This is a genomic window from Caballeronia sp. dw_276 (assembly GCF_018449635.1).
In the GTDB taxonomy this organism is placed as follows: domain Bacteria; phylum Pseudomonadota; class Gammaproteobacteria; order Burkholderiales; family Burkholderiaceae; genus Caballeronia.
On record NZ_JAAVUV010000008.1, the window covers coordinates 1 to 230,686 of the forward strand.

196 protein-coding genes, 2 pseudogenes and 4 riboswitches (1 of these 202 cut by a window edge) are annotated in these 230,686 nt (G+C 58.9%); of the genes and pseudogenes, 107 read left to right on the forward strand and 91 right to left on the reverse strand.

Annotated elements, in window-relative coordinates:
• Positions 1-635: hypothetical protein (locus tag HB633_RS17885; RefSeq protein WP_213779527.1), on the reverse strand; the 635-nt coding region annotated here is incomplete at its 3' end.
• Positions 636-1,229: 594 nt separating this feature from the next.
• On the opposite strand from HB633_RS17885, the gene HB633_RS17890 reads away from it, so the two are divergent.
• The 4 genes from HB633_RS17890 to HB633_RS17905 all read left to right on the forward strand — a co-directional run bounded on the left by HB633_RS17890 (position 1,230) and on the right by HB633_RS17905 (position 4,878).
• Positions 1,230-1,436, forward strand: a complete 207-nt coding sequence (locus tag HB633_RS17890; RefSeq protein ID WP_213779528.1) for a hypothetical protein — start codon at positions 1,230-1,232, stop codon at positions 1,434-1,436.
• A 68-nt stretch (positions 1,437-1,504) separates the two neighbouring features.
• On the forward strand, positions 1,505-2,329 hold the full coding sequence (locus tag HB633_RS17895; RefSeq protein WP_213779529.1) for a Sir2 family NAD-dependent protein deacetylase: 825 nt from the start codon (positions 1,505-1,507) through the stop codon (positions 2,327-2,329).
• 103 nt (positions 2,330-2,432) lie between these two features.
• Entirely contained in the window at positions 2,433-3,404 is a 972-nt protein-coding gene (locus HB633_RS17900) for a hypothetical protein (protein ID WP_213779530.1), read from the forward strand.
• A gap of 178 nt (positions 3,405-3,582) precedes the next feature.
• The gene (locus HB633_RS17905) at positions 3,583-4,878 is read left to right on the forward strand and encodes a hypothetical protein (RefSeq protein ID WP_213779531.1); all 1,296 of its coding nucleotides are present in this window, start codon (positions 3,583-3,585) and stop codon (positions 4,876-4,878) included.
• A gap of 519 nt (positions 4,879-5,397) precedes the next feature.
• On the opposite strand, the gene HB633_RS17910 is transcribed toward HB633_RS17905, so the two are convergent.
• On the reverse strand, positions 5,398-6,459 hold the full coding sequence (locus tag HB633_RS17910) for a WYL domain-containing protein (protein WP_213779532.1): 1,062 nt from the start codon (positions 6,457-6,459) through the stop codon (positions 5,398-5,400).
• A gap of 262 nt (positions 6,460-6,721) precedes the next feature.
• On the opposite strand from HB633_RS17910, the gene HB633_RS17915 reads away from it, so the two are divergent.
• Positions 6,722-7,003, forward strand: coding sequence for a hypothetical protein (locus tag HB633_RS17915; protein WP_255580991.1), 282 nt, complete (start codon positions 6,722-6,724; stop codon positions 7,001-7,003).
• A 295-nt stretch (positions 7,004-7,298) separates the two neighbouring features.
• Here the strand turns inward: HB633_RS17915 and HB633_RS17920 are convergent, their stop codons facing one another.
• On the reverse strand, positions 7,299-7,805 hold the full coding sequence (locus HB633_RS17920) for a hypothetical protein (protein WP_213779533.1): 507 nt from the start codon (positions 7,803-7,805) through the stop codon (positions 7,299-7,301).
• A gap of 772 nt (positions 7,806-8,577) precedes the next feature.
• On the opposite strand from HB633_RS17920, the gene HB633_RS17925 reads away from it, so the two are divergent.
• The 4 genes from HB633_RS17925 (at position 8,578) to HB633_RS17940 (ending at position 14,622) form a co-directional block, all read left to right on the forward strand.
• On the forward strand, positions 8,578-9,384 hold the full coding sequence (locus tag HB633_RS17925) for a hypothetical protein (RefSeq protein ID WP_213779534.1): 807 nt from the start codon (positions 8,578-8,580) through the stop codon (positions 9,382-9,384).
• 222 nt (positions 9,385-9,606) lie between these two features.
• On the forward strand, positions 9,607-11,343 hold the full coding sequence (locus tag HB633_RS17930) for a DUF262 domain-containing protein (RefSeq protein ID WP_213779535.1): 1,737 nt from the start codon (positions 9,607-9,609) through the stop codon (positions 11,341-11,343).
• 320 nt (positions 11,344-11,663) lie between these two features.
• A complete protein-coding gene (locus HB633_RS17935; RefSeq protein WP_213779536.1) occupies positions 11,664-12,374 on the forward strand; it encodes a hypothetical protein in 711 nt (236 codons plus the stop codon).
• Between the two features lie 1,216 nt (positions 12,375-13,590).
• Positions 13,591-14,622 (forward strand): phosphotransferase, encoded by a 1,032-nt coding sequence (locus tag HB633_RS17940; protein ID WP_213779537.1) that lies wholly within the window; start codon positions 13,591-13,593, stop codon positions 14,620-14,622.
• 567 nt (positions 14,623-15,189) lie between these two features.
• Here the strand turns inward: HB633_RS17940 and HB633_RS17945 are convergent.
• The 3 genes from HB633_RS17945 to HB633_RS17955 form a co-directional block, all read right to left on the reverse strand.
• Positions 15,190-15,462 carry a hypothetical protein gene (locus tag HB633_RS17945; protein WP_213779538.1) on the reverse strand — a complete coding sequence of 91 codons (273 nt, stop codon included), beginning with the start codon at positions 15,460-15,462 and terminating at the stop codon, positions 15,190-15,192.
• 379 nt (positions 15,463-15,841) lie between these two features.
• On the reverse strand, positions 15,842-17,017 hold the full coding sequence (locus HB633_RS17950; protein ID WP_213779539.1) for an NADH:flavin oxidoreductase: 1,176 nt from the start codon (positions 17,015-17,017) through the stop codon (positions 15,842-15,844).
• Between the two features lie 128 nt (positions 17,018-17,145).
• Positions 17,146-17,907: a glutathione binding-like protein gene (locus tag HB633_RS17955; RefSeq protein ID WP_346730331.1), complete on the reverse strand. Its 762-nt coding sequence runs from the start codon at positions 17,905-17,907 to the stop codon at positions 17,146-17,148.
• Between the two features lie 591 nt (positions 17,908-18,498).
• Between HB633_RS17955 and HB633_RS17960 the strand changes: the two genes are divergently transcribed.
• Positions 18,499-20,076 carry an MFS transporter gene (locus HB633_RS17960; RefSeq protein WP_213779540.1) on the forward strand — a complete coding sequence of 526 codons (1,578 nt, stop codon included), beginning with the start codon at positions 18,499-18,501 and terminating at the stop codon, positions 20,074-20,076.
• 88 nt (positions 20,077-20,164) lie between these two features.
• On the forward strand, positions 20,165-21,070 hold the full coding sequence (locus HB633_RS17965; RefSeq protein WP_213779541.1) for a LysR family transcriptional regulator: 906 nt from the start codon (positions 20,165-20,167) through the stop codon (positions 21,068-21,070).
• Between the two features lie 280 nt (positions 21,071-21,350).
• Here HB633_RS17965 and HB633_RS17970 read toward each other — a convergent pair whose 3' ends face one another.
• From HB633_RS17970 to HB633_RS31140, 8 genes are all read right to left on the reverse strand, one after another.
• Positions 21,351-21,572: a hypothetical protein gene (locus tag HB633_RS17970; protein ID WP_213779542.1), complete on the reverse strand. Its 222-nt coding sequence runs from the start codon at positions 21,570-21,572 to the stop codon at positions 21,351-21,353.
• Between the two features lie 77 nt (positions 21,573-21,649).
• Positions 21,650-23,200, reverse strand: a complete 1,551-nt coding sequence (locus tag HB633_RS17975; RefSeq protein ID WP_213779782.1) for an efflux transporter outer membrane subunit — start codon at positions 23,198-23,200, stop codon at positions 21,650-21,652.
• 10 nt (positions 23,201-23,210) lie between these two features.
• Entirely contained in the window at positions 23,211-26,477 is a 3,267-nt protein-coding gene (locus tag HB633_RS17980; RefSeq protein ID WP_213779543.1) for a multidrug efflux RND transporter permease subunit, read from the reverse strand.
• Between the two features lie 18 nt (positions 26,478-26,495).
• Complete coding sequence (locus tag HB633_RS17985; protein WP_213779544.1) at positions 26,496-27,671, reverse strand: efflux RND transporter periplasmic adaptor subunit; 1,176 nt, start codon at positions 27,669-27,671, stop codon at positions 26,496-26,498.
• 188 nt (positions 27,672-27,859) lie between these two features.
• Positions 27,860-28,645, reverse strand: coding sequence for an alpha/beta hydrolase (locus tag HB633_RS17990; protein WP_213779545.1), 786 nt, complete (start codon positions 28,643-28,645; stop codon positions 27,860-27,862).
• 172 nt (positions 28,646-28,817) lie between these two features.
• Positions 28,818-29,846 (reverse strand): LysR family transcriptional regulator, encoded by a 1,029-nt coding sequence (locus tag HB633_RS17995; RefSeq protein WP_213779546.1) that lies wholly within the window; start codon positions 29,844-29,846, stop codon positions 28,818-28,820.
• Positions 29,847-29,913: 67 nt separating this feature from the next.
• Entirely contained in the window at positions 29,914-30,588 is a 675-nt protein-coding gene (locus tag HB633_RS18000; RefSeq protein WP_346730332.1) for a gamma-glutamylcyclotransferase, read from the reverse strand.
• Between the two features lie 209 nt (positions 30,589-30,797).
• Positions 30,798-31,445 carry a DUF3331 domain-containing protein gene (locus tag HB633_RS31140; RefSeq protein ID WP_346730333.1) on the reverse strand — a complete coding sequence of 216 codons (648 nt, stop codon included), beginning with the start codon at positions 31,443-31,445 and terminating at the stop codon, positions 30,798-30,800.
• A 596-nt stretch (positions 31,446-32,041) separates the two neighbouring features.
• Here HB633_RS31140 and HB633_RS18010 point away from each other — a divergent pair.
• Positions 32,042-33,874 carry an ATP-binding protein gene (locus HB633_RS18010; RefSeq protein ID WP_213779785.1) on the forward strand — a complete coding sequence of 611 codons (1,833 nt, stop codon included), beginning with the start codon at positions 32,042-32,044 and terminating at the stop codon, positions 33,872-33,874.
• Positions 33,871-34,398 (forward strand): response regulator, encoded by a 528-nt coding sequence (locus HB633_RS18015; protein ID WP_346730334.1) that lies wholly within the window; start codon positions 33,871-33,873, stop codon positions 34,396-34,398. The genes HB633_RS18010 and HB633_RS18015 overlap by 4 nt, the downstream gene beginning before the upstream one ends.
• A gap of 17 nt (positions 34,399-34,415) precedes the next feature.
• Here HB633_RS18015 and HB633_RS18020 read toward each other — a convergent pair whose 3' ends face one another.
• Positions 34,416-35,135 (reverse strand): response regulator, encoded by a 720-nt coding sequence (locus HB633_RS18020; protein WP_213779548.1) that lies wholly within the window; start codon positions 35,133-35,135, stop codon positions 34,416-34,418.
• Between the two features lie 251 nt (positions 35,136-35,386).
• On the opposite strand from HB633_RS18020, the gene HB633_RS18025 reads away from it, so the two are divergent.
• Positions 35,387-36,418 (forward strand): helix-turn-helix transcriptional regulator, encoded by a 1,032-nt coding sequence (locus HB633_RS18025; protein WP_213779549.1) that lies wholly within the window; start codon positions 35,387-35,389, stop codon positions 36,416-36,418.
• Positions 36,419-36,741: 323 nt separating this feature from the next.
• Here HB633_RS18025 and HB633_RS18030 read toward each other — a convergent pair whose 3' ends face one another.
• The 5 genes from HB633_RS18030 to HB633_RS18050 form a co-directional block, all read right to left on the reverse strand.
• Positions 36,742-37,272: a DUF5675 family protein gene (locus HB633_RS18030; protein ID WP_213779550.1), complete on the reverse strand. Its 531-nt coding sequence runs from the start codon at positions 37,270-37,272 to the stop codon at positions 36,742-36,744.
• Between the two features lie 661 nt (positions 37,273-37,933).
• Complete coding sequence (locus tag HB633_RS18035) at positions 37,934-38,656, reverse strand: haloacid dehalogenase type II (RefSeq protein WP_213779551.1); 723 nt, start codon at positions 38,654-38,656, stop codon at positions 37,934-37,936.
• A gap of 41 nt (positions 38,657-38,697) precedes the next feature.
• Positions 38,698-39,381 (reverse strand): SOS response-associated peptidase family protein, encoded by a 684-nt coding sequence (locus HB633_RS18040; protein WP_213779552.1) that lies wholly within the window; start codon positions 39,379-39,381, stop codon positions 38,698-38,700.
• Between the two features lie 391 nt (positions 39,382-39,772).
• Positions 39,773-43,564 (reverse strand): anti-phage defense-associated sirtuin Dsr1, encoded by a 3,792-nt coding sequence (gene dsr1 / locus HB633_RS18045; RefSeq protein WP_213779553.1) that lies wholly within the window; start codon positions 43,562-43,564, stop codon positions 39,773-39,775.
• 153 nt (positions 43,565-43,717) lie between these two features.
• The gene (locus tag HB633_RS18050; RefSeq protein WP_213779554.1) at positions 43,718-44,119 is read right to left on the reverse strand and encodes a hypothetical protein; all 402 of its coding nucleotides are present in this window, start codon (positions 44,117-44,119) and stop codon (positions 43,718-43,720) included.
• An 803-nt stretch (positions 44,120-44,922) separates the two neighbouring features.
• Here HB633_RS18050 and HB633_RS18055 point away from each other — a divergent pair.
• From HB633_RS18055 to HB633_RS18070, 4 genes are all read left to right on the forward strand, one after another.
• Positions 44,923-51,540 (forward strand): DUF3320 domain-containing protein, encoded by a 6,618-nt coding sequence (locus HB633_RS18055; RefSeq protein ID WP_213779555.1) that lies wholly within the window; start codon positions 44,923-44,925, stop codon positions 51,538-51,540.
• Positions 51,541-52,051: 511 nt separating this feature from the next.
• Entirely contained in the window at positions 52,052-55,696 is a 3,645-nt protein-coding gene (locus tag HB633_RS18060; protein WP_213779556.1) for an SIR2 family protein, read from the forward strand.
• A gap of 439 nt (positions 55,697-56,135) precedes the next feature.
• A complete protein-coding gene (locus tag HB633_RS18065) occupies positions 56,136-58,022 on the forward strand; it encodes an AAA domain-containing protein (protein ID WP_213779557.1) in 1,887 nt (628 codons plus the stop codon).
• A gap of 348 nt (positions 58,023-58,370) precedes the next feature.
• Entirely contained in the window at positions 58,371-58,838 is a 468-nt protein-coding gene (locus tag HB633_RS18070) for a hypothetical protein (protein ID WP_213779558.1), read from the forward strand.
• A gap of 1,477 nt (positions 58,839-60,315) precedes the next feature.
• On the opposite strand, the gene HB633_RS18075 is transcribed toward HB633_RS18070, so the two are convergent.
• The 9 genes from HB633_RS18075 to HB633_RS18115 form a co-directional block, all read right to left on the reverse strand.
• Entirely contained in the window at positions 60,316-62,109 is a 1,794-nt protein-coding gene (locus HB633_RS18075) for a type IV pili methyl-accepting chemotaxis transducer N-terminal domain-containing protein (protein WP_213779559.1), read from the reverse strand.
• A 67-nt stretch (positions 62,110-62,176) separates the two neighbouring features.
• On the reverse strand, positions 62,177-62,701 hold the full coding sequence (gene mobB / locus HB633_RS18080) for a molybdopterin-guanine dinucleotide biosynthesis protein B (protein ID WP_213779560.1): 525 nt from the start codon (positions 62,699-62,701) through the stop codon (positions 62,177-62,179).
• Positions 62,698-63,447 (reverse strand): peptidylprolyl isomerase, encoded by a 750-nt coding sequence (locus tag HB633_RS18085; protein ID WP_213779561.1) that lies wholly within the window; start codon positions 63,445-63,447, stop codon positions 62,698-62,700. Before HB633_RS18085 ends, mobB begins: the two co-directional genes overlap by 4 nt.
• A gap of 20 nt (positions 63,448-63,467) precedes the next feature.
• Positions 63,468-64,145 carry a respiratory nitrate reductase subunit gamma gene (narI, locus tag HB633_RS18090; protein ID WP_213779562.1) on the reverse strand — a complete coding sequence of 226 codons (678 nt, stop codon included), beginning with the start codon at positions 64,143-64,145 and terminating at the stop codon, positions 63,468-63,470.
• Between the two features lie 18 nt (positions 64,146-64,163).
• Positions 64,164-64,832 (reverse strand): nitrate reductase molybdenum cofactor assembly chaperone, encoded by a 669-nt coding sequence (gene narJ, locus HB633_RS18095; protein ID WP_213779563.1) that lies wholly within the window; start codon positions 64,830-64,832, stop codon positions 64,164-64,166.
• Entirely contained in the window at positions 64,829-66,382 is a 1,554-nt protein-coding gene (narH, locus tag HB633_RS18100) for a nitrate reductase subunit beta (RefSeq protein WP_213779564.1), read from the reverse strand. The genes narJ and narH overlap by 4 nt, the downstream gene beginning before the upstream one ends.
• Positions 66,379-70,125, reverse strand: a complete 3,747-nt coding sequence (locus HB633_RS18105; protein ID WP_213779565.1) for a nitrate reductase subunit alpha — start codon at positions 70,123-70,125, stop codon at positions 66,379-66,381. The genes narH and HB633_RS18105 overlap by 4 nt, the downstream gene beginning before the upstream one ends.
• Positions 70,126-70,153: 28 nt before the next feature.
• Positions 70,154-71,539 carry a NarK family nitrate/nitrite MFS transporter gene (locus HB633_RS18110; protein WP_213779566.1) on the reverse strand — a complete coding sequence of 462 codons (1,386 nt, stop codon included), beginning with the start codon at positions 71,537-71,539 and terminating at the stop codon, positions 70,154-70,156.
• Positions 71,540-71,555: 16 nt separating this feature from the next.
• Complete coding sequence (locus HB633_RS18115) at positions 71,556-72,872, reverse strand: nitrate/nitrite transporter (RefSeq protein WP_213779567.1); 1,317 nt, start codon at positions 72,870-72,872, stop codon at positions 71,556-71,558.
• Between the two features lie 222 nt (positions 72,873-73,094).
• Between HB633_RS18115 and HB633_RS18120 the strand changes: the two genes are divergently transcribed.
• A complete protein-coding gene (locus HB633_RS18120) occupies positions 73,095-75,650 on the forward strand; it encodes an adenosylcobalamin-dependent ribonucleoside-diphosphate reductase (protein ID WP_213779568.1) in 2,556 nt (851 codons plus the stop codon).
• A 61-nt stretch (positions 75,651-75,711) separates the two neighbouring features.
• Here HB633_RS18120 and HB633_RS30930 read toward each other — a convergent pair whose 3' ends face one another.
• The 3 genes and pseudogenes from HB633_RS30930 to HB633_RS18130 all read right to left on the reverse strand — a co-directional run.
• Positions 75,712-75,840, reverse strand: a complete 129-nt coding sequence (locus tag HB633_RS30930; protein WP_255580993.1) for a hypothetical protein — start codon at positions 75,838-75,840, stop codon at positions 75,712-75,714.
• Positions 75,841-75,876: 36 nt separating this feature from the next.
• Positions 75,877-76,233, reverse strand: coding sequence for a DUF4148 domain-containing protein (locus tag HB633_RS18125; RefSeq protein WP_346730340.1), 357 nt, complete (start codon positions 76,231-76,233; stop codon positions 75,877-75,879).
• A gap of 448 nt (positions 76,234-76,681) precedes the next feature.
• Positions 76,682-77,590, reverse strand: a pseudogene (locus tag HB633_RS18130) (LysR family transcriptional regulator); the annotation flags it as partial.
• Positions 77,591-77,796: 206 nt separating this feature from the next.
• On the opposite strand from HB633_RS18130, the gene HB633_RS18135 reads away from it, so the two are divergent.
• The 5 genes from HB633_RS18135 (at position 77,797) to HB633_RS18155 (ending at position 85,075) form a co-directional block, all read left to right on the forward strand.
• A complete protein-coding gene (locus HB633_RS18135) occupies positions 77,797-78,651 on the forward strand; it encodes an alpha/beta hydrolase (RefSeq protein WP_213779571.1) in 855 nt (284 codons plus the stop codon).
• Between the two features lie 39 nt (positions 78,652-78,690).
• Entirely contained in the window at positions 78,691-79,875 is a 1,185-nt protein-coding gene (locus HB633_RS18140) for an efflux RND transporter periplasmic adaptor subunit (RefSeq protein ID WP_213779572.1), read from the forward strand.
• A 118-nt stretch (positions 79,876-79,993) separates the two neighbouring features.
• Positions 79,994-83,188 (forward strand): efflux RND transporter permease subunit, encoded by a 3,195-nt coding sequence (locus HB633_RS18145; RefSeq protein WP_213779573.1) that lies wholly within the window; start codon positions 79,994-79,996, stop codon positions 83,186-83,188.
• Between the two features lie 11 nt (positions 83,189-83,199).
• A complete protein-coding gene (locus HB633_RS18150) occupies positions 83,200-84,738 on the forward strand; it encodes an efflux transporter outer membrane subunit (protein WP_213779574.1) in 1,539 nt (512 codons plus the stop codon).
• A gap of 103 nt (positions 84,739-84,841) precedes the next feature.
• Positions 84,842-85,075, forward strand: a complete 234-nt coding sequence (locus tag HB633_RS18155) for a hypothetical protein (protein WP_213779797.1) — start codon at positions 84,842-84,844, stop codon at positions 85,073-85,075.
• Positions 85,076-85,094: 19 nt separating this feature from the next.
• Here HB633_RS18155 and ppk2 read toward each other — a convergent pair whose 3' ends face one another.
• A complete protein-coding gene (ppk2, locus tag HB633_RS18160) occupies positions 85,095-85,991 on the reverse strand; it encodes a polyphosphate kinase 2 (RefSeq protein ID WP_213779575.1) in 897 nt (298 codons plus the stop codon).
• A gap of 233 nt (positions 85,992-86,224) precedes the next feature.
• Between ppk2 and HB633_RS18165 the strand changes: the two genes are divergently transcribed.
• Together HB633_RS18165 and HB633_RS30935 are read left to right on the forward strand one after the other, a co-directional pair.
• Entirely contained in the window at positions 86,225-86,782 is a 558-nt protein-coding gene (locus tag HB633_RS18165) for a DUF2878 domain-containing protein (protein WP_213779576.1), read from the forward strand.
• Between the two features lie 70 nt (positions 86,783-86,852).
• Positions 86,853-87,185 carry a hypothetical protein gene (locus HB633_RS30935; protein ID WP_255580996.1) on the forward strand — a complete coding sequence of 111 codons (333 nt, stop codon included), beginning with the start codon at positions 86,853-86,855 and terminating at the stop codon, positions 87,183-87,185.
• Here the strand turns inward: HB633_RS30935 and HB633_RS18175 are convergent, their stop codons facing one another.
• Complete coding sequence (locus tag HB633_RS18175; protein ID WP_213779577.1) at positions 87,186-87,746, reverse strand: histidine phosphatase family protein; 561 nt, start codon at positions 87,744-87,746, stop codon at positions 87,186-87,188.
• A gap of 23 nt (positions 87,747-87,769) precedes the next feature.
• A riboswitch (cobalamin riboswitch) is annotated at positions 87,770-87,956 on the forward strand.
• A 65-nt stretch (positions 87,957-88,021) separates the two neighbouring features.
• Between HB633_RS18175 and HB633_RS18180 the strand changes: the two genes are divergently transcribed.
• Together HB633_RS18180 and HB633_RS18185 are read left to right on the forward strand one after the other, a co-directional pair.
• The gene (locus HB633_RS18180) at positions 88,022-88,219 is read left to right on the forward strand and encodes a CbtB-domain containing protein (RefSeq protein WP_086386651.1); all 198 of its coding nucleotides are present in this window, start codon (positions 88,022-88,024) and stop codon (positions 88,217-88,219) included.
• 8 nt (positions 88,220-88,227) lie between these two features.
• Entirely contained in the window at positions 88,228-88,995 is a 768-nt protein-coding gene (locus HB633_RS18185; protein WP_213779578.1) for a CbtA family protein, read from the forward strand.
• A 49-nt stretch (positions 88,996-89,044) separates the two neighbouring features.
• Here HB633_RS18185 and HB633_RS18190 read toward each other — a convergent pair whose 3' ends face one another.
• From HB633_RS18190 to cobA, 5 genes are read right to left on the reverse strand one after another with little or no spacing between them, the layout of a single operon-like run.
• Complete coding sequence (locus HB633_RS18190) at positions 89,045-89,287, reverse strand: DUF1289 domain-containing protein (protein ID WP_213779579.1); 243 nt, start codon at positions 89,285-89,287, stop codon at positions 89,045-89,047.
• Positions 89,284-90,576, reverse strand: coding sequence for a cobyrinate a,c-diamide synthase (locus tag HB633_RS18195; protein ID WP_213779786.1), 1,293 nt, complete (start codon positions 90,574-90,576; stop codon positions 89,284-89,286). Before HB633_RS18195 ends, HB633_RS18190 begins: the two co-directional genes overlap by 4 nt.
• 1 nt (position 90,577) lies before the next feature.
• Positions 90,578-91,180, reverse strand: a complete 603-nt coding sequence (cobO, locus tag HB633_RS18200) for a cob(I)yrinic acid a,c-diamide adenosyltransferase (RefSeq protein ID WP_213779580.1) — start codon at positions 91,178-91,180, stop codon at positions 90,578-90,580.
• The gene (locus HB633_RS18205; RefSeq protein ID WP_213779581.1) at positions 91,180-91,575 is read right to left on the reverse strand and encodes a cobalamin biosynthesis protein; all 396 of its coding nucleotides are present in this window, start codon (positions 91,573-91,575) and stop codon (positions 91,180-91,182) included. Before HB633_RS18205 ends, cobO begins: the two co-directional genes overlap by 1 nt.
• Positions 91,572-92,351, reverse strand: a complete 780-nt coding sequence (gene cobA / locus HB633_RS18210; protein ID WP_213779582.1) for a uroporphyrinogen-III C-methyltransferase — start codon at positions 92,349-92,351, stop codon at positions 91,572-91,574. Before cobA ends, HB633_RS18205 begins: the two co-directional genes overlap by 4 nt.
• Positions 92,352-92,486: 135 nt before the next feature.
• Positions 92,487-92,759, reverse strand: a riboswitch (cobalamin riboswitch).
• Between the two features lie 82 nt (positions 92,760-92,841).
• A riboswitch (cobalamin riboswitch) is annotated at positions 92,842-93,090 on the forward strand.
• A 150-nt stretch (positions 93,091-93,240) separates the two neighbouring features.
• Here cobA and cobW point away from each other — a divergent pair.
• The 4 genes from cobW to HB633_RS18230 all read left to right on the forward strand — a co-directional run bounded on the left by cobW (position 93,241) and on the right by HB633_RS18230 (position 99,763).
• The gene (gene cobW / locus HB633_RS18215; protein ID WP_213779583.1) at positions 93,241-94,329 is read left to right on the forward strand and encodes a cobalamin biosynthesis protein CobW; all 1,089 of its coding nucleotides are present in this window, start codon (positions 93,241-93,243) and stop codon (positions 94,327-94,329) included.
• Between the two features lie 3 nt (positions 94,330-94,332).
• Complete coding sequence (cobN, locus tag HB633_RS18220; protein ID WP_213779584.1) at positions 94,333-98,106, forward strand: cobaltochelatase subunit CobN; 3,774 nt, start codon at positions 94,333-94,335, stop codon at positions 98,104-98,106.
• Positions 98,103-99,098 carry an AAA family ATPase gene (locus HB633_RS18225; protein ID WP_213779585.1) on the forward strand — a complete coding sequence of 332 codons (996 nt, stop codon included), beginning with the start codon at positions 98,103-98,105 and terminating at the stop codon, positions 99,096-99,098. Before cobN ends, HB633_RS18225 begins: the two co-directional genes overlap by 4 nt.
• 113 nt (positions 99,099-99,211) lie before the next feature.
• Entirely contained in the window at positions 99,212-99,763 is a 552-nt protein-coding gene (locus tag HB633_RS18230) for a VWA domain-containing protein (RefSeq protein ID WP_218626788.1), read from the forward strand.
• Positions 99,764-99,767: 4 nt separating this feature from the next.
• On the opposite strand, the gene cobJ is transcribed toward HB633_RS18230, so the two are convergent.
• The 4 genes from cobJ to cobG are packed head-to-tail and all read right to left on the reverse strand — an operon-like array spanning position 99,768 to position 104,081.
• Positions 99,768-101,444, reverse strand: a complete 1,677-nt coding sequence (cobJ, locus tag HB633_RS18235) for a precorrin-3B C(17)-methyltransferase (protein WP_213779586.1) — start codon at positions 101,442-101,444, stop codon at positions 99,768-99,770.
• Positions 101,432-102,157 (reverse strand): precorrin-2 C(20)-methyltransferase, encoded by a 726-nt coding sequence (locus HB633_RS18240; protein WP_213779587.1) that lies wholly within the window; start codon positions 102,155-102,157, stop codon positions 101,432-101,434. Before HB633_RS18240 ends, cobJ begins: the two co-directional genes overlap by 13 nt.
• Positions 102,158-102,784 (reverse strand): precorrin-8X methylmutase, encoded by a 627-nt coding sequence (locus HB633_RS18245; protein WP_213779588.1) that lies wholly within the window; start codon positions 102,782-102,784, stop codon positions 102,158-102,160.
• A complete protein-coding gene (gene cobG / locus HB633_RS18250; protein ID WP_255580997.1) occupies positions 102,777-104,081 on the reverse strand; it encodes a precorrin-3B synthase in 1,305 nt (434 codons plus the stop codon). Before cobG ends, HB633_RS18245 begins: the two co-directional genes overlap by 8 nt.
• Before the next feature lie 104 nt (positions 104,082-104,185).
• A riboswitch (cobalamin riboswitch) is annotated at positions 104,186-104,363 on the reverse strand.
• A 106-nt stretch (positions 104,364-104,469) separates the two neighbouring features.
• Here cobG and cbiE point away from each other — a divergent pair.
• The 4 genes from cbiE to cobM are packed head-to-tail and all read left to right on the forward strand — an operon-like array spanning position 104,470 to position 108,255.
• Entirely contained in the window at positions 104,470-105,675 is a 1,206-nt protein-coding gene (gene cbiE, locus HB633_RS18255; RefSeq protein WP_213779590.1) for a precorrin-6y C5,15-methyltransferase (decarboxylating) subunit CbiE, read from the forward strand.
• 24 nt (positions 105,676-105,699) lie between these two features.
• Positions 105,700-106,797, forward strand: a complete 1,098-nt coding sequence (locus HB633_RS18260; RefSeq protein ID WP_213779591.1) for a cobalt-precorrin-5B (C(1))-methyltransferase — start codon at positions 105,700-105,702, stop codon at positions 106,795-106,797.
• Positions 106,794-107,516, forward strand: coding sequence for a cobalt-precorrin-6A reductase (locus HB633_RS18265; protein ID WP_213779592.1), 723 nt, complete (start codon positions 106,794-106,796; stop codon positions 107,514-107,516). Before HB633_RS18260 ends, HB633_RS18265 begins: the two co-directional genes overlap by 4 nt.
• A gap of 10 nt (positions 107,517-107,526) precedes the next feature.
• A complete protein-coding gene (cobM, locus tag HB633_RS18270; RefSeq protein WP_213779593.1) occupies positions 107,527-108,255 on the forward strand; it encodes a precorrin-4 C(11)-methyltransferase in 729 nt (242 codons plus the stop codon).
• A 58-nt stretch (positions 108,256-108,313) separates the two neighbouring features.
• Here the strand turns inward: cobM and HB633_RS18275 are convergent, their stop codons facing one another.
• A complete protein-coding gene (locus tag HB633_RS18275) occupies positions 108,314-109,051 on the reverse strand; it encodes a TerC family protein (RefSeq protein ID WP_213779594.1) in 738 nt (245 codons plus the stop codon).
• A 261-nt stretch (positions 109,052-109,312) separates the two neighbouring features.
• Here HB633_RS18275 and HB633_RS18280 point away from each other — a divergent pair, with 261 nt between their 5' ends.
• Entirely contained in the window at positions 109,313-110,422 is a 1,110-nt protein-coding gene (locus tag HB633_RS18280) for an OpgC domain-containing protein (protein WP_213779595.1), read from the forward strand.
• Positions 110,423-110,585: 163 nt separating this feature from the next.
• Positions 110,586-110,759, forward strand: coding sequence for a DUF1328 family protein (locus HB633_RS18285; protein ID WP_069638391.1), 174 nt, complete (start codon positions 110,586-110,588; stop codon positions 110,757-110,759).
• Positions 110,760-110,838: 79 nt separating this feature from the next.
• Here HB633_RS18285 and eutC read toward each other — a convergent pair whose 3' ends face one another.
• Both eutC and HB633_RS18295 read right to left on the reverse strand, forming a co-directional pair.
• Positions 110,839-111,645, reverse strand: coding sequence for an ethanolamine ammonia-lyase subunit EutC (gene eutC, locus HB633_RS18290; protein ID WP_213779596.1), 807 nt, complete (start codon positions 111,643-111,645; stop codon positions 110,839-110,841).
• Complete coding sequence (locus HB633_RS18295) at positions 111,645-113,024, reverse strand: ethanolamine ammonia-lyase subunit EutB (protein ID WP_213779597.1); 1,380 nt, start codon at positions 113,022-113,024, stop codon at positions 111,645-111,647. The genes eutC and HB633_RS18295 overlap by 1 nt, the downstream gene beginning before the upstream one ends.
• A 151-nt stretch (positions 113,025-113,175) precedes the next feature.
• Here HB633_RS18295 and mnmH point away from each other — a divergent pair, with 151 nt between their 5' ends.
• From mnmH to HB633_RS18315, 4 genes are all read left to right on the forward strand, one after another.
• Complete coding sequence (gene mnmH / locus HB633_RS18300) at positions 113,176-114,240, forward strand: tRNA 2-selenouridine(34) synthase MnmH (protein ID WP_213779598.1); 1,065 nt, start codon at positions 113,176-113,178, stop codon at positions 114,238-114,240.
• Positions 114,241-114,271: 31 nt separating this feature from the next.
• Positions 114,272-115,327, forward strand: coding sequence for a permease (locus HB633_RS18305; protein ID WP_213779599.1), 1,056 nt, complete (start codon positions 114,272-114,274; stop codon positions 115,325-115,327).
• 246 nt (positions 115,328-115,573) lie between these two features.
• Entirely contained in the window at positions 115,574-116,341 is a 768-nt protein-coding gene (locus tag HB633_RS18310; protein WP_213779600.1) for a hypothetical protein, read from the forward strand.
• Positions 116,338-116,736, forward strand: a complete 399-nt coding sequence (locus HB633_RS18315; RefSeq protein WP_213779601.1) for a hypothetical protein — start codon at positions 116,338-116,340, stop codon at positions 116,734-116,736. Before HB633_RS18310 ends, HB633_RS18315 begins: the two co-directional genes overlap by 4 nt.
• A 49-nt stretch (positions 116,737-116,785) precedes the next feature.
• On the opposite strand, the gene HB633_RS18320 is transcribed toward HB633_RS18315, so the two are convergent.
• From HB633_RS18320 to HB633_RS18330, 3 genes are read right to left on the reverse strand one after another with little or no spacing between them, the layout of a single operon-like run.
• Positions 116,786-116,941: a hypothetical protein gene (locus tag HB633_RS18320; RefSeq protein WP_213779602.1), complete on the reverse strand. Its 156-nt coding sequence runs from the start codon at positions 116,939-116,941 to the stop codon at positions 116,786-116,788.
• Entirely contained in the window at positions 116,919-117,920 is a 1,002-nt protein-coding gene (gene cydB / locus HB633_RS18325) for a cytochrome d ubiquinol oxidase subunit II (protein ID WP_213779603.1), read from the reverse strand. The genes HB633_RS18320 and cydB overlap by 23 nt, the downstream gene beginning before the upstream one ends.
• Position 117,921: 1 nt before the next feature.
• Positions 117,922-119,334: a cytochrome ubiquinol oxidase subunit I gene (locus HB633_RS18330; protein WP_213779604.1), complete on the reverse strand. Its 1,413-nt coding sequence runs from the start codon at positions 119,332-119,334 to the stop codon at positions 117,922-117,924.
• Between the two features lie 475 nt (positions 119,335-119,809).
• Between HB633_RS18330 and HB633_RS18335 the strand changes: the two genes are divergently transcribed.
• From HB633_RS18335 to HB633_RS18345, 3 genes are all read left to right on the forward strand, one after another.
• Positions 119,810-120,721, forward strand: coding sequence for a neutral zinc metallopeptidase (locus HB633_RS18335; RefSeq protein WP_213779605.1), 912 nt, complete (start codon positions 119,810-119,812; stop codon positions 120,719-120,721).
• A 286-nt stretch (positions 120,722-121,007) separates the two neighbouring features.
• A complete protein-coding gene (gene waaC, locus HB633_RS18340; RefSeq protein WP_213779606.1) occupies positions 121,008-122,021 on the forward strand; it encodes a lipopolysaccharide heptosyltransferase I in 1,014 nt (337 codons plus the stop codon).
• Between the two features lie 79 nt (positions 122,022-122,100).
• Entirely contained in the window at positions 122,101-123,027 is a 927-nt protein-coding gene (locus HB633_RS18345) for a flagellar brake protein (protein WP_213779607.1), read from the forward strand.
• A 29-nt stretch (positions 123,028-123,056) separates the two neighbouring features.
• On the opposite strand, the gene HB633_RS18350 is transcribed toward HB633_RS18345, so the two are convergent.
• Entirely contained in the window at positions 123,057-123,728 is a 672-nt protein-coding gene (locus HB633_RS18350) for a DsbA family oxidoreductase (protein WP_213779608.1), read from the reverse strand.
• Between the two features lie 296 nt (positions 123,729-124,024).
• Here HB633_RS18350 and HB633_RS18355 point away from each other — a divergent pair, with 296 nt between their 5' ends.
• From HB633_RS18355 to HB633_RS18365, 3 genes are all read left to right on the forward strand, one after another.
• Complete coding sequence (locus tag HB633_RS18355) at positions 124,025-124,456, forward strand: OsmC family protein (protein ID WP_056365042.1); 432 nt, start codon at positions 124,025-124,027, stop codon at positions 124,454-124,456.
• A 460-nt stretch (positions 124,457-124,916) separates the two neighbouring features.
• A complete protein-coding gene (locus HB633_RS18360; protein WP_213779609.1) occupies positions 124,917-126,002 on the forward strand; it encodes an ionic transporter y4hA in 1,086 nt (361 codons plus the stop codon).
• Between the two features lie 143 nt (positions 126,003-126,145).
• The gene (locus HB633_RS18365) at positions 126,146-126,295 is read left to right on the forward strand and encodes a hypothetical protein (protein ID WP_213779610.1); all 150 of its coding nucleotides are present in this window, start codon (positions 126,146-126,148) and stop codon (positions 126,293-126,295) included.
• Positions 126,296-126,387: 92 nt separating this feature from the next.
• On the opposite strand, the gene HB633_RS18370 is transcribed toward HB633_RS18365, so the two are convergent.
• The 3 genes from HB633_RS18370 to HB633_RS18380 all read right to left on the reverse strand — a co-directional run bounded on the left by HB633_RS18370 (position 126,388) and on the right by HB633_RS18380 (position 130,884).
• Positions 126,388-127,761 carry an NCS2 family permease gene (locus tag HB633_RS18370; RefSeq protein ID WP_346730341.1) on the reverse strand — a complete coding sequence of 458 codons (1,374 nt, stop codon included), beginning with the start codon at positions 127,759-127,761 and terminating at the stop codon, positions 126,388-126,390.
• 335 nt (positions 127,762-128,096) lie between these two features.
• Positions 128,097-129,824 carry a gamma-glutamyltransferase gene (ggt, locus tag HB633_RS18375; RefSeq protein ID WP_213779788.1) on the reverse strand — a complete coding sequence of 576 codons (1,728 nt, stop codon included), beginning with the start codon at positions 129,822-129,824 and terminating at the stop codon, positions 128,097-128,099.
• Positions 129,825-129,960: 136 nt separating this feature from the next.
• Positions 129,961-130,884, reverse strand: coding sequence for a LysR substrate-binding domain-containing protein (locus tag HB633_RS18380; RefSeq protein WP_213779612.1), 924 nt, complete (start codon positions 130,882-130,884; stop codon positions 129,961-129,963).
• A gap of 544 nt (positions 130,885-131,428) precedes the next feature.
• Here HB633_RS18380 and HB633_RS18385 point away from each other — a divergent pair.
• The 6 genes from HB633_RS18385 to HB633_RS18410 all read left to right on the forward strand — a co-directional run bounded on the left by HB633_RS18385 (position 131,429) and on the right by HB633_RS18410 (position 138,572).
• On the forward strand, positions 131,429-133,015 hold the full coding sequence (locus HB633_RS18385) for an ABC transporter substrate-binding protein (RefSeq protein ID WP_213779613.1): 1,587 nt from the start codon (positions 131,429-131,431) through the stop codon (positions 133,013-133,015).
• A gap of 94 nt (positions 133,016-133,109) precedes the next feature.
• Entirely contained in the window at positions 133,110-134,030 is a 921-nt protein-coding gene (locus tag HB633_RS18390) for an ABC transporter permease subunit (protein WP_086381082.1), read from the forward strand.
• Positions 134,031-134,069: 39 nt separating this feature from the next.
• Positions 134,070-134,972 (forward strand): ABC transporter permease subunit, encoded by a 903-nt coding sequence (locus HB633_RS18395; protein ID WP_213779614.1) that lies wholly within the window; start codon positions 134,070-134,072, stop codon positions 134,970-134,972.
• 5 nt (positions 134,973-134,977) lie between these two features.
• On the forward strand, positions 134,978-135,976 hold the full coding sequence (locus HB633_RS18400) for an oligopeptide/dipeptide ABC transporter ATP-binding protein (RefSeq protein ID WP_213779615.1): 999 nt from the start codon (positions 134,978-134,980) through the stop codon (positions 135,974-135,976).
• On the forward strand, positions 135,969-136,952 hold the full coding sequence (oppF, locus tag HB633_RS18405) for a murein tripeptide/oligopeptide ABC transporter ATP binding protein OppF (RefSeq protein WP_213779616.1): 984 nt from the start codon (positions 135,969-135,971) through the stop codon (positions 136,950-136,952). Before HB633_RS18400 ends, oppF begins: the two co-directional genes overlap by 8 nt.
• Positions 136,953-137,231: 279 nt before the next feature.
• Positions 137,232-138,572, forward strand: a complete 1,341-nt coding sequence (locus HB633_RS18410) for an OprD family outer membrane porin (protein ID WP_255580998.1) — start codon at positions 137,232-137,234, stop codon at positions 138,570-138,572.
• A gap of 70 nt (positions 138,573-138,642) precedes the next feature.
• On the opposite strand, the gene HB633_RS18415 is transcribed toward HB633_RS18410, so the two are convergent.
• The 5 genes from HB633_RS18415 to HB633_RS18435 all read right to left on the reverse strand — a co-directional run bounded on the left by HB633_RS18415 (position 138,643) and on the right by HB633_RS18435 (position 143,342).
• Positions 138,643-139,533, reverse strand: a complete 891-nt coding sequence (locus HB633_RS18415; protein WP_213779618.1) for an ABC transporter permease — start codon at positions 139,531-139,533, stop codon at positions 138,643-138,645.
• Positions 139,530-140,360: an ABC transporter ATP-binding protein gene (locus HB633_RS18420; RefSeq protein WP_213779789.1), complete on the reverse strand. Its 831-nt coding sequence runs from the start codon at positions 140,358-140,360 to the stop codon at positions 139,530-139,532. The genes HB633_RS18415 and HB633_RS18420 overlap by 4 nt, the downstream gene beginning before the upstream one ends.
• A gap of 177 nt (positions 140,361-140,537) precedes the next feature.
• On the reverse strand, positions 140,538-141,572 hold the full coding sequence (locus tag HB633_RS18425; protein ID WP_213779619.1) for an ABC transporter substrate-binding protein: 1,035 nt from the start codon (positions 141,570-141,572) through the stop codon (positions 140,538-140,540).
• A 52-nt stretch (positions 141,573-141,624) separates the two neighbouring features.
• Complete coding sequence (locus HB633_RS18430) at positions 141,625-142,497, reverse strand: TauD/TfdA family dioxygenase (protein WP_346730335.1); 873 nt, start codon at positions 142,495-142,497, stop codon at positions 141,625-141,627.
• Positions 142,498-142,655: 158 nt separating this feature from the next.
• Entirely contained in the window at positions 142,656-143,342 is a 687-nt protein-coding gene (locus tag HB633_RS18435; protein WP_213779620.1) for an HD domain-containing protein, read from the reverse strand.
• A 207-nt stretch (positions 143,343-143,549) separates the two neighbouring features.
• Here HB633_RS18435 and HB633_RS18440 point away from each other — a divergent pair, with 207 nt between their 5' ends.
• Complete coding sequence (locus tag HB633_RS18440; protein WP_213779621.1) at positions 143,550-144,515, forward strand: GlxA family transcriptional regulator; 966 nt, start codon at positions 143,550-143,552, stop codon at positions 144,513-144,515.
• Between the two features lie 82 nt (positions 144,516-144,597).
• A complete protein-coding gene (locus HB633_RS18445; protein ID WP_213779622.1) occupies positions 144,598-145,029 on the forward strand; it encodes a hypothetical protein in 432 nt (143 codons plus the stop codon).
• An 18-nt stretch (positions 145,030-145,047) separates the two neighbouring features.
• On the opposite strand, the gene HB633_RS18450 is transcribed toward HB633_RS18445, so the two are convergent.
• A complete protein-coding gene (locus HB633_RS18450) occupies positions 145,048-145,344 on the reverse strand; it encodes a hypothetical protein (protein ID WP_213779623.1) in 297 nt (98 codons plus the stop codon).
• Between the two features lie 130 nt (positions 145,345-145,474).
• Here HB633_RS18450 and HB633_RS18455 point away from each other — a divergent pair, with 130 nt between their 5' ends.
• From HB633_RS18455 to HB633_RS18505, 11 genes are all read left to right on the forward strand, one after another.
• Positions 145,475-145,711: a DUF3072 domain-containing protein gene (locus HB633_RS18455; protein ID WP_213779624.1), complete on the forward strand. Its 237-nt coding sequence runs from the start codon at positions 145,475-145,477 to the stop codon at positions 145,709-145,711.
• A 55-nt stretch (positions 145,712-145,766) separates the two neighbouring features.
• Positions 145,767-145,943: a hypothetical protein gene (locus HB633_RS18460; RefSeq protein ID WP_213779625.1), complete on the forward strand. Its 177-nt coding sequence runs from the start codon at positions 145,767-145,769 to the stop codon at positions 145,941-145,943.
• Positions 145,944-145,968: 25 nt separating this feature from the next.
• Positions 145,969-146,355 (forward strand): hypothetical protein, encoded by a 387-nt coding sequence (locus HB633_RS18465; protein ID WP_213779626.1) that lies wholly within the window; start codon positions 145,969-145,971, stop codon positions 146,353-146,355.
• A gap of 127 nt (positions 146,356-146,482) precedes the next feature.
• Entirely contained in the window at positions 146,483-147,379 is an 897-nt protein-coding gene (locus tag HB633_RS18470) for a LysR family transcriptional regulator (protein WP_213779627.1), read from the forward strand.
• 120 nt (positions 147,380-147,499) lie between these two features.
• Complete coding sequence (locus tag HB633_RS18475) at positions 147,500-147,922, forward strand: MarR family transcriptional regulator (RefSeq protein ID WP_213779628.1); 423 nt, start codon at positions 147,500-147,502, stop codon at positions 147,920-147,922.
• Between the two features lie 40 nt (positions 147,923-147,962).
• Positions 147,963-149,063: an HlyD family secretion protein gene (locus HB633_RS18480; RefSeq protein ID WP_213779629.1), complete on the forward strand. Its 1,101-nt coding sequence runs from the start codon at positions 147,963-147,965 to the stop codon at positions 149,061-149,063.
• Positions 149,060-150,631, forward strand: coding sequence for a DHA2 family efflux MFS transporter permease subunit (locus HB633_RS18485; RefSeq protein WP_213779630.1), 1,572 nt, complete (start codon positions 149,060-149,062; stop codon positions 150,629-150,631). Before HB633_RS18480 ends, HB633_RS18485 begins: the two co-directional genes overlap by 4 nt.
• An 8-nt stretch (positions 150,632-150,639) precedes the next feature.
• A complete protein-coding gene (locus HB633_RS18490) occupies positions 150,640-152,052 on the forward strand; it encodes an efflux transporter outer membrane subunit (RefSeq protein ID WP_213779631.1) in 1,413 nt (470 codons plus the stop codon).
• 51 nt (positions 152,053-152,103) lie between these two features.
• Positions 152,104-153,033, forward strand: a complete 930-nt coding sequence (locus HB633_RS18495; RefSeq protein WP_213779632.1) for a LysR family transcriptional regulator — start codon at positions 152,104-152,106, stop codon at positions 153,031-153,033.
• A 103-nt stretch (positions 153,034-153,136) separates the two neighbouring features.
• The gene (locus tag HB633_RS18500; protein WP_213779633.1) at positions 153,137-154,330 is read left to right on the forward strand and encodes a CaiB/BaiF CoA-transferase family protein; all 1,194 of its coding nucleotides are present in this window, start codon (positions 153,137-153,139) and stop codon (positions 154,328-154,330) included.
• Positions 154,331-154,396: 66 nt separating this feature from the next.
• Positions 154,397-155,743, forward strand: coding sequence for an MFS transporter (locus HB633_RS18505; RefSeq protein ID WP_213779634.1), 1,347 nt, complete (start codon positions 154,397-154,399; stop codon positions 155,741-155,743).
• 102 nt (positions 155,744-155,845) lie between these two features.
• On the opposite strand, the gene HB633_RS18510 is transcribed toward HB633_RS18505, so the two are convergent.
• Positions 155,846-155,986 (reverse strand): hypothetical protein, encoded by a 141-nt coding sequence (locus HB633_RS18510; protein WP_213779635.1) that lies wholly within the window; start codon positions 155,984-155,986, stop codon positions 155,846-155,848.
• Between the two features lie 96 nt (positions 155,987-156,082).
• On the opposite strand from HB633_RS18510, the gene HB633_RS18515 reads away from it, so the two are divergent.
• From HB633_RS18515 to HB633_RS18540, 7 genes are all read left to right on the forward strand, one after another.
• The gene (locus HB633_RS18515; RefSeq protein ID WP_346730336.1) at positions 156,083-156,463 is read left to right on the forward strand and encodes a hypothetical protein; all 381 of its coding nucleotides are present in this window, start codon (positions 156,083-156,085) and stop codon (positions 156,461-156,463) included.
• A 77-nt stretch (positions 156,464-156,540) separates the two neighbouring features.
• A complete protein-coding gene (locus HB633_RS18520; RefSeq protein WP_213779636.1) occupies positions 156,541-156,825 on the forward strand; it encodes a hypothetical protein in 285 nt (94 codons plus the stop codon).
• On the forward strand, positions 156,822-157,097 hold the full coding sequence (locus HB633_RS18525; RefSeq protein ID WP_213779798.1) for a DUF6723 family protein: 276 nt from the start codon (positions 156,822-156,824) through the stop codon (positions 157,095-157,097). Before HB633_RS18520 ends, HB633_RS18525 begins: the two co-directional genes overlap by 4 nt.
• A 246-nt stretch (positions 157,098-157,343) precedes the next feature.
• Complete coding sequence (locus tag HB633_RS18530) at positions 157,344-157,547, forward strand: cold-shock protein (protein ID WP_056365119.1); 204 nt, start codon at positions 157,344-157,346, stop codon at positions 157,545-157,547.
• Between the two features lie 427 nt (positions 157,548-157,974).
• Entirely contained in the window at positions 157,975-158,199 is a 225-nt protein-coding gene (locus HB633_RS30940) for a hypothetical protein (protein ID WP_255580999.1), read from the forward strand.
• 423 nt (positions 158,200-158,622) lie between these two features.
• On the forward strand, positions 158,623-160,302 hold the full coding sequence (locus tag HB633_RS18535; protein ID WP_213779637.1) for a methyl-accepting chemotaxis protein: 1,680 nt from the start codon (positions 158,623-158,625) through the stop codon (positions 160,300-160,302).
• A 161-nt stretch (positions 160,303-160,463) separates the two neighbouring features.
• The gene (locus HB633_RS18540) at positions 160,464-160,928 is read left to right on the forward strand and encodes a DUF4126 family protein (RefSeq protein WP_213779638.1); all 465 of its coding nucleotides are present in this window, start codon (positions 160,464-160,466) and stop codon (positions 160,926-160,928) included.
• A 17-nt stretch (positions 160,929-160,945) separates the two neighbouring features.
• On the opposite strand, the gene HB633_RS18545 is transcribed toward HB633_RS18540, so the two are convergent.
• The gene (locus HB633_RS18545; protein ID WP_213779639.1) at positions 160,946-161,407 is read right to left on the reverse strand and encodes a response regulator; all 462 of its coding nucleotides are present in this window, start codon (positions 161,405-161,407) and stop codon (positions 160,946-160,948) included.
• 266 nt (positions 161,408-161,673) lie between these two features.
• Between HB633_RS18545 and HB633_RS18550 the strand changes: the two genes are divergently transcribed.
• Positions 161,674-162,372: a response regulator transcription factor gene (locus tag HB633_RS18550; RefSeq protein WP_056366051.1), complete on the forward strand. Its 699-nt coding sequence runs from the start codon at positions 161,674-161,676 to the stop codon at positions 162,370-162,372.
• 112 nt (positions 162,373-162,484) lie between these two features.
• Here HB633_RS18550 and HB633_RS18555 read toward each other — a convergent pair whose 3' ends face one another.
• Positions 162,485-164,512, reverse strand: coding sequence for a hybrid sensor histidine kinase/response regulator (locus tag HB633_RS18555; RefSeq protein WP_213779640.1), 2,028 nt, complete (start codon positions 164,510-164,512; stop codon positions 162,485-162,487).
• A 250-nt stretch (positions 164,513-164,762) separates the two neighbouring features.
• Here HB633_RS18555 and HB633_RS18560 point away from each other — a divergent pair, with 250 nt between their 5' ends.
• On the forward strand, positions 164,763-165,536 hold the full coding sequence (locus HB633_RS18560; RefSeq protein ID WP_213779641.1) for an SDR family NAD(P)-dependent oxidoreductase: 774 nt from the start codon (positions 164,763-164,765) through the stop codon (positions 165,534-165,536).
• 15 nt (positions 165,537-165,551) lie between these two features.
• Here the strand turns inward: HB633_RS18560 and HB633_RS18565 are convergent, their stop codons facing one another.
• Both HB633_RS18565 and HB633_RS18570 read right to left on the reverse strand, forming a co-directional pair.
• A complete protein-coding gene (locus tag HB633_RS18565) occupies positions 165,552-165,935 on the reverse strand; it encodes a VOC family protein (protein WP_213779642.1) in 384 nt (127 codons plus the stop codon).
• Position 165,936: 1 nt separating this feature from the next.
• A complete protein-coding gene (locus tag HB633_RS18570; RefSeq protein ID WP_213779643.1) occupies positions 165,937-166,881 on the reverse strand; it encodes a hydroxymethylglutaryl-CoA lyase in 945 nt (314 codons plus the stop codon).
• Between the two features lie 185 nt (positions 166,882-167,066).
• Between HB633_RS18570 and HB633_RS18575 the strand changes: the two genes are divergently transcribed.
• Together HB633_RS18575 and HB633_RS18580 are read left to right on the forward strand one after the other, a co-directional pair.
• Complete coding sequence (locus tag HB633_RS18575) at positions 167,067-167,468, forward strand: PaaI family thioesterase (protein WP_213779644.1); 402 nt, start codon at positions 167,067-167,069, stop codon at positions 167,466-167,468.
• A gap of 194 nt (positions 167,469-167,662) precedes the next feature.
• Positions 167,663-169,018, forward strand: a complete 1,356-nt coding sequence (locus HB633_RS18580; RefSeq protein WP_213779645.1) for an MFS transporter — start codon at positions 167,663-167,665, stop codon at positions 169,016-169,018.
• Between the two features lie 5 nt (positions 169,019-169,023).
• Here the strand turns inward: HB633_RS18580 and HB633_RS18585 are convergent, their stop codons facing one another.
• The 11 genes from HB633_RS18585 to HB633_RS18635 form a co-directional block, all read right to left on the reverse strand.
• Complete coding sequence (locus HB633_RS18585; RefSeq protein WP_213779646.1) at positions 169,024-170,091, reverse strand: putative zinc-binding metallopeptidase; 1,068 nt, start codon at positions 170,089-170,091, stop codon at positions 169,024-169,026.
• A 141-nt stretch (positions 170,092-170,232) separates the two neighbouring features.
• The gene (locus HB633_RS18590) at positions 170,233-170,817 is read right to left on the reverse strand and encodes a TetR/AcrR family transcriptional regulator (RefSeq protein WP_213779647.1); all 585 of its coding nucleotides are present in this window, start codon (positions 170,815-170,817) and stop codon (positions 170,233-170,235) included.
• A 90-nt stretch (positions 170,818-170,907) separates the two neighbouring features.
• Positions 170,908-171,825, reverse strand: a complete 918-nt coding sequence (locus tag HB633_RS18595; RefSeq protein WP_213779648.1) for a nucleotidyl transferase AbiEii/AbiGii toxin family protein — start codon at positions 171,823-171,825, stop codon at positions 170,908-170,910.
• On the reverse strand, positions 171,825-172,673 hold the full coding sequence (locus tag HB633_RS18600; protein WP_213779649.1) for a type IV toxin-antitoxin system AbiEi family antitoxin domain-containing protein: 849 nt from the start codon (positions 172,671-172,673) through the stop codon (positions 171,825-171,827). Before HB633_RS18600 ends, HB633_RS18595 begins: the two co-directional genes overlap by 1 nt.
• Before the next feature lie 156 nt (positions 172,674-172,829).
• Entirely contained in the window at positions 172,830-174,347 is a 1,518-nt protein-coding gene (locus HB633_RS18605) for an efflux transporter outer membrane subunit (RefSeq protein WP_255581011.1), read from the reverse strand.
• Between the two features lie 2 nt (positions 174,348-174,349).
• Positions 174,350-175,339 (reverse strand): efflux RND transporter periplasmic adaptor subunit, encoded by a 990-nt coding sequence (locus HB633_RS18610; RefSeq protein ID WP_213779651.1) that lies wholly within the window; start codon positions 175,337-175,339, stop codon positions 174,350-174,352.
• Positions 175,336-175,545, reverse strand: a complete 210-nt coding sequence (locus HB633_RS18615; protein WP_213779791.1) for a DUF1656 domain-containing protein — start codon at positions 175,543-175,545, stop codon at positions 175,336-175,338. Before HB633_RS18615 ends, HB633_RS18610 begins: the two co-directional genes overlap by 4 nt.
• 37 nt (positions 175,546-175,582) lie before the next feature.
• Positions 175,583-177,694: an FUSC family protein gene (locus tag HB633_RS18620; RefSeq protein WP_213779652.1), complete on the reverse strand. Its 2,112-nt coding sequence runs from the start codon at positions 177,692-177,694 to the stop codon at positions 175,583-175,585.
• 6 nt (positions 177,695-177,700) lie between these two features.
• On the reverse strand, positions 177,701-178,207 hold the full coding sequence (locus HB633_RS18625) for a MarR family winged helix-turn-helix transcriptional regulator (protein WP_213779653.1): 507 nt from the start codon (positions 178,205-178,207) through the stop codon (positions 177,701-177,703).
• Positions 178,208-178,278: 71 nt separating this feature from the next.
• Complete coding sequence (locus HB633_RS18630) at positions 178,279-179,979, reverse strand: cobalamin biosynthesis protein CobT (protein ID WP_213779654.1); 1,701 nt, start codon at positions 179,977-179,979, stop codon at positions 178,279-178,281.
• Positions 179,976-181,184 (reverse strand): AAA family ATPase, encoded by a 1,209-nt coding sequence (locus HB633_RS18635; protein WP_213779655.1) that lies wholly within the window; start codon positions 181,182-181,184, stop codon positions 179,976-179,978. The genes HB633_RS18630 and HB633_RS18635 overlap by 4 nt, the downstream gene beginning before the upstream one ends.
• Positions 181,185-181,674: 490 nt before the next feature.
• Between HB633_RS18635 and ltaE the strand changes: the two genes are divergently transcribed.
• Positions 181,675-182,706 carry a low-specificity L-threonine aldolase gene (gene ltaE / locus HB633_RS18640; RefSeq protein ID WP_213779656.1) on the forward strand — a complete coding sequence of 344 codons (1,032 nt, stop codon included), beginning with the start codon at positions 181,675-181,677 and terminating at the stop codon, positions 182,704-182,706.
• Between the two features lie 14 nt (positions 182,707-182,720).
• On the opposite strand, the gene HB633_RS18645 is transcribed toward ltaE, so the two are convergent.
• Positions 182,721-183,611, reverse strand: coding sequence for a LysR family transcriptional regulator (locus HB633_RS18645; RefSeq protein WP_213779657.1), 891 nt, complete (start codon positions 183,609-183,611; stop codon positions 182,721-182,723).
• Positions 183,612-183,716: 105 nt separating this feature from the next.
• Between HB633_RS18645 and HB633_RS18650 the strand changes: the two genes are divergently transcribed.
• The 5 genes from HB633_RS18650 (at position 183,717) to HB633_RS18670 (ending at position 189,020) form a co-directional block, all read left to right on the forward strand.
• A complete protein-coding gene (locus HB633_RS18650) occupies positions 183,717-184,721 on the forward strand; it encodes an aldo/keto reductase (protein WP_213779658.1) in 1,005 nt (334 codons plus the stop codon).
• Positions 184,722-184,845: 124 nt separating this feature from the next.
• A complete protein-coding gene (locus tag HB633_RS18655) occupies positions 184,846-185,730 on the forward strand; it encodes an oxidoreductase (RefSeq protein WP_213779659.1) in 885 nt (294 codons plus the stop codon).
• A gap of 10 nt (positions 185,731-185,740) precedes the next feature.
• Positions 185,741-186,751, forward strand: a complete 1,011-nt coding sequence (locus HB633_RS18660; protein ID WP_213779660.1) for an AraC family transcriptional regulator — start codon at positions 185,741-185,743, stop codon at positions 186,749-186,751.
• A 487-nt stretch (positions 186,752-187,238) separates the two neighbouring features.
• On the forward strand, positions 187,239-188,489 hold the full coding sequence (gene frc / locus HB633_RS18665; protein WP_213779661.1) for a formyl-CoA transferase: 1,251 nt from the start codon (positions 187,239-187,241) through the stop codon (positions 188,487-188,489).
• A 72-nt stretch (positions 188,490-188,561) separates the two neighbouring features.
• A complete protein-coding gene (locus HB633_RS18670; RefSeq protein WP_213779662.1) occupies positions 188,562-189,020 on the forward strand; it encodes a PAS domain S-box protein in 459 nt (152 codons plus the stop codon).
• A 50-nt stretch (positions 189,021-189,070) separates the two neighbouring features.
• On the opposite strand, the gene HB633_RS18675 is transcribed toward HB633_RS18670, so the two are convergent.
• Both HB633_RS18675 and HB633_RS18680 read right to left on the reverse strand, forming a co-directional pair.
• On the reverse strand, positions 189,071-189,421 hold the full coding sequence (locus HB633_RS18675) for a hypothetical protein (protein WP_213779663.1): 351 nt from the start codon (positions 189,419-189,421) through the stop codon (positions 189,071-189,073).
• Between the two features lie 108 nt (positions 189,422-189,529).
• On the reverse strand, positions 189,530-190,450 hold the full coding sequence (locus tag HB633_RS18680; RefSeq protein WP_056366060.1) for a LysR family transcriptional regulator: 921 nt from the start codon (positions 190,448-190,450) through the stop codon (positions 189,530-189,532).
• 450 nt (positions 190,451-190,900) lie between these two features.
• Between HB633_RS18680 and oxlT the strand changes: the two genes are divergently transcribed.
• The 8 genes from oxlT to HB633_RS18720 all read left to right on the forward strand — a co-directional run bounded on the left by oxlT (position 190,901) and on the right by HB633_RS18720 (position 199,104).
• Positions 190,901-192,259, forward strand: a complete 1,359-nt coding sequence (gene oxlT, locus HB633_RS18685; protein WP_213779664.1) for an oxalate/formate MFS antiporter — start codon at positions 190,901-190,903, stop codon at positions 192,257-192,259.
• Positions 192,256-193,212 carry a LysR substrate-binding domain-containing protein gene (locus HB633_RS18690; protein WP_213779665.1) on the forward strand — a complete coding sequence of 319 codons (957 nt, stop codon included), beginning with the start codon at positions 192,256-192,258 and terminating at the stop codon, positions 193,210-193,212. Before oxlT ends, HB633_RS18690 begins: the two co-directional genes overlap by 4 nt.
• Before the next feature lie 148 nt (positions 193,213-193,360).
• Positions 193,361-194,389: a 2-dehydropantoate 2-reductase gene (locus HB633_RS18695; RefSeq protein WP_213779666.1), complete on the forward strand. Its 1,029-nt coding sequence runs from the start codon at positions 193,361-193,363 to the stop codon at positions 194,387-194,389.
• A gap of 114 nt (positions 194,390-194,503) precedes the next feature.
• Positions 194,504-194,725, forward strand: a complete 222-nt coding sequence (locus tag HB633_RS18700; RefSeq protein WP_056365209.1) for a hypothetical protein — start codon at positions 194,504-194,506, stop codon at positions 194,723-194,725.
• Positions 194,715-195,470, forward strand: a complete 756-nt coding sequence (locus tag HB633_RS18705) for a GntR family transcriptional regulator (RefSeq protein WP_056365212.1) — start codon at positions 194,715-194,717, stop codon at positions 195,468-195,470. The genes HB633_RS18700 and HB633_RS18705 overlap by 11 nt, the downstream gene beginning before the upstream one ends.
• A gap of 204 nt (positions 195,471-195,674) precedes the next feature.
• The gene (gene frc / locus HB633_RS18710) at positions 195,675-196,922 is read left to right on the forward strand and encodes a formyl-CoA transferase (protein WP_213779667.1); all 1,248 of its coding nucleotides are present in this window, start codon (positions 195,675-195,677) and stop codon (positions 196,920-196,922) included.
• Positions 196,923-197,035: 113 nt separating this feature from the next.
• The gene (locus tag HB633_RS18715) at positions 197,036-197,779 is read left to right on the forward strand and encodes a hypothetical protein (RefSeq protein ID WP_213779668.1); all 744 of its coding nucleotides are present in this window, start codon (positions 197,036-197,038) and stop codon (positions 197,777-197,779) included.
• Between the two features lie 77 nt (positions 197,780-197,856).
• Positions 197,857-199,104, forward strand: a complete 1,248-nt coding sequence (locus HB633_RS18720; protein WP_213779669.1) for a YbfB/YjiJ family MFS transporter — start codon at positions 197,857-197,859, stop codon at positions 199,102-199,104.
• Between the two features lie 70 nt (positions 199,105-199,174).
• On the opposite strand, the gene HB633_RS18725 is transcribed toward HB633_RS18720, so the two are convergent.
• Together HB633_RS18725 and HB633_RS18730 are read right to left on the reverse strand one after the other, a co-directional pair.
• A complete protein-coding gene (locus HB633_RS18725) occupies positions 199,175-199,501 on the reverse strand; it encodes a DUF4148 domain-containing protein (protein ID WP_213779670.1) in 327 nt (108 codons plus the stop codon).
• Positions 199,502-199,721: 220 nt separating this feature from the next.
• Positions 199,722-200,621 carry a LysR substrate-binding domain-containing protein gene (locus HB633_RS18730; protein WP_213779671.1) on the reverse strand — a complete coding sequence of 300 codons (900 nt, stop codon included), beginning with the start codon at positions 200,619-200,621 and terminating at the stop codon, positions 199,722-199,724.
• A gap of 124 nt (positions 200,622-200,745) precedes the next feature.
• Here HB633_RS18730 and HB633_RS18735 point away from each other — a divergent pair, with 124 nt between their 5' ends.
• The 4 genes from HB633_RS18735 to HB633_RS18750 all read left to right on the forward strand — a co-directional run bounded on the left by HB633_RS18735 (position 200,746) and on the right by HB633_RS18750 (position 204,729).
• Positions 200,746-201,912, forward strand: a complete 1,167-nt coding sequence (locus HB633_RS18735) for a mandelate racemase/muconate lactonizing enzyme family protein (RefSeq protein ID WP_213779672.1) — start codon at positions 200,746-200,748, stop codon at positions 201,910-201,912.
• A 15-nt stretch (positions 201,913-201,927) separates the two neighbouring features.
• Complete coding sequence (locus HB633_RS18740; protein ID WP_255581004.1) at positions 201,928-203,589, forward strand: NAD-dependent malic enzyme; 1,662 nt, start codon at positions 201,928-201,930, stop codon at positions 203,587-203,589.
• A 198-nt stretch (positions 203,590-203,787) separates the two neighbouring features.
• Complete coding sequence (gene pyrE, locus HB633_RS18745; protein WP_213779674.1) at positions 203,788-204,300, forward strand: orotate phosphoribosyltransferase; 513 nt, start codon at positions 203,788-203,790, stop codon at positions 204,298-204,300.
• A 21-nt stretch (positions 204,301-204,321) separates the two neighbouring features.
• Positions 204,322-204,729 (forward strand): VOC family protein, encoded by a 408-nt coding sequence (locus tag HB633_RS18750; RefSeq protein ID WP_213779675.1) that lies wholly within the window; start codon positions 204,322-204,324, stop codon positions 204,727-204,729.
• An 8-nt stretch (positions 204,730-204,737) separates the two neighbouring features.
• Here the strand turns inward: HB633_RS18750 and HB633_RS30945 are convergent, their stop codons facing one another.
• On the reverse strand, positions 204,738-205,175 hold the full coding sequence (locus tag HB633_RS30945; protein WP_255581012.1) for a glycoside hydrolase family 71 protein: 438 nt from the start codon (positions 205,173-205,175) through the stop codon (positions 204,738-204,740).
• Positions 205,176-205,263: 88 nt separating this feature from the next.
• A pseudogene (locus tag HB633_RS30950) lies at positions 205,264-206,100 on the reverse strand (endo-1,3-alpha-glucanase family glycosylhydrolase); the annotation flags it as partial.
• Positions 206,101-207,062: 962 nt separating this feature from the next.
• On the opposite strand from HB633_RS30950, the gene HB633_RS18760 reads away from it, so the two are divergent.
• Entirely contained in the window at positions 207,063-208,592 is a 1,530-nt protein-coding gene (locus HB633_RS18760; protein ID WP_213779676.1) for a GGDEF domain-containing protein, read from the forward strand.
• A 16-nt stretch (positions 208,593-208,608) separates the two neighbouring features.
• Here HB633_RS18760 and HB633_RS18765 read toward each other — a convergent pair whose 3' ends face one another.
• The 3 genes from HB633_RS18765 to HB633_RS18775 all read right to left on the reverse strand — a co-directional run bounded on the left by HB633_RS18765 (position 208,609) and on the right by HB633_RS18775 (position 212,009).
• On the reverse strand, positions 208,609-210,360 hold the full coding sequence (locus HB633_RS18765) for a PQQ-binding-like beta-propeller repeat protein (RefSeq protein ID WP_255581013.1): 1,752 nt from the start codon (positions 210,358-210,360) through the stop codon (positions 208,609-208,611).
• A 373-nt stretch (positions 210,361-210,733) separates the two neighbouring features.
• On the reverse strand, positions 210,734-211,411 hold the full coding sequence (locus HB633_RS18770) for an anti-sigma factor (RefSeq protein ID WP_213779677.1): 678 nt from the start codon (positions 211,409-211,411) through the stop codon (positions 210,734-210,736).
• Positions 211,401-212,009, reverse strand: a complete 609-nt coding sequence (locus tag HB633_RS18775) for an RNA polymerase sigma factor (RefSeq protein ID WP_213779678.1) — start codon at positions 212,007-212,009, stop codon at positions 211,401-211,403. Before HB633_RS18775 ends, HB633_RS18770 begins: the two co-directional genes overlap by 11 nt.
• A 190-nt stretch (positions 212,010-212,199) precedes the next feature.
• On the opposite strand from HB633_RS18775, the gene HB633_RS18780 reads away from it, so the two are divergent.
• Entirely contained in the window at positions 212,200-213,165 is a 966-nt protein-coding gene (locus HB633_RS18780; protein ID WP_213779679.1) for a metallophosphoesterase, read from the forward strand.
• Positions 213,162-213,509 carry a cupredoxin family copper-binding protein gene (locus HB633_RS18785; protein ID WP_213779680.1) on the forward strand — a complete coding sequence of 116 codons (348 nt, stop codon included), beginning with the start codon at positions 213,162-213,164 and terminating at the stop codon, positions 213,507-213,509. Before HB633_RS18780 ends, HB633_RS18785 begins: the two co-directional genes overlap by 4 nt.
• Positions 213,510-213,520: 11 nt before the next feature.
• Here the strand turns inward: HB633_RS18785 and HB633_RS18790 are convergent, their stop codons facing one another.
• Positions 213,521-214,597 (reverse strand): aldose epimerase family protein, encoded by a 1,077-nt coding sequence (locus tag HB633_RS18790; RefSeq protein WP_213779681.1) that lies wholly within the window; start codon positions 214,595-214,597, stop codon positions 213,521-213,523.
• A 25-nt stretch (positions 214,598-214,622) separates the two neighbouring features.
• Positions 214,623-215,831, reverse strand: a complete 1,209-nt coding sequence (locus tag HB633_RS18795; protein WP_213779682.1) for a DNA-binding transcriptional regulator — start codon at positions 215,829-215,831, stop codon at positions 214,623-214,625.
• A 262-nt stretch (positions 215,832-216,093) separates the two neighbouring features.
• Between HB633_RS18795 and xylA the strand changes: the two genes are divergently transcribed.
• The 4 genes from xylA to HB633_RS18815 all read left to right on the forward strand — a co-directional run bounded on the left by xylA (position 216,094) and on the right by HB633_RS18815 (position 221,533).
• The gene (xylA, locus tag HB633_RS18800; protein ID WP_213779683.1) at positions 216,094-217,410 is read left to right on the forward strand and encodes a xylose isomerase; all 1,317 of its coding nucleotides are present in this window, start codon (positions 216,094-216,096) and stop codon (positions 217,408-217,410) included.
• Positions 217,411-217,663: 253 nt separating this feature from the next.
• Positions 217,664-218,707 carry a D-xylose ABC transporter substrate-binding protein gene (gene xylF, locus HB633_RS18805; protein WP_213779684.1) on the forward strand — a complete coding sequence of 348 codons (1,044 nt, stop codon included), beginning with the start codon at positions 217,664-217,666 and terminating at the stop codon, positions 218,705-218,707.
• Between the two features lie 76 nt (positions 218,708-218,783).
• Positions 218,784-220,340 carry a D-xylose ABC transporter ATP-binding protein gene (xylG, locus tag HB633_RS18810; protein ID WP_213779685.1) on the forward strand — a complete coding sequence of 519 codons (1,557 nt, stop codon included), beginning with the start codon at positions 218,784-218,786 and terminating at the stop codon, positions 220,338-220,340.
• Entirely contained in the window at positions 220,337-221,533 is a 1,197-nt protein-coding gene (locus HB633_RS18815) for a sugar ABC transporter permease (RefSeq protein WP_213779686.1), read from the forward strand. Before xylG ends, HB633_RS18815 begins: the two co-directional genes overlap by 4 nt.
• 39 nt (positions 221,534-221,572) lie before the next feature.
• On the opposite strand, the gene tdh is transcribed toward HB633_RS18815, so the two are convergent.
• Positions 221,573-222,601 (reverse strand): L-threonine 3-dehydrogenase, encoded by a 1,029-nt coding sequence (tdh, locus tag HB633_RS18820; RefSeq protein WP_213779687.1) that lies wholly within the window; start codon positions 222,599-222,601, stop codon positions 221,573-221,575.
• Positions 222,602-222,616: 15 nt separating this feature from the next.
• Complete coding sequence (locus HB633_RS18825; protein ID WP_213779688.1) at positions 222,617-223,816, reverse strand: glycine C-acetyltransferase; 1,200 nt, start codon at positions 223,814-223,816, stop codon at positions 222,617-222,619.
• A gap of 217 nt (positions 223,817-224,033) precedes the next feature.
• Between HB633_RS18825 and HB633_RS18830 the strand changes: the two genes are divergently transcribed.
• On the forward strand, positions 224,034-224,708 hold the full coding sequence (locus HB633_RS18830) for an HAD family hydrolase (protein ID WP_213779689.1): 675 nt from the start codon (positions 224,034-224,036) through the stop codon (positions 224,706-224,708).
• A gap of 9 nt (positions 224,709-224,717) precedes the next feature.
• Here the strand turns inward: HB633_RS18830 and HB633_RS18835 are convergent, their stop codons facing one another.
• Positions 224,718-225,941 carry a GGDEF domain-containing protein gene (locus tag HB633_RS18835; RefSeq protein WP_213779690.1) on the reverse strand — a complete coding sequence of 408 codons (1,224 nt, stop codon included), beginning with the start codon at positions 225,939-225,941 and terminating at the stop codon, positions 224,718-224,720.
• A 201-nt stretch (positions 225,942-226,142) separates the two neighbouring features.
• On the opposite strand from HB633_RS18835, the gene HB633_RS18840 reads away from it, so the two are divergent.
• Complete coding sequence (locus HB633_RS18840; RefSeq protein ID WP_213779691.1) at positions 226,143-228,326, forward strand: GAF domain-containing protein; 2,184 nt, start codon at positions 226,143-226,145, stop codon at positions 228,324-228,326.
• 104 nt (positions 228,327-228,430) lie between these two features.
• Here the strand turns inward: HB633_RS18840 and HB633_RS18845 are convergent, their stop codons facing one another.
• On the reverse strand, positions 228,431-228,913 hold the full coding sequence (locus HB633_RS18845; RefSeq protein WP_213779692.1) for a cupin domain-containing protein: 483 nt from the start codon (positions 228,911-228,913) through the stop codon (positions 228,431-228,433).
• A gap of 516 nt (positions 228,914-229,429) precedes the next feature.
• Between HB633_RS18845 and nadC the strand changes: the two genes are divergently transcribed.
• Both nadC and phnN read left to right on the forward strand, forming a co-directional pair.
• Complete coding sequence (gene nadC, locus HB633_RS18850; RefSeq protein ID WP_213779693.1) at positions 229,430-230,266, forward strand: carboxylating nicotinate-nucleotide diphosphorylase; 837 nt, start codon at positions 229,430-229,432, stop codon at positions 230,264-230,266.
• A 7-nt stretch (positions 230,267-230,273) separates the two neighbouring features.
• Positions 230,274-230,686 carry the 5' end (the start) of a phosphonate metabolism protein/1,5-bisphosphokinase (PRPP-forming) PhnN gene (gene phnN, locus HB633_RS18855; protein ID WP_213779694.1) on the forward strand. It continues 1,393 nt past the right edge of the window, so the window shows 413 of its 1,806 coding nt (coding positions 1-413); the start codon lies at positions 230,274-230,276; its stop codon lies off the right edge, out of view.

A 230,686-nucleotide genomic window follows, 5' to 3' on the forward strand; every position in this document is an offset into this window, starting at 1 on the left:
TTGGTCGACCTGCCTTCCCACTTAGCCCGTGCGAAGCTGATGGCAAAGCCGATGGCGAACGCGTAACTGCTCGTGATTGCGTTGTTCTTCGCGTCGTAGATGAGACTGTCAATGTTGCCCGCACGCGCGATGTTCTTCGCCTGCTGGTAGGTGACGCTGCCTTTCTTGATGAGCGTGGTGGCGTCGTCCGGGTTGGATACCCCCGGCACCTTCCCGGCGGCAATCTTCTCCCGCATCAGGCTGACAGCCTTTTCATACTGGTCGCTCGGCACCTCGAGCTGCATGCCGGGATAGCGAAAATCGCCGGTCTTCGCGTCGAATGCGTCGTTCACCGTCCGGGAGGCGGTGTTGAAATATTTGGTCTGGATGTGAGCGCCGTTGGTCACGCGGTCGGCGCCGTTCTTCGCATTGTTCGACCCCACCTGCTCGACCTTGGCGCCCCTGAGCTTTTCGTTGAGCGCATTAGTGTCTTCTGCGGCGAATCCGGTTCCGCCCTTGGTGCCGAATTTGTTGAGCTGGGTCGACTCCAGATACTGCGCCGCACGTGCGCCGGCGGAATAGGAGGAGAGGTTTTCCGCGACGCCGTTGTCCACAGCGAAGCCCTTGAGCTCGCGCTCAGCGATGTTCTTTGTCATTTTTCCCCGACCTGCAGTTGTTGTTTTATTCTTTCCGACGATTATGGGCGAGCGCGTAATCGGCGTCCAGCCGAATCGGTTCAGGCCTAAACAGGGCATGGAATCTGGAGGAAAGTCCGGCGTTCCGGTCGCGCCGACGGCCTTGCCGAGCTGACTCCGAAACCTATACGAAGAAGGAAGCCATGAGGGTATGACGCATGACACAAGCCGACCTGTTCAGCGTACAGACCTAACCGCAGGCGCAGCCGACTCAATTCCTGCCCAAGAAGAAAACTGGATTTTCAGCCGGTCGTTCTGACCACGGCCCCTGATGAAGTACTGGCCATGCCCAAGAGCATCTATCGTGTTGTAGTACCGAAGAGCGAAACGAATTAGCGACGTCAAATTCTGGATTCTGTCGCTAGACCACGCAATGAAAAATGCGCACCACGATGAACGCGGCTTCTGGGAACGGTGGACGGAGAATTTTTGAAGCGGAAAACAATGAGACATAATTTGTCCCTATTGCCCCTCACACTGCTTCTCATGCACGGAACGGCGCAAGCATGCGACGGGCAGAACAAAAAAACTGAAACCAACCAGGGGAGTGCGCACATGAGCAAGGAATACATCCGCGACAACAACTATCGAGTCATCGGAAGCATTGATACTGATTCAAGTGGAAAGCAAGTTGCTTACGACGCGAACTTCCGGCGAGTGGGCGAGTACGACCCCAAGGCTGACAAGACTCGCGATAGCAACTTCCGCATCGTCGGCACCGGCAATCAGTTGTCTGCGTTGGTCTGGCAAGCGCACAAGTAACACACGGTTGGCAGTCTCCGAATGGACTACTGCGCTCGTCCAGCAGTGAGCGCATATCGGGAATTTCAATGGACGCTGAAGAGAAAATCGACAAAGCAGTCAGCTGGCTGCGGGAGGCCGACGGGCTGCTCATTACGGCAGGCGCCGGCATGGGCGTGGACTCGGGCTTACCCGATTTCCGCGGAGCCGAGGGTTTTTGGCGGGCCTACCCAGCGCTCAAGCATCATCGCATGTCCTTCGAGGATATGGCCAACCCGGCCAGTTTCTCGAAGATGCCGACGCTTGCCTGGGGTTTCTATGGACACCGTCTCGCGCTTTATCGTAAAACAGAGCCCCATTTAGGCTTTGGCATCTTACGGAAATGGGCGGCCAGGATGCAGCATGGCGGTTTCGTGTTCACGAGCAATGTCGATGGCCAGTTTCAGAAGGCCGAGTTTGATGCGTTGCAGGTGGCCGAGTGCCACGGCACCATCCACTCACTTCAATGTACCGAGCCGTGTTCAAGTGACGCCTGGCCGGCGCATGGATTCGACCCGGAAATCAGCGAAGCGACAGGGCGGCTTACGAACGAAATGCCGGTGTGTCCCCGCTGCGGAAAGCTAGCACGGCCCAACATTCTTATGTTCGGAGATTGGGGCTGGGTCGAGAAATACTCGGAGCGCCAGACAAGCCGACTGGACGCTTGGTTGCAAGCGCCCCAGCGCCTCGTCGTCGTTGAACTGGGTGCAGGCAAGGCGTTGCCGACTGTCCGCCGCTTCAGTGAGAGGCATGGCCCGCGCGTCATTCGCATCAACCCTCGCGAGGAGGCGATTGCGCCTCATATTGGCGTCGGAATCGCAGGAGGAGCGATGGAAGGTTTGCAATTTCTGGATGAGCGCCTGCACTCTCTGTAGAGCGATGGCGCTTGCCGTGCTTACGAAACTAACGCGTAAATTCATGAGTTGCTACAGCGGTAGCTGGGCGAGATTCGTTGAACTTTGAAAACAGGGACCGCGCGTGACGGACGCTTTCTTCATCGACCCGACGAAGCTCGAGCCTCGTGCGAACACCCTTTATTTGGAGGTGAGCCACGACGTCTTGAGCTGGGAACGGCACCCAGTGATGATGGCGCTGCCCGCAGAGTCTCTTGGCATCTTGGAGCAGATGCATTGTGAGACGCTCAAGACAGAGGGTCCATACGGCGTCGGTGGGCGTTGGTCAGAACATTATTTTGATGGGCAACTTCTTCTCGCTTTACCGTTCGGCGGGGTGCGCGATATCAGCACCGGCGAGCATTATCCTAGTGTGGTCTCGAGTGAAGAGAGGCGACTCTGGGCAAAATCATGGAAGCGTGTGCACGGCACTCCTTGGGGGCACTATGAAACCCGGCCACTCCTTCCTCTATCCCAAGTGAAAGGAACCTGTGCGAAGGAAATGTTCGTGGACCGCGATGGCCTTGTCACGCTGCGGTGGGCCAGCAACGCGCTTGGTGACTACCGGTTCATCAAGCCCGCACTCTTTCGAATAGGCGACTGGCCTGCAATAGCCCTTGAGCATCTCGCCACGCCACCTATCGTTCACAGGACGCGCCAATCGAGCTTGCTCCCATGGACTGCGCCGCTGCGAGCAGGTCTCTTACAGTTAAGAGATGGCTGGGTGGGCGCGGCTGTCTCACATACGTTGCCGGAGTGGGTCAACTCGCCGATTGTCGTGGCCATCCCTGAAGGGTCGCTGGACTTACTAGCCGCAGAAGACGGGCGTGAGCTTCCGGGGGCAACGCTTCTCACGGTAGGCAATGGGCCCAAGGGCGCGGTCGAATGGGGCCGCTATGGGCTGATTCCGCTGACTCCTTTTAATGAACCACTTTTTCCGCTGCGGCAGAACCTCATGCGTTGGCGCGATGGAAGCTTTACGCTGGAGTGGGAGAATTGCAACGACCTGGAGCCCGGGCCATGCATTGTTACCAAGGCGCTCTACGTTAAAGGCTGATTCGAGAGCCCAACCAAGCGACGTAAAAGCGGCTGGGCGTTGCATCGCTTTCACACTCCACTTCCGAAATCATAATTCTCCCGGAGGAGTGTTTTATCGTTAGACGGGTGCGGGACGCAGCACATTGAGCGTGACCGCTAATTGCTAAACTGCATCGCCACTATTCCCGGAATACCCCGTGAGCGCAATCGAAAATTACTTGTACGCCGTCCAGAGGCGCGTTAGCGAGCCATTGAAGAACTTCGATTCTGACCATGAAGCCAAGAATGGCCCGAATGAGCCGGATACCCGTTCTGACGGTGACATATGGGACGTACTGAACCCGGCCGAAAGGGAGGACACTTCAGGTTCGACGTTCTGTCGTCCAGCGCACTTTTACTTCTACAAGTCAATCCGATTCCGCGCCGAGGAACCGGGCGAATGGGGAGTCTACGTCATGAGGGGCGGGCGCGACCTTATCGCTAAACGGTTTGGGCCATATTGCTCTTCTGATGAAGAAGCGACACAAACAGCGAACGATTTTCTGATGGCCTGCGGAACAGCTCATTACCGCTTTGATGTGTTCGCCATGTCGCTCGAGGCAATCCAACAACGCTGGCTATATGTGCCTTACCGTAAGGCAAGCATCGGCGTAAATGCGCCGCCGCTGGAGGCGGCTTTTGTGCATCAAGCCGCCCTAGAATGGGCGGCGAAGCGTGGGTTAACTGCGCCCGTCACCGGAATTTTTGAGCTCTGGACGGCTAACACGGTTCTGCATCTTATTCCCAGGCGCTCGCTCGGGGCATACTTAGCTACAGCACTCGCCGAAGGGTTTGGCGCGTTGCCTGGCCCGGCGCGTTACGACCAGGCGGAATGGGCAAATACAATTCCGGAGACACTAAGAGACGAGTGTCCTGGTCCTCACGTTCTTAATCAACCGCCTATGGTCGAGCTCACGGCCGACATGCCGTCGACGAATCCGACTTCCGAGGATTGGCTCGCGCGCTGGGGCATCGAGCATTACACCAGGCTTGCGACTGGAGATTATCGCTTGGGTGAGAGCCTGGTTATTTTCGGGGACGATTTCCCTAACGGGAAATTTCCGGTTCGAATCACAGAGATTGATGGCGATTTCGTTTGTCAGGAGACCAATCTGTCGACGGTAGCCGAGCTACCGACGTCTGTTTGCGGGAACGCAGACATCTCGCGAAACCGTCACTTGCGGAATTTCCATGGAGTTAATAAACACCTAAAGTCAGTTCTCGGTGGGGTCCTTCGGGTGAGCGAAGAGTTCGTCGATTCAGCGGTGCTTGGACTTCTGAAAATCAAAGGTTTGTGCCATATCGATGCCACTCGCGATGCAGGCAAGCCACCCATGCAAAGCTGGGCCCAGATTGCAAGCAACCTTCTACCTGTCAGTAATAGTAACTGTGCGGTCCCCGAATGTCAGGAGGCGCTTGTCCGCGCTGGATTGAAACATCTCGCCAAAATATAGCAGGGCCGGGGCTCCTAAAGCATCCTCCATTAGGCTGAAGGGCCCAGACCGGAGAGCCATCGTGGGTACCAAGGGTCGCGGTTAGTCTCGGATGTAGATTCGTTAGGAGCCTATCGCGCATAAACAAAGCTTTAGGATTTACTTGAGCACGACGTTGAACATGCCCGCGTGAAAATCGACGCCGGCTTGGCGTAAGCCGTTCGAAGTTTGCTTGCTGGTGCAGCGCTTGCAATACCGAACGCCAGCCTCGCTGCCCGCCGCTTAGCGCGAGCACGGCATATGTCCCTTCGGACGAGAGACCAGGAAGCGCTGTATGCAAGCGAGCCCGTTTGCGTAGGAGCCTATCGTGAATCAGTTCCGTCGACACCGAAACGTCTTTGGTTGCGTCCGGTGGAAATCGCAGTGACTGCGCAACAAATGCAATCTCGGATGAATGCTTGGCGACGTTTTGACCTCCCAAAATTACAAAACGCAGTCATTGCCGAAAGAACGAGACAGTTCAGGTCTTAATTGGTTTCTTTATTTGTAGAGTGCTGCAAGCGACTTGTAGTCAGCTGCGAACTCTGCTCGCAACGCTTTCGGAGCAAGCACTTCAACATCGGCGCCAATTGAGCGTATCCACCAGCGCAGCCTGAGGCTCGGCACGACTGTACCTGCGACCTTCAACCGGCCGTCGCGCATGACCGCGACCGTTTGGTCTTTTGCCATGGGCGACTCCTTCAGATGTTCGCCGGCGTTGCCCGAGAACGCCAGTTCGAGCGTGACCGGAGGTTCAGTAACGAAATCGAACATCTTCTGGGTGCTGATGAATTCACTCAGCTTAAAGTCTTTCGGATACTCGAAGGACTGCAGCGTGTCCTCAACTTTGCTGATTCGGTCGAGCCGGAACAGTGTGCGCAACCAATCTGGTTTATTCGCCTCCGGACGCGGCGGACGGGTAGGGTCCTGCGCAACCATGTACATGACGCCGGCAGATTCGACGAGCGCGAGGGGGCAAAGGCGGCGAGCCGGTGCATCTTCTTTCAGCCCCTTATATGCAGGGCGATACGTCACCGTTAACTCGCGCTCGAAAAACATCGCGGTGGAGATTGTTTGCAGGACGTTAGGATTCGGCTTCGGCCGGGTAAGCTCGAACGCGCCGTCGACCCAAGCGATTTTGTCGACCCATCTACGGTGATTGCGATTTTCTGGCTTTTGCTGAGACAGTCGAAGCTCGGCTGCCTTGAAGAATGGTTCAATGTCGGTTGAGATTACTTCGGGGAGTTTGTTACGCGTAAAGCGTCCGAGCAAGGTGAAGGCCACAGCTTCCGAACCTGTCATAAGGGAGCCGACACCATGCGCGCCCCACAACCAACTGCTACGCTGCCATTCCAGCGCTCGCCCATTTTCACGAGATGTGACATACCTATCTACAGCTTCAAGCTTGGCGAGGTGCCTTTGTACCTTCTTCGGATAAATGTCCTCATGTCCCAATTCCTGCAGTCGCAATGCGATTGCAGGTGTAGTAATCCAAGGCTCTGGATTGTTTTCATCTGGGAGAATGCCCAAAATCGCCTCATCTAACGCGCCGTTTGTCGCCATATCGTTAGTCTCTTTGTTTGTCGTCCCAGGCCATCCCGTCATGAGCGAATTCTACACATTTGAGACAGAATGTGTCTTATATGAGCGTTAGGGTGTAGGCTAATGCAAACTGACCGGACGCTGCCATGCCAATGCTAATTGAACATATCGACGCGATTGCCCGCAAGAAGAAACGGGATGTACTGCTTTTGGAGTTCACAAAAGCCCGACATAAGACTCGCACGGAAGTTTCACCCCCCTACGAACCATCGAAAGCAGAAAGATGATTATCGAGTGGTTCGATGCAAACGCTGTACCGTGGACAATGTGCGGGGGAATCGTCCGCGAGAACGGTTGGTCGTCGTATGAAGGTCAAATCTATATAGACGTACCGTACGACCTTAGTAACCCGACATATCAGGACATGCAAGAATTCCTTGAGCGGCCTGATGGAACGTGTCGATTCGATGACCTGAAGTTCTGGATTCTTTCGCTCGAGGAGGCGATGGAGAACGCGCATCACGACGAGCCAGGATTCTGGGAACGGCACGCTGAAGGATTTTGAGCGCCTGCTCTTGCATCAGTCGCACTTTTTCTCTATCGAAATTTAATCTAAGGATTGAAGCGAGGACGAGCAAGAAAGCGCCGAAGATTTACGGGGGTGAAGAGCTGGGAGAAGACGTGCTCACAGAGGCACGAGTGTAAGCCGGACTCCGAGAGGCGGAGCAAATTCATTTCTGGCTGCCCCACCAAGCATTAGATAGGTGTCACCCCTAAGTCGTTATCTTGCGTCAACTCTCAAGCCGCTATATATGCCATCGGCCCATCTCGCGGCCTAGCCTTCCAGCGTTCCTTCCGATTTAATCTTCCCAATACTCGTCTCGCTGCTGGGCAAGGGTTACCTCAACCAACAGCCCTCCAACGTCGAGCATCTTGTCCCAATCACCTTCTAAGTGGTGGTCGAACAAATCGTGAAATAACCAGCAAAAGTGCATATCTGAGAGGGGATGTGGTCCGGGTTCCCAGACTTCATTCCAGTTCTCTTGCCCAAGCACATCCTTGTTGTCAAGCAGGAGCTTTGCGTTGAGCTTCGCAATGACATTGTCCTCATCGCTCTCAAATTCGGGATTTGTTTCGCGAAGGATGCAAGTCACGGCTGCGTTTAGTTCAACATCCTCATAGGTATGCCCGTCAAGTCTAGCGCGTATCAATCCGCCGGCGCTTTGGTAGTCGAGAAGACAGCGCGCTGCACGCTGATGAATCCAGTTTTCTGTTTTAAGCAGTTTGTCGTTGAGCAGCCGAAGCCGTGCGAGTTCGTGTACGGTTAAGTCGACCAGTCGCCTACGGAAAATTGTTTTTTGGTTCATTGGTTTTCCTCCCCGTCTGCAACATTTTCTCTTTGTTTATTGGGCGCCGCATGCTGAATATTGTGAATGCTGTTATGTTCGCACTGAGAAGAGACAGTCTCTGTCTCGATTAAAACTTTCTAGGCCGGATGGATGCAAAAAAATGGTCGGTGGAGCATCAAGCTAGTAATGCTCGTCCGCGGGAAGCATGGGCCGCAGAAGCTAGTCAGCGCGCGGGAAAGTCCTTCTTCGGTAATCAGTGCGGTTCGCCCTTCAAGTCGTGGTTCCTCCGCACGAAGGCTACGGCGAAATTATCGCCTTGGGTCCGTTTTTATGTGTATTACAAGTAACCAAGTTTAGGGGGAAAAGGTCTTGAACCTATCGGAGATGTGGAAGAGAAAGCTTTCGCCTAAGTGTAATTAGACTTCGGCGCGAAAAACGGCCCGCAGTTGTTGCTTTTTACGCCGGCGCTGAGATGAGCGTTTGATTCCGATTGAACAATTTTCGTAGTCGCAGAAGGCTCTTGCGGTGAGCCGAGATACCTTTGAACGGCGTTCGAGATGGACTTCAGGCGTGCATGGCGTCGTGACTAAAGAATCTGAGCTGGAGACCGTAAACGCGGTGAAGTAGCGGAAAAATGACACAAGCACTGCATGCCTGGTCAGCGGCGTTGTCGAAACGTCTATTGAGCAATGCGAAGATACATCTGCGCTCGGTAGGCTCTTGCAAACGTGTGGTCGGTCTAACACGCGCTACCGCCGCGGATTGCTCTTTCTAAGAGGTGATTTTTAAGATGGCCGAATACTGCTTGCGGGCCGATGAGTTCGCGATGTTGTCGGACAAGTACGACGCTTATTCCATTGACTTCGCGTATGGATTGCGCATGTTGGAGTTGTGCATCGAGAACGCGAGCGATGTGCTCGGCGAGCGGCTAGGATTCGAAGAGTTCGCCGAATGGTTGGATGACTTGTCGCAGCACGTTACAGAAGGTTTCGAGTACCTTGAGCGATATGTCGACTCCTTGGAATCGAGCGATTCCACTGCCCAGCAGGAAGAACGAGATGATGCTCTCGAGAGTGACAAGGTAGAGTTGTCGGAGTTGGCAGACCTAATTCGAGTCGCCGCTGACGGCCTAGAAAGCGCGCTCGACAATTCTCCCGTGGCATCCGTCGTGCCCGACTTAAGCGAGGAAGAAGAAGAGCGACTCGACGAAGAGGTTGAGTCCGTCGCGGAAAAGGTGAGAGAAGTCGGGTTTGAAACGTATCATTTCCTAATCGGTGCACAGTATCATTGGGAGAAGGTCGCCAGTTCCGACATTGAAAAGTTGAAGCTGCAGGATGTAAGTCGCATGTTTGGCGAGAAGCGTGTTGAACGCGAGACCATTCAAGAAAGTGGCGAACCGGAACCACCTCAAGTTCGAAAGCAAATCCCGGGTCGATTTCGAGCTGCACGCGCCGACGCCAGTGTGGGAAGCATCAGGAGGCGAATCGAGCGTGTCTTCGGCCTGCCGGATGGGTCTGTCGCGTTGTGTGGACCAGATGGCAAGGCGCTTCGGGCAGACGCAAGGATTGCAACACTGCGACGGCGTTGGGATGCCTGACTCGCTAGTACACGGGAGTGAGGAGTAGAGCAAGTCACTTCGATGGCGCTGCCCCTGTCGTTGGCATCGCTTAGCCTAGAAACAAATCGCGCGTTGGACGCCAAGATTGCGACGCTACGACGTCACTGACAGCATTAGCCGGGCATTATGCGTTGCGGCTGTCCCGGCAAGGATAACTATCACCCATCGACGTCCTATAACAAGCATTTTCCGGGAAAGCCCATGCAGCAGCAAAACGTTTCAATTGGCACCCTAGTAGACATGTACAAGCGCGGCGAACTGCGTTTGCCAGAAATCCAGCGCCACTATGTATGGCGGGCGACCCGTGTGCGGGACCTACTTGATTCGCTCTATCGCGGCTACCCCAGCGGTTCCATCCTGATGTGGGAGACCGACGAGCCGGTACCGACGCGGGATTTCGCTATCGCGCAGGATTCCAACGCCTTTGCGGGACGCAAACTGTTGCTGGATGGTCAGCAACGGCTAACCTCACTGGCTGCAGTGTTGCATGGTGAACCAGTTTCGGTTCGTGGTCGTAAGCGGGCCATCGACATTCTGTTTAACCTGGAGCACCCAGACGGACCTCCAACTGACATCGTCGAGGTGGATAGCGACGAAGAGTCCCCGGTTACTCCAGATGACGAGGTGGCGGAAGAGGCTGAAGACAGCGACGAAATCGACGAAAGCGAACAGGGGCTCCAGGCGAAGCTGAACCGCCGTACCTTCGTGGTGGCGAGCAAGAGCCTGCTGTCTCAGCCGAACTGGGTGTCGGTTACCCAAGTCTTTCGAACGGCAAACGACGCCGAAATTCTCGAGAAGGCTGGAATTGAATCGTTCAAAGACGCGCGCTTTCAAAAGTATTCCGACCGCCTTAAGAAACTGCGTGCTATCAAGGACTACCACTATGTAGTGCACGTGCTGGAGCGTGGCATGAGCTACGAAGAGGTCACGGAAATCTTCGTGCGAGTGAACTCGCTCGGAGCAAAGCTGCGTTCTTCTGACCTCGCGTTGGCACAAATGACCTCGCGTTGGCCTAACCTGCTTAAGGAACTCGAGGCGTTTCAGGAGGAGTGCGAGCAGAACTGGTTCACCATCGAGCTTGGTCAACTCGTGCGTGCTATCGTGGTCTTTGCCACGAAACAGTGCCTTTTTCGCAGTGTCGCCAGCACGCCGGTAGATGCGTTGAAGGAAGGCTGGAAACAGGCGCAAGAAGGGCTTCATTTCGCCATCAACTTCCTGCGCACCAATGCGGGCATCGAAGACGAGTCGCTGCTGTCGTCACCCATGTTCATTCATGTGCTAGCGGCGGTGAGCCGGGTCAAAGACAACAAACTTACTGCTGTCGAACAAAACCAGCTTTTGCACTGGTTACTGGTTGCCAATGCTCGCGGTCGCTATTCGCGTGGTTCGACCGAAACCCTGCTGAATGAGGACTTGGCTATCTTGTTTCGCACGGGCAATGTTGCCGCATTGATGGAGCCCGTCAAACGACAATTTGGACGGCTGCATATCGAGGTCGGTGACCTCGCGGGACGCGGGGTCAACAGCCCCCTATTCGCTCTCGCTTATCTTGCTTTAAAGGCCTCCGGAGCCAAGGACTGGTACAGCGGTTTAGGTTTATCGCTTGGGCATCAGGGCAAACTTCATTTCATCCAATGGCACCATATCATCCCAAAGTCGTTGCTTAAGTTAAAGTACGAAACATCCGAAATAAACGAGATTGCCAACATGGCCTTCATTACCGGCCAAACCAACCGACGTATCAGTAACAAGGAAGCTACCGGGTACTTGGCTGACATTGTTGCTAAGCAGGGCACAGTTGCACTGACAAGCCAATGCGTGCCAACCGACCCAAACTTATGGGCGACAGAGCGCTATCAGGAGTTCTTGCAACAACGCCGCGACGCACTTGTCGCACGCATGAACGAGTTTATTCGGGACAAAGCGAAGCTAACCTAGCTTACCTAAGGGTCATTGGTGGGGTACGATGTCAAATCTGCGGGGTTTCGTCATCATTCAGGCAGCGTAAAAGGACGCGCGCGTTCGAACATTCGACAGCAGCTATCCTCTGGCGGCGCTCATGTTGCGCGCGGTAGAGCAGTACAACCGATTCAGTTCGCCTGCTGGGTGAACTCAGTCCGGTCCCGCGGAATAATTCGGCTCTGACCCGCATCTTTCTCGTTACGTACCATGCTTCTGACGACCACGGCCGATTTGGTCGAGATTGAGGCTGTCCTAACCCCTACCCTCGCGACATTCGCGCTTACCACCGCAGCGACATGAGACAACCGACACCCCTCGATAGGGCTTTGCGCGAGCCCTTAGAGCTTGAGCTCTCGCCGGCCTTTCCGCAATTCCGCGAAGGTCCGTCATGCAGTCTTAAGCGTGCGTTGTTTGCTATTTATGTCGAGCCGCCAGCAGCGCTCGGGTTGAATGAGATATTGCCTGTCCTACGGAAGAAGGTTCGAGCGGACGTCAAACCAAGCCGCGCCTCCCTTCGCTATTCGGGGCTTGCGGGACACGGCCTGGCGCGCAGGGGAGGAACTGCCGCTTGGGTTGATGCCGAGAGTATTGACGAATCTGGTGCTCAGAACGTGACGCCCTACCTTAGGTACCGGTTAATCGTCACCGACAGGCTAGAGCCCATCGGCTATTGCACCTTTTCATTGTGCGTCCGCTGCGACGCCAGCGTCGAGATAGAGGTCTTTGAGATTTGGCTTGAGGCGCGGTACAGGGGCATCTCACTCGGGAGGGACCTTGCGAGCAAGATTGCTTCGATGGTGATGTCAACTCTGGAGCGGTTGGATGGTCGAATAAGCGAGGCAGGATTGAAGAGTCTTTCCTTGAAACTGGTGGTCTGCGGGGATATTTATTCGGAGTCCGGCGCGCGGTTCGTGAAAAACGTTGCATCATCGCTTACGTTCGAAACATGCTACGCAGTGTGGTTTCGCCTCGAGATTGAGGACATAGCCTGCGAACTGAGATGGTGAAGGGACGACCTGACTCTCGCGCTTCGGGAGAAAGTCAAAATGCCGCTGCCCTTCGAAATATGCGGAAAGCGAGGAATCCCGTGGATATGTGTTAAGTCTCTCACGAGTAGCGTACCGCGCTGACGGTCGCGCTATGAAAACTAAGAATGAGGAAGCATATGGCCAATTGCGACCTATCACGCGTCGACCGCACGCCGGGCTGCCTCTACGGCTTGTAGCGGTGATGACGTGCTCGGAGTGCCGTACAAGTTTCACGACGCTTACATCTTTGACTGCTTTTAAGAATTCTCTATCGTCCGAATCGCCCACCATCGCGCAGCGCATCCTTAGGGTTGGTTGCAACTTTGACGATGGCTGATTCGAGTTTGATTTTGTCGACGGAGATGCTGGGGTTATCTCAATGCTTATGGGCCTATGAAACTCGCCCAGATGAGAAGAGCTCGACAACAACGATACTCAATACCGAAAAGTTTCGGATTCAAGGGAAGTGGTTCATAAGCGTCGACAGCATAGAAATGATAAATCCATTAGAAAAGGGGCCCATTTCGGAGTCCCCCATCTCTCGTTAACGCGCTCGCCATCGAGCGTGACTCGCCTCGTTCGCATGTCCGTCACTGTGCGTGTGGTTAACGAAGGCGACGAGGAAAGTCTGGAATGCGGGCGACGTGGGTGCATTTGATACAGCTGTCAGCCAAACACCAAAGTGATGCTTGGCGGTGAATGGACAGAAAAGAATTGAAAACTTTCTATCCGTCACGCTTTGTGGCTTATTCCGTAGAGCTGCCGTGCTTACTGCTCGGAATTATCCCAACTGTGAACGGCGGTCGAAATCCGACACTAAACGGCGGCGGGTGTTTTCCGGGAACGAATTTTGATTAGCGCGCGAGCAAAAAGTCTCGTAGCGGGGTCAAGGGCAAGCGCAGCTTCTCGAAGCGAATCCTTGACCCCGCGAAGGGACAAAAAACTGGTCCTGGGGTTCGACCTCGGTCGCGCCCATAAAAGCGCATTCTCGCCGCCGTCTAACGGCGGTTTTGCATCGCCGCTAACACCAACCGTAGAGAAAGCTGCGGGCGCTAGCGAACCGTGATTGAAAGAGCTATGCAAGATTCATGAAGTCGCTATTCAATCCCACGCCGGAACCTTTTGTAGTGTTATTTTCGGCCGTATAGGATGCGGATAATCTCGTGGTGGTGGCTTCCCTCAAAGGATTGCGACGATGCTGAACACTGAAGCGGATGATTCAAGCCCAATGCGGGCAGTATATTCAACCGTTGGGGGCGACGAAATTCGCAAAGTACTTGAGCGGGATTTTGGAATCGGACCAATCGTTGATTGCACGTTGTTGCAGGCGGGCTTCAACGACATTTACGAAGTTGCTCTGTTGGACGGCCGGCGCTGTGTCGCGCGCTTGAGCTCTCGCCTGGAACGCGGAGTTCCGAACGTCGACTACGAGACAGCTCTGCTCCGACATCTGAAGCGCGCCGGAGCGGCGGTTGCCGCTCCTTGGGTAGCTAAAGACGGGGCGCTCAGCGTAGAGGTCGCTGCGCCTGAAGGACGGCGGTCTCTGGTTGTTTTTGATTTTCTTTCGGGTAATCCGCCGCGAAACGAGCCGACCGACATCGCAGAAATGGGCGCGGAGCTGGCGCGTATTCACATCCTATCCCGAGATTACAGAGGGCCTGCGAGCAACTACCAACTTGATTTTGACCATCTCCTGCGCCGTCCGCTAGCGCGACTGCTGGCGCTGAGAGACCTGGACGTAGACGTGCGCGAAATGCTGAGTTCGACTGCGGCAAGTCTTGAGGCGCGCATAGCGACATTCACCGAGCTCACGCTCGTTGAGTGCCATGGGGATTGCCACGGAGGAAACACATTGCTGAGCGACGGGCCCCAAGGCTCAAGGGTAGCTTCGTTCTTTGACTTCGACGACGGTGGGCCAGGCTATCTTGCCTATGACCTTTCGGTGTACCTATGGAGCAACTTGCTGGGACGACAGCTTGCGAATCCGGACGAAAAGGTAAGAGCTAACTGGGGACATTTTGTTAACGGCTACCGAAGCGTCGAACCAGTCTCATTATCGGATTTCGAGGCCATCACAACATTCGTCGCAATCCGGCATTTTTGGTTGATGGGCGAGTACGCGAGCCGTCTGAATCGAATGGGAATGAGGGTATTCCGCGGGCCATGGTTTCGAAAGAACTTTGAGCTCGTCAAGGTGTGGCAATCTCTTAGTACTCCAATTCCCTAAAGCCTTCCGCTCTCAAACACATTGTCGGCCATTTTGCCGTGAAGACAAACGTCTAGAAAACCTTAGTTAGGCTACAGGCAACGAATGATTTAGACGCGCGTTCCCGTTTTCATTCCGAGCTCCGCTACAACAATGCTTTAGCGTTTCCTCGTAAGGCCGTGAAAGATTGTGGCCAACTACTTTACGGAGGTCACCGTGCCTGCACTCGAACAAATCCAAGCGAAAGATGTTGAAGCTTCAGGCTCAAGCGGATGCATTGATTGCAAAAAGCGCACATGCAGCGCTCGACCAGATTCGGCGACTGATGCGTGAACATAGACGACAACTGAAGATATCGAGGCAGGAGCGAAAGCGAAGCGAGTTACCGACCAACGGGACTTCTTCCAAGGGCAAGGGTAGACTTACTCCATGCCTTTCTATTGAGCAGCGGTCTTTGTGGACCTGCTGCTGTAAGCGAGATTGCTTAATGCTCGCACTTCCGTAGGAAACGAGTTAGCTCGCTGCGTGCCATTCATCGAGTGCTGCTGCGGCGCATCCCAAAGTCGGGTTCACGCGGGCAGGAATTCTTCAAATGAGAATTCGATACCGGTTGCTACGGCCGTGCAGCTCTACTGCGATAAGTTTGTGTTTTTTAAGTACATCAATAGCGACCCTCGTTGTGTCAACGCTTTTATCTATAAGCTCAGAAATCTCTTCAAGGGTTCGTGTCGAAGTTGGAGACTCCCTGGTCGCCGCCGCTGCGATAACGGCCAGGACGGCATATGCCGTGACGCCAATCTTTGCTACCAAGCCATCGAGCACGTCTTGAGGGAAGAATTCTCCGCAATAGTCTTTTTCCATGGAAACCTCGAGTTTTGCGGTGGACACCCGACTGTCCCTTCGACGCATCGCCGGAGTTATACGCCGGTTTGAACATGGGCACTTGAGGGGAACGTGCACGGCAAGCGGATGTTAGGCAATGGCATGGTTGTAAGCCAAATTGGTAAATTCGGATAGGTACTCGCGGGCTCAAAACACGAGACGCTCGCCATGACCGAGATGTTCAGCGCTTCGCTAGTGCGTCGCGATGTTAAGCACATGAATGCGCTCCGTAGCAGAGCAGCCGCATGCTATAGCAATGCAACCGCCTGCTAACCAGAAACCAGCCTGTTTATTGGGATAAAAGGCGGCACGGAAGTCGCACCGTTCCGAAATTGGCACAGACTAACCCGGGAGCGATTTAAATGAGTTCCTTCAGCACCTCCGGATTCCAGTTGTTCAACTGGTCAATGCGTCCTTCGCGGACTTTATTCGCCCAATCCGGATTTACCAGCATTCCGCGACCCACCGCAATAAGGTCGAAGTCGCCACGGTCGACTAGCTGCAGCAGATTATCGAGCGACGCAACGTTGCTACCTTCACCCATCAGTGTGTCGATATGCTCGCCCGTCATGCCGATGGAGCCTACAGTAATAGTCGGCTTTCCAGAGAGCTTCTTCGTCCACGCGGCGAGGTTCTGGTCAGAGCCAAATTCCGTGTCCCAGAATCGACGTGTCGAGCAGTGGAAGACGTCAACGCCTGCGTCCACCATGATGCGCGAGAATTCCTCAAGTTCCTCAGGCGTGTTGAAGTTCTTCGCCTTGAAGTCCTGCACCTTCCACTGCGAGATGCGCAGCGATATGGCGAAGTCCGGTCCAGTCATGCGACGAATCTCTGCGATGGCGTCTGCAGCGAGGCGAGCTCTATTTTGCAGCGAACCGCCCCACTTGTCGGTACGCGTGTTGGTACCCGGCCAGAAAAACTGGTCAAGGAGGTAGCCATGCGCCGCATGGAGTTCAACGCCATTGAAGCCAACCAATTTCGCGTTGATAGCAGCCTTGCCATAGGCTTCAACGATGGAATCCAGGTCTGCGGGGAGAGCCGGGTCTCCGTCGAGCGTGGTCGGCTTTCCAATACCCCCGAAAAGACCAGAGGGGCCGACACGACGCGGCGGCTTGTAGTCCTCGCGTTTTGCTTCGTATAGACCGTCAACAGTGTGCTGCTTCATCTGGCCAACATGCCAGAGCTGCGCAAGGATAGGCGTGTCTTCGGCGTGTACAGCGTCCACGACCCTCTTCCAGCCGCCGAGTGCTTCCACACCATACATTCGAGGAACATCCACCTCGTTGGCTGCGGCGTCGTGCGGAACCCACGTTCCTTCTGTGATGATGAGGCCAACGCCGCCCTCAGCGCGTTTGCGGTAGTACTCGGCATTGGCATCGCCTGGAACACCCGCCGGCGTCATGGTCCGAGTCATCGGTGACATGACGACTCGGTTTTTCAGAGGCAGTCCACCGATTTGGACCGGCTCGAAAAGCTTCGTGGTACGTTCAGCGGCGATGGCTTCTACCGGTTTTTGCGAAACGTGTGCATTCACGTGAACCTCCTGTATCAAAATCAAAATTTTGTGAACAGGCACCGGACTAGGCCGGGGCATACCGGCGTTTTCCGGGGCCGTCTGACAGGCGATGACTGCAACCGAGCGGCATACGCCGCCAGCGTTGGCTACGCGGCCAGCCGCGCCTTGTGAACCGCGACGACTTCAGCTTCGTCCTTCAAAGCCTTCTGGGCCGACGGCCGAGCGTTGACGCGGGCGATGTACGCGGCAAGATTTTTCAAATGGTCGAGATTTACGCCCGAACGCTCGTGCCACAGCGTTGCCCACACATACGCGTCAGCAACCGTAAATTGGTCGCCCGTCAAATACGTGCGGCCGTCGGACAACTGCTTGTCGAGCACTCCATATGCTGTTTGAAGCTTCATCGTGTGGAATTCGATGCCTTCCGGAGTCATCAGCTTGCGCATTAGAGGGATATGCTTCTGCGCGATTTCAGTCGCGATGAAAGTGAGCAACTGGTCCATACGGGCACGCTCAATCGTGCCGTGTTTCGGAATCAGTTTCGATTCCGGATGCTGGTCCGCAAGGTAGGACGAGATGATGACGGTCTCGGTCAAGGCCTCTTTCTCGCCGTCGATTACCAGTGCCGGCACATAGAGAAGCGAGTTGACGTCCGAGAAGTTGCTGCCGTCGGAAGTCGATTTACCAAACACATCGAAGTGGACTAACTCCGGCGAAAGGCCTAGTTCGTTGGCTATAGTCTGAGCGGCGAGGGAGCAGGTGGCTTCAGCAATATAAAGTTTCATTTGAGTCTTCCTACGAGACGAATGACCGATGTGGCCAAGTTGCGGGTGGTGCGTATGACCCGCACCGTTGGAAAGAAGTATGGGGAAAATGGAGGTCGCGATAAACAGCACTTGGAGCGCCACTCTGTCGAATCGAGAGCGACAATCTTCGTGTCTGCATCCCGCCTTGGGAATTGTGTAAAACCGCGGCCAGGGAAAGCGTCAGCGAAACGCCGCACGGAAGAGAAGCCCGTGGTGCCGAATACCGACGTAAATGCCGCTGCCTTGGCCGCCTATGCGTGCGCCGACGCAGACGTGCATGCGGGCGAGACGTCACCCTTGTTCGGAGTCACCGCAAGAAGCGGCTAACGAGCATGTCGCTGGAGTGTGCCGCACCCAACCCGCAACGGCTGCCGAGGTCACTGCGTCAGGACGATGGACGACAGTGGAGAGCAGCACGGGACCGATGCGAAGATGCCCTGTGAAGCAAAACCTTCCTACGGAAGCAAGCGGATTGCGAAGTGCGATGGAAAACGCAACGCTGAGAAGGAAGACAAATAGCGAATCTGCCGTTCGGTGGAATGGAATTGTCGCTTTCGCGGAGACGCTCTATCCGCTGTGGCGTTATTTATCTTCGGCGATTCGTTGTTCAGAATGACTCGCTTTGAGCGCCTCATCTCACTGAGCGCGTCGACCCGCTCGCTTCGCAATCCAATTACTTCCACAGGTTCGTAGATGAATTCTGCAACGTCATCCGGAACAGACACCAACAAGCTGCTGATTCTTGCAGCCGTTTGTCTGTCCGCGCTAGTTTTGCCACTTGCATTTTCAGGAGGCGCCGTCGCTACGCCAGCAATTGGGAGAGACCTCGGCGGCAGTCCTGCCATGCTGACCTGGGTGACTAACGCGTTCATGCTGAGCTTCGGTAGCCTACTGATGGCCGCCGGTGCGTTGGCTGACCAATTCGGCCGCAAGCGACTCTTTGTACTCGGACTCGGTGGCTTCATTGTCACCTCGTTCGCGATGAGCTTCGCGCCGTCTGTACTATGGCTTGATATTTTGCGTGGCATACAAGGTATCGCCGCTGCGGCGTCACTCTCGAGCGGAGGCGCCTCACTTGCGCAGGAATTCGACGGCCACGCCCGTACCCGGGCTTTTAGCATGCTCGGCACGAGCTTCGGTATCGGTCTCGCGTTTGGTCCACTGATGGCTGGCACGCTCATCGAGCATTTCGGCTGGCGCTCCATTTTCCTCGTCATCGCTGCGATTGGCGCTATCGCCTTCGTCTTTGGTGTGCCGCGCATGCGCGAGACGCGCGACCCGAACGCATCGAGTCTCGACTACCCAGGCACCGTCACCTTCACCGCAACGCTTGCACTCTTCACGTTCGGCGTGATTCAAGCGCCGGAAAGCGGATGGGGTAGCCCGCTTGTTGTGACGCTTCTCGTCGCATCGGCAGTCTTTCTCGCCGCTTTCATCATGGTCGAGGCCCATGTCAAACGGCCGATGCTCGAGTTGAGCCTGTTCAAATATCCGCGCTTCATCGGCGTGCAGATTCTGCCGGTGGGCACGTGCTATTGCTACATCGTGCTTATCGTCATGTTGCCGTTGCGGTTCATCGGCGCGGAAGGGTTGAGCGAAATCGACGCTGGCATGCTGATGATTGCGCTCTCGGCCCCGATGCTCGTCGTGCCGATGTTGGTTGCTTCGTTCACCCGTTGGATGTCTGCTGGGGTGCTGTCGGGCATCGGCTTTTTGATTGCCGCCGCAGGCCTGTACTGGTTGAGTCTGGTCGACTTTAGCGGACCGAAATCGGAACTCATCGTGCCGATGCTAGTGATTGGTATTGGTACGGGCATGCCGTGGGGACTGATGGACGGTCTGTCGGTAAGCGTTGTGCCGAAGGAGCGCGCAGGCATGGCATCAGGCATTTTCAGCACGACCCGAGTAGCCGGCGAAGGTATCGCTCTCGCAATCGCGACCGCAGTACTCGGGGCGCTGACCCATAGGAGTCTTTCCCGTGTCATTCCTGACAATAGTGGTGACATTGCCGCGCGTGTTGCGGATGCCGCACAACGTATGACGGCGGGTGATATGGTGCACGCCGCATCGACCCTGCCGGAAGTCGCCCGGCACGCGTTGTCGTCGAGCTATGCGGACGCATTCACAAGCCTCCTGCAGGTGCTGATTGTTATCACGTTGCTGTCGGCGTTCGCTACCATCGCTTTCCTGAGCAAGACGCCAGCGCAGGATGACGAGCCGGACGCGAAGTCTGAGCGGAAGGATGTCGCCGAAGAGGCTGTTCGTGCATAACGTTCGAGCGGCGGAACATAAGTGGCTGTCCCCGAGCTGTAGGTGCCTGATACAGTTCGGTTTCCACCTTGCGCAACGGGGTTAAGAGATGAGCGAGCGGGTAGATGCACCCATCAACGAGATAGCGGTATTTGTCGCGGTCGCCCAAACCGGTAGTTTCACGCGCGCAGCCGAGGAAATGGGTACCAGCAAGTCCAATGTTGGTAAGGCGGTCCAGCGCCTCGAAGCACGACTCGGCTCGCAACTGTTCCAGCGCACGACCCGCGCGGTTCGGCTGACCGAAGACGGTGAGACATATCTCCTGGCCGCGCAGGGGGCGCTCGACGGTCTCCGTGAAGCGGAACAGCAGCTCGCGTCGAGGCGTGCTGAACCTGCCGGGCGAGTGAAGATTGACCTTCCGGCGGGATTCGGACGTCTGTTGCTGCCGAGCTTCATTCAGCTCCGGGCAAAGTACCCAAAGCTCACATTAGAAATGGCGCTGACTGACCGGATGTCCGACCCGATTGGAGAAGGTTGGGATGTTGTTGTTCGCATCGGCGCATTGCCGGAGGACAGCGAATTTACCGTACGCAAGCTTTGCGAGCTGAAACTTGGACTCTACGCATCGTCGGAGTATCTCGCGCGCCGGGGCGAAGTAAAGACGCTCGCGGAGTTAGCCGACCATGACGCTATAGTTTTCCGTGGCCCAGCGGGACGACTACGTCCTTGGACCGTACGAGAAAACAATAGCCTGCGGGAAATCGCGCCGCAACCTATCCTCGTGCTTGCTGACGGGCAGGCGCTTGTCGAAGCTGCAGTGGCGGGTTTCGGTATTGCGCAGATTCACGACCGCGTTGCACTTCCGCACGTGCGTGCAGGTCGTCTCGTACACCTGCTTCCCGAGACGGATGTCGACGGTCCTCCCGTGAATGCCATCATATCGCTCGGTCAGAAAATGGCGGCCAAGACCCGGGCAGTGGTGAATCATCTTGCAGAAACGTTGCAGAATGGATGACAAGCAAGCGTAGTGTTGGATGTCGCATCGAAACCCGTAGAGCGTCGATGAATTGCCCGTGTGCTGCTCCAGCGGAGCCAACGCGCGCAATTGCGAGCGATAAGATGGGGCCGGTCTAAGTACTTCCCTCCAGTTGGGAGTCGGGCGCGGAGGGTCGCTCACACGGCCCCTCTCAATCCGTCGTCCTCTTGAGCTATTCGCTCGTCCAGTCGCCGAAATCGCACTAACTTCCTGTCGCTCCCTTGATTTGTGGCGAGCGGCATGGTCGCGCTCCCGTCCCCTAGAAAAACCATATGCATCGAACTGCGTCAGCGGCCGCCAGAGCGATTACCATGCCTATCGCCAGCACAACTGCGGCGAAATAGAGAAGCGATGCGATGAAGGCGATTCGCAGTATCTTTGCTGCAGAGGTTGCCTTAACCGAAAGTATCAGTCTGCAGATGGCACGATGCAGCCAGTTAAATGGTGTTCCGAGAATCGTGTACGTCACGGTGGATTTCATGTCGTCGCTCCATAAAGCGACAGGCCCATCTGATACTTTAGATGGGCCTGTGCGATGCTTAACTCAAAACGGCTTCATTATTTCTGTGCGACCGCTGTTTGCACTGGAATTGCGGGCGCTTCCTGCCCCAGGGCCGGCTGGGAAGGTTGGCGAACCACGTCCCCCCAACCGCCGCCAAGCGCGCGAATCAGGTTGACTGTGGAAGCCGCCTGCACGCCCTGCAGTTGCACAGCTGCTCGGCGAGCCTGCAAGACCGTACGCTCGGAATCAATGACGTCCAGATAGTTGACTGCGCCTTCGGTGTACTGCGAACGCGAGAGGTCTGCAGCACGTTGTGACGCCTGGACCGCTTCGTTCTGCGTTTTCGTCTGGTCTTCCAGAATGCGCATGTCCGACAAGTTGTCTTCGACCTCACGGAACGCTACGAGAACCTGCTGCCGGTAGTTCGCAACGTCTTCCTCGTAGACAGCGCGGGCGTTTGCGAGGTTGCCCTTGCGGCGGCCACCATCAAAAATCGGGATGTTCAACGCCGTACCAGCAAGCGGACCAAGCAGGAACGCCCGGCTGCTCCACTTGAAGAGGTCGCCGATGGTCGCCGATTCGAAACCTCCCGTACCAGTGATAGTGAGTGAGGGGAAGAACGCCGCCTTCGCGACACCGATGCGCGAGTTCGCCGCGGCCATCGAACGTTCTGCAGCAGCGATGTCCGGGCGACGCTCGAGCAGCGAAGATGGTAGGCCCGGCGGCACGCGCAGGTTGACCGGCTTAATTGGGTCAGCCGTCATCGAGAACTCCGCCGGCGCCTTGCCGAGCAACACCGCGAGGCTATGCTCAGAGGCGGCTCGAAGACGCTGCACGGTCATTGCGTCCGACTGCGCAGTGGCAAGTTCTGCTTTGGCGCGCGAGAGGTCAAGTTCAGTAATTTCGCCTTCCGTGTAGCGACGCTGCACCAGCTTTAGCGCCTGCTGACGCAGCTCGACGGCGTTCCTAAACACATCAGACTCCGCGTCAAGTTCACGCAGCGCAAAATAGTTCTGCGCGACATCAGCCTGCAGAGCAAGCATCACCGAGCGAAAGAGTGCCTCGCTGCGCTGCGTGTCGGCGCGCGCAGCGTCAACTGTCGATGCAACACGACCGAACAGGTCGACTTCATACGAGGCGCTTGCCTGAGCACGCCAGAACGTCTGCTGCGGCACATTCGTGCCATCCGACTCGAACAGAGAGGCGGCTGAAACCCGTTGCCTGGTCGGACCAAAACCTGCGTCGAGCGAGGGGAAGAGACCCGCGCGCGCTGCCTGATTCATAGCCCGTGCCTCCTTCACGCGGGCTGCTGCCGCTTTGAGGTTCTGGTTCGCATCCAGCGCCTGCTGTTCGAGGTCGTTTAGCTTCGCATCCTCGAACACTTTCCACCACTCACCGCGTGCGACGTCTTCCGACGGTTGCGCCATCTTCCAAGTGCCGGCTTCTTCTGGCGACAGCGGCTCCTGAGGTGCCTCTTTAAAGGTCGAAATCGTCGGTGTCGAGGGCACTTCGTACTTCGGTGCCAGCGAGCAGCCGGCCAGGACCAGGAGGGTGCTCAGAAGCAAGGAGCCGGTAAAACCATTCTTCATCGAGAAAATTGTTTTCATGTCGGTCTCCTTAGTCCTGCAGGGCCGGTTCCGGCGCCTTCGAACCGGGCGCAGGCGAAGCTTTTGGGATACCACGACTGTCGCCATGCCCGCCATCGTTGTCGTCAGGACCGTGGATGTGCGGGTGGTTGCCATGCTTGTCGGTGAGCTGTTTGCCGCCCGAGAGCTTGCGAAGAAGCACGTAGAACACGGGCGTGAGCGCCAAACCGAAGAAGGTCACACCTAACATGCCGAAGAACACTGCGATGCCCATCGCGCGCCGCATCTCCGAGCCAGCGCCTGTGGACACAACCAGTGGAATCACCCCCATGATGAATGCAATGGACGTCATCAGAATCGGGCGCAAACGCAGACGGCAGGCTTCAATGGCCGCTTGAACAATCGTACGGCCCTGAATTTCCAGTTCCCGCGCGAACTCCACAATGAGAATCGCATTCTTCGCTGACAGCCCCACCAGCACCATCAAACCAATCTGCGTAAAGATGTTGTTGTCACCACGCGTGAGCCAGACACCGAAGAGCGCCGACAGAATGCTCATCGGGACAATCAGCAGAATCGCGAGTGGCAGCGTCACGCTTTCGTACATGGCAGCCAGTACGAGGAACACGAGGAGCACGCTGATAGGAAACACCCAGTACGCGGCGTTGCCGGTCAGAATCTGCTGGTAAGTCAAGTCAGTCCACTCGAACTTAATACCGCGTGGCAAGGTTTGAGCTGCAATGCGTTCAACGGCCGCCATTGCCTGGCCAGACGAGTATCCCGGAGCAGGTCCGCCGTTGATGTCGGCCGCAAGGAAGCCGTTGTATCGAATCACGGTCTCAGGGCCAAACGTCGGCGTAACCTTGACCAGAGACGAAAGAGGAACCATCTCGCCCGCTGTATTGCGAGTTTTGAGCTGGAGAATGCTTTCAGCCGAAGAGCGGAACGGCGCATCCGCTTGTGCACGCACCTGGTATACACGGCCAAACTTGTTGAAGTCGTTCACATACAGCGAGCCCAGATAAATCTGCATCGTGTCGAAGACATCCGTCACGCTGACCCCGAGCTGCTTGGCCTTCTCTCGGTCCAATTCAACGTTCAGCTGAGGAACGTTAATCTGGTAGCTCGAGAACGACGGGCCGAGTTCAGGGGCCTTTGCTGCGGCAGCCAGGAACGCCTGAACGGATTTGTTCAGTGCTTCGTAGCCGAGTGCGCCACGGTCCTCAATCTGCAACTTGAAGCCACCGATAGTGCCCAGACCCGAGACCGGGGGCGGTGGGAAGGTCGCAATCACTGCGTCCTTGATACCGCCGTATTCCCTGTTCAGGTTGGCGACAATCGCATTTGCCGACTCGTCCTTGGTACGATGCTTCGAGGGACTCATGACCGGGAACACTAGGCCACTGCTAGACGAATTCATCAGACCGGTAACGTTGAGGCCAGGGAATTCCGGCGAGTGCACGACACCCGGCTGCTTGCGGGCAATGACCCCCATCTCGTGAACGACCTTTTCAGTCCGGTCAAGCGATGCACCCGGTGGCAACTGCAGGATGCTGACGAGGTAGTCCTTGTCCTGACCGGGCACGAAGCCGCCCGGCACAATCTTGCCGAGCAGGAACGTTCCGCCCAGCAGGACACCATAGACGACCATCATCGCCGCCTTGCGATTGATGATGCCGCCAACACCTTTGCCGTATGCTTCCGAGCCGCGGTTGAACACCTTGTTGAATACGTTGAAGAACGGTCCAAGGATGCGGTCCATGATTCGCGTGAGCCAGTCCTTAGGCGCGTGATGGTCCTTGAGCAGCAATGCCGAAAGCGCGGGCGAAAGCGTGAGCGAGTTGAAGGCGGAGATGACGGTCGAAATTGCAATGGTCATTGCAAATTGCTTGTAGAACTGACCCGTCAAACCAGACATGAACGCCAGAGGCACGAACACGGCTACGAGAGTCAATGCAATTGCGATAATCGGCCCACTCACTTCCCGCATTGCTTCGTATGACGCCTCGAGCGGCGTGAGCCCTGCGGCGATGTTCCGCTCCACGTTCTCAACCACGACAATCGCGTCATCGACCACAATCCCGATGGCGAGAACCATGCCGAACAACGACAATGCATTGATTGTGAAGCCGAATGCCAGCATCAGCGAGAAGGTGCCTACAATCGAGACGGGTACCGCCAACAACGGAATCAACGACGCGCGCCAGGTTTGCAAGAAGACAATGACCACAATCACAACTAGGACGATGGCTTCGAAGAGGGTGTGGACAACCGCATCGATGCTTTCCCGGACGAACTGTGTCGGGTCATAGACAATCTTGGCCTCAACTCCTTCGGGCATGTCTTTTTGCAGCTCTGCCGTGATTCGACGAACATCGGTCGAAATCTGCAACGAGTTTGCGTTGGGCTGCTGGAAGATAATGAGCTGCACCCCCGGCTTACCGTCGAGACTTGCACGCAGAGCATATTCCGCTGCGCCCATTTCCACGCGTGCTACATCGCTCAGATGCGTCACCGCACCGTCGGGGGACGTCTTCAGGATAATGTTGCGGAACTCTTCTTCGGTCTTCAGTCGACCCTGGGCATTCACGCTCAGTTGCATTGGCACGTTCGTCGTCATCGGAGCACCGCCGACGATGCCCGCGGCGACTTGGACGTTCTGCTCGCGGATTGCTTTTACAACATCGGTTGCAGTGAGGTTCTGGCGGGCCACTTTCGTCGGGTCAAGCCAGACGCGCATCGAGTAGTCGCCAGCGCCCCACATCGCGACCTCACCTACACCCGGGACCTGTGCAAGCCGGTCCTTGACATTGATGAGGGCGTAGTTGCGCAGGTAGGTGAGGTCATAGCGTCCGTTCGGCGACACCAGGTTCACACCCATCGTCAGGGTAGGCGACGACTTGACGGTGGTGACACCCAGGCGCTGTACGTCTTCGGGAAGACGCGGCATGGCCTGTGAAACCCGGTTCTGCACCAATTGCTGTGCCTTGTCGGGGTCCGTGCCGAGCTTAAACGTCACGGTTGTTGTCATCGCGCCGTCGCTATTAGCCTGCGACTGCATGTACAGCATATTTTCGACACCGTTAATTTGCTCTTCGATGGGAGAGGCAACGGTTTCAGCAATGACCTTCGGATTTGCGCCGGGATACTGGGCACGAACCACGACCGACGGGGGCACGACTTCCGGATATTCAGCCGTTGGCAACTTTGTCAGCGCGATGAAGCCTGCCAGCACAATCACCACCGACAGAACGGCCGCAAATATTGGCCTGTCGATGAAAAATTTAGAGATGTTCATGGTGACCTTCTCGCGTTGTTACGCATCGGATTTGGCGGCGTCGGCCATGTTGACCATGTGCGGACTGACGGTGTCGCTTGGCTTGGCGTGCATCATGCCGTTGACGACGATGCGCTCTCCGGGCTTGAGACCCGAAGTCACGACGCGCAGATTGTCATGCAGGGAACCAAGCTGAACTTCGCGGTAGACGACCTTGTTTGAACCATCTACAACAAGTACGAACTTTTTTGCCTGGTCGGTGCCCACCGCTGCGTCGTCAATCAGAACGGCCGGATGTGGTTCACCACCGCCGACCTTGACGCGCGCATAGAGGCCTGGAACGAGAGCACCGTCGTCGTTGTTGATAGTGGCGCGTACGCGGATAGTGCCGGACGACGTGTCGAGACGATTGTCGACGGATGTAATGGCCCCCTTTCGCGAGTAGCCGTCTTCATTTGCAAGACCCAGTGACACAGGTACTTTCGTATTGCGGTCGCGGCCAAGGTATTGCAAATACGTCTGTTCATCGACATCGAACGAGGCGTATATAGGCGACACCGAAACCAGCGTTGTGAGAAGAGGTGCATTTGCGCCGGTCGATACGACGTTGCCAACCGTCAGCTCAGCACGTGATACGCGGCCAGTTACAGGGGCAATAACGTTGGTGTAACCCAAATTAACCTGTGCGGCTTCGAGCGCTGCTTCGGCACCCTTTACGCCGGCGGCAGCTTCGCGTGAAGCGTTTTGCTTTTCGTCGTAGTCCCGCTTTGCAATGGCGTCGTCAGTCAGCAATCGGTCGGCACGCGCGGCGTCGGTCGACGTGTATATCGCCCGCGCTTTTGCTGCTGCGACCTGTGCAGCCGCACGGTCGACCTCGGCCTGGTAGGGTCGCGGGTCAATCGTGAAGAGCGGGTCGCCTTTCTTGACCAGCGCACCGTCCTTGAAGTGAACGGCGACAATGGTGCCGGGCACGAGCGGCCGGACCTCGACGTGGTCGATAGCTTCAAGCCGCCCCGAGTAACTTTGCCAGTCCGTGATGGTCTGCGTGAGGACGGCGGCGACATCAACTGCGGTCGCCGGGGGTGGCGCCTCAGAGGCGTGAGCTGCACTCACGGGAGCTGCCGTGGTCCCGTGGATGAAGCCGATGCCTGCGACTGCGCTGACAATAGCCAGCGAACCGAGCGCGACGGTGAGCTTTTTGCGATTAGTGAGCATGAGTAGTACTCCTGATAGATGCAATGTGGTCTGTCAAAACATCAAAGCTTTGGACTTCAGTTCATAGCCGCCTCGGCTCCAGGTCCCGCCTCGGATATAGCGTTGAGGAAAGTATGGACGTGGTGTCTCTAGTTATAAAGTAGCGAAAAGGGGTTTCTTTGTATCCGTCAGAGCGACAATTTAGTTCGTTACACGGATGACAGCCGCTTGCGCAGGAAGTCGACGACATCGTTAAGCGCCGGCGCGTGCGAGATGAGTTCGCCATGGCAGACGCCCTGGTAGCGTGTTATCTCGACGGGCACACCCGCAGTAATAAGCTCCCGCGCATAGGTTTCGCCGTCTCCGCGCACGAGGTCGTGTTCCGCCGTTGCTATGAGCGTCGGAGGCAGGGTGCCAAGGCGTCGTGATTCGAGCGGCGCTGCATAAGGGTGGATGCGTTGACTCGCGCTGGGCAGGTACGCGCGATAAGAGCGCGCACAATCTTCCGGAGCAAGGTCGCCTCTCTCAGACTGACCCTCCATCAGTCGGGTCATGCTTGGGTCAAGCATTGGCGCGAGTAGCGCCTGCGCTGACAGGCGGCGCAGGCCGCGGTCTCGCGCGATGGCGGCAAGTCCCGCGGCAATGTTGCCTCCGGCGTCATGTCCGACGGCGGCAATCCGGTTCCAGTCCGCGCGATACCGGCGAGCGGACGCGGTGGCCCACGCCAGAGCCAGATGGGCGTCTTCGGTCGCAGCTGGAAACGGGAAATCCGGCGCGAGCGAATAACCCACGGCAATGACCCATGCCGGAATTCGCTCTGCAATGAACGACGCAGTTGCGCTCGCTTCGTCCAGTGAACCCTTGACAAAGCCACCCCCGTGGAAATACATCACGATGGGCATACCGCTGCGAGCGCACGGAAGGAAGCTACGCAACTTGATGTCTTGCGCGTGTCCTGCAATCGTGACGTCCGAGATATCCAACCTGGCTTTCATCAAAGTATCTGCGCTATGCGCCAAAGGTAAATAAAGTTTAGGCAGCCGGGAGTTTGCATACATCTGACGGCCAGATAAACATCTCACTTTCGACAAGATAATTCGCTCGCAGCGAATTCTGATTCCACGGGGTTCGCACCACTCGCAGTGCTTCGTCGCTTTGCCAGCCGGCTTACAGTGGCGCCATTTCCCTGCTCCGTGCAGCAGCCGTCCGGGCTAAGCCACTCGCGCGACCAGTCGAGTTTTCGGACCGGCGATGCGTGATGTATTGGGCAATCCCAGAGGGCGGTATGTTGTCAGCGCGAAGCAACTGGCAGTTCTCAAAAAGTTCGGCAACCCATTCAACGAACACTCGAACCTGCGGGGATAAGTGACGATTCTGGGGATATACCGCCGAGATTGGAAATGGGCTGGGGCGCCATTTTCCGAGCACTTCAAGCAGGGCACCCGATTGCAGATGTGGCATTGCCAAGAAATGAGGCACTTGAATGAGTCCGAGGCCTTGCAACCCGCACTGCAGGTAGGCGTCTCCGTCGTTGGCGGCAAGCTTCGAGTGCATGCGGACTTCGACAGGCTTGCCGTCAACAACGAAATCCATCTCCACAATTCGGCCGTTGCGACTGGAAAAGTAATTTACAGCGGTGTGAGTTTCCAGGTCTTCGAGTGACAAGGGTTCGCCGTTGCGAGCGATGTATTCGGGGCTTGCGACAGTGACGAACTCTGACACGCCGACCCTTCGCGCAACGAGCGTGGAGTCTTGCATTGGGCCCATGCGGATAGCACAGTCAACGCTGTCCTGAACCAGGTCGACGGCCCTGTCGCCGACCCCGAGCATGAGGTCGATATCCGGGTAGCGAGAGTGAAAATCGTCTAGCGCCGGAACGACTACCAGGCGACCGATTGAACCGGGCATATCGACTTTAAGCTTCCCGCGCGGGGATGACGCTTGGGAAAACGAGCTTTCCGAATCCTCGACCTCGGCGAGTATGCGCGAGCAGCGCTCATAGTAGGCAGCGCCGTCCGGAGTGAGGCTGATGCGCCGTGTTGTACGATTAAGCAGGCGCACCTTGAGGTAGGCCTCAAGAGTCTGGATAATGGTCGTCACCGACGAACGCGTCATGTGGAGAGAGTCGGCGGCACCTGAAAAGCTGTTTGTTTCAACCACCCGTGTGAAGACCCGCATCGCTTGAAGTTTGTCCATGATTCTCGCTTATGGCAGTACGCTATGCGACGGTTTTTCCGTCGCTGCAATCAATCAGATGGCTCTGTTACATCGCACCAGGCTCGCCCGACTGGCGCTCAACCTCGCTCGCGAGTTCTTCGATATAAGAGTCTTGCAAACCACACTCCGACAAAGCCTTGCTCAGCTTCAGCAGATACTCGGTATTGCTTCCAAACTGCCCGGTCGCGGTGCTAATGAGCGGGGCAACGGTTGCCACCCTTGAATCTTGCTCGAACTGCTCGCAACGCTCGTCCGCAACAAAAGTGAGAGCATGCGTTTCGGTACCATCCTGCAGTGTTATCAATGCCCATGTTGGACGGTACGACCCGAGCACCATCTCCCGTATCCAAACGAGCTGAAGCTCTTTGTCCAGCGTCGCGTCCGGCAATTTCAATGCGACGCCGTCGGTCTGGTCGCCTTGCCGCAGCGCAAGCATGCGCCCTGGGCCCTCGGGGCTGCCTCGACCTGTAACCATGCGCAGGCAAAAGCTTCGATGCCAGCCGTGCAACGTTGCAGTCTGCCGTTTCTCGAACTCAACCAATGGATTCCACATAAGAGAGCCGTAGGCGAAAATCCACGTGTCTACTAAACCGGCTGGTCTTGCCAGCATGGTCTCCGTGAGCGAACTCTGAATTCGCTCGCGAGTCCACAGATTCGGCTGCGACTCGAAATGCTCGAGGTACGCGCCTGAGTTAATCGCCTCTCTTGTCAACATCGCCATCTTCCCGTCAAGTTTGAAAGTGGTGAGACGTTGAATGACGACGTTTCATACGCCGCAGAAAACATGTCCCACGATGCGCGACAGTATGATGGCGACGTACTACCAGATAAACACCCCTGCAGGCGACGCTTTGGCCACTCAAAAGCGACAATCGTTGGCGCCTTTGGGGACTAACGGCAGCTCCCGTGCGAACAGGAAGCCGATGATGTTCACGCCTCACCGGTCCGCTTCAGAGCTGACGCGAGAATCATGGCGTCGCTATTTGCGGGAGTTCTTCCTCCGCGAATCTGCGGGCGATACACCGCGTCGCCCCTTCCGATGTGCGCCCCTGAGAGGGCACATCGCCCCGTGCGGCGGGCATGCGCTGGCGCCCAGACCTGTTCTTCGTAGTTGCACAAGGTAGGGTCGTGCCAAGAAAGGCACACCCTTGAGTTGGCCATGTGCTCCAAAATCGTCACGGAAAATGTTTTTACCTGCGCGTCATGCGAGGCGGTCTGCCAGGACCCGCGACGGTCTTCCGGCGGCCCCACCTCGAGCGGCACCTTTGATGGGTCCGAAAACTGCCGGAGGGCAGCGAGCGTGCGTGACCAAGGGTCACTTTTGCCACGCATGGCAGTGTCGGAAGAGGAGCGAGACCGGCCGACGTGGCCGCGTTTATGAGGCAAGCCGACGAGCGGCGCTTCCGCGGCGGCGCATGTATTTGATGGCACGGGCTTTGAAGACTCAAAGCTGTCGGTTCCGGTCGTGGACTGCGAAAGCCCAATTGCTACTTGAGTGTTCAACATCATTTCCTCTCCTGCAGAGTTAATGCGGCTATCGAACAGCGAGTGGGATGTGGACCCATCTACTGGAGACATACCTGCCTCAAGTCCACGGTCCGTCTATAGACGTTTCTATCAAGCCAACTGACGAAGGTGTACTCGATGTATGCATTAGCGCCGACGAATATCCAGTTATGCAGAGCTGGTGACATGGCTAGTTTCTCGAGGCAGTTGTTGCGACGGGTAGGATGAGACGTACAAGCACGGCTGCAAGCGAAGTTAAATGCCGACTTGCCTTATCGCGGTGACCAAGGGAACTGATGGATGTGGAACTACGGACAACCGTACTGCCATCAGACATGCGCTATCGCGATGACTTAAGAGTACGTACGACAAAGAAGGGAATCTATTCTACGGTCGGGTACAGCAATGCCGCGAAGGCGTACTCGGGATATACAGCCGTATAGCGCAACGGTTCAAAATGATTCATACGTGGACGACCAACGAAAGGGAAAACGAGTAATCGAAACTTCACCGCGTTTATACGTTTGTATATGATGGGGAGTGTGGATGTTGGATTGGAAAAGCGGGTTTCTTTCATGTGCGTAATGGACATCGAAGGTCTTGTACGTTGCTGACGCGGGCCATCAAGCGTAAGCCAGAGACCCGCCACAGGAGGAAGCGTGGGCGGCATGATAGGTTCGTCGGATAAGAGCAGTCAGTGGGGTTACCTGGTGCGGCTATGGATTAGCGGGAGCGTCCTCCTTTGCGCCATTGCGTGGCTTTGCTTGAACCTTCAGCTGAGAATTGCCACGACCGGTTTCTGCATGCTGATTGTCATCGTGCTGCTGTCTCTTCTGGACAGCTTCATTTCATCGGCGATATTTTCAATCGTCGGCGGCCTGCTGCTGAACATCTTTTTCACTCCACCCATTTACAGTTTTGAAATCGAGAAGCCGCAGGATGTGCTGCCCATTACCGCTTTTTTTATCACGTCGATTGCTATTACTTCGCTCGTGCGACGAATCAGAACAGCTGAACGCCTGCAGAGGGAGCAGGCAAGGCTGTTGGACCTGACTCACGATACGGTATTCGTTCGTGACCGGCAGGATGTCATCACCTATTGGAATCACGCTGCGGAAGTGCTCTACGGGTGGAACAGGTCCGAAGCTATTGGGAAAGTTGCCGACAACCTGCTAAAAACCGTTTTTCCGATGCCGCGCGAGGAGGCAGAACTGGCGCTGCTACGCAATGGATACTGGGAAGGTGACCTCGTGCACTTAAAGCGGGACGGCTCATCTGTCTTAGTAGCGAGCCGCTGGACGGTACAGCGCGACAGCCAGGGCCAGCCCTGCGCGACGCTGGAGACGAACAACGATATAACGCAGCGCCGACAGGCCGAAGAGCTTGTCAGGAAGAGCCAGGCCCAGTACCTTGCAGAAGCCCAGCAACTCAGTCGCACTGGCAGCTTCGGCTGGAACGTGGCAACCGACGAACTCTTTTGCTCGGAGGAGGCGTTCCGGATTTTTGAATGCGACCCTGCGCGCGCGCCCACGCTTGATACGGTGCGCGAGCGCCTTCACCCTGAAGATGTTCATCTCTTTGAACACGTGGTCTCCCAAGTAAGAGGCACGGGGGAGGATTTCGACATTGAGCACCGACTACTTTTTCCAGATGGCAGGGTAAAACACTTGCACGTCGTGGCACACAGTACCCATGCTGTCGACGATAACCGTCAGTTTATTGGTGCTGTCATGGACGTGACGGGCGCGCGGGAGACGGAGACGCAACTTCGGCAGACGCAAAACGAGCTTGCTCGCGCCAGCCGCATCACGGCTTTGGGCGAGCTGAGCGCCTCCATTGCACACGAAGTCGGACAGCCCCTCGCAGCCATCATCACGAGCGGCGAAGCCTGCCTGCGCTGGTTGCATCGAGACCCGCCTAACTTCGAGGAAATCGAAGGTTGTGTGAATGAGATGACCAACGAGGGCAATCGGGCAGCCGAAATAGTCCAGCGGGTGAGGAAGTTGATGAAGGGCGCGCCACCCGAACATGCCCCGGTGAATGTTAACGAACTGGTCGGGGAGGTGGTCGCGCTCACAAGGACCGAGATGGAAAGCCATGGTTGCTGCCTTGTCCTGAACCTTGAGCCAAAAACTCTCGCCGTGCTGGGGGACCGGGTGCAGCTTCAGCAGGTGCTCATCAATATCATCATCAACGGGTTGCAATCGATGGCGTCGGCGCCTGACAAGCATCGGCTGGCGCTGAGTTCGCTGACCGACGTTAACGGTAGTGTGGTGCTCGCCGTGCGCGATAACGGCCCAGGCATAAGTGATGCCAACCTTCCGCGCCTTTTCGATGCCTTCTTTACTACCCGCAGTACCGGTATGGGCATGGGGCTCGCCATCTGTAGCTCGATTATTGAGGCGCATGGCGGCCAAATTTCGGCCTCTAACAACCCTGAGGGCGGGGCAACGTTTTGTGTCACGTTGCCTTTAAGTCAGGCGTCTGCCGTAGCCACGTGACCGGACAGATTCGACCGGCTGCCGTCCGGAACAACCCGCTTATACAATCGTATCATCGCGTCGGCGTTGCCTATGAGGTAGCCTGTAAGGTAAGAGCCGACGGGCATGGTGAACTGTTTGGTCATTCCTTGGAGAGAGGTAGGGGCCACGATTTGCGGACAACACCTGTAGTATCTATTATCGACGACGACCTAGCCGTACGTCGCGCGCTTGGCAGTCTGGTGCGCTCTTTGGGCTGGGAGGCACGGCTTTTTGATTCAGCCGAAGCGTTTCTTGCCTCTGGGGAAGCTTCCGCTACCTCGTGCCTGATTTCAGATATCCGGATGTCCGGCATCTCAGGTGTCGACATGCACGAGCGCCTAGTTGCACAGGGTGTCGCGCCTGCCACGATTTTCATCAGTGCATATCCGACGCCGGCGCTACACGCGCGAGCTACCGGTAACGGCGCCCTTGTTCTTCTACAAAAGCCCTACCAAGCTTCTGCGATGACCCACTGGCTTTCGGTTGCACTCCGCAATCCGTAGGCGCATTGGTCTGGTCGTTATCGCCGGGCATCGCCTGTTCCTCCGCGCAGTACTTGGGAATCTCGCGACTCATGTGGCTCGATGCCGAGCGCTTCTGCCTTGCGAACAAGGTCGGGGAGGGAGCGTGCGTTAAGCTTACGCATCACCTGACCGCGGTGAACCTTGACGGTAATTTCGCTAAGGTTCATTTCTGACGCAATCTGTTTGTTGAGCAGGCCAGCCAAAACGAACGGCAGCACCTCTTTCTCGCGAGGCGACAGCGTCCCATAGGAAGCTCTCAGTCCCGCAGCAACGTTTTCGGATGCAAGTCGCGTGGCGTCCCGGGCGAGCGCCTGGCCGATGGCGTCGAGCATGTCCTGGTCGCGAAATGGCTTGGCAAAGAAGTCCATCGCGCCCGATTTCATCGCCTTCACGCTCATCTCAATGTCGCCATGCCCGGTCATGAACAAAACGGGGATACCCAGTCCGCTTTGCACAATCTCCTGCTGGAAAGCCAGACCGTTCTTGTTTCGTAACCGCACATCCAAGAGGAGGCAACTTGGCACCGCGGGACGTGCGAAATGCAAAAACTCCTCTGTGGATGAGAACGTCTCAACATGCATGTCGACCGACCGCATGAGCGTCGCCAGAGCACGACGTACCGGTGCTTCATCGTCGACGACATAGACGATAGCGTCGCGCCTGTCGGGAGGGGGGGAAGGCTTCACGGGCGGTAGAATGACAAATCCATTAGACATCTGGCCACTCCGGCTGGAGCTTGATTTGCGTCAGCAGGCTTCCTGTTGCGTCGACGTATTCTTTGCCTTCCCGCGAATGATGTATAGAACGACAATACGGCCGCTTGTCTCACGCGTCGCTTGTAAATTACGAAAAGATTACATGTTTTTTTAGCCGTGCGCGTTTCAAAAAATTTGTGTTAAATCTGCCCCAATGATGGTGGGTGTTGCGTCGTTGGCGCGGACTCCCCACTTATTTTCGGGAGGCTGCAATGGCGACGCAGCGAGGAAGAACCGTTTCTCCGGAAACCGGTGCAAAGCAGGCGGATTCGGGGGTGGAGGCCGGTAATCCGCCGGCGTCCGTCAGCGTTGAGAGCGCTGTGCGCCTCGAGACTTCGAGGGTTAAAACGGACACCTATGCCCGAGAGTTTGCTCATCTGTTCAACGCCGACACAGCACACACGCTCACCACGACGAGTCTGAAGACGGCGCAGCTCACCGCCACTCATATGTGTTCGTCTGTGCACGGACTAGGTAAGAGCACTCCATTGCCGACGGAGGACGCATACATCCTCTCGTTGCAATTGCAACACTCGGGCGGAGCGGAACTTTGGAAGCGGGGACGGCGGGTCCCGACGGAGCCGTACGCCCCGGGCTCGATAATGCTGGGACATCTTTCTGACGAGCCGATAGCGAACTTGCCAGACCCGTTTGAGTGCATTCTCTTCCATATCCCGCGGCCCGCTTTTGATGAACTCCGCGGACTGTCCGCATTGCCGCCAGTTGGGGACCTCGATGACGTCAACCGGACCATCGACCCCGTATTACATCATCTCGGCTTGGCACTCGTTCCGGCGATGGCAGACCCGCAGCTTGCCGGTAGTCTCTTCTTCGACCACGTCGCGCATGCCATGTACGAACGGCTTGCTACTACGTACGGACGCTTTCGAGGCCCGTTGCCTCCGCGCGGCCGGGTGCTCTCCAAGACCCAAGAGCGCATTGCCAAGGAATTGCTCGTAGCGGACTTGCTGGTCGAGCCGCCTCTGAGTGACATTGCAATCGCGTGCGGACTGTCGGTACGGCAGTTCATTGACGCATTTCGCAGCACAACGGGGATGCCGCCATTCCGGTGGTTGCGCGCCTATCGGATAGAGCGCGCCAAGGAGCTTCTTCGTCGCACTTCATTCTCACTGGCGGAAATCGGAGCCGCTTGCGGTTTTGCCGACCAAAGCCATTTCACAAGAACATTTTCGGCTGCGACTGGGACCACTCCTGGTGATTGGCGTCGGGCGTCTGGAGCCTAACGCCTAACGCCATTTATCCGGCACTACCTGCACGGACTATTTTCATTAACCTACATCGGTGCAAAGCGGTGGTAAGCAGTTAGCCGCAGCCTTCATTGCAGATGCCGATACGTCATCATTCTATTGACTACGCATCCTGACAAAGCCCAGGCCGTAGTTCAGACGAGTAACGCAATGCGAATCGTTGCTCCAGGTATTGACACAATGTTTAAGGCCCGTCCATGCAACTGGGCACGTTTTTTCGTCGGCGTGCGTACATGGTTAGATGGTGAACTAGCGTAGTTACCCGCAAGGTAGACATCTTCCCAAAGCCGGTTTTCGGCCTACGGAGTGCCAGCGATATCTTCTCCTTGATTCTTAGCAGTCCGCATAGTAACGAGCCGAGCAAGAGGCGTCGGTTTGGAGAGACTAATTGCCGACGAAGGCCCCCATGCATTCTCCACCGATATTTGCACACCTTCATTCCTCTGTTTTGCCTTGTCAAAGAGCGCCATGAGGTCGGAAAATGCGACTTTGCTATTTATGACCTTGTCCGGGCCGAGTTTTGTGCCCACGAGAATGCAACCATCGGTATCAGCAGGAAAGTTACCAATGTGAATGCGTATGCCGCTGAAGCCCGGGACATCCTCAAGGATGGGTGAATAATACTTGTCCTTCCGGAAGTACGTGACTGAGACGGGATAGGTGCCAATCGGTATCGCCGTCTTTCCCATTACTTTCCAGTCTTTGACCGGTGCGCCGGGCACTTCTCGGTATGTGGGCTCCAATGTAAAGCACTGGAAGACTCCATCCACTTCAAGCCGTCCTTCGGTCGACAGCTTCGATTGCTCGATTCGCTTGAGGACAAGTTGCATGAAGCTCTCCGAAACAATCGAGGTATTCGTCGGAAGAAGCACTGATTCACAGCGAACTCTTAGCCGACTCCCTGCAAGCAGTTTCCAGCATCTGCCAGTTTAGGGCTCGTGAAAGTGGGCTAACTAACACATTCCCAAACGTTTTCGCAAGTGACTTCACTTTGAGATAATCAGACAAAACCGGACTTAAAAATAATCACGCTACCTCTTGAATTCGGTACGATTTGGTTTGTCTATGTGTTAAGTAGACGGTACAAGATAAAGTGGATAACTGCAGGATGTGATGGAAGCGTGCAGTTAGGTCGTGGAGGTGGCGCAACAGTGCTACGCGTCGCCACAAAGAAACTGTGCTCGCCCTATTAGTGAGCCCAGAACGCGTTCCACATAGGCGCATATTTACTTATTCATCGTCTGAAACTTCGCCACCTCGTTTCGGTTTTTTACCACCGTCAGGAGTGCATCAGGCGTCAGGCCTGCGTCTGCTTCCAGACCAAAAACGTTTTAGAGATGAACGCCATTTCTGGGATGGCCCATGCCAGCGCCAGCTCAATAAATCCGGTTGTGCAGGGCATCTACGATGCGCATGTATAAGGTCGAACGATAAGTGATTCGCGGTTCTGGGGCAACGTCGTTCGCAGGCAGCGAAAAGCCTCGAATAAGCTCAAACCGAGCAACCAAGCTGGGTCGCTAGGTCGCCCAAATCGTTTGCGACAAAGTCCCACAGTCCCTCTGCTTGCAGGTCAGTCTTCTGTGCGGCGCCGTGCTCCGTAGGTCTCACAACGAACGCCGTTCGCAAGCCGCACAACTGGGCTGCGGCCAAGTCGCCGTTGTGTGCAGCAACCATGCAGACCTCTTCTGGCAGAAAACCGAGAATGTCGACCGTCTTGCCATAGACCTCGGGAGATGGCTTGTAGGCATGCACAACTTCGGCCCCGAGGATTGCATCCCAAGGAAGTGCAGCCCGTTTTGCCATGTCGACCATCAGCCGAATGTTGCCGTTGGATAGAGGTGCGATGATAAATTCGCGCTTTAGTCGCAGCAGCCCATCGATGGAATCCGGCCATGGGTCAAGTCGATGCCAGCAGGAATTGAGTTCATCGAGTTCCGCGGGTGAAATCTTGTCGATGTCAGCGCCTAAACTCATGACTACGCGGTCGAGATTCTCGCGGTGAAGAATATCAAGGCGGACAAACTGACGGCGTCCGCTTCGCACTTCCTCCATTGCGGGGGCATACAGAGCGCGCCACTCATCCGCGAAATCGAAAGCATCGACATCCATGGCGTTATGTCTGAGAAAGGGCTCTACCTCTCGTGCGACTCCGTTCCGCCAGTCCACGACGGTGCCGAAGACGTCGAAGAGTAGCGCCTTAATTTCAGCGGCCATTTATCTCTCCTAGTTGCGACAGGGAATTCGTTTGGTCACGTTCATATCAATGCCTGTTGCGCATCGTCCGAGGGTTTGACGCGTGGTGTTCGTGGCGGCAACGGGAACGGCTCCGCGTACATCTCGTCAGCCGGATACAATTGCAAGAAGGACCACGCTTCGTCGGTGCTTTTACAGGACAGCCAATCCGCGTACTCGTTTGGTCGGATGATGACAACGGAGCGCTTCTCCGCATCTGGTTTGTGGAACCTTGACATAAGCGGGTGAGTGTCGGCGTTGACGGTCAACATTGTGAACGAAAAAGTTGGCACGCCGTTAGGCTCTTCCCATGCGCGCCACAGCCCGGCGATTGCTGTTGGCTGCTGGTCGGCAAGGGCAATCCTCCAGCGAACGGCCTTTCCCGTTTCGTAGTTCGGTTCGAAGAACGCCTCGCACGGGACGAGGCACAACTGAAGATTTTTCCACGCGGTTGAGAAGCTGCGTTTTTCACCGATGCTTTCAGCCCGGGCATTCATCGTGTCGTAGACTTTTACATGAGGTGGAATCCGTTCCCTTGGCACCATACCGAACGTGGCCAAGTCAGTGCTCCAGCTCTCTTCGCGACGACGGATGATGGCAGCAGGATAGTCCTTGTAGATTTCGCGCTTGAACGCGAATTCTGGCTTCGAGAAAATTGTGAACGCTTCAAATTTCCGGTACTCATTAGTCTCGTAACTTGTGCACACGGCTCGCCTCCTGGATGACGACCTAATAGTACCGCCGGCGCGCGAACCTTTGCGAATCCACGATATGAAACGACGCTCAAACAGTCCCCACTCGACCGCGCCTACCTATACCTTAACGCCTTCCAAATTCAAACCATCGTAGCTAACCAAGCCAATTGCGTTCAGCAACGCTTGGTCAGGGAAAACTCGGCGATTGCGAGAATCTTCTTTGCCGTAGCGCCGTGTCATGGCGGCCTGCGCGTGACCCATGAGTGCCCGACGCACAAGCGTGAGGTGAAAAGCCGCGGCTCGGCAAGCGGCAGTCGAGTAGACAGGCCGCACTGGTGTCCCGACCCGAGCGTCCTTGCTTATTGGTGACCCCACTGAGGGAGGTCGCATCCGGCAGTAACGTCTATTGAAACTGTCGAACGTAGTCCTTGAGGGCTTGAAGTTCTCGAGTATTGAGCAATGCGGGCTCGGAGGTGCCAATTGTTTCAAGGAGCATCCCGAGCGGCGGCGGCGGATAGTACTGTCGGTCAATCACCGCGTGAAGGAGGGCTAGTCCCTGTCGAGGGAATGACACACCTATTCCCGCTTTCTCAAACTCCATGGTGAGTTGATGTGCGGTGCGAATCGGCGTTAGCCACCGCTTTACAAGCTCGAAGGCCTCGGGGAAGTCAGGACCCGCAGCAATGGAAACCCTCGCCAGCAAATCCGCAAGCTTCGCAGTACCCTGTGCAGGGCTTTTCGGCCATACCCCTTCGAGGTAAGGCTTGGCTCGGCTGCTCCAGTACTCGCTGCGCTGCTCCCCAGGGTTTGCGATTGCACGGAGCAATGCTCTGGCGCATTGCTCCAGCCCTTCGCCGGGCAGTGCCCGGGTCGCGGCGCGAAGCTCTTGGCGAGTAAAGACAGTAGACGGCTCGAGCGCTGAGAGAGTTAATAGTGAGGTGTAGTTGCTGCCGCTTTCACCAAGGTCGGTGAACCGCGAGGCGGAATCTAGAAACGACTTTTTTAGCGCCGAGAGAAGGGGGGCATACAAGCGGGGCGTCCAGAGGAAGCCGACCCATGCCCTCCGAGCGTCGAGTTCTGATGCGGCCCAATCAAACTGAGGCAGCAAGTTTTTGGCAGTCCACATCTCGTCGACACGCAACAAGGCCACAACGTTGGACGCGAGAATGAGACGTCCGTGGCGATATGCGGAACTTGTCGTGTCACACAGCATCTTAAGGAGCTTCGCGAATGCAGGCGGCAGCCCTTGTTTGTCCTCTGGCTTGGTGCTGTACCACCAATTGAAAAGTCCGAGCGCGACATGCCCGACTGGGTGATTGATGGCCCTGAAGACAGGGTCATCGTCGTTCACAAGCTCATCGTCGCTTGCTAGTACGATACATCTTTCACATATTTGGAAGAAGAGTTCGGTGCGAACCCGTAGGTCTTTCCCCACTTCCTGCTGCCACCACGTTACCGAGTTCGCTAGCTCCAAGAGCTTCTCACGTGGCATCTCGGCCACACAGGGTGCGAGACGCTTCCAGGAACGCTGGACGAGTTCGCCGTTGCTCCACACCTGAAGCGCTTCGCCCCAACGTTCGACTGGCCAAATGCCACGTCTTGCCAAATCAAGCAGGGCCACGATTGCTACCGTGAAGTCACTTGCGCAGACCTCCTTCCAGTCATCTACTTTCAGGAAGGGGTCCTGAGGCCTCTTTTGGAGCCAATTGGTAAGTAGCTTGCGTTCACGTGGAGCAAGTTCGATTTGGCGTTCGGCTTCGTAATCGGGGTCCCCCGAGCCGCTCATCCAATGGAAAAACTCCTCCCTCTCGTCACGGCCGAAGCGCCACTTGGGATACTGAGCCTGCAGCGCTTCTAGCCGTGCAGCCGCTTCATTGATAAGGTTAGCTCCACCAGCGTGCAGTTTCGCGAGACGTAGCCATTGTGAGCTGTCGACATTTCTCGTCCAACGGTCAACGTCTATGTCATCTTTGTACATACGTCGCGGCGGGCCGGCGAGGATGGCGGTCTGAAGCACGTTCGATGCGCGCTCGGAAAGCGCTGACGACCTCAGCATCAATAAGCGAGACACTTCACGTTGAGTCTCGCGAGACCATAACCACCACCCCTCGTCATCACAAAGCCATGCGACCCAGTCGTCGGGTGCGGCCTGGCTTGCACTGACAGCAGCATGCAGCGCAAGTCGCTTGAAAGTCGGATACCGCTCGGCCAGCAACGAATAGAGCGTCCAACGCGCGCGCTCCGGCTCTGTTTCATATAGCGCAGCCCAGGAGTCTCGTACCAACTCAATTAGGATGGTCCACTCGTTGAAGTTCCTGTTTTGCCAGTGGTCCGATATGGACGGCATGTGCCAGACTCCGAGGTCCTGTCTTCCGTCGGCTTGACCCATCTCGCGCATGAGGTCAAGCACATCGACGAGGGCAGTTCGGACGGCATCGAAAAGCTGCGGAAGGGCGATTTTCCACTCTGGAAAATTGCGAATGTCATCAAAGTGAGAGCGGACGTCGTCGGAACTCAACACGACCTCTGGATTCACCAGATACTTGATGCTCTGAGGTCCGTCGTATTGGGTCTGCTCACTGCCAAGAGCCCGAAAGGGCTTGCGAAGTAATACTCGAGCGGATAATAGGCTCGTAAGCTGATGTCGAAGCATCATCGTCATACCGTCTCGACGAAACTGTTGGACCCAATCGAACATTCTCAGTCCTTCACGTGCCGATTTGACTCTGCCAGAAAGTACGATGCTCCAGAGTGTCCGCATTTCTGCCCGCGGAATTCCCTTTGGTGAGCGGTTCGTGTATTGACTGATGTCTTCGACGCTCTCGCTCTCTTCCAATTTCGCTGTCTCTGCGAGCCTGCTCTTCAAGCGGCGAACGAACTCGTCATTCAATTTTCCGCCTCTGGCGGCGAGCCAGACGACTAAATCGGGGTCGTCGAGGTGCCGTAAAAGCCATTCAGTCAAGTGAGACATGACCGCGTCCATGCCTCCTCCCGCCGCCCCATCGCTGACGAGTGACATATTTGGAGACAGTGAATAAGGCGTCGGCCTCGATGCGAGGCTGAACTTCAGCGTCGAATCGCATTTGGCGTTCGGCGTGACCCCAAAGCGAGGCAAATCGTTGTGATTGAATCGTTCATCGAAGAAATGCTCCAGCCAAGTCAGCGGAGGTGTCGGTGCATAGTCCGCAAATGCTTTCGCAGGTAGGCCCTCTGGGTCAGACATCGCCCAGAGCATCCGACCGATGTGGTCGTCTTGTTTTGTGCTGGCTACGGGTCCGGTCAGTAGGCATTCGGTCACGATGCGCTCCTTGCCGCGAGTTCCCGCACCATACGTATCGGCCCAGGTGCGAATCGTCTCATGCAGCAGGGAATGAGTTTTTGTTTCTTTGTAAAGGATAGGTGTAACGTTTTTTGCCCGCCATTCACCTCTGACACGAGTTTCTTCTTTTTTCTTGTACGACGCAAAGGCAAACATCTCGCGCTGTGCTTCGCCCCGAAGGCGGTCAGCTGCAAGCGCATCAGTCATATAGCGTACGACTGGGTCGTTCAAACTGTAGCCAACGAAGCAAACAACGTAGTTTCGAAAGAGTTCACCAACGAAACGAGCTGCCCATCTTTCAGTCAGATAAGCGAGTCCAAAGTCTCCACTGGAAATGACTAATCGGTCTAGGTCCTCTCGCGATGGAGTTTCGGTCAGAAGTCCGTGAAGGAAAACCACACCATCCCATCGGTTTTTCGGCACCGGCAAGAAGGGCGCGCAGAATGCAGTGATGTCGAATTTCCTTGAGTCGGCTGCATGGTGAAAGAGTCTGTCAAAATTTGTGGTGATAAGACGGGTAGCTCCGCCTCGTGTCTTCGCGAGGGTCAGTAAAGCTTCATGAGTGTCGAGTGCGTGCGGCCGAGTCAAGTCGGGCTTCAGCAATCCGCTTAGTTCTCTACGAACAATCTCACGGCTTCCTACTGCGTCTTCGAGCAAGCCCACAGCCGTGTCATATTGCCTTGCGTCGAACGCCGCCTGCTGTACTGCGCTACGTGGCTCGCCTATGGCCGTGTACATGCCAGCCACCAAGTCGGCGAATCCAGGCAGTCCTGCCGGATACGAAACTCCGGCTCCGCAGAAGAACACTACTCGTCCTTCCTCATGCGCTTGGAGCAGCGTTTCCGGCACGGCCGGTCCATTTTTCACAAATTGCACTTAGCTTCCTTTTCTTGTAATGGCGTCGCCTTGGCGATTTGAATCCGAATCCCGAGACGTCTCGATACCGATTCTGAGATACCGAGAGGTCCATGACTGCTACTCGAAGTCCAGTAGCAGGCTGCAGCTACGCAACCTTGGTTCACGCATCAATCAACACAGGGCTCGCAGATTCACGATAGCTGTCCAGAGCGCAGCGCTATCGCGGAGACGAGCCTCGTCATACACCCGCTCGAAAAGCGTGCAGATAGCCTGTCGTGATGTAGGCCAAACTACTGCGACGTTCCACAGTATGTCGGCAAGCCCGGCGTACGCTTCGGCCATGTCGTCGCGGCGACAGAAGAGTACCGCCGCTTCGACCAATTCCGCCAATTGTTTGGAACGGTCGTCAAGCCCATCGAATCCTATTGGGGTTTCATCTAGCCTATGTCGTTCGGCCAGGACATTCGTGAGCTCAATAAATTGGCCGCCGAAAGCCATCCGAGTTTGCTTGTCCGCTACACCATGCATGCAGCCGGCGACGCTGCGCCACGCGGTAAGCTGATGACCTGTCAAATTCGCTAATCCGTACCGCTCGGCGGAATGTCGACAATGCGGATTTGCCGTCGTCTGACGTGGGTTTTTCGTACTTAGTGACATTACGCCTGGTCGTATGGCCCGCGGATAGATGGTCTCGGTAGGCGTCAAAAAGCGTCGCTAGTCCGTGGCACTTGCAAAAGGTTGTCGCTGAGCTCTCACGAGCGAAGCAAAGCAGTTCTTCCGTTTTTGCAAGTAATGCGGCGGACCAGAAGTCTGCGACTAATGCGTCTTCGTCCGAAACCGAGCATATGAATTCGCGGCGCCCGAATGCGGAACTTAGTTGCGAGGGAATCAACCGCCGAAAATACGGGATACGCGAATCCGAGCGCACGAGCATATGCAATTTTTGAGACATGGCGTGCTCCGTCGGACGTATCGCAACTATCGTATGCCTTATTGGCGCACCCTTGTGGGGCACGCCCGGAGGGCAGCTGGTTTGCGAGCCGTCTGTACTCACGGGCCAAGCCTAATGTTCTCGGCTTTTGCGCCGATAACCAAGGACATACACAGTCGAGCCAAAATATGCGTAGCGGCTCTGTTAATCCACAGAGAATCGTGAAATTGTTTGTCGTCGCAATCTTGGACGAGTCGAAAATGGCATACGTTTATTTGCGTGTTCCGACGGCCCGAACGGGGACTGGGAACTAACAATCGGTCCTTGCAGGCATCGATGCCATGAAAAGCCCGTGTTCTGCGTGCCTTCTCGGCATATGGGTCACGGCTAGCTGACGACATAATCAAACTGATAGAAGGCATACAAGCACAGCGATGGGGGCCAGATGGACGAGAGTATTGTTGAGCCGGCAGAAACGCCGGAGGAGCCGCGTTGCGTGCAGATTAAAGCCACGCTCGCTGGCAAAATAAATCTGGCCGACTTCCAGAACGCCGTCCCTGTTGTCCACGAACTCTCGCTTGCCAACGAGACCGACGACGATATCGAGCAGTTGAGGCTAACCGCATCGTCGGAACCCTCCTTTTTCAAACCGAAGACCTGGCACTTAGACCATATCGCGGCTGGGACGGATGTGCGCATTCGCGACCTCGACCTGTCGTTGGACGGGGCGCTTCTAGGTCGGTTGACCGAATCGGAACGGGCGGTCATAACCTTCAGGCTCACGACGGGGTTGGTAGAGCGTGTTGAGCTCGCCTCGCTTGAATCTACCGTTGAACTGTTGCCGCGCAATCAATGGGGCGGCCTCTCGGCTTTACCTGATATGGTCGCGGCATTCGTTCAACCGAATGAACCAGCGATAGAGCGGGTTTTGAAGAAAGCCGCAGACGTACTCCACAAAGCCGGCAAGTCGGGCGCGATTAACGGGTATCAGGAAGGGCCGCGCCGGGCCTGGGAATTGGCTTCCGCTATATGGAGCGCAATTGGGTCGATGGGGCTCGATTATGCGGTGCCCCCGGCTAGCTTCGAACAGTTCGGACAGAAGGTACGAAGCCCCAGTCAGATTGTCGACTCGGGCCTTGGCACTTGTCTCGACCTCGCACTATTTGTGTGCGCTGCGCTTGAGCAGGCAGGACTCAACGCTGTCCTTGTCTTTACTGACGGTCACGCGTTCCCGGGCGTCTGGCTGAAAGCGGAAGAGTTCTCGACCTCTGTTGTCGATGATGTGACTGCACTACGCAAACGTGTGAAGCTGAAGGAAATGGTCGTATTCGAGTCGACGATGCTCACGCACCGACCTTACCCGGCTTTCAGCTTCGCCATCGGGAATGGTGACCAGCAAATCTCCGAGGAAGCCGAACGCAGTTTTCACCTGGCTGTTGACATTCGCCGCGCTCGACTGCAACGCATCAAGCCGCTTGCCAGCGAGCAGGTGGTCGAGCGAGGGACGGCCGGCACGGAAGGAACAAATCTGGAACGCCGACTTGAGGATTCTCCGGAGTTGCCAGAAGACCTAGAGAATTCTGCGGACGACAAGGCTGTCGAACGCCTAGAGGACCGACTGACCCGCTGGCAGCGGAAGCTTCTTGACCTGTCGCTTCGAAACAACCTGCTGAGCTTCAAGGCTGGCAAGAAATCATTGAAGCTGGATGCACCTGACCCGGGTCACCTTGAGGATATTCTAGCCGAAGGTCACGTCATCAAGTTGCTTACGCGCCCGGACTTAATGGATGGGAACGACCCTCGTAGCCAGGCAATTCACGAAGCGCGTGAGCGCGAAAACATCCGGCGTTCCCACGCGTTAGATGCTTTGAAGCGCAAAGAGGTTTTTGTCGGACTCTCGCCGGACGAAATGGACACTCGACTGGTTGAGCTTTTCCGTACCTCGCGTACCAATTTGCAGGAAGGCGGCTCCAACACGCTGTACTTAGCGCTGGGCTTCCTATCCTGGACTCGTGACGCGAAAGACGATAAGAAGTACCGGGCGCCGCTTATCCTGGTCCCAGTGTCGCTTGAGCGACGCAGCGCCCGCTCCGGGTTCATCCTCAAGTTGCATGACGACGAGCCGCGCTTCAACCCGACCCTTATCGAAATGCTGCGTCAGGATTTCGAACTGGAACTGGGCATCCAGGACACGGAGTTGCTGAAGGATGATTCCGGTTTGGACGTCGCGGGCATATGGAAGACGGTCTCCAGCGCTATCAAGGACATCAAGGGATGGGAAGTCGTTGAGGACGTTGTCTTGGCTACCTTTTCGTTCGCAAAGTACTTGATGTGGAAGGACTTAACCGAACGAACTGAGCAACTCAAGCAAAATGCGGTCGTCCGTCATCTCATCGAGACGCCGCGCGATTCTTACGAAAGCACGGTCGAGTTTCCAGAGGCACGGAGACTCGATGCAGAGCTTCCAGTGAAGAACACCTTCTGCCCATTACCGGCCGATTCGTCGCAGCTTTCAGCAGTCGTGGCAGGAAGCAAAGGGAAAGACTTTGTTCTTATCGGACCTCCGGGAACGGGGAAGAGCCAGACTATCTCGAATCTGATTGCTCAATGTCTGGCAGAAAAAAAGCGTGTGCTCTTTGTCTCGGAGAAGATGGCGGCGCTGGATGTAGTGTATCGCCGACTCGCCGAAGTGGGTCTTGGCAACTTCTGCCTCGAACTACATTCCAACAAAGCACGTAAGACGGAAGTTCTCGAACAGCTGCGTACATCGTGGGATTCTGCTGCCGCTCTGGAGCCTGGTGAATGGCATGCGGAAGCTGCACGGCTTGAGGGATTGCGAAATCAGCTAAATGGTTATGTCGAGCGTTTGCATCTTCGGTACCCGAACGGGCTAAGCGTCTACGAGGCGATTGGACGCGTCGTTGCAGGGCATGACATGCCAGTCCTACAGCTCTCATGGCCATCTGCTAGGGTTCACGATTCAGTTGCAATGCGAACGCTGCGTGAGACGGCCGAGCTGCTGGATGTTCACGCGAAATTGATGGGAGAGGGGCAGTTGACGTCGAGCCCACTCGCTCACGTGGTTCAGACTGAGTGGTCGCCGCTGTGGCAAGCCGCGCTGCTAGATTCGGCTCGTGCCATTGGCCCGGGTGTCGCCCGTTTTGAAGCGGCAACTGAGCAACTGAGGGTCGCCATCGGTTTACCGCCACCTGTTCTCGACACCCGTGTTAGGGAAGGCCTGCGCCTGTTGGCTTCGACTCTGCCGTCCGCGTCTGGGCACGATTGGCAGTTCGTTCTGCGTCCGGATGCAAAAACAATTGCAGACTATCTGCGCGTCGCGAAACCATTGGTCGAACGACACCGCGAACTGCACGCTTCACTTTCAGCGCCGCGGGGCAACCAGGTCTTGGAGGAAGTGCGACAAGGTATCGTTCAGCTCACTCGTTATCACGAACTTCATTCGCAGCTTTCCCAGCCGTGGAACGAATCGCTAAGGTCACGGCTTTCCGCTGGTATCGAGCTGCTGCGAAAGCGCCAGGACGTGGTTGACCAACTGTCACTCAAATACAAAGACGGTATTTCGACGGCAACGGTTCAGCAACTCCAGCTCGAGTGGCGGGAGCTGCAGGATTCGTCCTGGCCGATGAGCATGATGCGCCGCCGCTCGCTTTTGAAGAAACTCGTGGACCTCTCGACCGGCGGAGGCGAGCCCGACATTGGCGGCGACATCGAACGTCTCAAGCAGATTGATTCACTTCAAGAAGAAATCAAAGCGCTCGACGACCTGTCGTTGCCGACATCGGGCGCATGGCTGGGACTGAAGACGGAACTTGATGTCGCACGGGCTTCCCTTGGCTTCCAAACTGCCCTCGAACAGGCTCGCATACGCGCGGCTTGGGAAGATGTTGGGCTTGACCCGGTTAGCCGGGGTCAGTGTGGCGAGACGGCGCGTGAAGACCTCGCTCGCATCAAAGAACTTCGTCAGATTGACCAGTTAATCAATCGCCTTTCCGGACTCGAGGAACAGACAGACGGCGTTTGGGTTGGATATAAAACGGATTTGGCTGTCGCGAAGACATACGTCGTCTTTCAGGGTGCGCTGGCAGCAGCAGTGGCTAGCAGCTATTGGCAGGACGAGGACTTCAGCGTTATCGAACGCGGCAGTGCTGGTGCCGTCGCGTCGGCGGACCTCAAGAAGATGCGCGACGTAGTTGCGCTCGGTGCTCGTCTCAAGGAGTTTGACGACCTCCCCGCGAAGACCGGCGGACTATGGAACGGCCTGCAGACAAAACTGGAGGCAATCGAACCAGCGCTTATTTTCTTTGAGGCGCTGTCGGGCGCGCTTGCATTGATGGCAAATTCGCCTGACGCGCTGGCGGCGGTAAAGAGCCCGATTGCATTGCTGCTGGGCGATAGTAATGTTCTGCTTGAGCCGACGGGCGCGATTGCTGCTGCCGGGCGTATGTATGCCGAGGCACTAAAGGCGTTTAATCAGGCAGTGACGCAATTCACGGTCGCGAGCGGCTTGCCGAGTTCTGATGTCGCGACTCTGGGTGCACTTATCCCTACCGCACTGGCGGCACGTGCAAGCGACGTCTTGGCTAGCTCGAATCGGTTGAATGCCTGGTGTGCGTGGCGCAAGACCCGCGCGGCGGCTCTTGCGTTGGGGCTTGCTCCGCTCGTGGCTGGTGTTGAACAAGGGGCAGTCCGGTTGGGGCGCGTGAAGGAGGCGTTTGAGACCGATTACTGCCGATGGTGGTTGAACGCGGTCGTCGACGTCGACGACGTGTTGCGTACATTTGTTTCCGCAGAGCACGAGAAACGCATTCGGGATTTCCGTGAGCTTGATGAACGGTTCATCGGCCTAACTCAGGCATGGGTACGTGCGCAGCTATCCGCGGGACATCCTTCACCGGACCGTGTCTCGAGAGGCTCTGAATGGGGCCTATTGCGCTACGAGATGCAAAAGAAGACTCGGCACCTGCCTCTGCGGGAATTGATGTCTCAGGCCTCGAGTGCAGTAATGCGCTTGACGCCATGCCTTTTAATGAGCCCGTTGTCGATTGCACAGTATTTGCCAGCTGAAACAGCAAACTTTGACGTTGTCATCTTCGACGAGGCATCACAGATTCCAGTGTGGGACGCTATTGGCGCGATGGCCCGTGCGAAGCAGGTCATCATGGTTGGCGACCCCAAACAACTGCCGCCAACCAGTTTTTTTGACCGTGCGGAATCGGACATTGACGACACAGATGTCGAGACTGAACTGGAGAGTATTCTCGAAGAGTGTATCGGTGCCAATCTGCCGACCATGAAGTTGTCATGGCACTACCGTAGCCGTCATGAAAGCCTGATTGCATTCTCGAATCATCGTTACTACGACGGAGAGTTGGTGACATTCCCGAGTCCGGTCACAAACGACCGTGCTGTCAGCTTCACTCATGTTGCAAATGGTCAGTACGAGCGCGGCGGGGCGCGGACAAACAAGCCAGAAGCGAAGGCCCTTGTAGCTGACCTAATCGGCAAGATGAAAGCACCTGGTTTCCACGACAGCGGCTTGACCATCGGTGTCGTGACGTTTAATTCTGAACAGCAATCGCTCATCGAGGATTTGCTCGATGAAGAACGCCGCAAGGACCCGTCACTTGAGCACTTCTTTCTCGAAACGCAGCTCGAACCAGTGTTTGTGAAAAACTTGGAGAGCGTGCAGGGTGACGAGCGGGACATCATGTACTTCTCAACGACCTACGGCCCGGGGGTTGACGGCAACATGCCAATGAACTTCGGCCCCATGAATCAGCAGGGCGGCGAGCGCCGGTTAAATGTTGCCATTACCCGTGCAAGACAGGAGCTTCGTGTTTTCGGTAGCTTCCGTCCGGAGCAGATGGACTTGTCGAGAACCCAGGCCCTCGGGGTTCGTGACTTGAAGCACTTCTTGGAGTTCGCGGACCGTGGTGCGCGTGCGTTAGGCGAGGCGGTCGCAGGCAGCCTCGGGGACTTCGAGAGTCCGTTTGAGAAAGCAGTATCGAACGCGCTCACCGAAAGGGGGTGGACTTTGCATCCGCAAGTCGGCGTCTCTGCATTCAGGATTGACCTTGGCGTAGTCGACCCGGACGCACCTGGACGATACCTCGCCGGTGTCGAGTGCGATGGCGCGACCTATCATCGTTCGGCAACCGCACGCGACCGCGACAAATTGCGTGAGCAAGTCTTGCGCGGGCTAGGCTGGGACATTTTGCGTATCTGGTCGACCGACTGGTGGATTGATATGCAGGGAACCCTCGAAAAGATTCATCATCAGCTTGAGGAATTGCTCGCTGAACAGCGGGCGAGGCGAGCGCAGACTGAGCAGGAGGCGACAGTCCTTGCGGAGCAGGTCATCGCAGACGTTATGGCAATGCCGGATGAACAGGTGGGTCACTCCGCCGAGGCGGCCCATATTTCGTCGGACGTCGATGCCGCAGTTGACGCTACCGTGCTTCCTGGCACTTACGCTCGAAATGCCTCGGTTTCAAATCTAGCCGACTCGGTTGAGGGACGTTTCGTTGAGGTCGATTTGACGCTCGAGGGTTACGCCGTTGATGCTAACGCCTTCTTCGACATCGTCTATAACCCGACGCTTTTGCGCTTGATTGAGCACGTCGTACGAGTGGAAGGACCAGTTCGCGACGAAGTCCTCGCGCGTCGCATTGCACGGGCTCATGGCTGGGTTCGGACGGGCGCGAAAATCCAGGACCGGGTCGTACGCCTGGCTTCGCAGCACTGCAGCAGCGACCCAGAGGATGTAGGCACGTTTTTCCGTGCAAAAGATGATTTCGCCGAAACGCAGATTCGATTCAGACGACCCGTCGATGGCACAGCACGGTCAGTCGATGAGGTTTCGCTTGCTGAACTTCGCGCACTAGCGTTCGACATGATGCGAGCGGGGCACGACAAAGAATCTGGCGTGCCGGCGATGGCCCGGGTAGTTGGGCTTCGCAAACTTAACGCGGGCAGCAGAGCGCGCCTAGAAATGGCTTGGCTAGATGCGACGAAAGCAATCTCTCCGAACGCTGATGCTTGAGACTGAATCGGCCCGCCGCATCAGCGATGACGATGCAACCGTTGCGATTGAGTCGATTGAGGCAGAAGCGGGCAACGTTGCTGACATTCTCGCGGAGGTTGGCGATAGGGTGACCTATTGCTTAATCGATGACTCATCGGAACTTCATAGTGTCCTAATCGTAAATAGCGAAGGGAGTGCCCGGATGGCAATCATCAATGAGAGGTCAGGGTTAGCTCAACCTTTGCTTGGTCTCGCTAAAGGTGAGGTTGGTACCTTGCATGCCCCTGGATAGAAACCGCGTGAGGTTCGCGTGCTTGCAATTCAGCGTCAGGCGGAACTTCTCGGCTAGACCGGGTTATCTTGACATTCATATCAGAGCATCATCATGCTAGTCGATACGGCTCGGGATGGGCCGTATCGCTCTCGAACTCCATCCCTCACTTGTAGATGCGAAGCAAGCAAGACGATAAGCTATTCAATTAGTTCCGCTCCGCCTCGTCAGTCTGCACCTTTGCGAAAAAGCCCAACAATGATAGATGCTTTAAAGGACCTGCAGGACTTTCCGGCGTTACAGCAACTCGGCCGTGCGTTGTGGCGTGATGGCTCGGCGAGAGGTGCCGCTCTGATGGTCGGGTCTGGATTCAGTCGAAATGCGATTCTTCCCGGACTTGACACAAAAGCGCCACCTCTCTGGAAGAGTCTTATCGACGAGATGCTTGAACGACTATATGGCAATTCCGGAGACAGGCCCACGAATGCTCTGCGTATTGCCGAGGAATATAGGATTTACTTTGGTCAGGCGGCTTTGGATGAATTCATCCGTACAAGATGCCCCGACAAGGCATGGCAACCGGGAGCGCTGCACGTCGACTTTTTGAAATTGCCGTGGGCCGACGTGCTGACCACTAACTGGGACACTTTGCTCGAAAGGGCCGCTGAGCGTGTCGAACAGGCGTACGAAGTTGTAGCGCTTGAGGCGGACCTTCCACACGCCCGAGCCCCACGCATCGTGAAGCTACATGGTTCACTCGGCGACGCAGGACCATTGATTTTCGCGGAGGAGGACTACCGTACATATCCAGAGAAGCATGCGGCTTTTTTGAACCTTGCACGGCAAGTGTTCGTCGAGAACGAGCTATGTCTTGTGGGCTTCTCTGGCGACGACCCAAATTTCCTACAGTGGGCGGGCTGGGTCCGAGACCACCTAGGCGGCAAAGCTCGACGTATATATCTCGTGGGTTGTCTTAAGCTATCAGCATCCAAGCGCAAGTATCTCGAAGCGCACAACGTTTCTCCAATCGACCTGTCGCCTCTTGTTGAGGCGGATGCGCCGGACAAGCATGAGCGTGTTACTCGGATTTTCTTACAGGCCCTTGTCGCCGCGCGTCCCAATGCCGCTCACGAGTGGAAACTTCATCAGCCAGAGGACTACCCCCTTAGTAAAGGTGGCGCTGACGCATACTCCCGGACGGTTAAAGACAGCGACTTCTGTGCCGACGCTCTAAAAGAGACCACTGAACTCTGGCGGCAAGACCGGCGCCGATACCCGGGATGGCTTGTTTGCCCGCAAGAGCTGAGAGCACTTCTGCAGACGGATATGGACGAAGCATGGATATTTCGGCCAGAGGCTTTGCTAAAGCTTTCCCATCAGGAGCGCACTGACGCGTTGTACGAATTGGCTTGGCGGCGAACGACATCGGGAAAACCGATGACACAATTGGCGATTGGCGCTGTAACGGAGCTGTTGCAGGCACACTGGAGTGATGTCGCACCGGACACCCGTGGTTTTCTGACGGTTGTCTTACTGCGTGATGCACGACTTTCATTCGATAAAGCGAGTTTTGACGATTGGGCGAAGAAATTTGACAACGCAGCGGAGCTTCACGAGAAATGGGGGCTCGATTGCTGGTACCAGAAGGCGCTCTTTGCGCGGGATAGAGGTCGACTAAGCGAGGTGCTCGAACTCGCGGACCAGATAAAAACGGACGACGCAGTATGGAAGCTTCGTCGAGCAGCCCTCTACGCAGAAGCAGGTCGCTATATTCAAGCTACTCAGCACATTAAAGAGGCCGCCGGCGAACTTGATAGGGCACATCGTCTTGACCGTTCATCTGTATGGGTCCAAGCGAGACTCGGTTGGGCAGAGTTGATTAACCGAGGCACAATCGCCGCGAACTGGGCGTTGAGAAAGGACCTCCCGCCGGCGCGTGACTTTACGGCGGCTCAAGTGGACCCTCACAAGGAGCTTGAAGGAATATCTGCATCCGCGCAACGCATCCAGAACGAGCAGCGAGAAAAGGCAGTGACGATGGTTCCGTTGTTCGACGCGGGACGGTATCGACCTGTGTCACGCCCTAAATCGCGTGAAATCGAAGAAGGTTGGCTTATGCCGGGGCTCGAACTTGATTACATGATGGAAAGCACAGGGCTTCCATTAAGAATCAACAGCGCTGGCTATTGTACGCATGTTCTACTGCAGACCCTTGAAATCTGCTACCAACCAACGTTCCAGTGGTACGCAGCTGCTTTGAGAGGGCTTCACAGCCACTTTGACAAAGAATTTGAACGGTGGTTTAGCCGTCTGTTGATTGCCCAACTCGAAGATGGTGTAGCCAGAGAGCTGATTACTCTAGTTCGTACCATGGTTGAGTACTGGCGCGACAGGCTTGTCGACACAAAAGGAGCCGATTTTCGGGATGAGCGAGGAATTGCCATTGATGAGCTGCGGTTATATCTAGTGGCACTTGCGCGCCTCAGTGTCAGAATGACGGAGGTTGAGGCTTCAGATTTGTTTAAACAAGCTATCGGATGGGCAACGAACTCTGAACTGCAACACCATTGGATTCTTGATGCGCTCAAGGAAGTGGGTAAGTATTCGGCTCAATCTATTTCAAGGGCCGGCCAAGAAAGGGTCGCGTGGTCCGCAGCATCCTTTTTGCTATCTCACGAGGCAAGTCAAGAGAAGCACTTCTGGCCAGAGTTTGTGGAAATGGTTTGGCAAGCTACCCCTGATATGAGCGCCCGTAATGCTGCATGGAAGTTGCGCGTCCAGGAACTTACGGCTGCGGCGGGCAAGGGCCGCCCTGACCGTTCTGAAGCAATCATGCGCCTAACATTTTTGATGCTTCGTGGCGCCTTAGATGACGGCGAACAGGCACGGTTCGGAGACGCATTGTGGTCGGACGTTGATAAAGAAAAAAGCGGACTACCTTCGGGTACCAACCTTTTGAGTAGTACGATTGCATTGCTTCCTGCTCCTGACACTGTTGATGCACATGCGCTCGTTCGCGAAGTGCTGTTTGCCGCACCGATTGAGAACATTTTGCGTGTCCCAAATTCAATTGGGTCGAAGGAAGTGGAAGAGCGCCAATCATTCATCATGGCTCTGCAGCATGCAGCGCAGTTGGACTTAAAGCCGAAATCGTATGAAGCTGCGCGAATGTTTGACGAGTTTCTGGCGTGGGGCCCCGAAGCAGCACCAACGTCTAGCCGTGCCAATGCCTTTGGCTCGGACCTTGGTCCATGGATATGGGAGCGTAGCGGGTACATCATTTCGGAACTTCTGCTGCCGGCCATGTCAGAAAAAGAAAAAACAAGCGAACGCGGGGCTGCTTTATTGGAGGCGGTCGAGAGAAATTACGGTTGGGCCGGTATTGCTGGCCTTTGTTTTTTCCTAAAATCAATAGCGGGCCTTGATAAAACACTCGCACGGCTCATTATGAAGGGATTTATTGCGCCAAATCATAAAGGTGTGAGTAGTGCAACATCTGCCGTGCAGATGTGGGCGAAGCACGAGGAACACGTCGGCGTCTCAATTCCCGACAACGTGTACAACAGGCTGGTGTCGGCAATCGAAGTCGCGCCAGAGCATGGACTCAACGCGCTTTTAAGGTGCGCACGAGTGCTTGTAAAGACGGGCAGGCTAAGTCTCAGCTATGCAGAAAGGCTTGAACATTCGCTCTCAGACCTCCTTACTCAGACTGACTATCAGGAGGTGGACCCGCTTAGCATACGAGCTATCTCTGTTTCGTTAGTGCGGGCCGAATGTGTGCGGCTCGCAAGCGTTTTGTTGAGAGAGGTCGACGGAGACGATACGCTTGGCATTTGGCTGAGCCAGACCAAATTGGACTCGTTACCGGAGGTACGCTTCGCGCTGCAGGACTTTGAAAATTGATTCGGTGAAAGCAGACAATCTTTGCTAGCCCTGAAAGGCCGCTCGCGTCGCCAGTTTAGATGGGGGGTGGCATCGCAACCTTATGGTGTCCGCGTGTCCTGCGTTGCTGGTGCAACTACATTTCGAGCGCGAAGAGGTCACTTTGTTGGAGCTCCGCATATTACAAGGCTCAAATCGAAGCTCGACGCCGAGTTTGCTCAGTCCAATGTGCATGCGTTATCTCCGGAGAATTTAACGATGTGCGCGTATTAAGTTATCTCTACGGTCTGCCATTTTCCACGAGTGCCACTCGTGCGGTACTTAGATGCTCGACCTTGTAGGCCTTTGCTTATAGTCGGCGGCGCATTGCGGGACAAAAGGGTCTAGGGTTCGAGTCACGCGCCCTCAGGTACTAGAATGTGACTTACATTCCAATAAAACGAGAGCGAGCCGAGAGGTCATGGCGGTACAGAGACCATATTTACAAAAAAGTATTGCTGAGCTAGAGGAGCTGTTTGCCTTAGCTTCCGATGACCACGCGCTCAAAAGTTTTCTTCGAGACGAGCTGAATCATCGCAATACCGGGCGTGCTGCGGCCCTTCTGCAACGAGTCGAGGCTTCGTTGCAGAAACGTGCGGCCCCGAAGCGTCAAAACGGGAAGACGGTCGTCGCCGACAACGAGGATACGGACGCAAACCGCGCAAAGCGTGTTGACCCACCGCCGGCTCGGAAGGTCGAACAACCATCGAACTCGGACACCCCGGTGTCGCCGATGGTCGTTCCTTTGACGCCGAACGACCCCGCGTCAATCTTGGTAAGCTGGATAGCGATAGAAGCGTTGACGCCTCAAACTTATCGGCGCCCAGCCGACCTTGTCAATGGTGACCAGCGCCGCATTGTAATGCTTGACCGCGGTGAGCTACCGTGGACAAAGGGCGAGCGGTCCAAACCGAACTACCAGTTGTTTTATCAGCTTGTTCTTGGTTGCGTCGCAATGGATAAGGCGACGCAGAAACTGGTCGAAGTTTTCGGCGAAGCTGAAGAGCGCGGCGGTAGGGAGCGGGAGAAAGCCGCTATTGCTGCTGTTCTGCTGGATAGGAATGGTTGCCTCTTGGAAGAGAAGGCTGTCGCAGTGTCGAGTTTCGCCTGGGCCTTACCCGTTGCGCTCGAAAGCAATTTTCAACGTATGGGAGAGTGGACCGACGCCGAGCCACGGTTGGTCGACGGGCTAACTAAGCACCTCCAAAGACACGACCGTGATGGAAAGCCGTTGCCCGTCACGCGGGAGGTCGCGGCCGAAGCGTGTCAATGGCTGGTCCAGACGCTGAAATTGCCTGCAGACCTGGTCGAAGCTCCGACCTTTGCTATACGCGTCTATCACTATTACAAGTCCCGCGCTGCTCCGGAAGTTGAACTTCTGAATTCGTTTTTCTTGGCGGACCTGGGCCGCGCGGCGAATCGAATCGCGGCAGGGCAACCCAATGAAGCGCTCGCACGTTTTCTCGGTCAACAGCCGGTCGACCAAGGCCCAGACTTGCTCACTGACCACGCAGCTCTCGAAGCATTGCTGGCGCCAGGCCGCACACCCGCTGCGCGCTGGCCGTCGCCCGGAGGGCATCCCCTCGTCACCCTGCAACAGGCCGCTGTGAACGGTATTCGGCACACACTCGCTGGAACGGGGCGAGGCATTGTCGCTGTCAATGGGCCGCCCGGAACGGGAAAGACGACGCTCCTGCGAGACATCGTTGCGGGTTGCGTGATGGACCGCGCCATCGCCATGGCGGCGTTCGACGACCCTGTGGCTGCCCTCAGTGCATCAGGGCAAAAGGTCGCCGCTGGTGACAGGGCGTTCTATCACCTTTATCGTGTGGCGGAGTCTCTTCGAGGCCATGAAGTACTTGTCGCGTCCAGTAACAACAAGGCCGTTGAAAACGTCAGTAAAGAGCTGCCGTCGAAGAAGACCGTCGGTCGCGACATCTCCTACCTTAGAACCGTGTCGGACCGACTTCAGGCGCGCCGCTCGGAAACAGGCGAAGTGACGGATGGTGAGCCAACATGGGGTCTTATTGCTGCAGTGCTCGGCAATGTCACAAACCGAAACGCATTCCATCAGGCAGTTTGGTGGGACGACGACAAGAGCCTACGGTTGTACCTGAAAGCTGCAAAGGGTGACGCAGTAGTCAGGGAGACGCGCAATGAAGACGGAAACGTCGTGTCGATAGAGACGCCATCGGTCGTCGCGGCAGAGAAACCTCCCACGCCCAAACTTGCCATCAAGGAGTGGCAAAAGGCGCGTCGTTCGTTCACAGCGTTGCACTCGTTGCCGTGTCCTCGACTTGTCACGTGACATTTCCAGAAAGTAGCGAATGCGGAGGTTTCGATGTAAGCGCAGTGCGGTGTCCGGGACGAATTGTGCAAAACAGGTCGATTGGAAGTACGCTTCTTGTAAGAGGGCTGGAGTTCGACCATGTGGTAATCACCCCGGACGCTTACCGCACGAAGTACGGTTGGTATATTGCACTGATGCATGCGACTCGTTCGATGGGCATCCTTTCGTCAAGCGGAAAGTTTGCCGTTTAGCGAGGGGCAAGGGTGGCACGGAGAGACTTTGACTTCCCGCGTAAGCAACTTGGTTATGCGGGACCATGAAGCAGCGGAGTGCCGTGGGCAGCCTCCGCCTCAATCTGAGCCAAATATGAGCTACGAACAAGAATTTATGGTTGTTGACGTGGTTCTACTGTCAGACGCGCCGACACGCGGAGTTGATGCCTTTACCCTTGCCGTTGTGAAGATGGAAAGACAGATTCGGAAGCTCTTCACCCACCTCGTATTCCAGAGTGACACCTTTAACGAAGTAAGCGTTGAAGCGCTGCGCGCATCACTCGGCGCGGAGAAGCATTTTTATTTCGAAGGAATCGAGCGGGGTGTCAACGCTTTGTTTCGCCTTACCGTTGCCGACCTTATCGGCAACGAATTCGGCTCGCTGCTCGAATCTGTGGACTATGCTATTCAGTATCGCAACAAGATATTGCACCGGCAGCTTACCGACCGATGCCTGCGGCGGGAGGACCTGATAAAAGTTGTCGATGGCGTCAGACGATGGTGTAAGGCGCTTGCGATGGGAGCTGAGCGTGAAAATCGGCTACGACGGCTTCGCACGTAACTCGTTTCAGAAAGGACGACCCGGTCTGGCAAACAACTACAGGGTTCGGCTAAGCAGTGTCGAGCAATATCGCCAGTTTCTGTACGACAACGTGCGGCGGCGACGTTGAAACCGCCGCTCACCGCATGCATATAACCATCCATGCGTTCGCGCAACAAGGTGTAGCCCTTTCAGCCTCGCAGGAAAACAGAGGTCAAAAAACGACCATTCTCTTCGATAAGCAACTCTCCTCGCGCGTTCCCGGTCTCCCGCAGTAGCCAATGTCTTTTGCCGTCACGCGCTTGACCGCATTCATAAACCAGCGGCTCTAGCAATTGTGATGAGTTCGGGGGGCAATAGCTGGGCGGCATATTCGAGGCCAGCTCCAGCAATCGCTCAAAATCTGGGACGAGACCCAAATCTTTAAATTCTATCGTCTGCCATCTTTATGTATCTTGCTTCGAGCTCGTTCCTAGGCGACGCCTTGCCGGGTATGACCAAGCATACCGCCCGCGACAAACTGACCATGCTCCGGGCTGGTGAAGATTTTATAAAATATGGCGACATTAGATTAAGCAATTCACTGAAGTCAAATTGAATTCGTCTATTGGCGCACGTACGATGAGTTATTTGCTCAAGTACTAAACGCTGTATGGTGTTCAGGCGATTCATTCCGTCGATTTCCCTGACCGCCTTTTATCCCTTGTGATGTCGCAACTGCTCTTTGTTTACAACATGAATAACATCTGTAAGGTTGAGACTAAATTCTGGGTATCGCTGCGGCTGGAACTGCGCTCTCTTCGTCTCTCACAACATTAAATTGCTATTTGGATTTGTCTTTCAGGACGCTGGGCCGTACGTATAGCTAAGGTTAGCGGGTGTCTCCGTGAGTAGAACTCTATGTTGTATTTGGGCCTAGCACTGCGAAGAGGGTTCACAGAATGTCCAGAACATAGTCATCCACGTCGAGATTTGGCGGGCCGCATAGTATCAAATTGTCTTTGATAGGTTTGGAACTTTGTAGGTGATGTCGACTCGTGCGTGTCAGTGCCGCAAAAAATAGATACGCATTATAAAAGACTGCAAATCGACCTTTGTGTATTTCAGTAGGCAACGACGTGCTTGGAGCGCGCGCTCCATTAGAGTCGAATATTGGGCTGTTATGAATTTCGCTGCAATGGGTGCGCAAACCGAGAGCGATTGTGTCGGACCATCTCAACTACGCGGATTGTGGTTTGGTTGACCTATTGGTCTATGTGTGGCGCCGAGAGAGTGGTCGGTCGCCGCTTAGCGATGGCTTGCCTGTGGATGATTGTCGTTTCGGACTCCCCTTGCATCCCCTGAAAACCCGTGAAAGATATGAACTCTAAATACTCATACAAATCACAAAAGCAGAAACTCGCACCGCGAGCTTCTGTTAGAAAAAGCAACGAAAAACCGTACTTACATCTAATATTTGAGTATTAGACGAGCGTAGAAAACCCGTGCTGTAGGTAGTTTATAGGTTGAATCTAAGATGACGCCGGCTATAAGCGACAGTCAGATGGAAGTCCTGAGCGTTCCTGATGGCAACGCGCACATTCGCCGCCGAGGCATGTTTCCGGATATTCGACAACGCCTCCTGCAAGATGAACAGAACCTGTAATTGCTGATCGGATGGCAAAGGCAAGCCGCTCGCCTCTTCGTAGTCGAGCTGCAACGGCGTACCCGATTGCCGCTCGAATCGCGCGACAGTTTCATCGATGGCGTCGCGAAGACTTCCGGCGCCGAGTTTCGTACGAAAGTTCACGAGTAACTCGCGCACGTCTTCGTAGCTTTCCTCCAGGCCGCCACGCAGCAGCGGGACGATCTCGCGGACCTCGATCATGTCGTTGCGGTTCGCGGCGGCATCAAGCAGATGCAGCTGCATCTTCAGGAAGTTGAGGCTTTGCGCGATGCTGTCGTGCAAGCCCTGCGCGACCAGATGGCGCTCCTGCGCCACCGCAAGCTGGCGCGCCGCTGCAGCCAGCCGATGATTCTGCAGCGCGGTCCCGAGATGCCGTCCGAGCGTATCGAGCAAGCGCGTCTCCGAGGGCAGCATTTCGCGTTCATGGCGAAAGTGCAGCGAGAACGAGCCGAGGGCAATTTCGTGCGAGACGATACCGAACGCCGCAACGGACGAAAAACCGGCGTTGCCGCAATCGGGGCCGCTGGTCTGCGCGCTAAACGAAGGTTGACCCGCACGCAGATCCCTGATCACCGCGATACCGCTGGTCGCCACCGCGCCGCATACACAGTCGCGCGCGGGCATGCAGCGTTCGATATCGGTCATGCGCTCGGGCAATCCCTCCGAGACGACCATATGGAGCTTGTCGTCGTCCTGGGCGAGGATGCGTACGGACCCTGCAGCGGCGTCGAACTGACGGATCACACGCGCCAGAAAACCGCGGCAGAGCACTTCCACGTCGTACGCGCCGTGCAGGAACGCGGTCATTTCATAAAGCGCGACGAGTTCGCTATTGCGTGCCGAGAGCTGTGCGGTCTTGTGGGTGACACGCAGAGCAAGATCGCGGTACAGGCTTTGAAGTTCGCCCGCCATGCGATTGAACCCCTGTGCGAGACGGCCGAATTCATCGCGTGATTCGACTGTCAAACGCGCGGTGAACTCGCGCTGCTCGATCCGCGACAGCCCACGCTCAAGGCGGCGGACGGGCAGCACGAACCAGGCATAAAGCAAATACACGATCGCGATGGTGCCAAGGCAGGCGAGCGCCGCGAGCGCGAGTTGCGAACGCCTCAACCACGCTGTCTTGCGTGCATTTTCTTGCTCGATCAGACGCACCAGTGCGTCGGCTTGAGCGACGAAGGCGGGCAGGCGGTCGAGATACAGGTATGGGGCGGCAACGTTCTGCGCGATGGCAGGTTTCAGCACGTTGTGCCATATCGCCGATACGGTGTTGAATTGCTCGTGTATGGCGGTGGTTTCGGGAAGAAAGAGCGGGCGGACCGGGTCGCCTTGTTCGAGCCGAGAGAGCGTCTGGTCAAGCAGGGCGATTTGCGAAACCACATTCGCGGGTCGGAATGCGCGTGCTTCGTCGAGCTGGATCGCGATGCTGCCCGCACGCATGCGCAGGCTCCCGGCGTCGTTGATCGCGGCGCCGGCACCTTCGAGTTGCCACGAAAGCCACAGCGTCCCTACGATCATCGATAAAAACAAAGCCAGCGCCACGCCCGACAACATGACGATGCGGGTGGAAAGACGGTAGCGCAGCGGAGTGACGGACGAAGCCGCGTGAAGCAGATGGTCGGACATTGAACTGCGGGGGCGCGCCGGAAAGAAGCAAAGGATTCTGATTATCCGGCGTGCGTGTGATTCGGGGCTAGAGTCCGACTGTTTTACATATGAACTCCCCAATCCCCGCAACGTCCGCCAGAGGCAGAAGCGGGACATTGGGTGCGTCATGAAGACGCGGGGCGTCGTCGGTGGCGATGGCGAGGATTGCTGTATCGGATAGATAAAGCGGGTCGCGGCCCTCGCCCGGACGCACGACCTCCAGACGCGGCAGGAGTTCGCGGGTGAACCCTTCCACGAGCGTCAGGTCGGCGGGGCTCAGGCGCGCGATCAGATCGGCGAGCGGCGGCTCGGGACCATCATGCAATTCGCGCACGATTGCGTATCGATAGGGCGACGCAATCAGCACTTCTCCCGCGCCGGCGGCGCGAAAGCGCGCGCTGTCCTTGCCTGGCGGCTCCAGATCGATCGAATGATGACTATGTTTCACCACGTTCACAATCAGGCCACGCGCCTGGAACCAGGGCAAGAGCGCTTCAATCAGCGTGGTCTTGCCTTGTCCCGAGCGCCCGCAAATTCCGAAGATGCGCAATTTCGCCGCCGCTTGCGTCATATCGCTTTTCCGTCCTTCCATCCCGTAATGTCCGCGCGCGCCACGGCTTCGGTGACATAGCGCTGTTCGGCAAGATCGCGCAGCGCGAGCGACATGGCGTCGCGGATACGCAACTCGACCTGCTCGAACGGCAACACCTTGCCCGGCGATTTTTCGTGAACACGGACGATGTGAAACCCGAATTCCGTTTCCACGAGCGCAGGGCAGAGCGTGCCGGCGGGCGCGGCGAATACCGCGCGCTCGAATTCTGCCACGGTATCGCCGCGGCCGATTTCTCCAAGCGCGCCGCCATCCACACCCGACGGACAATTCGACAAGGTCCGAGCTGCATCGACAAAACGCAGTTCGATGTCAGCGCCCGCGCCCAACAACTCGTCGAGTGTTTGCTGGGCGCGCTGTTTCAGTGCTGCCAGGTCCACGCGTTCAGTCACCTGGAACAGGATGTGGCTGACGCGCGCACGCTCGTTGACGCGCCAGCGTTCCTGATCCGCAAGATAGTGGCGCTTGCACTCATCGTGCGTGGGAGCGGCGGACCCGGCGAGTTGATGATCGAGCAACGCCTCGATCAATTGCTCGTCGCTTCCTGCCGGCGCGAGTTTCAGATGCGCGGCTTCATCGAGCAGCACGCGGCGCAGCACAGCCGCCGTGAGTGCTGCCTGATGTGCATCGGGCGTGTCCGCATTGGCGGGCAACTCGCGTTCGATATCCTGGTCCGTCAGTTCCGTGCCGTTGACTGTCACTGCCATGATGTTCCTCTTTTAGCGAATCAGCGCGGACGCACGAGTTGCCATGCGCGGCCCAGATAAGTCACAGAGGCAAAGCCGCTCCAGACGTGCACGAGCCGCGTGAACGGGAAGATCACGAATAGCGTCATGCCCATGAACAGATGCGCGCGGAACAGCCACGGGGTTTGTGCAACGAAGCTGGCTGCGTCGCCGCGGAACGTGACCACGTGTTGAGCCCACGTCATCAACTGGACCATCATGTGGCCGTCCATGTGACCCGACGACATGCCGATGGTGGTCAGGCCGAGCATCAACGTAACCAGGATCCAGAGCAGCAGTACCTTGTCGCCGGTACGGGTGACGGCCGAAACGCGCGCGCTGGTCAGACGACGGTGAATCAGGATAAGCAGGCCAGAAAGACACAGCCATCCCATGATGCCGCCTGCGATCATGGCGACCGCCTGTTTCGTGCCGTGATCCACACCGAGAAAGTCCCACCCGGCGACGGGCGTCAGCAGGCCGACGAGATGCCCAAAGAACAACCCGAGAATGCCGATGTGAAACAGGATATTCCCAAGCCTTAAATTGCCGCGATGAAGCAGTTGGGAACTGTCGGTCTTCCACGTGTACTGCTCGCGTTCGAAACGCGCGAGGCTGCCGAACAGAAAAATAGCGGCTGCGATGTACGGATAAATGCCGAACAAGAATTGATTGAACATGGGCGTAGTCCCTTGAACTCAGTTGGCCGTGGCCGCTGGCCGCGGATGAAAATGCATCGGCTGGGCCATCGGTGTGGACGTGGATGGGGCAAGCAAAGGTTCGACTCCGTCCGCGCCGGGGCCGAAACGTTCGAGCGCCTCGTCCATGTCGCGAATGGGCGGAACCTCGGCGGCTTGCGGCACAACATCGGTCATTGAACGCAAGACGGTGAATACGCCGGCGTACGGACTTTCATCGCGCGCAAGCCGGTCGCCCAACGCAGCGAGAACGTGGATGGCTTCGTCAAGTAACGCGCGTGCTTCTTCAGGCTTGATATTGCCGAGCACTTCCAGGAATAGCGGCACATGGTCCGGCAACTCGTTGGTCGCCATCTCGAGGCCATGCCGGCGATATTCGTCGAGCAGATCGACCATTGCTTGTCCGCGATCACGGCTTTCGCCGTGAACGTGCTCGAACAGATGCAGCGAATGCGCTGGATTCCGGTCGAACGTCGCGACGTAGTTCTCCTGCAATTCGATCAACGGCGATGCATTGAGCAACGCCAGCAGCGGCTGAAGCGCGGCACGGGTCGTGTCCGGGAACGCCTTCAGCTCCTGATCGATTTCGTCGAGTGCGTCGAGCAATTCCTGCTCGGGATAATCGAGCAGGCTCGAGAGCAACGTATAGATGGAAAGCGTATCGTTCACGATGCCACCTCTGCCTTCTTGCGCGACTTCGGCATGTCGGCGAACACCACGCTGCCTTGTGGCTTCTTGCCGAACAACGATCCCTCCGACACGCCGCCCGAGCAGCCGTTGCCGAACGTAAAGCCGCAACTGGCTTTGTCGTTGAAGCTGTCTTCCACGATTTCCTTGTGCGACGACGGCACGACGAAACGGTCCTCGTAGTTCGCGATGGCCATCGTCTGATACATGTCCTCGACTTGCGCGGGCGTGATGTTCAGGCCCTTGAGCAATTCGGGTTCGGCGCGGCCGTGCACGACTTCCGCGCGCTTGAATGCGCGCATGGCCAGCATGCGTTCGAGGGCGGACGTGACCGGAGCTTCGTCGCCGGCGGTCAGCAGGTTCGCCAGATACTTCACCGGAATACGCAGGCTCTTCACGTCCGGAATGATCCCGTCCATGCCGATATGACCCGCGTCGGCCGCCGATTGAATCGGTGAAAGAGGCGGGATGTACCACACCATTGGCAGCGTCCGGTATTCGGGATGCAGCGGGAACGCGACCTTCCATTCCACGGCCATCTTGTAGACCGGCGACTTGCGCGCGGAATCCAGCCAGCTTTGCGGAATGCCTTGCGCAAGCGCTTCGGCCTGCACCTTGGGATCGTGCGGATCGAGGAACACGTCGAGTTGCGACTGGTACAGGTCCTTCTCTTTTTCAACCGCTGCCGCGTCGCCAATCTTGTCGGCGTCATAGAGCAGCACGCCAAGATAACGAATCCGTCCGACGCACGTTTCCGAGCACACGGTTGGCTGACCCGCTTCGAGTCGCGGATAGCAGAAGATGCACTTTTCGGCCTTGCCGCTTTTCCAGTTGAAGTAAATCTTCTTGTACGGGCAACCGGAGATGCACATGCGCCAGCCGCGGCACTTGTCCTGATCGACGAGCACGATGCCATCGTCTTCGCGTTTGTACACGGAACCGGACGGGCACGACGCCACGCACGCCGGGTTCAGGCAGTGTTCGCACAGGCGCGGCAAATACATCATGAAGGTGTTCTCGAACGTGGAGTACATCTCCTTCTGCACGTTCTCGAACAACGCGTCACGGCCGCGCGATGAAAACTCGCCGCCCAGGTCGTCTTCCCAGTTCGGACCCCATTCGATCTTCTCCATCTTCTTGCCGGTGATGACCGAAACAGGGCGTGCGGTCGGCGGCGTTTCGCTCAACCGCGCTTTCTGCAAATGCTCGTAGTCGTACGTGAACGGCTCATAGTAGTCGTCGATAGCCGGCAGGTTCGGGTTCGCGAACAGGTTCGCGAGCACCTTCAACTTGCCGCCCTGACGCGGACGCAGTCGGCCTGCCGCGTCGCGAATCCAGCCGCCTTGCCACTTCTTCTGGTTTTCCCATTCCTTCGGATAACCGATGCCCGGTTTCGTCTCCACGTTGTTGAACCACGCGTACTCCACGCCATCGCGCGATGTCCACACGTTCTTGCACGTCACGGAGCACGTATGGCAGCCGATGCATTTATCCAGGTTCAACACCATTGCGACTTGCGCACGAATTTTCACGATGCTGCTCCTTCACTTTCCTTGAGCGGACCTTCGAGCCACGCCACTTTTTTCATCTTGCGCACGATCACGTACTCGTCGCGATTCGATCCCACGGTGCCGTAGTAGTTGAAACCGTAGGCTTGCTGCGCGTACCCGCCGATCATGTGCGTTGGCTTGAGCACCGTGCGCGTGACCGAGTTGTGGATGCCGCCGCGCATGCCGCTGGTTTCAGCGCCTGGCACGTTCACGATCTTTTCCTGCGCGTGATACATCAGGCACATGCCGCGCGGCACGCGCTGGCTCACCACGACGCGCGCCGTCAGCGTGCCGTTCACGTTGAACACTTCGACCCAGTCGTTATCGACGAGACCCGATTCCTTCGCTTCCACTTCCGACACCCACACGTGAGGACCGCCGCGCGACAGCGTCAACATGCGCAGGTTGTCCGTGTAAGTGGAGTGGATGCCCCATTTCTGGTGCGGCGTGATCCAGTTGAGCACGAGTTCATGCTCGCCATTGGGCTTCGCACCGAGCATGGCGGTGATCGTTTTCGTGTTGATCGCCGGGCGATACACGCACGAACCCTCGCCGAAGTCCAGCATCCATCGGTGATCCTGATAGAACTGCTGGCGGCCCGTCAGCGTGCGCCATGGGATCAGTTCATGCACGTTGGTATAACCGGCGTTGTAGCTCACTTCCTCGGATTCGAGACCCGACCACGTAGGGGCGGAAATGATCTTGCGCGGTTGCGCCTGGACATCGCGGAAACGGATCTTGTCGTGTTCGCGGCCAAGCGCGAGATGCGCGTGTTCGCGTCCCGTGATCTTCGACAGCGCTTCCCATGCCTTCACCGCCACGTGCCCGTTCGTTTCCGGCGCGAAGGTGAGGATCATCTCGGCTGCATCGATAGCCGTGTTCAACTGCGGCCGTCCCTGGCTCACGCCCGGTTCGGTGACGGTTTTCGTGATGTGCGCGAGTTCGTCGACTTCGTGCGCGCTGTTCCAGTTGATACCCTTGCCGCCGTTGCCTTGCGTGTCGAGCAACGGTCCAACCGACGTGAACTTGCGATACACATCCTTGTAGTTGCGCTCGACGACCGTCATGGACGGCGCGGTCTTGCCCGGAATCAGATCGCACTCGCCCGCGCGCCAATCCTTCGGATCGAGCGGCTGGCCGAGTTCACCCGGGGTGTCGTGCATGAGCGGCGTGCAGACCAGATCGGTCCGCGTGCCCAGATGCGCGCCGCCGATTTCAGCGAACTTTTCCGCGATGCCCTTGTAGATTTCCCAGTCGCTCTTGCTTTCCCACAAGGGCTGCACGGCTTCCGACAACGGATGAATGAACGGATGCATATCCGACGTATTCAGGTCGTCCTTCTCGTACCACGTTGCGGTCGGCAGCACGATATCGCCGTAAAGGCAGGTCGTGCTCATGCGGAAATCGAGCACGGTCAGCAGATCGAGCTTGCCTTCCGCCGCGGGGCGCACGTTCACTTCGCCCGGCATGATGGCGTCGTTTTCATCGGAGAAGAGGGCGTTCTGCGTGCCGAGCAAATACTTCAGGAAGTATTCGTGGCCCTTGCCCGAACTGCCCAGAATGTTCGAACGCCAGACGAACATGTTGCGCGGGAAGTTGACCGGGTTATCCGGATCGTCGCAAGAGAATTGCAGCTTGCCCGACTTCAGGCGGTCGACCACGTAGTCCACGGGTTTCATGCCGGCGCGTGCGGCTTCGTCAGTGAGGTCGAGCGGATTGGCGCCGAGTTGCGGCGCGCTCGGCAACCAGCCCATGCGCTCGGACTTCGCGTTCAGGTCGAGCATGGAAAGATTCGAATACTTGCCCATGTTCGCGGTCGGCGCGAGAACTTCGCTCAGGCCCACTTTTTCGTGACGCCACTGGCTCGTGTGGTTGTAGAAGAACGACGTGCCGTTCATCTGGCGCGGCGGCTTCGACCAGTCGAGCGCAAACGCGAGCGGCGCCCAGCCGAATTGCGGACGCAGCTTTTCCTGGCCCACATAGTGCGCCCATCCGCCGCCGCTCTTGCCCACGCAACCGCACATCATCAACAGGTTGATGATGCCGCGATAAATCATGTCGTTGTGATACCAGTGATTGAGGGCCGCGCCCACGATCACCATGCTCTTGCCTTCGGTCTGATGTGCATTCGTCGCAAATTCGCGCGCGACCTGGATCACGAGGTTGCGCGGGACCGTGGTGTGCTTTTCCTGCCATGCGGGCGTGTAGGGGACGTCGTCGTCGTAGCTCGTTGCGACGTTCGGGCCGCCGAGGCCCTGGTCCACGCCATAGTTGGCCATCTGCAGATCGAACACGGTCGCAACCAGCGCGCTGGTTCCATCGGCGAGCGTGACGCGCTTGGCCGGGACGTGGCGCTCGAGCAGCGCGTTGTGCTCGCTGCCGAAGTACGGGAAGCCGACCTTGACGATCTCATCGTGCGCGCCAGCGTGAACCATGGTGAGGCGTGGATCGATGGCGCGACCGCTGCCGCCGTCCTTGAGTTCGAGGTTCCAGCGGCCGACCTTCTCGCCGTTGTTGTGCGAAGCCTCGTTCCAGCGGAAACCGACGGTGCCGTTGGGCGCGACGATCTGACCGCTGTCGGCGTCGAGCACGAGCGTCTTCCACTGCGCGTTGTTGGCTTCGTCGAGATTGTCGGCGAGATGCGATGCACGCAGGAAGTGGTCGGGAACAAGCATTCCGCCGTTGTCGCGCAGCAGCACCAACATGGGCATGTCGGTGTATTGCTTCACGTAGTCGCGGAAATACGCGGATTTGTTCGATGCATTCGCCGCGTGGAATTCCTTCAGCACGACGTGGCCCATCGCCATTGCCAATGCCGCGTCGGTGCCTTGAGTAGGTGCGAGCCAGATATCGCCGAATTTGACCATCTCGCCGAAATCCGACGATACCGCCACGGTCTTCGTGCCCTTGTAGCGGACTTCGGAATAGAAGTGCGCGTCGGGGGTACGGGTTTGAGGAATGTTCGATCCCCACACCATCAAATAGGTCGAGTTGTACCAGTCGGCGGATTCCGGCACGTCGGTCTGTTCGCCCCACACTTGCGGGGAAGCAGGCGGCAGATCGCAATACCAGTCGTAGAACGAGAGGCACACGCCGCCGATCAGGCTGAGATAACGCGAACCGGCCGCGTATGAAACCATGGACATGGCGGGGATCGGCGAAAAGCCGACCACACGATCCGGCCCGAACTTGCCGACGGTAAACGCGTTCGCTGCCGCGATCATTTCATTAGCGGTGTTCCAGTCGGCGCGCACGAAGCCGCCGAGTCCACGCACGCTCTTGTAGCGTTTGGACTTCACAGGGTCCTGACTGATCGATGCCCAGGCCGCGACAGGGTCCATGCTTCTACGTGCTTCGCGCCACATTTCCATCAGGCGGCCGCGGATCATCGGGTACTTCACGCGCTGCGCAGAATACACATACCAGCTATACGATGCACCCCGCGGGCAGCCACGCGGTTCGTGGTTCGGCAAGTCGGCGCGCGTGCGCGGATAGTCGGTCTGCTGCGTCTCCCAGACGATCAGGCCGTTCTTCACATACACCTTCCACGAGCACGAACCCGTACAGTTCACGCCGTGCGTGGAGCGCACGATCTTGTCGTGCTGCCACCGGTTTCTATATCCGTCTTCCCACTTGCGGTCTTCGTTGACAACCGCGCCATGGCCGTTTGCGAACGTCGATTGCGTGCGCTTGACGAACTTCAGGCGATCCAGAAAATGACTCATTGTTTTGTCCTGTTTCGAATAGGGCGCGTCAGCAAGGCATGCCGGCGTTGCGGCGTGCATAGAAGAACCACGTGATGGCGACGCACGTCACGTAGAACGCGATGAATACATACAGCGCAGGAACGGCCGAGCCGGTCATGTCAAGCGCCGAGCCGAATGTCTTTGGAATGAAGAAGCCGCCGTACGCGCCGATTGCTGCGGAGAAGCCCAGCACGGCCGCGGATTCCTTCGCGGCGTTGTGCTGTGCCAGACGCTGGCCGGCTGCATCCATTCCCTTGGCGAGCCGTTGATGTTGGGTCATGAAGATCACGGGGATCATGCGGAAGGTCGAACCGTTGCCGATACCGGCCAGCATGAACAACACGATGAACGCGCAGAGGAAGCCGCCGAAGTTGCCGCTTGAACCCGCGCCTGGCATGAACGAGATGACGACGAACACGGTGGCGATCATGCCGATGAAGGTCCACAGCGTCACGCGCGCGCCACCCAGGCGGTCGGAGATCCAGCCGCCGATGGGGCGCGTCAGCGCGCCTGCGAGCGGCCCGAGGAACGCATAGGCGGTCGGATTGATCGACGGGAATTGCGCCTTGGTCAAAAGCGCGAAACCTGCCGAGAAACCGATGAACGAACCGAACGTGCCGATATACAACCAGCACATCAACCAGTTGTGCATGCGCTTGAAGATCACGGCTTGGTCAGCGAACGAAGCCTTGGCGTCGGCAATATCGTTCATGCCGAACCATGCCGCAATTGACGACGCAACAATGAACGGCACCCAGATAAAGCCCGCGTTCTGCAGCCAGATCCCGTGCTCGACGCCGTCCTTGACGAACGTTTGTCCGTCGCCGGCGAACGAGGCGAACGCGGCCGTTGCGATCACGAGCGGCGTAACGAATTGAACTACCGACACCCCCAGATTGCCGATACCCGCATTCAATCCCGTTGCCAATCCTTTCCTGGCCTTCGGAAAGAAGAAGCTGATGTTGGCCATGGAAGAACTGAAGTTCGCGCCGCCGAAGCCGCACAGCAACGCGAGCACGAGCATGGTGGAATAGCTCGTGGACGGGTCGCGCAACGCGAAACCCATGCCGACAGCGGGGATCAGCAGCGTGGCCGTGGAAAACGCGGTGAAGCGCCGGCCGCCGAAGATAGGGACGAGAAACGAATAGAAGATTCGCAGCGTGGCGCCCGAAAGCGAGGGCAATGCGGTCAGCCAGAACAATTCGTTCTTCGTGAAATGGAAGCCGCCTTTATCAAGGTTGACGACAACGACGCTCCACAACGACCACACCGAAAACGCGAGCATCAGCGCCGGGATCGAGATCCACAGGTTTCGATTGGCAATCGCCGAGCCGCGTGTTTTCCAGAAAGCCGGATCTTCCGGCTCCCAATTTTTCAGCACATAGTTGGACATGATTTTGCCGGTAGGATTAGACGGATGCGCGTGGCTGGACAGCCATGCCGCGCGCGCGGAAAGAAAAGTGCATCCAGATCAGGCTGACGGCCGTTGCGCCGAAAAGCAGCATGAAACAGGAGCTGCTGACGCCGGTCAGGTCGGCGAGCGCGCCGAAAAGAATCGGCAGAGCGAAGCCTGCAAGACCGCCGGCGAGACCAACCACGCCAGATACGGCGCCGATGTTGCTGGTGTATTCATCGGAGACGAACTTGAAGACCGAGGCCTTGCCAATCGCCATTGCAATGCCGATGGTGAACATCAGCACGGTGAACACCGTGGGCGAAAGAATGATGTTGAACGCGAGCGGGCCGTGTGCCGATTGTACGATCAGGGCGGTGTCGGGGTAGCTCAGGAAGAAGAGGCATACGAGCACGGTCCACATCACGATCCACGTGGTTTTTTGCGCACCGAAGCGGTCGGATAACCATCCGCCGACTGCACGCAGCACGCCGCCGGGCAGCGAGAAACACGCAGCCAGCAACGCGGCCTGCTCGATGTGAAAACCGTAATGATTGACGTAGTAATGCGGCAGCCATAGCGAGAGACCAACATAACCGCCGAACACGACCGAGTAGTACTGCGAATAACGCCACGTGCGACGATCTTTCATCACGCTCAACTGACTCGAAAAACTCGGCGGATTTTCGACGCGATGCGCGGGATTGGTCGCGGACGTCACCCAGAACAGGACGGCCGTGACAAGCATGGCGATCGCGTAGACCTTGGGTACGATCATCCACGTGCCGGCGGTCACGATCAGCACCGGCGCGACGAACTTGTTCAACGCGGAGCCGCTGTTGCCGGCGCCGAATATGCCCATTGCGAGGCCCTGGCGGTCTTTCGGAAACCAGCGCGCCACGTACGGCGTGCCGATCGAGAAAGACGCGCCCGCGAGGCCGATCAAAAGTCCCAGCGCAAGGAATTGCCAGAATTGCGTGGCATAGGTGAGCATCCAGATGGGGATGACTGTTACGAGCATGGTCAGGAAAAAGACGATGCGTCCGCCAAAACGATCCGTGCAGATGCCAAGCGGCACGCGCGCGAGGGAGCCCGACAAGACGGGCATGGCGGTGATCAGGCCGAATTCGGTATCGGAGAGGCCGAGCTGCGTTTTCAGCGGAATGCCGAGAATCGCGAACATCATCCAGATCGCGAAACAGATGGTGAAAGCGAAGGTGCTCGACCACAGCACGCGCCAGGCGCGCGGATCGGCGGTCGATGCGGCGGCAACCGCCGTTACGGGGTTCGGAGTGGTACGGGACTTGCCAGGGGGCTTGCGTGAGGCCGTCATGGTGCCTGCCTGTCGATTAAGTTTGCGTTGTAGTGGGGATCGACTGCAAGATTAGGAATTGCGCGGCGTGCCGCCCATTCATCGATGGGATGACGCGACTTCATGTCGCTCCTCCGGCAGGACTACTCCCAAAGGAGTAAAACCGTGCCGGATGCTCACGGGGCGGGACCACGTGGCGCAACTCCGAACACAACGCACTACCGCTGGACATGAGGACAGAACATGGCTGAAGACGATTTGAAGCTGACGGTTTCACCGCAGCAGTTTTCCATCGACGTAATGCTGGAAAAGTACGCAAAGGGCGATGAAACGCGGATCGAAGACATTTACCGAAGGGTTGCGCGAGGTGTGGCGCTTGCGGAGCCCGAGGCGCGTCGCAAACAGGCCGAAACAGAGTTTTTCGAGAATTTCCAGCGCGGCGCGCTGGGCGCGGGCCGCATCATGAGCGCGGCCGGCACGGGCATTCAGGCAACACTTATCAACTGCTTCGTGCAGCCCGTGGGCGACGCGATTCAGGGCAGCGATGAGAACGGCTTGCCGGGCATTTATGTCGCCTTGCTGCAGGCGGCCGAAACCATGCGGCGCGGCGGCGGCGTGGGCTACAACTTTTCGGCCATCAGGCCGAAGGGCGCACGCGTGCATTCGACGGGTTCGGCGGCGTCGGGACCGTGCAGTTATATGGACGTATTCGATGCATCGTGCAGGACCGTGGAAAGCGCAGGCTCGCGACGCGGCGCGCAGATGGGCATTCTCGATTGCACGCATCCCGACCTGCTCGAGTTCATTGCAGCGAAACATGTAAAGGGGCGGTGGAACAACTTCAACGTTTCGGTCGCGGTGACCGACGAGTTCATGCAGGCCGTATCCGACGACGCGTCGTGGCAGCTTGTGCATCGTGCTGAACCATCGCCGGCATTCAAGGCTTCCGCCGATGCGCATCAGCGTGACGATGGTTTGTGGGTGTATCGCGAGGTGCAGGCGCGTGAAGTGTGGGACACGATCATGCGATCGACCTACGACGTGGCCGAGCCGGGCGTGGTCTTCATGTCGCGCATGAACGACGACAACAACCTGCGCGCCGTGGAAACGATCCGGGCGACGAATCCATGTGGCGAGCAGCCGTTGCCTGCATATGGCTGCTGCAATCTCGGGCCTCTGAACCTGACGCGTTTCGTGCGCGATCCGTTCGCGCAACGGCACGGCGGCACGCCGGTTTTCGATTGGGACGCGCTTGCAAAAAGCACGCGCACGCAAGTTCGGTTTCTCGACGACGTGCTCGACGTCACGCTCTGGCCGCTGCCTGAACAAGACAAGGAAGCGCAGGACAAGCGGCGCATTGGCGTAGGCTTTACGGGACTCGGCGATACGCTCGTAATGCTCGGCGTGCGCTACAACTCGCAAGCGGGCCGCGAGTTCGCGACACGCGTGGCGCGCACGATGCGTGACGAGGCATATCGCGCATCGGTGGAACTGGCGCGTGAACGCGGTGCGTTTCCTCTGTTCGATGCAGAAAACTACCTTGAAACAGGTACGTTTGCGTCACGCTTGCCCGATGACCTGAAGGCCGAGATCCGCCGCGACGGTATTCGCAACAGCCACCTGCTTTCCATTGCGCCGACCGGAACTGTGAGCCTCGCGTTCGCAGATAATGCGTCCAACGGAATCGAACCTGCGTTCTCGTGGACCTATACCCGCACGAAGCGCATGGCCGACGGTAGCAGGCAATCGTTCGCTGTTGAAGATCACGCATACCGGTTGTATCGCGAGCTCGGGGGTGACGTGAAGTCGTTGCCCGACTACTTTGTCAGCGCGCTCGACATGTCCGCGCACGATCATCTGGAGATGATGGCGGCGGTCCAGCCGTTCGTGGACACATCGATTTCGAAAACGGTGAACGTGCCGGCCGACTATCCCTTCGACGCCTTCAAGGATCTTTACTTCGATGCATGGCATCGTGGCCTCAAGGGGCTCGCCACGTACCGGCCGAACGAGACGCTGGGGGCCGTGTTGTCGGTTACGCCTGAAGCGCCGGCTGTGATTGCTTTGGACCCGTCGGATGCAGCCGACTCGGAAGTGCAGCTCGATCCGCTGCGTATTGCCATCGATCATCGGCCGCGCGGTGAATTGCCGGCGATCATAGAGAAGGTGGAATACCTCACGCAAGCGGGCAAGAAGTCGCTTTACGTGGCGGTGTCGTTCATGGAGATCACGGGGCGTCTTGGCGGCGAGGATGTCACCATCGAGCGGCCTATCGAGTTCTTCATTCCAACGGGTCAGCGTGATGAATCACAGCAGTGGATCACGGCGACCATGCGATCGTTGTCTCTTGCAGCGCGCGGCGGGTTTGTGGCGCGTAATCTGCAGGACATGCGCAAGGTATCGTGGGATCGCGGCCAGGTGCGGCTAGGTGACGTAGAGCGTCTCGATGGACACAGGTCGCCGCGTTGGCACGATTCCGAAGTCGCCGCGCTCGCGTATGCGATCCAGCAGATCTTGCATCGACGTGGTTTCCTCGATGTCGAAGGCGGTCAAGTGCCATCGCGTTTGCTTGCTCAGCGTCGCAAGGAAAACGCGGCCGCGACGCCGGATGCCCCGGATTCTGTCGATGACAGCAGCGACATCACTGCCGTAGTCGAAGAAAACGCAGATGCCGCCAATCCGCATGCGTTGCTGCCAATCCCCGGCCGCAAATGCCCGACGTGCGGCGCGAACGCGATGATCCGCAAGGACGGCTGCGACTTTTGCACTGCGTGCGGCGAAGTGGGCGCCTGCGGGTAACACAGCTTGAATCTTCGTTGACCGCGGACCTCGTGAGTTCGCGGTCAATCTTCTCCAACGTTCAATTCTCAAGCTCGACAGCGGCTTCTTCGCGTATGGCTTCCGGCCTGAAGGGCGTCCATAACGGCTGCGCTTCGGGCAACCAGTCATCGAGTGCGGAAAAGTCTTCCAGCGGTGCGAGATCATCCATGATCGGCTCCTGGTTATTCAACGTGAATCAAGGCGATTATTGGATTTGCGGCTTGCCGCTTTGCATGACCGAGCCGTTTGCGAACTCGACTATCGAACGATTGCGTTCTTCCGCAAGCGCTGCATCGCGGGCGCGTTGTTCGTGTTGAGCCGCGATCGCGACACCTGCCATGCTGCGATCCGGATACGTGTTGCGGTTCAATGCGGGCAATGTTCCGTTCGCATACGAAGCAGCGAGTTCGGCGCGAACCTGCTCGCGGGTCATCGTGCTTTGCGCGGTCGTTGCGGTTTGATATGTTCCGGCGCGTCCAATGCCGCCATCGGCGAAAGCGGTCGTTGAGACCAGCGCGGATACAGCGGAAAGCGAGAGAGCTGCGATTGCGGTTTTCACGATGTTGTCCTGTCGGTTCAAGCGATGGCACGATTCAATCGATGCCATTCGATTAGATGCACAGAGCAGCGAACGGCAAAAGGTGAGTGCCGCGCTGCGACAGGACGAAATGTAGTCAACCGCGACTGCGGGATAAATGATGCTTAGGCGAATTGATTAATCACGAGATCCGAACAATCGCAAAGCGCCTTATTCCAGCAGGTTTTGGCAGAATGCTATCGGTGTAATAGGGGCTTTAAGCCCTTACATTGGAAGTGGTTGAAGTAAGGGATTGGAACGCGAATGACATTAAGCGGTGAAGGGTTTAATCGCTGTAAAAGCCGGCGATTAAACCCCTTGAACATGCATTTTAAACAACCACTTCAGCGGTTCCTGCAACATCCGGCGTTCCGTGCTTGACGACCACCGACCGGGGCGTCGCCGTCGGCAAGCAGCGTTCTTCCGCATCTTCCTGACCGGACAACAACGGGCAACGTTCGAACAATTCGGCGGCCCAGTCAACGAACACGCGCACTTTGGGCGACAAGTGCCGGTTGTGCGGATACACGACTGAAATAGGCATGGGCAAGGGCTTCCATTGCGGCAGCACTTCGATCAGCTCACCCGAACGCAGGTACGGAAGCGCCATGAACCGTGCGATCTGCACGAGCCCCACGCCCTTTACGCCGCAAGCCAGGTAAGCCTCCGCATCGTTCACGGCGATGGCGCCGCGCATCTTCACATCGACGGATTTTCCATCGATGACGAAGTCCATATCCATCACGCGGCCAGTACGGCTCGAAAAATAATTCACCGCCGTATGCTGCTGCAATTCCTCGATGGTATGCGGCACGCCATGCAGTTCCAGGTAATCCGGACTTGCCGCGGTCAGGCCTTGAAAAACGCCAATCCGACGTGCAACAAGACTAGAATCCTGCAAAGTCCCCACGCGAATCACGCAGTCCACGCCTTCCTGAATCAGGTCGACCGGCTTGTCGCCAAAACCGATCATCAATTCGATGTCCGGATAACGCGTATGGAATTCACACAATTGGGGCATGACGATCATTCGTCCGATCGACCCTGGCATATCGATCCGCAATTTGCCGCGCGGACCCTTGCCTGTATTTGCGAATGAACTCTCGGTTTCCTCGATGTCCGCGAGAATCCGCACGCAGCGCTCGTAGTACGCAGCACCGTCAGGCGTGAGGTTCAAGCGTCGTGTCGTACGTTGCAGAAGACGCACGTTAAGAAACGCTTCAAGGTTCTGAATAATCGTTGTCACCGAGGCGCGAGGCATATCCAGCGTATCTGCAGCGCGCGAAAAACTATTGGTATCGACGACTCTTGTAAATACCTGCATAGCTTGTAGCCGGTCCATTTTTCTCTCACCGTCAAATCTTTGCAGCGGATGGAATAAAGGCGCTGCGAGGATGTTGTAGGAATGGGCAGTGTCAATTGATCGTGATTGTTCAGCGCGACCGAATTGTGTTGCCGGATTATAGGCATTTATTTCGAAAGACGTAGACCTCAGAATTCGTCCCATCGCAATCAAGGTGGGATGGCGCGGACGCGCTGAAAATAACCATGGCATCGACGTTGGATCTGGGCCTCTGCATAGAGGATGTTCGAATCGCGGGACATGCGCAACCCATAACCTTGCGCAGTTATCGCCCCGCATCGGACGGCACCGTCCTGCCGGTCGTGCTTTATTTTCATGGCGGCGGTTTTGTTCGCGGCACGCTGGACGACGCGAATATTGCCGCTACGACCATTGCCCGCGATACACCCGCGTGGGTCGTCTCGGTGGGTTATTCGCTCGCGCCGGCTTTTCCTTTTCCGGCGGCGCCTGAAGACGCGTACCGGGCGGCGCAGTGGGTGGTGGCGAACGCTCGTGCGCAAGGAGCCGATGCAAACCGCATTGGCGTGGCGGGACACGACGCAGGCGGCAATCTCGCGACATGTCTTGCGGCAGTTGCCCGGGATCGCGGTGACATCGCGATTCACGCGCAGGCTTTGCTCGCGCCTTTGCTCGATCCGAGCATGACGCGCATGGCCGACGAGAATAAGGTGCTCTCACCGGACATTTGCGCGTCCGAGTGCGCCCAGTGTTACCGGGCGTATTTGCCCAATGCTTCGCAACGGCTTCATCCGTATGCAGCGCCGCTGGAATCGCGGCGGCTTGCAGGGCTGCCGCCGGCGCTCATCGCGAGCGCCCAGCACGACTTGCTGCATATAGAAGCCGAGAAATACGCGGGCGAATTGATCGCAGCGGGCGTGCCGACTGAAGTGACGCGGCACGTCGATGCATCGCATTACGGGCTGGCGGCGGATCCGTCCGCGCTCGCCGATGTGGTCGCGTTTTTCAAAAAGCGGCTCAGAGACAGGGCCGATCGCACAACGCGTACGAGCGCCAAGCCCAAGGCGCACGCAGCACACTAAAAATTTAAAACAATCTCAACGACTTAATTGGAGCATCGCATGTCCATCACTCGCAAACGAATAACCGTCGCGCTAGGGGCGACGCTGGTCGTGGCAGGCATCGGCACATACACTGCCATGCACGGCTTCGGCCTTCCGGTAAACAACGCCGAGGCCGCTGTCCAGGCCGCGCCGCCAGCAACCGAAGTGGATGTCGCCACGGTGGTCTCGAAGACCATCACCGACTACCAGAATTATTCGGGACGCCTCGAAGCCGTCGATAAAGTCGATATCCGGCCGCTCGTGCCGGGCACGATCGTAGCCGTGCATTTCACCGATGGCGCGCTGGTCAAGAAGGGCGATCCGCTCTTCACGATCGACCCGCGGCCTTACGTGGCGGCGGTCGATCAGGCTGCGGCGCAGCTCGCGGCGGCTCAGGCGCGCAACGGCTATACATCGACGGATGCCGCGCGCGCCGAGCGTTTGCTGACGGACAATGCGATCGCCAAACGCGATTACGACGAGAAGCAGAACGCCGCACATGAGGCGGCCGCCAATCTCAAGGCGGCGCAAGCGGCGCTCGAAACCGCCAAGATCAACCTGACGTACACGCATATCGTGGCGCCGGTGTCGGGTCGCGTGTCGCGTGCGGAAATGACAGTGGGCAATATTGTTTCCACGGGTTCGAGCGCGCCGTTGCTGACCACGCTGGTTTCGGTGTCGCCGATCTACGCATCGTTCGATGTCGATGAACAAACCTATCTGCGTTATTTGAGCCGCGACTCGCGCTCGAGCGTGCCGGTTTCGCTTGGCCTTGCGAATGAGGATGGTTTCTCGCGCGAAGGCAAGGTGGCATCGGTCGATAACCAGCTGGATACTGGCTCGGGCACCATCCGCGTGCGCGCCCGTTTCGATAACAACGACGGATCGCTGGTGCCGGGCCTGTATGCCCGCATCAAGGTCGGCGGCGGTACGCCGCATCCGGCGGTGCTGATCGAAGATGCGGCGATCGGTACGGACCAGGACAAGAAGTTCGTCATGGTCGTCGATAAAGACAGCCGTGTTCAATACCGTGAAGTCACGCTCGGCACCCAGAGCGATGGTTTGCGCGTGATCGTGAAGGGCTTGCAGCCGGGCGAACGGATCGTGGTGAACGGTCTGCAGCGCGTGCGTCCGAACGATGTCGTCAAACCCAATTCGGTAGCAATGGCGAGTGCGTCGCCAGCAACAAAAGAAGCTTCATAAGACGCGCTTTATAGCCGCTTAACAGTGGCTCCTGGCGTGTGTCGATAGCAGCGGGTCTTTCACGAGACCCGCTGCGGGAAACGCGCGCGCGGCCTCTCATGCTTATAAAGAAACCGTCATGAACATTTCCAAGTTTTTCATCGACCGCCCGATCTTTGCGGGCGTGCTATCGGTGCTCATTTTATTGGCGGGTGTCATCGCCATGTTCAAGCTGCCGATCTCCGAATATCCGGAAGTCGTGCCGCCGTCCGTGGTCGTCCATGCGCAATATCCGGGCGCGAACCCGAAGGTGATCGCTGAAACGGTGGCGTCGCCTTTGGAAGAGCAGATCAACGGCGTGGAAGACATGCTGTACATGCAGTCGCAGGCGAACAGCGACGGCAACCTGAACATCACGGTGACGTTCAAGCTCGGCACGGACCCGGACAAGGCACAGCAATTGGTGCAGAACCGCGTGTCGCAAGCGTTGCCGCGTTTGCCGGAAGACGTGACGCGTCTTGGTGTGACGACGATCAAGTCGTCGCCGACGCTCACCATGGTGGTTCACTTGAACTCGCCGAATAACCGCTACGACATGACGTATCTGCGTAATTACGCGCTGATCAACGTGAAGGACCGGCTTGAGCGTATTCAGGGCGTGGGGCAGGTCCAGCTCTGGGGTTCGGGCGATTATTCGATGCGCATCTGGCTCGACCCGCAAAAAGTCGCGCAACGCGGCATGACCGCGACCGATGTAGTGAACGCCATTCGCGAGCAGAACGTGCAGGTGGCGGCCGGTGTGATCGGTTCATCGCCGACCTTGCCGAACGTGCCGCTGCAACTGAACGTCAACGCGCAAGGCCGCTTGCAGACCGAACAGGAATTCCGCGACATCGTGCTGAAGACTTCGCCCGATGGCGCCGTCACGCACTTGCATGACGTGGCGCGGGTGGAACTGGCGGCATCGGAATATGGCTTGCGTTCGTTGCTCGACAACAAGACTGCCGTAGCAATGGCGATCAACCAGCAGCCAGGCGCGAACTCGCTGCAGATCTCCGACACGGTCCGCAAGACCATGAAGGAACTGCAGGCGGACATGCCCGCGGGCGTTGAATACCAGATCGTGTATGACCCGACGCAGTTCGTGCGTTCGAGTATCGATGCCGTGATTCACACATTGGCCGAAGCGATTGCGCTGGTCGTGCTGGTGGTGATCGTGTTCCTGCAGACGTGGCGAGCCTCGATCATTCCGTTGCTGGCCGTGCCGGTCTCGATCATTGGTACCTTCTCGTTGCTGCTTGCGTTCGGATTCTCGATCAACGCGTTGTCTCTCTTCGGGATGGTGCTTGCCATCGGGATCGTGGTGGACGATGCGATCGTGGTGGTCGAAAACGTCGAACGAAACATCGAGGCAGGGTTATCGGCGCGGGAGGCGACCTATCAGGCGATGCGAGAGGTGAGCGGGCCAATCATCGCGATTGCGCTGACGCTGACGGCCGTGTTCGTGCCGCTCGCGTTCATGTCGGGCCTGACGGGTCAGTTCTACAAGCAGTTCGCGATGACCATCGCCATCTCGACGGTGATCTCCGCGTTCAACTCGCTGACCTTGTCTCCGGCGCTCGCAGCATTGCTGCTGAAGGGCCACGATGAACCGAAGGATTGGCTTACGCGCGGCATGGATCGCGTGTTCGGCGGGTTCTTCCGCCAGTTCAACAAGGTCTTCAAGCGTGGTTCGGAGAAGTACGGCAAGGGCGTGACGGGCGTCATCAACCGCAAGGCGGCGATGATGGGCGTGTATGTGGTGCTGCTTGCCGGCGCCGTGCTGATGGGCAAGGTCGTGCCGGGCGGTTTCGTTCCCGCGCAGGACAAGGAGTATTTGATCAGCTTCGCGCAACTGCCAAACGGCGCATCGCTGGATCGTACGGAAGCGGTGATCCGCCAGATGACGGAGATCGCGCGCAAGACGCCGGGCGTACAAAGCGCGGTGGAGTTTCCGGGTTTGTCGGTGAATGGTTTCACCAACTCGTCGAGCGCCGGCGTGGTGTTTGTGACGCTCAAGCCGTTCGATGAACGTAAGGGCAAGGCGCTGTCGGCCGGTGCGATCGCGGGTTCCTTGAACCAGCAATACTCGGTGATCAAAGGGTCGTTCATTGCAGTGTTTCCGCCGCCGCCGGTTCTGGGTCTCGGTACGCTGGGCGGTTTCAAGCTGCAACTGGAAGATCGTGGCGCGCTGGGTTATGCCGCCTTGAACGACGCAACGCAGGCGTTCATCAAGCGTGCATCGCAGTCGCCCGAACTCGGACCGACGTTCTCCAGCTATCAGATCAATGTGCCGCAACTTAACGTGGATCTGGACCGCGTGAAGGCGAAGCAACTGGGCGTGTCCGTTACCGACGTTTTCAGCACGATGCAGGTGTATCTGGGCTCGTTGTACGTGAATGACTTCAACCGCTTTGGCCGTGTGTATCAGGTGCGGGTGCAGGCGGATGCGCCATTCCGGGCGAACACGGAAGACATCGGTTTGTTGAAGACGCGTAACGCGAATGGCGAAATGGTGCCGCTGTCGTCGCTCGTCAAGGTGACGCCTACGTATGGTCCGGAAATGGTCGTGCGCTACAACGGCTACACCTCGGCCGATATCAACGGTGGTCCGGCTCCGGGTTATTCGTCGGGTCAGGCGCAAGCTGCGGTTGAACGCATTGCAGCCGAAACGCTGCCGCGCGGCATCAAGTTCGAATGGACTGACTTGACGTACCAGCAGATCCTCGCAGGCAACGCGGCGTTGTGGGTGTTCCCGATCAGCGTGCTGCTCGTGTTCCTGGTGCTGGCCGCGTTGTATGAAAGCCTGACGCTGCCGCTTGCCGTGATCCTGATCGTGCCCATGAGCATTCTTTCCGCGCTCATTGGCGTATGGCTTACCGATGGCGACAACAACATCTTCACGCAGATCGGCTTGATGGTGCTGGTGGGCTTGTCGGCGAAGAACGCCATTTTGATCGTGGAGTTTGCGCGCGAGCTGGAAATGCAGGGACGTTCCATTGTGGAAGCAGCCATTGAAGCAAGCCGCCTGCGTTTGCGTCCGATTCTGATGACGTCGATTGCTTTCATCATGGGCGTGGTGCCGCTGGTGATTTCATCGGGCGCCGGTTCGGAAATGCGTCACGCGATGGGCGTGGCCGTGTTCTTCGGCATGCTCGGGGTCACCTTGTTCGGCCTGATGCTTACGCCGGTGTTTTATGTGCTGTTGAGAAAGCTGGCGGGCGGCGAACATCTCGTCGACAAGCATGGCCACAATCCGCACATGCGCGGTGTCAATGCTTCGCTCGAAGCATGAGAGAGATTGAAATGAAAACGCTGAATATCAAACGATGGCTGGGATTGTCGGCGCTGCTCGGGTCGTTGCTGGTCGTCGCGGGCTGCTCGCTCGCACCGACCTACGCCAAGCCCGACGTGAAGGAGCCGGCCGCGTTCAAGGAAACGTCGCAGACAGTACTTGCCGCCTCGGAGCAGGGTACCTGGAAGACGGCGCAACCGTCGGAACAGGTCATGCGTGGCGAATGGTGGACCGTCTTCAACGACGACACGCTGAACGATCTCGAACGCCAGGCCGCCGATGCCAACCAGAACCTGAGGGCTGCGGCAGCACGCGTGAAGGAATCGCGTGCAATCAACCAGACAGCGCGCGCAGGTTTGTTCCCGACGCTCGATGCGGGTTTCGGCCCGACACGCGAAAAGTTGTCGCCCGCGTCGCAGCTTCAGCCGCAGAACGTCAACATCCCGTCGCAGACCCTGTGGCGTGCGCAGGCGAGCGCCTCGTATGAAGTGGATCTGTTTGGGCGCGTGTCGGATTCGGTGAAGGCTGCAAACGCCGACACCGCACAAAGCGAAGCGCTGTTCCGCTCGGTGCAACTGGCTTTGCAAGCTGACGTGGCGCAGAACTACTTCAACCTGCGCGAACTCGATGCCGAGAACGACGTGTTCGCACGCACGGTTGCGTTGCGCGAGCAAAGCCTGAAGCTCGTGCAGCGCCGCTTCGCCGAAGGCGATATCAGCGAACTCGACGTCGCGCGCTCCCGCTCCGAACTGGCGAGCGCGAAGTCGGATGCCATGACCGTGCAGCGCATGCGTGCGGCGTCGGAGCATAGCCTTGCCGTATTGCTTGGCAAGGCGGCATCGCAATTCACCATGGCCGCAAACCCGCTGACGCCGGTCGATATCAAGATTCCGCCGGGCCTGCCTTCGTCATTGCTTGAACGCCGTCCGGATATCGCGGCGGCTGAACGTGCAATGGCTGCGGCGAATTCTCGGATCGGCGTGGCGAAGTCGGCGTTCTTCCCGTCTTTGAACATTACGGGATCGGGCGGTTTTGAATCGGCGACGCTGGGTGATCTCTTCAACTGGTCGAGCCGTACGTTCCTGCTTGGACCGTTTGCGGGCACGGCGCTCAATCTGCCGATCTTCGATGGCGGACGTCGCAAGGGTAACCTCGCGAACGCGCGCGCTATCTATGAAGAGGACGTGGCGAATTACCGGCAACAGGTGCTGGTTGCGTTCCAGGAAGTGGAGGACAACCTTTCCGATCTGCGCATTCTGGAAACGCAAACGCAGACCCAGGCTGAAGCCGTGAGCGCATCGAATCGTGCAGCGCAGCTTTCGCGCACGCGATACACCGAGGGCGCAATCAATTACCTCGATGTGATCGATGCCGAGCGCACCGTGCTGCAATCGCAACGCACGGCCGTGCAACTCGCGGGCGTGCAGGCGACGTCCACGGTGAACCTGATCCGTGCGTTGGGTGGCGGCTGGGGCGATATGCCGGTGGCATCGGCTGAACCGGCTCCGGCTGCTTCAGATGCGTCGAACGCGAGCGTGGCTTCGCGATAAAAGACGCGATTGTTCAATCCGCGCGACAAGTGTCTTCGATTGCAGCGGGTTTATCCGGAGGCTCCCGATCCGTAGAATTCTAACTATGGATACGGGAGCCGTCATGAAAGCATTAATTGAACGACAACTCTACCGGCCTGCCGTCGTACTTCCTCTGTTGGTCCTGATGCGCCTGATGGTGACGCTCGATTTCAACCTGATGCAAGTGACGTTCGTCGTGGTCATGAAGAGTTCGCAATACATATTTCAAGTGGTATTCAGGCATCGCCACGATCGTGACGATGCTCAAAAGCCGCAGCAGGTCCATGCCATGCATGAAAAGACCTGCCACTGCTGAAACACGTTTTTAGCCAGCCTCAATACACTTCCGGAACGACCATGGTTTCCGGGACCGGCTGGCGCAAGTAGTCATCGTTGTACACGCGGTCGGGCAATTCGATTGTGGGGTGTTCGATCTCGTGATACGGCACCTGGCTCAGCAAATGGCTGATGCAGTTAAGGCGAGCACGTTTTTTATCGACCGCCTGCACCACCCACCACGGCGCCTCCGGAATATGCGAGCGGGCCAGCATCACTTCCTTCGCCTGTGTGTAAGCCTCCCAGCGGCGGCGGCTTTCAAGATCCATAGGGCTGAGTTTCCACTGCTTGAGCGGGTCCTGAATGCGCGCCTGGAAGCGCACTTCCTGTTCGTCATCGGTGATCGAGAACCAGTACTTCAGGATCTGCACGCCGCTTCTCGCCAGCATCTTTTCGAATTCCGGCACTGAGCGAAAGAACTCTTCATATTCGTCGTCGGTGCAGAAATTCATCACCCGTTCCACACCTGCGCGGTTGTACCAGCTGCGGTCGAACAGCACGATCTCGCCGCCCGCCGGCAAGTGCGATACATATCGCTGGAAATACCATTGCGTGCGTTCGCGATTGTTCGGCGCGGGCAGGGCGGCCACGCGGCAAACGCGCGGATTCAGGCGTTGCGTGATGCGCTTGATCGCGCCGCCCTTGCCGGCGGCATCGCGGCCTTCGAAAATCACCACCAGCCGATGCCCGCTTGCAACCACCCAGTCCTGCAGCTTCACGAGTTCGCCCTGCAGACGAAACAGCTCGCGGAAGTAGACCTTGCGCTGTTCACGTGCTTCAGCGGAAAACGCGCCGTCGCCGTCCAGAATCCGGTCGTCGACTTCCATCTCCAGTTCTTCGTCGTAGCTGTCGATCAGGTCTTCTTCGAAGCGGCGCTGTTTATCCTGCGAATTCATGAGTAGCTCCGTTGGTTTGGCGTGTTGGCTGGCGTCCGAAGGATCAGGACGCAATACTGCACAGTGGCGATTATCCGGCTGGTTGATTTCAGGAATGTTACGGCAGGAGGGAAGAAAACGGGCGGCCTATTCGTTGGATGATTCGGCGTTGCTTTGAGAAACGCGATGCCGAAACGTTAGTGCGTTCGATGCGGTAGGATCGCCGCCAAGCCAATCCCACAAACGCGAGACGCATGTCCCATTCATCCAGCAAATCCTCCTTCGAGCGTTGGGCGCCGACCGTTTATTTCATCGTCGGACAGTTGGGGTGGTTTGCATGCGTGTTGAGCGCAGCGCACGACGTGCCGTGGATCGGCGTTGCCGTCACGCTGGTGCTGGTCGCGGTGCATCTCGCACGCGTCACCCGGCCGATGCAGGAAATCAAGTTGCTGGTGAGCGTCGTCGTCATCGGCGCCGTTTGGGAAAGCGTGCCTGTAGCGGCCGGATTGCTTGATTATCCGAACGGGACGGTCATTCCCGGTGCCGCGCCTTACTGGATTCTCGCGTTGTGGGCGCTGTTTGCCGCGCAGTTCAACACCACCTTCGGCTGGCTCAAGCCGCGCATGCTGCTGGCGGCGGTGCTGGGCGCCATTGCCGGGCCGCTCTCGTTTCGGGGTGGCGCCGCGCTGGGTGCCGTGCGCTTCGCTCAGCCTTTGGCGGCGACTCTCACGCTGGCACTCGGCTGGGCTGTATTGTTGCCAGTCCTGATCCTGTTGTCGCGACGCTGGGATGGGGTGCACGGCGACGCATGACGCCGTCAAGGTGGAATAGTCCTTGCTAAGTAAAGGTCATACGACTTACGGATAGTCCAGGGCATTACCGATGACACGTCACACCGAAATCCAACTCAGCGAAATCGGCTGGAGCCCCCAGCGCGATGTCGCGACAATCGCGAGGCAAGCATGCTCGGACGCGATTCCTGCCTCGGGTGCCGGCGCGCGCGGTGCAACGCCGCCCGCGACTTACTTCATCTCGGTGCTGGAACTTGCAACTGGTGAAAAGCTCGGCAACAACGAGCGGCTGCGTGCCATTGCTATGCTTGAAGCGCATTTCGCGGCTGGCCGTCCACGTACGCTCAAAGAGGCGGTCCGGATCTGCGCGGGCGCAATCGATTCATCGACGCTTCAGCGCATGGCGCGCGGCGCCGGGGCCTGATCAGACGAGCGGCTTGTATCGAAGGCGCCATGTGTCGTCAGAGCGAGTCAGCGTGATCGCCGAGAGCGGCTCCAGATCCATCTTGTAGACCCCCGCCAGCGGCGCCTCCAGCACTACAGCAAGCGCGACCTTGACTACAATCGCGTGCGTGCTTATCAGCGTGACGCCGCTGTGGCGTTGAGTATCGAGCGCGCTTCGAACCCTTGCCTGCAGGGCTTCCAGACTTTCGCCACCATGCACGGCGCTGTCCGGTTCCGATAACCACGCGCTCAACGCGTCGGCCTCTTCATCGTAGATCTCTTTCAACGAACGACCGTGCCAGCGTCCATGATCCAGGTCGCTCCACTGGGCATCAGTAGACATTCCCACGCCGAACGCCTGGCCCGTTTCCACGGCGGCCAGCGATGGACTCGTGATCACGCGATCTGGCACATAAGCCGATGCCAGCGCGGAAAGGCGCGGACGCTCGAGCTGTTCTATCGGGTCATCGAGCGTGGGAAAGAAACCGGCTTTCATGGCGTGCGTTGCCGCATGGCAGAGCAAAATCAGTTCGTTTTTCATGGCTTTTGGATTCGTTTCAGTTGATGCATCGCTTTACTTTCGGTGCACACATCTTAGAATGGCAAGCTTGCAGCGCGAGGAAGCCGGTGAGAACCCGGCGCGGTCGCGCCACTGTGAGCGTGCCGGACGCGCTTTCATACCCTGAATCAAGGTACGAAAGTCCATTCGATGCACGCAAGTCAGACCCCCGCTGCAGCCTTCTTTTTTCTTACGGGACGCGCTTATCCCCTGGAGTTGTCATGAATCAAGCCAACGCAACGGCGAATCTGTCCGGCATGAATCCCGCATTTGATGCACCCGTACCTATTCCGGTGCGTGAAGTGCTGCCGTGGGCGGTGTTTATCGGCCTGCTTTTGTTGATCGCGATTTATTTCGTGGGCGCGGAGCAAGGCGCAACGTCGATCTTTCAGGGCATGTATATCCACGAGTTCGTGCACGATGGTCGTCACCTGCTCGGTTTCCCCTGCCACTGAGACCGTACATGATCAGAAACCTCCTTATACGCGGCATGATCGCGGGACTGGTCGCGGGCCTGCTCGGCTTCGGGTTCGCAAAGACATTTGGCGAACCATCGGTGGATCGCGCCATTGCATTCGAATCGCAGCAGGAACATGCGCATGAGCAGGCAGAAGCGGCTTCCGGGCATGCGCACGAACATGGCGACGCCGTCGAACTGGTCAGCCGCGGCACGCAGGCGGGGCTTGGTTTGCTGACGGGCGTTGCGGTGTTCGGTACGGCGCTGGGCGGTTTGTTCTCGCTCGTGTTCGCGTTTTCGTATGCACGGCTCGGTGCATTGCGCGCGCGCGGGACGTCGGCGTTGCTTGGTTTGTTCGGCTTCGTGACTGTTGTCGTCGTGCCGTTTCTGAAGTATCCGCCGAACCCGCCGTCCGTGGGGAATCCCGAGACCATCGGTGCGAGGACCGCGCTGTTTTTCGGCATGGTCGCCATCTCGCTCGTGGTGGCCGTATTTGCTGTCCGGCTGCAGCGCCGCATGCAGGCGGCGCACGGCAACTGGAACGCGTCGCTGATTGCGGTGGCGGTTTATGTCGTATTGATGGGTGTGGCGTATGTCGCCCTGCCGCCAGTCGATGAAGTCCCGGCGCAGTTCTCGGCGACCTTGCTGTGGAATTTCCGCGTGGCCGCGATCGGCATTCAGGCGGTGCTCTGGACCACGCTCAGTCTGCTTTTCGGCGTGCTCGCCCAGCGCGAAGTGGAGCGCGTGCCGGCGCGGCGTGTTGCGGCAGCGTAGGCGTTACGGATGATTCTTTGGGCAAGGGCGGCTTACGAGCCGCCCTTTTTCATGCTGCTGCTTTTCTGGCGAGCAAAGTGGGGAACAGCCCGAGTTTGTCGGCATCGGGCAGGGTCTTCCATGCCTTGATCTCTTCGCGGCTTCTGAAGCAGCCTTCGCAATAGCCGGTGGTTTTATCGAGGCGGCATACGTCCGTGCAGGGTGATCCCACGGGCTGAAGCTGGCTCGCACGTTCGATAGTGAATGCAAGTTCGAGCGGCGTTTTTACAGGTGTTTCCAAAGGCATCGTCATAGCGGTTCACCGCGAAAGAGGGCGGCGGCTGCCGCCGGATTCGTCGGCCAGTAAGTGTGCATGTAGGTCGCGGTGATCGGGCCATGCTGGTAGACGGCTTCGCCTTCCTTGCCCGTTGTTGCGTGCGTTGCCGTGAGAACAGGCGGCATGACAGTCGTCACCGACGAATAGTGGAAGGTGTGTCCCGTACTGATGCCGTGACGGCTTTCGATGCGTTGCATCGCGAGGCGCGAAAGGCGCTTTTGCATCTTCGCGTCGCCGGGCAAAAGGCCGAGCATCGCGTGCTGTGCGCCGTCGATATCAGTCAGCGATTCAAGCAGATACAGCATGCCGCCACATTCGGCGACCACTGGTTTTTCCGCTTCGATATGCGCGCGAATCGATGCCGCCGTCGTCGCGTTCGCGGCAAGGCGTGCGGCGTGCAACTCGGGATACCCGCCGGGAAGATAAAGCGCATCGGCATGGACGGGTTCGTCGGCTAATGGCGAGAAGGTCGACAGCGTTGCGCCCATTGCTGTAAGCAGGTCGAGATTGGCCGGGTAGATGAACGAAAACGCGGCGTCGCGCGCGATCGCGATATGCACGCCTTCGAGCAAGCGTGGAGGTTGCTCGCGGGGTTCAGGGGCGAAATCGATTGCTGGCGGAAGCTCGCATAACGCGGTTTTGCCGATGGCATCCGCCGCCCGGTCGAGCCGTGCATCGAGATCCGCGACTTCGGCCGCTTGCGTCAGGCCAAGGTGACGCCCGGGCAACGCGACGTCGTCCATATTCGACAAACATCCGCAATAACGCACGCCTTCCGGAATTGCCTCACTCAACATTTGCGCGTGCCGCTCGGACGCGACACGGTTTGCGAGCACCCCATAAAACGGCAGGTCATCACGATACCGCGCGAGCCCGAACGCCAGCGCGCCGAAGGTCTGGGCCATGCCGTGCGCGCCGATCACCGCAAGCACGGGCACGCCGAACGTTGTGGCGAGATCGGCGCTGCTGGGCGTGCCGTCGAAGAGACCCATCACGCCTTCTATCAGGATCAGATCGGCGGTTTGCGCGGCCTCGGCGAGCAACGCGCGGCAGCCGCGCTCGCCCACCATCCACAAATGCAATGCATAAACGGGCGCGCCCGATGCACGTTCGAGGATCATCGGATCGAGGAAATCGGGACCGGTCTTGAAAACGCGCACGCGCCGGCCGAGCCGTGTGTGATAACGCGCGAGCGCTGCTGTCACGGTGGTCTTACCCTGATTCGATGCAGGCGCGCTGATGAACAAAGCGGGGCAGGCGCGCACGTCAGAACTCGACGCCACGTTGCGCCTTCACCCCTTGCTCGCGATACGGATGCTTCACCGGACGCATCTCGGTGACGAGGTCCGCCACTTCGACCAGCGCTTCGGGCGCATGACGTCCGGTGACGACCACGTGCAGCATGTCGGGTCGTGCGTTGAGCACGCCAAGGACTTCATCGAGCGGAAGGTATTCGTACTTCAGCACCGTGCAGAGTTCGTCGAGCACGACCATCTGGTACTCGCCGCTTTCGATCATCTTGCGCGCTGCGTCCCAGCCCTTGCGGGCGGTGGCGATATCGGCGTCGCGGTTTTGCGTGTCCCACGTGTAGCCGTCGCCCATTGTGATGAAATCGCAGTTCGCGATCGCGCCGAGAAAATCGCGTTCGGACGTATGCAGCGCGCCCTTGATGAACTGCACCACGCCAAGCCGCATGCCGTGGCCGAGTACGCGCACGGCCATGCCGAACGCGGCTGTGGTCTTGCCTTTTCCCGTGCCCGTATTCACGATCAGCAGGCCCTTTTCAATCGACGCCTGCGCCTGCTTTTTTTCGTGGCCTTCCTTGCGCCGCTGGGTCATGCGCAAATGCGCTTCTTCGTCCGTTTTCATCACGTTCTCTCGTTGTCTGTTTGTTGATTCGAATGGTCTTCGGCGATGGCAACCGTCACACCATCCATCACGATCTTGGGGCGCACGATCCGTCCATTACGCGAAGCCATAAGCGCGCAAGGCTCGCACACGCCATCGATTCCGATCAGCGCCCGTACCTGTTCCGAGGCGCGCGTCCGAACTTGCGCCACGCGTTCTTTCGCGAAAAATTCTATCGGCAAGTGGTGAAGCGCGGCGAATTCGAGCAAGGCGGTTTCGTCCCGCTTGTCCTCAATCGATGCCAGCGCGCACACATTCGAAAGCGGCTCGTTGCCGAGCGCCGCAAAAAACGCCGCATGAATCTGCGCGACGCTTACGCCACGCCGGCAGCCAATGCCGATCACCCACGCGCTCACGTTTGCGAACCCACGAAATCCAGCGCGCTCGTCAAACCAAGTGCCGCGACGGACCCGATCACGACGATCGCCGGCGCGGCGATTCCCGCACGTTCCACTGCTTCCGCAAGATGTCCGACAGGCGCGCGCAAATGCCGTTGATCGGAACGCGTGGCGCGTTCGATTGCCGCCGACGGCGTGGCCGGATCGAGTCCGGCTTCCATGAGCGCGGCCACGATATCGGCCAGGCGCCGCACGCCCATATAGACGACCAGCGTCATGCCCGTCGCGACCAGCGCTCGCCAGTCGGGCTCGGCGGCCCCGGTTTCGCGGCTTGCGCCATGGCCCGTGACGAACACGACGCCCATCGTGTGATCGCGATGCGTGACCGGAATGCCGACAGCCGCTGGCGCCGCGATCCCCGCCGTAATACCCACGACCACTTCCACTTCGATACCCGCAGCGTGCAGCGCCTGCACCTCTTCGCCGCCGCGTCCGAACACAAACGGATCGCCGCCTTTGAGCCGCGCGACCACACGTCCGGCGCGCACATGCGCCAGCATTTCCTCGATGATCACCGCCTGAGGCGTCGACGGATGGCCGCCGCGCTTGCCGACGTACTGAACCTGCGCGCCTGCGCGGGCGAACTTGAGCACATCGGGATTCACGAGGTCGTCGACGAGCACGATATCCGCTTCCGACAGCGCGCGCACGGCCTTGAGCGTCATCAGCTCGACATCGCCCGGACCCGCGCCGATCAGCCAGACGCGCGCGCGTTTTTCGATGGATGCGCTCATCGTTCTGCGCCATCCACGCGTTCGAAACACGCGGAAAAAAGCGGGCAAAAGTACGGCAGATTTGAATTCATGTAAGACGATAAATGCATTACGTCCTTCATCCGTCCCTCGCGGATGCGGCGTCCGGCGCGTCTTTGACGCGCCACTTGCGCTGGCCGGTATCCGGGCTTGGCGACCCCATTCGCTTGAGCCTTCCCGCTTTGCAAGGCAGTGGCAGTGAAGCAAATGTGCTTCGATTGAACCCTTGATCCAGGCGATTCGAACCGGTGCAGGTCGCGTACCGTTGCGGGGACAGCACAGGTCTTTCATATGCAGCGGCGCCGGGAATACGCGCCGCTGCATCCTGTTTCCCGTTTAACTACGCGCGCAGGAAAAGCGCGCGTGAGCACCAGACGCGAGCCAAAGATAGCACAGGCGAGCGTGCTGGCGCTTGGGTTTTCCGAGTCGCTTCAAAACGCTGCAACCTTGACCTCAAGGCGTCACCGGCCTAGACTTGGCGCAGTTTTCTGGTGCTCGCGCGCGGTCTCTCTCCGCGCGCAGTTAAACGGGAAGCAGGGAGCGCCGCCGGACACTCGGGCGCGCCAACCTGCGCTGCCCCCGCAACGGTAAGCGAAAGTCGCGCGACGTTACATTCGCGCGGCAAAGCCGGCTTCGAACACCACTGCACGCGCGTTGCGTGCGGGAAGGTGAAGCGGCATTTTCGCCAGCCCGGATACCGGCCGGAACGAATCAACACCAGGAGTCAAAGGTGCCGCGGGGATGCGGTACGGGCTCGACACTTTCACCATGCTTTGCCGGGTTTGAAGCCCAGTTTGCTTTTCGCTTGCCTTATTTGCGGCGCAGGGCTTTTTCCGGCATCGGGCAGTCAATCGATAAAACGGAGTACAGGATGCAAATGCGCAAAATCCCGGTCACGGTCGTCACGGGTTTCCTCGGCAGCGGCAAGACCACCTTGATGCGGCACATCCTCGAAAACGCCAAAGGGCTGCGGATCGCGGTGATCGTGAACGAGTTCGGCGAACTGGGTATCGATGGCGAGATCTTGAAGGGTTGCAGCATCGGCTGTGAGGACGAAAGCACCACCGATCAACCGAATCTCTATGAACTTTCGAATGGCTGCCTGTGCTGCACCGTGCAAGAAGAGTTTTATCCGGTGATGGAGCAACTCGTCGAGCGCCGCGAGCAGATCGATCACGTGCTGATCGAGACATCGGGTCTTGCTTTGCCTAAGCCGCTGGTCCAGGCGTTCAACTGGCCATCGATCAAGAACGCGTTCACCGTTGACGCCGTCGTGACCGTGGTCGATGGACCCGCCGCCGCGAGCGGCCAGTTCGCGGCGAACCCGCAAGCCGTCGATGAACAACGCCGCGCCGATCCGAACCTCGATCACGAATCGCCGCTGCATGAGTTGTTCGAAGACCAGTTGGCGTCAGCCGATCTGGTGATTCTCAACAAGACCGATCTCATGAACGACGCGCAGCAAAGCGCGGTTGAAACGCTGATTCGCGGCGAGATTCCGGCGGGCGTGAAGATCGTTCCGGCCACGATGGGACAACTCGATCTACATGCTTTGCTCGGGCTCGAAGCGGCGTCGGAGACGACGATTCATCTGCGCGTAGACCATCACGGTTCAGTGGACGACGAAGGTCACGCCGATCATCATCACGATGACTTCGATTCCGTCGTCGTCGAGGCGCGCGTGGAATCACGCGACGCGGCCGTCGCGGCATTGCGCACGCTGGTCGATGTCAACACGATTTATCGCGTGAAGGGTTTTGCCGCGTTGCCGGGCACGCCGATGCGCCTTGTCGTGCAGGGCGTGGGGCAACGTTTCGATACGTACTTCGATCGCCGATGGACACCTGCTGAAGCGGCAGTCGGAACCAGCCGTTTCGTGCTGATCGGCGAAGACCTCGATCAGCCGCGCCTGCAAAAAGCGCTTCTCGACGCGCTCGCAAGCGTAACCGTGCAGGCTTAAACCGTGCATCTTCTACGTACGACGCCCGGAGGTTTTGTCGATGACGCGGCGGGTGTCATGCGTATCGATCAGACGCCTGCACCGATCGTCGTACTGAGTTCGGCCGATACCACGCTGTCGCTTCTTGCGAGCGTCGTGCCGAATCTTGAAGTGGGTTTTCCTGCTGTGCGGCTCGCGAATCAGGCGTTCTTGCGGCAACCGGCATCGGTGGATTTCTACGTCGATGACGTGCTCAAGCATGCGCGCGTGATCGTGATCGATCACCTGGGCGGCGAGGCGTATTGGCCTTACGGGATCGAGAGCATCACCACGCTCGCGCGCAAGAACGGGCAGATGCTCGTGATGTTTTCCGGCGACTTGCAGGAAGATCCGAACCTTGTTGCAAAGAGCACGGCGGAGCCCGCGTTGTGCGATCGACTCTGGCGTTATCTACGAGAGGGCGGCGCGCAGAACGCCGAGGCGTTTCTTCGTTGCATCGCCTATCGCGCGCTGGGTTATGGGCGCGATGCAGACCTGCCGACCCCGTTGCCTGCGGTCGCGATCTATCATCCGGCGCGGCAGGTCGCGACCATTCAAGACTGGCAGGATAGATGGACGCAGGACGCGCCCGTGGTTGCCGTGCTTTTCTATCGCGCGCATTTGCAGTCTGGAAATACAGACGTATTTAATGCATTGATCGATGCGCTCGAAGCGCATGGTCTGAATCCGTTGCCGATTGCGATGGCGTCGCTCAAGGACCCGTTGAGCCGCGAAGTCGTGCAGCAATTGTGCGCTGATAACAATGCGTCGCTGGTGCTGAACACTACCTCGTTCGCGGCCGGCGTGATCGATGACCCCGCGCCGTTCGAACTCGCCGGCGACGCACCCGTGCTGCAGGTCATCCTGAGCGGCGGGAATCGCGAAGACTGGGTCAAGGACAATCACGGCCTGACATCGCGCGACATTGCCATGCATGTCGCGCTGCCCGAAGTCGATGGCCGCATCATCACCCGCGCGATCAGTTTCAAGGGCCTCGCGTACCGATGCAAACTGACCCAAGTCGATGTCGTGCGTTACCAGCCCGATCTCGAACGCGTGCGTTTTATTGCCGAGTTGAGCGGACGCTGGTGCCGCCTGAGGCAGCTTCCAAACGCGGACAAACGCATTGCGCTCGTGCTCGCAAACTATCCTTTGAGCGAAGGACGCATTGGCAACGGCGTGGGTCTCGACACACCCGCATCGGTCGTGAACATTCTTTCGATGCTCGCGCGCGAAGGGTATCGAACGCAGGAGATTCCGGCCGATGGCGACGCGTTGATGCGGGCGCTGACATCGGGCGTGACCAACGATCCCGTCGTGCGCGATATGCGTCCCGCGTTGCAAAGTCTCGCGCTCGATGAATACCTGGATGCGTTCCGCAAGCTTCCTGCAGACGTTCAGCAAGACCTGAATACTCGTTGGGGTCCGCCCGAAAGCGATCCTACGGTGCGCCGCGGCCGCTTCATGATCGCGGGCTGGCGCTGCGGAAATGTGTTCATCGGCATTCAACCCGCGCGATCGCGTGAACGCGGCGACTACGCGAGTTATCACGACGCCGAACTCGTGCCGCCGCATTCGTATCTCGCGTTTTATTTCTGGCTGCGTTTGCGTTTCAACATCGACGCAATCGTGCACGTCGGCAAGCATGGCAATCTGGAATGGCTGCCGGGTAAGAGCGTTGCGCTAAGCGCATCGTGCTGGCCCGACCTGACGCTCGGCGCCATGCCGCATCTTTACCCGTTCATTGTCAACGATCCGGGCGAGGGGAGTCAGGCGAAGCGGCGTGCGCAGGCGGTGATCATCGATCACTTGATGCCGCCGCTCACGCGCGCTGAAAACTATGGGCCGCTGCAAGACCTCGAACGTCAGGTCGATGAGTATTATGAAGCGCTGATGGTCGATCCGCGGCGTGCGAAGCTGCTGCGTAAGACTATCTTGGCGAGCATCGTGGAGCATCGGCTGCATGAGGAACTTGGGCTCGAAAAGCCGCTCGATTCCGATACGGAAGACGCGTTGCTCAATCGCGCCGACGCATATTTATGCGAGCTCAAGGAAGCGCAAATCCGCGATGGCCTGCATGTATTCGGCGCGTCGCCGCAGGGCGTCCAACGTCGCGATACGCTGCTCGCTTTAGGCCGTTATCCAACCGGTAACGGGCAAGGCGCGAACGCGAGCGTGCTCACTGCACTGGCGCGCGATCTGCAACTCGGCGATGCCTTCGATCCTTTGGATTCCGACTGGAGCGCAATATGGACGGGCCCGCGTCCTGCTGAACTCACGAAAATAATCGATGCTCCTTGGCGCCATCACGGCGATACGCGCGAACGTCTCGAACTGCTTGCAACGTCGTTGCTGGATGGTCCTGCTGAATCCGTTGGTCCAAATACATTGCAAGTACTCACGCGTCTGAATGGCGACCTTCTTTCCCGCCTCGACGCATGCGGTCCGCAAGAGTTGCTGCAGCTTCAACGCGGGCTCGAAGGACGCTTCGTGCCGCCGGGCCCAAGCGGATCGCCATCGCGCGGAAGACCTGATGTCCTTCCCACCGGCCGCAACTTCTATTCCGTCGATACCCGTGCCGTCCCCACGCGCGCTGCGTGGACGCTTGGCCTGAAGTCGGCAAATCTGCTGATCGAACGGCATCTTCAGGAACACGGCGATTATCCGCGGGCGATCGGTTTATCGGTGTGGGGCACGGCGACCATGCGCACCGGCGGCGACGATATCGCACAAGCCATGGCGCTGATCGGCGTGCGTCCGAAATGGGCTGCGGGCAGCAATCGCGTGACGGACTTCGAGGTCTTGCCGATCACGATCTTCAACCGGCCGCGTATCGATGTCACGCTGCGCGTTTCGGGCTTCTTCCGCGATGCCTTCGCGAACCTGATGCATCTCTTCGACGCCGCCGTTCAAGCGGTCGCCGAACTCGACGACGAAGACGAAGACATCAATCCGATCCGCGCACGCATCATGCGCGAACGCGACCAACACATTGCTCGCGGACTGGACGAAAAGGAGGCGCGTTTGCGGGCGGGCTGGCGCGTGTTCAGCACAAAACCCGGCGCGTACGGCGCGGGCTTGCAGGAGATGATCGACGCAAAGCAATGGCAGAACGACGCCGATCTTGCGCGCGGATTTCAAAGCTCAGGCGGTTACGCGTATTCGCAAAAGGGCGATGGCGTGGACGCGCGCGATTCGTTTGGCGCGAGGTTATCGACAATCGATGTGGTCGTGCAGAACCAGGATAACCGCGAACACGATTTGCTCGATTCCAACGACTATCACCAGTTTCAGGGCGGTATGGTCGCGGCCGTGCGGCATCTCTCGGGCACGCAGCCGCAAGCCTATAATGCGGATCACAGCAACCCCGCATCACCGCGCATTCGCACCTTGCAGGAAGAGATATCGCGCGTGATCCGCTCGCGCGTGGTCAATCCAAAATGGATCGATGGCGTGAAGCGCCACGGTTACAAGGGCGCGTCGGAACTCGCGGCAACGGTGGATTACCTCTTTGGCTACGATGCCACCGCGCGCGTGGTGTCGGATCATCAATACGCGCTCGTCGCCGATGCTTACGTGAACGACGCCGATACGCGCGAGTTCATGCGGCAGCACAATCCGCACGCGCTGCATTCCATCTGCGAGCGTTTGACGGAAGCCATGCAGCGCGGTTTGTGGCAAAACCCGGGTGAATACCAGACGCAAATTGAACGCCATCTGCTGAATGCCGAACAGCAACTCGAAGGGCAACGAACGTGAACAACACTCTCTTTCCTTTCACTGCATTGGTCGCGCAAGCGCCCTTGCAGCAGGCACTTTTACTCGCCGCAGTCGATCCCGCACTGGGTGGCGTGCTGGTGAGCGGCCCGCGCGGCACGGCGAAGTCGACGACGGCTCGCGCGCTCGCCGAATTGCTCCCGGAGGGGCGCTTCGTTACCTTGCCCTTGGGTGCGAGCGAAGAGCAATTGATTGGATCGCTGGATATCGAAACCGCACTGCGCGATGGCGGCGTGCGTTTTTCCCCGGGCCTGCTCGCGAGGGCGCACGAAGGCGTGTTGTACGTGGATGAAGTCAACCTGCTGCCGAATCAGCTGGTAGATCAACTGCTCGACGTCGCTGCCAGCGGCGTGAACGTGATTGAGCGTGATGGTATTTCGCATCGGCATGACTCGCGATTTGTGCTGATCGGGACGATGAATCCCGAGGAAGGCGAACTCAGGCCGCAATTGCTTGATCGCTTCGGGCTTGCAGTCGAACTGCAGAATTGCTTCGATGCCAGCGTGCGTCGCGAGATCGTCAAGGCGCGGCTTGCGTTCGACGAAAACCCTGGCGCGTTCCGTTCGCGGTTCGCTGCACAGCAAGAGGCGTTGGCACAACGTATCCTCAATGCGCGTGCAGCGCTTCCGAACCTCGAATTCGATGACGCCGTTCACGCGCGCGTCAGCGAGTTTTGCATCGAGGCCCATGTGGATGGCTTGCGTGCCGATCTTGTCATGTTGCGCGCGGCGCGTGCGCTGGCTGCATTCGAAGACGCCGATGCGGTTCGCGTGGACCATGTCGAGCGCATTGCAGAAGCGGTGCTTTCGCATCGGCGCAAGCTCGGCAACGCGCCCGCGAGCAACCGCGAGCGCAAAGAGCAGCAACCGCACCAACAAGACACTGACGAAGCCACTTTCGGCTACATGCCGCCCGAGCCCGTCGATATAACCGCGGTAAAAAACGTGAGGCCGCTCACGTCAAAAAAATCCTGAGCCATCGAACGCCGGCTGAATCTGGCCGCATTCGATGGCTTGATCCTTTCTCTCCAGGCAAAACACGATCCCGCGATGGCGATGCGAGCGCGCACATCGACTGGATTCAGACGTTGTTGGCCAAACGCAATCGGCCGCTCGACGCAACGCACTTGCGCTTTCGTCGCGAAGAGGGCGAGGCGAGTGCGCTGCATTGCTTTGTGCTCGATTGCTCGGGTTCGATGCTCGGTGGCAAGCGTCTCGCGCTTGCAAAGGGACTTGTCGTTGCGTTGTTCGATCGCGCGTATCGGGAACGTGCCGAAGTCGCGCTGGTTTGTTTTGGCGGCCCGACGGCCGAGGTGCGTCGTGAGCCAGGGGCAGCGCACTGGTGGAACGACCGGTGGCTTGCGCCCATTGGCGGCGGAGGCGGAACACCGCTCGCGTTGGGTGTACGCACAGGCGCGAACCTGTTGCTGCGGACTGCGCGCCACAAGCCTTCGCAACGTCGCATCCTGTGGTTGCTCACCGACGGACGAAGCGCTGAAACGCCGGCACGTCCGGATTTGGCGGATCAGATCGTGATTGTCGATTTCGAAAATGAGGCCGTGAGTCTTGGTCGCTGCGCCAAGCTCGCCGAGTCGTGGCATGCGGACTATCTCACGGCCGCCGACATGACTCAGGCTTGAGCGCTCATTCGTACCAGCGCGGCGTGTACGCCCATACGCCATTGCCGTCGCCACGCGGGAAGCTTCGCGTGGTCGATGAACCGATGATCACCATCGTACGCATATCGACCTGATCGGACCGCAAATGTTCCAGCGTGGTCGTGGTCAACGTTTCACCCGGCCGGCCGATGTTCCTCCCCAGCACAACCGTAGTCGTCCCGCCGCGATATTCACGCACGAGTTCGAGCGCACGATCCAGTTGCCACGGCCGTGCGCGCGATACCGGGTTGTAGAACGCCATCACGAGATCTGCTTGCGCGGCGAGTCTTAAACGCGTTTCGATGATAGTCCACGGTTTCAGGTTATCGGAAAGAGAGAGCATGCAGAAGTCGTGGCCAAGCGGCGCGCCTGAACGCGCGGCCGTCGCCATTGCAGCCGATACGCCGGGCACGATGTTCAGGTCTACCGAAGACCATGCCTCGTTCGACTGGCTTTCATCGAGCGCCTCAAGCACCGCGGCGGCCATAGCGAACACGCCCGGATCTCCCGACGATACAACCACGACCCTGCGCCCCGTGCTCGCCAGCTCGAACGCATGGCGGGCGCGCTTCATCTCTTCGCGGTTGTCGGTGCAATGGAGCGTTTGATGCGGCTTGAAAGGGCCGGCCATGCGCACGTAGGTTTCGTAGCCGAGGATATCGTCGGCGCTGGATAACGCGTGTTTCGCGGCCGACACCATCAGGTCCACGCTGCCCGGACCGAGGCCGATAACAGTCAGCATGCCGCGCGCCTGTCCGAGCATTTGAACATCCACGATGCCCGGCGCGATGGCGATCGCAATGTCCCTGTCATGCGGCGTCTGCGTTTCGAAGCCTTCTGGCAAGGTGCCGAATCGCAAGGGCACGTCGAGCGTATGTGCCGCTTCGGTCAGTTGCGCGGATGTCATCAGCGTCGCGGGCGCAAGCATGGCGGCGACTGACATCGGAGAAATCTTTGCCTCGAGTAACACATGACGAATGCGCTCGACGATCGGATCATCCGGCGACAACTCATTCACGCAAACGACCACCGAGCGCGAATGAACCATGAGTTCGCGTGAATCGTCACTCTTATAAGGCGAGATCCGGATAGCATGGTCCGCATCGTCTGACCGTGGCAACTCGACTTGATTCAGCCAGGGCGCATCGCCTTCAATGCGCGTCGTTCCACCCGCCAGCAAGTCGGAAACGAAGCGTTTCCCGTGTTCGATATCCGCAAGCACGTATCCCGCCGGTGGATTCAGCAGGCATGTGCCGAAGCGCAATTCGCCGCTTGTCGTGATCGCGGGCGCGACTTGCAATGCCGCCGCGATCTCGCGCGCCATCACGTTGACGCCGCCGAGTCCACCGAGCAACGGCACGACCGCGCTGCCATCTTCGGCGACGGCAAGCACGGGCGGTTCGACGGTTTTATCGACGAGAAGGGGCGCCAGGCAGCGGATCACAATTCCTGCCGCGCACAATGCAATGATGGGCGTATTGCTCGCGTAGAGTTCGCGCAGATGCATGCTCAATTCCGCGTACGTAACGTCCGCCTTCACGCGGCTTGCGAGACCATGAATCGCCGCGTCCGGATAACGCGCCTGAATACGCTTCGCGGTCTCCAACGCGCCGGGTCCGAGCACCACGATCGCCTGCGGTTTCCCCTCATTCAACCGCGCCATTTTTCCCCCGGCACGACAAGCAGCGAGAAGTAGGGCGATGCCATTGGATCGACATCGTCGAGCGGCACGATGCGCTGATTCGCCATGGTCGCGCGTTCGACATAAAGCGCGCGTTTATCGAGTCCAAGGTCTTTCAACACGCGCCGTACCTTGTCGAAGTTGCGGCCGAGTTTCATGATCACGGCGGCGTCCGTAGCGGCGAGTTTTTCACGAAGGTCCGCTTCCGGCAACACGCCCGATAACACCGACAAACTCTGGTTCCGGTACACGAGCGGCACGCCGAGCACGGCGACGCCGCCAAGCATCGAACATACGCCGGGCACGACTTCGGCCTCGAAGCGTTCGGCGAGGCGGTCATGCAGGTACATGTACGAGCCATAGAAGAACGGATCGCCTTCGCAAATCACGGCGACGTCGCGGCCGGCCTCCAGATGATCGGCGATGCGGATCGCGGATTCATCGTAGAAGTCGCCGATGATCGTTTCATAGCAAAGCGGCGGTTCGAGCGCCTCGGTCGTCACCGGATACACGAGCGGCATGCGCGTTTGCGTGTCCTTCAAATGCCCTTCGATGATCCCGAACGCGTTGCCCTTCTTGCCCTTCGCGACGAAGTACGCAACCACCGGTGCCGATGTCAGTAAGCGCAGCGCTTTCACCGTAATCAGCTCGGGATCGCCCGGACCGACGCCCAGGCCATAGAGACGTCCGCTCATCTATTCAGTCTCCGATGCAAGCGCGTTCACGGCGGCCGCTGCCATCGCGCTGCCGCCGCGCCTGCCGCGCAACGCGACGAACGGGACGCCGCGGCTGTCGGCGGCGAGCATCGCTTTCGATTCCGCCGCGCCGATGAACCCCACCGGAAAGCCGAGGATCAACGCCGGTTTGGGCGCGCCTGCGTCGAGCATATCGAGCAGATGAAAAAGCGCGGTCGGCGCATTGCCGATCACAACCACGCTGCCTTCGAGGTACGGACGCCACAATTCGAGCGCGGCGGCCGAGCGCGTATTGCCGAGTTCGCGCGCGCGCTCGGGCACGGATGCGTCGTTGAGCGTGCAGATTACTCGGTTGTCGGCCGGCAAGCGCGAGCGCGTGATGCCTTCGGCGACCATGCGGGCATCGCAGAGAATGGGCGCGCCTTGCTTGAGCGCTGCACGGCCTGCTATTCCCGCATCGTTCGAGAACACGAGGTCATCGATCACGTCCGTCATGCCGCACGCGTGGATCACACGCACGGCCAGCTTTTCAAGGTCGGCAGGAATGGCGGCGAGGTTCGTTTCGGCGCGGATGGTCGCGAACGACGCACGATAAATCGCCTGGCCGTCGCGGATGTAATCAAGCATCGGTGGTGCTCCGGGCGAGCCAGCGGGCCGCCTCTTCAATGGTTATGTGGCGTGCGACGGGTTCGGGCGCGTGGGTGTACAAGTCGTAGCGTCCGGGCGCGACGGCGAGCAAGGTGGTATCGACGTGATGGGCCGCCGCGCAGGAACGGGCGCAACCGCTCAGGTGGACGTTGCCCGTCTCGGGCATCAAGGACGCGAGTTGGTGCGCGTCGGCTTTGGTATCGGAGAAACTCTTGGCGCAACCTTGCGAACCCGTGCACGCGATCAGACGCGCGAAGGGTTCGTTCGGCGTTGTCGCGAGGTCCAGCGCCTTGAGTCGTTCGATGGCCGACTCAACCTCTGCGACAGGAACGTCCAGCAACATCACGCTTTGCCATGGCGTCATGCGCATGCGCGGCGCGAGGTCGGCGAGCGCTTGCAACGTGCTTGCATCGAGGCGTCCCAGCGGGATCTGCGCGCCGATGCACACCGCGCCTTGGTTCCGCTGCGGGTGCACGCCGAAACGCAACCGAGCATTGGATGCAGGGCGACGCCAATCCTTCGCGTTTTGTTTTAACTGGAAGTGGAGCTTTCCCTGCACGTGGTCAAGAACCGCTTCGGCCGAATGCGTCTGCAGCAGCTCGCGCATTCTGGTCTGCTCCGGCAGCGCGAGATCGAGGAACGTATGCAGCAATGCGTTCGCCACAGCGGGCACGTGCCCGGACTCAACCGACGCTAACGCGGGCGAATGCTCCGAAAGCGTCGGCGGACAACCGCCAAGCCCAAACGCAAACTGGTTCGCCGATACCGCCGAAAACCACACGTCGTGCGGATGATCGAGCATCGCAAGACGCTCGCCGCCGTCCAGCATCATCGCGAATTTTGGTGATAAGGCGCGCAGACGTGTATCGCATTGCAGCTCGTCGAGCAAAGCGCCTGCGAGCGGCGTGACATCCAGCATGGCGTACGGATCGAGACCGGCGAGCGGGCTGAGCATGAGGTTGCGGACATCGTCGGAATCGGGCGTTGCCGGACCGAGCCCGGCTTCAATCAGACGTGAGATCAGCTGATTCTCGGCGCCGGTACGCACGCCACGAATCTGCAGGTTCGAACGATTGGTTGCATCGATAAAACCCGATCCGCACGCACGCGCCGCATCCGCGACCACGCGCGCCTGCGCCGCGCTCAGCTCGCCACCGTTGAGGCGAATGCGGCACAGGCCGCCGTCGCGTGCAGGGACGATCCGCATCAGGCCAGGACATGCCGATGGCCTCGATGCCGGTTCCAACCCGCGTTCAGTAAAGAGTGGTGCGTTCAAAGCGTGACCCGTTCGGTCTCGCGCGGCGCCCCGACCTTGCCTTTTCAGCAGCACGTGAAAACAGGCAGATCGTGGCATCGGTACACCCCGCCCGATGTTGGCTTGCACGAAGAATTCCGGTCGGCAGGTCTCTTGGCTGGCAGGTCGCCGCCCGCGCAAGCCTTCCCAGTCGAAACCAGTGGCAGTGGAGCGCGGACTCGCTGCGTACAATTGCGGGGGCAGCCACAGTTTTGCTGTGTTCCCTGTTAGGCCCGTCAGGGCACCGACTAAACGCGATATTATGCCCGTTTTTGCAGCCGATAAAGCCAATCGCCGCAAGGTTCGCCGTAGGGTCGCGGCAACCGGACGAGCAGCGTAATCTACGAATGGATCAAGCGAGGACCGGCGGATGGCAACGTGGTTGACCGTGGTGGGAATCGGAGAGGACGGCTGGCATGGGCTTGGCCGGAACGCGCGCGAGGCGTTGCTCGCCGCCGATACCATTTTCGGCGGCACGCGCCATCTCGACCTGTTGCCGGAACATATCGGCGCGGAACGCCGCGCGTGGCCCACGCCGTTTTCGATTGCGCCGGTACTTGAATATCGCGGCAAGCAAGTTTGCGTACTGGCAAGCGGTGACCCGATGATGTTCGGCGTCGGCACGACTTTCGCACGCGAGCTGGAAGCGGGCGAATTCGATGTGCTCCCCGCGCCGTCCTCGTTGTCCGTTGCTGCGGCGCGTCTGCATTGGTCACTGCAGGATGTGGCCGTTGTATCGCTCGTTGGGCGTCCGGTCGCGGCGCTTGGCATTCATCTTCATCCAGGTACGCGCGTATTTGTCCTCAGCAGCGACGGATCGAGCCCTTTTGACGTCGCGCAGTTGTTGAACAGGCGGGGTTTCGGGCCCAGCCGTTTAAGCGTGTTTGAACATCTGGGCGGCGAACGCGAGCGTCGTATCGATGGCATCGCTAATGCGTGGAACCACCAAGCCGAGATAGCAGCGCTCAACCTCGTGGCGATCGAATGCATCGCGGAGAACAAGGCATTGCGTCTGCCGCTTACGCCCGGTCTTCCAGACGATGCCTACCAGCACGACGGCCAGCTCACCAAACGCGATGTCCGCGCCATCACGCTCGCGCGGCTCGCGCCCGAACCCGGCGAATTGCTTTGGGACGTGGGCGCGGGATGCGGGTCGATCGGCATTGAATGGATGCGCTCGCATGCCAGCTGCCGCGCGATTGCCATCGAAGCGGATAGCGGGCGTCAGCGTTTCATCGAGCTGAATCGCGATGCGCTCGGCGTGCCCGGGCTACAACTCGTGGAGGGCGAAGCGCCGGCCGCGCTCAATGGACTGGCGCCGCCGGATGCGATCTTTATTGGCGGCGGCGTGACGGCGCCGAACATGCTCGACACGTGCTGGGCGCATCTGAATAAAGGCGGCCGTATGATCGTCAATGCAGTGACGATTCAAAGCGAAGCGATGCTCGTCGCATGGCGCGCGGCGAACGTCGGCGAGCTGACGCGTATTGGTGTGGCGCATGCGCAACCGCTCGGCGCCTTCGATACATGGCGGCAGGCGCTCCCCATCACGCTGCTGCATGCAGTGAAATCATGACGTGCTCCTCCATCCGATACCGCCATGCGTGACGAGACGCCCGAACAGCCCGCGCCGTTGCGCACCGGGCTTACAACAGGCACTTGCGCGACCGCGACGTCGCTGGCGGCGGCGCGGCTGCTGCTTGGCGGTATCGTGACGGAAAACGCGGATATCACGTTGCCAAAGGGCCAGCAGGTCGTCTTGCCTCTCGTGTTCTGCCGTCTGGTCGAGGGCGATGTTTATAGCGCGGAAGCCGGCACCGTAAAAGATGCCGGCGATGATCCCGACGTCACCCATGGCGCAATCGTGTTTGCGCGCGTGCGCCTGGTGAGCGAGCCGGGTGTGCGCTTTCTCGCCGGACCGGGCGTTGGCACGGTGACGCGCGCAGGACTCGCGCTCGCAATAGGCGAACCCGCGATCAATCCCGTGCCGCGAAAGATGATGTCCGAACACCTTGCCGCGCTCGCGCATGAGCATGCCTACAACGGCGGATTTGAGGTGAGCATCGGCGTGGAGAACGGCGCCGAACTTGCGCTCAAAACCATGAATCCGCGTCTGGGTATCGTCGGTGGCTTATCGATACTTGGTACGAGCGGCATCGTCCGGCCGTTTTCTTGTTCAGCTTATATTGCATCGATTCATCAGGGCATCGACGTCGCGCGCGCGAACGGTTACGTCCATCTCGCGGCATGCACGGGCAATCAAAGCGAAGAGGCCATGCGCGTCCGATACAACCTCCCCGACATCGCCCTGATAGAAATGGGCGACTTTGTGGGCGCAGTGCTCAAGCATTTGCGTCGTGCGCCCGTGCAGAAATTGAGCGTGTGCGGCGGCTTCGGCAAGATGAGCAAGCTCGCCGCCGGACACATGGATTTGCATAGCCGCAATTCCAGCATCGATCTGCCGCTGCTCGCCGGCTGGGCTGCGGACGCCGGCGCGAGCAAGCCGCTGACTGACGCCATGCGCGGCGCAAATACGAGTCAGGAAGCGTTGCTGCTGGCGCGCGAACAAGGCGTGCCGCTGGGCGATATCGTTTGTGAGCACGCGCGCCGATTCGCGTTGAGTGTCGTGCCGGAAAATATCGACGTGGAGTGTTTCGCGATCGATCGGCAAGGGCGCATTGTGGGTTCGGCGCAATGACGCGCGTCCTGCTGCTTGGCGGAACCGGCGACGCATTGACGATCGCGCGTCGTCTCGGAGCTGAGCACGTTTATAGCCTTGCCGGACTGGGGCGCAAGCCGGCTGATCTGGCGTGCCGCGTGCGCATTGGTGGATTCGGCGGAGTGGAGGGGCTGGCGGCATTTATCGAGGCCGAGTCGGTTGGTTTGATCGTCGACGCCACCCATCCGTACGCCGCGCAAATGAGCCGTCATGCCGCCGCCGTTTCGGCGACGACGAATGTTCCATGCTGGGCGCTTCGTCGTGCGCCATGGCAAGCGCAAGCCGGCGACGACTGGCGCGAAGCGACAGATTTCGCTTCGATTCTGGAAGTCATCGCGCCATACGAACATCCGCTGTGGACGCTCGGCCGCGAGCCGCTCGATCATCTCGATGAGATCCCGTCCCGGCAGCACTGGACCATTCGCTGCCTCGATCCGTACGATGGCAACGCCCGCGCGACGATCATCGCGGCGCGCGGACCGTTTTCGCTGGACGGCGAACGTGCGCTGTTCGATCAGCAACACACCGATATCATCGTCAGCAAGAACAGCGGCGGCGCCGCGACCGAAGCGAAACTCGCGATAGCGCGCGAGCGCGGCCTGCCCGTCGTGATGCTCCAACGTCCTCCACTTCCTTCAGTCGAGCGCGAATTCACCGATACAACATCGCTTTTGAACGCGCTCGACGTTTTTCTATAAAACCCCTTAAATGACGGTCTATTTCATTGGCGCGGGTCCCGGCGATCCCGAACTCATCACCGTAAAAGGGCAGCGTCTCGTGCGCGCGTGCCCCGTGATCCTCTACGCCGGATCGCTGGTGCCGGAGGCGGTGCTGAGCGGGCATCGCGCGGAAATCTGTGTCAACACCGCCGATCTTCACCTCGATGAAATCGTCGCGTTGCTCGAAAGCGCGCATGCCAAAGGGCAGGACGTGGCGCGCGTTCATTCGGGCGATCCATCGTTGTATGGTGCGATCGGCGAGCAGATTCGCCGCTTAAACGCGCTCGGCATTCCATATGAAATGGTGCCGGGTGTGACGGCGGCGGCGGCCTCGGCGGCGGCGCTCGGATGCGAGTTAACGTTGCCCGGAATCTCGCAGACCGTGATCCTCACGCGCTTCGCCACCAAGACATCCATGCCCGAAGGCGAGCAACTCGCCGATCTCGCGCGCCATCGCGCGACCATGGCGATTCATCTGGGCGTGCGTCATATCGAGCGCATCGTCGCCGATCTGATCCCGCATTACGGCGCGGATTGCCCTGTCGCCGTGATCTTCCGCGCGAGTTGGCCGGATGAAGAGAAAATGCTCGGAACGCTCGCGGATATCGCCGGGAAAGTGCTTGAAAAAGGCATCGAAAGGACGGCGCTGATCGTAGTTGGGCACGTGCTGAATGCCGAGGGATTCACGGATTCTTCGTTGTATCGGAAAGTACTCTGAGAATAAGAAAAGACGCCGTGCGGGTTTAAAGCCGCACGGCGTCTCCACCATCAACGCATCAAGCGCGTTTCTTCTTCGCTCTGCGCGACAGCATGTTCAGCCCCTCGACCAGCGCCGAGAACGCCATCGCCGCGTAGATGTAGCCCTTCGGCACGTGCGAGCCGAACCCTTCGGCGACCAGCGTCATCCCGATCACCAGCAGGAAACCGAGCGCGAGCATTACGACTGTCGGATTCCTGTCGATAAACCGCGACAACGGACCCGCCGCGAACATCATCACGGCCACCGCCGCGATCACGGCCACGAACATGATGGGAATGTGCTCGGTCATGCCAACGGCCGTCACGATGCTATCGATGGAAAAAACCAGATCCAGCACCAGAATTTGCCCGATCGCCGACAACGGCGTGATCGAAGCAGCCTTCACCGGACCGTCTGATTCGCTGGAATCATGCGAAACGTGGTGATGAATTTCCGTGGTCGCTTTCCATACCAGGAACACGCCGCCCGCAATCAGGATCAAGTCGCGCCAGGAAAAATCATGTCCGAACGCCGTAAAAATAGGCGCCGTCAGCCGCACGATCAGCGCGACCGTGCCAAGCAAGCCGAGCCGCATGACGAGCGCGAGCCCGATTCCCAGGCGCTGCGTGCGCGCCCGGTGCGCTTCGGGGAGCTTGTTCGTAAGAATCGAGATAAAGATCAGGTTGTCGATGCCAAGCACGACTTCCATGACAACGAGCGTCGCCAAGGCCGCCCAGGCGGTGGGATCACTTGCAAGTGCAACGAGGTAATCCATGAGATGTCAGGTTTGTCCGGTTATAGGTCACGAATTGTCACGCAATGATACGCGACGTTCGCATCGATAATGTAAGCTTAATGAAATGTTTGAGAGTGTTTCGAGCCGGTAAAAGTTCTCGATCATTCCCGAACAGCGTTTCCTGCATCGAAAAACTCTTTGACACAATTACGGGTAAACTCTCGGTGCCGTACGCCATTCCTCAGTAGGAATCGCGCCTTTCACGTTCGCTGCCCGATTCGGCAGTCTTTCGGGTTACGCATGCAGGGAAAATCGCAACGACTCATTGAGCTGGACTTTTTTCGCGGCCTCGTTCTGCTCGTGATTCTCGTCGATCATATTGGCGGCAGCATGTTGTCCCGCATGACGCTACATTCGTTTGCGCTCAACGACGCCGCCGAAGTCTTCGTTTTCCTCGGTGGTTTTGCGACTGCCACCGCGTATATAACGATGTGCGCAAAACGCTCGGAATCGGCCGCGCGCGCAAGGTTTGTCCGCCGCGCCTTTCAAATATATAGAGCATTTCTGATCACGGCCGCGCTCATGCTGGTGACGAGCTTCGTGCTGCGGCCGTTCTTTGGCGGCGCGCCCAATCTCGCCACGACTGATCTGGACGCGTTCATTGCCGCGCCGTTCACGGCCATCGCGGATATCCTGCTGTTGCGCCGACAGCCATACCTTGCTTCCGTCTTGCCGATGTACGCGTTTTTCGCGCTCGCCGTGCCGCTCGTGTTGCCGCTTGCGCGCAGCAAGCCGTGGCTTCTGCTTGCAGCGAGCGTTGGGCTTTGGGCGCTTGCGCCTCCGGTCGCCGAGTATTTGCCATCGGCGGAAGATTTGTTGTGGGACTTCAATCCGGCCGCGTGGCAATTGATGTTCGTGATGGGCGTGATCGCCTGTTGCCAGCCGGTTTATCAGCGCGTGAGCGCGCACCGGTTCGGATGGATCGTGAGCATCGCCGCGCTGGCGATTGTCGCGGGCATGGCGTACTACAAGCTGCTCGTGCTCCCGACTCCCTTCGATGGCGATTTCAAACGCAATCTGGCAGGCGCGCGCATCGTCAATTTTGTGGCTATCGCGTGGATCGCGGGAGACCTGACGCGCCGTGGCGTGGTCAGGCAAATCGCGCAGTTCTCGCCGTGGGTGAGCGCGGTGGGCCGCGATGGGCTCGTGTGTTTCGTGGCAGGCGCAGTGATCTCGCTGTTCGTGGATTCGGTGTTGTACACGGTGACGGGCGGGCTCATCGACGTGCCGTTTGGGCTTGCCGCAGACGCTTTCGCAATCATCCTGCTGCTGGCCATTCCGCATCGTCAGCGTTTGTTCGACGCAATCGGATTCGGATCGATGACCTCGGCCGCGAAGGCGAAAGGGTAACGAAGCGCCTGAAGCGATAATCGAAAATGCGACTAACGGTCTGCGTTTTGAGCGTCGGCTTGCTGGACATGTCGTTGTTGGACCATCAACCCGTTGAGCAAAATTCACTTAGGCATAGGGCTTGCTAAACCGTTGCGACTTTAACCAAAACAACGGATTTACCATGCTCAAGCTTGCCATTCTTTTTGCGGTGATATCGGTTATCGCCGGATTCTTTGGCTTTGGCCGCGTATCGTCGGGCGCGGCGGGGATCGCGAAGATCTTCTTCTTCATTTTCCTGGTGTTGTTCGTGATCTTCCTGGTCGTTGCCATCTCGGCGGGATCGCTGGTGCTTTGACGGGTTGATTGAACAGCACGCGTAACGAATCGGGGCGCCTCGCGAGGCGCCCCGATTCGTTTTCCACGTTCTATAAGCGTCAGTCCGGCGGCAGCGCCGTCAGATCAGGCGCCGACAACAACGCATCGCTATCGTCCTTGAGTTTGACGCCGGTCAGCTTCAGACGCACGGCTTCGTTGAGCAGATACTGCAGCTTGAAAGCGGCGGCATCGTATGGAAGACCTTCGGGGCGGACGTTCGAAATGCAATTGCGCTCGGCATCGCTTCGTCCGATCCGCGGCTCGTATGTGAGGTAGACGCCGAGGCTGTCGGGTGAACTCAAACCCGGCCGCTCGCCGATCAGCACCACCACAATTCGCGCCCGTAAAAGCTCACCGATACCATCGCCGAGTGCAACTCGCGCCTGCCGCGCCACAACGACAGGACCGATGCGCATGCCATCCAGCTTCGAGCGCATGCGCTCCAGCAGCGGCACGGCGTGGCGCGTTGCGGCGTAGGCCGACAAGCCATCGGCGACAACGAAAACTACGTCAAAGTCGTGGCCTGCGTAGTCGCTTAGGCGTGCGGTGCTTTCATCGCTGAGCTTGCGGCCGAGATCCGGCCGGCGCAAATAATGATCGCGATCGGGCGCGGCGCTTTCAGCGTCGAGCGTATCGAAACCGGCTGCGCGCAGCGATGCATGCAGCGCATCCACGTCGAGCGGTTGATGCACGGCGTCGCGGGCCTGCGCGTGCGACAAGTTGAACGCGAGCAAGGGCGCGGTTGGCAGGCTGCTGCCGGCGCGTCCCAACGCAATGCGCGCGTTCGTGAAACGGCGCAGCGCGTCCCACGGGCTGGTGTTGGGCGGAGAAGGTGGGTTCTCGGAGTTTGCGTCGAGATCTGCCATCAGGTCGTGATCCATTCGAGCAACGGTTGCGGCGCCGAAGGGGTTAGCAATGCGCCGCGTGTGTCGATGATTTGCATCGATTCAAGCCATGCTTCGAACTCCGGCGCGCGGCGCAGGCCGAGCACATTGCGCACATACAACGCGTCATGGAACGAGGTGCTTTGATAGTTGAGCATGACGTCGTCGGCGCCGGGCACGCCCATTATGAAGTTGACGTTCGCGACGCCGAGCAGCGTCAGTAACGTGTCCATGTCGTCGGAATCGGCTTCGGCGTGGTTGGTGTAGCAGATGTCGCAACCCATCGGCACGCCGAGCAGCTTGCCGCAAAAATGATCTTCGAGGCCGGCGCGGATGATCTGCCGGCCATCGTAGAGATATTCCGGGCCGATGAAACCCACCACGGTATTCACCAAGAGCGGCTTGAATTTACGCGCGACCGCGTACGCGCGCACTTCGCAGGTTTGCTGGTCGACGCCATGATGAGCATCTGCGGAAAGCGCGCTGCCCTGGCCGGTTTCAAAGTACATGAGGTTATCGCCGACCGTCCCGCGTTTCAGCGATAACCCCGCCTCGTACGCCTCTTGCAGCAACGCGAGCGACACGCCGAAACTCGCGTTGGCCTTTTCGGTGCCCGCGATCGACTGGAACACGAGATCGACAGGCGCGCCTTTTTCGATGGCGGCGATCGTGTTCGTCACATGCGTTAGCACGCACGATTGCGTCGGCACTTCGTAGCGTTGCCGGAAGTCATCGATCATGACAAGCAAGGTCGTGATCGCGCTGAGCGAGTCCGACGCCGGGTTGATGCCGATCACCGCGTCCCCGCAGCCGTACATGAGGCCGTCGAGCATGGACGCGGCGATGCCCTTGACGTCGTCGGTGGGATGGTTCGGCTGCAGGCGCACGGACATGCGGCCCGGCAAGCCGATGGTATTGCGAAAGTGCGTGACCACCGGCCGTTTTTTCGCCGCGAGAATCAGGTCCTGGTTGCGCATCAGTTTCGATACAGCCGCGACCATTTCCGGCGTGAGGCCGGGCGCAATGCGTACGAGCGCGGCGGTATCGGTGGTGTCGGCGAGCAGCCAGTCGCGAAAATCGCCGACCGTGAGATGCGAAATTTCGGCGAAAGCCTGTGCAGAGTGTTCGTCGATGATCAGCCGCGTGACCTCATCGCTTTCATATGGGATCACGGTTTCGCTGAGGAACGTGCGCAGCGGGACTTGCGCGAGCGCCATTTTGGCCGCGACGCGCTCTTCCTCGGTGGCGGCAGCAACGCCCGCAAGCTGATCGCCCGAGCGCTGCGGCGTTGCTCTCGCGAGCAGGGTTTTCAGGTCATCGAAACGATACGTCCGATGACCGATGGTCTCGTTGTAGCTCATCGCGTGATCCTTGTTCCGGGGCGGCCGTCCAATACTGAAGTATGCGACGTATCCGTGCATGGCCAAAAATGCCTGGCGCCGTCAGCCGTCCATTTTTCCCCATGCGATAATTCGAAACCCCTCCGATTCGTTCACTTTACAGCGCTGAACCTTGAAAAACCTGCTTGTTCCGCTCGACCGGCTGGCCGATTTCGACGAAATCATCGACGTCCGCACGCCGCTCGAATTCACCGATGATCACATTCCCGACGCTCTCAACGCCCCGGTGCTGAGCAACGAGGAACGTGTGCTTATCGGCACGATGTACAAGCAGGTCTCGCCTTTCCAGGCCGCCCGCGTTGGCGCGGCTATGGTTGCGCGCAACATTGCGCAGCATCTCGATACGATCTTCGCCGACCGGCCGCGCAACTGGCGCCCGCTGATTTACTGCTGGCGCGGCGGTACGCGATCCGGCTCCATAACGACCATGTTCAACATGATCGGCTGGCAGGCGCGGCAGCTCGACGGCGGATACAAGACGTACCGCCGCGCGACCATTGAGACACTCGCGCACTTTCCGGCGGCGTTTCGTTATATCGCGCTGACCGGGCCGACCGGCAGTGGCAAGACACGTTTGCTGCATGCCTTGAGCGAAGCCGGCGCGCAGACGCTCGACCTGGAACGGCTCGCGGCGCATCGCGGTTCATTGCTCGGCGCGTTGCCGGGCGAGCCACAGCCGTCGCAGAAATGGTTCGATACGCTGCTTGTCGGCGCGCTACGTGGTTTCGATCCCGCGCGGCCGGTTTTTGTCGAAGCGGAAAGCCGGCGAATCGGTTCGGTTGCGTTGCCGCTTGCGTTGGTAGAGACATTTCATCGCGCGAATTGCGTTCAGGTCGAAGCGACCCGCGAGGATCGCGCGGCGTTTCTGCTGCACGACTACGCACATCTTTTCCACGATCCCGAGTTGTTCAAGCAGCAGTTATCGAAGCTGATTGGCTTGCACAGCCGCGAACGCGTGAACCGCTGGCACACACTGATCGATGAAAACCGTGGTCCTGAACTCGCGCGCGAATTGATCGACCAGCACTACGATCCGGCCTATACGCGCAGCAGCGGGGCGCATTTCATCGAGTTGCCGCGCGCTGCGCGGGTCCTGTTTCGTCCCAATGACGCTGATGTGATCGATCAGGCGAGGGCGCTGCTCGTGCAACTCGAGACATCCGCAAGTCCGGCGTGACACCTTATTCTTTTTAAAAACCAAGACCACCATGCAATCCACTCTTCGACAACCCCGCGTAGCGCTCGGCTGGATCGTGTTCCTGCTGATCGCCGTCATCGGCCTGTTCTACGTCAAATGGTTTCCGTACTACAACCGCGCGTTCGTGGCGGCGAGCCAGCATTCCATCGGCAAATCCATTCTGATGGGCACGGCGGCGAGTGCGCCGGAGCCGTCGTGGAAAGCGGCTATCGACTACGCGTTCGCGTACGGCAAAGCAATCTGGCAAGCGATGGTGCTCGGGCTCTTGCTCGGCTCCGCCGTGCAGGCGCTGATTCCGCCGCAATGGGTTGCGCGCGCGCTCGGTAAAAGCGGCTTCGGCAGCGTGGTGAACGGCGGCTTGATGTCCTTGCCGGGCATGATGTGCACGTGTTGCGCGGCGCCCGTCGTCGCCGGTTTGCGTGCGCGTCAGGCAGCGCCGGGCGCAGCTATTGCATTTTGGCTGGGCAATACCGTACTGAACCCGGCCACGCTGATTTTCATGGGCTTCGTGCTCGGCTGGCAATGGATGGGCTTGCGCCTCGCGCTCGGCGTCCTGATGGTGTTCGGGCTCGGATACGCCGTGAACCGCATGGTGACGCCGAAAGAAGCGGAGGCATCGCGTGGAGAAATGGCGAAGCTGGTGGCGGCCGAAGATCCGGGGACCGCGTTCACGCGCTGGATTCGGATTCTTGGGCGCATGACTATCCGGCTCGTGCCGGAGTACATCGTTCTGGTGCTGGTGCTCGGGGCGGCGCGTGCGTGGCTGTTTCCGCACATTGGTCCGAACATCGATAACAGCGTCCTTTGGATTGTCGGTCTTGCCATTGCCGGCACGTTGTTCGTGATCCCGACGGCCGGCGAAGTGCCGATCATCCAGGCGATGCTGTCGCTCGGCATGTCGGTGGGTCCCGCGGGCGCGTTGCTGATGACGTTGCCGCCAATCAGTTTGCCTTCGGTGGCAATGCTGGGCCGCTCGTTTCCGCCGCGCGTGCTGACAGTGGTGGCGGTCGCGGTGGTCGGTTTCGGGGTGCTGGCGGGGTTGCTGGCGGTGGCGTTGGGGTTTTAGAGACGGGTTGGTTGTTCTTTATTGGTGTTCGCACAAAAAACTACAAAATCTTGGTTTCGATGCGACGGGCCGCAACCGCCCGCCCGTCGCGGGCATTGCGCGATTAGCGTTCCAAAGTTGCAAGGATTCGGAGTACAAGTACGTCTTGCCCGCTAAAAAGGACTTGATTCGCAGGTACGGCGGTATGGCATGCTTTCAAACGGATATCGACGCGGCACATGGTTCGCAAGACGAAGTTAGAAACCAATGAAAGCAATCGCTCAGCAGAAAAATGGCCAGCTGTTTGAAGAAATCAATGCTCTTCAGGCGGCAAGCCGGCACTACCTTGATTCGACGTCTATAAACCCGCTCGTTCGCAGGTGGCGTGCGCTTAGACACGAGATCGATGCATTGATGAAAGTCGACGCATGTTCAGCATGGGAGCTTGCTGGTGCCTGGAAGGGCCTTTCGGGTGATCTGGCTGCAACTGAAGAGGCATTTGCAAATCGCACCAAGCTTGGCAACTCGGGGACGAACCGTATCAACTGGATGGTCAATCGACTCAATCTCGGCTTGTTCAGCGGGGCGCAAGCGCTTTACGCTGAAGTGGGAACCGCGGAGGACGGATATTTCACTCAATTGCTAGAAGAAGGTTGCTGTTCTGGGGCAATTCAACAGGCGGTGAGATTCATTGAAAGGGCTGGGGAAATGCACATCAAAGGCAACGCTGACCTGACGACCGAAATCATCAAGGCGAACGCCATCTTGCAAGTTGCTGGCCTCTCTGATGCATGCATTGCTCAACACCTCGACGTTGCTGGTTTGGTTCTGCGCCGTCATCGGATTCGCCCCGATGGGACGCTTCGTGTTACCTCTGCCCCGGGTTATTTCAATGGCGTCACCTACGCATTCAAAGTACCCGTCCCGGCAGAGAGCGCGTTTGATATGAATATCGAACTCGCCGAGGAAGAAGACAGGGCTGGTATCGACAAACACGTCGCCTTCGACGTTGTATTCGAGCCGTTGTCGTCATGAGTTCAAGCCCAAGCGAACTGGTCGATTGCGCTTTGAGCCTGTTGGGCGATGCCCGAAGCGAGCCGCAGTACCGTACTGTATGTAGCCGTGCGTATTACGGCGCCTTCCACGCGGCGAACTTGTTTCATAACGCGTTGCCGGCTCCCGGAACTGTCGGGGACGCACGCGGTCGTCATGAGCAGCTTATCGCTCAACTCGCCAATCCGACTTGCAGCAAGCGCAATCATAAATACTTCGTTTCGCAGGCACTGAGTAAAGTCCTTCGGACCTTGATCGATGCGCGGGTACGGGCAGACTACCTTATTGATACTGAAGTCGACTTCGGCATGGCCGCAAAGTCGTCCGAGAGCGCGCGCGTGGTCATGCTCAAGACATCGGAATTTGCAGTGAACTAATCCGGTGCTCACCGGCCGTTCAATGAAAGTTGAACGGCCTTTTACTGATTCAGTGCGCCATCTGAATCAGCAGCTTGAACGGCAATGCCAGCAGCAACGCCCCTCCCACGCCCACACACCACAGCGCAATAAACCAAAGCGTCCTTTTAAGCGCAGAACTCTTCTGCGCCCCGACCCGTGTTTCAGTGATAGTGATGTTCGCCATGGCGCACCTTGCCTCTGAAGACCCAGTAACCGAGCGTCGTATAAGCGATGATCACCGGCAAGATCACCGCCGCCCCAATCAGCGTGAATTTCTGGCTCGAATGCGGCGCGGCGAGCTCCCAGAGCGACACGCCGGGAAAAATTTCGTGCGGCGAAATGCTGAGGACAAGGCCGCTATAACCCAGCAGCACAAACGCCAGCGCCATCATGAACGGCTGCGTCTCGTGTCGTGACAGGATCGCGCGGCGCATCAGCCACGCGCAAGCGACAACCAGCAGCGGCACCGGAAGGAATCGATAAAACCATGGGGTATCGAACCAGCGCGACGCAATGCCGGCATCCTGCAGCGGCGTCCAGATACTGACGATGGCAATCGTTCCCAGTTGCAGCAGCGTCAGCGGCCAGACGATCCTGTAGAACCGCCGCTGCAGATCGCCCTCGGTTTTGGCAATCAACCAGCAGCAGCCGAGCAACGCATACGTGACCACGAGCGCAAACCCGGTGAACATGCTGAAGGGCGTGAACCATGTGAAGGCATCGCCGGAATAGCGGCCATCGGCGACCGGAATGCCATTGAGAAACGCGCCCAGCGCCACGCCCTGAAAAAACGTCGCCCCCGCCGATCCACCAATGAACGCGAGATCCCACAGGTGCTTCGTGCGCGTCGCCTTGGATCGAATCTCGAACGAAACGCCGCGAAAGATCAGGCAAACCAGCATGAAGATCAGCGGCAGATAAAGACCGGACAGCACGGTGGAATAGATCATCGGGAACGCGGCGAAGAGCCCCGCGCCGCCGAGTACCAGCCACGTCTCGTTGCCATCCCAGACCGGCGCGACGGTGTTCATCATCACGTCGCGGTCATGCTCGTCTGGAAAAAACGGAAACAGGATGCCGATGCCCAGATCGAACCCGTCCAGCACCACGTACATCAGCACGCCCAGCGCGATGATCGCGGCCCATGTCAGCGATAAATCCATCTCACGCTCCTTCGATTGAATGCGTCGCGACCGACATCGGGCGGCGCGCGGTGTTGTTGTCATCGTCCATGCTGGGCGCGTGCGTGATCGTGCCCGGCAACGCCGGCCCGGTCTTGAGCAGCTTGAGCAGGTAATAGATGCCCGTGCCGAAGACCAGCGTATAAACGATCACGAAGATCAGCAGTGTCACGCCGACTTGCTGCGCGCTTACCGGCGACACCGCTTCCGACGTTCGCATCACCCCGTACACCACCCACGGTTGCCGGCCGGCCTCGGTCGTGACCCAGCCGGCGAGTAGCGAAATGAAACCGGTCGGCCCCATGACGAGCACGAAACGCTGAAACAGCTTCGATTCGAACAGCTTGTTTTTCCGCCGCAGCATCCAGCCCGCGATGCTCATCAGGATCATCAGCACGCCAAGCCCGGCCATGATCCGGAAGCTCCAGAACACAACGGTGGAGTTCGGACGATCTTCTTTCGGGAACGACTTGAGGCCGCGGATCTCGCCGTCCCAGCTATGTGTGAGGATCAGGCTGCCCAAGTGCGGAATCGATACCGCGTACTTGGTGGTTTCGGCCTCCATATCCGGAATGCCGAACAGGTTCAGCGCCGTGCCGCCTTTCTCGGTCTCCCACAAGCCTTCGATGGCCGCAATCTTCGCCGGCTGATGTTCGCGCGTGTTCAAGCCGTGCATGTCGCCGACAATTGCCTGGACCGGCGTGAGAACGAGGAGTAACCAGAGCGACATCGAGAACATTTTCTTGATAGCGGGGTCGCGTCGGCCTTTCAACAAGTGATACGCGCCTGACGCGGCGACCACCAGGCCGGCGACCACAAACGCTGCGATAGCCATATGCGCCAACCGGTAAGGAAACGATGGATTGAAGATGATCTGGAACCAGCTGACCGGCACGACGTGATCGCCTTCAATGCGAAATCCTTGCGGCGTCTGCATCCAGCTATTCGATGCCAGGATCCAGAACGTCGAGATCAGCGTGCCGATTGCAACCATCAGCGTGGCGCCGAAGTGCGCTTTGGGTCCGACCTTGTTCCAGCCGAACAGCATGATGCCGAGGAAACCCGCCTCGAGGAAAAACGCGGTCATCACTTCATAGGCGAGCAACGGGCCTGTGATCGGACCGGCAAAGCTCGAGAAACCGCCCCAGTTGGTGCCGAATTCGTAGGCCATCACGACGCCCGAGACCACGCCCATTCCGAAGGCGACCGCAAACACCTTCGACCAGAACAGGCACAGCTCTTTGTAGACCGGTTTTCCGGTTTTGAGCCACGCACCCTCGAGCACGGCGATAAAGCTCGCCAGCCCGATACTCAACGCCGGGAAAACGATGTGGAATGAAACGGTGAAGGCGAACTGAATACGCGCCAGGTCGAGCGCTTGTTGGGTGGCATGCATGGCAAGTGGTGCTGCCTTCGCGGGCGCACTCTGGACGAGGTCGCGGGCGGGCGCTGGTTGGTTGAACTGAGTACGACGAAAGTGACTGTAAGCCAGATTTTGAGATGTTTGCTGCGACGCGGCAGGCGCATGCTAATGTGCGCAAATGTCGCGATGCCGGACGAAATTTATCGATAACTTGCGCTTTATCAAGTACTTGCCGATCGCTGTAGAGTAAGAAATTCGAGGGCTTTCAACGTGATTTACGCGACAATCGACCGCACTGCGTCAATCGGGCGCCTTGTCTTCTGAAAGTGCGTTTTCCAGCTCGTTTGTCGGACGAAAAGCGCACGATGTTTTACACCTCCATCCACGATTGCCGCAGCGCCGCGGGTACCATGACGTCATGTGGCGGGCCCGCGATGTGCTCGGTGAGTTGCTCGACAGCAAGGCCGCGCACGGGAAACGAATCGAACAAGGTGAAGGGAGAAAAATTATGCGTCTGGACGACGAAAGAGAGAGCCAGAATGTCGAAGACCGGCGCGGTTCCGGCGGCGGAGGCGGCGGCTTTCGAATGGGCGGCGGTTCAATCGGTATCGGTTCGATCGTCATTGCACTCGCGGCATCGTATTTTTTCGGCATCAATCCAATGGTGGTGCTGAATTTGTTGTCGGGTGGTTCGGGCGGGTCGAGTACGTCTTATACGCAGCAGCAACAGCGACCCGTGGACTCGGGCGGCCAGCCGCAACCCGCTGCAAGCGACGCGGGCGCGGTGTTCGTTCGGCGCGTCCTCGGCAATACGGAGCGCACCTGGCAGCAAATCTTCCGCACGCAATTCAATCAGGACTATCCGGCGCCCAAGCTCGTGTTGTTCAGCGGCGGCACGGCGACCGCATGCGGTACCGGCCAATCCGCAATGGGACCGTTTTATTGCCCGAACGACCGGAGTGTGTACATCGATTTGTCGTTCTACAAAGAGTTGCGCGACCGCTTTGGCGCGAGCGGCGACTTTGCACAGGCTTATGTAATTGCGCATGAGGTTGGGCATCACGTGCAGAACGTGCTCGGCATCATGACCAAAGTCGATAACGCCCGGCGCCGCATGTCGCCGGCTCAGGCGAATCAATTGTCGGTACGCGTCGAGTTGCAGGCCGATTGCTTCGCGGGCGTTTGGGCGAACGTGGCGCAGAAGAACAACGCGAAGCTGATCGAGCCCGGCGACTTTCAGCAAGGCTTGAACGCTGCGGGCGCTATCGGCGACGACCGGTTGCAGAAGGAAACGCAGGGACGCGTAGTCCCGGAAGCCTTTACGCACGGCACGAGTGCGCAGCGGCAGCGCTGGCTCAACCGGGGGCTGGCGACGGGCGATCTGGGGCAATGCGATACCTTTGGCGCCCAATCGTTGTGAGGTGCAGGACATCTTCTGTGAAAAGCGGGTAGAGAAAACCGCTATTTCGACGGATAATTCTGTCCAAACTTGTTGCAGCGGGCGCGGATACGCACTCGGCGCGTCCGCGCGACAGTTTGTACAATCTTGTCGTTCATAACAGATCGCCGCCGGGCCGCCTTTAATCCGCAGAATTTCCGCAGAAAGCGCGCCGGTCAGGCGAGTCAGCCTCCGGCAGCCCGTCCGCGCGTCCAACACCGTGCGTGATCCCGCCCGCTGGACGAATTAAAGGTCCCCCCGCATTCCCATGAAGCGAATCCTGATTGTCAAAGTGACGTCATTGGGCGATATCGTAGAGACGCAACCCGTCGTCTCCGATCTTCGCCGCGCATTTCCCTCGGCCAAGATCGACTGGGCCGCAGACGCAGCGTTCGCCGATATCATCCGCTGGAATCCCGCCGTAGACCGCGTTCTGTGCGCGCCGCTGCGCAAATTCAAGAAAGCCCGCGGCTGGGCTGACCTCAAGGAAATCGCGGCGTCCATCGGCGAATTGCGGGCCGAGAAATACGACGTCGTGCTGGATATTCACGGTGTGTACAAGAGCGCGATCATCGCGTTCCTGGCGCGTGGGCGTCGCCGCTACGGATACAAGAACAAGGATCTCGGCGAGCTTGGAGCCGCGTTTGCGTACAACGCGCGTTTCGGCCCGCGCCCTCGCACCGACGCATGGCGCGGCATGCGCGTGAGCGTAGCGGACGCGCTGGGCTACACCTTCAACGAAACACCGGACTTCAATTTGCATTTGCCGCCGTCCGGGGCGCCATCGGCGTTACCTCAGGGCGCGCCGGTCGCGATGCTTTTCCACGCGACTTCCGCCGATGAAAAGAAATGGCCGATCGACCGCTGGGCCGAAACCGGACGATGGCTCACCGCGCGCGGCTACAGGATCGCGCTGCCGTGGGGCACGGAAGGCGAACGCAAGGAAGGCGAGCAGATCGCGGCGCTGGTACCGGGCGCAGTCGTCCTGCCGAAGCTGAGCGTAACGGAATGCGCGCATTGCATCGATGAATCGGCGGTTGTCGTCGGCATGGATACCGGACTGGTCCATCTGGCGCACGCGCTCGGGCGCCCCACGGTCATGATCTTCACCGCGACTTCGAGCGAGCATTTCGGTATTGGCGCGCCGGGGCGTTCGGTATCGGTTGGCGATCACTTCGCGCCGCCCGATGTTCCCGCAGTTCTGAGCGCGATCGAAAGCGTGATGCCGGGAACGGAAGGGTCGTCTGCAAGCCGGGTCGCCGCCGGTCAGACAAGCTCGTAGCGCGAGGGCACTTGACGACGTCGCGGACACATTAGACGATTAGCGCTTCCGAGTGGCCCTATAGCGACCTCAAGTGACCATGTCCGAAGAAGAAGATTCCGTTACGTTGGACCAACCGTCACCTGTTCGTCTAGCAATGTCGGACGTTCCGCTCGGCGAGCCGCTTGCCTGGCCGATCGTCGCCGCCGATGGCGCGTTGCTCGTGAACGCCGGCGCGACCATCACCGGGGCCGCCGAGCGCGCCTTCCTCTTTGCACATTTCGAGCCGCACAGGCTAGATGATTCGGCCGAATCTCCCACGCCGGAAGCATCGCCGCATCAATCGTCGTCTCCGGGCGCGGAGCTGCTGACGCTCGATACCATCGGGTTAAAGATCGGCGGGCGGCTTGGTCTGCGCGGCCCGGCAGGCTCCGCGATGTATTCCAGCCGCGTGATCGGGTTCTCAACGCCGGGACCTCAACGCACGCGGGCAGTGTTTATCACGCAGCCGGTGATGGCCGGGCATGAGCCACTGGCTTTGAGCCACGGCGAGCGGGTCGAACTCGTCGCGCTCGGCACGCGCGCGGTGTTCCAGTTTGCGTGCACTGTCGATGCCGTCTGCCGCGAGCCGTTCAGCTATCTGGTCCTGTCGGAACCGGGTGCGATTCGCCGCTTGCGGGCGCGCAAATTTGTGCGGATGGTCACGCGCCTGCCGGCGCATTTTTCCTTGATCGACCCCGAGCAAACCGGTGAACCCGGAACCCGGCTCGGCCTGGTCCGAGATATCAGCCCCTTCGGCATGTCGCTCGCAGTCGCCGAGGTGCAAGCGTCGCTTGGCGACAGGCTGCGGCTATCGTTCCGTTTCAATACGGACGACACCGATGTCGATATCGATTGCCACGCGATCGTGCGCCACGTTCATGAGGCCGATGCGCGCAGCGCGAACGCCATTTATGGGCTCGAATTCGAGACGCTCGAGCCGTCGCAGCGCATTGCGCTGAAGTCGTTCATGGCGGAACAAATCTAGGCTGGCCGAGCCTTGAGCCGCCATTCCGCTTACGGCAGGCTCGCGCCGCTTGCGCCCGGCGGGAAACCATCGGGGAAAAGCCGGTCGACCGCCGCCTGGAAGTGCTCGATCGGCGCCGCGCCGCGCAGCGCGATGGGCGGCGGCGGTTCTTGATCGCCCACGCCATCGCGCGACAGCACCACGAACGGCACGCCCGTCACGCCGAGCTTCTTCGCGAATTCCTCGTCTTCGATCACCGCGTCCGTAAGTTCGTCGCCGAGAAGGACTTCCTCCAGCGATTCCGGATCGATCCCGCACGTGGCTGCAATGTCGAGAAGCGCGTCGGTATCGCCGATATCAATGCCATCCTCGAAAAACGCCTTGAAGATCGCCCGATGCACGACGTCGAAGCGCCCCGACTCGCGCGCGAAAAACGCGGTCTCGAAAGCCTTGCGGCTGCGCGGCTGAACCGGCGGAAGGCGCATCAGCAGACCGCGGTCGGTCGCCATCGGGTAGACGGAAGTTTCCCAGCTCTGATGCAGAAGGTCGCTATCGGGGTCGAGCGGCGGCGTGGGTTCCGGGCGCAACTCGAACGCATGCCAGCGGACTTCGACGGCATCGCCATAAGCGTTCTGGAACTGGTCGATGACCGGCAATTCCAGATAGCAGAAGGGACACACAAAGTCAGACCAGACATCAAGGTACAGCGTGGGGCTTGTCATATCAGGCTCGTTGAAAATTCGTGCGAAATTTTACCGCGCATTCGGCTTTGTCTCAGATGCCGTGAAAGACCCATTCACGACGCGCGCACCGCCGGATTGCGGACCCATTCATGCGCCTGGATTGCGCCGTCGCCCAATATCGATCAACCTGCCCGCTGCGCTTTCGGGCATCCTGTGTGCTTGGTTCAATCCGATGGCACGCCAAGCCGGCTCGGACCAAACGCGGGCTTTGCGGTCGAATCCTTGCTGCGGCGGCACCGCGCGGCAAATCCACCCTGACTTACTGGAGAACACTCGTGCAAAAAACAGCATCGGCAAAATGGAGTGGCGGCATCAAGGACGGTAAAGGCTACATTTCGACGCAAACCGGTGTACTGAAGGATGCACCTTATGGATTTGCCGCGCGCTTCGAAGGCGGCCCGGGAACGAACCCGGAGGAACTCATCGGCGCGGCGCATTCGGGCTGTTTCACCATGGCCTTGTCCCTGCAACTGACACAGGCGGGCCTTACGGCGGAAAGCATCGAAACGAAGTCTACCGTGACGCTGGACAAGGACGGCGAGGGTTTCTCGATCACGGCTTGCCATCTCGACGTGAAGGCCAAGGTTCCCGGCGCTGACAAGGCCACTTTCGAAAAGCTCGCGAACGCCGCGAAGGAAGGTTGCCCGGTATCGAAACTTTTCGCCGGTAACGCGAAGATCACGCTGAATTCGGAATTCATCGAATAAGTTCGTTTAAACTGGACCTGACAAGAAGCGCGACTCATGAACTGGTCGCGCTTTTTTATCGTTATCGACAACACGGTGCCGCTCAGACGATTGACCATTAGAAACGACGACGTCCGGCATATCGCGCATCTCGCCGAACGAAAGCAAAGTCGGAGTTGTCCACAGATTTTGTGGATAGCCATGTGGACAACATGCGCAAGCACTTACCAACTCACTGATGCATAACGGTTTGTCGTTCTTCGGCGTTTCGCGTGCAGCAGCGACCGCTTTCGCAGTACACGCACTTAAGCATCATTCCCGCAAGCGCTTAATCCGATTATTTTGAGGAGAACCTGTAATCTGACGGCTCTTCCGGCATTCAAGCCCGGCCCGGTGACGTGATCGTGCAAACGCATTACGTACAAGACTCGCCGGCCGGCTATTGCCACCCATCTACCTGCATTACCGCCCTGGAGCATCGATGAAATTCAAGCTGGACTGGACGGGCATCGCACCATTTGCCGCACTTGTTATCCTGGGATTGACGATCGCTATTCCGAACGGCTGGATCTTCGGCGTGGCCGCCATCGCGCTCGCCGCCGCCGTATTCGCCGCCGTGCATCACGCGGAAGTGGTGGCGCATCGCGTGGGCGAACCGTTCGGGACACTGGTTCTGGCAATCGCAGTAACGGTCATTGAAGTAGCGCTGATCGTCTCCGTGATGCTGACGGGTGGTCCGGAAAAAGCGGCGCTTCCCCGCGATACCGTGTTCGCTGCAGCCATGATCTGCTGCAACGGAATTGTCGGAATCTGCTTGCTGATCGGCGGCTTGCGCCACCATGAACAGAATTTCCAGTTGAGCGGCGCGAGCGCTGCGCTCGCCATTCTTTGCGCGTTGTCGGTGCTGACCATGGTGCTGCCGAATTTCACGAGCACGGTCGTCGGGCCGGGGTTGTCGACATCGCAGCTTGTGTTTGTCGGGATTACGTCGCTCGTGCTGTACATCGTTTTTGTGTTTATCCAGACCGTGCGGCATCGCGATTATTTTTTGCCGCCTGTGCCTGCGCTCGATCCCAACCGCCCCGACGACGTCCACGCGCCACTGCCAACGAATGGCTACGCGCTCGCGTCGGGCGGTTTGTTGCTGCTTTCGCTGTTGGCCGTGGTTGGGCTGGCGAAGGTGCTTTCGCCGACGGTCGAGGCGGGCGTTGCGAGCGCTGGCGCGCCGGAGGCGGTAGTTGGCGTAGTGATCGCGGCGCTTGTCCTGTTGCCTGAAGGACTTGCCGCGTTGCGGGCCGCGCGGTTGAACCGGCTTCAAACCAGTCTGAATCTTGCGTTGGGATCGGCGTTGGCGAGTATCGGATTGACGATACCGACAGTTGCGATCGTCTCGATCGCCATCAGCCAGCCAATTTCGCTTGGACTTGGTCCGAAAGAGATCGTGCTGCTTGCGCTGACCTTGCTGGTAAGCGTTTTAACGCTGGGCACCGGCCGCTCTACCGTGCTGCAGGGCGTGGTCCATCTGGTGATTTTCGCGACGTTCCTGTTCCTGTCGGTTGTGCCGTGAGAGGGGCGCGGGTCGTGGCTTGAGCGTTGCGTCGACACGACCCCTGCGTCTTTTCTCTCAAACTTTTTTGCAATGCAGCACCAAATGCGTATAATTAAGGGTATTCCCTAGGGGTAAATACCCTAACTACGCTGAGGTGCTTTATGAAAACCGCCGCTCAAGGTTCTGTTCTCGTTTCGTTCGGTTCATGGTTCCGCAAGGCGAAAGCTGTCGTTCGTCGCGAATCTGTTCGTGCTTTGAACCTGCATCTGCAAAACTGCGCTGTGATGGCGGAAGCGTATCGCCGGAAGTAAATCGGCTGGGCTGAATGTTTAGTTGAGTCGGCGCGTCGATCGAGCAGATTTCCAGCTCTCGCACGCCGATTTGCGGGTAGGAAAGTCGGGCGTCAGATCGCCCAGCCGCCGAGGTAAAACACGGCGAGCACGGCAGCAATCACGACTGTACCAACGTTCAGCTTCCGGTATTCGCCGGCAATTACACGCCCGATCACGAGCGTGCAAAAGCCGAGCATGATTCCGGTCACAATATTCGCCGACAACACAATAAATACCGCGCAGACCAGCCCTGACATGGCGTCGACCAGGTCGTCCATGTGTAGTTTGCTCACGCTCGAAAGCATCAGCAAACCCACATACATCAACGCCGGAGCTGTTGCGTACGAGGGCACGAGGCCTGCGATCGGCGAGAAGAACATTACCGCCAGAAACAGCACGCCCACGGTCGCAGCGGCCAAGCCTGACTTCGCGCCCGCTGCAACGCCCACCGTCGATTCAATGTAAGCCGCTGCCGGCGCACCGCCCAGGCACGCTGCCACAATCGAGCTGACCGAATCTGCCGTCAACGCGCGTCCGCCGTTCACAATGCGGCCGTTTTCATCGATTTGACCCGCCTGACCCGCAACCGCGCGAATGGTGCCGGTGGCATCGAACACTGCCGTCATCACGAGTGCAAGCACGCTCGGCAGCACGGCCATCGACAGCGCGCCGCGAATATCCATCGCACCAATCAAGGAAGCATGCCCCGGCGCGCTCAGCGACGGCAATGCGAAGACGCCGGTGTAATGGACGGTCGGATCGAACGCGAGACCCAGCGCGGACAGCCCGATCACAACGATCAGAATCCCGCCCGGCACGCGACGCCGTTCCAGCCCAAGAATCGCGGCCAGCCCGAAGATGGACATCAGCACGGGAAACGCGGTGATATGACCGAGCGATACGGGCATGCCGGCGCCCGGGTTCTTCACGATCAGGCCAACATCGTTCGATGCAATCAGCAGCAAAAACAAGCCAATCCCGATGCCTGTCCCGTGCGCGACGCCCGCAGGTAAATTGCGCAGGATCCACGAGCGCACGCCGGTCACGGAGATTGCCGTAAAGGTGACGCCCATCAGGAATACGGCGCCCAGCGCAACGGATGGCGAAAGTCCCTTGCCGAGCACGAGCCCGAACGCAGTGAAGGCGGTCAGCGAGATCGCGCAACCAATCGCGATGGGCAAGCGCGCCCAGACGCCCATCAAAAGCGAACCAAAAGCGGTTGTCAGGCAAACGGCGACAAACACGGCGCGGGTATCGAATCCGGCTTTTCCGAGCATCGCGGGGACGACGAATACGGAATAAACCATCGCAAGAAACGTGGTGATGCCGGCAATCACTTCGCGCCGCTGGGTGCTGCCGCGCGCGCTGATCTGGAAATAGCGGTCAATCGCGCCGCCTTGAGTTTTGCCCTGTGTGGACGCGGATTCGTCCTCTTGTATATCGATGCCGCGAAGCGGCTGGGCGTGGGGTTCCATCATGAGTTGTTCTCCTTTATCAGCATGCTGAAACGGGCCGGGAACAAGCCGGTGAACCGTCTTCAGGGTCGTCTCGAAAGTCGTATTTTTAGTAGTGGCCAGATTCGGTGTGCTGGACTGGGCCAGGACAGAGACTAGGCGAACATCACGCCGCATCCAATCTCAAAAATGGGATTCCAGTCATGCCGCGATCCTTATAAGCGTGAATCCAGGGGCTTGTCGGCGGGTTTTATCGTGCGGGAGAGAACGCAAAAGGCCAGGTCCGAAGACCTGGCCTTTTGCATCATCGAGGCTTCTTACAACGCTTACTGAATCACGCGCGTCACACCGCGTCCGCGGGGATCGGCGACGGGTTCAGGCGTTTTGTCGTTGATCTTGATGGCCTGGATATCGCCGTTGAAACCCTGCTTCTGAAGCGTGTAACCCTTCGCTTCGAGTTCCTTCGCCAGATCGCCGTCGATGGGCTTGTAGGGCTCCCAGAAGATCGTGTTCGGCGGCAGCAACTGGTGATGCCAGCGCATCGCGGCGACGGCTTCGGGCAGCGGCATGGAGAAGTCGTAGACGTTGTTGATCACCTGAAAGATCGACGTGAAGATGCGCGAGCCGCCCGGCGTGCCGATCACCATCGCAACCTGGTCGTCCTTCGTCAGGATGGTCGGCGACATGGAGGAAAGCGGACGCTTGCGCGGTTCGATTGCGTTGGCGTCGCTGCCGACCACGCCGAACATGTTCGCCACGCCCGGCTTGGACGAGAAGTCGTCCATCTCGTCGTTCAGCACCACCCCCGTGCCGTCGGCAATCACGCCCGCGCCGAAATAACCGTTGATGGTGTACGTATTCGATACCGCGTTGCCCCACTTGTCGACAACCGAGAAGTGCGTCGTTTCGGCCTTCTCGGGCATCGTGGTGCCGAGGCCCGGCACCACGCTCTTCGTGTCCGACGGCGTGTCCGGATTCACTTCAGACGCGCGCTTCAGGATGTAGTCATCGTTGATGAGTTGCGCGATCGGCACCTTGTAGAAATCAGGATCGCCGAGATACTGCGCACGATCGGCAAAGACGCGTTTTTCGATTTCGGCCGTCAGGTGAATGTATTGCGCCGAATTGAGCGGAACGTTTGCGTACTTGTCCTTGAGATCGGCCTTCATTTTCAGCAACTGAACCAGACCGATGCCACCCGAACTCGGCGGCGGCGCGGTGATGATCCGGTAGCCGTTCCAGCTTGCCAGAACCGGCGTGCGCCAGACCGCCTTGTATTCCTTCAGGTCCTGTTCGGTGATCAGGCCGTGACCGCGCATCGAGTCGGCGATCAGGCTTGCAGTCTGACCTTCATAGAAACCCTTCGCGCCTTTGTCGGCGATGCGCTGCAAGGTGGCGGCCAGTTCCGGCTGCTTGAAGTTCACGCCTTTGTTCAGGGTTCCGAAGTAACTGTCGAAGTTGGTCTTGCCCGCGAATTCCTTCGATGCCGCGTCCTTGCGTTCCTGCAGCTGGTCGCTGACTTCGAAGCCTTCCTGCGCGTATTTGATGGCAGGCGCGACCACTTGTTTCCACTTCAGCTTGCCAAAGCGCTTTTGCGCTTCCCACATGCCCGAGACCGTGCCCGGCACGCCGACCGCACGATGTCCATAAAGGCTCATGCCTTTGATGACTTCGCCTTTGTCGTCGAGATACATGTTTTTCGTGGCCGCGATCGGTGCGCGCTCACGATAGTCAAGGAAGTACGGACGATGATCCACATACAGCGTCATGAAACCGCCGCCGCCCAGGTTGCCCGCTTCCGGGTAGGTCACGGCGAGCGTGAACGCCACTGCAACGGCCGCATCGACTGCGTTGCCGCCTTGCTTAAAGATTTGCTCGGCGGCATCGGCGGCGAATTTATCCGCGACCGCAACAGCCGATGCCGTCAGTACGACCGGCTGCTGTGCAACCTTCGCGTAAGCCGGCGTGCTTTCAACAAATCCCACCGATACCGCAAACACCGCCGCCGCGACGCTTCCAAGCGCGAACGAACGCGTGCGATGCAGTGAATCCATGGATATCTTCATTGCCATCTTTCTCCTCCTCTTGATTGGGTATTCGTCATCTCCCGGCGACCGCTTTTTTGAGATGCGCATCCGGGCTTATACCACGAGGCGGAATTCTTTCGAAAGGCTGGCAAATCCGGTGTTTTTATGCGTCGGCGAGCACCGGGGCTTCGTCGAGGGAATACGTCGCCACCACGCGCAGCACGGACTCACGGAACGACGCGACCAGATCCGATCGAATGCCACTGCTTGGATATGACAGCACGTACTCGTATTCAATAGCGGCTTCGAACGGCCGCACGATCACGCCATGCATGCGCCACACTTTCGCGGCGAACGGTTCCACGATGGACACACCGAGACCGCCCGCGACCATTGCGTACCGCGTATGGGCGGTGTCGGTCATCACGGTGTAGTTCGCGCGGTCCTCGCCGGCTGCGAACAACGATTGCTCGGCGGCATACGGTTGACGCGAATTCGGCAGCCATCCAATGATGCGTTCGCCGCGCAAGTCGGCCGTACGCACGACTTTTTTCTTCGCCAGCCGATGCGATGCCGGCATTGCACACTGTCCGCGCGCGCTCAGCAATTTTTCCACTTCGATGCCCGCAACCGGCGCGAACGCCTGGCTGATCGCCACGTCGGCTTTGTGGTTCTGGAGGATGGTGAGTACTTCAGGCACTTTGACCGAATCGACGCGGATCGGCACCCCGGGGTGGCGCTCGACGAAATCGGCGAGGATGGGCGGCAGCAAGGTGCTTGCAAGCACCGGCAGGCATGCGACGGTCAGTCCTTCCGACGCTTCGTCGCGAATGAGTTCGGCCACTTGTTTCAAGCGGTCAAGACCGAGAAAATTTTCTTCGACCGACTTGAAAAAACGCAATCCTGCATTGGTCGGATTGAGCCGTCCGCCTGCGCGGTTGAACAGGCTGAAACCGAGGTCGGCCTCTAAATCTGCGATCAGCCGGCTGATGGCGGGCTGCGTGACGTGCAATGCGCGTGCGGCGCCCACGCTGGTGCCGGTCATGATCAAGGAACGGAATGCTTCTATCTGGCGAAAACGAATCATCGTAGCGAGCCTGCTGGTGAACCGTGAGGACGCGATGGTAGCGCGATCCGCCCATGCTTGCCGACCGAAGAAAAACGCTCGTGCGAAAACATAAAAGTTATGCACGGCAGGGCGAAAGTCATACATAAAAACACATGGACTATAAGTACATGTGAGTGGATTCCACTTTATTGCTCTGAAATACTCCCGGCGAATTCGAATTTGTTGTCGATTCGTATCGTCAATAAAGCAGTTTGAAAGATAAGCAAAACAGCCGTTGCGGAAAGGAGAGATCTGCAGCAGGCCGGAACGACGTTGTTGCTCACGCATGGGACGCTGACACATTTCTGCACAGAACGCCCCGCTAAATAAGGTAAAAGGCTGGTTTCGGCCGGTGCGTGTTTGACCCGTTGCGCCGTTGTACAGATAAATAAAAAGGATTCCCATGATGTTGTTTGCAGGACTCTTTGCCCGTAGCGCACGCGTTGACGCTTTTTTTCGTCCGGGCGATGCTGTCGAGTGCCGCATATTTAATAACGGCCGCAAGTGGCTGCCGGCACTGGCTATGAGCGTGGTTGTTGCGGCCAGCACGATTCCTGCGGCGCAGGCGGCAAACGTACCGGCCGGCATGCAGCTCGCCGCGAAGCAGGAACTGATCCGCAACAACGCGTCCGAGGTCGAGACGCTCGATCCAAACCTGGCCGAAAGCGTGCCGTCGAACAACGTGACCCGCGACCTTTTTGAAGGCCTGACCGCGACCAATTCTGACGGTGAAGTCGTCCCGGGCGTTGCGGAAAAATGGGAACAGAAAGATGCCACGACATGGATCTTCCATCTGCGAAAGAACGCCAAGTGGTCCAATGGCGAACCGGTCGTCGCCAACGACTTCGTGTATGGATGCCAACGTCTTGTCGATCCGAAAATCGCGTCTCCTTACGCAACGACGTTCGGCATTTTCCTGCTCAACGGGGCTGAGATCATCGCGGGCAAGAAGCCGCTGGATTCGCTCGGCGTTCGCGCCATTGACGCCTACACCATCGAAGTCAGGACACCGGGCCCCGTGTCGTTCATTCCCGAACTGATGTCGAATACGAATCTGGGTCCGGTCAACAAAGCCGCCGTCGATAAATTCGGCAAGGACTGGACGAAGCCCGGCAAGCTGGTCGGTAACGGCGCGTTCATGCTCAAGGACTGGCAAGTCAACAGCAAGCTCGTGCTCGCACGCAACCCCAACTACTGGGACGCTGCGCACGTGCAGTTGACGCAGGTCACCTATCTGCCGGTCGAGAGCGAAACCACGGACATCAAGCTGTTCCAGTCAGGCGATAACGACTGGGTCTATCAGTTGCCGTCGGGAACGTACGCGAAATACAAGCAGGACTTCCCGAACGACATCAAGCTTTCGCCCATGCTCGGCTTGCGTTATTACTCGTTCAACAACAAGGACCCGTTGCTCAAGGACGTGCGCGTGCGTCAGGCGCTGTCGATGGTGATCGATCGCGACATCCTCGCCCAACGCGTCACCGCCGACGGGCAGATTCCGGCGTACGGCGTGACCGTGAAGGGCGTGAAGGGCGCCGATGTCACCGCATACGACTGGTCCACATGGCCGATGGCCAAGCGCGTTGATGAAGCGAAGAAACTGCTTGTGCAAGCGGGTGTAAAACCTGGCACGACGATTCACTTCGCGATGAACTCGAGCGATTACCACAAGAAGATGGCCATCTTTGCGGCATCGGAATGGAAGACGAAACTGGGTCTCGACACGCAGATCGACACCATGGAATTCAAGGTGCTGACCAAGAAACGTCATTCCGGCGACTATCAGATCGCGCGCAACGGCTGGGTCGCCGACTACAACGACGCGACCACGTTCCTCGGGCTCGTCTCGTGCGGCTCGGAGCAGAACGACAACTTCAACTGCAATCCGAAGGCCGATGCGCTCGTAAAGGAAGCGAATTCCACCACCGATCAGGCAAAGCGCACGCAATTGCAGACGCAAGCCGCGAAGCTCGTGATGGACGACTATCCGATGCTGCCGCTCCTGCAATACACGGTCGCGCGGCTCGTGAAGAGCTACGTGGGCGGGTATTCGCTGAAGAACCCGATGGACCGTTACCGCAGCAAGGATCTGTATATCGTGAAGCACTGAGCGAGGCTTGACGCCTCTCTCTCCCGTTCCCGCAACACCATGAGGCGGCCGCCGCGACGCACATTGATCGCGACGCCGCCAGGAGAGAAGTTCCATGTGGTCTTATACGTTGAGGCGTGTACTGCTGACCGTGCCGACGCTGCTGATTGTCGTCACGGTGTGTTATCTGCTGCTGCACGCGACGCCCGGCGGGCCGTTCGACGGCGAGCGCAAGGTCTCGGCCGAAGTGCTCGCGAACCTGCAGGCGAAATACCATCTCGGCGAACCGCTGTGGAAGCAGTATCTGCTGTACCTCAACAGCCTCCTGCATGGCGACCTGGGTGCATCGTTCAGATACGCCGACTGGAGCGTGAACGATCTCGTGCTGCGGGCGTTGCCGGTATCGCTGACCATCGGCGGCGTGTCGATGGTGCTTGCGATCGTGCTCGGCGTGATACTCGGCATCTTCGCGGCTCTCTACAGGAATAGCCCCGCGGATTACCTGCTGATGATCGTCGGCAATGCGGGCAGCGCGTTTCCGTCGTTCGTGATCGGGCCGGTACTCATTCTCGTGTTCGCGATCCTTCTCAAGTGGCTTCCGGCTGGCGGCTGGAACGGTTTCCACGTGCGCTACATGGTGCTTCCCATTGCGCTGCTCACCATCATCAACGTGGCGACGGTCGGACGCGTAACGCGCGGCAGCCTGATCGAAGTGATGAACACCAACTACATCCGGACCGCTTATGCGAAGGGCCTGTCGCAGTGGACCGTCGTGCTGCGCCACGCATTGCGCCCGACCATGATCCCGGTGGTATCGGTGATCGGGCCGCTTGCCATCGGCTCGATCACCGCAGCCGTTGTCACGGAGTCCGTGTTCTCGCTGCCGGGTATCGGCAAGCTGATCGTGAACGGCGCTGCAAATCGCGATTACACGCTGGTGCTCGGACTTGTCGTGCTGGTGACCGTGGTTGCGGTGCTGCTCAATCTGCTGGTCGATCTCGCATACGCGTGGCTCGATCCGAAAATCCGTTACTGATCAATGAGTCAACGCGAATCAATGCGCATGAGGTCTGCAATGAAACAAGGAACGCTCGTCCCCGCGCTCGAAAGCGTGCTGGCCGTGCCGGTGGAAGGCCGCAGCCCGTGGCAGGACGCGCGCTTGCGTTTTGCGCGCAACAAGGCGGCGGTCGCGAGTCTCGTGATTCTTTTTCTGATCACGCTCGCCTGCATCGTCGGTCCGATCGTATTGCCCAACGCCTTCGATTCCACCGACTGGAACATGATGAGTTCCACGCCAACGTTTGCCAACTGGCACTTGTTCGGTACCGATGAAACCGGCCGCGACCTGCTCGTGCGATGCCTCGTCGGCGGGCGTGTGTCGCTGATGATCGGCGCGCTGGCGACACTGACTTCGGTCACGCTCGGCATTGTTTGGGGCGCGATTGCAGGGTTCGTGGGCGGCCGCGTGGACAACGCGATGATGCGCATCGTCGACATGATGTATGCCATTCCCTATCTGCTGATCGCGATCCTGATGGTGACGCTGCTCGGCCGCGAGTTCTACCTCGTGGTGCTGACCATCACCGTATTCTCGTGGATGGACATGGCGCGCGTGGTGCGCGGTCAGACGCTCGCGATCCGCTCGAAGGAATATGTCGAGGCGGCGCGTGCGATCGGGGTATCGACGAGCGGCATCATCTTGCGGCATATCGTGCCGAACCTGCTTGGCATCGTCGCGATCTATACGACCGTCACCGTGCCGGGCGTGATTCTCACGGAGTCCGTACTATCGTTTCTTGGGCTCGGCGTGCAGGAACCCATGACGAGCTGGGGCGTGCTGATTCAGGACGGCGTGGGCGTGATGGAAACGTCGCCTTGGATTCTCCTGTTCCCGGCGGCGCTGTTGTCGGTGACGCTGTATTGCATCAATTTTGTCGGCGACGGTCTGCGTGACGCGCTCGACCCGAAGGATCGGTAAGCACCATGTCATTGCTCAAGGTAAATAATCTCGAAGTCGCCTTCGATACACCTGACGCCGTGGTTCGCGCGGTGAACGGCGTGAGCTTCGATCTGGAAGAGGGCAGCACGCTTGGCATTGTGGGCGAATCGGGTTCGGGCAAGAGCCAGAGCGTGCTCGCCATGCTCGGTTTGCTCGCGCGCAATGGCCGTGTAAAAGGCAGCGCAATCTATCAAGGCGAAGACCTGCTGACCATGCCGTCGAAGAAGCTCAACCGCATTCGCGGCAACCGCTTGTCGATGATCTTCCAGGACCCGATGACATCGCTCAATCCGTATCTGACGATCGAACGCCAGATGACGGAAGTGCTCGAACTGCACAAGAACATGACGCGGCGCGCTGCAAAAAAACGCGCGATCGAGATGCTTGAAGCTGTGCGGATTCCGGAAGCGGCGCATCGTATCGATCAATACCCGCACGAGCTTTCGGGCGGCATGCGCCAGCGCGTGATGATCGCGATGGCGCTTTTATGCGAGCCGCAAGTGCTGTTCGCCGATGAACCCACGACCGCGCTCGACGTCACCGTCCAGGCGCAAATCCTCCAGCTCTTGCGCAACCTTCAGCATGACTTCGGCACGGCGATCGTACTGATCACGCACGATCTCGGCGTGGTTGCCGGCCTCTGCGAGAAAGTCATGGTCATGTACGGCGGCCGCGTGATGGAGCATTGCAATGCGGACGATCTGTTTGCGCGTCCTTCGCATCCGTACACCATCGGCTTGTTACGCGCGTTGCCGCGTCTCGATCAAAGCGATGCGCCGCTTGTCGGCATTCCCGGCAATCCGCCGAACATGGCGCATCCGCCATCAGGTTGCCCGTTCCAGGAACGGTGTATCGATGCCAGCCAGCGCTGCGCCGAATCAACCCCGCCGCTCGAAGCCTTCGCCGGCGATCCAGCCTGGCTGCGCGCGTGTTACAGGCCGGTCGAACAAATGAAGTCGCTGCACGAGGTCGCCCATGCCTGAGCAAACCATTCTGTCCGTACGCGACGTCCAGGTTCACTTCAGCGTCAAGGCAAAGAGCAAGCTGCCGTGGGCGGCGAAGCGCACTTTGAAGGCCGTTGATGGTGTGAGCTTCGACTTGAAGGCGGGCGAAACGCTTGGTGTGGTCGGCGAATCGGGCTGCGGCAAGTCCACTTTATCGCGCGCCATCCTCAACCTGATTCCCGCGACGCACGGCAAGATCGTGTGGATGGGGCAGGACCTGAGCGGTGCAACGGTAAAACAATGGCACGACGTGCGCGCCGATATCCAGATGATTTTCCAGGACCCGCTGGCTTCTCTCGATCCGCGCATGACGGTCGGGCAGATCATCGCGGAGCCGCTGCGGGAACATCGGCCGGGGATGTCGGAGGACGAGACGAACCAACGCGTGCGCGCGATGATGGCGAAGGTCGGTTTGCGCGAGCAGATGATTAACCGTTACGCACATGAGTTTTCTGGCGGACAGTGCCAGCGGATCGGCATTGCGCGCGCGTTGATCGTGGAGCCGAAGCTGATTGTCTGCGACGAACCCGTGTCCGCGCTCGACGTGTCCATCCAGGCGCAGATCGTCAATTTGCTCAAGTCGCTGCAGCAGGAAATGAAGCTCGCGCTGATTTTTATTGCTCACGATCTGGCCGTGGTCAAGCACATCTCGGATCGCGTGATGGTCATGTATCTCGGCCACGTGATGGAACTCGCCGATAAACATTCGCTCTACGCCCAGCCGCGCCATCCGTACACGCGCGCGTTGCTGTCGGCCGTGCCGGTGCCGAATCCGGCCATCGAACGGACGAAGGTCGTGCAGATTCTTTCGAGCGATATTCCGAGCCCGATCAATCCGCCGACCGGTTGCGTATTTCATACTCGATGCCCGATTGCAGAGCCACGTTGCTCCCAGGAAGTCCCAGCATTGCGAACCCTTGAACATGGAGTTGCCGCCGCTTGTTTGCTTGCCTGATCCAAGCCTGATTCCTTTGATCGCTTAGATATCGATCAATCCACCGTTCCGTAACGGTGGATTGAAACGCTGCTTTTTTCACCCTGTTGTCCCCCGCAGTAACCCTCCGATGCCTCGCTCCTTAAACCGGCGCGTTTATAAACTCGCGCCGGTTTTATTGAGATGGTTGTCGGCCTTTTAATCACAATCTATAACAAGTCAGAGACAAATATAATGAAAAAACAGAAACATTCGCTAGCGCTATCTTTAATTGTTGTCAGTGGCCTGATAAGCCCGGCTATGTCTGCATTTGCCGACGATGAGGGTGTCTCAACCCGTCACACCGAATCGCCGCCAAGCTCTCCGCCGAATTCAGAAGCCGATGCGCCAATCAGCAATCAGTCGAAGTCGCAAGGGTTTATCGAAGATTCACATTTGAAGCTGCTATTTCGCAGTTACACGGAAAGGCTGGAGTCGGAAGGGATCAAGCGGAAAGACGCATGGGTTCTGGGTAATCAGGCGGTTTTTGAATCGGGGTATACGCGCGGATTATTTGGCGTGGGTTTGGATGCATCACTGTTCAGTGATTTGAAACTGAACGGCGGACAAGGCGCCGGAAACCGCGTGCACTTGAATCACGATGGCCAAAGCGGACAGAATCAGCTGGCGTGGACGTATCCGGGCGTATGGGACGTAAAGGCGCGGGTATCGAATACGGTGCTCAAATACGGTCTGCAACTGTTCGATGACCCGTTCCTCGTTCCCCACGATAACCGTGCACTACCGCCGAGCTACCGAGGATTTTCGCTTGCCAGCGAAGAGATCAAGAACGTCACGTTGAAAGCCGGGAGTGTGGACGGCGTCATGGCGCGCGGCCAGACCAGCGTGACCACGCTCAAGACGGAATACGGCGGTACCCGATTCAGCCGATTCACATTTGCAGGCGGCGATTACTCGCCCAATGACGATACGTCACTATCGTTATATGGAAGCCGTGCTGAAAATGTCTGGGACCAGTATTACCTGACGATGACCCGCAGTCTTGGCGATCCCGCTCAGATTCGCTGGACCGGTAATTTGACTTATTACTACACGCACGATGTCGGACAAAGCAGGAATGGTCCCATTAACAATCATGCGTATAGTTTGCTTCTGTCGGGAACGCACAACGCGCATACTATTTCCGTAGGTTTTCAGCAGATCGCCAGCAACCAGTTCTTCGATTATGTAGGCCAGTCGGCAGGCGATTATCTCGCGAACTCGCTCGATGTGGACTACAACGCACCGCATGAAAAATCGCTGCAACTCGGCTATACGTTGAATCTCGCCGAGTATGGTTTGCCGGGCGCGAAGGTGACAACGTGGGGCGCGTATGGCTGGGGCGCCGATGCATCGACCATGGCGAATCGTTATGCCGATCCCGCCAGTTCGCTTCACGATCTGTACTGGAAAAACGGCCAGCCGGTTCATGGGACGCATTATGAATTCGGCGTCATTCCGTCTTACACCATCGGCTCCGGCAAGCTGAAGGGTGCAAGCGCCAAGTTCTATTACATGCATCACCACGGCGGAAAATACTATTCGGATTCCACCAGCGACGTGTATCGTTTGATGGTGAACGTTCCGGTCAACGTGTTCTGACTCCGGCTTCACCAAGAAAAGCCCGCAAGGCGATATCTTGCGGGCTTTTGCATTTTGGCGACGGGAAGACCTACCGCTGTACGCCCCAGCGGCGCACGGTCAGGCGCTCGAAGGTATCGAAGACGAGATGTTCCACGACCAGGCCAATCACGATCACAGCCGCGAGTCCCGCGAACACGCGGTCGGTGTAGAGCTCGTTGCGATTCTGGAAGATGTACCAGCCCAAACCACCGTTGCCCGAACTGGCGCCGAACACGAGTTCGGCCGCTATCAGCGTGCGCCACGCGAACGCCCAGCCGACGCGCAGGCCTGCGAGAATCGATGGCAACGCGGCGGGGACCAGAATCAGCAGCACATGCCGCAGCCCTTTCAGTCCGTAGTTGCGCCCTGTCATGCGCAGCGTCTCCGGCACGGATTGAAAACCCGAGTACGTGTTCAACGCCAGCGGCCACAGCACCGAGTGCACGAGCACGAACAGCAGGCTTCCGGTCCCCAGACCGAACCACAACAACGCGAGCGGCAACAACGCGATGGACGGCAACGGATTGAACATCGCCGTCAGCATTGAGAGCAGATCGCGTCCAAAACGCGTCGATACAGCCAGCGAAGTCAGCACGAACGCAAGCACGACGCCGAGCAGATAACCGCGCAACAGCACGGATAGGGAGATCGCCGTCTTCGCAATCAGCTCGCCGGACCAGATGCCCTGCACGAAGGCCTTGAGGGTATCGGTGAAGGTGGGCAGCAACAGGTCATTGCCGACTGCATGCGCCGCCGCTTGCCAGATGCCGATCAGCACCAGCGCAATCAACGTCTTCCTCAGCCACGTCTGGTTCGCGAGGCGCTTGCCGAAAGGCAGCGGCGCTTCGACGGCAACATCGATCAGCGGTTCGGGATTGCGCTCATATTCTTCGCGCACCGGCGGCGTCAAAGGCACCGCGATGTGATTCACCGTACTCATTGAACCGCCTCCGTTTCTTCGAACAGCAATCGATGAATCCGCGCCACGCTTTGCTGGAAGTCGTTGCGGCCTGAACTGTCCTTTGTGAATTGGTGGCTGTTCAGCTCCGCACGAACCCGGCCGGGATGCGGCGTCAGCAACAGGATCCGGTTGCCGACAATCAGCGCTTCCTCGATCGAATGCGTCACGAACAAAAGCGTGAAACTCGCTTCCTCCCACAGGCGCAGAAGTTCTTCCTGCATTTTGCGGCGGGTGAGGGCGTCGAGTGCGGCAAACGGTTCGTCCATCAGCAGGACACGGGGTTGCATCGCGAGTGCGCGGGCGATCGCCACACGCTGCTTCATGCCGCCCGAAAGCGTGTGCGGGTAGGCATCGGCGAAAGCGGCCAGGCCAACTTTGTCGAGAAAATGCAGCGCGCGATCGCGGGCTTCGGCGCGGCTGAGTTTCTTCGCCACGCGCAAGGGAAACGCCACGTTCTGCAGCACCGTCTTCCACGGCGGCAACTGATCGAATTCCTGGAACACGACAATACGATCCGCGCCGGGACCATTGACCGGCTTGCCATCGATTTGAATCGTGCCAGCCGTAGGCTCGATAAACCCGGCCACCGCTTTGAGCAACGTGGATTTGCCGCAACCGGACGGCCCGAGCAGCACAAAACGATCGCCGCCGTAGACATCGAAACTCACCTGATGCGTTGCGCGAACGATGCGCTCGCGCGTGCGGTACTCGAGGCTGACGTTATCGACGGTGAGCAGTTTGCCGCTCGTAGCCGCCGCCAGATCGGGCGTGGTCGGCGGGTATAAAGCAGAAGGATTGGCGGCCATGGCTGTGGGTTCTGGCATAAACCACGACCTTAGCGGTGGGTTGGCAGCGCGTGAACCAATCATTGCGCATATTCAAAACACGCCGACGCATAAGCAGCGTTTTTGCGGTTTCAGTGGAAGGATGAAAAAACCCGCCGTGTGGCGGGTTTCGGGGCCTGGAATTGGGTTCGAGCGCGATTAGCTTCCCGCGCCCAGCGCCGGATCGGTAAAGAAATAGTCCTGCCACGACTTCGGTTCGTTCTTGATCGCACCCACGCGATACATGAACTGCGCAAGCCCCAGCGTGTTCTGCGGCGTGATCTTGAACTGCGTCTGCGGACTCTTGATGATCCCGAGCAGCAGGTTCCGGTCAATTTTCGCGTTGTTCACACGAATATAGATATCGGCGGCGGCTTCGGGGTTGGCGGACACGAATCGCGCCGCATCGGAAAGCGCCGCGATGAACGCCCGATACGTCTTCGGGTTCGCATCGCGGAATTTCTCGGTCGCGTACAACACCGTGGACGAGCCCGGCCCGCCGAGGACATCGTAGGAATTCAGCACGATATGCGCCTTCGGATTGCCCGCAAGTTCCTGTTCTTGGAACGGCGGATTGCCGAAGTGCCCGCTGATCTCCGTCCCGCCCGCGATGATCGCCGCGGCCGCATCGGGATGCGGAACGGCTTGCGTCAGCTTGTCGAGCTTGTCGAATTCTTTATCGCCCCAGCGCTTCGCGGCGGCGTATTGCAGCACGCGCGATTGCACGGAAACCGATACCGCCGGCACGGCGATCCGGTCTTTCTCCGTGAAGTCGGCGATCGTCTTCACGTTCGGATTATTCGATACCAAGTAATACGGGAAGTTGCCGAGCGACGCCACGCCCTTGACGTTCTGCTTGCCGTGCGTACGGTCCCAGATGGTCATCAATGGACCCACGCCAGCGCCGGCAATATCTATGGAACCCGATAACAGCGCGTCATTCACGGCCGCGCCGCCCGATAGCTTGAGCCAGTCCACCTTGATATCGACGCCTTCCTTCTTGCCTTCCTGCTCGATCAGCTTTTGTTCGCGTGCAACATTGAGCAGCAGGTACACCACGCCGAATTGTTCGGCGATGCGGATCGTGCCTTCGGCCTGCGCCGGAGCGGCGGCGCCGAGCGACGTGATTGCGACGGACAGCGAGAGGAGCGCCGCGCCAAGGCGGCGCGACGGCATGCGGGCGAAAAGCGGCATCGAAAGTCCGAGAAGGGTTTTTAGAGTTGGGTCGAACCGGGAAAGCGCGAAATCAGAACGGCGTGTCGCCTTCAATCGTGGTCCGGTACATCTTGCGGCGCAGATGATCGGGCGTGCCGGCCGCGAGGTGCATCAGCGAACGGTTGTCCCAGAACACGAGATCGTGTTCGCGCCATTGATGCCGGTATAGATGCTCTTCACGCACGCTGTGGTCGAAAAGGGCTTGCAGCAGGTTGCGGCTTTCGTCTTCGGGCATGTCGATCACGCGCGTGGTGAAGTGCTCGCTCACGAACAGTGCGCGGCGGCCGGTTTCCGGATGCGTGCGCACGATTGGTTGCACGACGGGCTTGACCTGCGCGATCTGTTCAGCGGAGAGGTTCGGACGCCACGGGCTGCGCTTTTGCAGCTCGGCATATTTCGCGAGATAGGTGTGTTCGGCGAAACGGCCCTCGACCGCGTCACGCAACGCTTGCGGCAGCGTGTCCCACGCGAGATGCATGTTTGCGAACAGCGTATCGCCGCCTTCGGCGGGCAATTCCTGCGCGTGCAGAAGCGAGCCAAGACTGGGCGTTTCCTTATACGAAAGGTCGGAGTGCCAGAAATGGCCGGCATCGCCAAGACCGATCGGTTTGCCGTTTTCCATCACGTTCGAGACGATCAGGATCTCTGGATGACCGCTCAGCTGGAACTGGTGAAGCACGTGGATTTGCAGCGGCCCGAAGCGGCGGCTGAATGTAATGTGCTGCTCGGGCGTGATGCGCTGATCGCGAAACACGATCACATGATGGTCTAGATGTGCACGATGAATGCGCTTGAAATCGTCGTCCGCGAGCGGCTGGCTCAGGTCGAGACCGGTTATTTCGGCGCCTAGCGGACCTTCGAACGGCGTGATTTCGATGGTCTGGTTGAGAGTTTGGGTCGTCACGCGGAACTCGTTATCGATTCAGGGAAATTGCTTTTGTGAGAGTCTGAATCTAAGTTTTCGCGCGGACAAGGTCAACGAACCAAATCCCATACGCTTATCTGTTTTAGCGATAAACAAGCCGTTCCAGTGGAGGAACGGCTGTTCAAGCCAGCGACCGCTTAATGGGCGTGCGAAGGATCGCTGCAATGCGCGCATGCGCCCGGGCTGTCATTCCACGACGAACCCAGGATCAGGCTACAGAAATTCAGGCGTTTGTAAGTCGGGTCCTTCAGCGCGAGGACATCCGCTTTTACGTTGCCGAAGGTCGTTTCCGGCTTTTTGATCGTGCCGTGAGCGAACGCATCGATTATCCCTTCCTTGAAGTTCACTTCACGCGGATGCACTGCGATGACCTGTTTGCGTTGGGTATCGGTGAATTCGTCATATGCAAGGCCCAGCACATCCATTTCCACGCCTGCCGTGACCAGCGCGACCACCGGCTTCTTGTGCTGCGGAATGCCCGGCGTGGTGTGCAGCGCGATCGAATCCCAGACTTGCTCGATATCGTGTTCGCCAATGCCGTAACCCTTCAGGAAATCACGCGCTGCGTTGGCGCCATCGACTTCAAAACGGTCGTGCTTGCTGCTGTAGGCATCGATCAGGCCCATGTCGTGGAACATCGCGCCGATATAAAGCAGCTCGGCGTCGTAGTCGAGCTTGCGACGCTCGCCCGTCAGCGCGCCGAACAGGAATACGCGGCGCGAGTGGTTATAGAGGAGGTCCGGCTCGGTATCGCGAACGAGTTCTGTTGCGGCGCGCGCCATGGCGCTATCGGGAATGTGGATGCCGGCGATCGTGGTGGTCATGTTCGATGCTCCTTGATGTGAAGGTCCCCGAGGACGCCTTGTTAAACTGCGGCTTTCATCGGGCAAGCTGAGTGGATTTGACGACCAGATCAGTGTCGCCGCGCCGGGGTTCAGCGGCAATCGAAGTCATCCGTCGAACCCTGCCAACCACACGGCGTCTGCTGCCAGGCGCCTGAAAAACCGTAAATCGATCAGGAGCACGACCTCATGCGCAGCGTCGCCATCGCGATCTTTCCGCAAGTGCAGGCGCTCGACGTAGCCGGTCCACTCGATGTCTTCGCCGAAGCGAACGGTTTCATCGCGCCGGATGACGGGTACGCAATCACGCTGGTCGGCGTGGATGACACGCCGGTGCGGGCATCGAACGGCACACGCATGCTCGCAGACCTCACGTGCGATCAGGCGCAGGGCGGCTTTGACATCGCGCTGGTCGCGGGCGGCCCGGCACTTCCCGTCGACGAACCCGATCCGCGTCTCATCACCTGGTTACGCGATGTCGCATCGCGCTGCGAGCGCTACGGTTCCATCTGCACGGGCGCGTTCGCGCTGGGCCACGCAGGTTTGATCGACGGGCGTCATGTCACGACCCACTGGCAAAACGCGCCACAACTCGCACGGCAGTTCCCGAAGGCGAGGGTGGAACTCGACCGCATCCATATCCGCGATGGCAACCTTGTCACCTCGGCGGGGGTGACGGCGGGTATCGATGTCGCGCTTGCGCTCGTCGCGGAAGATCATGGTTCCAAGGTCGCGCTGGCGGTGGCGAAGCGGCTCGTCGTGTTCGCGCAGCGGCGCGGCGGACAGTCGCAATTCAGCCCCTACCTCAGCGCTCCCGCTGACGAAACCTCGCCCGCCGCCAAGGTCCAGGCGTACGTGATGGAGCACATCGGCGAGCGGCTCACGGTCGAAAAGCTTGCGCAGATCGCCGGGATGAGCGAACGCAATTTTGCGCGCGCTTTTGTCGAGGCAACCGAACTCACGCCGCATGATTTCGTAGAGCGTGCGCGAATCGATGCCGCGCGCAACGCGCTCGAAAGCACGATAACGCCGCTTAAAACCATCGCGTATGAATGCGGCTTCGGCACGGCGGACAGGATGCGGATTGTGTTCAGGCAAAGGCTCGGCGTGTCGCCGAATGATTACCGCATGAGCTTCCAGAAGCGCGAAAGCTGATCGACTGCATGGACGAACGCTGGACCGCTTTATGCTCGCAATCGGTCATCGACGTTTCACACCGTGCACTCCGGAGAACCAGATGAAAGATGCTTATGAACGACGTGCGTTGCTATTGCATCTCGGCGACGTACTCGAAGGAATATCGTGCCTCTCACGCAGCGGCTCGCAATACTCCACGCTTGGCGAGGCGCTGGCTGCCGAAGATTCGCTGGTGAGTTTCACGTGGCTCGGTTTTATCGATGCAAACATTGCGCCGCGACAACTTGCCGGGCAAGCAGCTGCCGCATTTTTCCTATGGCCGAAGTCCTTGCTCGACGAAAAGTTGAACCGGCCGTTGTTTGCATCGACAGTGCAGCACGATCTCTTTGCCGGCAATCCGAGCGGTTGGGAAAGATACGTCGCTGAGCGCAAGAAGGACGTTGCGTGGTTTGCGGAAGGTGTTCAAGGGCCTTCCGCTGAAGAACCCGATACCGCCAGAACGACGGGTCTCACCCGCTGGCCTTGGCCCTAAAAAACTTGATACGACCATTCAGGGCTTCTTGCTCATGCTGCTTGCCCCTGCATCCAGCCCCATGCCGTTCTTGCGGCCACTAGGCGGCTCCTTGCCTGCCGATACCTTGCCCGGCGCCGGCTTAAGCGCGTTGTCCCGCGCCACGGATGAACTCGTGGCGCTCGCGGGCGACGTGGTGTTGTGTTCATCATAGGCAGGCGTGCTGCCGGATTCGAGCTTGTTCGGCTTTTGTTGCTGACCATCTGCATAAAGCGGCACCGACGATGCCGCAATCAAGCTGCCGACCATCAAAAGAATGCGTGGGGAGAATTTCATTGTTATTCGGCTGGAATCGCCGCCGGGTTTTATCGATAAGTAGGTCAAGCAAGGAACGCTCCCGGCAAACGCGGTCCTTATCTTGGAACACGGCTTGCTGTGGCCTTGTGATCTCAACCAGGACGCGATCATGACCAATCAACCGAATCAGCCCGCCGATGAAAACCCCAAGAACCATCCGACTTCCAATGCGGAGAAAGATCCGGCGGATTGGGTTACCGGCGACGAAGCAATGACCGGCGCGCAGGCGTCGTACTTGAAGACCCTGTCAGAGGAAGCGAAGGAACCGTTCGATGCTTCTTTGAGCAAAGCCGACGCGTCGCGCAGGATCGAAGAGCTGCAGGCCAAGACCGGTCGCGGCACGTGAACCCCCGCGGTACTTGAACCCGGTACTTGAACTCATTAGATACGAGGACAGAAGCATGGCAGCCGACCTATCCCGCGACACGCCGCCCAAACAACGTGACGACGACGCCACCGCCGCGGACCGGAAACTAAGCGAAGCGGACAAACACTCTTCAAAGGGTGAGCCCGCGCCAGCCAAACCGGCAAGCGGCGCCGAGTTGCCCGACCCAAAAGATGTCGGCGAGGCCGGCTGAACCCAATGAATTCGAGGACTGAATCATGGCATCGAAATCCAAGCAGACCAGCGACACGGCTCCGCCAAGCCTTGATTACACATTCAAACTGTTCGCGACCGATCATCGCGTGCTCGCGCAGAACGGCGACGGCAAGCTGATCGACATCGGCGCAATCGAGCATCGCGGGAAGACGGGTTTTGTCGTGTCGCTGGATGTGGACGAACTGGAATCGAAGCCCGAGTCGAACGCTGAAAAGGCACTGCAGAGCATTGCGTCGCAGATCACGTTCGACTATCTCGATGGCCTGTTCACCAGCGAGGACGTTACCAAGTTCCACGGCAAGCTGGCGGACCTTCCGCATATCGAACTCACGCTCGATGAAACTCTCCCGCGCAGCCTGACCGACCGCACGCCGCCGCATCTTTTTTGATGCGCACATAAAGCAGGCTTGTCATGTGGCCTCAAAAAGCCCAAAAATCCAATTTGCCGCACAATCCCGACGATGCACGCGCCCGGCATGAACATTAAAAACGCGCGGCATTTTCCAGGATCGAGCGATGGACTATCTGACAAGCCTCAAAGTATTCCGGGCGGTCGTGGAGGCAAAAAGCTTCACACGCGCCGCTGATCTGCTCGGCGTCTCGCCGCCGGTGGTGTCGCGTGCAATCTCCACGCTCGAGCAGCGGCTCGGGAACCGGCTGTTTCATCGCACCACGCGGCATATTTCGCTGACGGAAACCGCGGAAAAGTTTTTCGTCGGCTGCTCGCGCGTGCTCGATGAACTCGAGGCGCTGGAAACGCAGGCATCGAACCGCGCCAGCGATCCGAGCGGGAACCTGCGCGTGGTTTCCCACACCACGGCGACGCTGAGCCGCCTCGTGCCCCTGCTCGCGACGTTCCGCCGGCGGTATCCGCTCGTCGGCGTCGATGTCACGCTGACAGAGCGCCCTGTCGATCTCGTCGCCGATGGCTACGACCTCGGTATCGTTCTGCCTTTCATGCTGACAAGCGACACCACGGTTACGCGCCTGCTCGAACGCATTCCGCTGGTGATCGTGGTGACGCCCGGATATCTCGCCGACAAGGCGCGGCCCGTCCATCCGCGCGATCTCGCGGGGCATGAGTTCGTCGCCATGCATCCGTCCATACGCAAGCACATGCTGACTTTCCGGCTCGGCGACGGCGAAGAATTGACCGTGCAAATCAAGGCCGACATGACATCGAACAATGCGCTGCTCAATCGCGGGCTCGTGCTGCAGGGACTGGGCGTGGGCATGCTGCCGTCGGCGCTGGTGCGCGACGAACTTGCAGCGGGGACGCTGGTGTCTCTCCTGGACGACTTTGAAATAGTCGATGGCGCGATCGAAATTCGCCTCGCCTACAGCAGCCGGACCTTGCTGCCGGCGAAGGTTCGCGCGTTCATCGAGCACGCGTCGGAATTTTTCGAAGCCTGAAGCGCTCGGCCTTTCATTCTTTTCCTGTATCGATTCCACCTGATTATTGCGTGATTCGACATCAATCTGATGTTCGCAATAACGGTTGACTGGGTGCATATACACACCTAGTCTGTGCACATGCACACCCGTCCTCCCCGACACGACGACTGTTTTGCCCTGCGGCAGGCCGCGCGCCATATCTCGCAGCTATACGAGCGGCATCTTTCGGCAGCCGGAATCACGCCGACGCAATTCAGCATCGTCTCGGCGCTGGAGCGCTCGCCCGACATGACGATGGCCGAACTTGCGCAAGCAATGGTGATGGAGCGCACGACGGTCGTCCGCGTGCTGCAGCCGTTGCTTCGGAGCGGCCTGGTATCGGCGGAACTGGGTGGATCGTGTCAGCGGCGGCTGCAATTGACGCTCACGGAAAGCGGCCGGACCAAGCTCGCCGATGCCCAACGCCATTTTCAAGCGGCGCAAGAAGAGTTCGAAGCGAAGTTCGGGCGGCGTAAGGCCGCGCGTCTGCGGCGCGAACTTTTCCGGCTGACGAGCGAATAGCGCCGCGCTTTAAATATCGATGCAACCAACAGGAAACGACATGACCACGCCATCCACGCCGCTTGCGTCCACTGCATCGCCCGCCGCTGAAGGAGGCGCCCGGCGCGGGTTCCGGATCGGCTGGATGCCGGCTGCGATCATCGTCGTGCTGGTTGTGCTCGCCGCTGCCGCCACGTACTGGTACACGGTGCTGCGCTTCGTGCAGAGCACCGACGACGCATACGTGGGCGGCAACGTGACCGTGATGGCGCCGAAAGTGAACGGTTTTGTGGCCGAGTTGCTGGTCTCCGACAACCAGCGCGTGAAAGCGGGCCAGGTGCTGATCCGCCTCGATTCCCGCGATTACGATGCGCGTCTTGCGCAAGCCGATGCCGACCTGAAAAGCGCACGCGCGTCGGTTGCCGAACTGGTCGCACGGCAGCAATTACAGGCGGCCGTGATCAATCAGAGTCAGGCGCAGGCACGGGCGTCGTCAGCGGAAGTCACGCGCAGCGCATCCGATCAGGTGCGTTACCGGCAACTGGTGAAGGACGAGGCGGTATCGAATCAGGTTGTCGAACGGGCCGATGCCGACTATCTCAAGGCGCGCGCTACGCTCGATAACAGCAACGCCGCAACGCTTGCCGCAACGCGTCAGCTTGCGGTCCTCGCCGCGCAAGTCGAAGACGCACAAGCGAAAGTTGCGACCGCAGAAGCGCTGCGCCGGGTCGCCGAACTGAACGTCGAATACACGACCATCCGCGCGCCGGTGGACGGTTACGTTGGCAACCGGACGGCGCGCGTCGGCATGCTGGCGAATACGGGCGCGGCGTTCCTGACCATCGTCCCGGCGGACGGCCTTTGGGTCGATGCAAACTTCAAGGAAGATCAGTTGAAGAAGATGCGCGTGGGCGATCGGGTCGACGTTGAACTCGATGCTTCGAGCGACGAGATTCACGGCCATATAGAAAGCCTGGCGCCCGCAACTGGCGCCACGTTCAGCGTGCTTCCGCCTGAGAACGCCACGGGCAACTTCACGAAGATCGTGCAGCGCGTGCCGGTGCGCATTCGCCTCGACGTGCCGGCCGGCCAGCAGAACGTGCTGCGCGCGGGCCTCTCGGCGACGGTCAAGGTCCATCTCGGCAGTGTGAGCCACTCATGAACGCGGCAGCCCTCACTCCCGCCGACCAGCCGGTCAAGCAACGAATTTTCGCGTTCGCGCTCATGTGCCTCGGCTTCTTCATGGCCACGCTCGATATCCAGATCGTGGCGTCGTCACTGAAGGATATTGGCGGCGGCTTGTCTGCCAGTCAGGACGAACTCTCGTGGGTGCAGACGTCCTACCTGATCGCCGAAATCCTCGTCATTCCAATGTCCGGCTGGCTCTCAAAAGTCTTTTCCACGCGGTGGCTCTTCGTGGCTTCGGCGGTGGGATTCACCATTACGAGCATGCTGTGCGGCCTCGCCTGGGACATCAATTCGATGATCCTCTTTCGCGGCCTGCAAGGCGCGCTCGGCGCCGCGATGATTCCGACCGTGTTCACCACTGCGTTTGTCCTGTTTCCGGGCAAGCAGCGCGTGATTGCATCGACGACGATCGGCGCGCTGGCATCGCTTGCGCCGGCTATTGGCCCGGTGATCGGCGGCTGGATTACATCGCAATGGTCGTGGCACTGGCTGTTCTATCTCAACCTCGTGCCCGGGCTCGTTGTCGCGATTCTGGTGCCGAAATTCGTGCATATCGATGAACCGAATCTCGCCTTGCTCAAAAAAGGCGATTACCTCGGCATTGCATTGATGTCGGGCTTTCTCGGCTGCCTTGAATACGTGCTTGAAGAAGGTCCGCGCAAGAACTGGTTCGGTGATGACGTCATTGTCACGTGCACGTGGATCTCCGCCATTTGCGCGTTCTTGTTTCTCGTGCGTGCGTTCACGGCAAAAGATCCCGTCGTCGATCTGCGTGCGCTCGCGGTACGGAACTTTGCGATCGGCTGCTTGCTATCGTTCGTGACGGGCATTGGCATCTTCGTGTCGGTGTTTCTCACGCCGCTGTTCCTGAGCCGTGTGCGCGAGTTCGATTCGCTGCAGATTGGCATTGCGTTGCTTTCGGTCGGCGTGTTCCAGCTGATGTCGCTGTGCGCGTACGCCTACATTTCCCGTCTCGTCGATATGCGCTGGTGCCTGCTGTTCGGCATCGTATGTTTTGGCGTCGGCTGTTATTTCTACGTGCCGCTCACCAACGATTGGGGCTGGCAACAATTGCTGCTGCCGCAAGCGCTGCGTGGAATCGGGCAGCAGTTCCTCGTGCCGCCTGTCGTCACCATGGCGCTCGGTTCGCTGCCGCAATCGCGGTTGAAATCGGCAAGCGGACTGTTCAACCTCATGCGCAATCTGGGTGGCGCGATTGGCATTGCGGTGAGCGCGACCATGCTCAACGACCGCCTGAACTTCCACTATGAACGCCTGAGCGAAAGCGTCACGACGGGCAATCCGCAAACCGAAGCGTTCCTCACGCGGCAGTTCGCGCATTGGGGATCGGCGGCGGGCGACGCACTGAGCGCGACCAGCGCCAGCCTTGCGAACCTGCACGCGCTCGTGATGCGCGAGGCGCTCGTGCTGACGTTCTCCGACACCTTCTTCGTACTCGCGATGTGCTTTGGCATCGGTGCGATCAGCGTGATTTTTGCGCGGCCCATTGGCGCCCCTCCGCCTTCTCCTGACGCTCATTAAGGTCGATCATGCTCAAGAAATTGCTGGCGCCGTTGGCGCTGATATCGAGCCTCATGCTCGCGGCATGTGCCGTTCAACCCGCGACGCATGCTGATTTGCCATCGACGGTAAAGACCATCGCGCCTGAAAACTGGAGCGTCGATGCACCGCAAGACAACGCCGATACAGCCGCGTGGTGGCTGCAATTCGGCGACCCTGTGCTGCACGAACTGGTGACGTCGGTGCTGAGCCAGAACCTCGATGTCCAGGCGGCGATCGAGCGAGTGAAACAGGCGCAGGCCGTCACCACGCAACGCAGGGCTGCTTTACTGCCCGAGCTGGACGCGACAGCGACCGCCGCGAATACCCGCCAGAACGCACCGCCGCCGCTAGGTTATGTACGCGAGGCGGGTTTTGGATTGGCGCTCAGCTGGACGCCCGATGTATTCGGCGGCGAACGCCTTGAATTGCTGGCAGCAGAAGCGCAACTGACGGGCCGCCAACACGCGGTCGATGAACTTCGTCTCGCGCTCGCGGCGAATACTGCGTCGGCGTATGTGGATCTCCGTTGGGCGCAAACCGAGCAGAAGATCCTGCAGGACAACGTCGCGATCCGCGAACGCGCGCTCAAACTCACGCAAGAGCGCATGCAATATGGGCTCTCCACACGGCTCGACGTCGCGCGTGCGCAGAACCAGTTGAGCGAGTTGCAGTCGCGCTTGCCGCGAGCGGCATCGACCATTCAACACCAGTTGAGCCTGATCGCCGTGTACTCGGGCCGTACGCCCGAATCCGTCGATACTCTCGTGCTCGCCACGCCCGCAGCGATCCCGACGCCGACCAACTCGGTGCCACAAATGCTGCCATCGGAAGCGTTATTACGCCGCCCCGATGTCCGCAGCGCCTACGCCGAGCTGACCCAGCGCGCGGCTGAAGTCGGCGTGGCGAACGCGAATCGCTATCCGAAGTTTTCGCTGCAACTGACCGATGGCTTGCTGGCGTCGTCGTATCTCGGCTTGCCTACGCTTACCGATAATCTCTTTAGCGCCGCGCTCAACGCCACGAGTCCCATCTTCAACGCCGGGCGCATCACAGCGGGTATCGAGCAGAGCGAAAGCCGCATGCGCGAATCCGATCTGCGTCTGCGCCAGACCATGCTGCAGGCGCTGAAAGACGTCGAGGACACGCGCAGCGATCTCGTCAGCACGTCGGAACAAGCGGATCGTTTGAAAGATGCATTGCAGTCTTCCGATCAGTCATTGCGGCTTTCCACGCAACTGTACAAGGGCGGAGCGAGCGGTTTCCTTGATGTTCTCGCGGCGCAAGACGCCTATCTGAAGGACTCGGACGCGCTGAACCAGGCGAAGCGTGAGCACGCACTGGCGGCGGTCGCGTTGTATCGATCGCTCGGTGGCGGCTGGAGCGAGACGCGGCAGGAATGACGTCTCGGGTAACATCGGGCATCTTTCGCCAACCGATGCTTGACCCCGCGCATGGCACTCAAAAACCTGCTGAGACGGCTCGACCTGACCACGCTGCAACTTTTCCTCGCCATCTACGAGGAGGGCACGCTCACGCGCGCTGCGGAACGCGAGGCGATCGCGGTGTCGGCTGCAAGCAAGCGCTTGCTCGAACTCGAGCAGGCCGTGGGCGCGCCGTTGTTCGTTCGCCGCGCGCGCGGCATGGAACTCACGCCGGCCGGCGAAACGCTGCTGCATCACGCGCGCCGCGTGTTGCGCGATGTCGAGAACATCGGCATTGAACTTGCCGAGCACGCGACCGGCGTGCGCGGTTACGTGCGGATGATGGCAAACCTCTCGGCCATCGTGGAATTCCTGCCGGAAGACCTGCGCGCTTTCTTTTCGATGAACGAGCGCATCAAGCTCGACCTCGAAGAGCGCCCGAGCAGCGGGGTGGTGGAAGGCATCGCGGACAGTCTTGCCGATGTCGGCATCTGCTCAGGCGAAGCCGATACCCGTGGCCTGCATGTCTCGCATTACCGGCATGATTCGCTGGTGGTCGTGATGCGCGAGGACCATGCGCTTGCGGGACGTGAAAAGGTCGCGTTCGTCGAGACACTTGATGGCGATCATGTCGGCCTGCACGCGGCAAGTTCCATCAATTTGCGCACGCACATGGCCGCGCGGCAGGCGGGCAAGCCCTTGCGGCTGCGCATCCAGGTGCCCGGCTTCGATGCCGTCTGCCGCATGGTTCAGACGGGTCTGGGCATCAGCGTGCTGCCGCTGAAGGTGTTCAACACTGTTGGCCGCCCGCTGGGTTTAACCGCCGTCACGCTCGATGAACCCTGGAGCCAGCGCGATCTGATCGTGGTCGTACGCGATGTCAACGCGCTTTCGCCAGTCAGCAAAATGCTCTTCGATCATCTGCTTTCAGTTGAACACAAAGAGCAAAATCCGGCCTGAGCGTTCGCCGTTCGCGAACGGTCGTTGGTGAATTGAGGTTGGACGCGGGACGCAGCCCGCTCCTAAGCTGTCTTCAGACTAGACATTTCTGGAGACATGCATCATGGCCGGACCTCTTGCAGGCATTCGTGTAATCGAGATCGGCACGCTTATCGCGGCGCCGTTTGCGGCCCGGCTGATGGGTGAATTCGGTGCCGACGTGATCAAGATCGAAGCGCCCGAAAACGGCGATCCGCTTCGCAAATGGCGAAAGCTGCACGAGGGCACGTCGCTCTGGTGGTATCTGCAATCGCGCAACAAGAAGTCGGTTTGCGTGAATCTCAAGTCGCCGGATGGCGTGGATGTCGTCAAGCGCCTCGTCGCGGACGCCGATGTCATCATCGAAAACCTGCGTCCTGGCGCGCTCGAAAAACTCGGCCTCGGTTGGGACGTCCTGCACGAAATCAATCCGAAACTGACGATGGTGCGCATCTCCGGATACGGCCAGTCCGGGCCGTATCGCGACCGTCCGGGCTTTGGCGCGATCGGCGAAGCGATGGGCGGCATTCGCTACACGACCGGCGAAGTCAACGGTGCGCCAGCACGCGTGGGCGTGAGCCTTGGCGATTCGCTTGCGTCGCTGCATGGCGTGATTGGCGCCCTGATGTCCATCTTGCGCGTGAAGACCGGGCAGGGTGACGGGCAAGTGGTCGATGTATCGCTGGTTGAAAGCGTTTTCAACCTGATGGAAAGCCTGATCCCCGAATACGATTTGCTCGGCCATGTGCGTGAGCGCAGCGGCGGCGCGCTGCCGGGCATCGCGCCATCGAATACGTACCCGACTGAAGACAACGGCTACGTTGTCATTGCCGGCAACAGCGATCCGATTTTCAAGCGCCTGATGCACGTGATAGGCCGCCCCGATCTCGCCGATGACCCCGCGCTCGCCCGCAACGACGGCCGTGCGGCGCGAAGCGAACAGCTCGACGCCGCCATCACGGCCTGGACCTCACACCATTGCACGGCAGATGTCATCGCCGCGCTTGAAACTGCGGAAGTGCCGGCGGGCAGGATCTATTCCGTGGCGGATATTGTCGCCGACCCGCATTACCAGGCGCGCGACATGTTGCTCGATGCAGCGTTGCCCGGGGGTGTATCGGTGAAGATGCCAGGCATCGTTCCCAAGCTCTCCGATACCCCTGGCGAAGTCCGTTGGCAGGGCCCATCGCTTGGAGAACATACGGATTCCGTACTAAATGACCTTGGCTTCGATGCACAGGACGTTGCCCGCCTGCGCCGCGAAGGCGCGGTTCGATAATTACCCTCGATCACTACTTTCAATAACCATGACCGGACCGGGAAACGAGTCCGGCAGGAGACAAACATGAGCGTTCCAGGCACCACGGCGACCGCAGTGCACGAGCCAAGCGAAACCGACTTCAAGGCGATTATCCGGAAGGTTGCGTGGCGCGTGATGCCACTGATCATGATCTGCTATCTGTTCGCATTCTTCGACCGCATCAATATCAGCTTTGCGAAGTTCCAGTTGCAAGGCGACCTCGGTTTCTCCGATACCGCCTACGGCCTTGGCGCGAGCCTTTTCGTGATCGGCTACGTTTTATTCGAAGTCCCTAGCAATCTGATGCTGTACAAAGTCGGCGCCCGCCGATGGATCGCTCGCATCATGATCTCGTGGGGCATTGCCACCAGCCTGATGGTGTTTGTCGGCAACGAATGGCAGTTCTATGCGTTGCGTTTCATCATCGGTGCGATGGAGGCGGGCTTCGCTCCTGGCGTGCTGTACTACCTCACGTTGTGGTTTCCAGCGAGTCATCGTGGACGCATCACGTCGTTGTTGTTTTTGGCCTCCGCGTTTTCAGGACTGGTCGGCGCGCCGCTTTCGGGTCTCGTGCTGGGCCACATGGATGGCGTCCTCGGCATTCGCGGCTGGCACTGGCTCTTTCTTCTCGGCGGCTTGCCGTGCGTCGTGCTCGGCGTGCTCGTGCTCAAGACGTTGAAAGACCGTATCGAAGACGCGGGCTGGCTGAACGCCGCCGAAAAATCGATGCTCGCAAGCCGTATCGTGCATCAGGCGCCGCATTCGGGCGCAGGTAGTTCCCTGTGGGGCGCAATCAAGACCCCGGGTTTCCTGATGCTGGGGCTGGTCTATTTCCTGATCCAGGTTGCATCGTACGGACTCAACTTCTGGGCGCCGCAACTGATCCGCAGCGCTGGCACACACAATCCGACCACCATCGGCGTGCTGACTGCCGTGCCATATATTTGTGGCGCGATCTGCATGGTGGTGGTCGGCCGTCTGTCCGATGCGTCGGGCGAGCGCCGCAAGTTCGTCTCCGGCTTGCTACTGATGGCGGCGATCGGCTTTTTCGCCGCAGGCATCTTCGATAAACAAACCGGCCTGCTCATCGTTTCGCTAGGCGTGATGGGCGGCGGCGTGGTGGCATCGATCCCGGCGTTCTGGGCACTGCCACCCAAACTGCTGACGGGTGCCGGAGCGGCAGGGGGGATTGCGCTGATTAACACGCTTGGGCAGCTTGGCGGGATCGTAAGTCCGGTGATGGTCGGCCGGGTCCGGGACTTGACGGGCAGCACGACGCCTGCGTTGTACGCGATCGGTGCAATGAGCCTGATTTGCGCTGCGATACTCCTGTTCGGACTGCCGGCAACGCTAAGGCAAAAAGACCAGCCCGACGCAAGCATTTCGGCCTGATTAACATCCAGAATGTGATTTACACGCCGTTTCAATAACTGCTGCAGCGGCGTTTTTATTTCCGTCGATTATCTAATTCGGCCAAATATACCGTTTTATACCTTATTCTTGTAAAAGCGGCAAAATCGCCCAGCCGACTTCATCCATTCCTTTAAATATCTTCGCGACATATCCGCGCGGCAAGCCTTCCGGGAATTCCCGCGGGCGCCGAATTGCCTTGCCCAAATCACTGTTTCGGCGCATTCTTAGTCGTTCCGATGTCGACGACCGCCTGTTTTTCCCTATCGGTCCTCAGGTGTTTTACACGACGGTCAGCGCAGTATGTTCAGCGAGTGCGTTATGACCATCCATATCACCGAATATCGCGGCTTTGCATTGCGCGCTTATTCACAGCAGATTTTCCCGCCCCACGGCGATCCGTTCGCAAAAGGCCCGAAGCGATTTTCCGCGATTGTTCAGATTGATTCGGTACCCACCGACAATGCGACATCAAAGCGTTATTCGCCGGGTTTGAAGGGCACGGAGCCGGCGAGTGCGGACGCGGCGATCGAATTGGCTATGCAGTACGGCCGGGATATCATCGACGGTAAGGTGCAGGCGGGCGCGCTTTACAACGCGAGAAGCGGGCGTTTCTCGCACTCGGTAAGACGATTCAGGCCGGCGGTCGCGCCCGCGCCGCTGCAAGCAGGCAGCGACGGCGCAATGAACGAAGGCACTTGAACCTGGGCTGAGAGCCAGGCAGCAATACCGTGCGACGAAATCTCGGGGCGTCGCGCAATAACCGAAAGAGCATGATCATGAATGACACAGTAAGAAGCTACCGCGGCCTGGAAATCTACCCGCTGATCTACCCGCACAAGCCCCGTGGGGCGGACGGTTCGCGCCATTACGATTCCGGATTCGACGCCGCCGTGAAGATCTCACGTCGCGGTATCGACGACAGCACCACCACCAGCCGCGTTTATCGCGTGCCGGGCGAAAGCCCGTTCAGCGGCTCAGGCGAAGCGCGCCTCGCGTCGATGCGCTACGCGGAGCAACTGATCGACGGGGGCGTGGCGGGCGAGTCGATCGCTGATCTATGAGTTACCCGTCTTCGCTCGACCATCCACGCGCTGCGTCTTCTTCCGACAAATCTGCCGTGCACAGCAACTACAACGTGGCGGTATCGTCCAGACGCGCGACGGGTGGCACCATGCCCACGTTGCGCGTGACGCGCCTTTCCGACAAGCGCGTGATCTATCCGTTCGTGGGCTGCGCGGACATGCCGCTTTTCCCCGATGCACAAAGCGCTCGCGACTACGCCGAGCAGTACGGCGCAAGCCTCGTCGAGGGCGACATCGCCGTGCCGGAATAACGCCTGGACGCGGCTGTTCACGGCCATCGGGATGAATCGTTACATTGCGTGACTAAGCTCAATCCGAAATAGCTTGACACCGCTTCTTACGGGACGTAACCTGAAGGTCGAAGTATTCAAGAAGTTCGATTGCTGTTCATCATTCTCCGTTGTCATCTCCGCGGTATTTGTTGTCCTCTCACTTCCTTGAAGCTTCTCTCGCCTCATTCAGAGGTTGCATCATTTTTATATTTTCAAGGATTTAATATGGATACCGGTATCGTCAAGTGGTTCAACGACAGCAAGGGCTTCGGCTTCATTACGCCTGACGCAGGCGGCGACGACCTCTTCGCCCACTTTTCGGAAATTCGCAGCGAAGGCTTCAAGACCCTCGCCGAAAACCAGAAGGTTAGCTTCGAAACGAAGCAAGGCCCGAAGGGTCTGCAAGCATCGAACATCACGCCGCTGTAATTGACGGTGTAGTTGTTTAACGTGTGAGGTGGTTTTGCGCCAGCTCACACGTGTATCAAGCGTTTCGCGGAGCTTTGGCTCCCGGTTGTGGCAGCCGTTTTATCCAAGTGATTTTTAACTCATTTTGATCTTTACGGCGCCGCGACCATCAGCATTGCACCTGTCTGCCTCTGCTTGCATGTGTTGCATCTCCACTTTAGTCTGCTGTCGCATTAGTCCTCTGCCGCTTTAGTCCCCTGCAATCTCCTGCAACACTCCGCTGCCACATTGCAGTTTAGCGAGCGTTTTCGTTCGTCAACACGCTTGTGCCTCGGGCTGCTTTCTGCTGTATTTCTGCTGCTCCTCTGCGAATTCATGGCCTAGTGCCAGTAACAACACATCCTTACATGAGCTTTTGTGGGATGGCGTTTATTCGTGTGTTTCACTTATGCATAACTCTAAAATTTCTCAGTACAACGGCTACAAAGTCGTAGCTTTCGCGCATCGCCTGCCAGACGGGCTGTTCGCATCGAATTTGCTGCTCGAACGCAATTGTGGCGCGAGAAAAGGCAACTGCTATCAGTTTCACGCTCTCGACTACTTCAAAGACGAGGCACAGGCAATCGGTCATTCCCGCAAGTGGGCCCGTAAATGGGTCGATAACCGCGGCTGAGCCAAGCTTGTTGTAACTTCGACTGATGCGCGCCTACAGCGCGGTCAGCAACAACCACGGCGCACTTCAAGTGCGCCTTTGTCGTTTACGCGCCCCAGGATCTGCAAAAGATACCGTCGAAATACCCGTCGTCGAAAATCCGGTAAGAAATCTGCATCTTTTCCTCAAGCAATTATTCTTGCGGTCGATAAACACGTTGCCTGGATCGACAAATGTGTGACGGAGCATCAGGAAAAAAGCTTATCGCGTTCGAGGAAGAGAGCCTCGCCGTCTAAAGCACTTTGCGACAGGCACGGCCCGCGGGCCAGACCAAAACAAGACTATCGGTTTGTCCGCGCCGCACTCGATCCGCTGGCGGTTCTTTGGGGGCAAAGGCCGCAGCGGCAACTCAGCCGTTATGCCCGTGAGGGCAGGAGTCGCCACATGAATCTCAAAGACGTGTCCATCAAGAGCAAGCTTATCGGGGGATTCGGTGTGCTTGCCGTTATCGTGCTCGGCGTTTCGGCAATGTCGTTGCGTGCGTTAAGCACCTCGACCGATGGCTTCTCCAACTACGTGCACGGTCCAAACGCCCGCGCCGATGTCGCCGCGCAAGTGCGCACTGCCGTGGATCGCCGGGCGATTGCCGCGCGCAATCTCGTCCTGGTCACGAAACCATCGGACCTGGAGATCGAGAAGGCTGAAGTGATCCGGGCGTCGGAAGATGTGCAAACCAAGCTGAAGCTTCTGAAAACCATGGTCGCGACCGGACCCGACAGCAGTGACGCTGCTCGCGGCCTCGTCAACGAGATCGACCGGGTGGAGTCGCTTTATGGTCCGGTCGCGAATGACATCGTTGGATTGGCGTTGAGCGGCAATCACGACGAGGCGATCGTAAAGATGGACAACGAATGTCGTCCCTTGCTGGCTGCGCTCGTCAAGGCGACGAATGCGTACGCCGACTTCACGCGCGGGCGCCAGGAGCAGATGGTGCGTGAGTCCGACGAGCAGTACCAGACCCAGCGCAACTGGCTGATCACGCTTTGCGTAGCAGCGCTCGCACTGGCGGCCGGCGCGGGCGTGTTCATCACACGTTCGATCACCGGTCCGATCCGCCGTGCGGTCGATGTCGCGAGCACGGTCGCGCGCGGCGATTTGCGCAGCCGTATCGTGGTGACGCAGAAGGACGAGACCGGCCAGTTGCTGGGTGCGCTCGCCGATATGAACGCGCGGCTGATCGAGACCGTGAGCCGCGTGCGTGAAAGCAGCGGCAGTATCGCGAACGCTTCCACTGAAATCGCTACCGGCAATACCGACCTCAGCCAGCGCACGGAGCAACAGGCGGCATCGCTCGAGGAAACGGCGGCAAGCATGGAAGAGCTGACATCGACGGTGAAGCAAAACACGGAGAACGCGCAGCAGGCGAGCGTACTGGCGTCGAATGCATCCGATGTCGCGCAGCGCGGCAGCAAGGTCGTGAGCCAGGTGGTCGACACCATGCACGGCATCAGCGCGAGCTCGACGAAGATTGCGGAGATCACGGGAATGATCGAAGGCATCGCGTTCCAGACCAACATCCTGGCGTTGAACGCAGCCGTGGAAGCCGCGCGGGCGGGCGAACAGGGGCGCGGTTTCGCGGTCGTGGCGAGCGAAGTGCGCAGTCTTGCGCAACGGTCATCTAGCGCGGCGAAGGAGATCAAGGAATTGATCGCCAATTCGGTTCAGCAGGTCCAGAGCGGATCGGTGCTTGCCGGGCAGGCCGGCGAGACGATGGCCGAAGTCACGCAGGCAGTCGCGCGCGTGACGGACATCATGGAGGAGATCGCGGCGGCATCGATCGAGCAGGGGCGCGGTATCGAACAGGTCAATCAGGCGATCACGCAGATGGACGAGGTCACCCAGCAGAATGCGGCGCTGGTGGAGGAAGCTGCGGCGGCTTCGCAGTCGTTGCAGGACCAGGGGCGCCAGTTGATGGACGCGGTCGCGTTTTTCCAGATGGAGGGATCGGCGACAACGATTGCACCGAACCTCCGCGCGGTCGCGAAGGGCGCGCTTAAACGGGTGCCGGCAGCGCGTGTCGCACCGCTGAAAACTGCGGGCAATGAAGGCTGGAGCACGTTTTAGGCTGCTTCGAGGCGGTGAAGGAACAGCGCGAGCGTCTTTGGGCGCCGCGCTGTTTGCATTTGCCCTTTCTTAAACGATCGGTTTCCGATATTGCTCGGGAATGCGAACTGCGGTTAGAACCGCGGTTTCCCCAATACTCGTTCTTCGAACCGGAGCCTCCGATGTCCTTTTATCTCCTGGCGTTGCTGATCGGCGTGATTGCCGGCCTGCGTGCGATGACCGCGCCCGCCGCTGTCAGCTGGGCGGCGCATTTCGGCCTTCTGCCCTTGCAGCACACGCCGCTCGCGTTTCTCGGGGCGACGATCACGCCCTACATCCTGACGGTGCTTGCCCTTGTTGAGCTCGTCACGGACCAGTTGCCGAAGACCCCCAGCCGCAAGGTGCCGATGCAATTTGGCGCCCGGCTTGTGACCGGTGCCGTGAGCGGCGCCGCGATAGGCGCGGCGGCCGGATCGATGATCGGTGGCGCCGTGGCTGGCGCTATTGGCGCGGTGATCGGCACGCTCGGCGGGGCAAGTGCGCGCGGCGCGCTGGCCCGCGCATTTGGCCGCGATCTGCCCGCCGCGCTGATCGAAGACGCGGTGGCCGTTGTGGGCGCGGTGCTGATCGTCATGGCGATCGGCTGAAGGCGGCCGCACGCACATCAATACGTGCGGCGCTGCGGGATCGAAAAGTAGGTGGTCAGCATTTCCGCCAAACGCCAGGTGGCGCAGGGACGGCGGCAATGGGCATCGAATCCGGCGTGTTTCAGGGATTCGACCGGGTCTGCCGGCCAGATATTGCTGATCGCAACCAGCAGCCGGCCGGTGGTATCGGCGTCGGGGCGCAGCGCCCGGATGAATTCATAACCGGAATCGCTGTCGAGCCGCGTGTCCAGTATCAATGCCTGCGGTTTCCAGTTCTGCAGCAGCGAACGTGCTGACTTGAGGTTCTGCGTCTGCATCACCTGTAATCCGGTGAGCCGCAGCAACGCCGCCAGCGACTCGCCAATCAGTTTGTCCTGATGCGCGATCAACACGCGGGGCGAACCAACAGGCATACGCGCCTGCTTGCCGCTCCATAATGCAAAGTGTCTCTCGTCATCGGTGCTTGAACGACTGCTCATGATGCCCTCCTCGTGGTTTTTATGTGAGTGGGAACGCCGGACCGTGTCTCCTCTCGCTAGCTGCAGCTTCGAGTTCGGTGATGGCGGTGTTGCAGAGTCGATGACGCAGTGTCGCGTTTAAGCGTTCGCAGCAAAACCCGGTCGAGGAGGGGCAAGGAACGCGTTTTTCGGGGGGACTGCACACCCTCCCACTGATCCCTGCGAAAGGAGGGGTTGCTGGACGTCCCCTTACCGGTACTATCGAAGCGTGATTTATGGGAATGGCAATGGAAAACGGTAACTTCAAGACGGTGCTGCTGGTCGAGGACGAGGGGCTCACGCGAAGCGCCATGAAGAGCCTGATCCTTGCCAATGAACCGTTACTCGATATCGATGAGGCCGACGGCATCGAACAGGCCAAGGAGAAGCTCTCCGGCGGCTCGTACGATCTCGTCTTTCTCGACTATCAATTGCGGGGGAACTCCACGGGCCTCGATTTGCTGAACTGGATCGGGGAACAGGAGCGCGAGGTACAGACCATCATGCTGTCCGCTCAAGACGACCGCGATACGGTGCTGGAATGCATCAGGAGCGGCGCATGCGGATTTATATCGAAGGCGAGCGAGCAAGGCGCGGGCGTATTTCGCGAGGCCCTCAAGACCATTTTGAGCGGCCGGGTGTATCTGCCCAATAGCGTGCTTGGAAAGGGCGGACACAGCCCCAAGCCGGTATCCACGCATTCAGGCGTGACGGTGGAGTCGCTGAACTTGCCGCCGCGGCTGACTGAAACGCTGCGCTATTTGTTGCAGGGTTTATCGAACAAGGCGATCGCCAGGAAAATGAATATCAGCGAGAACACGGCGAAGGAATATTCGAGTGATCTCCTCGCGCGATTTCATGTCACGCGGCGGACTTTCCTGATCGTGGAAATGGCGCGGCGCGGGATTGAGATGCCGATGGGGAACGCGGCAGTGCCGGCAAGGTAAGCGTGGGGTTGGGCGGGGCCTGAGAGACCAAAAAAAATGCAAGGGCAGGTGTGTTACCTGCCCATTGCAATCAAAAATATTCGATTTACCTCGGCAACAGAGGATTTTGCCTTCAACACCGCCGCGCCGCTTCTTCAAACGACTTCCCCGATATCAGCGATGCAATCTGCCTGCGCAATTCCGCCGGACTCACCGGTTTGCTCAGCACGTCGTGATCGCACGCGAGCGGCACGATCGTCGCGGCCGGCTCTCCCGTAACCACGAGACACGGGCAACGCCGGCCAAGCTTTGCGGCGCCGAGCATCGCGACTTCTCGTGCGGTTTTTTCATCGCGCAGACGGAAGTCCGTGATGATCAGGTCGGGGTATCGTTCAATGGATCCCAGTATGTGTTCGAACTCCTCAAAGCTGCTGGCGGAATCGAATAACACGCCCCATTGCACGAGCAGCGCTTCGGTTGATGCCCGCACCAGACTGTCGTCCTCGACCAACAACACGTACAGCCCTTCGAGCGGCACCTCCAGATAATCGGCGGTGTCACCCTTCGCGCGCGGCGCGGCGTCGCCAAGCGGCGAGCCGCAGATCGGCATTTCGAGCGAGAAACGCGAGCCGCGTCCCTCAGCCGATTTCAGTTCTATCCGATGCTCCTCCAGCATCGACACCACTGCGTTCACGATCGACAACCCCAGCCCGAGCCCGCGGTCGTTGTCCTGTTCCGCGTTGCCGACCTGGAAGAACGGCTGGAAGATTGCGTCCCAATGTTCAGACGCAATGCCAATGCCGTTATCGACCACATCGATGCGCGTACGCGTCGCCGAGCGCACCACGCCCACGATCACCACCGGCTTGGGGTTCTTGACCGCATCGGCGTAACGGATGCCGTTTGATACCAGGTTCGCAATCGCCCGCTGCAGCCAATGCGAGTCGCTGCGGACATAGACCGGCGCTTCGGGTACGCGCAGCCGCAATTCGACGCCGTGCATGGCGGCAAGCGGGCGCAATTGCTCGGCGACTTCGAACACAGCAAGCTTCAGGTCGAACACGTGATATCGCGGATTGACGCGGCCCGATTCGAGCCTCGAGAGATCGAGCACGGCGTTCAGGAATCGCGCGAGGATCACGGAGGAACGGCCGGATTCATCGATAAGCCTTGCGGCTTCCGTCACGTCGTCATGGCGCACGGCTTCCGCGGCGGCTTGCAGGAACAAATTGAGCGCGTGCATGGGTTGGCGCAGGTCGTGCGTGGCGGCGGCGAGGAAATTGGACTTCTCGCGGCTGGCCGTTTCCGCTGCCAACGTTTGCTGCTCTTTCAGCGAAATCAGGGCGCGGGTTTTCGTGTCCTGATCTTTCTTCGATGCCAGCAAATCCAGGTTTTTCCGTTCGAGCTGCACATTCGCGGTCAGCAATTCGTTGTTGAGCACGCCGAGCGCGCGCTCGGCTGCAAAGCGTTCGCGCGATACGCGCTCTGCATGAACGCACACGCCATGTCCGATCACGACCACGTTGAACAAATAGAACATGCCCATGTAAAAGTCTTCGGGCGACAGTATCCGGATGGTCAGTTGCAGCAGGATGATGCTTGAAAACGTGACCACGGCGGCGGTCAGCGCCACCTTGGATTTCAGATAGAAGAACCCGAACTGAAAGAAAAAGACCAGATAGAGGCCGACGAAATACCACGTGTAGTTGAAGGGGCGCGGCGAGATGGAAACGAGCAGGAGCAGCAGCAGGTTGCAGCCGTACACGCCCATCAGAATCACACGCTGGGAGGATGCGTGCGTGGAGAACGAGCCCCGCAACGCGAGGCTTAGCACGAACATCAGCCAGACAATGCCTGCCAGCCGCAGCGCCATGATGTCCATGAACACGGGTTCGAGCACCGAGCTTTCACGGCCGAAATTGAAGTCGTACCAGAGGAAACAGACCCAGACGCTCAACGCAAGCAATGCCGAAGCACGCCGGAAAGCACAGAAGCGCCGGCTATGGTCTTCGAGGAACTGCGCTTCCAGCGCTGTGTCGGGGAACGCCTTGGGGACCGACAGGTTACGGATGAGACTCAGGCCTGCGTCGCGTGCGGATGCCGATACGAGCTGTGACGGCGTCGGCGCGGCGATCTCGGCAGTGTGCTCCGGTACGTCCATGATTCGCTCACTCGAAAAGAACGTGACCGGCTACTTTAGCGGAGCACGCGTCTGATGAAAACCTCGTAATTGCAGGGGCCGACCAACGTTTGAACGATGATGACCTCATGTCATCGATTCGATGACGCGCAGGCTATCGTCATTCAAACTCCGCCGCATTACGATTTATTCCCGATCTTGCTGCTTGGCCGCGTAAATTTGTGCGGCCTTCTTTGATCAGATCTAAGCCGATCTATATAGGACGAAAATCATGTCGCGTATTTTCATAACGGGTTCAGCCGACGGCCTCGGACAGATGGCGGCGCAGTTGCTTGTGGCAGAAGGGCATCGCGTGGTTCTGCATGCACGTAACGAAAAGCGCGCCGCAGATGCAATGCGCGCCGTGCCGGGCGCGGAAGCGGTCGTGTCGGGCGATTTGTCGAGCATGGACGCGACACGCGACGTTGCAACGCAAGTGAACCGGCTGGGACGCTTCGATGCCGTGATCCATAACGCGGGCGTGGGGTATCGCGAGCCTCGCCGTATCGAGACCGTGGATGGTTTGCCGCACGTTTTCGCCATCAACACTATTGCGCCGTTCATTCTGACTGCCTTGATTGAAAAACCCCGACGGTTGGTCTATCTGAGTTCGGGCATGCATGAGGGCGGCGAACCGGCCCTCGACGACTTGCTTTGGGAGCACCGCGCATGGCAGGGCGCAGGCGCCTATTCGGATTCGAAACTCCACGATCTTTGGCTGGCGTTAGGCGTTGCACGTCGCTGGCCGGATGTGTTATCGAATGCGGTCCATCCCGGATGGGTGCCGACGAAAATGGGCGGCGCGGGCGCGCCAGACGACATCAAGGCCGCGCCGCGTACACAAAGCTGGCTCGCCGTCAGCGACGATCCTGCAGCAAGCGTGACGGGCGAATATTTCTTCCATATGAAACCGCGCAGGCCGAGCGCCGCCGCACGCGACGCGCGTTTGCAGGATGGACTGATCGCGGCATGCGAGCGATTGACAGGTATTCGTCTGCCGAATTGAACGTCCCGGATCGACTCAGATCAGCTCGGACATCTCGATCAGATTCAGGTCAGGATCGCGAACATATACCGAGCGGATCTTTTGCGTTGCACCCGTCCGCTCGACCGGTCCTTCGATGACGGGCCAATTGAGTTTGTTCAGATGTGCAATTACATCGTTCAGAGGAATGGCCGCGATAAAACACAGGTCGAGCGCGCCCGAAACCGGCAAATGCGCCTTCGGCTCGAACTCCTTGCCGCGCACGTGCAAGTTTATTTTCTGGTTGCCGAAGCGAAATGCGCTGCGTCCTTCGCCAAAGGTTTCGAGCTGCATTCCCAGGACTTCCGTATAGAAGTAACGGGTCGCCGCTTCATCGATGCAGGTCAGCACCAGATGATCCAGATGGTCGATCAGGGCCATATCAAGCTCCTTCGTGGGCGGCTGCTTTTTGTTGAGCGGGCGGGGCGCTGTGAAGATCGAGACGGCGGCCGGCCTTGAGTATCTGGCTGGGGACATCGTGGCCGATCAAGCCCGGCAGCAGAGCCGATGCCTTCAATACAGCGCCGAGATCGACGTGGGTATCGTAGCCGTCGAGCGCCAGCATGTGCACGAGTTCCTCGGTGCATACGTTGCCGGTTGCGCCCGGCGCGTACGGACACCCGCCGATGCCGCCGAGCGACGCGTCGAAACGATCGATACCCGCTTCCAGCGCCGCGAGCGTATTTGCGAGCGCCATGCCGCGCGTATTGTGAAAATGCAGCGTCAGTTCGAGCGCAGGAAACGCCCGGCGCACGCGTTCGCATAACGCCTTCACTTGTGAAGGATAGGCCATGCCGGTGGTATCGCACAGCGTCACGCCGTGCACGCCGAGTGCCGCGAACTCTCCAGCCCAGCGCAGGACTTCTTCGACGGGAACGTCTCCTTCCATCGGGCATCCCATCGACGTGGACAAAGACACGTTGATGGCGACCGGGGTCTCTTTCACCACGCCGATCACCTCGCGCAACTGCGCGAACGATTGCTCGCGGCTCATGCGCAGATTCGCGCGGTTGTGGCTTTCGCTTACCGACATCACGAGGTTGACTTCATCCACGCCGCACGACAGCGCGCGTTCCGCCCCGCGCAGGTTCGGCACGAGCACGGTGTAGACCACGCCTTCGCGCCGCGCGATGCCGTGCATGACGGCTTCCGCGTCGCGCAACGCGGGGATCGCCTTGGGTGACGTGAACGATGTCACTTCGATTTTTGCGAAGCCACAGGCGCTCAATGCATCGATGAGGGCGATTTTCGCGTCGGTATCGACGAATTGCTTTTCGTTTTGAAAGCCGTCGCGGGTCGCGACTTCCTGGATATAAAGGCGTTTCATGGGTCTCCTCAGGCTCGAATGATGACGGCGAGACTGACATGATGAACGTTTGGGCGCAGCATGAAAATCGCTGGTTTTTCCACGATCGTTTCCAATTTGGAAAGTCACGGCTAAGAGCGGTTCATGTCAAAGTCGTGCCTTGAAGCCTTAAACGTTCGATGCCGCCCCGACCAGGAGTTCCACTGATGTCCGATTTCGTTCTCGATAACCCGTTCCTCGAGTACCTCGATGCCCGCCACGTCGCGTGGAGAGAAGGCTATGCCGAGTTCCGCATGCCAATCCAGGCAAAGCATCTGAACCGGCGCGGCGTGTTGCAAGGCGGCGTAGTGGCTACGCTGCTCGATGCTGCCTGCGGTTACGCCGGGCTCTACGCGCCCGAGGGCGAGCCGGTGCGGCACGGCTTCACGCTCTCGCTGACGGTCAACTATCTGGATACGGGTCTGGGTGACAGCGTTACGGCGAAGGGGTTTATCGAAAGGCAAGGCCGCAGCATTTTTTTCTCGCGGGGCGAGGCGTGGGTGGACGACAAGATCCTGATCGCGAGCGCGCAGGGGACGTTCAAGTCCGCAGGGCTCAAAAAAGGCTGAGAGCGCCGTTGCCTTGATGCTGGCCCGACCCATTGCGACGCGCCGGCCCTACAAAGTCGCGTTGACGTTCTGTCGCCTGGGTCCTACCACTATGACGCGATCGTTCTAGGAGCCCGGTTTATGGTCGCATCTACTGAAAGGAACCTATCCAGTCCAATAAACAGCCAAGGCCAACCTTTTCCGGGAGTCATCGAATGTCGAGAACGTTGGAAACCACGCCTCCTGAAGTCGATCTGAAAACGCTGCGCAAGGTGATACTCGCGGCGTCGATTGGCAACTTCGTCGAATGGTTCGATTTCGCCGCGTACGGCTTTCTCGCGACGATCCTCACGCGCGAATTTTTCCCGAGCGGAGACCCGGCAGTGGGACTTCTCAAGACCTTCGCCGTCTTCGCCGTGGCGTTCGCGTTCAGGCCGCTTGGCGGGATTGTGTTCGGCGTGATCGGCGACCGGATCGGCCGCAAGCGCACCTTGGCGCTGACCATCCTGCTGATGGCGGGCGCGACCACGTTGATCGGCTTATTGCCGACATATGCCGCAATCGGCGCATTTGCACCGCTGTTCCTGACGGTCATCCGCTGCGTGCAAGGCTTCTCGGCCGGCGGCGAATATGCGGGTGCGTGCGCCTACGTGATGGAACACGCGCCGCAGCACAAGCGCGCGCGATACGGCAGTTTCGTGCCGGTATCGACGTTCTCGTCGTTCGCGGTTGCGGCGGTCGTCGCCTACGCGCTCGATGCCTCTCTTTCCGCCGATGCCATGAGCAGCTGGGGCTGGCGCGTGCCGTTCCTGGCGGCGGCGCCGATTGGCCTGATCGGCTTGTATCTGCGGATGAACCTGAACGAGACGCCGGCATTCCGCGCGCTCGAAGGCGAACACGCGGTTGCCCACGCGCCGTTACGCGATACCTTGCGCACGCAGGCTGCGGGCATTTTGAAGCTGGGTGCGTTCATCTCCGTGACGGCTTTGTCGTTCTATATGTTCACGACGTATTTCGCGACGTATCTGCAAGTCGCCGGTCATCTGAACCGCGCAACGTCGCTGCTGATTACCGTGATCGCGCTGTTTTTTGCGGCGGCGCTGTGTCCGCTGGCGGGTCTGTATTCGGATTTCGCCGGACGCAGGAGAACCGTGCTGACGACGTGCGTCATATTAATCGCCACGGTGTATCCGGCGTTTTCGCTTGGCGGCTCGGGGCAGTTTTTGCCATCGGTGCTGGGCGTCGGCATGCTGGCGATCGGCGCGGTCTTGTCCGGCGTGGTGACAGCACCTTTGTTGTCCGAAATATTCCCGACGCGCACGCGCTATACCGCCTCCGCCATCACCTATAACCTCGCGTACACCATCTTCGGCGGCACCGCGCCGCTCGTCGCCACGTGGCTGATCACGACGACCGGCAACAACATGTCGCCGGCGCTGTACCTGATCGTGATTTCGGTGATGGGCCTGATCGGCGGAATGATGTTGCCGGAGACATCGAAGGTATCGCTGCACGGCGCGCAACCGGCTTCATCCGATGCAAGTCCGGCCGCGCTAAAAGTTGTGGCGTAGGCACCTTATTGCTGCACTTGCCCCGCCGCCGCAATCACGCGATGCACGAATCGCAGCTTCTCGACAACCGGCGGCGCGAGCGCGAACGGATAGGCGTCGGGCATGCCGAGGCTGCGATTCAGGCTGTTCAATGCATACGTGAGCGGAAACCACTGGTGCATCAGGTGATCGAACGTGGCCGCGCCATTCGGCGGCTGCGCGACGAGCGTAGGGTCGAGCGTATTCAGCGGTGCAAGGGCGACGCCGCAGGCGCGGGCGGTATCGATGGTATCGAAGATGTGGAGGTAGTGAGCCCACGTCTCCGCCCAGTCCTCCCACGCGTGCGTGGTCGCGTAGCCGCTCACGAACGACTTGTTCCAGTCGGGCGGCGGCCCTTCCTTGTAATGCTTTGCGAGGGCCGCGCTGTAGCTCGTGCGTTCATCGCCGAAGAGCGTCCGGAAACTTTCGATCCACGGCGTATCCGCGATCAGCCGATCGAAATAATAGTGGCCGATTTCATGCCGGAAATGCCCGAGCAAAGTACGGTATGGCTCGCCCATCGCCAGGCGGGCGCGTTCGCGCTGGGCGTCGTCGGCCTCGGCGATGTTCATCGTGATCAGGCCGTTGTCGTGGCCCGTCAGCACGCGTTTGCCCCGGCCATCCTCCATGAATTCGAACTGCAACCCCGTCTTGGGATTGTCCTGGCGAGAATCCACGCGCAGCCCGAGCGCGCCGAGTGTGTAAAGCAGGCGGCGCTTCGCGGCTTCCAGCCGGAACCAGTAATAGCGGCGGTTCGGCACGCCGAGGTTCGGAATGGTGTGGGTCAGGCGACACGCGTGACATAGGGGATCGCGGGAATCGGCGGGCACCATCCAGTTGCAGACTTTTTCGACCGCGTAGTTGTGGCACGGCTTGTACAGGCCCGCGTCGCCGCGTTCAGGATGGCGGCTGCGCCACAGGCCGTCGCCGGCGTCCTCGAACGCGCTGATTTCCGCGAGCTCGGGAATGAAGCCGAGCAGGGATTCGCAGCGTTCGCAGCGGAAGTTCTCGAAGAACACCAGCTGATTGCAGTGGTTGCAGTGGAAAGTTTTCATGAGCCCGGAAGTCGGAGTGCGCGCATTTGTGCGCGACACATGTCCCGTTGAGTCCGGAACGTGCGCTGGAAGTGCCGATGGCGAGCGCGGCGGCGAACCAAAGGCGAGCGTACACCCGTTTGCGCAGCAACCTGCGTGCCGCTAGGTCAGGCGTGCGTCGAGGTACGCGGTCACCGCGATCTTGTATTCATCGATAAGAAGGCGCCGTTCCCTCGGCTTCGCGGCCATGTAGAGCGGCGGCAGTCCCTTCACGATCTGCAGAAGAACCTCGGCGATGCGCAGCGCGTCGGCGGGGGCAAGATCTTCCCGGCGGTGCGCGAACAATTCGGCGAAGCGCTGCCGCAAGCGGCTGCGGTCGTCATCGCTGCGATTGGTGGGCGTGGACGCCGCCGATAACGCCAGATAAGCCGGATGATCGCCGATAAACCCCGTCATCAGGTCGATCAGCCGGGCGGCGAGATCGGCCGTGCTGGCGGCGCGCGCGTGCTCCGCGAGCGCGCTCCAGCGCTCGTCCATGAGCGCTCCGTATTCGGTGCGCAGGGCGATGGCGAGCGCGTCCTTGTTCGGAAAATACTGATAAACCGCACCAATCGACGCGCCCGCGCGCGCCGCGATCTCGGTCATGGTGGCGGCTTCGAGGCCGCGTTCGCCGATGACGGCACCGGCGGCCGCGAGCATGTCCTGCATGCGCTTTTCGGCGCGTTCTTGCTGGGGAATGCGTCGCATGGGTGAACGTAGATGTACGGGAGTGCTCAGGTTACACGCAAGGGTGCTGGTCAGTCGGTCTGGCGTCTTGGTTGAAAAGATACATTTCAGTCACGACGATGACAGGACTTCCTCGAGCTGGGCAACGAGAGCTGTCCGTTTGTCCGTGCCTATGCTGTCCAAATTATGCTGGCGCCATCGAACAGCAGGCAACTCTGCTGATGACTGGAGATCCAGGGCGTCCCATATTGGATCGCCACGCTCGAAGGCCAAAAGGAATTCCCGATGGAGTTTTGGCATCGATCCAACCATCTCACGAACCAATGTTTCCCGGGCCGCCAGGAGTTCGTCCAGCTGAACCGGTTTTCGAGTCATGCCGACAAAACCTCGCTCGAACTCTGCCGCGATGTCTTTGCGCCGAACGGTGAGGATCTCGGCCATCGGTCGATCGTGGCTGACAAGATAGATCAAGAAAGCTCGCCGTAGCGCCTCGTCGATACCCTCGTTGGCCAGCAGATCGCGAACGTCAAAGAGGTCGCGAGGGTGTTGCCGATCCAGCGCGGCAACAATCTTTCCGGCATAAAGGTCGGCAAAGGACAGGACGCGCATTTCGGCGAAACCGAATTGCTCTTCCACGCCTGGCGACACGGAACGCATCTCCGGCTCGAACACGCACCCCCGTAGCACGGGCGTCACTTCAATCTTGATCTGTGTGCCGTTTCCGCGGACCGCAAGTTTGGTGACCACGTCCTCGCGGGAAAGTGCCGTTATTACGCGTGTTCCGGGGATGGCCCTGCCAATGCGATCGGCAATCCTCGACATCGCTGCATCGATGGCTGCGAGCGAGGCCGGTCGATTCTGGACTGGCAGATAGGTTAGATCGATGTCGACCGAGAGACGCGGAAGATCGCGCACAAAGAGATTGATGGCCGTGCCGCCTTTTATTGCGAAACAGTCTTCGGCAGCAACGGAAGGCAAAGTCCGAATCAGCAGTTCGACCTGGCGTCGATAAGCATCCGCAAAAGCCATTAACGTACCTCGTTCAAATCCTTGGGAACGGTGATCCGGTAGGTGAGATCCAGCCGCCCGCCTTTTACCAGCATGCGCTTGCCCGAGCCAAGCCCGATCTTCGAACGATCGAGGTGCTTGAGCCAGGCATGGTCATGTCGGTCTGCAAAGAAGAAAAACAGACGCTTTACCTTCACGCTTTGACAACGACCGAGCAGCACTTGTAATCGTCTCGGCGCAAGGTTGCTCAATCCTTCCATCAGCATATCGGCCTGATGGAAGCTTTCGCGATCTGGCAATTGGTCGAGAAGTTCGAGAATGGCGCGTTCGGGCGTAGAGACTACGAGCGGCCAGTCCCATTGCCCCCATGGAAGCGAGCGCAGCCCTGCATCCTGGAGTGACGCAGCGTCTTTTGCCGGCGGCACGTCGTCCGGGACGAGGGAAGGAAAGTTGACGTGGTCTAAATCGTTCCCAAAAAGCGGCGCGCTGTTGTGGAAGACAAACCGCTCCTTGATAGGAAGTGTGGAGAGCCACCCCGGCGGCTTCGCCGGTCCATGAATGTGGATCTCGGAAGAGGCTTGCGACAGGTAGTGCGCATAGCCTTGCAACTCCAGCGCAGTCCGGCCGCCGACAACGAGGCGACGTCCCAAGAGCGTCTGCAGCGAAATAACGACCTGTTGCCAGCTCAAGTGTCCACGTGGGCGTCGATAAACGCTTCTGGCCGGCTGCTCCAGCCAACCCGAGGTGACGTATTTGGCGCGTAGGGAAGTAGAGTAATCCTGAGCGGACAGCCACGCGGCATCGACGAGCAGCCCCTCTGGCAGGAGGTGCTCCATCCGGTTCAGCTTTCCTAAAATTTGCTCACTCATAGTCGACGATATGACTAATCTTCAAACCGATTTAAGGTTTGAAATTATAGTCGTTTGCGTAGCGAAAGTGAGTAAATCGAGCGATTGGTGATCCGAGTTACCTACCGGCGGATGCCCGGCGTTGATACGGTTCAATCGAAAGGTGCGGGGATTTCGTTAATAAGACGCCTTGGAGTCGATCGAGGAACCTGAAGCTGACGCCGCGCCGGATTTCCCGGAGCTAGTTGTCGTTGCTGCAGCATTGGAATCAGGCGCTGTGGCCATCTCCCACCCCCCGCCAAGCGCAAGAAACAGGTTCACCTGATCGATGGCAACCTGCCCCTCAGCCGCCGATAACTGCGCGTTCGTCGATGTCAGTACGCGCGTCGCGTCCAGATCGGCAATAAACGATTCGCGCCCGGCGAGGAAAAACCGGTGCGTCTGGTCGGCGGATTCGGCCGCCGATTTTTGCGCGGCGCGCAACGCTTCCGCGCGCGCGTAGTCGGCGGAATAGGTCGCGAGACTCGACTGTGTTTCCCGCAGCGCCTTGAGCACGACGCCATCGAACTGGGCGAGGGCGGCGTCGGCGCCATATTGCGCTTCGTGGATTCGGCCGCGCGCGCCGTTCACCGGGAAGGTCCAACTGATGAGCGGACCAAAACCCCATCGCGCGGTGGGTTGCGTGCCGAGATCCTCGAGCACCCCCGTCAAACCTGCCGACGCGCCGATGCTAACCGTCGGATACAACGCGCCCGTCGCCACACCAATGCGCGCCGTCGATGCCGCAAGCTTGCGCTCGGCCTGACGCACGTCGGGACGGCGTCGCAAGAGGGCGGCGCCATCGCCGACGGGCAAGGGCTGGGCGATCGTCGGCGTCTTGTTGCACGCGTAAACCGGCTTGGGCAGGTCTTCCGGCGAACGTGCGAGCAGCGCTGCCAGTTGATACTGCGCGATCTTGCGGCGTGCGGTGTAGACGGGAATATTCGCGCTGAGTGTGGCGACCTGCGTCTGGCCGGCGGTGACATCGGGCGCGTTGCCGCGTCCGGCCTGCTGCAACCGGCGCGATACCGACACCCGTTGGCGCTGCAATGCGAGCGACCGTTGCGCGATCACGAGTTCTTCCGCCGCCGAGCAATTCTGCACATAGGCGCGCACGACATCGGCCACGACGGAAATCCGCGCGAGATCGGCGGCGGCCTGGGTGGCATCGCTGTCCGCTTGCGCCGCTTCCACGCCGCGGCGCAGCGTGCCGAAAAGATCGAGTTCGTACGAGATGTTGATGCCGACATCGCCTTCGTTCGCGACCGGGATTTTCTCGAAGAGGAGGTATTGCTCGGCTGACTCCTGCGCGCGCTTGAACGCGGCCGATGTCCCGCCCGAAAAGCCGCCTTGCGATTGCGCCACGCCCAGCGCGGCGCGCGAGCGGCCGAGGTTTGCCGCCGCCACGCGCAAATCGGTATTCGATGCCATCGCTTGCTGCACGAGGTCATCGAGGACGGGGTCATCGTAGAGACGCCACCAATGGGTCGGCACGGCGCCGGCGTTCACCGTCGACTGGCCTTCTGCCCCGTCGAGTGGCGCATTGGCGTAAGGCGCGTTGACAGCGGCGTTTTTCGGCAGGGAGTAATCAGGGCCGACGGTAAAGCACGCGGCGAGCGCGAGCACGAACGGCGTCAGGGCGAGGGCGCGCGGCATCTTCATTTGCTTGCCACCGGCACAGAAGCGGCGGCGCCGGTGGTCACTGGAACCACGCCGCTAGCCGTGACTGGCGCGGACGCGGCCGAAGCTCCGCTGGCGGGCGCAGGCGTGCCGCTGGTCGGCGTCAGATCGCGCACCGACACCGTCGCCGTGCGTCCCGCGATCATCCGAAAATCCGCCGGCACTTCGTCCAGCGCAATGCGCACCGGAATCCGTTGCGCAAGCCGCACCCAACTGAACGCCGGATTCACGTTCGGCAGCAGGTTCGATCCCTGCACGCGGTCACGGTCCTCGATCCCCGCCACGATGCTCTGCACATGCCCGCGCAGGATCGCGGGTTCGCCCATCACCTTGATATCGACTGCCTGGCCTATGTCGATACCCCGCAGCTTCGTTTCTTCGAAGTATCCATCGACGCGGAACGAATGCAGATCCACCACGGACAACACCGAACGTCCCGCCGTCACGAATTCGCCCGTGCGCGGCGCGCGGTCGTTGAGATAACCGTCGACGGGACTCACGATCGTCGTGCGCTGCAAATTGAGGCGCGCGGTATCGATGGCGACTTCCGCATCGGCGAGCGCCGCTTCGGCCTGCTGCACGCGTGAACGGCTTTCTTCCGTGATCTCGCGCGCGACGAGGTCGCCAAGCGTGCGGTTGCGGGCGTCTTCGCGGCGTGCCTGATCGAGCGTCGCGCGGCGCTGCAACGCGGTCGCCTGCGCCTGGCGCAAGGTGAGCGCGTATCGCGCATGATCGATGACAAACAGTACCTGGCCGGCCTTTACCGGCTGGTTATCGACCACCTTTACATCGACGATCAGGCCGCCCACATCAGGCGCCACTTGCACGACGTCGGCGCGAACATGGCCGTCGCGCGTCCACGGCGCAAACATGTAATAAGCCACGAGCCGCCACAGCACGAACGCGGCAATGACCACGACGACGAGCGTAAAGAGGATCTGTCCAACGGAGAACCAGGTTTTTTTCACGGTAATAGCCGATGCGAAACAATGACCACGATGCCAAGCACGATCACGTAGATCGCGAGGTCGAAAATGGAACGATGCCAGACGAAACGGTAGAGCCCCACGCGCGCGAACACGCGCGTGAGAACCAGGCAGAACAGGTACGAGACCAGCATCAGGATCAGCACGGCCGGCAGGAAAACGCCGTAGATATCGATTTCGCCGATCATCGCGGGATGCTTGTTAGAGAGGTGCACGAAAGGCGCGTCATGCCGCGGCCTCGGGTTCAGGCGGCAACGCGGACGCGACCGTTTCCGGAAACAATGAGAGACGCATGCCAACGAGCGCATGCAGCGCGTCGCGAACCTGACGGCCGGGCGGTGGCGCGACCTGGCTTTGCGCGGCATCGGCTTCCGCCTGCACCGGACCGCCGCGACGCGTCATGCGGGTCAGCGCGGTATCGATGTCGGTTTCCAGGCTTTGCGGCACCGGTTGCCGTGATCCGCGCTCGACGTTGTGCTGGAAATAAGCGCGCACGCCTTCGAGCACTCTATCCACGGACGCCAGTTCCGCCTCGCCGAGCCGGCGCCGCAAGCGCCGCAAATCGAGCGCGTTGAATGCAATACGCAGGTCGCGAAAACTTTCGATGGACGGGTGGCGGCGGTCATCGGTGGCGGCTAGACGCGGGACGATCTGCATCATCCGGTCGACCATGCGCGAGGTCAGGTTCTTCTGGTCATCGACGGGACGGGTCGATGCGCTCAGCACCACGTCGCGCCAGCTCGACCGGATCAGCCGCGAGGCGGCCAGTTCCGCGCCGAACGGCCGCGTCACGCGCGTCCAGACGAACGCGAACAACAGGCCCGCCGGACCTGCGAGGTTGCTGTTCATGAAGGTCAGGAAATTGGCATCGTAGGTGCCCTGGATGCTGATGAACGTCGCCGTGTTCACGGCCGTCAGCATGGTTGCCAGGTTGAATTGCGGACGCGGGATCAGCGTGCCGATCAAGATAAACGGGACCGCGAACATGATCACGAGCATCGGGAAGTCGTGCACGGTCGGCAAGATCACAAAGAGATATAACCCGGCCAGCACGACGGCAAGACACGTGTAGATAAAGAACGAGAACACTTGCGGCGCGGGTTCGTCGAGCGCCGCGAAAAAGCAGCAGGCCACCGCCGCCAGCGTCACCGCGCCCGCGCCGTCGTTCCAGCCGGACGCAATCCAGATGCTCATGGAAACGAAGATGGCGAGCATGGCGGAGCCAGCGGAGAACAGCAGCATGCCGCGATCGAAGTATTGCTGTGTACCGCCGAGCCGCCAGTGGCGATAACGCGGACGCCACGAACCTTTTTCGTTCGTGATGATGACGCGCAGCGAACGGCAATCCTGCCAGACATCGACGAGCTGTTTCAGGCGCCACAGTGTGTTCGACAGCAGCGCGCCATCCCATGTGCGCAAGCGGTCCGCATCGGGTTGCAGGCTCGCGATGCGGGCTCGCAAGGCGTCGGCGTTCGCATCGGTATCGGCGGAGCCGGATCTGGCATTGATGGGTTCATCGAACCACTTGACGATATCGTCGAGAAGCGGCTTGAGACCCTCCGGCGGCGGTTTCTGGCCGCTGAACAAGGCCGCGAGCGGATCGCCGATCGCCGACATGATCGGCAGCAACAGTTGCATCCGGCCGCGCAACGCCTGCGCGCGAGCCACTATGTCCGGCCTCGTGTGATCGTAGGCAAGCTGGCTCAGCAGGAATTCGAGCTGGTTCACCGTCGATGCCAGCCGTTGCCGGCAAGCCGAAATGGCCTGGCCCGAGAGGCGGCCGGAAAGCGTTTCCTTTGCATAGAACGCGGCGTCCCGAAACCAGGCATCCGTGCGTTCGATGAGCGTAGGCGCGAGGCGGCTCGGGAACAGCGCGCCGCCGACCACGCTCGCGCAGACAATGCCGAGCACGATTTCCTCGGTCCGCGAAACAGCGAGATCGAAGATGCCGGCCGGATTCATCACGGAGGGCAGGGCGATCAGCGGCATGGTGTAGCCGGCGAGCATGAAAACATAGCTGCGCGCGGTGCGGTCGTTGATGGCGAGAAACAGCAGCGTGCCCGTCCAGATTGCAACGACGGCACTGAAGATATACGGCGATTCAACGAACGGCGGCACGAACAGCACAGCGGCCGACGCCCCGATCATGGTGCCAAGCGCGCGGTATAAAGCCTTGGAACGCGTCGCGCCGACGAAGGGATTCGAGACAATATAGACGGTCGCCATGGCCCAGTAAGGGCGCGGCAATTCCAGCTTGAGGCCGATATACAGCGCCAGCATGGAAGCAATGAAGGTCTTGACCGAAAACAGCCATTCGCGCGAAGTGGGGTACGTCATGGTGCGCTAGACGCCTTCTTCCGTATCGGTGCTGTCTGGATTGGGTTTCGACGATGCCTGTGGTGTTTGCGATGCGGGACCTGCCGCACCCAGTTTAAACGCAGCGAATACGCGCAGGGTGGCTTCGAGATCTTCTTGGGTGACGTTTTGCAACACATCGTGGCGCAGTCCAATCAATTCTTTCTCGATCTTCGCCGTGACGGTGCGGCCTTCGTCGGTGAGGGAGATGATTTTGGCGCGCCTGTCGTCGGGATCTTCTTCCCGGCGCACGAGATTTGCCGCGCACAGTTGATCGAGCAGACGCACGAGCGAAGGCCCTTCGATACCCGTCATTTCCGCCAGCGCCACCTGCCGCACGGGCGCGTCGAGCCGCCCCGCAATGAGCAGCGGCGTGGCGCAAGCTTCGGAGACGTTGTAGGCCGCGATCACGCTGTGGCTGGTTCGCCGCCATTGACGGGAGGCGATCACAAGCGCGCTACTTACGGATTGTCGGAGAACATCGATTGTCGGCATGGCGCGCATTGTATTTCGCCGACAATTCGTTAGCAAGCTATTGAATTGATTTTTGGGGTCGGAGTTGCGTTTTAGCCGCGCTTTTCAAGAAGAAGGTTGCTCAGGACCGCGAATGCCATAGTGGGAAGTTCATCGAGTTTTCGCACAACGATGTTATGCGCATAAAACTTTTCTACGGCGTCATCGAGTAGACCGATGCCGACCAGCTCGATTCCCGATGCCGTGATTTCTTCGATCCGCGCGCGGAGGTCGGTCCGCAGGATCACCGGATGGCCGTCGCCGGTGGCGGGGTAGCCATCGGAAAGAATCATCAGAATGCGACGTCCTGCGCGTTGCGCCAGGAGGCGCTCGGCTGCCCAGATAAGCGCTTCGCCGTCCGGATTCTCGTGACCGCAGTCGATGGCGCTCAGGCCTGCGGGATTGTTCGATCCGAAGCGTTTATAGATCCGCAGGTCGAGGCGTTCCAGTTTTCGGTTGAATCGGCTCAAGTCGTCGCCATCGGCAAGCATCTGCTCGTAAAGCGCTCGCATTTCCGGCGAGTCCACCGAGCTGTATCCGAGCACTTCGCATTTGAACGACAACTGGATCAGCGCGTCGCATAGAGCGGCCGCGCACAGGCGCGCCAGGTCCATTTTCTTGCCCGCCATCGAGCCGCTGAGGTCGATGAGCACGCTCACCGCAGCATAGCGGCCTTCGGTGACGCGTTTGACGCGAAACGGCGTCCGATATCCCGGCGACGCCACGAGTTTCGCCAGCGCCGGCCGATCGATCTCACCGCGTTCCTGCTCGCGTCTCCAGTGCGTTTGTTCATCGGCTTTCAGCGCGCGTTCCAGGCGCGCGGTGAGCGGCGCCGTCTCCGCCCGGGCGAGCGCGCGAAGGTTTCTCCACGCGGCTGGATCGCCTCGGCCGGTGAGGTCGGTGATGACATCAAAGGCCGTTGTCAGTGGGATCGAGAGGCGGGGGCGACCGTCGATCAGGTCGAGCGACATTGCCGCTGCGGGCGACTGTGCTTCGGACGCCTGCGCGGTGGCGTCGGAGGGTGACTGGGCGGTCGTGATGGCGTCGCCGGAAGCTGCGTCCGAGGGTTCGTTTTGCGATGCGGCGTCCGGATCGCTTGCGGCTTGTTCGGCGTCAAGCGTGTCGTCGGCGTCGGCAGTGAACATCATCGTATTGACGCCGCCCGCGCCGAGCGACCTGATCCGCGCAACGAGCGCGTGCGCTTTTTCGATGCTTTCCAGCGTGGATCGGCTGGCGCGCGCGCTGTCCAGCGCGTCGCTCACCGCAGAAAGCGTGGCGACAAGCGCCGGTGTGCGCTCCGTGACCGCGGGCTGTTCATCCCAAAGCGCGCCTTCTATAAGCCAGATCAGCTTGTCGCGCCACGGCAGCCCAGGCCATCGTTCGTGGATGGCACGCGCTTTCTGCGCACGAAGCTTTTCGATGTACCCGCGCGCACCCGGATAAGCGGTAAACAAGTGCTCGCATACACGCCGGTCCTCGATAACGTCGGCAAGTTGCCGCGCCGGACCTGACGGCAGGGCGTTGATTTGATCGATGGCGGAAAATTTCCAGCGTGCTGCGAGTAGATCGAGCTGGCCGGTGAGGGCGTCCGCGTCTGGTGCGTCAGTCGCGTCCGGCGCGGGTTCGGAAAGCACGATGCGTTCGCGCTCGACCCGCGGGCCGCTTGTATCGAAGGACACTGTCACGCCGTAGTGGCCCGTCAGGACGCGCGCCAGCCGGCCTAACGTTTCAGGCGTGAGTTCGGGACGGTTCATTCATCGAACGCAATGTGATGCCGGATGATGCTGCGAATCAGCGCCGCGTCCTCCGCGCTCACTTTCGAGTAGATGGCAGGGCCGGCGGCGCGGTCCGGATCGCCCGAACGCAGCATCAGGTCGGCCCAGTCGAGCAGCCGCCGCGTCGAAAATGCACTCGCCAGGTCTTCGCGAGCGAACGCGGCGCGGCAGTCGGCGGCGATCGCGGCGAGCGTGTTCGCCATTGGCTGCGTAATGCGCTCGCCAAGCGTGCGCATCAACACCTCGGCTTCTTCCTCCGGCGACAAATAGTCCATCAAATACACGCGCCAACGGTCGAGAAAAGCTTCGTTCATCAGGTTTGCGCCCTGATACAAATGCCGGTAGACGCTCATTGCGCCGACGGCGTTTGCGGTCGCAAACAGCCGGAAGGACGGATGCGGCGCAACCAGCTCGTTGCCCTTTTCCTTGAGCAGCAGGCGTCCGTGCGGTTCGAGCACGGCGGTCAATACGGCGAGAATCGATGGCTCGGCGAAGTCGATTTCATCGACCACGAGCCAGAAACCCTCGCGCATGGCTGTCGGCAGTACGCCGTCCACCCAAAGCGTTTCACCGCCCTTGACGGTCCAGAACCCAACGAAATCACCGATGGTCGTCTGCCCGTTCATATTCGCCCGCAGCACGCCGTGTTGCGAGCGCGCGGCAACCTGTTCGATCAGGCTGGTTTTCCCGGCACCGGTATGACCGATCAGCATCACGCGCCGGTTTTCGACGATGTCCTGGAGGATGTCGGAGAAGCGCTCGGGGAAGATATAGGCGGGATTGAGGCGCGGCACGAGCGGACCGGCGTGACCGATCGAAAGTTCGACTGTGCCGATCAATGCACCGGTTCTTTGAGGTTGAGACGGCCCGGGGAGCGGCCTTCCGCCTGACGCTGCGCGCCTGAGATCCTTGATAAAGCCCGCTCGTCCTTCGGCGGCAACCGGCGCTTCAGCCTCGCCGGGGCGGAGAAAACCCTCGCGATGCCATTTCTGAAGCTTTGATTTCAGGTTTTCGAGATCGACCACGGTGTCGATGTTCGCCGGCGCTTCGCCACGACCATGCTCGATCCGATACATCTGCGGCCTGTCGGAGAGCGTGATGCGCCACCATTCGGCGTCGTGTCCGGTCGAGCGCGCATACAGGCCGGTGTGGGGATCGTCTTGCAGTTTGTCGGGCGCGTTCATTGGGCGGGAAACAAGGGCGTGGCGATATCCGGGACTTTACACGTTCGGTGGGTTAAAACTACGAAGGTGTTGAGAGAAATTACTTCAAGTAAAGATCTTATCTCGTTGAATATATGCGGATTCTTATAAGTTAAGCTAGACTCTTAGGAAGTCTGCATAAACGCTTGAATCATCGAGACAATCGAGCTTTTTTACTTGCGCTTAGATCAAGTGATGGATGAGGTCCGATGCAAACCTGATGTGATATCGCAAACAACTTCAATAGGTCTTTGATATGGTGCGAGATTCGTGGTCGGAGGCAATGTTGTTTCGAGATATATGCTCTATATAGTTGAATTTAAATGACTTTGGGAAATTTCAGGATAAGTTCGTGACATCGCCCAACAGAAACCGGATGAACTTCCGTACCCAAGCGCCTGATCTTTATGGCGCGCGCCACGTGAACGTATCCGCAGTGGCAAAATAGCCGCTCCACGAACCAGGAGCCGCAATGAGCACCCCGATCCAGCACGATTTTCGCAGTGATACCGTCACACGACCCGGGCCGGCCATGCGCGCCGCGATGGCATCGGCGGAAGTTGGCGACGACGTTTTCCGCGATGACCCGACCGTCACACGCCTCGAAGAAACGCTCGCCGAGCGCTTTGGCAAGGACGCGGGGGTCTTCCTGACATCGGGTACGCAGTCCAATCTGGTCGCGTTGATGGCGCATTGCGGACGTGGCGACGAGTTCATCGTTGGCCAGCAGGCCCATGCATACAAATGGGAAGGCGGCGGCGCGGCTGTTCTCGGCAGCATCCAGCCGCAGCCGTTGAACAATCAGGCCGACGGATCGCTGGCGTTGCAGGACATCGAAGAAGCGATCAAGCCCGACGATTCGCATTTCGCACGCACGCGGCTTCTGGCGCTGGAGAACACGATCGGCGGCAAGGTTTTGTCGCACGAGTACATGGAAGCGGCGACGGCGCTTGCACGCCGCCACGGACTCGCGACGCATCTCGACGGCGCCCGCGTTTTCAACGCGGCCACGGCGCTTGGAATGCCGGTCGCGACGCTCGCGCGGCCGTTCGATACGGTGTCCGTGTGTTTATCGAAGGGGCTGGGCGCGCCAGTCGGCTCGGTGCTGGTCGGCAGCGCGCCGTTGATTGCAAAGGCGCGGCGCACGCGCAAGATGCTGGGCGGCGGTTTGCGGCAGGTCGGGATTCTTGCGGCGGCGGGGCTTTACGCGCTCGAGCACCACGTGGCGCGTCTCGCCGATGACCATGCGAACGCGAAGGCATTGGCCGAAGGCTTGGCATCGTTCAGTCAGTTGAAGGTCACGATGCCGGACACGAACATCGTGTTTGTCGAGGTGGACGGTGCGATTGCCGAGGATTTCTCGGCGCATCTGGCGGCGCGCGGCATCGGCATTACTTCGGCTTACGGCGCGATCAAACAGCGCTGGGTCACGCATCTGGACGTGGATCGGGCGGCAGTCGAGGACGCGCTCGACGCAGCCAAATCGTTTTTTGCCGGCAGGTAACACGCACCGGACGCTCAATCTTCCTTGATGAAATCGATGAACGCCCGCAACGGCGCGGGCATGTGCGTGCGGCTCTGGTAGTACAAAAACGGCCCTGAAAAGTGCTCCCACCAGTCGTGGAGCACGGGCACGAGCGCGCCGCTATCGATTTGCGGACGCAAGAATTCATCGAAGGTATAGATCATTCCGAGGCCGGCGGTCGCCGCAGCCACTTCCAGCTCGAGCATGGACGCCACCAGCGGCCCCTGCGGCGTGAACCGCACGTGCTCGTCGCCACGCACGAAACTCCACGGAGCCAGCACGCCGCTCGCAAACCTGTGCCCAATACATGCATGTCCCAGCAGATCTCGCGGATGCTCGGGCCAACCATGGGCATGGAAATAAGCCGGTGATCCCGCCGCCACGAAATGCTGCGTGCGCGGGCCGATCGGCACGGCGATCATGTCGCGTTCGAGACGTTCGTCGTAGCGAATGCCGGCATCGAAACCCGCCGCGAGCACGTCAATAAAAGTATCGTTCGATACCACTTCCAGCGTGATGCCCGGATGCGCCGCGAGGAACCGCGTGACGATGGGCGGCAGCACGTGCATGGCGACGATCGTCGGCACGTTAAGGCGCAGCGTCCCGGTTGGACTGTCGCGAAAGCTGTTGACCGCGTCGAGCGCGCCGGCAACCTCGCCGAGCGCCGGCCCGAGCCTTTCCATCAGCCGCTGCCCGGCTTCCGTGACCGTCACGCTGCGCGTGGTCCGGTTTAGCAAGCGCACGTCAAGACGCGCTTCGAGACGCCGGATCGCCTCGCTCAACGCAGACGCGGAAACGCCACGCAACCGCGCCGCAGCCCTGAAGCTACGGACCTCGGTGACCGCCATGAAGGCGCTGAGATCGGAAAGGTCGGGATCGTTCATTGTGCGTATTTTCGTACAGCCCGTTCTGTGAAGACCGGATTGTCGCACGGCCGAGCGGCTCGCATACTCCTCTCACCGTATCCACAAACGCACAGGGGAATCACCATGGAACAGCGCCAGCTTGGCAAGACCGGACCGGAAGTATCCGCATTGGGACTCGGCTGCATGGGCATGTCCGGCATGTACGGACCATCGGAGCGCGGCGAAAGCATTGCCACGATCCACGCAGCGCTCGACGCCGGCATCAATCTCATCGACACCGGCGACTTCTACGGTAGCGGCCACAACGAAGCGCTGATCGGCGAAGCGCTGAAGGGCACGAAACGGGAGGCAGCCGTCATCAGCGTGAAGTTCGGCGCGTTGCGCGATCCGAGCGGCGGCTGGGTTGGCTACGATGCGCGGCCCGCCGCCATCAAGAATTTTCTCGCGTATTCGCTGCAACGCCTCGGGGTGGATTACATCGATATCTACCGTCCCGCGCGGCTCGACCCGAACGTGCCGATAGAAGAGACTATCGGCGGAATCGCGGATCTGGTGAAGGCGGGATATGTACGGCACATCGGGCTGTCGGAAGTCGGCTCGGAGACTATCCGGCGCGCGGCGGCGGTGCATCCGATCGCCGATCTGCAGATCGAATATTCGCTGCTTTCGCGTGGTATCGAGGACAATATTCTCGATACATGCCGCGCGCTTGGCATAGGCGTGACGGCGTATGGCGTGTTGTCGCGCGGGCTGATCGGCGGACATTGGCAGGCGGCGCAAAGCCTGGCGGCCAATGATTTTCGCGCGCATAGCCCGCGTTTCCAGGGCGAAAACGCCGAGCGCAATTTGAAGCTCGTGGATGCCTTGCGGCAAATCGCCGACGCAAAAGGTGTTTCCGTGGCGCAAATCGCCATTGCGTGGGTCGCGTCGCAGGGCAAGGACATCGTGCCGCTGATCGGCGCGCGCCGGCGTGAGCGACTGACCGAAGCGCTGGGCGCGCTCTCGGTCGCGCTCGACGCCAATGATCTTGCCGCGATCGAGCAGGCCGTGCCGAAGGGCGCGGCGGCCGGCGACCGGTACGCCGCGGCGCAAATGGCGCATCTGGACAGCGAGAAACGCCCCGGATAAGCGGTCCTGAAGCCTGGCGCGATCCGATTGCACGTTGGCGCGATCGGATTAGTGGCGCACGGCGCGCGCTCCTAGAATCGGTGAACGGATTACCCGTCGTTCATCGATAAAAGGAAAACACGTCATGTCTTCAGTCTGGCTTATCACCGGCAGTTCCCGTGGCATCGGCCACGAATTGGCCAAAGCGGTTTTGGCCGCGGGTCATCGTCTGGTCGCGACCGCGCGTCGTCCCGAAGATCTCAACGCGCTCGTCGAGCAATACGGCGAAAGCGTGCGTGCGATTGCGCTCGACGTCACCAATCCCGCCTCTGCGCGCACTGCGGTGCAGGAAGCGGTCGGCGCGTTCGGCCGTCTCGATGTCGTCGTGAACAATGCGGGCTACGGCAACATTGCATCGATCGAAGAAGGCGACGACGCCGATTTCCGCGCGCAAATGGAAACCAACTTCTACGGCGTCGCCAACGTCACGCGCGCCGCGCTGCCGGTGCTTCGCGGGCAACGCAGCGGCCACATCATCCAGGTTTCATCGATAGGCGGGCGCGTCGGTTCGCCCGGACTTGCCGCATACCAGTCGGCGAAATGGGCGGTCGAGGGATTTTCCGAAGTGCTCGCCAAGGAAGTCGCGCCGCTCGGCATCAAGGTGACCATTGTCGAGCCTGGCGGTTTCCGCACGGACTGGGCGGGTTCATCGATGACCATTCACACACCCGGTCCCGATTACGCCCAGAGCATCGCGCCCTTGCTGGATTACCGCGCATCGCACAAGCCCGTCGGCGATCCGGCGAAAGCGGCGCAGGCGATTTTGAGCATTGCCGAGATAGACGAACCGCCGCTGCGCCTGCTTTTGGGCAGCGACGCCGTGCATATCGCCGGGCAATTGCACGAGGCGCGCGGCGCGGCGGACGCAAAGTGGCGTGAGCTGAGCATGTCCACCGATGCCGACGATGCCACCGACTGGCGTGGTCTTATCGATAAACTCGAGATCGTGAAGCAGAAAGAGACCGACTAAACCAAGGCCCATGAAAACCGACGGCGTTCCCATCAGTCCCGCGCTGATCGCCCGGCTCAGCACGCTGGGCGTGGACGCCGCGCGCACGTTCCGAGCGGCCGGGATTGCCTCGCCGTCACCGGCGAACGCGCATCAGCCGCGCCTGCGCGTCACGACGCAGAAGTACTTCGCGTTATGGGAGGCGATCGCACAGGTAAGTGGCGACCCGGCGATCGGCTTGCGCATCGGCGCGGAAACGGCGCATGGGCAGCTCGACATCATGTCGCTCGCGGCGCTCCATTCCGCGAATTTCCGCGATGCCCTCGCGAAACTCGGCCGCTATAAACGCCTGAGCTGTCCGGAAGAAGTCAACGTCGATATCAACGGTGCCGAGGCATCGGTCACGTTCCGCTGGCTTCTGGCCGATGGCGCCATCCCCGATCTCCTCGCCGATGCAATGTTCGCATCAGCTTTGGCATTGGCTCGCCGTGGCTCGGGCGTGGCGGTCAAGCCGCGCCGCGTGGAGCTGACGCGCAGGGCGTCGAACCGCGCGATGTTCAAGCGCCATTACGGCTGCGAGATCGTTTTCGACGCGCCCCAGGACGTGATCGTCTTCGATACCGCCACGCTCGCGCTGCCCTTCGTCACGCACAACGCGGATTTGCTGGATGCTGTCTTGCCTCAACTCGATGCGGGAATTGCCGAGTTGAGCCGCACGCAGACTTTCTCGGACCAAGTCGAGGAGGTGATCGCGCGGAGCATGCGGGGTCAACGGCCAAGCGTGGACGCCCTCGCGCGCGAGATGGGGATCAGTTCAAGGACGCTGCAGAGAAAACTCGCCGTCGATGGCATGACTTACCAGCAATTACTCGATCGGGTTCGCAACCGGATCGCGCGCCGGTTGCTTGCAAGCACCAACCTGGGCCCGGGCGAGATCGCGTGGTTTCTCGGCTTCGAAGAGGTCAATTCGTTCTCGCGGGCATTCAACCAGTGGGAAGGGGTGACGCCGCAGCGATGGCGCGGGCAGGCGAGTGTTGTTTGAGCCGCTAAGGTCGTGCGCGCAACGGTCACTCGCATAACGCGATTTCAGCAATAGCCAAAGCCCTGTCCGGATTGCCACCGTCTTCAATTCACGCCAACTCTGCGTCCAGATCTCGTTCCGTCATCGTTCGTCCGTGTGCATTGATCAGGTGCTACGACCACCTCGCATTGGTCCCACAGTCTCTGCAGGGACGGAAAAAACCCACCATTGCATTGCAGCATCCAAACCATCCAAACGCTTCTTAACGTTGGATCGGCACGCCTGCTGCATCGCATCACGTCGCGATCAATGAATAAATATCCTTGACTAATACTGTGTTCGGAATATTGTATATCACAAGAAACGACGGTCGCCTTTGAGCGATCGCACCAACAAACCCGCCTCGAAGAGGAGACAACACCTTCCTGCACGCAATTCGCGCCTCTCTCTTCCCCTTGCGCTTTACCCAACACATCAACTAATCCAGTCAGTCAGGAGACAAAAAGCCATGACCAGGCCTCTCGAAGGAATCAAGATCATCGACTTCACGCACGTTCAGGCTGGACCGGCTTGCACGCAGTTGCTCGCGTGGTTCGGCGCGGACGTGATCAAAGTCGAACGCCCGGGTTCCGGTGACGTGACGCGCACGCAATTGCGCGATATCCCGGATGTGGATGCGCTTTACTTCACGATGTTGAACAGCAACAAGAAGTCCCTGACCCTCGACACCAAGAAGCCGGAAGGCAAGGAAGTGCTCGAAAAGCTCATCAGGGAATCGGACGTGATGGTCGAGAACTTTGGCCCGGGCGCGCTCGACCGGATGGGTTTTCCGTGGGAGCACATCAAAGAACTGAATCCGAAGATGATCCTCGCGTCGGTCAAGGGCTTCAGCGACGGCCATCATTACGACGACCTCAAGGTCTACGAAAACGTCGCGCAATGCGCGGGTGGATCGGCATCGACCACGGGCTTCTGGGACGGTCCTCCGACCATCAGCGCAGCCGCGCTCGGCGACAGCAATACCGGCATGCATCTGGCCATCGGCATTCTGACGGCCCTGATTGGACGCGATAAAACCGGCAAGGGCCAGAAGGTGGCGGTATCGATGCAGGACAGCGTGCTCAATCTCTGCCGGGTCAAGCTGCGTGACCAGCAGCGTCTGGATCGCCTGGGGTATCTGGAAGAGTATCCGCAATATCCGCATGGCGAATTCAGCGACGTCGTGCCGCGCGGCGGCAATGCAGGCGGCGGCGGTCAGCCGGGCTGGGTGCTCAAGTGCAAGGGCTGGGAAACGGACCCGAACTCGTACATCTACTTCACCATCCAGGGCCACGCATGGGCGCCGATCTGCAAGGCGATCGGCAAGCCGGAATGGATCGATGATCCGAAGTACAACACGGCTTCGGCACGCCAGCCGCATATTTTCGACATCTTCGCGACCATCGAAACCTGGCTCGCCGATAAAACCAAGTTCGAAGCCGTCGACATCCTGCGCAAATTCGATATTCCGTGCGCCCCGGTCCTGACCATGAAGGAACTCGCCAACGATCCGTCGTTGCGCGCGAGCGGCACGATCACCGAGGTCCAGCACAAGGAGCGCGGTTCGTACCTGACCGTCGGCAGCCCGATCAAGTTCTCGGACATGAAGCCGGAAATCACGGCGTCGCCATTGCTTGGTGAACACACGGACGAGGTGCTTGCGAGTCTCGGGTACAGCACCGAGCAGATCGGCAAGCTGCACGACGCCCAGGCGGTTTGATCGTCTGACTGCGGCGCTGTGAGTGCCGGGCCGGCTCACAGCGCCGCATGATTCAACGAGGGTGCTTCAACCATGAATAGCGCTGTAAATACAAAAACATCCCCAATCGATTTCGAGCAACTGGTCAATGTCATTGGCGACGCGATCGTGATATCCGACGCAAGCGGCGCCATCACGCTCTGGAATCCCGCCGCGGAACGCATGTTCGGGTTCACGCCCGCGGAAGCGCTCGGCAATTCGCTCGACATCATCATTCCCGAGCGATTGCGAGGACGTCACTGGACCGGCTACGAAAAGACCATGGCCACCGGCGAAACGCGCTATGGACACGATGTGCTGCGCGTTCCTGCCGTGCACAAGGACGGACGGGCGCTATCGATCGCGTTCACGGTCGCGTTGTTGCATTCGGCGGGACCAGACCCGGTGGTGACCGGCATTGTCGCCGTCATCCGCGACGAAACCAGCCGCTTTACCGAAGAGCGAAACCTGAAGAAACGTTTGGCGGAACTGGAAGCGAAGTCCGGTACGTGAAGGAGCTAAAAGAAACGGCCCGCTGACATAAGCGGGCCGCTTCTGATGAATCAGGCCGCCGCACGCGCGACGTCATGCTCGGGACGCCACATCTTGGCGCCACGGGTGTCGTCGGCACGAGCGATGGTCGTCGCACGGCAGGCATCGTAGTAGGCGTTTTTCTTGTCGACGATGGCCTGGCAGAGGAATTCCGCACTGTAGGCCTTGAGCAGATGCGGGCAATGGACTTCGATGTATCGCGCAATCCGCGCCTGATCGTTGGGCGCGGCTGAAAGCGCCTTGAGCGTGTCGGCGTCCCAGCGAAACATCAGGTCGAGTTCTTCGAAAGCGCTGTTGTACGCGCAGAGTTGCGTTTGCAGTTCGCGCTCGTCGGCGGCGATGGTGGCTTGTGAACGGATCATGGTCGTCTCCTGGTTGGCCGTGTTGCTTGAATGCAGGATAGGAAAAATGACCCATAGACGATAGTCACAGTTTTTTACCGTGACTATTCAGAATGCCTAATAAATGGTTTACCCGATATGCGTAATCGCCGAAATTTGCGCCGCACCTTCATCGATGAGGAATTGCTTGAACGCCGCCGCTACCGCCGGAAGCCGCTTGTTGTGCCGATGCACGAGGTACCAGTTGAGCATGACCGGGAATCCTTCGATGTCGAGCACGGCGAGGCGTCCTACCTGCAGTTCCATGGCGATGGTGTGAGCGGACAGGAAGCTGATGCCCATGCCCGCGATCACTGCCTGTTTGATGGTCTCGGTGCTGGTGATCTCCATGGCGACGTTGAGCGACTTCAGCCTGCCCGCAAAGCCTTCCTCCATCGAATTCCAGGTGTCCGAACCCCGTTCTCTCACAATGAACGGTTCCTCGGAAAGCGATTCGAGCGGGATGTTCTTCACCCCGACCAGCCGATGATTCGGCGGTGCGACGATCACGTACGGGTGCGGCGCGAACGACACGTTGTCCGTGTCCATGTCCTTGGGCGGCCGAACCATGATGGCGAGGTCCGTGAGGTTGTCGGTGAGCTGGTGGAGCAGTTCCTCCCGGTTGTGGACCGCGAGGTTGAGCTTGACGTCGGGATTGCGCTTGGTGAATTCGGCGAGCAAGCGCGGGAAAAAATAGTCGCCCGCGCTGATCACGGCGACGTTGAGCGTGCCTCCGGAAATACCCTTAAGACGGGCCATGGCGTCGTCGGCTTCGCGGAATTGTTCGAGGATCGCGCGGCTGTGGTGCAGCATTTCCACCCCCGCGCTGGTCAGGTAGATCTTCTTGCCGAGTTGTTCGAACAGCGGCAAGCCGGCGTGCTCCTCGAGCTGCTTGACCTGCGTGGAAACCGCCGGCTGGGTGAGGTAGAGCTCTTCGGCGGCACGGGAAAAACTGAGCCGGCGAGCCACGGTTTCGAATATTTTCAGCTGCCTAAACGTTGCATTGCGCATCATGACGGTGTCTCCATCCATAAACGATCCTGAATTTATACAATAAATTTTTCTAACTTTCCCTAATCGTTTTTCTCCCGCAGCATGCTTTCAACGTGCGCTAGTTCCGTAAGCTGGTGACCGGCAAAAAGCAACGAACGCGGATGGAAACAGGGCAAGCGGCATGAAGACCCTGCCGGAGCGGTGAAGCTACCAACCCGGTCCCGACAACAGACTTTTGGATTCGCCCGAACATGATTTCCCTGCAGCGTCTTCAGTTTCCCGGTCCGCAGTTCACGCGTGGCCGCCGACAACTCGATAGCGCCGCGAACAAGGACCCCTGACCGACCAAAAAACCTCTCTCGCACCGGTGACTGGTGGAACTTGCGCAAAGACGCATGAACCCGATGACACCGTTGAGCCGCAGTCGATTACGCGCCGCACGAGCGCCGATACATAACGGAGACAGACATGGCAAACGCAGATACGCTCACGGCACCCGCCGGAGGCAGCCCCAAACGGGGGGCGCATAACAATCGATGGGCGCAGCTGGCCATCGGCATCATTTGCATGGGCCTCGTCGCGAACCTGCAATACGCGTGGACCCTTTTCGTGGTTCCAATGGATGCAAAACATCATTGGGGTCAGGCCGCGATTCAAACGGCGTTCACGGTTTTCATCGTTACGGAAACGTGGCTCGTGCCACTTGAAGGCTGGCTCGTCGATAAATTCGGCCCGCGTCCGGTTGTGATCGGCGGCTCGATTTGCGCTGCGATCGGCTGGATCATCGACGCCAACGCTACCAGCCTCTACCACTTGTACATCGCGGCGGTCATCGCCGGGATTGGCGCGGGTTGCGTGTACGGCACCTGTGTAGGCACGGCGCTCAAGTGGTTTCCGGACAAGCGCGGTCTTGCAGCGGGCCTGACGGCAGCGGGTTTTGGCGCGGGCGCGGCGGTCACGGTGATTCCTATCTCGAACATGATCCAGAGCTCGGGCTACGAACATGCGTTCATGTTCTTCGGCATCTTCCAGGGCGTCTGCATCTTCCTGCTCGCGTTGATGCTGGTCCGTCCGCGTCCGCCTGCACATGCTGTTCCGGCCAAGCGCGTGGTGGCATCGAAGATCGATTACACGACAGGGCAAATGGTCCGCTCACCGCTGTTCTGGGTGCTGTACCTGATGTTCGTGTTCGTGGCTGCCGGCGGCGTGATCGCCACGGCGCAACTCGGTCCGATCGCGAAGGAATATGGCTTCGCCAAGATGCCGGTCAGTTTCCTCGGCGTGACCTTGCCGCTGCTCACGATGGCGCTTTCCATCGACAACCTCTGCAACGGTTTCACGCGTCCGCTGTGCGGCTGGATCTCCGACAAGATCGGCCGTGAAAACACGATGTTCTTCATCTTCATCGGCGAAGGGATCGCGTTGCTGGGCTTGATGGAGTTTGGCCACAACCCGTATCTGTTCATGTTCTTTGCGGCCATCACGTTCCTGTGCTGGGGCGAAATCTTCTCGATCTTTCCCGCGACCTGCGCGGATACGTTCGGCAGCAAGTACGCTGCCGCCAACGCCGGGACCTTGTACACGGCGAAGGGAACGGCTTCCATGCTGGTTCCTTTGGCTTCGGTGCTCTCGGCGATCGGCTCGTGGGATGCGGTGTTTATCGCGACGGCGACTGTTTCGATTGCAGCGGGGTTGTGCGCCAAGTTCGTGCTGGCGCCAATGAGAAAACGCTGGATCGACAATACGGTTGCCGAATCGAGCCGGCTCGATGCCGCTTCGTTTCAGGCCGGCTGGCCCGAAACCCCGCGTAACTCGTCGGCGCAATGAGCAGGAATCCCGTCGCTGAAGCCGGGTTGAAGGGAACGGGCGTCTCGTTGCAGCAGTTGCGCCTGTTCGTCACCTTGGCCCAGCACCGGAGTTTCACGCAAGCCGGCAACGCGCTCGGCGTGACGCAGTCGGCGGCGAGCCGCAGCATCCGGGAGCTCGAAGAGCTTCTCGATCTGAAGCTCTTCGATCGCACCACGCGCCACGTCGCGCTCACCGATACCGGCCGCGCGCTGCTCCCGCGCATTGCGTTGCTGGTCGATGAACTCGAAGTCGCGCTGCGGTTTGGGCAAGAGGTATCGACGGCGGAGAGCGGCGCGGTATCGATTGCCTGCAGCGCGAGCGTGGTCGCCTCAGTGGTGCCGGCGCTGCTGGCGTCGTGCCGGGCGAGCTATCCCAACATTTCGCTCAAGCTGCACGACGCGCCGCAACACCGCGTGCTTGACATGTTGCGTTCAGGCGATGCCGACCTCGCCATCCTGATCGAGCCGCAGGACAGCAGTGAGCTGTCCACCGAAACGCTCTTTGCCGACGCCTTCTGCGCAGTCGTGCCGGCGCGTCATCCTTTGGCATCGAATGCAAGCGTTCGATGGCGCGAGCTGAGCGGCGCCGACCTGTTCCTTCTCGACGATACGGCCGGCAGCGCCGACATGGTCGCCGACGCGCTGACGGGGCTCGGGGTATCGAACGTAAAGATGCAGCGCCTGACTCAAGCGGCGAGCATCGTGCAGATGGTCGCGACGGGCCTCGGAATCGGCATCCAGCCGATGCACGCCTGGCCGGCGCCCGCACACTCGCTGGTCCAGGCGGTGCGTTTGTCGCCGCCGGTGAGCCGGAGCATCGTGCTCGCCAAGGATCGCACGCGCACGCTCGAATCTCAGGCAAGGCGGATCTGGACGCACGTTGTTTCGTCCTATCGTGAAGAGCATAAACCGTTGCAGACCGCTGACGCCTGAGCGTCCCCTTCACTAAAGAAAAAAGCGCGGCCCTCTAAAAGGGGCCGCGCTTTTTTCTTGATGCTGTCCTTGCGCTTTCCGCCGCACTGTCCAATACTGAAATCTAATATGTTGTATATCAGAAAAAGACAGGTATCAGGAGACGACAATGAAAATATGCATCTACGGAGCCGGTGCGATCGGCGGCTATATGGGCGCTCAGCTCGCGCGAGCGGGCGCCGACGTCAGCTTTATCGCACGCGGGCCGCACCTTGCAGCAATGCAGGCGAACGGCGTGCGTTTGCAAATCGAAGGACAAGAGCACACCGTCAAGGTCCGATGCACGAATAATCCGGCCGATCTCGGACCGCAGGATTATGTGGTCATTGCGTTGAAGGCGCATTCGGTGCCGGGCGTTGTGGACCAGATGCCGCCGTTGCTCGGACCTGATACCGCCGTCATCACCGCTGTGAACGGTTTGCCATATTGGTATTTCCATGATCACGGCGGCGAGTTGTCGGGCACGACGCTGGAAAGCGTCGATCCGGGCGGTCGTCAATGGCAGATCCTCGGGCCTGAACGCGCGATTGGTTGCGTGCTCAACCCCGCGGCTGTGATCGTCGAACCCGGCGTCATTCGTCACGTGTACGGCAAGAAATTCCCCATCGGCGAACCGGGCGGCAAGGTCACGCCGCGTTTGCAGGCTTTTCACGACATCATGGCCGCCGCCGATATGGAAGCGCCGATGCGCAACAACATCCGCGATGAAATCTGGCTCAAGCTCTGGGGCAATGTCTGCTTCAACCCGATCAGCGCACTGACGGGCGCGACGCTCGATGTCCTCACGAGCGACCCGGCCGTGCGCGCCTTGTCGCGCAGCATGATGCTGGAAGCACAGGGAATCGCGGAGCAGCTTGGCGTGAATTTCCGTGTCGATGTCGAAAAGCGCATCGATGGCGCGGGCGCCGTGGGTTCGCACAAGACGTCGATGCTGATGGACTGCGAGGCGCGCCGGCCCATGGAAATCGACCCGATCGTGACCGTCGTTCAGGAAATCGGCCGAAAGCTGGGCGTAAATACACCGATGATCGATGCGGTTCTTGCGCTCATCAAGTTGCGTGAAGGCGTGAACCAGGGCACGGCGCGCCCGCACATCAAAACAATCGAATCCTTCACACGCTCCCAGAAAGCCGCTTAAACTCCCATCAAGGAAGGGCTGTTGTTTCTGATATATCACATACGAAATATGTTGCGTTGCGTTGCGACGCAACATATACTGAAGGCTCTTGAGGTTAACCACTAGGAGCCGGAAATGAGCATCGCTTTGTTAGTCGTGATCGGAATCGCCTTGGTAGCGGGCGGTGTTGGTGTGACGTTTGCACTGGCGTCGGCGTTGCCGCAAGACGTGTTGCAGCGTGCGCAGGAAAATGGTCGTTATGCCGGTCTGGCAGCGGACGATCAAGGCGGCAGCACGGGTACACGGGCGACGACGGGCGCGCGGAACCTTGGACATCAAGCCATCAATGCCATCTGATACTGAAGTTGCTGCAACGTCTGCCAATATTCTCGAACCGCGGCTGGAGCCGAGGCCTGCGGGTGTGACGCTTTCGCTGGCGCCGATCAATGCAACGGTCTCGTTGCGTGATCAGGCCTATGCCCGGTTGCGTCAGGCCATATCGGAAGCGGATATTTATCGTTCGCGGGAAGAGATCAGGCTGGACGAGAAGGATTTGACCGAAGCGTTGGGCGTAAGTCGTACGCCTATTCGCGAGGCCATGACGTTACTGGAGCAGGAAGGATTTCTGCGGACGGTGCCACGTCGTGGGATTTATATCGTGCGCAAGACCAAGCACGAGATTGTCGAGATGATCAACATGTGGGCCGCGCTCGAGAGCATGGCCGCGAGGCTCGCGACCCAGCGCGCGACAGACGAAGAGATCGCTTCGCTTCGTCACATGTTCGACCATTTTCAGAATACCGCGCCGGCCGAACACATCGACGAGTATTCGGAGGCGAATATCGCCTTCCATCAAGCGATTGTGCAATTGAGCAAGTCGCAGATTCTCTTCGATACGATCAAGAATATTTTCGTGCACGTGCGGGCGATCCGGAAGATGACAATTTCGCAAAGCGACCGCGCGGCGAGATCGATCGAGGATCATATGCGGATTATCGAGGCGCTCGAAGCGCGCGATACTGAACTGGTCGAGAGGCTGGTTCGACAGCATTCGCTGGATCTGGCCGCGTTCGTGCAGAAGAATTGCGATTTTCTGGATTGAACGAAGCAGGGCGCCTGCAATTGAGTTGAAGGGTTTCTGATTTTAAAAAGCAGCACTCGGACTATATGCCGATTGCTGCTTTTTGCGTTTACGCCTCCAGACCTCTGGAAAACACTCTCTTGACTCTGTGTGTGCTTGGAATATTGTATATCACAACAAAAACGCACATTCCAAGCGCCAGCGCCAACCCACGAGACCCGCCCCATGAGCAAAGCCCTTGCCGGCGTACGCATCCTCGATTTCACGCACGTCCAGTCGGGCCCGACCTGCACCCAGCTTCTAGCGTGGTTCGGCGCGGACGTCATCAAGGTCGAACGCGCGGGCATCGGCGATATCACCCGCGAACAACTCCGCGACATCCCGGACGCCGACAGCCTCTACTTCACGATGCTGAACCACAACAAGCGCTCGGTCACTATCGATACGAAAAATCCGGAGGGCAAGAAGGTCCTGGAATCGCTCGTGAAAAGCTGCGACGTGCTCGTCGAAAACTTTGCGCCGGGCGCGCTCGACCGCATGGGCTTCACATGGGAACGCATTCAGGAACTGAATCCGAAGATGATCGTGGCATCGGTGAAAGGTTTCGGTCCCGGGCCCTACGAGGATTGCAAGGTCTACGAGAACGTCGCGCAATGCGCGGGAGGCGCGGCATCGACGACTGGTTTCGATGACGGTCCGCCCGTTGTCAGCGGCGCGCAAATCGGCGATTCGGGAACGGGACTGCACCTGGCGTTGGGGATTGTCACCGCGCTTTATCAGCGCAACGCGACGGGTCGCGGCCAGAAGGTGCTCGCGGCCATGCAGGACGGCGTGCTCAACCTTTGCCGCGTGAAGCTGCGCGATCAGCAGCGCCTCGAACGCACCGGCGTGATGAAAGAATATCCGCAATACCCGAATGGCGAATTCGGCGAGGCCGTGCCGCGTGCGGGCAACGCATCGGGCGGCGGCCAGCCGGGATGGATCCTGAAATGCAAAGGGTGGGAAACGGACCCGAACGCGTACATCTACTTCATCACGCAAGCGCCCGTGTGGGGCGAAATCTGCAAGGTGATCGGCAAGCCCGAATGGATCGATCATCCGAACTTCAGCACGGCCGCAGCAAGGCTTCCCCATCTGAAGGACATCTTCGCCGAGATCGAACAATGGACGATGACCAAGACCAAGTTCGAAGCCATGGAAATCCTGAACCAGCATGACATCCCCTGTGGGCCGATCCTGTCGATGAAGGAAATCGCCGAGGACACGTCATTGCGAAAGACCGGGACGATCGTGGAAGTGGATCATCCGGTGCGCGGCAAATACCTGACCGTCGGCAACCCGATCAAGCTCTCCGACAGCCCGACGGATGTCACCCGTTCACCGCTTCTTGGCGAACACACCGACGAGGTCATGACAGAACTCGGCTACACGGCCGACCAGATCGCGACACTCCGGAGCCTGGGCGCGATCTAGTTTATTGCGCTGGTTTCATGCGCGGATGAGAGCTTTCCGCAATGGCGCCGCGCACAGGAATTCGATACCTTCGTGACGTTTCATCAAACAATATTTCTGACACGGATACATCGATGCTCGACGGGGTCTGGTGTGCGCTAGCGGTGATTGCATCGGTACAAAGTCTGCGTACGCCGGGCGCTGTATCGCCGGCGAGGCAACAAGCATTACGCGATGCCGCCGGCGTCGGCGCAGCCGTGATCGTGGCTTACGCCATGGCCACGGGCTTCGAATCGATGCTCGTCGCGCTTGCCATCGCGGCATTCGCCGTGTTCACGCCGAGATTTGGAAAGGCGACGCCCGCGTCGCTGCAAAGCGCGCTGGCGTTGGCGGCACTGGCGTCGGCATCGGCGGATCGCGCGCTTGGAATTGATACGGGCGCCTCTCTTGGATGGACTGCGCTCGGTGGTTTGATGGCTGTGGCGGTGGTCTTTATCGCCGGCTTTCTGCGTGTCGGTTCGCGCTTCCGCGTGCTTGACAACCTCTTCCAAAACGCGTCCGCCAGCGCAATGCACTTTGCGTGCGCGGCGTTATGCACGGTCATCGCCTATACGGCGGGGTTCGAGGGCGGGGCGGTGGCGGTGGTTATCATCGGCGCGATGGTCGCGTTGATCGGCGCCTACCTTGCGATGGCGCTCGCCGATCGTGCGTACCCGGTGTTTATCGCTGCGTTGAATGGCTATGCGGCCTGCTCGGTCGTTGCGGCGGGCGTAGGCCTCGCGAACGGCGCGCTGGTCGTGACCGGCGTTGCGCTCGTGCTGGGATGCGTGGCGGCATGCACGAGCGCGGTTCCGTCGCGGGTGTCGAGCAAGAAATAGAGGCCGGGCGTTACCATGACGGCGTTTCCTGCATTCGTCGTCCTGCCCGACTTTCAAACGCTCAAGCCGCCCTGCCAATGATCGACGATTCCCGCAGCACCGCGGCACCTCAGTTTTCAACATCCAACGAAGCCCGTTCCCGGCGCAACACGCTCGTGCTTGCCGCGGGTCTGTCGTTTGGCACCGCGATAGCGCTCGGCCTCACGCGTTTTTCCTATGCGCTGTTGTTGCCCGCCATGAAAGCCGATCTGGGCTGGAGTTTTGCGCAGGCCGGCGCCATGAACACAGCGAACGCCCTCGGCTATCTGCTCGGCGCGCTAACCTTTCCGTTGTTGTCGCGCCGCTGGCCGGCGGGTGTGTGTTTTATCGGTGGATGCGTGCTGACTGCGTTGTTGATGGTCGCGGGCGGTCTCGTTTCCGATACCCACGCGCTGCTCGCCCAGCGTGTCGTCACCGGCATGACGAGCGCATCGATATTCGTCGGTGGGAGCGTGCTTGCGGCGCGCCTAGCATCGGCTCATCCACGCGATGCCGGTCTTGTCCTTGGACTTTATTACGGCGGTGCGGGCGTCGGGATCATCGCGGCGGCGCTGCTAGTTCCTGTCACGACTTTTCCCGGCTTGCATGGCTGGCAATGGGCGTGGTTTGCGCTGGCGGCGGCGTGTGGGGTTGCTTCGCTTGCGGCCATTGCAGCGGCGCGCAAGATTGGAATCCACGATACCGCGCCGGCCGCCGCGCCCGGAAGCGGCGGGGTTTCCGCACGTCTTCCGTGGGCGCAACTTGGCTTCGTCCTGACCGGCTATGGGCTTTTCGGCGTCGGGTATATCGGCTACATGACGTTTCTGATTGCGCTGCTTCGCGCGGCAGGAATGAGTTCGGCGGTCGTGACGGCGTTTTATGTGCTGCTTGGCGTGGCGACCATCGGCTCGGCGCGCATCTGGTCAGGCTTGCTCAATCGCATGCGCGGCGGCCAGGCGCTGGCGGTATTCAACGGCGTCCTCGCCTTCGCAACGCTGATGCCGGCAGTGTTCGCACAACCGGCCGTTGCGTTCGTGTCGGGCGCGCTGTTCGGCGCGACGTTTTTATCGGCGGTGGCATCGACGACCGCGTTCGTGCGGCACAACCTTCCCGCCGCGCAATGGACGCGCGGGATCGGCGCGTTCACGATCGTGTTCGCGTTCGGACAGATCGTCGGGCCGGTTGTGATCGGCTGGATTTCGGATGGCGCGGGTCTTGCACGCGGGCTGATGTATTCATCGGCAATGCTAGCGGCCGGCGCGGTCCTGGCTGCATTGCAAAAACCCCTGCAAAGCAAACGCGCATAAAAAATCGCCCAACGCCTTTAAGCGATGAGCGATTTTTTCGAGCGTCGTACTTGAGGCTTCGGGCGAAAGATCAATGGCCGAAGTAAATGGAATGCTGTTGAATCGGTGATGCCGGAGCCATTGTGGCGCGCATGCCTGATGCCGATGTACCGCTCGTCGACGGACCATACGACTGCGTTTCTACGCCATTGGGGGAGTCGATGCGTTGCTGCGCCGCTTGCAGGCCTTGCGGATAATAGTTGTCATTCGTTGCAGGGTTATAGCCGGCCTTTTCCAGCGCGCTCAGCTGGGCGCGAACTTCTGCGCGGGTGACGGGCGCGTCGCTTTGGGCGAAGGCAAAAGTCGGTGCTGCGAGGGCCGATGCAACCAGCAAGGCGGAAAGAAGTGACTTCGTCATGATGAACCTCCAGAGTTCTGTTTTTTCGCTGTTCAAGTAATGCGCTGCAGATTCGTTTTTCTCTTCTGCATTCGCAACCTATGAAACCAGTCTAGGCCCCCTATTGACGATATAAAACGATAGTTTCGGCGAAAGATATTTGTTGTTTCGGCAACAATAAAGCGCTTAAAACTCAGCAGCGCTTAAGTTTCAGCGCAATTCCCTGGCGGTTTCGCTTGAATCATTGGGACGTGCGAAAGTGTTCCGCCAGAAAATCGATGAACGCACGAATCCGCGCCGGCTGATTCCGGCGGCTTGGATAGTAGACGAACAGATCGGCTGGTGGCAGGAGAAACTCAGGCAGCACGACTTTCAGGCGACCGCTCTCGAGATATTTTGCAAGGTCCCATTCGGAGCGAATGGAGATGCCGTGTCCATCGAGCGCCCATCCCAGGACAATATCGCCGTCGTTGCTCGACAAGCCTCCCGGCACTTTCACCGACACCGTGTCGCCATCGCGTGTAAAACGCCATACGCCATACGCATCGTCGTTCTGCCTGTGAAGAATGGTCCTGTGCCGCGCAAGATCGCTGAGCGCCGTGGGATTGCCATGCCGTTGCAAATACGCCGGCGACGCACATAGAAAGCGCCGGTTCGACATGATGCGGCGCGCGTTGAGCCGGGTATCGGGGAGGGCGCCGAAGCGGATTGCGAGATCGAATCCCTGCTCGACAATATCGATGGGCCGGTCCGTCACGTCGAGTTGAACCTCAACTTGCGGATAACGCTGCACGAATGCGGAGACGAGCGGTGCAATCGTCGTGCGGCCAAATCCAAGCGATGCGTTCACGCGCAAGATGCCGCGCGGCGCTTCCCGGCTGCGCGATACCGCGTCTTCCATTTCCCGCATTGCAGCAAGAATGCGCGTGGCATGACGCAAGTAGGTATCGCCTTCGTCGGTTAGGCTTGTGCTGCGCGTAGTGCGATTCACGAGCCTGACGCCCAGGCGCTGCTCCATCAGTGCAAGCCGACGCGTGGCGGCAGGAGGCGTGAGGTCAAGCGCGCGCGCTGCTGCTGACAGGCTGCCAAGGCGTGCAAGCTGAACGAAAAATTCGAGATCTGAGGTGCCGTCGTTCTTCACTTAAACTGAATAATCAAATGAGTACCGGTGAAGTGTAGCGCGGCGGCGCGCGCGTAAGCTTCGTTTATCGGCTGAAGCACGTGCTTGAGCGTTCACTTAGTCCAGCATCCAAGGAGACAGGCACATGAAAATCGTGGAAATTCGCGAGCAGACCATTCCCATCAGCTCATCGATTCGTAATGCGTACATTGATTTCAGCAAGATGACGCTAAGTCTGGTCGCGGTGATCACGGACGTGATCCGCGATGGCAAGCCTGTCGTTGGTTATGGATTCAATTCGAACGGCCGCTATGGCCAGGGCAAGCTGATGCGCGAGCGTTTCATTCCGCGCGTGCTCGAGGCCGATCCGGGTTCGCTGGTCGATGCATCAGGCAATAACCTCGACCCGCACAAGGTCTGGGCCGCGATGTTTACCAATGAAAAGCCGGGCGGACATGGTGAGCGGTCCGTAGCAATCGGCACCATCGACATGGCCGTGTGGGACGCGGTGGCGAAGATCGAAGACAAGCCGCTGTTTCAGCTGCTGGCTGAACGTTATGGCAACGGCACGCCGGATCGCAAGGTCTTCGTCTATGCGGCGGGCGGTTATTACTATCCCGGTCAGGACTACAGCAAGCTGAAAGACGAAATGCGCAGCTATATTGACCGGGGTTATACCGTGGTCAAGAAGAAGATTGGCGGCGGGTCGCTCGACGAGGATCTGCGCCGTATCGATGCCGTGCTTTCGGTGCTGCAGGACGGTCAGAAACTTGCCGTCGATGCAAACGGCCGCTTCGATCTCGACACGGCCATCCAGTATGCCAAGGCGCTCTCTCAATACGATCTGTTCTGGTACGAGGAAGCTGGCGATCCGCTGGATTTCGAACTTCAGGCGACGCTGCGCAATTACTACGACAAGCCCATGGCAACGGGTGAGAATTTGTTCTCCATGCAGGATGCGCGTAACCTGATTCGCTATGGGGGAATGCGCGCGGATCGCGACTACCTGCAATTCGATTGTGCGCTGAGCTATGGCCTCGTCGAATACCTGCGCACGCTCGATATGCTCCATCAACATGGCTGGTCGCGTTCACGCTGCATTCCGCATGGCGGGCATCAGATGTCGTTGAACATTGCGGCGGGTCTCGGCCTTGGCGGCAACGAATCGTATCCGGATCTGTTCCAGCCATTCGGCGGCTTTCCAGACGGCGTGAAAGTGGTCGATGGTCATGTGACCTTGCCCGAGCTTCCCGGCCTTGGCTTTGAAGGGAAAAGCGATTTGTATGTGCACATGCAGGCGTTATCGGCTTAAAGCGCTGGCTTAGAGTTGTCCACAAACAGCAAGCACCAGGAGACTGAAATGCAGAAACCGATCGAGCTATCCGGCCGCGACATTCTTCGCGATCCGCGTCTTAACAAGGGATCCGCGTTCACGGAGGAAGAGCGCCGCAAGTACCACCTTGAAGGACTATTGCCTCCCGGATCCAGCTCGCTCGAACTGCAGGTTGCGCGCACGCATACCGAACTCGCCGCGCTCGACAACGATTTGCAAAAGTACCTGCTCCTCTCCGATCTTCAAGCGCGAAACGAGACCTTGTTCTACGCCACGATCATGTCCGATCCGGCGACCTTCATGCCTTTGGTGTACACGCCGACAGTCGGCGAGGCATGTCAGAAATTCAATCATATTTTTCGGGCGACGCGCGGCATGTATGTGCCTATCTCGGCGCGCGGCCGTGTAAAAGAACTGCTGCAGAACTGGCCGGAGAAAGAGGTCCGGTTCATCGTGGTGACGGATGGCGAACGCATCCTGGGACTCGGCGATCTGGGTGTGGGCGGCATGGGCATTCCTATCGGCAAGCTGTCGCTTTACACGGCATGCGCGGGCGTGCCGCCGCAATATTGTCTACCCGTGATGCTCGATGTGGGCACGAATAACCGCGATTTGCTCGATGACCCGCTGTACCTCGGTTTGCGGCAGGAGCGTGTACGGGGCGACGAATATCATGCGTTCGTGAACGAGTTCGTTGAGGCCGCGCTGGAGTTGCATCCGCAATGCTGCGTGCAATGGGAAGACTTCGCGAACTTCAATGCCGTGCCGCTGCTCGCCCGCTACAAGGACAAGATCTGCACGTATAACGATGACATCCAGGGCACTGCCGCGGTCGCTCTGGCCGGCATCTTTGCCGCGCTGCATATTTCGAAGCAGAAGCTCGTCGACCAGCGTTTTCTGTTCCTTGGCGGCGGTTCGGCGGGAACGGGTATCGCCGAATTGATCAGCCAGGCGATGGTCCTGGAAGGACTGACTATCGATGAAGCGCGTGCCCGCAACGCACTATTCGACGTCAACGGTCTCATGGTGAAGTCGCGAAGCGATCTCGCTGATTTCCAGAAGCCGTTCGCGGTCGATCATGCGCCAGTCGACAACTTCACCGACGCGGTGAAAGCGCTGAAACCAACTGGCATCATTGGCGTCAGTACAGTGCCGAAATTGTTCAACCAGCATGTGATTGAAGCGATGGCCGAGATCAATGAGCGGCCGATCATTTTTCCGTATTCCAACCCGACATCGCGCTCGGAATGCACCGCGGAAGAGGCATATAAATGGTCGTCGGGACGCGCAATTTTTGCCAGCGGAAGTCCGTTTCCGCCTGTGGAAATTGAAGGGCGGACGTTCGTGCCGGGTCAGGGCAACAACGTCTATATCTTCCCGGCGCTGGGTATGGCCGTGTTCGCCACGCAGGCGAGCCGCGTGACCGACGAGATGTTTATTGCTGCGGCGAAAGCCGTGGCCGAGCAAGTTTCCGAGGCAAGTCTTGCGACAGGGTTGATCTATCCGCCGCAAAGCAAGATCTTCGAGGCGTCGCTGCATGTGGCTGTGCGCGTGGCCGAATGCATCTTCGATAACAACCTCGCTCGCGTGCCGCGACCCGACGACATCACCGCGATGATCCGCGATTGCGCATACAAACCGGCTTACACGCTTTAAGCCAGGGCGGTTACGGGCCGGGTGGCCGAAAAAGCCCCCTGCGCCTTGGTGGGCAAGCCATTCGGCGCTTTCCCGGGGCGCTCGCCCGCCACCGGACGTTGCCGAAGTCGTAGAGAATCACTTCCTCGAACGCCACTTTTCGCGTAGATTTGCGACCGCGAAAGAAATGTCACCCGGTAAAGTAAGAGGAATTCATCCATGTCCACGGCCAAGCGAATCCGCGAAGTGTCCAAGCTGAGCGGCGATTTTCTGCTGCGCTCAGGCAAGCGCAGCAATACCTACTTCGATAAATATCGCTTCGAATCCGATCCGTCCCTGCTCAAGGCGATCGCTGAAGCAATGGTGCCGCTGATCCCGCCCGGCACGGAAATTCTCGGCGGCCTGGAGATGGGCGGCATTCCTATCGTGACCATGCTGAGCCAGGCGACCGGTTTGCCGGCCGCATATATCCGCAAGGAAGCGAAGGAATACGGTACCTGCAAGTACGCGGAAGGCGCGGACCTCGTGGGCAAAAAGCTCGTGCTGGTCGAGGACATCGTGTCGAGCGGCGGTGCTATCGCCGATGCAACCGCGAAGCTGCGCGCGGACGGTGTGCCGGTATCGGTGACGCTTTGCGTGATCGATCGCGAGAGCGGTGGCAAGGAAATGCTCGAAGGAATCGGCATTGAACTGAGATCGCTTTACACGTTTTCGGAAATCGAAGGCGCGTAAACGCTTCGAGCGATTTTCCTTATGCAGCTTCTTGATCACGTGTCGATTGGCGTTCCGGATATGGATGCTGCCCGGCGCTTCTACGATGCCATCATGAGCGCCCTCGGCGCAGCCAAGGTGTATGACTTGCCTCAAGCGCTCGGATACGGCGAACGCTGCACGCCGCAGGACGCGGCGTCGACGTATCTTGCGGTGTATCTGGATCAAAGCGACGAAGCAGGTGGATTAGCCAGTTCCAAAAGGCACTGGTGTTTCAAGGCCGGATCGCGCGAACAGATCGATGCGTTTCACGCCGCGGGGCTCGCCGCTGGCGGCCGCTCGGATGGCGCACCCGGGTTGCGCGCCGATTACCATGCCGGTTATTACGCGGCGTTTTTATATGATCCGGCAGGGAACCGCGTCGAAGCGGTGTGTCATCTGCCGGCGTGAAGATTCGCTCAAGCCTGCGCGCTGCCCGAGAAATAATTGTATGCGCCGGAGAAGTCGTCATTGGTGATCGGTTGTTCGCCGGTTTTATCGATGATTACTGTTCCTTGGCGCTTGAGCACGAAGCGCGGCGTCCCCGCGCGCGAATCCGCGCTGAGGTGCGTGATCCCGGCCGGGACGTCGAGATGCCTGCCCAAATCCGATCCCGGCAAATCCACGAGAAGCGTAGCAGGCGCCTTTAAAAAGAGCGTAACGTGGATACGCGTTGAGAGTGGCGTTTGAGTGTGCGGCGCCGCGTGTCCATCCGACGCCGCCGGATTCAATCGATAAAAATAAAATAACCGGTCCTGCGAAATTGAAGGTTTTTTTCCCGTTTTGAACCACTGAATGTAGTAGGCGCTGGCGTCGAGGTAAGCCGTGCGAGAGCAACTCGCCGAAGCGGTCTTCATAGACGTGAGCCCGGCCGGAAGCGCCTGCGGGCATGGGCAAGGGCGCCACGTAAGTCGACTCGGCCCAATCGTTCCATGTCACGATCTGCACCCACGACGCATCCGATGCGATCGCCGCTTCCCACTCGGCGGCCATGCCCGAAAATCCTTCCGTTTCGAACGCGCGATAATTCGTTCCCGCCGGCAGCCCGCGATAGTAGGGCGTCACAGGCGCCATGAAAAGCTTGTCGTGCGCCTGCAATTCGGCGCTTAACGTTGCAATGGAATCCGCGATCAGGTCTGGCGAGCCTGCCGCGCCGAAATAGAAATAACCTTCGGCGCTCCCTAGCCGTTGCACGATTTCATCGGCTGCTGTCGGCGTGATGCGCCGCTCTCCGCTTTCTGGGAAGAAGTGCGGCACGAAAAACGCGCCGAGCTTTTTCGCGCGATCTATCAACACGGGGCCGCCGGAAAATCGCTTGCCTCCCGCGCCATAAGCCGACACAACCGGTTTTCCATCGATGCGCAATTGCGCCTTGAGGCTGCGCGTACTTTCGACAATATCAACGATCTCGTCTTGCGCGCGGCCATCGGCGGAAACAAACAGAGTGAAATCGAATGCAAGGCTCGCAGCGGCTTCGTACATGTCCATCACACGCCGCTTGTAGTGCGGTTCATTAAGATCCCAGCCGCCACAATTGAGCGCAAAGCCATCTATCCCACGTGCGTGTGCGTCGCGCATCTCGGATCGATACGATTCGATGCTCGCCTGCGGTCCGCCGCGTGGCCATGCAACCATGTAATGAGCAAAAACCCGTTTGCGTTTTCTGTCGGAGCGTAGTGATGGCTTAACGGCATGAGCTGCCGCGGGGACTGACAATGCGCAAGAGAGCGACAGGCAAGCGAATATCAAACGACGGCGGCCCGGGAGCGGACTCGAATTCATGACGGCGACTTAGAGAGGTGTCGTCTTTATGGTAGCCGGAAGGGGCAGTACATGTCGTTCGAAAATCGCGTGAAAATTAAGCGGGGAAATCGGTTGCCGGATTGTGAATAGGAACGTGGAGGAAACATCGGTCCATGTGCTTTGAAAAATGATTCGTTATCCAGAATTGTGAGCGGCTTGGGAGAAAATTCACGAAAAAAAGCCCATCGTTCACGACGGGCCAAGCTGCAGTCACCTACACCACTCACAACACGTCTTTGGGAAAAGACGCACACCTAGTTTAGGCTTGACTTACGCAGTTTCGATTGCAGCGCCGCTTACATGCATTACCCAAAGTGACAGGATCCGAAACGATCCTGCTCACTGGAACGGCTCTTGCGATTGACGAAACGTGAACGCTTCCGGTTCACCTGCAGACGGCTGGCTCCGGCTTACAAATTCAGATACGTAAGCTTGGGCGTGCATACTGCCACCTCATTGGCCTAACCTATGGAAAACACTATGAAAAAGATCGCTCTCACGCTTACAGTCGCGATATCGACGTTTTGCGCAATCGCTCCGGCATACGCTGCAGATTATCACCACCACCGCGAATGCCATAAGGTGAAGGTGCATCACCATTGGGTTAATCGATGCCATTAAGCTGAGCTTCGGCAAAAGAGCCTGGCGCGATCGGCCGTTCCTTCCCGGGAACGGCCTTTGCATTTGATGGACCGAATAAAGATGCTGGAATTCCCAACCAATAGCGTTCGCTGAACAACATTAAAATAAGCCTTCATTGTAAGATTGGCAGGTGCCTACTTTATGCGGGTGTTACTGACTGCATGGCGGCGTTAATCTCGCCGCGTTAAAGAAGATGGATATTCCAGCTGCAACGCTGGCCGAAATCCGGTTACGCAAGCATGTAAAAAAGGTCATGGCGACATGCCGAACACCATCGCCCGAGCGTTGGAAGCCTTCGAATGTTAAAGAAACCGACCATTTTCTTTCGGCTAAGGGCGGCATTGGCGCGCCACCCGAATGCAATCAGTCTGGGGAGCGTAGCTTTTTCGGTCATCGTGCTCGCCTCCGCCATGGCGATCCTCGTGCAAGCGCGCAGCGACGCGACACTTCGTGCAACCGAGAACGCCGATAACCTCGCGCGCGTGCTGGAACACGACATCACGCATACCGCCGAACTCACAGATCTTTCTATCCAGGCAGCCGTCGACGGCGCGGAAGACGCGGACGTCATGCAGTTGCCGCCGCGCCTGCGCAACGAACTGCTGTTCGACCGCTCCGCGACCGCGAGCCGTTACATAGGGTCGTTCCTGTGTCTCGACGCACACGGAAAGATCATCGTGGATTCATCGAGTACTGTCCCGCGCAATACCAACGTTGCCGATCGCGTCTGGTTCACCATCCATCGCGACAACCCCGGGGTCGGCTTGTTCGTCAGCCGGCCGCTGCAATCGCGTCTGAATCCAGGTGAAGTCGATCTGATGTTCAGCCGCAGGGTGAATCGCCCCGATGGTTCATTCGCAGGCGTGGTGGTGGCGGCGTTCCGGCTTGATTACTTCAAGAACCTGCTATCCGGCGTGAACCTCGGGCCGGGCGGCAGCATCACGCTGCTCCAGGACGATGGTCATGTAATCCTGCGTTATCCCAGCGATGGAACCAGGCCCGATGAAAATTTCGCCGGACGCAAGAATTTCGAGCGTTTCAGAGCGACGGGCGTCAACTCGTTTTTCGGGGTATCGAAGAATGGGACCGAGCGGCTTTATAGTTTCCGGCGCTTCGACAAGCTCAAGATGATCGTGATCATTGCGCCGACGAGCCATTATGTATTCGCCGACTGGAACAGCCGGGCATGGTACATCGGCATAGTCACGGCCTTGCTGATTCTCGGCCTGTTATCCGCGGCCCGGCTTCTATCGGTCGAGTTCCAGCATCGACTGGAAGTGGAGGCGCGCTTGCGCAACATGACGCGTGTCGATGGGCTGACAGGACTTAGCAACCGGCGCAATCTCGATGAACGTTTGCTGTTCGAGTGGCACAGATCGAAACGCTCGGGCGAGCCACTTGCCATTTTGTTCGTGGATATAGACCGCTTCAAGAGTTACAACGATACCTACGGCCATCAGGCCGGCGACGATGCCTTGACCGCCGTCGCGCAAGCAATTGCAAAATGCAGCCAGCGTCCCGGCGATATCACCGCGCGCTTTGGTGGAGAAGAGTTCGTGGCGGTGCTGCCGGAAACAGACAGCAAGGGCGCGGCGCTGGTCGCTACAGCGATCCATGCGGCCGTGCGTGCGCTGTCTATCGGTCATGCGGGCAGCGAGCACGGCATGATTACCGTGAGCATCGGCGTTGCGTCCACTGAAGCGGAGGATATCGCCGACGCACTCGCGTTGATCAAGGCAGCCGATCGCGCGGTGTATCGCGCCAAAGCCTCAGGAAGAAACCAGACAAGCGTAGCCGGGCCGTACAGCAATGAAGTGCTTATCGGCTAGAGCGTCCGGCAGTCCATTAACGTAGCAAGCCGAACACTGCCACACCGTTCGTGGTGCCCACATAGACTTTTCCTGCAGCGATCATCGGCGTGATGAACTTGTTGCCCGCGCCGAACTGGTCTCGTGCTCCCGCCTGATTGCTGTTGTACAACTCGCGCCCGAGATTGGTGGCGTCGTAGGCGTGCAACGCGGCGACCGCGCCGTTTTCCGCCGCCCACACAATGCCGTTGCTGACGCCGTTTGCGGAGATTGCCGGTGTTGCTCCGGGATAGGGAAACCGCGTCGGACTCTGCGATGACGGCGTGGTGGCGAGCAGCGCGTTGGTGACGGGCAACGCCTTGAGCGCGTCAGTCTGGCCGCCGTAATAGACCACGTTGTTGTAGTACGCAGGCGACCCCCAGATACCGCCCGCCAGAACGCCGCTCAGCATTTGCCAGATATTGTTGGTCGCCGGGTTCCATTTTCCCATGTTATCGCGATCGACAACGTAGATGTTGTTGTCCTTGCCCGCACCCACCGCCAGATGCTTGACGGTGCCGTTCGACGTGGTTTGATCGGGCAGCAACATCGCGCCGCCTGAACCGAAATCGTTATCGGCCGCAGCTTGGGCCACGACGTCGAACATGGCGAAATAATCGGTCGCGACCGGCGTTGCGGTGGCGGAAAGCTTGACAAACGCATTGCCAAGATCACCGTCGGCCGGGAATCCCTGGGCGTTGAGATTGGTGCCGAACGTGCCGTTGCCATCGATGAAATAGATCGATGTCCCGTCCGACGCCATGCCCGAACCCGCCATCCAGATCGATCCCTTGCTGCCGTTCGGCGTCACAGGAAGCGCGCCCGTTTGCTTCAGCGTGTCCGCGCTGTATGTCATCAGCCAGCCGTTGTAATTGCCGCCCATGCAGTGCGCGGTCCAGCCCATGTAGATGTTGCCGTTGACCAGTGTCAGCGCGGCGCGCACGGTGTGCAACGCCGGGTTGAAGGTCAGCAGGCCATTCGAACCTTCGGCGCCGTTGCCCGGGTAGGTCGCGGAAATTTCAGTTGGGCCTCCGAACAATTCGGCTCCTGTAGAAAGATCGATTGCGTGCAGACGGTGATGAACGTTGCCGCCTGCGTCCGTGGTCATGGCAACCGCGTAGAGCGCGCCATTCGGTCCGCGCGATCGGTCGATAACGGGCGTCGACGTGATTCCGATTTCAGGTGTGAGGTCGTTACAACCTGCGTCGGCGCTCGGGGTTTCGCCAGCACTCATCAGCGATTTTTGCCACAACGCGGCGCCGCTGTCGGCATCGTAGGCGTAGACGCTGTTGTGTTCGGTCACGACATAGACAACGTTATGCGTGGCTGCGCCTACAGTCAGGTTGGTGACGAAGAGCGGTTGGCCATCGACTTTGCCGTCGGCGGGAAGGAACCGCAGTTTGCCGAAGGTGGTCGAGTTGACATTGGCCAGCGTGAGCGTTGTCTCGCCAAGCATTTGACCCGTTCGCGCGAGGTCGTTGTGATGCATCAGTACGTCCGTCGCGAAGGATGGGACGGTTGGTGTGGTTGAGCCGGTATTCGTGCCGCCGGATGCCGGCATGCTTGGCGTGGCCGGTGTTGCGGGAGGCGTGGTTGTTGTGCCGGCCGGCGTGCTTGCGGAGGGCACTGGCGTTGCGCTCGGGCTTGCGGTGGTTCCGCTGGCGCCGGCAGCGCCACCCGCGCTTGCGGAAGTGCCCGGGCTACTGCCTGAACCACCACCGCACGACCCGAGGCACACCGCCACCAGCAATCCTGCACAACTCTCGAAGAGACGACGCTGATAGGCCGTGCAAAAAGCGAATTTGGAGTGCAGAGATTTCACGGTGGTTCTCCCGTGTCAGATGGTCCCACAGCACGTGATACCCGCATCGTCCGAGCACGAATTGCTCTTTAATCAGCATGACGAAGCGGCGTGTGGTGCCCCATAGCAGCAAGAAAAGCGCCCGGTCAGAGGCGGTTCGTCTTGCGTGTCACGAGTGTGAATTGTCTGTACGAAGGCTGGTTTCCAATGACGTGAATGTCAGATGAATACCGCCAGAGCCTTCCATGAAAACAGTTGAGACGGGGTTGAAACGTGTGATGAAAAAGGCCGCCCAGGCTGCGCCTGGGCTCGCAGCAAAACGCTATTGCAAGCCCGCGACAATGGAGTCGGCGAACCGCTTCAAATAAACTGGCGAAGCGTCGGTTATCGCCCAGAAAACCATGCCGTTCTGCCGCCACTTGATCAGTGAATACCCTTCACTCGACTCAGTAGTCATTGCTGTGGAGGCCGCCGTACGCGCCCCGGTATCAGGGAAAACATAAAGATCGATAGGATGCTTGAGGTAGCGATAAATCATCACGGCAACCGGCCGATGATCGACATAGTCGAGTCTTCCTCCAACAAGCGGAAATCCTTGCGCTTGTGGATCGACCACCGGGGGTGCGTAATCGATGCGTCCGTTGAACCAGGGCTTCACCGTATGCTGATCGCTTGAGAGCACATCCATGGTTCGCGATGACATCAACGCCCTGACATGACTCGCGACAATTTCCTGCTCGATCGCGCCTGATCCGGCCGGACGCTGAAAGAACATCACGGACAGAAATACCAGCGCGCAGGCGCAGATCCCGCTGATGCCGCCTCCGGCAAACAGCAGCCCTGCGGAGCGCATCGGCCAGTTCAACGAGAACCATGATTTCTTGTTGTGTTGTTCATTGAGCCGCGCGCGCACCTGCGCATGCAAGGACGACGGCGCGCGTTCGTACAGCGATCCGTCGCGCAGCTTTTCGGCGAGTGACACTTCATTATTAGTTTCCACGCTTGGACTCCTCGGCACTGGCGGGTGGTGTCTTCACCAGACGAATAGCAGGTTGTTCCGGATTGCCCTGGGCGACGCGCACCGCGTTGCACAACAAACGCCGTGCGCGTGAGAGCCGCGACATGACGGTGCCAATCGGGATGCCCGCCACGACCGCCACATCCTTGTAACTCATGTCCTCCAGTTCACGCAGCACAATCACCTCACGAAACTCCACGGGCAACATGGCCAGCGCGCGATGCACAAGCTCGGTTTCATCCTGGCGGACCGCGATCTTCTCAGGGTCATCGCCGCTTTCGTCGGACCAGCCAGGAAGCTGCTCGTCCACTTGCAACGAGTCGTCGTAAGGCGTGGCGTCCGCCTGATGACGATGCTTGCGCCACTCCGTGAACCACGTATTGCGCACGATCGCGAGCAGCCACGCGCGCGGGTTGTCGCCGGTGTAGCCATCGAAGAAACGGAAGGCGCGCAGGAAAGCTTCCTGCACCACGTCATCGGCCTCGGTCGCACTGCCGCTCAACCAGCGGGCAAGGTTATACGCCGCGTCCAGATGCGGCAGCATCACCTGATCAAAGCGATTCGGCGGGGACTTCCCCATCGGTGTTCTCCCTGGAAACGCCGGCTGCGCGAAAGCGCGGGCACTCAACCTAACTTACCGGCGCCGACATTAATTTATTCCCGATCGAGTCGCTTTGCGCGAAAAATAAACCGGGAATAAGGCGGGGCGTGTTTCGGTTCGATGAGCATGGGGCATTTGAACCCATTCACAACGACACAAGGAACCCGCCATGCCCGACATCACCAAAGACACCGACCAGCCCGAAATACTCAGCGGGCATGGCGCCAAACGACGAACCGCGCTCAGTTGCATGGCCTGGGCCGGAGCCGGCATGTTATGGACGCTCAACGGCGGCGTACCCGGCTCGAAACTTCTGGGTGGCACGGCACAAGCCGCTGAAGTCGACCGTCACGCGTTCAGCTTCGTGCAGATCAGCGATAGTCACATAGGCTTCAGCAAGGACCCGAACCTCGATCCGGCAAGCACGCTGAAGGAAGCCGTCGACAAGATCCGCACATCGAACGAAAAGCCCGCATTCATGATCCACACCGGCGACATCAGTCATCTGTCAAAGCCGGGCGAATTCGATACAGCCGCGCAAATCATCGGCAGCGCAGGCCTCGATGTCCACTACGTCCCTGGCGAACACGACGTCCTGGTAGACGACGGCAATTCCTATTTCGAACGCTTCTCGAAGCCCGCTGATAAAAAATGGTACAGCTTCGACCAGGGCGGGGTTCACTTCATCGGTCTGACGAACGTGTTGAATCTGAAAGGCGGCGGTTTGGGTTACCTCGGCGACGAACAACTCGCCTGGCTCAAACAAGACCTTGCACGCCGTTCGAGCAGCACGCCGCTTGTAGTGTTTGCGCACATTCCGTTGTGGTCGTTGTACCCGGAATGGGGATGGGGTACCGACGACAGCGCGCAGGCATTGAGCCTGATGAAACGGTTTGGATCGGTGACGGTGCTCAACGGTCACGTGCACCAGGTCGCGCAGAAGGTGGAGGGGGACATCAGCTTCTACTCGGCGATGTCCACGGCCTTTCCCCAACCGGGGCCGGGCAAGGCCGCGGGTCCCGGTCCAATGAAAGTCCCCGCCGACACGTTGCGCACCTTGCTTGGCGTTCGTTCCGTGAACTACGTTCCGGGCAAGATCGAACTGGCAATCGTCGATACGAGGTTGAGCGTATGAGCCTCTTTTCAACTCTCACGGTGGTACGGATTGCAACGCTGCTGATCGCAACAAGCATTGCAGCTAGTCCCGCATTCGCCGACGTCGCGCCAACCGCCACGGTTGTGATCGACAACTTTTCGTTCGGTCCCGCGCAGTTGTCGATTGCGGCCGGGGCGACGGTGACGTGGGAAAACCGCGACGATATTCCTCATACCGTCGTAGAAGATGCCTCGCCGCGGACATTCAAATCGCCGCCACTAGATTCCGGCGAAAAGTTTTCACAGGTCTTTGTAAAGCCGGGGACGTATCGATATTTCTGCTCGCTGCATCCGCACATGACGGGAACGATCGTCGTGAAATAGGCGTTGTGAGCTTACGCCCCGTGCCGCACGCCGACGCGATACCACGTGACCTGCCTGTAGGTTTCGCCCGGGCTCACGATCACGCTGCCGGCGTCCGGCATGTTGACTTGGTTCGGAAACGCGCCTGCCTGAAGGCACAGGCCGGCGTGTTTGCCGTAGCGCCTGCCGTGACGCCCGACGATGCCATCGAGATGGTTGCCGGTATAGAATTGCACGCCGGGCGCGTTCGTACCCATGGTCAGTTCGCGCCCGCTGGCGGGGTCGTAGAGGCACACCACGGGCTTGTGCGCATCGGCGCTTTCACCGACCACATAACAATGATCGAATCCGCCTGCGCGCGACAACTGGTCGTGCGGCCAGTCGAGCCGCGCGCCAAGCGGAGCGCTCGCCCGGAAGTCGAACGCATGGCCCGCCACCTCCGCGCGGTTCTCGGGGATCAGGGCGGCATCGACTTCGAAGAAGGTATCGGCGTCTATGGAAATGACGTGGCCGCGGATATCGGTAGTGTCGTCGCCCGAGAGATTGAAGCATGCGTGGTTCGTCAGGTTGACCGGCGTGGGCGCGTCCGATACCGCTTCGTACGCGAGCGTCAGCGTGCCGTCGTCGTCCAGTGTGTAGCGCAACGTGGTCGACACCGCGCCAGGAAATCCTGCTTCACCCTCTGGTGATTCGTGCGTAAGTTCGATACCGCCATCGACTTCCCGCGCCTCCCATAACGCCCGATGAAACCCCGCCGCGCCGCCATGCAGCAGATTCCCGCCTTCGTTGCGATCGAGCGAATAAGCCACGCCGCCAAGCGCGAAGCGCGCGTTTTCGATGCGGTTCGCCCAGCGCCCGATCACGCCGCCCAGATATGCATGGCCGGCAAAATATTCGGCGGGCGTGTCGTGGCCGAGCAGCACGTCCGCCACGCGTCCCGCGCGATCAGGCGCGTTCCATGAAACCAGCGTCGCGCCGAGATCACTGATCGCCACGCGCATGCCATGCGCATTGCGCAGCGTGAACAACCTCGCGACATCGCCGCCGGGCAGCGTGCCCCAGCGTTCGGCGCTTACGCGGACAGAGCCTGATCGGGCGATGGTAGGCATGGCAGCGAGATTCATGGAAGAGGGATCAGCCGGGCTGGTCGCATGGCGCGACGGGCAGCCGCTCCTGATACTCGCGCGGCGTGCAGTCGAGCTCGCGACGGAAGACGGCGTACATGTACTGCAATGAAGTGAAGCCGCAGCGGATGGCAACTTCCGCGCTCGACAGGTCGTGGCGCGCGAGAAGTTGTTTCGCGACATCGAGTTTATGGTTCAGGATTTCCTGATGCACCGTATGACCGAGTTCACGCCGGAAATAATCCTCGAGCGATGAACGCGATACGCCAACGTAATCGGCCACCTGTTCGGTCTTGATGCCCTGACATGCGTACTGCCGGATATAGTGGCGGGCACGCATGACATAGGGACTTGAAACAGGTTGATGACGGGTCGATTCAAGCACGTTGATGCCGACCGGCGGCACGAGAATGCGCCTGCCATGGAAGCGCGCGCCGCCCAGCATCTGATGAAGCAAGTGCGCCGCCGTTCGCCCCATTTCTTCGGTACCCTGAATAACCGAGGACAGCGGTATACGCGTGAGCGAACGCGTCAAGGGATCGTTGTCTATGCCGATGATGGCTACCTGCTCCGGAACCGCAATGCCCGAAATGAGGCACGCTTGTAGCAAGTGGCGCGCGCGTGCATCCGTGACGGCGATCACGCCAACAGGCTTCGGCAAACTTTCGAGCCATGACGTCAATTGCGCGCTCGCCTGACTCCAGACCGGCGCGCTGGTCGGCAGCCCGCGATGAATATCGGCTTCGAGGCCGTCCGCGGCAATCAGCGCCTTGAACGCCAGTTCACGCTCCTGAGCCCAGCGGTTCTCGGGCGACTCCGGCAGGCTATAAAGGGCGAAGCGCTGCAGGCCGGCACCGATCAGGTGTGTGTACGCCAGCGACATGAGCTTGGCGTTATCGGTGGCAATGTAGGGCAGGTTGGCCGGGTAGCACGCAGCATCCGAATACGACGAACCGACCGCGACCACGGGCAAGTGTGAATCGCCAAGTGCTTCGGCGACAGCGGGATCGTCGAAGTCCGCAATGATGCCATCGCCCTCGAAGCGTTCTATCCCGTTGAGCCGGCAACGGAAATCCTCCTCCAGAAAGAGGTCCCATGCAACGCGCGTGGACAGCAGATAATTGCCGATGCCCGTAATCACTTCGCGGTCATACACCTTGTTCGCGTTGAACAGCAGCGCGATCCTGTGTGAAGCCTGAGCGGTCTGGGGTCGTGTCATCGAGCTCCGGACGGACTTCGCGTCGCATTGCAGCGAGAAGCCCGTCATCTCCGTTGCGGCGCAACATGCGCCTTTGTGTTTGCTTATTAGTCGTTTATTAGCCGCTTTTTAGCGTTTGCTGATTCTAGGCTGTGCACGAGGCTTGCCGCCAGCCCGATTTCCACTTAGCTCAAGAATCACCATGAGCGCTGGCGGATTTCGCAATTGCCCTGAGGCGGACCAAGCTGGCAGCATGGCGTCACACTAAAAGACGGAGACGCCCATGTCGTATTTCGAACATCTGCCGGCTGTGCGCTACGAAGGCCCGGATTCCAATAATCCCTTTGCTTTCCGCCACTACGATCGTGACAAGCTGGTGCTCGGAAAACGCATGGAAGATCACTTGCGGCTGGCTGTCTGCTACTGGCATTCGTTCGTATGGCCGGGCGTGGACATGTTTGGACAGGGCACGTTTCACCGGCCGTGGCAGCAACCCGGCGACGCGATCGAACGCGCTCATCTGAAGGCGGATGCCGCGTTCGACTTTTTCGCAAAGCTCGGCGCGCCGTATTACACATTCCACGATACCGATGTTGCACCGGAAGGCGACAGCATCAAGCACTACGTCAACAACTTCAAAGGCGTGACCGACTATCTGGCGGCCAAGCAGGAGCAGACGGGAATCAAGCTGCTGTGGGGCACCGCGAATCTATTTTCGCATCCGCGATATGCGGCGGGCGCCGCGACGAGCCCCAATCCCGAAGTGTTTGCTTTCGCGGCCACGCAGGTCTTTCAGGCGCTGGAAGCGACCCATCGCTTAGGTGGAGAAAACTATGTGCTGTGGGGTGGACGCGAGGGCTACGACACGCTGTTGAACACCGACCTCAAGCGCGAGCGCGATCAGCTTGGACGCTTTCTCAACATGGTCGTCGAGCACAAGCACAAGACCGGCTTCAAGGGCGCCTTGCTGATCGAACCGAAGCCGCAAGAGCCCACCAAACATCAATACGATTACGATGTCGCCACCGTTCACGGCTTTCTCACGCAGTTTGGTTTGCAAAACGAAATCCGCGTGAACATAGAAGCAAATCACGCAACGCTCGCTGGACATTCGTTTCATCATGAAATCGCGACGGCTTACGCGCTTGGCATATTCGGCAGCGTCGATGCAAACCGTGGTGACCCGCAAAATGGCTGGGATACCGACCAGTTCCCGAACAGCGTTGAAGAGCTGACGCTCGCGCTCTACGAGATATTGAAGCACGGCGGCTTCAGCACGGGCGGCATGAATTTCGATGCAAAGGTCCGGCGCCAGAGTGTTGCGCCCGAAGACCTGTTTTACGGTCATATTGGCGCGATCGACATTATTGCCATTGCCTTGGAGCGCGCGGCTGCGCTGGTTGAAAACGACAAGCTGGCGGAGTTCAAGAAACGCCGTTATGAAGGCTGGGATACGGAATTTGGCCGCAAGATTCTCGCGGGCGGTTACTCTCTGGAGTCGCTTGCCATTGATGCATTAGGCCGCCGTGTTAACCCTCAGCATGTCAGCGGCCAGCAGGAGTATCTGGAGAACATCGTCAATCAGGCAATTTACGGCTAAGGTTCCAAACCTTAAAGCCGCAAGGAAAAACGTTAATCGGCCCGGCTGATTTCGCAATTGCGCAAGATGCGGATAAAGGCCACCCTAATCGAAAAATCAAAGATAGAAGCTTTCGTAAAACCGACGACCGTGAACACGAATTCGCGGCGCAAGCAGTAGATTCCGCCGACGTCCCTTTCTCTCGCACATGCGTGGCCTTGACCGGCTACGCGGGGTGACGCATCGGCCAGTCAACCATAAAAAGGAGTGAGACATGAAGTCTGCAACGCGGAAGTCTGCAATGCGCCGTTCAATCCTGGCCACGTTCGCGTGTGGTGCGATGTTCGCCAGCGTATCCCTGATTCCATCGCTGGCTCATGCCAGTAAGGACAAACCCGAAATAGGCTTCTGTATCGATGACTTGCGTGTCGAGCGCTGGTCACGCGACCGCGACTATTTTGTTGCAGCCGCGACCAAGCTCGGGGCCAAGGTATCGGTGCAATCCGCCGATGCCAGCGAGGCGCGCCAGATTTCGCAAATCGAAAACCTGATCTCGCGTGGCGTCGATGTCATCGTCATCGTGCCTTTCAATTCGAAGACGCTTGGCAACGTGGTGGCGGAAGCGCGCAAGGCGGGTATCAAGGTCGTGTCCTATGACCGGCTGATCCTGGATGCAGATGTGGATGCCTACATTTCCTTCGATAACGAGAAGGTGGGCGAATTGCAGGCGCAAGGCGTCTTCAACGCGCAGCCTAAGGGTAATTACTTTTTGCTGGGCGGTGCACCGACCGACAACAATGCCAAGATGTTGCGTGAAGGCCAGATGAAGATCCTTAAGCCGGCTATCGATCGTGGTGACATCAAGATCGTTGGCCAGCAGTGGGTACCGGAATGGAGCGCAGCAACGGCGTTGCGCATTACCGAAGATGCGCTGACGGCGAACAACAACAAGATCGACGCCATCGTGGCCTCCAATGACGGCACGGCAGGCGGCGCAATTCAGGCGCTTGCAGCGCAAAAGCTGGCGGGCAAGGTGCCCATCTCCGGGCAGGACGCCGACCTCGCGGCGGTCAAGCGACTCGTGGACGGCACCCAGACCATGACGGTCTACAAGCCGCTCAAGCTGATTGCGGGCGACGCAGCAAAGCTTGCGGTCGACCTGGCAAAAGGGCAGCCGCCCGCCTATAACGCCAAGTACGACAACGGTAAGAAACAGGTCGATACCGTATTGCTGCAGCCAACGCTCCTGACAAAGTCCAATGTCGATACCGTCATCAAGGACGGGTTCTATACGCAGTCGCAACTGGCCGGCAATTGACAATCGACGCATCGATGAGCCTGTGCGTAAAGGCCCGAAAGCGGCCTTTACGTACAATCACGTCAGGGACACACGCATGGCAAATGCGCTGCTGGAAATGCACGGCATCGTCAAGACGTTTGGTGGGGTGAAGGCGCTCGACGGCATCGACCTGGTGGTCGCGCCCGGTGAATGTGTGGGCTTGTGCGGCGAAAATGGCGCGGGCAAGTCTACACTGATGAAGGTTCTGTCAGGCGTCTATCCGCATGGAACGTGGGATGGCGAAATCCTTTGGGAAGGACAGGCTTTACGCGCGATGAACATTCGCGATACCGAGAACGCCGGCATTGTCATCATTCATCAGGAACTGATGCTCGTGCCGCAACTGTCGGTGGCGGAAAATATATTCCTCGGTAACGAAATCACGCTGAGCGGCGGGCGCATGAATTACGCCGCAATGTATCAGCGCGCCGACGAACTGCTGCGCGGTCTCAACATCATCGGCATCAATGTGGCGCAGCCGGTGATGAACTATGGCGGCGGTCATCAGCAACTGATCGAGATTGCAAAGGCCTTGAACAAGCGCGCAAAACTGCTCATTCTCGACGAGCCATCGTCTTCGCTGACGGCGAGCGAAATCAGCATCCTGCTCGACATCGTGCGAGATTTAAAGAAACGCGGCGTTGCGTGTGTCTATATCTCGCACAAACTCGACGAGGTGGAAGCCGTGTGCGATACCGTTACCGTGATCCGCGACGGCAAGCATGTCGCCACGCAGCCCATGAAGGGTTTGAGCACGGACGCCATCATTGCAATGATGGTCGGCCGCGAAATCAAGAACCTGTTTCCGCGCGAGCCGCATGAGATCGGCGAGGTCATTTTCGAGGCCAGGAATGTGACATGTCTCGATGTCACGAACGCGCAGAGAAAGCGCGTGGACAACATATCGTTCTCATTGCGCAAAGGCGAGATTCTCGGCGTGGCAGGGCTCGTTGGCGCAGGGCGAACTGAATTGATGCAGGCCATCTTCGGCGCTTATCCTGGCGTGAGCGAAGCGGACGTTTATCTGAACGGCAAGAAGCTCAAGATCAGGACGCCGGCGGATGCAATCAACGCCGGCATAGGCATGGTGCCTGAAGACCGCAAGCGTCACGGCATCGTGCCGCAACTGGGCGTGGGCCACAACATCACGTTGGCTGTGCTTAGCCGGTTTGCGAAGGGCGGGCGTATCGATTCCGCCGCGGAACTCGACACCATCCACACCGAGATGAAGCGTCTGTCAGTGCGCGCCGCGACGCCCATGTTGTCCATTGCGAGCTTGTCGGGCGGCAACCAGCAGAAGGCCGTGTTGACCAAGATGCTCCTGACCGACCCCGCCATCCTGATTCTCGATGAACCCACTCGCGGTGTGGATGTCGGCGCCAAGTTCGAGATCTACAAGCTGATGTTTGCGCTGGCGCGGCGCGGGGTATCGATCATCGTGGTGTCGTCGGAACTCAATGAAGTGCTCGGCGTCAGCGACCGCGTGCTCGTGATAGGCGAGGGCGAATTACGCGGCGACTTCATCAACGAGGGACTGACGCAAGAACATATCCTGGCTGCCGCAATTGGCGCGCCGTCTCAAGCAACTTCTATTCAAGCGAGCGTCGCATGACACCTGACGTTACGTCGTCTCCCAAGCGCGGCACTGCAGGTGGTGCACGCGCGAGTTCCGGTCAACGTTTCAGGCAACTGTTCACGCGCTATAAATTGCTCGCGCTGCTGCTTGCTGTCGCGGTCATCTGGATATTCTTTTCATTCCTTACCGACGGTGCATTCGTCACGCCGCGAAACCTCTCGAACCTTCTCAGGCAAATGTCGATTACCGGCATGCTTGCGTGCGGCATGGTCTTCGTGATCATTGCAGGTGAGATTGATTTGTCGGTTGGATCATTGCTTGGATTGCTGGGTGGCGTAGCCGCCATTCTCGACGTTTCGCATCATTGGCCCATTCAGTTCACCGTGCCTGCCGTGATGCTGCTGGGCATAGCGATCGGACTCTTCAACGGCTGGTGGTCGACCTATTTGCGCGTGCCTTCATTCATTGTCGGTCTCGGCGGCATGCTGGCCTATCGCGGCGTGTTGCTTGGGGTGACGGGCGGGTCGACAATTGCGCCGGCATCGGAGAATCTGGTTTTCATCGGGCAAGGATATTTGCCGCGATTGGCCGGCAATGCACTTGCGCTGGTCTTGTTCGTGATACTCGTTGCGTTGACCGTGCGTCAGCGGCAAAACCGCCAGCGATACAAACTGGCCGTCGTGCCGCTCTGGCAAGATGGCGTGAAGATCGTCGCGGCCGGTCTGGTTCTGGTCGCATTCGTCACTACGCTGAACCGCTATGGCGGCATTCCTGTACCTGTGCTGCTGCTATTGGCCTTGCTCGGGATCTTTACGTATATTGCGACGCAGACGGTGTTCGGGCGACGTATCTATGCGGTCGGTTCCAATCTCGAAGCGACGCGCTTGTCCGGCGTGAATACGAATCGCGTGAAGCTGATGATTTTTGCGCTGATGGGATTGATGTGCGCGCTCGGCGGTTTGATCAATACGGCCCGGCTGGCGGCCGGGTCGCCGTCGGCGGGAACCATGGGCGAACTCGATGCGATCGCCGCGTGCTTCATTGGCGGCACATCGATGCGTGGTGGTTCCGGCACGGTGTACGGTGCGCTGATCGGTGCACTGGTGATGGCAAGCCTCGACAACGGCATGTCGATGCTCGATGTCGATTCCTATTGGCAGATGATCGTCAAGGGCGGGATTCTGGTGCTGGCGGTCTGGATCGACGTCATATCGGGGGATAGACGGTAGGACGGCGGCGGGGGCCTCTACCTGCCCCCGCGTCGGCAATTACACCGTCCAGTCCAGAATCACTTTTCCGCTCTGCCCGGAGAGCATCGCAGCGAACGCTTCCTGATAGTCATCGACGGCAAACCGGTGCGTCAAGATGGGCGAAAGATCGAGCCCGCTCTGCAACATGGCCACCATCTTGTACCATGTCTCGAACATCTCCCGCCCATAGATGCCCTTGATCTCCAGCCCCTTGAAAATCACTTGAGTCCAGTCGATCGCCATTTCCGCCGGCGGGATCCCGAGCATCGCGACCTTGCCGCCGTGATTCATCGCTTCGAGCAAACCCTTGAACGCACTCGGCACGCCGGACATCTCGAGTCCGACATCAAAGCCCTCGGTCATGTGGAGCTCCGCCATCACATCTCGCAGCGAAGTCTGCGACACATTCACGGCACGCGTGGCCCCCATCTTCCGTGCAAGCTCGAGGCGATAATCGTTCACGTCGGTAATCACCACATTGCGCGCGCCGACATGCTTGGCGATTGCCACGGCCATGATGCCGATTGGCCCGGCGCCGGTAATCAGCACGTCTTCGCCGACGAGGTTGAACGACAACGCCGTATGCGTGGCGTTACCAAATGGATCGAAGATCGCGGCGAGATCATCAGAAATTTCCGGCGGGATCTTGAACGCGTTGAATGCCGGGATCACCAGGAATTCAGCAAATGCACCGGGCCGGTTTACACCAACGCCTACTGTGTTACGGCACAAATGCCGGCGCCCCGCGCGGCAATTACGGCAAAACCCGCACGTGATATGTCCTTCGCCCGACACACGATCGCCAATCGCGAAGCCGCGTACTTCCTGTCCCATCTCCACGATCTCGCCAACATATTCGTGACCCACGTGCATGGGAACAGGAATGGTTTTCTGCGCCCAGTCATCCCATTTCCAGATATGAATATCCGTGCCGCAAATCGCGGTGCGCGTGATGCGGATCATCACGTCGTTGTGCCCGACCTCGGGCTTTTTCACCCGCGTCATCGTCAGGCCCGGTGCGCGTTCCAGCTTTGCCAATGCTTTCATGTTCGCCTCGATGTCCTAGATGATGCCGAGTGATCGGCCGACACGCGCAAACGCTTCGACGGCGCGATCGATCTGTTCGGGCGTATGCGCGGCGCTCATTTGCGTGCGTATGCGGGCGCGGCCCTTGGGCACGACCGGAAACGAAAACCCGATCACGTAGACACCTTCATGCAGCAGCGCATCGGCCATGCGGGATGCGACTTGAGCGTCGCCCAGCATCACGGGGATGATCGGATGTTCGCCGGGCACGAGCGTGAAGCCAAGTGCGCTCATCGAATCGCGAAAGTGCGCACCATTGCTGCTGACGCGAGAGCGTAGCTGAGCGCCTTCGTCGCTTGCGAGCAATTCGAGCACCTTGAGCGTGGCTGCGGCTATGCTTGGCGTCAGCGTGTTGGAAAAGAGGTAAGGCCGCGAGCGCTGCCGCAGCAACTCGACTATCTCGCGGCGCGCGGCAACATAACCGCCCGATGCGCCACCCAGCGCTTTGCCGAGCGTACCCGTGATGATGTCGACGCGCGAAAGCACGCCGCAATGCTCGGGCGTGCCGCGCCCATGTTCGCCGATGAAACCTACCGCGTGCGAATCGTCGACCATGACCATCGCGCCATAGCGATCCGCGAGATCGCAGATGCCGGCAAGATTGGCGATGATCCCGTCCATCGAGAACACGCCGTCGGTTGCAATAAGCTTGAAGCGTGCACCGGCTGCGTCGGCTTCACGCAACTTTGTTTCCAGGTCGCTCAGGTCGTTATTCTTGTATCGATACCGTTTTGCTTTCGACAAACGCACGCCATCGATAATGCTCGCGTGATTGAGTTCGTCGCTGATGATGGCATCGGATTCGTCGAGCAAGGTCTCGAACAAACCGCCATTGGCATCGAAGCAACTCGAGTAAAGAATGCAGTCATCCGTTTGCAGGAATGCCGCCAGCGCCTGCTCGAGTTCCTTGTGAACGCTTTGCGTGCCGCAGATAAACCGCACCGACGCCATGCCGAAACCGTCACGATCAAGGCCAGCTTTTGCTGCCGCGATCAAGCGCGGGTCATTGGCAAGACCGAGGTAATTATTGGCGCAGAAGTTGAGCACTTCGTCGCCGGCGGCGAGCCGGATATCGGCCGATTGAGGACTCGATATGACGCGCTCGGCCTTATAGAAACCGTCTGCGCGAATTTGATCGAGCGTGTTACGCGCGTGCGTAATATAAGGATCATGCATGGATTAGTCTCCTTTGTAATGCAAGCTCCGCTTGGCCACTTGTGATGGCGTTGCGTTCAATGGCGATTCCGAACAGCATTTTATGGATCCATTCTAGCAACGAGCTGCAATCGGAACATTCAATCTGAGCGTAAGCTAGCTAAAACCGCCGCCTAAAGCGTAAGACGCAACATCGGACAGGTGGTACGGACCGACGCCCGACTAACCGGAAGAAATCATGCGAATCGAAACTTCATTTTTGTTTGATCTGGACGGCACGCTAGTAGACAGCGTTTATCAGCATGTTCTGGCGTGGAAGGAAGCGCTTGATGCCGAAGGCATCGAGTTGTCGGTATGGCGGATTCATCGCAAGATCGGCATGAGCGGTGGCCTGTTCACCAACCAGTTGCTGCGTGAGACACATGGCGAAATCAGCGAGGATCGGGTAGAACGTTTGCGCCGCGCGCATGCTGAGGCTTACCAGCGTCTGCGCGCTCAGGTTTGCCCGTTGCCAGGCGCACGCGAACTCCTCGCCGCGCTCACGCAAGCCGGCACTCGCTGGGCCATTGCAACAAGCGGACGCATGGAAACTGCCGCCGTGAATCTCGCGGCCTTGGGCGTCGATCCTGCCAAAGCCTTGGTCGTCACGCGTGACGACGTGAAATATGCAAAGCCTGACCCGGACTTGTTTATCGCGGCGGCGGAGCGCCTGAACGTGCCAATAGAACATACAGTGGTGGTAGGCGACAGCATCTGGGACATGCTGGCCACACGCCGATGCCGCTCGCTTGGTGTCGGTTTGTTATCAGGCGGCTATGGCACTGAAGAACTTGAACGCTCGGGCGCATTGCGCGTGTACGAAGATCCCGCGGACCTTCTGTATCACCTTGACGAAGTCGCGGCGCGACCGTGACGTCACGCCTCAAACTGCCGCGATCATTCCCTGGCCAGCGTCCTGGTCCGTCGCTATTGGTGACGCGCTGGCGCATACCCTGTTGCGCCCCGAGTCTTTCGCGCGATAGAGCTGCGCGTCGGCGGCTCCGATCACGCTGTCCTCGCTCACATGCTTCGTCTCCCGTGCGCAATCCACGACCACTACGCCAAAGCTTGCGGTAGCGCGTATCTCACGGCCGTCCCACGCTTGCGAGGCCACCATTTCAAACGCTTGCCGCATTCGTTCGGCAAGCGCCGTAGCGCCGGCAATATCGGTTCGCGGCAGCAGCAAGACAAATTCTTCTCCGCCATAGCGGATGACGCTGTCGACATCATGGCGTGTGTGCGCCAGCAGCAAAGCCGAAAACGTACGGATGACCGCGTCGCCCGCGGGGTGGCCGAAACTGTCGTTGATCTGTTTGAACAAATCGATATCGCACAGGACGACCGCGAGTTTCGATTTGGTTTTGCGCGCTCGCTCAAGTTCAGCGTTGAACAACACATCAGTCAGATAACGACGGTTGAAACAACTCGTCAGGTAGTCACGAACCGACAGATTCCTGAGCAACGCATGCTGGCAGAATTCGTCGCGCGCAAGCTGGTTATGACGTCGGGCGGTGACATAGCCGAGCGCGTTCGTAAATAAAAGCAGCATTGACGAAGTCAGCAATGACGACGGGTCGAGCATCCGGGACGCCGAGGATATGGCGATAAATGAAATTGTCGCGATCACGTTGATGATCAACGCGTAGATCAGCTTGTTTGGAATGAAGTTGTACGCAACGATCAGCATGATGCACATGGACATGTCGTGAACGGACATTCCACCCGGCCGCAACCAGGTTATCAGCATGAACACCGCAAAACCGACGAGCTCCACCACGCTCGCCGCCGCGCGCAGCGCCGGCACGGAATTGTGACGTGCATTTGCAGCGCGCAAGCAGACCGCGCAGGTCAGCGCGACCAGGCAGCGTGCCAGGCAAAGAATGAAAGTTGCCCGGGAATAGCCGCGGGCACCCACATCGGTGATGGCGAATGCGACGTAGAAAAGGCTGCAGAAAATGAGGGTTCGCACAAGCGCGGCATGGTGCGCGATGCGTTGATAGCGCTGAAACTCGTGCTCGACAGAAGCGTCTTCGAACTCGGACCAAATCCGGTCGAGTTTGAAATTCGTCCCGGCGTCAAACCGTGAAATTTCGGTCAGTTCTGCCATCTCTCGCCATTTTTTCGATGTCCCCGTTTGGGGCAACATAATAAGTCATTTTTATCTTGTGCAAGTTGAGTGCGTTCGGTTTAAGAGTTAATTTAGTGCGCGAACGACTCCCATGGACGTTCTTGCTCAATTCCGCTTTAGCCGAAATCGCCCGTCCGAAAATACATTAAGCAAACCCATGTGCAGCGCGTAAGCTGTCACATGAACAATAGCCTCCAGACCGATACGCTCATCTCATGTGAAAGCGAACCCATTCAAGCCCCTGGGAGTGTCCAGCCGCACGGGGCGTTGATATGTTTCGGCTCAGACGGGCGTGTGCTGGCCCGCAGCGCCACGGCAGAGTTCTGGTTGGGTGTGTTGCCCGAAATCGGCGAGGCGTTGACGCCAGGCTATCTGAATGCCTCAGCGCGCATTGCCATCGACGCCGCTCTACAGGACGCGAGTCACGCTAGTGACAGCGTCGAGTGGGAAAGAAGCGACGGTGTGCGGTTTGATCTCGTCATGCATTGGTCCGACAATAACCTGATGGTCGAATGGGAGCATATCGCCGACCAGACTGTCATGCTGGCGCATTATGCTGCGCTCGCACGGCGCACGATCCGGCGGTTGCAGGAACGCAAGTACGCATCGGTGGACGAAGTTCTTCAAGCGGCCGCGGACACCGTCCGGGTCATGACCGATTGCGATCGCGTAATGGCCTATCGCTTTCTTCCGGATGATAGTGGAGAAGTGGTGGGCGAGGCCCGGCGCGAAGATCTGGTTTCGTATCTGTATCAACGCTTTCCCGCCAGCGATATTCCCGCACAAGCACGCCGGCTTTATGTGCTGAATCCGATCCGGCAGATATCATCGGTCAACGCCGTTGCTGTCCCCATCGTGCCCGTGTTGAACGAAGGGACAAACCGCCCTCATGATCTTAGTCATTCGATTTTGCGCGCCGTGTCGCCGGTTCATATCGAATACTTGAAGAACATGGGCGTCGCGGCATCGATGAGTATTTCCATTGTCATCAACGAGCGTCTTTGGGGCTTGATTGCATGCCACCACATGACCGAGCACCGTGTGCCGCATGCAATCCGCCTGTCGTGCATCCTGTTCATGGAAGTCGTGACAATCCTGCTTCAGCAATTCGAACTCGAGCAACGGATTACGGCCGAGCAAGGCGTTCGGGTCTTGGGTGCGGAGGTCGCCTTTGCATTGAGGCAGGCCGATGATCCTGTGGCGGGTCTCGTGACAGCAGCAAACGGTATTGCGGCGATGGCTGGAAGCGACGCGGTAGCGGTTGTCGTCGATGGACAGACCATAATGCTCGATGCGCCCTGGCTTGTCGACCGGGCGGCGCTTCTGGGCATTGCGGAACACATGCATGAAGCGCATTCCGACCTGATCGTCATGGATTCGCTCGCCAGCGCACTGCCGCATTTGATCAGGCCGATGACGCCAACGGGCGTTGCTGCGGGACTGCTTGCCATCCAGATGAACGGCGACGCGCGCATCACGATCATCTGGTTACGCAATGAACTCGTGCAAACGATCAACTGGGCCGGAGCGCCCGATAAAGTGGTCGGGCTCGGGCCTCACGGATCACGCCTTACGCCGCGTGCTTCGTTCGAGTCATGGAAACAGGTTGTGACCGGACGTTGCCGCGCCTGGAACGAGACCGACATATTCGCCGCGCGGGAACTGAAGTCCATCTTGCAGGACGTCGCGCTGGAGCGTTTGCGAGACGCGGATCGCGCACGAATGATTCTTCTGGCCACGCTGGCGCACGATTTGCGCGATCCATTGCAATCGGTGGATCTGGCGGTCCAGCTCATGCGCAGCGGTCTGGCAAGTGCGCAGGAAGCGGCACAGCGTGTAGAAGGATCGACCCGACGAATGCAATCGCTGATCACCTACATACTCGACGTCAGCCGTATCAGAGCCGGGATGGGCCTGATTCTGGCACGCCGGAAAGTTGCTCTTAACGAATTGTTGAACACCACCGTGGATCAGCTTCGCCAGACACATCCCGGCGTCACGATAGAAACTGATTGCCCCGATCTGGGCGATGCCGAACTCGACGAAGACCGATTTGCGCAAGCCATTGGCAACCTGGTCAACAATGCGCGCCAGCACGGAGACATGAGCAAGCCTATCCGGATCACGGCGACCTCGGACGGTATGCTCAGATCGATTGCAATTCGCAACCGCTTGTTGCGCAAACAAACCGTGTCGTTCGCGCGGCTGGTGGACCCATTCAAAAGCGGCGCGCTTGCCAATCCGAACAACAAGGGCGGAATGGGATTGGGCCTGTACATAGCGAATGCAATCGTCAGAGGCCACGGCGCATCGCTCGATGCAGTTTTCACCGACAATGAAGCGTGTTTCACCGTGACGCTTTAAACGCGCCGAAGGAGGGCGGCCAAGAACCACTTCACCTTGCCGCCGCAGGCTTGCCCGGCGCTGTTCGCCTGATCAAGAAAGTTGACTGATAAAGGCGCCCCGCCTCAATCGGGCATACCGTTGTGGCCGCCGATCGGTCTGGCAGGCCAGTCAATCCAGCGGTCCGCGCGCGAACGTTCGTGGGCTTCATTGAGCGGGTAGCGGATGCGATTGTCGTCGCGCGGCCGCTCGCCGATCACCATCAGCCTGACTTCGTCTTTCGTATTGTTGATGAACGTATGACAGATTCCCGTGCCTGCCGGGAACGCAACAGAATCGCCTTCCGCAATGGCGTGCAGCACGCCGTCGATCCAGACATCCGGTTTGCCTTCGAGCACGTACACAAACTCCTGCTCAGTACTTTCTGCGTGCGGATATGACGTCCGCCGGCCCGGCGAAAGTCTTACATGATGTATGCCAATACGCGTGACACCGAGCGCATCGGAAAGAGGCGCATCGAACGCCATGCGTTCAGTGTCGCCGCGATACACATGTGCCTCGGCTTCTTCCAGTTCAGTCCAATGTTTGATGAATTCGGGTCGGCTCATTTTTGTCTTTCCTTACAAGAACGATGATGATACCGGCTGAAGGGTGAGCGAACGGCGCGGACAAGGATAGCCGCTATACGCGATTGCCCTTGCGCTGGAACTGGAGCAGCTTTCATTCGGAAAATTAAAGTGTACACACTAGATATAAGTCGATAAAACGTCGCTTCGTGGAAACTTAGTCCATCCGCGGTTTCCCGTTAAGTGTGCATGTGCAGCAATTTATCCCCAGAAAATGGCATGCGTGCACCACAAAAACAATGCGAAAACTTCTTGGAAAAAAATAATGTGTACGCTAGAGTTCACTTATGAACTTAGAGCACTAAGTAAATTGTTAACCTGCGATAAGGTCAAGTACAAAAAATTTTGAAGAACGTATTTAAAAGATGAGTTTGGATTGAGCCGGCGCTGTCAGCTCACATTCGAATGCGCATGTTTAGTTATACGTATGAAACAGCGGGTAGTTTCTTCGCATATTTTTTGTTTGTTCAATTCATTTAAAAAACTCGGGAGATGGCAATGTACGACGTATTTCAAACTGACCGGTTGATCGACATGTGGCTGATGGAAGACATCGGATACTGCGATCTGACCGCCCAGGTCATGATCGAGGCAAATGAAACCGGCGCGTTCTACATGAACGCGCGCGAAGATCTGATCGTGGCGGGAATCGACGTTGCGGCGCGCGTGTTCAAGCGCTATGACCCGACCCTGGAGGTTACGGTGCGCGTCAGTGATGGCGACCGGCTGAAAAAGGGCGCGGTCATGCTCGATGTGCGCGGCAACGCAAGGAGCGTACTGACAGCAGAACGCACGGCGCTCAACATCGTGCAGCGTATGTCAGGCATCGCAAACCTGACGGCCGAGTATGTAAAAGCGGTCGAGGGTACGCGCGCTCGTCTGATTGATACGCGCAAGACCACTCCCGGCCTGCGCATGTTGGAGAAGCATGCCGTAACGTGCGGTGGAGGCCTGAATCACCGGCTTGGACTTGATAACGGCGTGATGATCAAGGATAACCACATCGCGGTATGCGGGGGCATCGCGAAAGCAGTGCAGCGGGCGCGCCGTCAACTACCAGTATTGACGAAGCTCGAAGTCGAGTGCGATCGGCTCGAACAGGTCCAAGAGGCGCTCGACGCGGGCGTGGACGTCATCATGCTCGACAACATGTCGGTGCAGGAAATGTCAAAGGCTGTGGAGCTCGTCGGCGGCCGCACGAAGCTGGAAGCATCGGGTGGTATCAATCTCTCGACCATCGGCGAGATCGCGAAGACAGGCGTGGACTACATATCCACGAGCAAGATCAATCAGGCTTCCTTGTGTGTGGACATCGGTCTTGACGAAGCGGAGTAATCACGTCATGTCCGAGGGAATCTTCTTTTTCGTCGTAGGCCCGAGCGGTGCGGGCAAGGATTCGCTTATCGATGCGGTGCGCGATTCAGATCGTCCGTTGGTGATCGCCCGAAGGGTCATTACCCGGGCTCACGGATCGCCAGGAGAGGACCACGAAGCGCTGAATGAAGCCGGGTTCTCCGCGCTGGAACGTCAGGGTGGATTCCTGATTACATGGTCGGCTCATGGCTTGAGATATGGCTTGCGCCGCGAACTGCTCGATGTCCTTTCCCAAGGTCGTCATGTCATTGCCAACGGGTCCCGCGCGATGGTCGAAGCGCTGCGCACGCGTGTTCCGCGCATGGTTGTCGTCGAAGTGAGCGCGCCTGCGTCCGTGCTTGCCGAGCGCATTTTAGCGCGGGGCAGAGAGACGCCGGAAGA

What these genes read in the sequence shown, in the direction of transcription:
- HB633_RS17890 (WP_213779528.1), top strand. Translation starts at nt 1,230, where the DNA reads ATGAGCAAGGAATACATCCGCGACAACAACTATCGAGTCATCGGAAGC.
- HB633_RS17895 (WP_213779529.1), top strand. Translation starts at nt 1,505, where the DNA reads ATGGACGCTGAAGAGAAAATCGACAAAGCAGTCAGCTGGCTGCGGGAG.
- HB633_RS17910 (WP_213779532.1), bottom strand. Translation starts at nt 6,459, where the DNA reads ATGGCGACAAACGGCGCGTTAGATGAGGCGATTTTGGGCATTCTCCCA.
- HB633_RS17915 (WP_255580991.1), top strand. Translation starts at nt 6,722, where the DNA reads ATGATTATCGAGTGGTTCGATGCAAACGCTGTACCGTGGACAATGTGC.
- HB633_RS17920 (WP_213779533.1), bottom strand. Translation starts at nt 7,805, where the DNA reads ATGAACCAAAAAACAATTTTCCGTAGGCGACTGGTCGACTTAACCGTA.
- HB633_RS17925 (WP_213779534.1), top strand. Translation starts at nt 8,578, where the DNA reads ATGGCCGAATACTGCTTGCGGGCCGATGAGTTCGCGATGTTGTCGGAC.
- HB633_RS17930 (WP_213779535.1), top strand. Translation starts at nt 9,607, where the DNA reads ATGCAGCAGCAAAACGTTTCAATTGGCACCCTAGTAGACATGTACAAG.
- HB633_RS17935 (WP_213779536.1), top strand. Translation starts at nt 11,664, where the DNA reads ATGAGACAACCGACACCCCTCGATAGGGCTTTGCGCGAGCCCTTAGAG.
- HB633_RS17940 (WP_213779537.1), top strand. Translation starts at nt 13,591, where the DNA reads ATGCTGAACACTGAAGCGGATGATTCAAGCCCAATGCGGGCAGTATAT.
- HB633_RS17945 (WP_213779538.1), bottom strand. Translation starts at nt 15,462, where the DNA reads ATGGAAAAAGACTATTGCGGAGAATTCTTCCCTCAAGACGTGCTCGAT.
- HB633_RS17960 (WP_213779540.1), top strand. Translation starts at nt 18,499, where the DNA reads ATGAATTCTGCAACGTCATCCGGAACAGACACCAACAAGCTGCTGATT.
- HB633_RS17965 (WP_213779541.1), top strand. Translation starts at nt 20,165, where the DNA reads ATGAGCGAGCGGGTAGATGCACCCATCAACGAGATAGCGGTATTTGTC.
- HB633_RS17970 (WP_213779542.1), bottom strand. Translation starts at nt 21,572, where the DNA reads ATGAAATCCACCGTGACGTACACGATTCTCGGAACACCATTTAACTGG.
- HB633_RS17975 (WP_213779782.1), bottom strand. Translation starts at nt 23,200, where the DNA reads ATGAAAACAATTTTCTCGATGAAGAATGGTTTTACCGGCTCCTTGCTT.
- HB633_RS17980 (WP_213779543.1), bottom strand. Translation starts at nt 26,477, where the DNA reads ATGAACATCTCTAAATTTTTCATCGACAGGCCAATATTTGCGGCCGTT.
- HB633_RS17985 (WP_213779544.1), bottom strand. Translation starts at nt 27,671, where the DNA reads ATGCTCACTAATCGCAAAAAGCTCACCGTCGCGCTCGGTTCGCTGGCT.
- HB633_RS17990 (WP_213779545.1), bottom strand. Translation starts at nt 28,645, where the DNA reads ATGAAAGCCAGGTTGGATATCTCGGACGTCACGATTGCAGGACACGCG.
- HB633_RS17995 (WP_213779546.1), bottom strand. Translation starts at nt 29,846, where the DNA reads ATGGACAAACTTCAAGCGATGCGGGTCTTCACACGGGTGGTTGAAACA.
- HB633_RS18000 (WP_346730332.1), bottom strand. Translation starts at nt 30,588, where the DNA reads ATGGCGATGTTGACAAGAGAGGCGATTAACTCAGGCGCGTACCTCGAG.
- HB633_RS31140 (WP_346730333.1), bottom strand. Translation starts at nt 31,445, where the DNA reads ATGTCTCCAGTAGATGGGTCCACATCCCACTCGCTGTTCGATAGCCGC.
- HB633_RS18010 (WP_213779785.1), top strand. Translation starts at nt 32,042, where the DNA reads ATGATAGGTTCGTCGGATAAGAGCAGTCAGTGGGGTTACCTGGTGCGG.
- HB633_RS18020 (WP_213779548.1), bottom strand. Translation starts at nt 35,135, where the DNA reads ATGTCTAATGGATTTGTCATTCTACCGCCCGTGAAGCCTTCCCCCCCT.
- HB633_RS18025 (WP_213779549.1), top strand. Translation starts at nt 35,387, where the DNA reads ATGGCGACGCAGCGAGGAAGAACCGTTTCTCCGGAAACCGGTGCAAAG.
- HB633_RS18030 (WP_213779550.1), bottom strand. Translation starts at nt 37,272, where the DNA reads ATGCAACTTGTCCTCAAGCGAATCGAGCAATCGAAGCTGTCGACCGAA.
- HB633_RS18035 (WP_213779551.1), bottom strand. Translation starts at nt 38,656, where the DNA reads ATGGCCGCTGAAATTAAGGCGCTACTCTTCGACGTCTTCGGCACCGTC.
- HB633_RS18055 (WP_213779555.1), top strand. Translation starts at nt 44,923, where the DNA reads ATGGACGAGAGTATTGTTGAGCCGGCAGAAACGCCGGAGGAGCCGCGT.
- HB633_RS18060 (WP_213779556.1), top strand. Translation starts at nt 52,052, where the DNA reads ATGATAGATGCTTTAAAGGACCTGCAGGACTTTCCGGCGTTACAGCAA.
- HB633_RS18065 (WP_213779557.1), top strand. Translation starts at nt 56,136, where the DNA reads ATGGCGGTACAGAGACCATATTTACAAAAAAGTATTGCTGAGCTAGAG.
- HB633_RS18070 (WP_213779558.1), top strand. Translation starts at nt 58,371, where the DNA reads ATGAGCTACGAACAAGAATTTATGGTTGTTGACGTGGTTCTACTGTCA.
- HB633_RS18075 (WP_213779559.1), bottom strand. Translation starts at nt 62,109, where the DNA reads ATGTCCGACCATCTGCTTCACGCGGCTTCGTCCGTCACTCCGCTGCGC.
- mobB (WP_213779560.1), bottom strand. Translation starts at nt 62,701, where the DNA reads ATGACGCAAGCGGCGGCGAAATTGCGCATCTTCGGAATTTGCGGGCGC.
- HB633_RS18085 (WP_213779561.1), bottom strand. Translation starts at nt 63,447, where the DNA reads ATGGCAGTGACAGTCAACGGCACGGAACTGACGGACCAGGATATCGAA.
- narI (WP_213779562.1), bottom strand. Translation starts at nt 64,145, where the DNA reads ATGTTCAATCAATTCTTGTTCGGCATTTATCCGTACATCGCAGCCGCT.
- HB633_RS18105 (WP_213779565.1), bottom strand. Translation starts at nt 70,125, where the DNA reads ATGAGTCATTTTCTGGATCGCCTGAAGTTCGTCAAGCGCACGCAATCG.
- HB633_RS18110 (WP_213779566.1), bottom strand. Translation starts at nt 71,539, where the DNA reads ATGTCCAACTATGTGCTGAAAAATTGGGAGCCGGAAGATCCGGCTTTC.
- HB633_RS18115 (WP_213779567.1), bottom strand. Translation starts at nt 72,872, where the DNA reads ATGACGGCCTCACGCAAGCCCCCTGGCAAGTCCCGTACCACTCCGAAC.
- HB633_RS18120 (WP_213779568.1), top strand. Translation starts at nt 73,095, where the DNA reads ATGGCTGAAGACGATTTGAAGCTGACGGTTTCACCGCAGCAGTTTTCC.
- HB633_RS30930 (WP_255580993.1), bottom strand. Translation starts at nt 75,840, where the DNA reads ATGGATGATCTCGCACCGCTGGAAGACTTTTCCGCACTCGATGACTGG.
- HB633_RS18135 (WP_213779571.1), top strand. Translation starts at nt 77,797, where the DNA reads ATGGCATCGACGTTGGATCTGGGCCTCTGCATAGAGGATGTTCGAATC.
- HB633_RS18140 (WP_213779572.1), top strand. Translation starts at nt 78,691, where the DNA reads ATGTCCATCACTCGCAAACGAATAACCGTCGCGCTAGGGGCGACGCTG.
- HB633_RS18145 (WP_213779573.1), top strand. Translation starts at nt 79,994, where the DNA reads ATGAACATTTCCAAGTTTTTCATCGACCGCCCGATCTTTGCGGGCGTG.
- HB633_RS18150 (WP_213779574.1), top strand. Translation starts at nt 83,200, where the DNA reads ATGAAAACGCTGAATATCAAACGATGGCTGGGATTGTCGGCGCTGCTC.
- HB633_RS18155 (WP_213779797.1), top strand. Translation starts at nt 84,842, where the DNA reads ATGAAAGCATTAATTGAACGACAACTCTACCGGCCTGCCGTCGTACTT.
- ppk2 (WP_213779575.1), bottom strand. Translation starts at nt 85,991, where the DNA reads ATGAATTCGCAGGATAAACAGCGCCGCTTCGAAGAAGACCTGATCGAC.
- HB633_RS18165 (WP_213779576.1), top strand. Translation starts at nt 86,225, where the DNA reads ATGTCCCATTCATCCAGCAAATCCTCCTTCGAGCGTTGGGCGCCGACC.
- HB633_RS30935 (WP_255580996.1), top strand. Translation starts at nt 86,853, where the DNA reads ATGACACGTCACACCGAAATCCAACTCAGCGAAATCGGCTGGAGCCCC.
- HB633_RS18175 (WP_213779577.1), bottom strand. Translation starts at nt 87,746, where the DNA reads ATGAAAAACGAACTGATTTTGCTCTGCCATGCGGCAACGCACGCCATG.
- HB633_RS18180 (WP_086386651.1), top strand. Translation starts at nt 88,022, where the DNA reads ATGAATCCCGCATTTGATGCACCCGTACCTATTCCGGTGCGTGAAGTG.
- HB633_RS18185 (WP_213779578.1), top strand. Translation starts at nt 88,228, where the DNA reads ATGATCAGAAACCTCCTTATACGCGGCATGATCGCGGGACTGGTCGCG.
- HB633_RS18190 (WP_213779579.1), bottom strand. Translation starts at nt 89,287, where the DNA reads ATGACGATGCCTTTGGAAACACCTGTAAAAACGCCGCTCGAACTTGCA.
- cobO (WP_213779580.1), bottom strand. Translation starts at nt 91,180, where the DNA reads ATGAAAACGGACGAAGAAGCGCATTTGCGCATGACCCAGCGGCGCAAG.
- cobA (WP_213779582.1), bottom strand. Translation starts at nt 92,351, where the DNA reads ATGAGCGCATCCATCGAAAAACGCGCGCGCGTCTGGCTGATCGGCGCG.
- cobW (WP_213779583.1), top strand. Translation starts at nt 93,241, where the DNA reads ATGCAAATGCGCAAAATCCCGGTCACGGTCGTCACGGGTTTCCTCGGC.
- cobJ (WP_213779586.1), bottom strand. Translation starts at nt 101,444, where the DNA reads ATGGCGCGGTTGAATGAGGGGAAACCGCAGGCGATCGTGGTGCTCGGA.
- HB633_RS18240 (WP_213779587.1), bottom strand. Translation starts at nt 102,157, where the DNA reads ATGAGCGGACGTCTCTATGGCCTGGGCGTCGGTCCGGGCGATCCCGAG.
- HB633_RS18245 (WP_213779588.1), bottom strand. Translation starts at nt 102,784, where the DNA reads ATGCTTGATTACATCCGCGACGGCCAGGCGATTTATCGTGCGTCGTTC.
- cbiE (WP_213779590.1), top strand. Translation starts at nt 104,470, where the DNA reads ATGGCAACGTGGTTGACCGTGGTGGGAATCGGAGAGGACGGCTGGCAT.
- HB633_RS18260 (WP_213779591.1), top strand. Translation starts at nt 105,700, where the DNA reads ATGCGTGACGAGACGCCCGAACAGCCCGCGCCGTTGCGCACCGGGCTT.
- HB633_RS18265 (WP_213779592.1), top strand. Translation starts at nt 106,794, where the DNA reads ATGACGCGCGTCCTGCTGCTTGGCGGAACCGGCGACGCATTGACGATC.
- cobM (WP_213779593.1), top strand. Translation starts at nt 107,527, where the DNA reads ATGACGGTCTATTTCATTGGCGCGGGTCCCGGCGATCCCGAACTCATC.
- HB633_RS18275 (WP_213779594.1), bottom strand. Translation starts at nt 109,051, where the DNA reads ATGGATTACCTCGTTGCACTTGCAAGTGATCCCACCGCCTGGGCGGCC.
- HB633_RS18280 (WP_213779595.1), top strand. Translation starts at nt 109,313, where the DNA reads ATGCAGGGAAAATCGCAACGACTCATTGAGCTGGACTTTTTTCGCGGC.
- HB633_RS18285 (WP_069638391.1), top strand. Translation starts at nt 110,586, where the DNA reads ATGCTCAAGCTTGCCATTCTTTTTGCGGTGATATCGGTTATCGCCGGA.
- eutC (WP_213779596.1), bottom strand. Translation starts at nt 111,645, where the DNA reads ATGGCAGATCTCGACGCAAACTCCGAGAACCCACCTTCTCCGCCCAAC.
- HB633_RS18295 (WP_213779597.1), bottom strand. Translation starts at nt 113,024, where the DNA reads ATGAGCTACAACGAGACCATCGGTCATCGGACGTATCGTTTCGATGAC.
- HB633_RS18305 (WP_213779599.1), top strand. Translation starts at nt 114,272, where the DNA reads ATGCAATCCACTCTTCGACAACCCCGCGTAGCGCTCGGCTGGATCGTG.
- HB633_RS18310 (WP_213779600.1), top strand. Translation starts at nt 115,574, where the DNA reads ATGAAAGCAATCGCTCAGCAGAAAAATGGCCAGCTGTTTGAAGAAATC.
- HB633_RS18315 (WP_213779601.1), top strand. Translation starts at nt 116,338, where the DNA reads ATGAGTTCAAGCCCAAGCGAACTGGTCGATTGCGCTTTGAGCCTGTTG.
- HB633_RS18320 (WP_213779602.1), bottom strand. Translation starts at nt 116,941, where the DNA reads ATGGCGAACATCACTATCACTGAAACACGGGTCGGGGCGCAGAAGAGT.
- cydB (WP_213779603.1), bottom strand. Translation starts at nt 117,920, where the DNA reads ATGGATTTATCGCTGACATGGGCCGCGATCATCGCGCTGGGCGTGCTG.
- HB633_RS18330 (WP_213779604.1), bottom strand. Translation starts at nt 119,334, where the DNA reads ATGCATGCCACCCAACAAGCGCTCGACCTGGCGCGTATTCAGTTCGCC.
- HB633_RS18335 (WP_213779605.1), top strand. Translation starts at nt 119,810, where the DNA reads ATGCGTCTGGACGACGAAAGAGAGAGCCAGAATGTCGAAGACCGGCGC.
- waaC (WP_213779606.1), top strand. Translation starts at nt 121,008, where the DNA reads ATGAAGCGAATCCTGATTGTCAAAGTGACGTCATTGGGCGATATCGTA.
- HB633_RS18345 (WP_213779607.1), top strand. Translation starts at nt 122,101, where the DNA reads ATGTCCGAAGAAGAAGATTCCGTTACGTTGGACCAACCGTCACCTGTT.
- HB633_RS18350 (WP_213779608.1), bottom strand. Translation starts at nt 123,728, where the DNA reads ATGACAAGCCCCACGCTGTACCTTGATGTCTGGTCTGACTTTGTGTGT.
- HB633_RS18360 (WP_213779609.1), top strand. Translation starts at nt 124,917, where the DNA reads ATGAAATTCAAGCTGGACTGGACGGGCATCGCACCATTTGCCGCACTT.
- HB633_RS18365 (WP_213779610.1), top strand. Translation starts at nt 126,146, where the DNA reads ATGAAAACCGCCGCTCAAGGTTCTGTTCTCGTTTCGTTCGGTTCATGG.
- ggt (WP_213779788.1), bottom strand. Translation starts at nt 129,824, where the DNA reads ATGGATTCACTGCATCGCACGCGTTCGTTCGCGCTTGGAAGCGTCGCG.
- HB633_RS18380 (WP_213779612.1), bottom strand. Translation starts at nt 130,884, where the DNA reads ATGATTCGTTTTCGCCAGATAGAAGCATTCCGTTCCTTGATCATGACC.
- HB633_RS18385 (WP_213779613.1), top strand. Translation starts at nt 131,429, where the DNA reads ATGAGCGTGGTTGTTGCGGCCAGCACGATTCCTGCGGCGCAGGCGGCA.
- HB633_RS18390 (WP_086381082.1), top strand. Translation starts at nt 133,110, where the DNA reads ATGTGGTCTTATACGTTGAGGCGTGTACTGCTGACCGTGCCGACGCTG.
- HB633_RS18395 (WP_213779614.1), top strand. Translation starts at nt 134,070, where the DNA reads ATGAAACAAGGAACGCTCGTCCCCGCGCTCGAAAGCGTGCTGGCCGTG.
- HB633_RS18400 (WP_213779615.1), top strand. Translation starts at nt 134,978, where the DNA reads ATGTCATTGCTCAAGGTAAATAATCTCGAAGTCGCCTTCGATACACCT.
- oppF (WP_213779616.1), top strand. Translation starts at nt 135,969, where the DNA reads ATGCCTGAGCAAACCATTCTGTCCGTACGCGACGTCCAGGTTCACTTC.
- HB633_RS18410 (WP_255580998.1), top strand. Translation starts at nt 137,232, where the DNA reads ATGTCTGCATTTGCCGACGATGAGGGTGTCTCAACCCGTCACACCGAA.
- HB633_RS18415 (WP_213779618.1), bottom strand. Translation starts at nt 139,533, where the DNA reads ATGAGTACGGTGAATCACATCGCGGTGCCTTTGACGCCGCCGGTGCGC.
- HB633_RS18420 (WP_213779789.1), bottom strand. Translation starts at nt 140,360, where the DNA reads ATGGCCGCCAATCCTTCTGCTTTATACCCGCCGACCACGCCCGATCTG.
- HB633_RS18425 (WP_213779619.1), bottom strand. Translation starts at nt 141,572, where the DNA reads ATGCCGCTTTTCGCCCGCATGCCGTCGCGCCGCCTTGGCGCGGCGCTC.
- HB633_RS18435 (WP_213779620.1), bottom strand. Translation starts at nt 143,342, where the DNA reads ATGACCACCACGATCGCCGGCATCCACATTCCCGATAGCGCCATGGCG.
- HB633_RS18440 (WP_213779621.1), top strand. Translation starts at nt 143,550, where the DNA reads ATGCGCAGCGTCGCCATCGCGATCTTTCCGCAAGTGCAGGCGCTCGAC.
- HB633_RS18445 (WP_213779622.1), top strand. Translation starts at nt 144,598, where the DNA reads ATGAAAGATGCTTATGAACGACGTGCGTTGCTATTGCATCTCGGCGAC.
- HB633_RS18450 (WP_213779623.1), bottom strand. Translation starts at nt 145,344, where the DNA reads ATGAAATTCTCCCCACGCATTCTTTTGATGGTCGGCAGCTTGATTGCG.
- HB633_RS18455 (WP_213779624.1), top strand. Translation starts at nt 145,475, where the DNA reads ATGACCAATCAACCGAATCAGCCCGCCGATGAAAACCCCAAGAACCAT.
- HB633_RS18460 (WP_213779625.1), top strand. Translation starts at nt 145,767, where the DNA reads ATGGCAGCCGACCTATCCCGCGACACGCCGCCCAAACAACGTGACGAC.
- HB633_RS18465 (WP_213779626.1), top strand. Translation starts at nt 145,969, where the DNA reads ATGGCATCGAAATCCAAGCAGACCAGCGACACGGCTCCGCCAAGCCTT.
- HB633_RS18470 (WP_213779627.1), top strand. Translation starts at nt 146,483, where the DNA reads ATGGACTATCTGACAAGCCTCAAAGTATTCCGGGCGGTCGTGGAGGCA.
- HB633_RS18475 (WP_213779628.1), top strand. Translation starts at nt 147,500, where the DNA reads ATGCACACCCGTCCTCCCCGACACGACGACTGTTTTGCCCTGCGGCAG.
- HB633_RS18480 (WP_213779629.1), top strand. Translation starts at nt 147,963, where the DNA reads ATGACCACGCCATCCACGCCGCTTGCGTCCACTGCATCGCCCGCCGCT.
- HB633_RS18485 (WP_213779630.1), top strand. Translation starts at nt 149,060, where the DNA reads ATGAACGCGGCAGCCCTCACTCCCGCCGACCAGCCGGTCAAGCAACGA.
- HB633_RS18490 (WP_213779631.1), top strand. Translation starts at nt 150,640, where the DNA reads ATGCTCAAGAAATTGCTGGCGCCGTTGGCGCTGATATCGAGCCTCATG.
- HB633_RS18495 (WP_213779632.1), top strand. Translation starts at nt 152,104, where the DNA reads ATGGCACTCAAAAACCTGCTGAGACGGCTCGACCTGACCACGCTGCAA.
- HB633_RS18500 (WP_213779633.1), top strand. Translation starts at nt 153,137, where the DNA reads ATGGCCGGACCTCTTGCAGGCATTCGTGTAATCGAGATCGGCACGCTT.
- HB633_RS18505 (WP_213779634.1), top strand. Translation starts at nt 154,397, where the DNA reads ATGAGCGTTCCAGGCACCACGGCGACCGCAGTGCACGAGCCAAGCGAA.
- HB633_RS18510 (WP_213779635.1), bottom strand. Translation starts at nt 155,986, where the DNA reads ATGCGCCGAAACAGTGATTTGGGCAAGGCAATTCGGCGCCCGCGGGAA.
- HB633_RS18515 (WP_346730336.1), top strand. Translation starts at nt 156,083, where the DNA reads ATGACCATCCATATCACCGAATATCGCGGCTTTGCATTGCGCGCTTAT.
- HB633_RS18520 (WP_213779636.1), top strand. Translation starts at nt 156,541, where the DNA reads ATGAATGACACAGTAAGAAGCTACCGCGGCCTGGAAATCTACCCGCTG.
- HB633_RS18525 (WP_213779798.1), top strand. Translation starts at nt 156,822, where the DNA reads ATGAGTTACCCGTCTTCGCTCGACCATCCACGCGCTGCGTCTTCTTCC.
- HB633_RS18530 (WP_056365119.1), top strand. Translation starts at nt 157,344, where the DNA reads ATGGATACCGGTATCGTCAAGTGGTTCAACGACAGCAAGGGCTTCGGC.
- HB633_RS30940 (WP_255580999.1), top strand. Translation starts at nt 157,975, where the DNA reads ATGCATAACTCTAAAATTTCTCAGTACAACGGCTACAAAGTCGTAGCT.
- HB633_RS18535 (WP_213779637.1), top strand. Translation starts at nt 158,623, where the DNA reads ATGAATCTCAAAGACGTGTCCATCAAGAGCAAGCTTATCGGGGGATTC.
- HB633_RS18540 (WP_213779638.1), top strand. Translation starts at nt 160,464, where the DNA reads ATGTCCTTTTATCTCCTGGCGTTGCTGATCGGCGTGATTGCCGGCCTG.
- HB633_RS18545 (WP_213779639.1), bottom strand. Translation starts at nt 161,407, where the DNA reads ATGAGCAGTCGTTCAAGCACCGATGACGAGAGACACTTTGCATTATGG.
- HB633_RS18550 (WP_056366051.1), top strand. Translation starts at nt 161,674, where the DNA reads ATGGAAAACGGTAACTTCAAGACGGTGCTGCTGGTCGAGGACGAGGGG.
- HB633_RS18555 (WP_213779640.1), bottom strand. Translation starts at nt 164,512, where the DNA reads ATGGACGTACCGGAGCACACTGCCGAGATCGCCGCGCCGACGCCGTCA.
- HB633_RS18560 (WP_213779641.1), top strand. Translation starts at nt 164,763, where the DNA reads ATGTCGCGTATTTTCATAACGGGTTCAGCCGACGGCCTCGGACAGATG.
- HB633_RS18565 (WP_213779642.1), bottom strand. Translation starts at nt 165,935, where the DNA reads ATGGCCCTGATCGACCATCTGGATCATCTGGTGCTGACCTGCATCGAT.
- HB633_RS18570 (WP_213779643.1), bottom strand. Translation starts at nt 166,881, where the DNA reads ATGAAACGCCTTTATATCCAGGAAGTCGCGACCCGCGACGGCTTTCAA.
- HB633_RS18575 (WP_213779644.1), top strand. Translation starts at nt 167,067, where the DNA reads ATGTCCGATTTCGTTCTCGATAACCCGTTCCTCGAGTACCTCGATGCC.
- HB633_RS18580 (WP_213779645.1), top strand. Translation starts at nt 167,663, where the DNA reads ATGTCGAGAACGTTGGAAACCACGCCTCCTGAAGTCGATCTGAAAACG.
- HB633_RS18585 (WP_213779646.1), bottom strand. Translation starts at nt 170,091, where the DNA reads ATGAAAACTTTCCACTGCAACCACTGCAATCAGCTGGTGTTCTTCGAG.
- HB633_RS18590 (WP_213779647.1), bottom strand. Translation starts at nt 170,817, where the DNA reads ATGCGACGCATTCCCCAGCAAGAACGCGCCGAAAAGCGCATGCAGGAC.
- HB633_RS18595 (WP_213779648.1), bottom strand. Translation starts at nt 171,825, where the DNA reads ATGGCTTTTGCGGATGCTTATCGACGCCAGGTCGAACTGCTGATTCGG.
- HB633_RS18600 (WP_213779649.1), bottom strand. Translation starts at nt 172,673, where the DNA reads ATGAGTGAGCAAATTTTAGGAAAGCTGAACCGGATGGAGCACCTCCTG.
- HB633_RS18605 (WP_255581011.1), bottom strand. Translation starts at nt 174,347, where the DNA reads ATGCCGCGCGCCCTCGCCCTGACGCCGTTCGTGCTCGCGCTCGCCGCG.
- HB633_RS18615 (WP_213779791.1), bottom strand. Translation starts at nt 175,545, where the DNA reads ATGATCGGCGAAATCGATATCTACGGCGTTTTCCTGCCGGCCGTGCTG.
- HB633_RS18620 (WP_213779652.1), bottom strand. Translation starts at nt 177,694, where the DNA reads ATGACGTACCCCACTTCGCGCGAATGGCTGTTTTCGGTCAAGACCTTC.
- HB633_RS18625 (WP_213779653.1), bottom strand. Translation starts at nt 178,207, where the DNA reads ATGCCGACAATCGATGTTCTCCGACAATCCGTAAGTAGCGCGCTTGTG.
- HB633_RS18630 (WP_213779654.1), bottom strand. Translation starts at nt 179,979, where the DNA reads ATGAACCGTCCCGAACTCACGCCTGAAACGTTAGGCCGGCTGGCGCGC.
- HB633_RS18635 (WP_213779655.1), bottom strand. Translation starts at nt 181,184, where the DNA reads ATGAACGCGCCCGACAAACTGCAAGACGATCCCCACACCGGCCTGTAT.
- ltaE (WP_213779656.1), top strand. Translation starts at nt 181,675, where the DNA reads ATGAGCACCCCGATCCAGCACGATTTTCGCAGTGATACCGTCACACGA.
- HB633_RS18645 (WP_213779657.1), bottom strand. Translation starts at nt 183,611, where the DNA reads ATGAACGATCCCGACCTTTCCGATCTCAGCGCCTTCATGGCGGTCACC.
- HB633_RS18650 (WP_213779658.1), top strand. Translation starts at nt 183,717, where the DNA reads ATGGAACAGCGCCAGCTTGGCAAGACCGGACCGGAAGTATCCGCATTG.
- HB633_RS18655 (WP_213779659.1), top strand. Translation starts at nt 184,846, where the DNA reads ATGTCTTCAGTCTGGCTTATCACCGGCAGTTCCCGTGGCATCGGCCAC.
- HB633_RS18660 (WP_213779660.1), top strand. Translation starts at nt 185,741, where the DNA reads ATGAAAACCGACGGCGTTCCCATCAGTCCCGCGCTGATCGCCCGGCTC.
- frc (WP_213779661.1), top strand. Translation starts at nt 187,239, where the DNA reads ATGACCAGGCCTCTCGAAGGAATCAAGATCATCGACTTCACGCACGTT.
- HB633_RS18670 (WP_213779662.1), top strand. Translation starts at nt 188,562, where the DNA reads ATGAATAGCGCTGTAAATACAAAAACATCCCCAATCGATTTCGAGCAA.
- HB633_RS18675 (WP_213779663.1), bottom strand. Translation starts at nt 189,421, where the DNA reads ATGATCCGTTCACAAGCCACCATCGCCGCCGACGAGCGCGAACTGCAA.
- HB633_RS18680 (WP_056366060.1), bottom strand. Translation starts at nt 190,450, where the DNA reads ATGCGCAATGCAACGTTTAGGCAGCTGAAAATATTCGAAACCGTGGCT.
- oxlT (WP_213779664.1), top strand. Translation starts at nt 190,901, where the DNA reads ATGGCAAACGCAGATACGCTCACGGCACCCGCCGGAGGCAGCCCCAAA.
- HB633_RS18690 (WP_213779665.1), top strand. Translation starts at nt 192,256, where the DNA reads ATGAGCAGGAATCCCGTCGCTGAAGCCGGGTTGAAGGGAACGGGCGTC.
- HB633_RS18695 (WP_213779666.1), top strand. Translation starts at nt 193,361, where the DNA reads ATGAAAATATGCATCTACGGAGCCGGTGCGATCGGCGGCTATATGGGC.
- HB633_RS18700 (WP_056365209.1), top strand. Translation starts at nt 194,504, where the DNA reads ATGAGCATCGCTTTGTTAGTCGTGATCGGAATCGCCTTGGTAGCGGGC.
- HB633_RS18705 (WP_056365212.1), top strand. Translation starts at nt 194,715, where the DNA reads ATGCCATCTGATACTGAAGTTGCTGCAACGTCTGCCAATATTCTCGAA.
- frc (WP_213779667.1), top strand. Translation starts at nt 195,675, where the DNA reads ATGAGCAAAGCCCTTGCCGGCGTACGCATCCTCGATTTCACGCACGTC.
- HB633_RS18715 (WP_213779668.1), top strand. Translation starts at nt 197,036, where the DNA reads ATGCTCGACGGGGTCTGGTGTGCGCTAGCGGTGATTGCATCGGTACAA.
- HB633_RS18720 (WP_213779669.1), top strand. Translation starts at nt 197,857, where the DNA reads ATGATCGACGATTCCCGCAGCACCGCGGCACCTCAGTTTTCAACATCC.
- HB633_RS18725 (WP_213779670.1), bottom strand. Translation starts at nt 199,501, where the DNA reads ATGACGAAGTCACTTCTTTCCGCCTTGCTGGTTGCATCGGCCCTCGCA.
- HB633_RS18735 (WP_213779672.1), top strand. Translation starts at nt 200,746, where the DNA reads ATGAAAATCGTGGAAATTCGCGAGCAGACCATTCCCATCAGCTCATCG.
- pyrE (WP_213779674.1), top strand. Translation starts at nt 203,788, where the DNA reads ATGTCCACGGCCAAGCGAATCCGCGAAGTGTCCAAGCTGAGCGGCGAT.
- HB633_RS18750 (WP_213779675.1), top strand. Translation starts at nt 204,322, where the DNA reads ATGCAGCTTCTTGATCACGTGTCGATTGGCGTTCCGGATATGGATGCT.
- HB633_RS30945 (WP_255581012.1), bottom strand. Translation starts at nt 205,175, where the DNA reads ATGAAGACCGCTTCGGCGAGTTGCTCTCGCACGGCTTACCTCGACGCC.
- HB633_RS18760 (WP_213779676.1), top strand. Translation starts at nt 207,063, where the DNA reads ATGTTAAAGAAACCGACCATTTTCTTTCGGCTAAGGGCGGCATTGGCG.
- HB633_RS18775 (WP_213779678.1), bottom strand. Translation starts at nt 212,009, where the DNA reads ATGGGGAAGTCCCCGCCGAATCGCTTTGATCAGGTGATGCTGCCGCAT.
- HB633_RS18780 (WP_213779679.1), top strand. Translation starts at nt 212,200, where the DNA reads ATGCCCGACATCACCAAAGACACCGACCAGCCCGAAATACTCAGCGGG.
- HB633_RS18785 (WP_213779680.1), top strand. Translation starts at nt 213,162, where the DNA reads ATGAGCCTCTTTTCAACTCTCACGGTGGTACGGATTGCAACGCTGCTG.
- HB633_RS18790 (WP_213779681.1), bottom strand. Translation starts at nt 214,597, where the DNA reads ATGCCTACCATCGCCCGATCAGGCTCTGTCCGCGTAAGCGCCGAACGC.
- HB633_RS18795 (WP_213779682.1), bottom strand. Translation starts at nt 215,831, where the DNA reads ATGACACGACCCCAGACCGCTCAGGCTTCACACAGGATCGCGCTGCTG.
- xylA (WP_213779683.1), top strand. Translation starts at nt 216,094, where the DNA reads ATGTCGTATTTCGAACATCTGCCGGCTGTGCGCTACGAAGGCCCGGAT.
- xylF (WP_213779684.1), top strand. Translation starts at nt 217,664, where the DNA reads ATGAAGTCTGCAACGCGGAAGTCTGCAATGCGCCGTTCAATCCTGGCC.
- xylG (WP_213779685.1), top strand. Translation starts at nt 218,784, where the DNA reads ATGGCAAATGCGCTGCTGGAAATGCACGGCATCGTCAAGACGTTTGGT.
- HB633_RS18815 (WP_213779686.1), top strand. Translation starts at nt 220,337, where the DNA reads ATGACACCTGACGTTACGTCGTCTCCCAAGCGCGGCACTGCAGGTGGT.
- tdh (WP_213779687.1), bottom strand. Translation starts at nt 222,601, where the DNA reads ATGAAAGCATTGGCAAAGCTGGAACGCGCACCGGGCCTGACGATGACG.
- HB633_RS18825 (WP_213779688.1), bottom strand. Translation starts at nt 223,816, where the DNA reads ATGCATGATCCTTATATTACGCACGCGCGTAACACGCTCGATCAAATT.
- HB633_RS18830 (WP_213779689.1), top strand. Translation starts at nt 224,034, where the DNA reads ATGCGAATCGAAACTTCATTTTTGTTTGATCTGGACGGCACGCTAGTA.
- HB633_RS18835 (WP_213779690.1), bottom strand. Translation starts at nt 225,941, where the DNA reads ATGGCAGAACTGACCGAAATTTCACGGTTTGACGCCGGGACGAATTTC.
- HB633_RS18840 (WP_213779691.1), top strand. Translation starts at nt 226,143, where the DNA reads ATGAACAATAGCCTCCAGACCGATACGCTCATCTCATGTGAAAGCGAA.
- HB633_RS18845 (WP_213779692.1), bottom strand. Translation starts at nt 228,913, where the DNA reads ATGAGCCGACCCGAATTCATCAAACATTGGACTGAACTGGAAGAAGCC.
- nadC (WP_213779693.1), top strand. Translation starts at nt 229,430, where the DNA reads ATGTACGACGTATTTCAAACTGACCGGTTGATCGACATGTGGCTGATG.